A 174,741-nucleotide genomic window follows, 5' to 3' on the forward strand; every position below is an offset into this window, starting at 1 on the left:
GCCTTTGACGCCTATGTCGAGTCGCGCGACTTGCCCCGCGAGTTCCCCGGCGTGCGCGGCTTCGGATTCATCGAGAGGGTGGCGCGCCGCGACCTGGCCGCCTTCGTCGCGGCCCGCCAGCGCGAGGGGGGCACCGAATTCCGCGTGCATGGCTCGGGCCAGGACCCGACGCTCTACGTCGTCACGCAGATTTCGCCGTTCTCGCACAACTTCTCGGCCTGGGGCATCGACTCCGGCGCTAACCCGGTGCGCCGCCAGGCCATCGAACAGGCCATCGACAGCGGCGAGGCGACTCTTTCCGGCCCCGTGCGCCTGGTGCAGGACCCGCTGAAGGGCACCGGTTTCCTGCTGCTCGTGCCGGTCTATCTGCAGGGGCATGACCCCGGCACGCCGGCCGAACGCCGCKCCGCGCTGCTCGGCCTGCTGTATGCGCCGCTGGTGGCGGGCGACCTGCTGCGCGGCGTGGCAGAGCCGGCGTCGTCGCTGCTGGACCTGAAGTTGTCCGTCCGGACGACGGACGCCGAGTTTCAGCCCCTGCTGGCGACACGTGCGGGCCAGGCGCTGACGCCGGCCGAGGCGGCCGACTACGAGCTGAGCGACGCGCCGACGGCCGATTCGTTGCGCTTCACGGTCGCCGGTCGCGAGTTCATGCTCGATACGGCCCTGACCCACGAGGCGTCCATGCGGCTGCTGGGCCTGTCGGGCCTGGGCCTGGAACTGGGCGGGGCGCTGCTGAGCCTGCTGCTGGCCGTGACGGTCTATCTGCTGGCCGCTGGCCGCACCCGCGCCGAAGAGATGGCGCGCGGCATGACCGCCGACCTGGCGCGGCTGGCCATGGTGGCCAGCCACACGACCAACGCCGTCCTGATCACCGACACGGATCGCCGCATCAACTGGGTCAACGATGGTTTCACGCGGCTCAGCGGCTTCACCAGTGCGGAGGCCGTGGGCAAGCGGCCGAGCGACCTGCTGCATTCCGAGCTGACCAACGAAGACACGGTGCACGGCATGCGCGAGGCCATGAGCGTTGGACTGGGCTGCAAGGTCGAGCTGATACGCCGCGCCAAGGACGGCCGCGACTACTGGGTGGACGTCGAGGTCCAGCCCCTGCACGACGCCGAGGGCGCGCTGACGGGCTTCATGGTCATCGAGTCCGACATCACGGCCCGCAAGCAGCTCCAGGCCCAGGCTGACGAGGCGCGCCAGAGCCTGCAGGACCTCTACGACAACGCGCCCTGTGCCTACTACGCGCTGGACGAGAACGGGCGCTTCCTGCAGATCAACGCCCTGGGCCTGAGCTGGCTGGGCTGCACGGCCGAAGAGCTGATCGGCCAGGCCAGCCCGGCGGACTTCTTCGATGCCGAGGGCCGCCTGCTGTTCAGCCAGGCCTTCCCCCGCTTTATGCGCGAAGGGCGCATCTCGGAGCTGGAGTTCAGCGTCAAGGGCCGCCAGGGCGAAGCCCGCCGCGTCAGCCTGTCGGCCACGGCCGTCTACGACGCCAACGGCAACTACCTGCGCAGCCGCTCCGTGATGTTCGACATCAGCGAGACCCACCGCATCCGCCAGCAGTTGCACCAGTTGACGCTGGACCAGGAAGCCATGCTGGAGAGCGATCTGGTCGGCATCGTCAAGCTGCGGGACCGCGTGACCGTCTGGCGCAACCAGGCGCTGGAGCGCATGTTCGGCTACGCCGAGGGCGAACTCCTCGGTGCGCCGGTGCGCCAGCTTTATGTCGACGACACCGCCTACGAGACCCTGGGTGCGCTGGCCTATCCACAGCTCAAGGCCGGCGGTCGCTTTCGCACCCAGCTGCAGATGCGGCGCAAGGACGGCTCGTTGATCTGGGTGGACCTGGCCGGCGTCGAGCTGCCCGCCGTATCCAGCGAACGGGGTGGCGAGTCGCTGTGGATGATGGTCGACATCACGCAGAGCAAGGCCCACGAGGCGCGCATGGAGCGCGCGGCCCTGCACGACGCATTGACCGGCCTGCCCAACCGCCTGCTGCTGGGCGACCGGCTCAAGCAGGCCATTGCCGCCGCCGAGCGCAGCGGCCATGTCTTTGCGCTGGCTTATCTCGACCTGAACGGCTTCAAGCAGATCAATGACAGCCATGGCCACGACGCCGGCGACGAAGTGCTCAAGGCCGTGGCCGCCCGCCTGCACACCGGCCTGCGCGCCAGCGACACGGTGGCCCGCCTGGGTGGCGACGAATTCGTCGTGCTGCTGACGCCGACCCTGGTGCCGGCCGACGCCGAACCGGTGCTGAACCGGCTGCTGGACGCTCTGTCCCAGCCGATCACGCTGGGCTCGGGCGAGCAGGTGGCCGTGGGCAGCAGCCTGGGCCTGGCCCACTTCCCGGTGGATGGCCAGACGGCGGATGCGCTGATGCGCTTCGCCGACGAGGCCATGTTCGCCAACAAGCGCGCCGGCCGCGCTCGCGCACGCACAAGTTAGCAAACGTTTCCGCCGGGGCGTATTCACGCCCGGCGGGCACTGTGCGCCGATCGGTTGTAACAGCTGCCCCCGGCTTGGGGCATGATTCGCGCCCATGCTGACCCGCCGCCAAGCCCATCTCGCCCTGGCCAGCCTTGCGCTGCCGGCCACATCTGCTCGCGCCCAGGAACGCCGCGCCATCGTGCTCGGCCAGTCCGTGCCGCTGACCGGCCCCGCCGCCCAGCTCGGCCTGCAGATGCAACTCGGCGCCAAGGCCTATTTCGATGCCGTCAACACCAGCGGCGGCGTGGGCGGCCTGCCCATCGTGCTGAAGACGCTGGACGACGGCTACGAACCCGCGCGCTGCAAGGCCAACACCGAGAAGTTCATCCAGGAGGATGTCTTCGCCTTGTTCGGCTATGTGGGCACGCCCACGTCGGTGGCGGCGCTGCCGCTGGCGACGGCCGCCAAGATTCCCTTCATCGCCCCCTTCACCGGCGCCGAGGCGCTGCGCGACCCGTTCAACAAGCTGGTTTTCCACATCCGCGCGTCCTACTACGACGAGACCGAGCTGATCGTCAAACAGCTGACCCAGCTCGACCTGAAGAAGATCGCCGTCTTCCACCAGAACGACGCCTATGGCCAGGCCGGTCTGAAGGGCGTGCTTCGCGCGCTGGAAAAACGTGGCCTGCAGCCGGTGGCCGTTGCGACGGTGGAGCGCAACAGTGTCGACGTGGCTGCGGCCATCAAGACCCTCGTGCCGGCACAGGCCGAGGCGATCGTGCAGATCAGCGCGTACAAGAGCTGCGCCGCCTTCATCCGCGAGGCCCGCAAGGCAGGCTATTTCGGCCAGTTCTACAACGTGTCCTTCGTCGGCACGCAGGCCCTGGCCGATGAGCTCGGCAAGGACGCCGCCGGCATCGTCGTCTCGCAGGTCATGCCGTCGCCCTTCGGCACCGCGGTCGGCCTCGTCAACGACTACCAGCAGGCCCTGCGCAAGCTCGACGCCAAGGCCGAGCCCAACTACACGAGCATGGAAGGCTATGTCGCGGCACGCGTCATCGTCGATGCCCTGCGCCGCCTGGGCGGCCGGCCCACCCGCGAAGCGCTGATCGCCGCGCTGGAAACCTTGTCCGGCTACGAGTCACGCGGCTATCACCTGAACTTCTCGCCCACCAAGCACACCGGCTCCAGCTTCGTGGAGCTGTCGATGCTCACGGGCGACGGAAAAGTCAAGCGTTGAAGCCCCTCGTCCAGTCCGGCCTGGCTGAACGCCGGCCAGCCTGACCGGTCCCCCAAGGGGACGGCGATGCTTGCGGCATTGAGCCGCAAGCACATCGCCCTCGGCGGGCCGGCTAGGGGCGGCCCGGCGCTCGGCCCGCAAGAGCCATCACGCGCGCTCGTCTTTGGGCGAGCCCATGACGATGAAGCTCGTGATCATGCTGACCTGGGGCAGGCCGCCCAGCACGTCGGCATGGAAGCGCTTGTAGGCCGGCAGGTCGGCCACCTCCACACGCAGCAGGTATTCGAAGGCACCGGTCACGTTGTGACACTCGCGCACGACCGGGCAGTCCTTCATCGCCTGCTCGAAGCTCAGCTGCTCGTCCAGCGTGTGGCGCGACAGGCCGATGGCGACATAGGCGACGAAGCCCAGTCCCAAAAGCGTCGGGTCCAGCACCGCCCGGTAGCCCTTGATGACGCCCAGCCGCTCCAGCTCTTGCACGCGGCGCAGGCAGGCCGAGGGGCTGAGCGCGATGCGCTGGGCCAGCTCGGCATTGGTCAGGCGCCCGTCCTTGACCAGTTCGCGCAAGATCTTCTCGTCGATGGCATCCATGGCCGCAGATGATTGCACAAGACCGGCCGGCGGCACTGCAAAACGCAAGCCCATTCGACGCCGACCTGCCTAGAGTTGCGCGCCATGGAAACCACCCTCAGCACCCTGGCCGCCCTCACCGGCTTCGCCTTCGTCATGTCCATCACGCCCGGACCCAACAACCTGATGCTGCTGGCCTCGGGCACCAACTTCGGCTGGCGGCGCAGCCTGCCGCATCTGCTGGGCATCAGCTTCGGCTTCGGCGTCATGCTGGTGCTCGTCGGCCTGGGGCTGGGCGAGGTGTTCACGCACTACCCCGGCCTGCATGAGGTGCTGAAGTGGGCAAGCCTGGCCTATCTGCTCTACCTCGCTGTCAAGATTGCCCGCGCCGCGCCACCGACCGCCCAAGGCGGCGGTCAGGGCCGACCCATGGGCTTTGGCGCTGCGGCGCTGTTCCAGGTCGTCAACCCCAAGGCCTGGGCCATGGCGCTGACGGCCGTGACAGCCTATGGCGAACTCGGCATCGCGGCGCTGACAGCCGTCTTCGTGCTCGTCAACCTGCCCTGCTGCGGCTCATGGGCCCTGCTGGGCGAGCAGATGCGCCGCTGGCTGCACCGGCCGCGCGCGCTGCAGGCCTTCAACTGGGGTGCCGCGGCGCTGATGGTGGTGTCGGTGCTGCCGCTGCTGCGGAGCTGACGCCGCTCAGTCGGCCATCGGCTCTACGCTGACGCTCACGCCCAGTGTCGCCACGCCGCCGCCGCGCAGCACGCCGCGCAGCGGCGCCACGTCGGCATAGTCGCGGCCCCAGGCCAGCGTGACGTGGTCCAGGCCCGCAGGCACGGCATTGGTCGGATCCAGGGCCAGCCAGCCCTGCTCGGGGCACCACAGTTCAACCCAGGCATGCGAGGCATCCGCGCCGACAAGTTTGGTCACGCCCTCGGGCGGGCGTGTCAGCAGATAGCCGCTCACATAGCGCGCCGCCAGGCCCAGTGAGCGGCAGGCGGCGATGAAGACGTGGGCGAAGTCCTGGCAGACGCCGCTGCGCAGGGCCAGCGCGTCGGCGGCGCGGGTCGCCACCGTCGTGCTCTGCGGCAGATAGCGCAGGTCGGTGTGGATCTGGTGCATCAGCGACAGGCCGCCGGCGGCCAGCGTGCGGCCGGGCGAAAAGGCGCGGCGCGCATAGGCGCGCAGCGTCTCGTCGGGTGCGGCGTAGTTGGAGGCGAGCGCGAACTCGTCGGCCTCCTGCAGCGCACGGCCAGCGCGGTAGCGCAGGCCGGCCGCAACGGCCTCCCAGGCCTGGCCGCGGCCGGGCTCGGGCACCGGGCGGTCGCTGAGCTCCACCTCGAAGCGGCTGTCGACGACGAGGCGTTCATGCACGCGCGCATGGCCAAAGCTCAGGTGCTGGTTGCCCCAGGGGTCGCGGCGCAGATGCCGGGCCAGCTCGCCCGTGTCCAGCTCCAGCCCCTCGACGCCCCAGCCGTCCGGCAACGGGTCGATGTTGAGCCGCCAGTCACTGACCTTTTGCCAGGGCGTGTGGCGTGGCGCCAGGCAGGCGGCGTGATAGGCCCATTCCACCGAGTCGTCGTAGGTGTACTCGGTGACGTGATGGACGGCGAGCCGGATGCCTGTCATTGCCAGACTCGCTGTTCTGCGCCGAGCACATGCGCGAAATAACGCTGGCTGATCAGGCTGGACAACTCGCCCGCCTGGGCCGCCGCGCGCGTCAGATGCTCGACAAGGGCCGGCCCTGACGCCGCCAGTTCGGCCAGCGGCCAGGCCTCGGGCACGGGCAGCTCGGCAGCGATGTCGGCGGCCCAGCCGGGATCGTGGCGGGCCAGCTTGGCGAAGCGGTCGCGCAGCGTGCGCGCCACCCAGGCCAGCGACCGCGGGTTGTCGGTGTCGTGCACCAGCAGGTGCAGCAGCGGCGGCGCCTCGCGGCGCGCCTGGAACTGGGCACGGTAGGTGATGGTCGAGTCGAACACGCCCAGCAGCAGGCCGAAGCCGTCCTCGGTCAGCGCCAAGCCATGCTCGAAGGTCTCGGCCAGCACCTCGGCATGGAAGGACAGGCGCTCGATCTGGCGGCCGATGGACAGCAGCCGCCAGCCGTCATCGCGCGTCATGCGGTCGGTCTGGGCGCCGGTGATGGCGGCCAGGTGGGTGTCGGCGCGCGCCAGCACATTGAGCACATCGGTCACCGGCGTGCCCGGACCGGGGCGGTCCAGCACAGCGCGCAGATGCTGCTCGAACTGGGCGGCTGTTTCGTGGATGAGGCGCCAGGCCTCGGGCGACAGGCGCTCGCGCAGCGCCTGGGCGCAGGACTGCAGCGCACGCAGGTTCCAGCCGACGCTGGTCTCGCCGGACGCCGGCAGCAGGGCCGTCAGGATCGCACGCTCGAAACCACGCGGGTCGTCCTCGGCCGCGGGCGCCTTGGCGCCGACAAGGCCATGGCGGCGCGCCAGCGCGTCCAGCAGCGGCAGCATGGGCGGCGGCATCGCGCCGCGCTGCACCATGACGCTGGCCTCGATGACATGACGCGCCAGCCGGGCGCTGTTCTCGGCACGCTCGGTGTAGCGGCCCAGCCAGAACAGGTTCTCGGCGGCGCGGCTGGTCACCGTCCAGTGCACGTCGCGCAGGTCGGCGGCCTGCAGCGGCTGGGCCAGCAGCGTCGTCGGGTCGACCTCGCCGTCGGTCATGACCCAGGTGTCGGCGCTCAAGCTGCCGCGCTGGATGGACAGCCAGGCATCGGCCAGCGGGTCGCGCTTGGGCGCCACGCGCGCCAGGCCGCCGGGCAGCACCTTCCAGCCGCCCTGGCCGTCGGTCATGGCGAAGACGCGCAGCACCGCCACGCGCGGCTCCAGCGCGCCGCGCGTCCAGACCGGCTGCTTGGTGGGCTTGACGCGGGCCTGCAAGGTGTAGGCGGTGGGGTCGGCGTCGATACGCTCGGCCAGCTCCCAGAGCTGCTCGTCGGTCAGTTCCGCGGCGACGATGGGCGAGAAGCTGCGCGTCGTGCTGCTGGCCGAGAAGGTCGGCACGACGACAAACTCCGCCAGCCGCGGGCGCAACCTGCGCCAGGCGCTGTCCTCGCCGCACCACCAGCTCTGGATGGCTGGCAGCGTCAGGTCCTCGCCCAGCAGGCTCTCGGCCACGCCGGGCCAGAAGGCGGACAGGCCCGGGCTCTCCAGCCAGCCGGCGCCCGGCGCATTGGCGATGACGACCTCGCCGGCACGCGCTGCCTGCAGCAACCCCGGCACGCCAAGGATGGAGTCGGGGCGCAGCTCCAGCGGGTCCAGCCAGGTGTCATCAACGCGGCGCAGCAGCACATGCACGCGCTCCAGGCCGGCCAGGGTCTTGAGATAGACCTTGTCCGCGCGCACCGTCAGGTCGGCGCCTTCGACGAGGGTGATGCCGAGATAACGCGCCAGGAAGGCCTGCTCGAAATAGGTCTCGTTGCGCGGCCCCGGTGTCAGCAGCGCGACGCGGCTGCGCTCGCCGGCGGGTGACAGCTGGGTCAGGGTCTGGATGAAGTCGCGGTAGCTCGCCGCCAGGCGCTGCACGGCCATCTGCCGGAAGGCTTCGGGGAACTGCTGGGCAATGATGAGGCGGTTCTCGAGCACATAGCCCAGGCCCGACGCCGCCTGCGTGCGCTGGCCGACCACCCACCAATGGCCGTCGGCGCAACGCGTCAGGTCGAAGGCCAGCACATGCAGGTGAACGCCAGCGGCCGGCTTGGCTCCATGCATGCCGCGCAGGTATTGCGGGTGGGCCAGCACCAGTGACGCGGGCAGCAGGCCTTCGCTCAACAGCTTGCGCTCCCCGTAGGTGTCGGCCATGACGGCGTTGAGCAGGCGCGAGCGCTGGGCGATGCCGGCCTCGATATGGCGCCATTCGTCCGGCTCGATGAGCATGGGCAGCAGTTCCAGCGGCCAGTGGCGGGCCAGCGGCGCACCCTCTCTCTCGTCCTGGCCAGGCAGCGGTGGGGCATCGCTGTGCACGTTGTAGCTGGCACCGTCCTCCAGCACGCGGCGCTGCACCCGCAGGGCCTTGGCGCTGAGCTCCTGCCAACCCGCCGCACCGCCGGCCGCGAAGAAACGACGCCAGCGCTCGGTGAGGCCGCCCTGGGGCTCGCCGGGCTGGTTGACCTGGCCGGTCAGCTCATAGAAGTGGCCGTCACGGCTGCGCAACGCGGCCGAAGCGGCAAGCGCCAGCGGGTCGGGCGCCAGCACCTCCTCGGGCTCGTCGGGAAGCAGGCTCCACTGGCTGGGGGTGAGCTCAGACATGGGCGAGGAGGATCGATGCGGTCATGCGGCGCGAAGAAGGCGGAAAAGGCATTGTCGAGCAATGTCCGCGCCGCGCCGGCCCGGGGCTGCGGGGGGTGCGCCGGCTGGCGCCGGTCACTGCTCAGGGCGCCGGTAAGCCCGGCTCGCTGGCGACCTGGCCACGCGGCGACAGAAAGGCGCGCAACACGCGTTCGGCCGAGTCCGGGTCATCGCGCCAGGCGCCATGGCCCACGTTGGCAAAGCGCTCGAACTGCACCCATTGCGCCGGTAGCGCGGCAACGATCTCTTCGGCGTCCTGCGGCGGCGTGACCGGGTCCTGCTCGCCGGCCATGACCAGCACCGGGCACTGCACATTCGCGAGGCCCGGGCGAAGGTCCATGTCGCGCAGCTCGGTGCGGGTGTGGGCGAACAGGATCTCCGGCTTGAACATCATCCAGCCGCCGGCGTTCGGGTTCTTGAGCTGCGTGTTGTAGAGGCGGCGGCAGACCTTTTCATACACGGCCCAGCTGGCCGGGCCGGGGTTCTCCCAGAACTCGCGCGTGGCGGCCGCGGCGTCCGGCCCGCCGAGCGCACCGAAGCGCTCGATCTTGCGCTCCAGCCCGAAGTGATGCGAGGTGCTGGACAGCACGACCTTGCCCGGGTGCTCCGGGTGGCGGGCCAGATAGCGCTGTGCGACAAAGCCGCCGAAGCTCTGGCCCAGCACGATGGGCTTGACGACGCCCAGTGCGTCGCACAGCCGCACGATGTCGTCGGCGAAGACGTCCAGCACCCACTCATCCGCCGGCCGCGGGTCGCTGCGGCCATGGCCGCGCTGGTCGAAGTAGACGACCTGGCAGAGATCGGTGAAGCGGCTGAAGAAGGGCCGGAAGGCGGTATGGTCGAAACCCGGGCCGCCATGGATGAGGATCAGCGTCGGCTTCTCGCGCAGTTCGGGGCCGACGGGCTCATGGCCCAGGCCCTCAATGTCGACGAAGAGGCGGACGCCGGGTTCGATTTCGATGCGCATGTTTCGGGTCTTAGCGCGATTCGCGCTGGTGGCGAATCGAGATTACAACGGCCACATCAGCGCGCGGCACGTATCGGTAGCGGACGACGTAACCTCGTGCAGCGCGGCCGACGACCAGTTCACGCGTGCCGGTGCCGGCACGGCGTCCGATTTCTGGCGCGTAAGTCAACACACGCAGCGCATCGAGCAACTCGTCTTTGCGCTCGACGGCGTTGTCAGCATCGTGCGCCATCAGAAAGTCCGTGATGCGATCCAGATCGTCAATTGCACCGCGCCCAAGCTCGACACTCGTCATTCGAGAATCTTGCGAGGCTTCGGCAGTACCGCCGGCTTACCGGCAACCTTGGCATCGAAGTACGCCTTGGCTTCGTCAAGACTGACGGCTTCGCCAGTCTTCAGGAACTCAGTCCAGCGCTCCTCGCAGATCCTGTCCATCTCCGCATCGAATTCCGCCTGCTCGACCGACTCGGCAATGGCATCGCGGATGAAGGCATGCGCCGTCTTGCCGGCCCGCGCGGCGGCTTCGCTCACGCGTTCCTTCAAGTCGTCTTCCAGGCGAATGGTCGTCGTCGACATGGGGGCTCCAATGTTGTAGCGCAATTGTGCTACATCAACCCACCTTGCGCAGATCCAACGTGAACGGGAACTCCAGGCTGCGCTTCGGCTCACCCACCTCGACCTGGCCCGGCGTGTGGCCCATGGCCACGAAGCGCGACAGGCGGCGGCTCTCGGCCTCGTAGGCGTTGACCGGCAGCGTCTCGTAGCTGCGCCCGCCCGGGTGCGCGACCGAGTAACGGCAGCCGCCCAAGGACCGGTTCTGCCAGGTGTCGACAAGGTCCAGCGTCAGCGGCGCGTGGATGGGGATGGTGGGGTGCAACGCCGACTCCGGCAGCCAGGCGCGGTAGCGCACGCCGCAGACGAACTCGCCGACGCGGCCCGTGGGTTGCAGCGGCACGGGCACGCCGTTGACCGTCACACGGTGGCGCGGGTCGACGAGGCCGGTGACGAGCAGCTCCATCCGTTCCAGCGACGCGTCCACATAGCGCACATTGCCGCCGGCCGAGCCTTCCTCGCCCATCACATGCCAGGGTTCCAGCGCGCCGCGCAGCGTCACATGCACGCCGCGGGCCACGAACTCGCCGTACTTCGGGAAGCGGAACTCCAAGTGCGGCGCGAACCAGTTGGCGTCGAAGGCATAGCCGGCCTCGCGCATGTCCTGCATGACGTCGGCAAAGTCCTCGCGCACGAAATGCGGCAACAGCCAGCGGTCGTGCAGCTCCGTGCCCCAGCGCACCAGCGGTGCGCGGTAGGGTTTGTTCCAGAAGCGGGTGACGAGGGCGCGCAGCAGCAGTTGCTGCACGATGCTCATGCGCGCATGCGGCGGCATCTCGAAAGCGCGCAGCTCCAGCAGGCCCAGGCGGCCGGTGGCGGAGTCAGGCGAGTAGAGCTTGTCGATGCAGAACTCGCTGCGATGCGTGTTGCCAGTCACGTCGACCAGTACATTGCGCAGCGTGCGGTCGATAAGCCAAGGAGCGACGTTGTCCCCGAGCTTGTGGATCTCGCCCAGCGCAATCTCCAGCTCGCGCAACTGGTCGTTGCGCGCCTCGTCCACGCGCGGCGATTGGCTGGTGGGGCCGATGAAAAGGCCGCTGAAGAGATAGCTCAGGCTGGGGTGGTTGTGCCAGTAGGCCAGCAGCGACGCGAGCAGCGCGGGGCGGCGCAGGAAGGGCGAGTCCGCCGGCGTGGCGCCGCCGAGCACGAAGTGGTTGCCGCCGCCGGTGCCGGTGTGGCGGCCGTCGATCATGAACTTCTCGCTCGACAGGCGCGTGAGGCGCGCGGCTTCGTACAGGAACTCGGTGTGGTCGACCAACTCGCGCCAGTTGTGGGCCGGGTGGATGTTGACCTCGATGACGCCGGGGTCTGGCGTGACCTGCAGCAGCTTCAGGCGCGGGTCGCGCGGCGGCGGGTAACCCTCCAGCACGATCTTGTAGCCCGTGTCCTCGCAAGCCGCCTCCACCGCCGTCAACAGCTCCAGGTAATGCTCGAGCTTTTCGAGCGGCGGCATGAAGACGTAGAGCACGCCGCTGGCCTTGCCCTTGCGTTCGGCCGCGGGGCCGTTGGCGCGCCGCGGGTCGCGGGCTTCGACGCACAGCGCCGTGCGCGTGACGTCACGGGCGCTCTCGAAGCGGCCTGGTGCGGCCTGGGTCGAGGCGTCGCCTGCCCCTGCCGCACCAATGCCGGCGCCACCCGCAGCAGCACCGGCCTTGCCCCCCAGCCGCAGGCCCGGCACCGGCCCGGCCGACGTCACGCCCAGCGTCTGCACGCGCAATGCCGCCGCGGCGGGCAGCATGCCGCGCGGTGCGAAAGGATCCTGCTCGATCAGATAGGGGTAGTCGCCCTTGCTGACCCAGGGGAGCGAGTCCAGCGGCAGCCGCCAGCCCATCGGCGAGTCGCCGGGATGCAGGTAGAGGCGATCGTCGCGGAAGAACCAGGGGCCGGTCTGCCAGCGCGTGCCGGCCAGGGCCGGCGAGTCGCCGCTGTGGGCGATCGGCAGCACATAGCCGACGACCTCGGCCAGGCCTTGCTCGAAGATGCGGCGCAGGCGCGCCCGCTCCATCTCGTCGTCCAGCCGCGAGTCGAAGGGGTCGACGTTGACCGGCAGGCGGCGCTCGCGCCACAGGTAGTAGAAGGTGTCCTCGTAAGCGGGCTCGACATGGCTGTCTGGCAGGGCCAGGCGGCGCGTCAGTGCGCTCATGAAGGCCTGGGCATGCGTGCTCGTGTAAGCGTGGCCCTCGCGTTCGTCAGCGAACCACTCCGGGTTGCGCCAGCAGGGTTGGCCGTCGGCACGCCAGTAGATGGACAGCGCCCAGCGCGGCAGCTGTTCGCCGGGATACCACTTGCCCTGGCCGAAATGCAGGAAGCCGCCCTGGCCGTACTCGTCGCGCAGCCTGTGCGTGAGCTGCTGGGCGTAGATGCGCTTGGTGGGGCCCAGCGCCTCGGTGTTCCATTCGGGCGCGTCGCGGTCGTCGATGGACACGAAGGTGGGCTCGCCGCCCATCGTCAGGCGCACGTCGCCGGCGGCCAGTTCGCGATCCACCTGCTCGCCGAGCTTCAGCACCTCGGCCCATTGCTCCTCGGTGTAGGGCTTGGTCACGCGCGGCGACTCGTAGATGCGCGTGACGCTCATCTCGTGCTCGAACTCGACCTCGGCTTTGTCGACGGCGCCGCTGATGGGCGCAGCGCTGCCGGGCGTGGGCGTGGCCGCCAGCGGGATGTGGCCTTCACCGGCSAGCAGGCCGGAGGTCGGGTCCAGGCCGATCCAGCCCGCGCCGGGCAGATAGACCTCGCACCAGGCATGCAGGTCGGTGAAGTCGACCTCGGTGCCGCTGGGGCCGTCCAGCGCCTTCTCGTCGGGCGTCAGCTGGATCAGGTAGCCCGACACGAAGCGCGCCGCCAGGCCGAGATGGCGCATCAACTGCACCAGCAGCCAGCCGGAATCGCGGCAGGAGCCGGAGGCTTTCTCCAATGTCTCCTCGGGCGTCTGCACGCCGGGCTCCATGCGGATCAGGTAGGAGACGCTGCCCTGCACCTTCTGGTTGAGTTCGACGAGGAAGTCATTCGTCGAACGCCGGTCGAGCGGGATCTCCTTCAGGTAGGCGGCCAGCAAGGGCGTCAACGGCTCGACCTGCAGATAGGGCGCGAGCTCGATCTGCTGGACCTCGTCGTACTTGAAGGGGAAGGTCTGGGCGTGCTCTTCGAGGAAGAAGTCGAAGGGGTTGTAGACCGACATCTCGGCCACCAGGTCCACCGTGACGGTGAACTCGGTCGTCTTCTCGGGGAAGACCAACCGCGCCAGGTAGTTGGCGAACGGGTCCTGCTGCCAGTTGATGAAATGGTCGGCAGGTTCGATGCGCAGCGAGTAGCTCAGCACCGGCGTGCGGCAATGCGGCGCCGGCCGCAGCCGCACGACCTGCGGGCCGAGGCTGACGGGGCGGTCGTATTTGTAGCGGGTGACGTGCTTGAGGGCGACGTGGATGCTCATGTCAGTTGTCCGTTCTGCATTCGCGGCTATCGCGACGCATAGAGTTATCGGGCCGAGCGCCGGGCCGCTCCCAAGCCGGCCCGCGATGGCGATGTGCTCGCGGCTCAATGCCGCGAGCATCGCCGTCCCCTAGGGGGACCGACCGGACCCGCCCGCGTTCAGCGCGGCAGGACAGGGCGAGGGGCACTGTCATCCTGTCGAAGGAACGAGGAAGTCGCGGCTGATGCCGGCACCGAGATCGGCCACCTCGGCGAGGAAGTCGTCCAGGAAGGGATGCAAGCCCTTGGCCAGGATCTCGTCGATGCGCCCGAAGGCCAGTTCCGCCTCCAGCCGCCCGACGCGGCGCAGCGTCTCGCCCGACTGTGGATTGGCCACGCGCTTGAGGTTGGCCAGCATGCGCGTCACGCAATGCGACAGCGAGCGCGGCATGTCGGGCCGCAGGATCAGCAGCTCGGCCACCTTGTCGGGCTGGATGACGTTGCTGTAGACCTTGCGATAGATCTCGAAGCCCGACACCGAGCGCAGCACGGCCGACCAGTAGTAGAAATCGCGCGCCGTGTCGCGCTCGGAGACGATCTCCCCGTCGTGGCGATAGAACTTGACGTCCAGCAGCCGCGCCGTGTTGTCGGCCCGCTCCAGGAAGGAGCCGATGCGGATGAAGTGAAAGGCCTCGTCCTGCARCATGGTGCCGACCGTGACGCCACGCGACAGGTGCGAGCGGTACTTGACCCACTCGAACAGCTGCGACGGATCTCGCGTCAGCAGGCCTTCGCGCAGCAGGCGACGGAACTCCAGCCAGGTCTGGTTCATCGTCTCCCAGACCTCGGTCGTCAGCGCACCGCGCACGGCCCGCGCGTTCTCGCGCGCCGCGCGCAGGCAGTTGAAGATGGACGAGAGGTTGTTCTCGTCGGCCACCATGAACTCCATGACGCTGCGGCTGTTGATGCGCGGGTACTTGGTGTTGTAGAGGCTGTTCAGCTCGGAGATCGACACCAGGCTGCTCCACGACTGCTCGGATTCCGTCGCCGATTGCGGCTGGAGGGAGGTCTGGTAGGCGATGTCCAGCATCCGCGCGGTGTTTTCGGCCCGCTCGATGTAGCGGCTCAGCCAAAACAGGTGGTCAGCGGTCCTAGACAGCATGCTTCGACTCCCTTTCGTTGGCCGAAAACACCGCGCGCGCTGATGCGCGCTGCCGTGTTGTGGCTTCGCCCCGAGCGCCGCGCGCTCGACCCGCCCGCTCGATGTAGCGGCTCAGCCAAAACAGGTGGTCAGCAGTCCTAGACAGCATGCTTCGACTCCCTTTCGTTGGCCGAAAACACCGCGCGCGCTGATGCGCGCTGCCGTGTTGTGGCTTCGCCCCGAGCGCTGCGCGCTCGACCCGCCCGTTCGATGTAGCGGCTCAGCCAAAACAGGTGGTCAGCGGTTCTTGAAAGCATCGATCAGTCCTCCCTCAGTCCTCAAGAACCCAGGTGTCCTTGGTTCCACCACCCTGGCTGCTGTTCACCACCAAGGACCCCTCTTTCAACGCCACCCGAGTCAACCCGCCGGGCACCATGCGCACGCTCGACCCCGACAGCACGAAGGGTCGCAGATCAATGTGACGCGGCGCGATGCCCGATTCGACGAAGGTCGGGCAGGTCGACAGCGACAGCGTCGGCTGGGCGATGTAGTTGCCCGGGTTGGCAATGAGCTGCGCCCGGAAGGCCTCCACCTCGGCCTTGGTGGCGGCGGGGCCGACCAGCATGCCGTAGCCGCCCGCGCCGTGCACCTCTTTGACCACCAGCTCGGACAGGTGCGCCAGCGTGTAGGCCAGGTCTTCCTTGTCGCGGCAGACATAGGTCGGCACGTTCTGCAGGATGGGTTTCTCGCCGAGGTAGAACTCGATCATCTTCGGCACGTAGGGGTAGATGGACTTGTCGTCCGCGATGCCGGTGCCGATGGCATTGGACAGCGTCACCTTGCCCGCTTTGTACGCATCCACGAGGCCGGCGCAGCCCAGCTGCGAATCGGCGCGGAACACCTTGGGGTCGAGGAAGTCGTCGTCCAGGCGGCGGTAGATCACGTCGACGCGCTTGGGGCCGCGCGTGGTGCGCATGTACACAAAGCCGCCGTCGACGAACAAGTCCTGACCCTCGACCAGCTCCACGCCCATCTGCTGGGCCAGGAAGGCGTGCTCGAAGTAGGCCGAGTTGTACATGCCCGGCGTCAGCACGACGACGGTCGGGTCCGACACGCCCGAGGGCGCCACGCTGCGCAGCGTGTCCAGCAGCAGGTCGGGGTAATGCGCCACCGGCGCGATGCGATGGTTGACGAACAGCTCGGGGAAGAGCCGCATCATCATCTTGCGGTTCTCGAGCATGTAGCTCACGCCGCTGGGCACGCGCAGGTTGTCTTCCAGCACGTAGTAGTGGCCGCTGCCGTCGGCGTGGCCGGCGCGCACGATGTCGACGCCGGCGATGTGGCTGTAGACGCCGCCGGGCACGTCCACGCCCATCATTTCCTTGCGGAACTGGGCGTTGTTCAAGATCTCGTCGGCGGGCACGATGCCGGCCTTGAGGATTTCCTGGTCGTGATAGACGTCGTGGATGAAGCGGTTCAGCGCCGTCACGCGCTGGGCCAGGCCGGCCTGCATGGAGGTCCACTCGCTGGCCGGGATGACCCGCGGGATCAGGTCGAAGGGGATCAGGCGCTCGGTGCCTTCGCCCGAGTCCTTGTCGCCGTAGACGGCGAAAGTGATACCCACGCGTCGGAAGATCAACTCGGCCTGCTCGCGCCGCTCGCGCATCAGCGACTCGGGCTGCTCGGCCAGCCAGCGGGCGTAGCTCTCGTAATGAGCACGCACGCCACCGGCCTGCTGGGCCTGGCCGGTAGCGCCTTGCCACTGCAGCGCAGCGGCATTCATCTCGTCAAAGGCGGTCTGCATCGTTGCTCCTGTTCCCTGCCTCGCGACGCAAGTTCCGCGCCCGCGCTAGAAAGAAGCTTCTGGTGCGTGCACGCACGACTTGCGTGCATACCGCCCGGTACATGGGCGGCATGCACGGTTGTACACCGGGTCGAGGCCTCAGAAACGCAGTTGCAACCCTGTACTCGCCGACCGGCCCGCCTGGGGCGCCAGGTCGCGGATGGTCGGCACGGCGGTGGCGTTGTAGGCCAGCTTGTTGCCCAGGTTGTCGAGCTTCAGGTACCAGAGGGCGTCGGTCTGCCCCCAGCGCAGCTGGCGGGCGACGGACAGGCGCAGCGTGCCGTAGCCGGGCGTGGGCGTGTCGAACTCGGCGACGCGGGTCTGGCGGGCGGCGCCGCGCCATTCCAGCTTGCCGGACCAGTCGCCCTGCCGGGCCTCCAGGCCCAGCATGGCGCGCAGCGGTGCCAGGCGCGGCAGGGGCTCGCCGGTGGCACGGTTGTCGCCGCGCACGGCGTCCAGTTGGCTCAGCAACGCGATGGTGGGATGCAGCTGCCAGCGGCCTTCCAGCTCGACGCCACGCAGCCGCGCCGGCACGGCCTGGAAGTTGTAGACCGGCACCGCCTCGCCGTCGTTGTCCACCGTCGCACCGGTGGCTTGCAGCGCGATGTAGTTGGTAAAGCGCGTCTCGTAGACATTGACGTGGACATGGCTCTGCGCCGATTCCCACTTCAAGCCGACGTCCAGGCCCTTGGACCGCTCCAGGCCCAGGTTGGCATCGCCCCGCTCATACGCCGCGCTGGCCAGATGCAGGCCGTTGGCAAACAGCTCGTAATAGGCCGGTGCGCGCTCGGTGCGGTTCAGGTTGGCGCTCAGGCTCCAGGCGTCGCTCAAGGGATAGACGCCGCTGAGCGCGACGCTGACGGGTTTGAAGCGCCTGTCCGCCGGGGTGCCGAAGCGCTCGCCACCGTCCGAGTCCACCGTCACGCGCTCGCTGCGCGCGCCCGCCGACCAGTCCACGCCGCCCAGCCTGGCCTGCTCCAGCACGAAGACGCCGGTATTGCGGGTGCGCGTGCTGGGTACGAAGGCTTCCTCGCCCAGGGCCGAGAAGTCCAGCGACTCGGTCTGCAGGCCGACCAAGCCCTTGACCGGGCCCCAGGGGGTCTGGATCGCGGCGTGCTCCACCTCCAGGCGCCCATCGGTGCCCGTGCTCTTGAAGGTCGTGCCGATCTCGCCCGTGCCCTCCACCTCCTGGTGCTCGTAGCGGTTGCGGCTGAGTTGCCAGCTGACGCGGTGGATGGGGCCGTCGGCCGTCGCCCACTCGCCCGCCGTCGCCAGGCGCTGGCGCTGCATGCGGATGGTCACGTCCTCCTCGGCCGTGGTGCCGTAGTTGGTGTGGAAGTCGTCCACGGACACGCCGGCATAGCCGCCCTGGAAGAACACCGAGCCGCCCACCGCACCGCCGTGGCTGCGCGCGGCGGAGTTGCGCACGCTGGTGCGGCTTTCACCCTCGCTGTCAAAGCGCGGGGCGACCTGGTCGTCGGCATCGCGCCCGGCCAGGTCGACATGCCAGCCAAAGCCCGAGTGCGGCTGGCCCACACCGCCGTCCAGCACGACGGCACCGCTCTTGTCGCGGCTGGCACCGCCCAGACGCACCTCAGCCGCGCCGGTCAAGCCGGGCGTGAAGTTGCGCGGGATGCGGTTGTCCAACGTGTTGACGACACCGCCCACCGCGTTGCCGCCGTACAGCAGGGCCGCCGCGCCGCGCAGCACCTCGACCTTGTCGATGACCAGCGGGTCGATGGCCACGCCATGGTCGAAGCTGAGGTTGGACGCGTCCACCGACGCGCCGGAGTTGCTCAGGATGCGCACGCGGTCGCCATCCAGGCCGCGGATGCTGGGTCGGCTGGCGTTGGGACCGAAGTTGGTGGCGGCAACGCCAGGCAGGCCCTGCAGCGTGTCGCCGAGGTTGGCGGCGCGGGTCAGCACGAGCTGGTCACCGCTGAGGGAATCGCTGGGTTGGGCCAGCACCTGGCTCTTCAGCGGGTTGCCGGTGACGACGACCTTGTCGAGGGATTCGGCGGGCTCAGCTTGAGCAGAAAGGGAAACAAGACAGGCGGCCGCAAGGGGCGCCAGGGCAAAGGAACGCATGGAGGTACTTCCGCAAGAAAACGCAAACACCCGCGCCAACTTTGGGCGCGGGAAGGCTTGGACTTCAGGCGGAAGCGGGCGGCGCGCGGGCCGGGGGCAGGCCGAGGCTGACCGCGCGCGGTACACCGCCGCGGGCCACTAGCGGCGCGGCATGCGTGGCCGAGCCGACAGCCAGAACCACCGGTTCGGCCACTGGCGCGCCGGCGCCGAGGTCGGCGGCGGTCAGGCAGAGGTCGCAGTGAACCAGGTGGGCGATGCCGTCGTCCTGGCGGTCGCTGCCGACGTGCGACAGCGCATGCACCCCTGCCATCGCTTGCGCGAGGGGGAGTAGCAGCGCCAGCCACAACAGCCAGTTTCTTGACCAACGACGAAGGTTCACGGAGGGGCCTGTTACCAGGGCAAAGATCGGTGCGAGAGGGTCTGCGCGGGTGCAGGGCTAGACGCGCGGCGCCGCCAGGGCTCATGCCCAGGCCAGGCGCGCAACAACGCCATGCGCCCGCGCAGACCCTCTCCCGAAGGGTTGTCACTCAAAAGCCTGCGCGCGGCGTTGCGAAGCCTCGCTGGGGACGACCCCAGCTTCGTTTCGCGCCTTGCTCGCAGGCTTTTGAGTGGCAACGCACCCGACCTTTGCCCTGGTAACAGGCCCCGATCCTAAACTCAGGCCTCTACAGAGCCTGAAGTCACCCTCTCATGAAGCTCATCGACACCATCCTGGCCGACGCGCCGGCCATCACAGCCATCCGCCGTGACCTGCACAAGCACCCCGAACTCTGCTTCCACGAGCAGCGCACCGCCGACGTCATCGCCCAGGCGCTGACCGACTGGGGCATCCCCGTGCACCGGGGCCTGGGCAAGACCGGCGTGGTCGGCATCGTCAAGAACGGCTCGTCCGACCGCGCCGTCGGCCTGCGCGCTGACATCGACGCGCTGCCGATGACCGAGCGCAACGAGTTCCCGCACGCCAGCTCCTACCTGGGCCGCATGCACGCCTGCGGCCATGACGGCCACACCGCCATGTTGCTGGCCGCCGCCAAGCACCTGGCGACGAACCGCAACTTCGACGGCACCGTCTACCTCGTCTTCCAGCCTGCCGAGGAAGGTGGCGGCGGCGCGCGCGAGATGATCAAGGACGGCCTGTTCGATAAGTTTCCGATGGAGGCCATGTTCGGCGCCCACAACTGGCCCGGCATGCAGGCCGGCCAGTTCGCGCTGAAGAGTGGCCCGGTGTTCGCCAGCAGCAACGAGTTCAAGATCACCTTGCGCGGCAAGGGCTCGCACGCGGCCATGCCCCACCTCGGCCTGGACCCGGTGCCGGCGGCCTGCCAGCTCGTCACGGCCTTCCAGACCATCGTCAGCCGCAACAAGCGCCCCATCGACCCCGGCGTCATCTCCGTGACCATGATCCACGCCGGTGAGGCGACCAACGTGGTGCCCGACTCAGTGGTCATGGAGGGCACGGTGCGCACTTTCACGCTGGAGCTGCTGGACCTGTTCGAGCGCCGCATGAAGGAGATGACCGAGCAGCTCGCCGGCGCCTTCGAGCTGACTGCCGAGTTCGAATTCCGACGCAACTACCCGCCGACGATCAACCACCCCGAAGAAACCGAATTCGCTCGCCGCGTGCTGACCGACATGGTCGGTGCCGACAACGTGCAGGAGTTCGAGCCCACCATGGGCGCCGAGGACTTCAGCTACTACCTGCTCGACAAGCCCGGCTGCTACTTCCTGATCGGCAACGGCGACGGCAGCCACCGCGTCGGTGGCCATGGCATGGGGCCCTGCATGCTGCACAACCCGAGCTATGACTTCAACGATGAGCTGATCCCGCTGGGCGGCTCGATGTGGGTCAGGATGGCTGAAGCCTGGTTGAATACACCGCGATGAATCACGAGCAAATCATCCAGGACACCCGCGACTGGGTCGTCAAGGCCGTCATCGGCCTGAACCTCTGCCCGTTCGCCAAGGCCGTGCACGTCAACGAGCGCATCCGCTATGTCGTCAGCGACGCCACCGAGCCCGAGGCGCTGCTGAAGGACCTGGCCCGCGAACTGCTGGCGCTCAACCGTGCCGATCCGGAAGAGGTCGACACGACGCTGGTCATCCATCCCAATGTGCTGACCGGTTTCCTCGACTTCAACGACTTCCTGGACGCGGCCGACGCGCTGGTGGAAGAACTGAAGCTCGACGGCATCCTGCAGATCGCCGACTTCCACCCCGCATACCAGTTCGAAGGCAACGAGCCCGACGACATCGCCAACTACAGCAACCGCTCGCCCTACCCGACGCTGCACATCCTGCGCGAAGACAGCATCGAGCGCGCCGTCGAGTCCATGCCCGACACGGCGTCCATCTACGAGAACAACCTAGAAACGCTGGACAAGCTGGGCGTGGAGGGCTGGCGCAAGCTCGGCCTCAAGGGCTGAGGCTCATTCCTTCACCCAGGAGAACGCGCCGCCGCCCTTCTTGGGCGAATTGGCGCGTGTGCGCAACACGGCATCGAAGCCGCTCTTGCCGCCATTCCAGATGGCTGTCAGCAAGCTGACAACATCGTCGCGGCTGTAGGCATCCAGGTCGGCACGGAACTGCTTGATCGCCGCCGCCAGCATGTCGCGCGGCAGCTCCTGGTGGGTTGCCAGCACGAGGAACATGGCAGCGAACAGGTCGGGCCGGCTGCCACACAACACCTGGATGCGTCRCAGTGCCTCGGGCGGCGCCGCGCGCTGGCCCGGATGCAGCCAAGTCAACTCGTCTGGGCCTTCGGCTTGCACGTCATCGGCCATCGCGGTCTCCTCGTGCCGCTCGTTGGCGGCTTGATTTATCACAGCGTCCGCCTAGTGTCAGTCATTTATGACCCAAAACGTGCAGCAAACCACGTTCAAGAGGCTTTCCGAGGCATGCTGACGCCCCAGTCATGCGGCAAACTCCGCGGCTGCTCTCGTGTCCCCCGCCACCATGCAACCCAAGACCCTCGCCCTCATCGATGACGACGCTGAGTACTCCGAGTTCCTGACCCAGCATCTGCAGGAGCAGCAGGGCATCGCGGTCAGCCGTTTCGACGACAGCAATGCGCTGCTGGCCTCGCCCGATGCCTTTGGCTTTGATTTCTATCTCGTCGACCTGATGCTGCCCGGCGTCAACGGCGTGGAGCTGATCAAGATCCTGCGCCGCCGCACCGATGCCGGCGTCGTCGTCGTGTCGGGCCGCCTCGGGCCGGAGGTCTTCCGCGAGGTCATCACGGCTGGCGCCGACATGTATCTCGTCAAGCCGGTGCAGTTCGAGCAGGTGTCGCTGGCGATTGCCGCCGTGCAGCGCCGCGTTGCCAAGCCCTCGGCGGCCGACGCGGTCTGGAAGCTGGACCGCGCCAGTGGCGAGCTCGTCGTGCCCGACGGCACGCGCATCCAGTTGAGCGAGGCCGACCGCCAGCTGCTGGAATGCTTTGCCCAGGCCGGCGGCGAACCGGTCACGCGCGAGACCCTGCTGAACAAGCTCGGCCGCGAGGTGCCAGAGGGCGAGACCGACGACGGCCTGTCGGCCACCATCTACCGCCTGCGCCGCCGCATCGAGCGCGCCACGCCCACCCTGGTGCCGCTGCAGAGCAAGTCGCGGGTCGGCTATGTCTTCCGCGCGCCGCTGCAGCTGATCTAGACCTGTTTTCTGAAGACGCCTGGGGCCAGCGCATCCAGGCCCGGCGTCGTGACCAGGCCCTGCTCGGCCGTTCCAACGAAGAACAAGCCCCCGGGATGCAGCCGCGCCAGCACTTGCGCCAAGACGGTCTGGCGCGTCGCCGCATCGAAATAGACCAGCACCTGGCGCAGCCAGATCGCATCAAAGCCCTGAGCGCCGTGCAGCGGTGCGCGCAGGTCGTGGCGCTCGAAGCGCACGCGCTCGCGCAGGCCGGCCTGCATCTGCACCAGGCCGGTACTTGCCGGGTCGCCGCCCAGGCCGTAACGGCGCAGCCGCTCCGGCGTGACCTGGCGCAGTTGCGCCTGCGGGTAGAGGCCCTCGGCGGCGCTGCGCAAACGGCGCTCGTTGGTGTCGGTGCCCAGCACCAGCCAATCAGCGCCGACGCGCCCGGCCTGCTGCAGGTCGGCCAGCAGCATGGCCAGGCTGTAGGCCTCGTCGCCAAAGGAAGTGCTCGCGCTCCACAGCCGCGGGCGCTGCGGACGGACACGGCTCAGTTCGGACTCCAGCAGGTCGAAATGCATCAACTCACGGAAGAAATGGTTTTCGGGGGTGGTCAGCAGGTCGACAGCCATCTGGAATTCGCCGCCATCGTCCGCCGTGGCGATCAGCGTGACATAGGCCTCATAGCTGTCCAGGCCGAGGCGCTGCAGCCGCGGCGCCAGACGGGACGCCACCACGGTCCTCTTGACCGTCGCAAAGCCCAATCCCAGGTTCTCCTGCATCAGCCCACCAAGCCGCACATACGTGTCTTCGCGCAATTCCGGCAAGCCCATCGTTCAGGCGTCCTCTCGGGCCGTCGTGGCGATGAGATCGGCCAGGCCGAGAGCGCGGCAGGCGTCGGCGGGCACGTCGCTGGCCCACGTCAGCTGCAGGCTCTGGGCACCGGCGGCATCGAACTGCTCGACGGCCGTGTAGAGGCCGATCTCCATCGGCAGGCTGCCCCGGCAGCTGACGCGCTGGCCCGCCTGAGGGGTGGAAAGGACGACGGCCAACATGGCTCCAAGCCTAGGAGCTGCCGACAGCCGCCGCTGCGGGGAATTCTTGACCGGGTCTGTCGGGCCGCCTCAAGACCCCGCTGCGGCGTGATCCAGGCCACGGCCTCGGCCGCCTTCAGCGGTCCAGCACGCCGCTCATGCCGACGGCAACCCGTTTTCGGGTCGATGGCGCTGCACATCACGCATCAGGCGCGCGACGACGAGGCGCATGACGTGGAAACCGAGCTTGGGGTTCTGGTAGTAGAGCAAGGCCATCTCCTCGGCTGTGAGGCTGTAGACGACGCAATCGCCCGGAGCCTCCAGCGTCAGCGTGCGGCGGTTGTCGGGCGCGAACAGGCCGATCTCGCCGACCAGGCTGCCCGGCGGCAGCAGTTCGTCGTATTCGGCCAGCCGCAGCGTACCGGTGTCGAGGTAGAGCATCTCGGTGGCGGCATCGCCCTGGCGCCACAAGGTGGTGCCGGCTTTCACGGTCCGGCGGTGCATGTGCGGCAGCAGCCACTCGGACACTGGCGTGCCGTCGCGCGCGTTCTCGATGGCCTTGACGAGCTTCCTGATCTGCAACGTCTTCTTGATGTTGATCGGGATCAGTGCGCCATAAAGCAGCAGCGTTGGGAGCGCCGACTTCAGCGCGCCATAGGCCACGAGGAAGCAGCAGGCCGTCAGCGCCGCGATGCGCAGCGGCAGCATGCTTTTCATCAGATAGCTGGCCAGCATCAGCGTGGCGCCGATGAAGCCGAGGATGGTGGCGAGGGTGTCGGTCATGGTTGGAGCAGCGCCTGAACTTGGGGTTGGGCCAGCACGGTCAGCGCATGCGCGTGGCCCTGCTCGACGATGGCGTCGAAACGCTGCCAGGCCAGCAGGCCGACACGCTCCAGCGGCGGGTTGAAATAGACGTCGCAGGCGGCCTGCGCGGCACGGCGGCGCGAGCTGCTGTAGAGGATGGTCACGTTGAGCAGATAGGCCGACAGCGCGGGCAGCCGGTAGCGTCGCCGCGAGCGCGCGCGCCAGCGGTCGCGCAGCAGCGCCCAGGGGCCGGGCACCTCGTCGAAGTCGAGCTTGCGGGCCTTGTGCAGGCTGAGGTCGGCGCCGATGACCAGGCCCACGCCGCGGCGCGCGCGCATCACGTCGACGGGGAAGTTGTTGAAGCTGCCGCCGTCGCAGAGCAGGTCGCCGTCGACGACGACGGGTGGCAGCGCGCCGGGGATGGCCGTGCTGGCGCGCAGCGCACGCTCCAGCGGGCCGTGGGTCAACAGGGCCTCGCTGGCCTGGGAATAGTTGGTCGCCACGCAGAAGAAGGGCTTCCACAGGTCCTCGATGCCGGCGCCCGGGCCGGCCAGCCGGCCGAGCGCTCGGTCCAGGATGCCGCGCAGGCGCCGGCCGCGGATCAGCGAGATCAGCGGCAGCAGGTTGAAGTCACCGGTCGGGTTGACCTTGAAGGCCTCGCGCGCAACGGCCGTGGTGTGCGCCAGCGGCTGGTCGGTCGCGGCCAGCGCCGCCATGACCGCGCCCATGCTGGTGCCGCCCACGCAGTCCACCACCACGCCCTGCTCCTGCAGCGCGTGCATCAGGCCGAGGTGCGAGAAGCCGCGCGCGCCACCGCCGGCCAGCACCAGGCCGACCGCGCGGCGCGCCTGCAGCCGTGCCAGGCGGGCCAGGTCGCCTGCCAGCGCGGGGCGCACGTGGAAATGATCGGCCACCGGCCGGCGCGCCAGCCAGGCCGCCGTGCCGCGCGGTGCCGGCGTGTCGGCCGCGTGCAGCAGCACGAGGATCTCGTCGGCCTCCGTTCGTGGCGGGCGCTGCACCAGGCATTGCGTCTCGCTGAGGTGCACGGCCGGCGCGGCGCCGGCATTGGCCAGCAGCAGCACCTCGTCGGCATGGCGGCAGCAGCGCTGCGTCCAGGGCGTGGGCGCGTCGTCGGCCAGCAGCAGCACGAAGTCGTGGGCGGCCTCGACCTCGTCCAGCCACAGCGACACCTGGCGATAGCGCTCGCCTTCGTCGGCCGCCGCGCCGACGGCGGCATCCACCGCGGCCGCGTCGACGACGCAGACACGGCCGAAACGGCCAAGCCCCGCCGCCAGGCCGAGTGCCAGCCCGGCCGCGTCCACGCCGGCGGTGATGGGCAGCAGCGCCTGCACGACCGGCGCAGCGAAGGGCGCGGGCGCATGTTCGGTCTGCAGCCGATGCACGATCTGGCGCGTCAGCGCGATGCCGACGCGCGGCTGCTGCTCGATCAGGCGCAGGAAGGGATCCTTGTCCAGCCGCACGAGCACGGAGTCGCGGATGGCGACGACGGTGGCCGAACGCGGTGCCGCCGTGTACAGGCTCATCTCGCCGATGACCTGCCCGCGGCCCAGCTCACGCACGACACGCGGCGCCTCGCCATCACTCGACACATAGGCCCGCAAGCGCCCGCTGACCGACAGATACATCGAGTCGCCCGGCTCGCCCTGCTGCATCAACGTCTGGCCGCCAGCCACCTCGACCCAGGTCAGCTGCTCGCGCAGCAGGGCCAGCGTGGCGGCGTCGAGCTCGCCGAAGGCCTGGGCCAGCAGCTCGCCAAGCAGGCGGTCGTGATAGCCCTCGGTCATGTGAGCCCCCCGTCCAAGGAATACCTTGGCCGGCCCCCCGAGGGAGCGGCGATGCTCGGCGGATTGACCGCCGAGCACATCGCCATGGGCGGGCCGGCTTGGGAACTGGAGTCGGACACAAGCAGTCCCTGCGGACTGCTTGTGCCTACGGAAGGACCTGGGCCTCTGGCCCAGGGCAGGCCCGGCGCTCGGCCCGCAAGTCGAAGGCAATTCACAGAGCCAGTCACGCCAGCACCAGCGCAAAGACGTCGACCGAGCTCGTCTTGCCCTTGAACTGCACCGGCCCGATGGGCTCGCTCGGCAGCGCGCCTGCGAGCTGGGCATAGGTCGCGGCGTCGAACAGCACGGCGTGGCCGGCCACCTTGGTGTGAGCTTCCATGCGCGCCGCGACGTTGACCGCGTCGCCGATGCAGGTGTAGGTGGCGCGCTGGCGCGTACCGGTGTAGCCGGCCACGACATCGCCGCTGGCGATGCCCACGCCGATGCGGATCTCGGGCCGGCCGGCGGCGCGCTGCTCCTCGCTGAACTGGGCCACCATCTCAATCATCTCGGCCGCCGCCAGCACGGCGCATTGGCCGGCCGCGGGCAGCGGCTGCGGCGCGCCGAAGATGGCCATCAGACCGTCGCCGATCATCTGGTTGACGACGCCGCCATGACCGTTGATGGCCGCGAACATCAGCGTGTAGTAGGTGTTCAGCAGCTCGATGATGTCCTCGGGCGGCTGCGATTCGGCAAGCGTCGTGAAGCCGCGGATGTCGCAGAACAGCACCGTCGCCTGCACCCGGCGCCCGCCCAGTGCGAAGCCCTCCGCCTCCAGGTCCTGGGCCACCTCGCGGGTCGCGAAGCGCCGCACCAGCTCGCGCTGCTGGTCACGCAGGCGCTTGCGCTCCAGGCTGGCGTTGATGCGCGCCTTCAGCAGCACGAGGTTGACGGGCTTGTGCAGATAGTCCTCGGCGCCCAGCTCGATACAGCGCACCACGCTGTCCATGGCCTCCACGGCCGACGTCACGATGACTGGCAGCTCGCGCAGCTCGGGGCTGGCGCGCAATCTTTCCATCAGTTCGATGCCACCCATGACCGGCATGTGGATGTCCACCAGCAGCAGGTCGAAGGCGCTGTCCTGCAGCCGCGCCAGGGCCGCGTGGCCGTCTTCGACGCTGACGACCTGGTGGCCCAGCAGCTCCACGTGCCGGGCCAGCAGCAGGCGGTTCACGCGGTTGTCCTCGACGAGAAGGATGCGGGCGGATGGGGCGCGGCGTTCACGCATGGCGGCGCTCCTTCAGGTCGGCCGCGACCGCGGCGAACAGCACGGCCAAGGCATCGACACGGGCCGGAGCGGCGGCGCCCAGTTCGGCCAGTGGCGTGTGTTCGAGCTCGCGCGCCGCGGCGGCCAGCGCCGTGGCGCCGAAGGTCAGGCCGTTGGACTTCAGCGAATGCGCCTGGCGCGTCCAGCTCGTGACGTCGCCCGTCGCGGCGGCCCGGCGCAACGCCGCAAGGCCCTGGGGGCCGTCTTCCAAGAAGGAGTCGATCAGTTCGACGACGAAATCGGCCCCCGCCGTTTCCTGGAGGTCGGCGAAAACCTCCGCGTCAATCACCGGCTGGGACATGCTCAGGCTCCTTTCGTAGCGGTGTGCGCTGCAGCGCCAGCACCAGCTCGTCGACTCGGATCGGCTTGGTCAGGTAGTCATCCATGCCGGCGGCCAGGCAGGTTTCCCGGTCACCCTGCATCGCATTGGCGGTCATGGCGACGATATGCGGCCGCCCGCTTTGGGCGTTCAAGCGCCGCGACGCCTCCAGCCCGTCCATCTCCGGCATCTGCACGTCCATCAGGACAAGGTCATAGGCCTGGCGTGCCACCGCCTCCAGCGCTTCGATGCCGTTGGCGGCCAGATCAGCGCGGTAGCCCATCTGCTGCAACAGGCGCAGCGCCAGCTTCTGGTTCACGACGTTGTCCTCGGCCAGCAGGATGCGCAGCGGATGACGCTCGGCCAGGTCTTGCGTGACAACCGGCTGGGCGCGCTGGCGGCGCGGGCTCGGCACGAGGTCGGCCGCCACCGTGGCGCGCAGCGTGAACCCGAAGCGCGCGCCGCGGCCCGGGCCGTCGCTCTCGGCCCACATGCGTCCGCCCATCAGCTCGGCCATGCGCCGGCTGATGGCCAGGCCCAGGCCCGTGCCGCCGTATTTGCGCGAGGTGCTCGCATCGGCCTGGCTGAAGCTCTGGAACAGGCGGGCCAGGGCTTCAGCGCCCAGGCCGATGCCGGTGTCGCGCACAAGGAAGCGCAGCTCCACGCCGCCTTCGGCCGGAGCGGCCTCCACTTCGACGGTGATGCTGCCTGCCTCGGTGAACTTGACCGCGTTGGACAGCAGGTTCAGCAGGATCTGGCGCAGCTTGGTCACGTCGCCATTGATGCCAGCGGGCACAGTGGGCGCGATGTCGACGGCCAGCGCCAGGCCCTTCTCGCGGGCGCGCGGCGCGATCAGGTCGACGGCCGCGTCCACGCAGTCACGCAGCACGAAGGGCGCACTCTCGATGTCCATGCGGCCCGCCTCGATCTTCGAGAAGTCGAGGATGTCGTTGATGATGGTCAGCAGCGCCTCGCCGGCCTCTCGGATGATGGCTGCGTGGTCGCGCTGCTCGCCGTCGAGCGTGGAGTCCAGCAGCAGGCCGCTCATGCCGATGACGGCATTCATCGGCGTGCGGATCTCGTGGCTCATCGTCGCCAGGAAGGCACTCTTGGCCGCATTGGCCTGCTCGGCCACGGCCTTGGCGGCCTGGGCTTCTCCGAACAGGCGCGAGTTCTCCATCGCCACCGACGCCGCCAGGCTCAGGCCCACCAGAAAGCTCAGCTCGCTGTCGCGGAACGGCTGGCCGCCCTGGCGCCAGACGGTCAGGGCGCCCAGCACGCGCTGGCCGGCGCGCAACGGCGCCACCATCATGCGCTCGTCGGGGTCCTCTTCGGTGCCCTCCATCCGGACGCCGCGCGGGTCGTCGCGCGCGGCGTTGATGACGCCGGGCTCGCCCTTGGCGATCAGCGAGCCGATGATGCCCTCGCCGGCCGTGATGACGGCGTCGCGCACCTCGCTTTCGTATCTGCCGACGGCGACGATGGCGCGGTAGCGCCGCGCCGCGCCCCCGCCCTCTTCTTCCGGCACGAAAACCGCGCTGTTGTCGGCGTCCAGCAGCTCCTTGGCATGCACGGCGATGCGGTTCATGACCGTGGCCAGGTCCAGCGTGGAGGAGATCTCGCGGCCCACCTCGGCCAGGGCCGCGCTCTCGCGCGTGCGGCGCTGGATCTCGTCGAACAGGCGCGCGTTCTCCAGCGCCACGCCGACGCTGGCTCCCACCGTGCTGAGGAAGCGCACGTCGGCCTCGCTGAAGGCGTTCTCGCGTTCATAGCTCTCGACCAGGATGGCGCCCAGCACCTGGTCGTTGCCGATGATGGGCACGTTGGCGAAGGACAGCGCCTGGTCGGTGCCTGGCACCGCCAACAGGCCGGCAGCGGCGATCTCGGCCACGTTGCGGCAGACCAGCGGCTGGCGCGTGCGGCGCATCTGCTCGAAGGGCCCGTCCGGCGCCGGCCGCTCCGGCGGCAGCTGGATGGGCACGCCGTGCTCGAGCTCGTAGAGGTAGTGGTTGAGGCCGCTGGCCGGGTCATACCAGCGGATGCCGATGTCCTGGGTCTCGAGCAGCTCGCACAGGCGGTCGCCGACACGCTGGATGATGGCCTCGAAGCTCAGCTCCGGCGACAGGCTCTGCTGCAGGTTGTTCAGCATCGCCAGCTCGTTGACGCGGCGCTCCACCTGCGCCTTGCTGGCCAGCAGCTCGGCCGTGCGCTCAGCGACGCGCTGCTCCAGGCCCTCGCGCAGCCGCAGGTTGGCCAGCGCGACGGCGGCCTGGGCGGCCAGCATGACGAGCAGATCGCGGTCGCCCTCGCGGAAGCGCCCGAAAGCGCCGTCCAGGTCGGCGTAGAGATAGCCGACCAGCTCGCGCTCGGCGATCAGCGGCGCAACGAGGCAGGAGCGTTGCTGCACGGCCGGCACGCCTTCGGGCCCGATGCGCAGGGCCGCCGCGCGGCTGCCGCGCGCTTCATCCAGCCAGGGTGTGATGGCGGCCAGCAGGGCCTCCTCGCCACCGGCCTCCCCCTGCGGCATCAGATGGCTGGCGATGTGGCGCAGGCTGCCGCCGTACTCCAGCACCAGAAGCACGCGTTCGGCGCCACTGATCTCGGCCGATTCGTCGACCAGGAACTCATGCAGCTCAGTGCCCGTGGCCAGCTCGGCCAGGCGCAGGCCGACGTCGACCTGGCGGGCGAAGCGCTCGTCCAGATGCGCGGCGCCATTGAGATGACGCGGCCTGCCGCCGTCGGCCAGCCAGGCCTGCACGACGGCACGCGCCACCGGCCGCTTGTTCAGCGAGTTGCGCCGCAGGCCCTCGTCGGACAAGCCGGCCAGGCGCAGACAGACGAAGCGATAGGCCCGCGCCAGCGCCACGCCGGCCTCGCGGCGGCGGCCGGCCGCACGCAGCGCCTCGCAGCGCCGCCACCACAGGGCTGGCAGGTCCAGGTTCTCCAGCGGCGCCAGGCCTTGGGCCCAGTGCAGGCGGGCGGCCTCGGCGCTGGCATTCAACGCCGCCTGCAGGTCGCCGGCGCCCAGTTCGGCCCAGGCGATGAGGCCGAGGTCGGCCATGCGCTGGGCGGCCGATGGCGAATGGTCGAGCGCCAGGCGGAACTGCACCGCTGCAGTCGCCGCATCGCCTTCCGCCATCGCCAGCTCACCTTGCAGGCGCGCGATCTCGGAGCGAAAGCCCGGGTTCTGGCGCGCCAGGCTCAGGGACTCGGCTTCGCCGGCATAGGCGCGCGCCTCGGCCAGCGCGCCGCCCTCCAGGTCCAGCCGGGCCAGCGCCGTCAGCGTGTAGGGCAGCAGCGCCGTCGCGCCGCTGCGGCGCCAGATCGCGAGCGCGGCCAGGTAGTGGCGGCGCGCGCGGCGCGTCAGGCCCAGCGTGACGTAGTGGTTGCCGATGTTGTGGATGGCCGTGCCCTGGCGCTCGGCATAGCCGGCCGCGGCATAGGCCGCAAGCGCCAGCTTGCACAGATGCAGGCAGTCGGCCAGGTCGGGGTTGTTGAAGGTCTGGGCGTTGTAGGCATTGCCCTGGCCCAGCAGGTCGCCAGTGGCCAGCGCCAGCGCCAGCGCGGCCTCGGCCGCCGCGCGCGCCTCGGCAACGAAACCCAGCATGCCCAGCAGCAGGGATTCGATATAACCGCAGCGGCCCCGGGGCACAGTTTTGCCGGCGGCGGCAAACAGCTTGGCGGCCTCGTGCACCCGGCCCAGCGCCACTTCGGGCTCCAGCTGGCAACGGCACTGGGCTTCGGCCAGCAGGGCCAGCGCATAGGCACGGTCGAGTGCGTCAGTGCCGGCCTCGGCCAATGCGGCTTCGGCGGTGGCGATGGCCGCCAGCAGTTCACCGCGGCGCATCTGCACCAGCCCGAGCGCGAGGCGGGCGCGGAGCCGCCAGGCGGGACGGCCCTCGGCCAGCTTGGCCAAGGCCGCGGCGGCATCGGCCGCAGCAGCCAGGGCGCCGAGCGCGATGAAGCTCTCGACGCGCAGCTCCAGCACCCGGGCGTCGCCGCGCCAGCCCGCGCTCAGGTCGATCAGACGCTGATGCTGGCCCGACCAGGCCAGGTCGGCCAAATCCTCCAACACGGCGACATCGGGGCGCAAGGGCATCGCGGGACAGGGCCTGTTCACACCACGGGGATCGGATGCGTTGCCACTCAAGGGCTTGCGAGCAAGGCGCGAAGTCGAAGCTGGGGTCATCCCCAGCGAGGCTTCGCAACGCCGCGCGCAGGCTCTTGAGTGGCAACCCTTCGGGAGAGGGGCTGCGCGGGCGCATGGCGTCGTTGCGCGCCTTGCCCGGGCACCCAGCCCGGGCTTCAGCGCACGCCTAGCCCTTCACCCGCGCAGCCCCTCTCGCACCGATTCCCGTGGTGCGAACAGGCCCTTTTGAAGCTGGGGCCGCGCGAGTCTAGTCCGCTCTAGTCGGCCTGGGGCAGCGTCAGCCTCATGACCGTCCCCAATGGGCCGGTGCGCAACAGTTCCGCCGTGCCGCCATGCATGTCCATGACGCGGCGCACGATGTACAGGCCCAGGCCGTGGGCCGACTCAGTGCCGCCGCTGCCGCGCGCGCCGCGGGTGAAGAGGCGGGGCAGCAGCTCGCGCGGAATGCCGGGGCCGGCGTCCGCCACCTCGAACTGCAGCACGGCGGGTTCATCAAAATCGATGACATGCAGGGTCACGGGGCTGACGCCGCGCGCGTACTTCAGCGCGTTGGACAGCAGATTGCGCAAGGCCAGGCGCAGCAGGCTCATGTCCATCAGCGCCGTGCGGGTGGCCGTGTGGCGATGCACGACGATGCGGTCGCGCTGTTCACGTGGCAGGTCGGCAATGGTGACGGCGATCAGCGTGTCGATGTCGGTGTCCTCGCGCGCGATGCGTCCGCCACCCGCCAGCAGGCTGGCCGCAGCCAGCGTGTTGTCGACGCCGGCCAGCACCTGGCCGAGCACGGCCTGGGCGCGGTTCAGCCTCTCCTGGGCCTGGCGCTCACCGCGGCCGGCCAGGCTGGCCGCCGCGCCCTGCAGGGCCGCGCTGGCGTTGTTCAGCGGCTGGCGCACCTCGTGGGCCAGTACGTCCAGCATCTCGGAGCGCTCATGCAGCAGTTGGTCCAGCTCCTGCACGTGGCGCTCGGTCTGGCGGCGCATGCGCTGCTCGTGCGCCAGCTCGGCGCGGCGCTGCAGGTCCTCGGTGATGTCGTCAACAAGGGCGAGGGCACGCAGTGGCCGGCCGTCGGCGGTGTATTCCGCGACCGCCGAGACCAGCACGTCGCGCAGCCGGCCGTCGGCGCAGATCAGCTGCACGGGGCAGTCGCCGACATGGCCGTCGCGCCACATCGCCGGGCGGTAGACCTCGCGCACCTGCTGCGACGACTCCGGTGTCATGAAGTCGTCCATGGCGCGACCGATGACCTGCTGGCGCTTGTAGCCCAGGCGCTCCAGCCAGCGGTCGGACACGCTGAGCACCCGGCCGGCCGCATCCACCGAATGCATCAGCGCCGGCGTCGACTCGTACAGCGCGCGCAGGCGCTGGCGGTTGTGCTCCAGCTCGACAGCCGCGCGGTGGTGCTCGGTGACGTCCTGGAAGGCGCCCACGAGCCGCACCGGAACGCCGTCCTGCCAGTCGACCTGCCCCTGGGACAGCACCCAGATCTCACGCCCCTTGGCCGTCACCAGCGGCAGCTCCAGGCTCCAGGGTTCGCCGTGCTGCATGCCGCGCAGCACGGCCGCCTCGATGGCGGCGCGCGCCTCGGGCTTGTAGTAGCCAATGGCCTCCTGCAGCGTTGGCCGGTGGCCGGCCTCGAGGTCGTGGATGCGGCAGGTCTGGTCGCTCCAGACGAGCTCCTCGGTCTGCAGGTCCAGGCTCCAGCCGCCAATGCCGGCGACGCGGCCGGTGCGGTCCAGCAGGGCCTTGCTGTCGCGCAGCTCGCGTTCGGCGGTGATGCGGTCGGTGACGTCCTCGGTGATGCCGACGTAGCCGCGCAACCCGCCATCGGGCGCCAGCAACGGCCGGGCACGGGTCCAGACCTGGCGCACGCCGTGGCCGTTGCCGCCGCGGCGCAACCGGTAGCGCATCTCGAATGCCTGACGCTGGGCAACGCAGCGCCGCCAGTGGGCCAGCACCGACGTGCTGTCCTCGGTCGTCAGCGTGGCTGCCCAGCCCTCACCCAGGGCAGCACGCGCCGGCAGACCGCAGATGCGCTGCCAGTTTGCGTTCGTGAAGATGAAGTCCCCTGCCGCGTCGGTACGGAAGATGCCCAGCGGTGCCGTCTCGGCCAGCACCTGGAAGGGCTGTTCCGCCGCCTCGAGGTCGGCGCCACGCAAGGCGCGCTCGCGCATCATCAGCGCTTCGGCTGCGGCGTCGGCCAGGCGGGTCAGGGCCTCGCGCTGCGCCTCGGTCAGCTCGCGCGGCTGGAAGTCGACGACACACAGGGTGCCGGGGTGGCTGCCGTCGTCCAGGCGAATGGGCACGCCGGCATAGAAGCGCAGCGCGGGGCGGGCCAGCACATCGGGGTGGTCGACGAAGCGGGCGTCCAGCCGGGCATCGCGCACTTCGAAGAGGCCATCGGCCAGCAGCGTGTGGGCACAGAAGGTCTGGGCCCGCGGCGTCTCGCTGCGGCCAAAACCGACGGCGGCCTTGAACCACTGACGGCGCTCGTCCAACAGGCCGAGCAGGGCGACGGGCGTGCCGCAGATCTGCGCCGCCAGGGCGGTGAGGTGATCGAACAGCGGCTCGGGCTCGGTGTCCATGACGGCCAGCGCCGCCAGGCGGGCAAGGCGGCGGTCTTCGTCGGGCGGCAGGGGCGGGGTCACCATGGCCGACAGCTTAGGGCAGGTCTGGGCGTCGCCCCTCATTGCGCGGGCCGTTCGCGCGGCGTAGCGTCGCCGTCTTTCTGCCAGGGAGACTCTCATGCTCAAGCTCTGCGCCCTGCTGCTGGCGCTGCTGATCGCGCCGGTGCGCGCCGATGTCGTCAGCGACTGGGCCGAAGCCACACCCAAGGTGCTGCAGAAGTCGCCGCGCGGTCAGGTCCTGCCTGCGACGCTGCTGACCGACCTGGCGATGTTCAACGCGCTGAACGCGATCACGCCGCGCTACCAGGCCTATGGCACAGCGCCGGCGGCCGTGCCGGATGCCTCGCCGGAGGCGGCCGTCGCCTCCGCCGCCCGCGTCGTGCTCGGCAGCGTGCCGGGCGCCGACCAGGCCCTGCTCGACAAGACCTACGAGGCCTCGCTGAAAGCCGTGACCGACGCGGCCGCGCGTGCCAAGGGCGTGGCGCTGGGCCGGCGCGTCGCGCTGGCGCTGCTGGCCGCGCGGGCGGATGACAGCTTCGCGCGCGTGGAGCCGCCCAAGGTCGAGCCGGCGCCGGGCATCCATGTGCTGACGCCCGAGTACAAGCAGGAGTCGGGCATCGGCCTGGCGCGCATGAAGCCCTTCGCGATCAAGGACGTGGCGGCCTACGACCCCGGCCCGCCGCCGGCCGTGGGCAGCGCCGTGGCGCTGCGCGACCTGGCCGAGGTCAAGGCCGTCGGCGGGCGTGTCAGCACGCAGCGCACGGGCGAGCAGTCGGTCATCGCGCTGTTCTGGAACTCCGGCGAGGGGGAGGACGCCGTGGCGATGCTCAAGAAGCTGGCCGAGAGCACCAAGGCCACGCCGCTTGAGTTCGCGCGCATGCTGGCCCTGATGGACATGGCCGACCTGGACTCGCGCATCGTCTACACCGGTATCAAGACCAAGTACCGCCACTGGCGGCCCTACAACGCGCTGCGCGGTGCCTTTGCCGATGCCAAGCTGCGCGACGCGAGCTGGGAACCGCTGATCCACACGCCGCCCAACAGTGACTACCCCTCGGGCGGCGCGGTCGGCGGCGGCACGCTGCAGGCTCTGCTGAAGGACTTCCGCGGCGACAGCCAGGCGCCACTGGTCTGGGTCAACTCGGCGCTGTCGATGACGCGCAGCTGGAGCTCGCCCGAGGCCATGGGCCAGGAGCTGGCCAATTCACGCGTCTGGAGCGGCGTGCATTTCCGCAACTCGGTGGACGTGGGCTACCGCCTCGGCCAGAAGGTGGCCGAGGAAGTGCTGGCGACGCAACTGCGGCCCTTGCCCTGATTTTTCTCAGGGAGTCGCGCGGCCCAGGTTGCGCAGCCAGAAGGCCTCGTACTTGCGGTGCCAGCCAGCGGGCTTGACGACGCCACCCATGGCATGCACGCCGTCGGGGTCGAGGAAGAGCTCGACCAGCGACTCCTTGCCCGAATCCAGCAGCTCGCGGTAGACGTTGACGGTGTCCTGGTACAGCACGTTCGGGTCCTGCATGCCGTGCACCAGCATCAGCGGCTTCTTCAGGCCCTTGGCCAGCGGCAGCAGCGAGTATTTGCGCAACACCGGCTTGGTGCGGTCCGTGGCCTTGCCGATGGTGCGGCCGCTGTACCAGCTGTTGTAGTTCTCCCATTCGGTCGGGCCGGCTCCGGCAATGCCGGCGGCGAACAGATCGGGCCGGGTGTACATCGTGTACTGGGTCTGGAAGCCGCCAAAGCTCCAGCCATTCAGGCCGATGCGCCGGGCGTCCACGCCGAACTGCGTGGGCAGCAACTTGACGAGGTCTTCCAGGTCCTCGGCCTGGGGCTCGCCGGGGCGCTCCCAGTTGGCGTCGGAGAACTTGCGGCCATAGTTGCTGTGGCCGCGCGGGTCGACGGCGATGGTCACATAGCCATGCCTGGCGGCCATGTACTGGCCGAACAGATAGGCGGTGTTCTGGAAGCTGTCGACCTCGACGATGTGGCGGTCGTTCAGCGGGCCGCCATAGACGTAGACGATGGCCGGGCGCTTGTCGGCCGCGGTCCAACTGGCAGGCTTGAAGGCATAGGCCTCGATGCGGTCGCCATGGCGGTTGGTGAAGTTGAAGCGTTCGGGCCGCAACAGTTTCAACTCGCCCCAGGCCTTGTCATTGCTGTCGGTCAGCGTGCGCGCCGGCGTCTTGCCGTCCGTGGCCAGCAGCTTGAGCTCCGGGCGCTGGGCCCAGTTGCCGGCCACGGCGCCGACCCATCGGCCGTCCTCCGAGGCCGCCGCAGCACGGTGGTACTCGCCCGCCGCACCCAGGGCCTGCGTGGCGCCGCTGGCCAGGTCGACGCGCAGCACATTCATGGCTGCCATGTCGCCCTGGTTGGCCAGCACGAACATGGCCTTGCTGTCGGCCGTGAAACCGATCACCTGATGGGCCTCGAACTCGCCCTTGACGAGGGGGCGCAGCGCCTTGGTGGCCACGTCGATGGCATAGGGCTGGCGCCAGCCGGCTTCGTCCAGGGCCAGCACCAGCGTCTTGCCGTCGGGTGTGAAGCGGGGCTTGAGCACGTTGACCACCTCGTGGCCGACCTCGCCGCGGCGCTCCAGCACCATCTCGGGCTTGGCGGATTCGTCGCAGGCCGCCGGGCCGCTCCCAAGGCCTGCAGCGCCCCCTTGGGGGGCAGCCGTCGTACCCGACGGCTGGGGGCAAGAAGTCTTACCGATGTAGACGCGCAGCAGCTCCTTGTCGCGCTCCCAGGTCGTGAAGGCATAGCGGCTGCCGTCGCGCGCCCAGGCCACGTCGCTCATCTCGAACCAGACATCGCCGCCGTTCTGCGTGAACACCGGCGCCGGCTGCTTGCGCGGCGGCTCGTTGCCGGTGGGCAACTGGCGGATATAGAGGGCCAGCGGCTGCTGGTTGCGCTTGTCGTCAGACACCTCGCGGTTGACCTTCTTGGCCGTGGCCCAGCGCTCGCTGTAGTTCATGATCTCGACCTGCTTGGGCGGCGGCGCCGGCTTGTCGTCGGCCGTCTTCAGCGGCGCCTTGGCCAGCAGCGACATCCAGCGGCCGTCCTCGCTGATGGCCGTCTGGTCGATCTTGTATTTCTTCTGCTCGTCGTCCGGGTGGATGAGCTCGCGGTTGATGACTTGCACGCCGGCCTGCTTGAAGCCGCTGCGCAGCACGCGGGTCTCGTCGGTGTAGATGACGCCGCTGTCGTCGGCCGTGTAGGCGACGAGCTTCAGGTCGCGCTGCGTGGCCACCAGCGGCTGAACGGCCGGGATCTTGTCGTCCGCCTTCCAGCGGTAGAGGCCGCCGCGGTACTGGAAGACCAGTTCGTCGGCCTTGTGTGCCCAGGCGAACTGGCTCGGTCCGGGATAGAGATCGGCGGGCTTGAGCTTGTCGCGGGCCAGCTTCTTCTTCAGCTCGTCGCGGAGCTCCCACAGCTCTTTTTCCTTGTCCTTGTCGGGCGACGAGGCGGCCGATGCCGGTGCTGCCGCAGACACCGGCTTGCCGGCGCGCTTTGCAGCCAGCGCGGCCATGGCCTGCTTCTCGAGCTCGGCCTCGGCCTTGTCCGCAGCCTTTTGCGCGTCGTCCTTGGCCTTCTTCTCGGCCAGCTCCTTCTTCAGCGTCTCGATGGCAGCGGTTTCCCACTGCGACAGATTGACCTTCTCGCCGCGCAGATAGGCCTGCTGCGCCACCTCACGGGCCTGGCGCTCGGCGTATTCGGTGTTGCGCTGCCGGAGCTTCTTGTCGAAGCGCTCCATGTCCTCCGGCGCCTCGAAGGCCGCCATGACCTGGGGCGACGTGATGCGCTGCGTCTTGCCGGTCTTGGTGTCGTACACCCAGAGATCGGTGCCGGGCTCGCCGAAAGGGCTCCACAGCCAGGCGAGGTAGCGGCCGCTGCGGCTGAAATCGGCGTCCTTGGCGGGCTCGCTGCGATAAGGCTCGGCACGGAAGATCTGCTCGAGACTGGGAACGGGCTTGGGCGGCGCGGTCTGTGCCTGCAGGGGGGCTGCGGCCGACAGGGCCACGGCAAGGGCCAGGCTGCTGATGGCAGCGAAGGTCACGGGCTTCAAGGGATCTCCTGAATCTACCCCCTAGGGTTAGGGGCAACGAATTCTAAGAAGCAGGCGCGGCGACCCCCATTCGTCACGGGATCGTCGTGGCAGGCGGCGACGTGGAAGCCTTGGACTTGCGCCATAGCGCCACGCTGACGTGGATGGCCAGGCCGAAGACGAACAGCATCACGGCGCCCAGCGTCCACACCACCCAGGCCAGCACCGTGACGCCGCCCGTCAGCGACGGCAGCGCGCTGGCCAGGGATTGCAACTGCGGCGACAGCGTCTCGACCGTCGACACCAACCAATCCGCCACTGCCGAGGGCAGCCAGTCTCTCAGCGACTCCGGCAAGCTCCAGCCACCCGAGCCGACGCTGCCGGCGTGGGCCAGCAGGCCGGTGAGAAACGACTGCACCGCCCACACGAGGCTGGACCACAGGGCCAGCAGCAGCAAGACCAGCACCCAGCCCACAACGAACGCCATCGCAAACCTCTCCGGTCAATTGAACGGTGCAGTGTGTCCGGTCCGATGCCTCGGACAAAGCAGGCGGAGCCGCAACCGGACTTCTGGAAAACCGAAGCGCGGCCGAGTCAGCCCAACCGTGCCAGCACCGGCTTCAACGCCACGCCCGTGTGACTGCCGCTCGCCACCACCTGTTCCGGCGTGCCTTCGATGACGACACGCCCGCCCGCATCCCCACCTTCCGGCCCCAGGTCCAGCACCCAGTCGGCTTCCGCAATCACATCCAGGTCATGCTCGATGACGACGACCGAATGCCCGCCTGCCACCAGGCGATGCAGCACGCGGATCAGCTTCTCCACGTCGGCCATGTGCAGGCCCACCGTCGGCTCGTCCAGCACATAGAGGGTGTGCGGCGCCTTCTGGCCGCGGCGCGTGACATCGTCGCGCACCTTGACCAGCTCGGACACCAGCTTGATGCGCTGTGCCTCGCCGCCCGACAACGTCGGGGAAGGCTGGCCCAACGTCAGATAGCCCAGGCCCACGTCCTTCAGCAACTGCAGCGGATGCGCGATGGATGGCATGGAGGCGAAGAACTCGACCGCCTCGTCGACCTCCATCGCCAGCACGTCGCCAATGCTTTTTCCCCGCCAGCTGACACCCAGCGTCTCGGGGTTGAAGCGCTGGCCATGGCATTGGTCGCAGGGCACCTTCACATCGGGCAGGAAGCTCATCTCGATGGTCTTCATGCCCTGCCCTTCGCAGCCCGGGCAGCGGCCCGCGCCGGTGTTGAAGCTGAAGCGCGCCGGTGCATAGCCACGCGCCTTGGATTCCAGCGTCTCGGCGAACAGCTTGCGGATGGCGTCCCAAAAGCCGATGTAGGTGGCCGGGCAGGAGCGCGGCGTCTTGCCGATGGGGGTCTGGTCGACCTCCAGCACGCGGTCCACCTGCGCATGGCCTTCGATGCCGTCACAGCCGGTCCATTTGGCGGGGGCCTTTCTCAACGGCACCGCAACGGCCATGCCTGCCAGCAGCACGTCGCGAGCGAGCGTCGACTTGCCCGAGCCGGACACGCCCGTCACGGCCACCAGGCGGTGCAGCGGCACGTCCACCGTCACGCCCTTGAGGTTGTGCAAAGACGCATTCAGCACGGTCAGCTTGGGCGCGTCTGACAGAACAGGCCGGCGGGCCTGCAGCGGGTGAATCAGCGGGTGGGCCAGCATGCGGCCCGTCGTCGATTCCGGCTCCAGCGCCAGTTGCGCTGCCGTGCCCTGGGCCACGACGCGGCCACCGCGTTTGCCGGCGCCAGGGCCGATGTCGATGATGTGGTCGGCACGGCGAATCGTGTCCTCGTCATGCTCGACGACGACCAGCGTGTTGCCCTTGTCGCCGAGCGTGGCCAGCGCCTTCAACAGGATCTGGTTGTCGCGCGGGTGCAGGCCGATGGTGGGCTCGTCCAGCACATAGCAGACGCCTTGCAGATTGCTGCCGAGCTGCGMGGCCAGSCGGATGCGCTGCGCCTCGCCGCCGGACAGCGTGGGCGCCGCTCGGTCCAACGTCAGATAGCCCAGGCCGACCTCCTGCAGGAACTCCAGGCGACCGAGGATTTCGCTGACCACGTCGCGCGCGATGTCGGCGTCACGGCCGTGCAGTGCCAAGCCTTTCACCCAGCTGTGCGCCTCGCCCACGCTCCAGGCGGCCACGTCGCCGATGCCCTTGTGTTCGAACTCCACCGAACGCGCCGTCGGGTTCAGGCGGGTGCCATGGCAATCGGGGCAGACGGCATCGGTCAGGCCTTCAACCTCGACTTCTTCTGAAGGGAAGCTCTGCTCACGGCCGCGGTTGTCGTCAGGCTGCACACTGTCGTCGAGTTCCTTGCGCTGCTCGCGCGTCAGCGCCAGGCCCGTGCCGACGCAGCCCTTGCACCAGCCGTGCTTGGAGTTGTAGGAGAACAGGCGCGGGTCCAGCTCGGGGTAGCTGGTGCCGCAGACCGGGCAGGCGCGCTTGGTGGAGAACACCTTGACGGTGCCAACCCCGGCGCCGGTCGAGCCGGCTTCGACGCTGAGGCCATCCAGCGGCGCCAGCAGGTGCAGCACGCCTTTGCCGACGTCCAGCGCCTTGGCCAGCAACTCGCGCAGCTCGGCCTCGCGTGCGGGCTCGATGACGAGGTCGCCGACCGGCAGCTCCAGCGTGTGCTCCTTGAAGCGGTCAATGCGCGGCCACGGCGACGTGGGCAGGAACTCGCCGTCGACGCGCAGATGCGTATGGCCGCGGCCCTTGGCCCATTTGGCGAGGTCGGTGTAGACGCCCTTGCGATTCACAACCAGCGGTGCGAGCAAGCCCACATGCTGGCCGCGGTAGTCACGCATCAACTGGGCAGCAATCGACTCGACGCTCTGCGGCCGCACCGGCGCGCCGTCGTTGATGCAATGCTGCACGCCCAGCTTCACATAGAGCAGGCGCAGGAAGTGCCAGACCTCGGTCGTCGTCGCCACCGTGCTCTTGCGGCCGCCGCGGCTCAGGCGCTGCTCGATGGCGACCGTCGGGGGAATGCCCCAGACCGCATCCACCTCGGGCCGGCCGGCCGGCTGCACGATGCTGCGGGCGTAGGCGTTCAGCGATTCGAGGTAACGGCGCTGGCCTTCGTTGAACAGGATGTCGAAGGCCAGCGTGGACTTGCCCGAGCCCGACACGCCGGTGACGACGTTGAACTTGCCGCGCGGGATGTCGACGCTCAGGCCCTTGAGGTTGTGCTCGCGGGCGTTGACGATCTTGATGGCCTCATCGGCCTGGCGGCGGCCGCGGATGATGGACTGCAACGCGCGGCCTTCTTCCACGGCCATGGCGGGGCGGTCCATGTGCAGCGCGTAGTCGCGCAGCGCGGCGGCGGTGTGAGAGGTCGCATGTCGGGTGATCTCTTCGGGCGTGCCGACGCAGACGACTTCGCCACCGGTCTCGCCGCCCTCGGGGCCGAGGTCGATGAGCCAGTCGGCCGCGCGGATGACGTCGAGGTTGTGCTCGATGATGATCAGCGAGTGGCCGGCAGAGAGCAGCTTGCGCAACGCGCGCATGAGCTTGGCGATGTCGTCGAAATGCAGGCCCGTCGTGGGCTCGTCGAACAGGAACAGCGTGCCCTTCTTGGCGACGCCGAAACGCGGCGACGCCGCCGCCTCCGCCAGGAAACCCGCAAGCTTCAGGCGCTGCGCCTCGCCGCCCGACAACGTCGGCACGGGCTGGCCCAGGCGCACATACTCCAGGCCCACGTCGACGATGGGCTGCAGCTTGGCCAGCACGGCGCGGTGCTCGCTGAACAGGTTCACCGCCTCGGCCACCGTCAGCTCCAGCACGTCGGACACGCTCAGGTCGCGATCCTTCAGCGCCAGCTTCACATCCAGCATCTCGGCGCGGAAGCGCTTGCCGTCGCAGTCCGGGCAGCGCAGGTAGACATCGCTGAGGAACTGCATCTCCACGTGCTCGAAGCCCGAGCCGCCGCAGGTCGGGCAGCGGCCGTCGCCGGCGTTGAAGCTGAACATGCCGGCCGTGTAGCTGCGCTCGACGGCCAGCGGCGCGACGGCAAACAGCTTGCGGATCTCGTCGAAGGCGCCGACATAGCTGGCCGGGTTGGAGCGCGCCGTCTTGCCGATGGGCGACTGGTCCACGAACACCGCGTCGGCGAGAAAGTCGCCGCCCAGCAGGCGCTCGTGCGCACCGGGCGTCTCGGTGGCCTTGCCGAACTGGCGGGCCAGCGCGGGATACAGAACGTCCTGCATCAGCGTGCTCTTGCCCGAGCCGCTCACGCCGGTCACGACGACGAGGCGCTGCAGCGGGAACTCGACTGTCACGTCGCGCAGGTTGTGCTCGCGCACGCCTTCGAGGATGAGCTTGGGCGTCGATTCGTCCACCAGCCGCTTGAGCCCCATGCCGACGTGCTTGCGCCCGCCGAGGTAGGCGCCGGTCAGCGTGTCGGCCGAGCGGATGTCGTCGGGCGTGCCGTCGTAGACGATCTGCCCGCCGCGCTCGCCGGGGCCGGGGCCCATGTCGATCAAGCGGTCCGCCGCCAGCATGACCGCCGGATCATGCTCGACGACGACCAGCGTGTTACCCGCATCGCGCAGGCGCTGCATGGCCTGCACGATGCGGCCCATGTCGCGCGGGTGCAGGCCGATGCTGGGCTCGTCCAGCACGAACAGCGTGTTGACCAGCGAGGTGCCCAGCGCCGTCGTCAGGTTGATGCGCTGCACTTCGCCGCCGGAGAGGGTGCGGCTCTGGCGGTCCAGCGTCAGATAGCCCAGGCCCACGTCGCACAGGTAGCGGCTGCGGTGGCGGATCTCGTCGAGCAGCAGCTTCAGCGCTTCGTCCAGCATCGTGCTGGGCAGCTGCAGGCCGTCGACAAAGTTGCGCAGGCGCTGGATGGGCAGCTGCATCAGGTCATGCAGGGACAGGCCCGGCAGCGTCTCCAGTTGCTGACGGCTCCAATCCACGCCGACCGGCAGGAAGCGTTGCTCCGCGGGCAGCGCCGCGTCGGCCAGCTCCTTGGCGCCGACACGCCACAGCAGGGCCTCGGTCTTCAGCCGTGCGCCGCGGCAGGAAGGGCACTCGGTATAGCTGCGGTACTTGGACAAGAGCACGCGGATGTGCATCTTGTAGGCCTTGCTTTCGAGGTATTCGAAGAAGCGCTTGACCCCGTACCACTGCTTGTTCCAGTTGCCGTTCCAGTTCGGCGTGCCGTTGATGACCCATTCGCGGTGAGCGGCGGAAAGATCCTTCCACGGCGTGTCGCGCGGGATGCCGGCTTCGCCGGCGTATTTCAGCAGGTCCTCCTGGCAGTCCTTCCACGCCGGCGTCTGCATGGGCTTGATGGCGCCGTTGCGCAGGGTCTTGCGGTCGTCGGGAATGACGAGGCCAAGATCGACGCCGATGACGCGGCCGAAGCCGCGGCAGCTGTCGCAAGCGCCGAAAGCGGAGTTGAAGGAGAACAGCGCCGGCTGCGGGTCGGCGTAGCGGATGTCGCTTTCGGGACAGTGAAGGCCGGTCGAGAACCGCCAGAGTGTGGCGCCGTCGTCACCGACGTGAACATTCACCCGACCCGCGCCGCGCTTCAAGCACAGCTCGATGGCTTCCATCGCGCGCTGCTTGTCGGCCCCCTGGATGCGGAAGCGATCGGCCACCACATCCAACACCTTCTTGCCCTCAACCTCGCGTTCGCCCTGCACCCGCGTGAACCCGCTGGCGGACAGCCACTGCTGCACCTGCTCCGCGCTCGTGTTGCCGGGCAGTTCCACCGGGAAACTGAGCACCATCCTGGGGTCCCCGGCTGCTTCGCCGCGAGCCAGCAGCTCCACATAAATGCTCTGGGCCGTGTCATGCCTGACCGGCAGCGCCGTCTTGCGGTCAAACAGCTCCGCCGCGCGCGCAAAAAGCAGCTTCAGGTGGTCATTCAGCTCCGTCATGGTGCCCACCGTGGAGCGGCTGGTGCGCACCGGGTTGGTCTGGTCGATGGCGATGGCGGGCGGCACGCCATCCACCTTGTCCACCGCCGGGCGGTCCATGCGGTCCAGGAACTGACGGGCGTAAGCGGAAAAGGTCTCCACGTAGCGACGCTGGCCCTCGGCATAGAGGGTGTCGAACACCAGGCTGGACTTGCCCGAGCCGCTGGGCCCGGTGACGACGGTCAGCTCCGCTGTGCGCAGATCGAGGTCAAGATTCTTGAGGTTGTGCTGCCGAGCGCCTCGGATGCGGATCAGACCGTCAGACATTGATGGGGGCCAAAACGACAAAGGCGAGCAGTGTAGGGAGACGCATGGACGAAAACTGTCAGCACCCGCGACCGACGAGCGGTCGTTTCAGGCGACATGAGCGGCCCAAGTCGCACTGCATTCATGGGGCATCCGGTTGCGCTGCGGCGCCAGCTGAGGCAACAATGGCTCACGGCTCCTCGAGGGCCGCATAAGAAAAGAACAAGCTGACACAAGGACATGGGGATGGACAAGTCGAGGTTGCCCGAGCCGGCGCAGGTGCTGGTTCCCTTCTGGCTCAATGCCGCCACCGACGGTGCGGGTGTTGACGCGCCGGAGCCCGACGAGGGCGGTACCGCCCCGAGCCAACGACAAGCCCAGGTCCTGCTCGTCGAGGACAACCACATCAACCAGGTCGTCGCGCTGGAATTCCTCGCGCTGATGGGCGTTCAGGCCCGCCTGGCCAGGAACGGCCTCGAAGCCCTGTCGGCCTGTGCCGAGTCCGCCCCGGATCTCGTGCTGATGGATATCCAGATGCCCGGCATGGACGGCCTGGAATGCGCCCGCCGCATCCGCACCCAGCAGCGTGAAGGCAAGCTGCCCGCATTCCCCATCCTGGCACTGACGGCCCATGCGCTGGACGCCGACGTGGCCGCCAGCCTCGAGGCCGGCATGGACGAGCACCTGACCAAGCCGCTGGACTTCGTCGCACTGCGCACGCGGCTGCAGCGCTGGCTCCAGTTGCCCGAGCCGAACTGACAGACCCAGCGCCTAGACCCGCGGCCCCGCATACAAATGCCAGCGGGATCGCCCCGCACGCTTGGCGTCGTAGAGCGCCAGGTCGGCCGCCTTGTACAACCCGTCCACATCCTGCGCGTCGCGCGGATAGCAGGCGGCACCGATGCTCGCGCTGGGCAGCGTCAGCGATGACTGCCCCTGAGGCAGCACCTGGGCCAGCGCCTGGGCAATGCGGCGGCATACCGCTTCCGCTGCAGCCGGCTCGATGGTGTCGGGCAGCAGCACGGCGAACTCGTCGCCGCCCAGCCTGGCCGTGCGATCCGCTTCCCGCACGGCGAGCCCCAGGCAGGCGCTGACCGTCCTCAGCACCGCGTCGCCGGCGTCGTGTCCCTGGGTGTCGTTGATCTGCTTGAAATGGTCCAGGTCGATCAGCAGCAGGTACAGCCCCAGCCCGTTGCGCTGCGCCTGGGCCATCAGGTGGCGAAGGTCGTCGTTGAACAGGCGCCGGTTGGCCAGCCCGGTCAGGCCGTCGTAGTAGGCGAGTTGCTCCAGCTGCTGCTGGCTTCTCTGGAGCTCGCTCGTGCGCTGCTCCAGCGCCACCGTGCGCTCGGCCACCAGCAACTCCAGCGTGCGCTGGCGCCGCCGCAGGATCAGCGTGCGCGCCTGCATCATCGCGACGAGCAGCGCGGCCACCGCCACGCCCAGGCCGACGCGAAACCACAGCATCTCGTGCCAGCGCGGCCGCACATGCAGCGGCAGCCGCAGCACCTCGGACCACCCGCCCTGCGCGCCGGCGCCGCGCAGCTCCAGCACATGGTCGCCGGGCGGCAGATTGGTGTAGGTGGCGATGCGCCGGTTCGGCTCGGTGGCGACCCAATCGGCGTYGACACCCGGCAACCGGTATTCGTAGCGGTTGCGTTCAGGCGCGCCGTAGTCGAGCACCGAGAACTCGACCAGCAGGCTGCGTCGCTGTGGTTCGAGAGTCAGGGCTTCGTCGCCGGGCGAGGCCGGTGGCACCACGGCCCGCACACCGCCCAGCCGCACTTCAGTGATCACCAGCGGCGCCGGTTCGGCGCGGGCCACGGGCTGGCGCGGGTCCACGATGGTCAAGCCGCCGATGCCGCCAAACAGCAGCATGCCGTCGGCACTGGACGCGCCCGCGTTGGTCCAGTAGGTGGGGATACCCACCCCCTCGGCCGCGCGCAGGCTGCGCACGCGCAGGCTGTCCTGTGCGATGTGGGCGATGCCGCCGTCGGTGCTGGCCCAGACGTCGCCGTTCGGCGCCAGCACCAGCGCATCGACGCCGTTGTGCGGCAGTCCTTCGGCCAGGGTGATGCGCCTGACCTGCGGTTGGGCTTGCGGCGCCTGCGCGGCCTCCATCACGCGCACGCCGGCGCCGAAGCTGGCCACCCACAGGCGGCCAAGGCGGTCCAGCAGCATGGAGGAGACATAGCCAACGGGAAAGCCCACCCGGCCGGGCGCGTCGGGCGCCAGCCGGCTCAGTGCCATCGTGGCCGTGTCCAGCCGCAACACGCCCGTGCGCGTGCCCACCCACAGCACGCCGTCCCGGCCCGCCAGCAGCGCGGTGACGCGCTGCTCGTCCAGGCGGCTGCCGTCCTCATGCGCCAGCACGCCCAGTTGCAGGCCATCGGCCGGGGCCACCGCCCACAGGCCGTCGAGACCGCCCAGCCAGAGCCGGCCGTCCTGCATCGCCATGGCCCACACCGAGGCAGTGGGTGAGCGGCCGGGGATAGCCAGCCGTTGCACCGCTCGGCCATCGGCCGTGGCGCGATACAGCCCGCGCTGGGTACCGAGATAGACCACGCCGTCGGGCGCGCGCACCATGCTCAGCACGCGGCCTGGCGGCAGCGCGGTGGCCGGTATGGCAGCGTCGGGCCGCAACGCCGCTGTGCGGCCCTGATCGGCCCTGACGATGTCGATGCCACCGTCGCCCGTGCTGAGCCAGACACTKCCATCGGGCATGGGCAGCACGCAAGGCACGTTGAGGTGGCTGATGCCGGCCGTTGCGCCGGGGCCGCCGAACCAGGTGCTGACCGTGACCTGGCGCGCGTCGTGGTGGCTGAGCCCCGTGTCGGTGGCGACCCAGAGCAGCCCGCTGCGATCGCGGTACATCGCAGCAACGTCGTCGTCGGGCAGGCTGGCCGCGCTGTCCGAGCGGTGCCGCACGCGACGCATCTCCCAGCGGCGGGTGTCGATGCGCAGGATGCCGCCCCCATCGGGGGCCAGCCACACGTCACCCGGCGCGGCCTCGGCCATCACGCGGATCGGCGCGTTGCCCAGCCCCGTCGCGTCGGCGCCAGCCGCCTGCAACAAGCGATGCAACGGCACCGCTTCGGCCTCAGGCTCGGGCTCGATCACGAAAACGCCATACGAGCGCGTGCCGACCCAGACCCGCCGCTGGCTGTCCAGCAGCAGCCTGGCGACGAATGGCGCGTGCTCTTCGGCCGGCAGCCCGACCTGCACGAAGCGATCGCTGCCGGCACCGCGACGGAAGAGGCCCTTGTCGGTGCCAACCCACAGGCCGCCCGTCGAGTCGCGCAGCAGCGCCAGCACGGCGCCATCGGGCAGGCCTTTGGTCCCGGCCAGTACCGCGTGGCGCTGGACCGTACCGCGACTGGTATCCAGCAGGTCCAGACCGGCACCGGTGCCGACCCACAGCAGGCCGTTGCCCTCGTCGAGCATGGCGTGCACGCTCTTGCGGCTCAGCGCCGCGCCGGCAGCCAATGGGGCGACGAAACGGTCGGTGCGCGCCTCGTACCGCACCAGGCCACCGGCGCTGGTGCCTACCCAAAGACGCCGTTGGTCGTCGACATGCAGCGCCTGCACGTAGCTGTCCGGCAGGGCGCCGGACGAGGCCATGTCGCTGACGTAGTTGCGAAGCTGATAACCATCCCAGCGCGACAGCCCGGATTGCGTGGCGATCCAGAGGAAGCCTTCGCCGTCCTGGGCCAGCGCGGTGAAGGACATCGGCGCGACCAGCACCTGGTGGAACACCGCATCCGAACGGGCGGCCCAGGGCGTGGGGGCGGGCTCGTTCGCCGCCCATGCGCCGCCGCCCAATGCAAGCCCGAGCAGGGCGACGAAGCGCAGCCCTGTGTTGATCAGCGAGAAAAAGTGACCCATGCCGTCGCAAGGCGCATGCACGGCTGCAGCTTGCGCGCAGCGGCGCATTTCGCGCGTCCTCTGACGGTCAGGATACGGTACAAAACCACTGCGACACCAGCGGCCGCGGACTTGTTGCAACTGCGGCTGGCGCCGGGAAATCGCCCGCTCAGCCCGCCACCGGCACGTAGACGTAGCCGACGTTGCGCACGGTCTTGATGACCTCCGGCTTGTCGGGATTGCGCTCCACCTTGCGGCGCAGGCGCATGACGCGCAGGTCGATGCTGCGGTCGAACACGTCCCAGCCGCGGTTGTGGGCCTGCTCCATGATCTGGTCGCGGTTCAGCGGGCGGTTGGGGTGGCGGGCGAACAGGGCCAGCAGGTCGAACTCGGCGGCCGTGATGTCGATCTCCTCGCCCACCGCGCCAAAGAGCTTGCGCTGGGCCATGTCGAGCTCGCACAGGCCAAAGGCGACGCGCTCCGGATCGCTCGGTGCGAGCACAGGTGCCGGCGCGGCCGTGACCTGCAGGCGGCGCAGCACGGCGCGCACGCGGGCCAGCAGTTCGCGCAGCTCAAAGGGCTTGGCGATGTAGTCGTCCGCCCCTACCTCCAGGCCGACGATGCGGTCGATGGCCTCGCCGGCCGTCGTCAGCATCAGCACAGCCAGGCGCGGGTGAGCTTCGCGCAGCGCGCGGGCCAGCGACAGACCGTTCTCGCCCGGCATGTTGATGTCGAGCACGGCCACGTCGGGCACGCGCTCGGCGACCCTGGCGCGCGCCGCGGCGGCGTCCTGGGCCTGCATGACCTCGAAGCCGTTGCGGCCGAAATACTCGGCCAGCAGGGCACGCAATTCGGGCTCGTCGTCGACGAGCAACACGGTGGGGGTGGTGTCTGGCATGGCGGCGAATGATAGGCAGGCCGGCCTTGCTCGGGGCAAGGCAGCGTGGTGTTGAAACAAACGCAACACAGTCGAGCCGACGTGAAGCGCGCTTGAAACCGGCGCGGCCGACAGTGGCGACACACCAACCGGAAGACCCTCATGCACTACCGCAGCGACAACCCCTCCACCGACTGGCCCGAAACGATGCTCGTCGGCTGCCGCAGCGAAGCCTTCGCCGAGGACCTCGAACATGCCCCTGCGCCCTCGCCCCGCTGGAACCTGCTCGAGCGCCTCATCATGGCCTTGCCACTGCTGTGCGTGTTCGCACCCGTCGCCGACGCCTACCTCATCCATTGACACCGAGGCTGCCATGACCCCGCACCAAATCCACCTGATCCGCAGCAGCTTCGCGCCGCTCATGCCCCTGGCGCCCACCGTCGCCGAGGCCTTCTACGCCCAGCTGTTTGCCCGTGACCCCGCCCTGCGCGCGCTGTTCCGCGGCAGCGCCATGGTCGAGCAGGGGGCGCGGCTGATGCAGATGATCGGCGCCGCCATCGACCTGCTTGACCGCCCCGCCTCGCTGAACCCCGTGCTGCTCAAGCTCGGCCAGCGCCATGCCGGCTATGGTGTCGTCGAGGCCCACTACGCCAGCGTCGGTGCCGCGCTGCTGGACACCCTGGCCGCCGGCCTTGGCGATGGCTTCACGGCCGAGGTGCGCGAAGCCTGGACGGTGATGTACGGCCATGTCGCCCGGACCATGCAAGAGGGTGCCGCTACCGAGGCGCTGGCCGCCTGAGCCTGCTTATCATCGGCGCGCCCAGGGAGAGCGCGCCGCATGACAGAGACCTTGCATTTCCACCCCACGCCCGACGCCGGCGTGGGCGAACTCGGCAGCGTGCTCAAGGCCACGCTGCCGCTGCTGTCGCAGCTGCTGGAAGCCGTGCCGGCGCGCGTCGTCGTCATCGACGTGGCCGAGCGCTTCGTCTGGGCCAACCACGAATTCTTCAAGTTCACCGGCCTGCATCCCAAACAGGTGCTCGGCCAGCCCATCGGCCGCATCATTGGCGACGCCGCCTATGCCGACTACGGCGCCGTGCGCTCGCGCCTGGCCAGCGGCCAGACCGTAGCCTGGGAGGGCTGGACCGAACTGGCCGGTGCCGGCCGGCGCTATATGCGCGAGCACCTTGTTCCCGTCGACGTGCAGGGCGGCGTGCCGCAGGCCACCGTCGTCATGAGCCTGGACCTGACCGAACTGAAGCGGCGCGACGCCGAGCTGTCGGCCAAGGTCAACGAGCTGCAGGCCAGCGAGGCGCTGAAGTCCTCCATCTTCGACCACGCGATGGCGGCCCTGGTCTCCACCGACAGGACCGGCCACATCGTCGAGTTCAACCCCGCCGCGGCGGCCATGTTCGGGCTGGCGCGCGCCGAGGCTATCGGCCGCCCGGTGTCCGACGTGATGATTCCGGCCCGGCTGCGCGCGGCCCACGAGGCTGGCATGGCGCGCGTCTCGGCCGGCGGCGAGCAGCGCATCATCGGCAAGCGCATCGAGATGCAGGCCCAGCGCGCCGACGGCAACGAGTTTCCCGTCGAGATGGTGCTGTGGCGCACCGATGTAGCCGGCCAGGCCTTCTACACGGCGTCGCTGTTCGACCTGTCCGAGCGCCAGACGGCGCTGAGCGAGATCGAACGCCAGCGCGAGGCGCTGCGCCAGAGCGAGAAGCTGACGGCCATGGGCAGCCTGCTGGCCGGCGTGGCCCACGAGCTCAACAACCCGCTGTCCATCGTCATGGGCCGCGCGTCGCTGCTGGCCGAGAAGATGAGCGGCGACCCGCGCGCCGCCGACGCCCAGCGCATCCACGAGGCCGCCGAACGCTGCGGCCGCATCGTGCGCACCTTCCTGAACATGGCGCGCAGCCGGCCCGCCAACCGCAGCGAGGTGGCACTGAACGACCTCGCCACCGCCGCCGTCGACATGCTGGGCTATGTGCTGCGCAGCCACGGCATCGCCGTCACGCTGGACCTGCTACCGGGCCTGCCACCCGTCAAGGCTGATGCCGACCAGATCGGCCAGATCGTGCTCAACCTCATCGTCAACGCCCAGCAGGCCCTGGGCGCTCGAGACAACGGCCGCCGCCTGACCGTATCCACCGGCGTGGCGCCCATGACCGACGGCGACCGCCGCCGCACGCCGCGCGTCTGGATGCGGGTGCGCGACAACGGCCCCGGCATCGACCCCGAGCTGCGCGAGCGCATCTTCGAGCCCTTCTTCACGACCAAGAGCGAGGGCGTCGGCACCGGCCTGGGCCTGGCCGTGTCGCGCTCCATCGCACGCGACCACGGCGGCGAGCTGACGCTGCAGGACGATGGCAGCGGCGCCTGCTTCTGCCTGCAGATGCCCGTCAGCGGCGAGCCCGAGGCCAGCGAGACCGAACCCGTACCGCTGCCGGCGACCGACGAGTGCAGCGCCCGCGTCCTCGTCGTCGATGACGAGACCGAGATTGCCGAGCTGATCGGCGAGATGCTGTCGGGCGCGGGTTATGAGGTCATGACGGCCGAGTCCGGCGCGGTCGCACTGGCCATGCTCGCCGAGGCGCGCTTCGACGCCATCGTCAGCGACCTGCACATGCCCGACATTGACGGCGCCCAGCTCTGGCGCGAGGTCAAGGCCCTGCACCCGTCGCTGGCGCGGCGCATGCTGTTCGTCACCGGCGACACGCTGTCGCCCATCGCCCGCCAGTTCCTGCACGAAGCGCGCTGCGACAGCCTCAACAAGCCCTTCTCCAAGCCGGAGCTGCTCGCCCGTGTGACCGCATTGCTGCAACCATAATTGCCGCACAACACTGACGGAGACAAGCCGATGAAGCGACGCATGCTGCTGCCCGCGCTGTGCAGCCCCTGGCTGGCGCTGGCCCAGGGCAACAAGCCTCAGACCTGGATCGTGCCCTTCCCCGCTGGCGGCGGCACCGACGCCTTCGCGCGGCCGCTGACCGCGCTGCTGACCCGGCAGCTGGGCCGCCAGGTCATCATCGACAACAAGGGCGGCGCGGGCGGCACGGTGGGTGCCACCATCGCCGCCAAGCTGGCGCCGGACGGCAACAACTTCTTCATGGGCGCCGTGCACCACACCATTGCGCCGTCCATGTACCCCAAGCTGGACTACAAGCTGGAAGAGGACTTCATCCCCGTGGCCCTGCTGGCCAGCGTGCCCCAGGTCATCGTCGTTCACCCGGGCCAGGTGCCTGTCAGCGATCTCAAGGGTCTGCTCGCCACGGTGCGCGCCAAGCCCGGCAAGCTGAACTACGGCTCGGCCGGCAACGGCACTTCCCACCACCTGGCCGGCGAGCTGTTCAAGCTGCAGACCAAGACCTTCATCACCCACATCCCCTACCGCGGCGCCGGCCCGGCCCTGCAGGACCTGATCGCCGGCCAGGTGGACCTGATGTTCGACGGCCTGGGCTCGTCGGCCAACCACATCAAGAGCGGCCGCATCAAGGCGCTGGCGGTGGCGGCTCCCAAACGTGCTGTCGGCTTCCCCGATGTGCCGACGGCCGCAGAGGCCGGCGTGCCGGGCTATGAGGTGTCGACCTGGTACGGCCTGTGGGCACCCAAGGGCACGCCCAAGGAAGCGATCACCGCCATGCAGGCCGAACTGCGCAAGGCCTTCGCGACGGACGACATCCGCAACATCTGGCACGGCCTGGGCGCCGAGACGCCCAATCTCTATGGCGACGCCTTCGGGCAATTCGTCAGCTCTGAAGTCAAGCGCTGGGCAGAGGTCGTCAAGCGCTCCGGCGCAAAAATGGACTAACCCCCTACCGGCTTCGCCGGCCCCCTTTGAAAGGGGGCACTGCCAGTGGCCCGGCAAAGCCGGTTCCACGGCAGTCACTTGGTAAGACACCACCCCGTCAACCAGCACCATGAATCTCTACTCGGCCCTGCGCGCCGGCTTCCCGGCGGACCTGGACGCGACCGCCATCGACGCCGACGGCCTGCTCTACAGCTGGCGCGACCTCGACAATGGCAGCGCCATGCTCGCCAACTGGCTGGGCCGGCTGGAGCTGCCCGCTGGCAGCCGCGTCGCCGTCCACACCGACAAGAGCGTCGAGAACCTGATGCTCTACCTGGCGGTGCTGCGTGCCGGCCTGGTCTACCTGCCGCTGAACCCGGCCTATCACGCGGCCGAACTGGAGCACTTCATCAGCGATGCAGCACCGGGCGTCGTGGTCTGTGCGGGCAAGCACTTCGGCTGGGTCAGCAAGCTGGCTTTCCAGCGCGGCGTGCGCTGGGTCTTCACGCTGGACGACGATCGCACGGGCACGCTGCTGGACCGCGCCGCGCAGATGCCGCTCGCACACGAACCCGTCAAACGGGCCGCCACCGACCTCGCTGCCATCCTCTACACCAGCGGCACGACCGGGCGCAGCAAGGGCGCCATGCTCAGCCACGGCAATCTGCTCTCCAACGCGCAGACGCTGAAGAGCTTCTGGGACTGGAAGCCGGATGACGTGCTGCTGCACGCATTGCCCATCTTCCACGTCCACGGCCTGTTCGTCGCTTCGCACGGCGCGCTGCTCAACGGCAGCAAGATGCTGTGGTTCAACAAGTTCGACGCCGGTTCAGTAGCGCGCCGCCTGCCTGAGGCCACCGTCTTCATGGGCGTGCCGACGCTCTATGTGCGGCTGTTGCAGGAGCGCACACTGGATTGCAGCCACATCCGCCTCTTCATCAGCGGCTCCGCGCCATTGCTGATCGAGACGTGGCACGAATGGCAAGCCCGCACCGGCCACGCCATCCTGGAGCGCTACGGCATGAGCGAGACGCTGATGCTGACCTCCAACCCGTGCCGCCCGGAGGACGGCGACCAGGGCCAACGAGTAGGCGGCACCGTCGGCCCGGCGCTGCCGGGCGTGAGCCTGCGCATCGTCGATGACGAGGGCCGCCCCTGCGCGGCGGACGAGATCGGCCACGTGCAGGTGCGCGGGCCGAACGTCTTCAGCGGCTACTGGCAGATGCCCGAGAAGACGGCCGAGGAGTTCACGCCGGACGGCTGGTTCAAGACCGGCGACGTCGGCCGCGTCGGCGCCAATGGCTATCTGACGCTGATCGGCCGCAGCAAGGATCTCATCATCAGCGGCGGCTTCAATGTCTACCCGGCCGAGATCGAGGGCTTCCTGAACGAACTGCCCGGCGTGGGTGAATCGGCCGTCATCGGCGTGCCGCATCCAGACTTCGGCGAGGCCGTCGTCGCCGTCATCACGCCCAACGGTCAGCCTGACCCCGAGGCGCTGATCCAGGCGCTCAAGGCCCGCATTGCCGGCTTCAAGGTACCCAAGCGCATCCTGGTCGTGCCAGAGCTGCCACGCAACGCCATGGGCAAGGTGCAGAAGAAGCTGCTACGGGAGCAGCAGGCGACGCTGTTTGCGCCGAAATAGCGGCGCCGGATGGCGGAGGCCGCGGCGCACAATGGCCCGCAACCCCTGCCCCCGATGAGCGCCTCCACCCCGCCCACCGAGCCGCTGAAGCAGGCCCGCCGCCGCCGCTGGCGCGAGCGTGCCCTGCTGCTGGCGCCCGCCCTGGCCTTCGGTTCCGTCGTGCTGACGATCTGGGCCTTGGTGGGCTGGTATGCCGTCGAGAAGCCCCGTGAACTGCTGGCCCAGCAGCGCCAGGAGCTGGCCACCGGCGTTCGCGCCGTCGCGATGCAGACCGAGCCCGTGCTGCGCCAGGCCGAAAGCGCGCTGCGCGTCGTGGATCTGTGGCTGCTGACGCGTCGCGCTGATGGGCAGGAGGGGCGGCCGCAGGCCGACGCCATGCTGCGCCAGTTCGTCGACAGCGTGCGCAGCGGCTCGCGCCAGATGGTCGACATCGTGCTGGTGGCGCCCACCGGCCAGGTGCGCCGGCTGCAGGCGGGCGCTGAGGGCGACGACGCCAGCATCGCCGGCACCGCGGCCTTCGGCGAGATCGCGGGCCTGGTGCCCGAGGGCATTGCGCTGGGCCTGCCGCTGCGCCTGGGCGGCCGCGCCGACGATGGCCGGCTGCGCCTGCCGCTGCTGATGCGGCTGTCGCGGCCGCTGGACGACTACGAGTTCGTCATGGCCACCATCGACCTGCAGCGCCTGCATGACATTCAGGGCCTGTTCGTGCCCTTGCCGCCATCCTCCCTCGTCATGCTGCGCACCGACGGCCTGGCCCTGTCGCGCCGGCCTGAGGTGCCGGGCTTTGTCGGCCGCAACCTCTTCGAACAATTCCCCGCCGCCCGCCGCAATCTCAGCGGTGAAGAAGGTTTCTACGCCAGCAGCGGCGCGGCCACGGACGGCCGGCCCCGCACCGGCGCCTTCGTCACCCTGTCCGACTACGGCCTGAAGCTGCTGCTGTCGGGCACCGAGGAAGACGTGCTGGTGCCGTTCTGGCGGCAGCGCAGCCTGGTGGTGGCCGCCGCGGTACTGGCCACGCTGGGCCTGGTGCTGCTGGCGCGCTGGCTGGGCCAACTGCAGCGCGCGGCACGGCTGCGCGAGGCGACCCTGCAGGCCACCAGCAATGCCATGCCGCTGGGCCTGTTCCGCACCGACGAAACCGGCCGCATCGTCTACGTCAACGACAGCTATCTGCACGTGCACGGCCTCAGGCGCGAGAACGTCGAGTGGGGCTGGACCACCCTCGTTCAGCCCGAGCAGCGCGACATGTTGATCCAGCGCTGGAAACACCAGATGGCCACCGGCGAGCCCATCGACATGGTGCGCAAGATGAAGCGCGGCGACGACGGCCGCATCCGCTGGATCGCGGTACGCACGGCGCCGCTGTATTTCGACGGCCGGGTGGCCGGCCAGGCCGGCACCGTGGAAGACGTGACCGAGCGCGGCGAGCAGGAGAAGGCCCTGCAGACGCTGACCGCCATCTTCGACATGACGCCCGACTTCGTCTGCCAGGCCCGCGAGCATGGCCAGGTCACCTATCTCAACCCGGCTGCGCGGGCCCGCCTGGGGATGGCCGCCGATGCGCCGCTGGGCGACGCCCACATCGCCGACTACTTCTCGGCCGAGCAGCTCGACCTCTACGAAAAGCTGGTGCTGCCCGCGGCCATGCGTGAGGGCCACTGGCGCGGCCGAATCGGCCTGCAGCTGGGCGACACGAAGCTGCCGATGGACTGCCTCATCATCATGCACCGCGACGTGCGCGGCCGTGTCGAGACCGTGTCGGTCATCCTGCGCGACATGTCCGAGCAGCTGCACGCCCAGCGCGAGAGCGAACGCAACGAGGCCATGCTGCTGGCCGTCGCCCACACGGCGCGGGCACAGTTCCTCGTCGGCGACACCGAGGCACGGGTGATCTTCTTCAACGCCGCCTTCGAGGAGCAGCGCCGCGTCGAGCTCAAGGACTGGGTCGGCCGGCCGCTGGCCGAGCTGTTCGGCGTGCAGGACTACGCAGCCCGTGCGCCACTGATCGAAAGCGCCCTGGCTGGCGAAACGCGCCGGCTGGATCTCGTCGACCCCAGCGAACGCGACGGCCACAGCTTCGATGCGCAGTACACGCCGCTGCGCGTGCAGAGCGGCAAAATCGAAGGCCTGATCGGCATCGAGGTCGATGTGACCGAAGCCCGGCGCGAGGAGGCGCGGCTGCGCCTGGCCTCACAGACCGACGCGCTGACCCAGGCGCTCAACCGCACCGGCTTCGAGGAGGGCGCGCGCCGCTTGCTGACCGCCCCACCGGGCCAGCGCCTGGCCCTGCTCTACCTCGACCTGGACAAGTTCAAGCCCGTCAACGACCTGCACGGCCACCCGACCGGCGACGCGCTGCTGAAGGCCGTGGCGCTGCGCCTGCGCCATGCGTTGCGCCCGGGCGACCTGGTGGCCCGTCTGGGCGGTGACGAATTCGCCGTGCTGCTGCCGCAGGTGCACGAGGCCAGCGACGCCGCCACGGTGGCCGACAAACTGCTGCACGCCCTCTCCACGCCGTATCACATCGGCGAGCTGGAGCTGGAGATCGGCGTCAGCATCGGCTACTGCGTCGCGACGACGGGCGCGGTCAGCCTGGAGCAACTGGTGGCTCAGGCCGATGCCAGCCTCTACGAAGCCAAGCGTGCCGGGCGCGGCTGCCACCGCGGCGGCGAAATCTAGGAGCCTAGACAGCCACGCCGTTCTTGATCTCGTCCAGGGCCAGCTGCAGCACGCGCGCATCGCTGCTGGCCCGGTGGCGGGTCAGGCGCTGTCGCTGACGCACGATTTCGGTGACGCCGCGCCAGCGCTGGGCCTCCTGCTCGTCGAGCAGCCGGCGCAGGTCATCCAGGCGAAAGTTCTGCCGCATGCCGGCCGCGTCGTAGAGACGCGCCAGCCAGGGGTAGTCCTGTCCCCAGCCATCGCAATAGACGGTCTGGCCGGCCAGCCGCTCATTGAGCTGCTCAGCCATCCAGCGAACCGGTCTGCCGTGGCGCTGAAGCAGTTCGCGGCTGATGCCGTGCAGGGCTTCGGCGCTGGGGTCCCAATGCAGCCAATCGGGTTCGGGCGTGACCAGGCCACAGAACAGCCCGCCGTCCACCGCGACGAATCCGACCTCGATCGGATAGCTGCCGCGGCCGAAGCCCGAGGCTTCGATGTCCAGGATGGTGGGAAGCTGCATACGGACGTCAGTTTGTCAGGCCCGACACAGAAGTTACACAGGGTTGTCGCCGAGATGGCTAGCCCGCCTCGTTCTCGATCACCTGTTCGTTCTCGAACAGCTGCAGCGCTGCCCGCCCGACCTGGCGCGTGTCCCAATACGCATAGGCGCCGACCCCCGCCGCGCCGATCAGCGGCACCCAGCGCGACAGCATCCGGCTGGCGGCCTTCTTGCCCAGGTGCACGCCGATGGCCTCGGCCACGCGTTGCAGCAGCACCTGCGCGGCCGGGCGCACGATGACGCGCTCGCCGACGCGCACCGTCAGGTCGCGCAGGGCCTGCGCAGCCGTGTGGCGGAACAGGCACCACAGCATCTGCGCCGGGCCGAGGTCGGCGCTGCGGCCATAGAGAGCGGCAATGTCGGCCACCAGTTGGCGCTGGATCTGCCAGACGGCCAGCATCTCCGGCGCGATGGTGGCCCAGCCCAGCGGCCCCRGCGGCAGGGCCAGCGTGCCGGCGGCCAGGCCGGCCTTGGCTGCGGCGCCCTCGATGGCACGCGCCGCCGCATCCCGGGGCCGCGCGCTGGGCGTACATCCGGTATCAGGCGGCTGCGCTACCAGCGCCAGCACCCTTTCGCCCAGGTTGGCTTGCGTCTCCATGCCTTTGCTCCAGTGCCGCGAACTGCACACCACGTGCACTGTCCCTTGCGCGGCATCAAAGATTCGCATAGTTTCACATCCTCGTGCTAACTTCGATTCAACATGGAGCCTGGCGGCGGATGCACGCGCCGCCACCACACAGGGAGAACAACCATGAATATCTTCAAGGACCTTCGCATCGGCCTGCGCCTGGGTCTCGGCTTCGCGGTCTCCATCTTGTTCAGCGTTGCGCTGGCGCTGTATGCACGTGGCCAGCTGAGGCAGATCAACGACGAGCTGGCGCTGATGGTCAAGGACCGTGTCGTCAAGGTCGAGCAGCTCGAACAGGTCAAGCACAACGTCAATCTGACGGCACGCACGGTGCGCAACATCGTGCTGCTGAGCGATCCAGCCGCCATCCAGAAGGAACTGGACACGATTGCGGGCAACCGCAAGAGCACGGGTGACCTGTTTCAGAAGCTGCAGGCCTCGATCACCTCCAGCCAGGGCACCAAGCTGCTGGCCGCCACCGCCGAAGCACGGGCGCCCTATGTCGCGACGCTGCAGCGCGTGACCGACCTTGGCGTGCAGCAGCAAAAGGACGCCGCACGCGACCTGCTCCTGGGYGACGTGCAGGCCAAGCAGCAGGCCTATTTCGCCGCGCTCGACGCCCTGATCGACTACCAGAAGGAGCTGATGCGCACGTCGGCGCAGCTTGCCGATGGCACCGTGAGCTTTGCCTCGGCAGCCATGCTGATCGCGGCGGCATTGGCAGGCGCCGTGGGTGTGGCGCTGGCGCTGTTGATCACGCGCTCGGTGGTGGGCCCGATCCAGGACGCGGTGCGCGCTGCCGAGACCGTGGCAGCCGGTGATCTGAGGCTGCATCTGACGACCGATCGCCGAGACGAAGCGGGCCAACTGCTGGCCGCGCTGCAACGCATGAACGACGCGCTGGTCGACATCGTCGGCACGGTGCGCGGCAACGCCGACAGCGTCGTCCTGGCCAGCGGCCAGATCGCCCAGGGCAATGCCAACCTGAGCCAGCGCACCGAGCAGCAGGCCAGCAATCTGCAACAGACGGCCGCGTCCATGGAGGAGCTGACCGCGACGGTCAGCCACAACACCGACGTCTCCCGCCAGGCCGCCCAGCTCGCCAGCAGTGCGGCGCGCGTGGCCGAGAGCGGCAGCCAGGTCGTGGGCCAGGTGGTGAACACGATGGAGCAGATCACGGCCAGCTCCAAGAAGATCGCCGACATCACCGGCGTCATCGACGGCATCGCCTTCCAGACCAACATCCTGGCCCTGAACGCAGCCGTGGAAGCTGCGCGCGCCGGCGAACAGGGCCGGGGCTTTGCCGTCGTGGCCGGCGAAGTGCGCAGCCTGGCCCAGCGCAGCGCCGAAGCCGCGCGCGAGATCAAGGTCCTGATCAACGCCAGCGTTGAACGCATCCAGACGGGCAACGGCCTGGTCGGCGACGCCGGTCGCACGATGGGCGAAGTGGTCGGGCAGGTGCAGCGCGTGGCCGACCTGATCAGCGAGATCAGCGCGGCCAGCGTCGAGCAGAGCAAGGGCATCGGCCAGATCGGCGAGGCGGTCAGCCAGCTCGACGAAGTCACCCAGCAGAACGCCGCCCTCGTCGAGGAGAGCGCCGCCGCGGCCGAGAGCCTGCGCATCCAGGCCAGCCAACTCGCCGGCACGGTTGCGGCCTTCAAGCTCGACGCCGTGGCTGGGCCCAAGGCGGCGCCTGCCTCGTTCTAGGCGCTGCGGCCGCGCGCACACCGTCGTTGGCCCGCCGGCTGTGCCCCCCCGGGCGCTGGGCATCCCACAGTACGGGCGGCGGCGGTAGTTGTTGGCTTTTCGCGGCGGTAACGCCGCTAAAAACGCCTTGCGTGGCGCCGGCCTGAAGGAACAGACTCGGGGCACGGAATACGGCTCGACACGAAGCCCAGGCCGATCAGGGAGCGTCACCCACAAGGAGACCCACCATGAACCTCCTCACGCGCCTGCGGATCGGCCAGCGTCTCGGCCTGGCTTTCACCATCTCCATCGCCTTCACCGTGTTGCTGGCCGCCTATGCGCGAACGGCGCTCCTTGGCATCGACCACGAGCTCGAGGTGATGGTCGAAGACCGGATGGTCAAGGTCGAGCAGCTCGAACAGATCAAGGACAACGTCAACATCAACGCACTGGCCGTGCGCAATGTGCTGCTGCTGTCTGATGCCGAGGGCAAACGCAAGCAGCTGAGCGATGTCGACGCCGCTGCCAAGCGCACGGCCGAGCTGTTCGAGAAGCTCGACGCCAGCGTGCCGCCGGGGCGGGGGCGCGAAATATTGGGCGGCGTCGTGCAGGCCAGGCAGCTGTTCGTGGCCTCGGTGCGCAGGGTCATCGATCTGGGCCTGAAGGACGACACGGAGAAGGCCCGCAACCTGCTGCTCAGCGAGACGCATGAGTTGCAGCTCAAGTATTTCCAGCAGCTCGACGCGCTGATCGCCTATCAGAAGGAGTTGATGCACGCCGCGGCCGCCGCGGCGAACGCGACCGTTGACTTTGCCGGCATCGCGGTCATCGTCGCGGCCGCTGCCGCGCTGGCCCTCGGCGTGGCCATGGCCCTGCTGATCACCCGCTCGGTGGTGGGCCCGATCCGCCAGGCCGTGGCCGCCGCCGAGACGGTGGCTGCAGGGGACTTGCGCCTGCATCTGTCCACCGACCGCACGGACGAGGCCGGCCAGTTGCTCAACGCGCTGCAGCGCATGAACGACTCTCTGGTGGGCATCGTCGGCGCGGTGCGCGGCAATGCCGAGAGCGTCGCCACGGCCAGCGGCCAGATTGCCCAGGGCAACGCCGACCTGAGCCAGCGCACCGARCAGCAGGCCAGCAACCTGCAGGAGACCGCCGCCTCCATGGAGGAGCTGAGCGCGACGGTCAAGCACAACACCGACACCGCCCACCAGGCCGCGCAGCTGGCAGGCAGCGCGGCTCGCGTGGCCGAGAGCGGCGGCCAGGTCATGGGCCAGATGGTGTCCACCATGGATGAGATCACGACCAGCTCGAAGAAGATTTCCGACATCATCGGCGTCATCGACGGCATCGCCTTCCAGACCAACATCCTGGCGCTGAACGCGGCCGTCGAGGCGGCACGGGCCGGCGAGCAGGGGCGCGGTTTCGCCGTCGTGGCCGGCGAGGTGCGGGCCCTGGCGCAGCGCAGCGCCCAGGCCGCGCGGGAGATCAAGGCGCTGATCGGTGCCAGCGTCGAACGTGTCGAAGCCGGCAACAAGCTGGTGGGCGAGGCCGGCAGCACCATGGACGAGGTCGTTGGCCAGGTGCGCCGCGTGGCGGACCTGATCAGCGAGATCAGCGCCGCCAGCAGCGAGCAGGGCAAGGGCATCGGCCAGATCGGCGATGCCGTCAACCAGCTCGACCAGGTCACGCAGCAGAACGCCGCCCTGGTGGAAGAGAGCGCGGCGGCCGCCGAGAGCCTGCGCATCCAGGCCGGCCAACTGGCCGAGACGGTGGCGGCCTTCAAGCTGGACGCCGTCAACGCAGCCCGTCCGGCTGCGGCGCCCGTCAGCCGGACGAGGACGGCCAGCGTGGCCAGGCCGGCTCCCGCGCGCCCGGCGAAGGCGCGCGCGGTGGCGCCCAGGGCTGCTCCGGTTCCAGCCGCCGTTGCGGTGGCCGCCGACGGCGACGACTGGACGTCGTTCTAGTTGAGCGAACATGGGGCTCCCCATCCAGGAGCCCCAGAGATGCACAACGTCCCCTGGCGCGGCGTCTTCCCCGCCGTCACCACCAAGTTCCATGCCGACGAACGCCTCGACTTCGCAGGCACGGCGCGCCACATCGATTTCCAGATCCGCAACGGCATCCATGGCGTCGTCTGCTGCGGCTCGCTGGGCGAAGCCAGCACGCTGACGCTGGACGAGAAGCTGGCCGTCGCCCGCTGCGCGCTGGATGCTGCCAACGGCCGCGTGCCGGTGCTGGCCACGGTGTCGGAGGCGAGCACCCGCGAAGCGCTGCGCTTCATCGAAGGCGCCAATGCCCTGGGCGTGGCCGGCTACATGGTCATGCCCTCGGTCATCTACGTGGCCGATGCGCGCGAGGCGATGGCCAATGTGCGCACCTATGCCCATGCCGCCCAGCGGCCGCTGATGATCTACAACAACCCGGTCGCCTACCGCGTCGACCTCAAGCCCGAACACTTCGCCGAACTGGCCGACTGTGAACATGTCGCCGCCATCAAGGAAAGCAGCGGCGACGTGACCCGCATCACCGATCTGCGCAACCTGCTCGGTGACCGCTACCAGCTCTTCATGGGCGTGGACGACCTCGCCTTCGAGGGCCTGGCGCTGGGCTGCGACGGCCTGCTGGCCGGCGTCGGCTGCGCCTTCCCGCGCGAGACGGTGGCCCTGTTCAACCTGATGCAGGAAGGCCGCTGGGACGAGGCCCGCGCCATCTACCGCTGGATGACGCCGCTGCTGCACCTGGACGTGTCGACCAAGCTGGTGCAGAACCTCAAGCTCATCGACCTGCTGGTGGGCGTGGGCAGCGAGCACATGCGCCGGCCACGGCTGCCCGTCATCGGCGCCGAGCGGGAGCGCATCGAGGCCCTCGTCGCGAAGGCACTGGCGACACGGCCGGCTCATTGCCAGTCGCAACCATGAAGCGCATCCAGATCATCGACTCGCACACCGGCGGCGAGCCGACACGTGTCGTCATCGACGGCTTTCCCGATCTCGGCGCTGGCACCATGGCCGAGCGGCGCGAACTTCTGGCCCGCGAGCACGACCGCTACCGCCGCGCAACGTTGCTGGAGCCGCGTGGCAGCGAGGTCCTCGTCGGCGCCCTGCTCTGCCCGCCACAGGACCCGGCCCACACGGCCGGCGTCATCTTCTTCAACAACGCCGGCTACCTTGGCATGTGCGGCCACGGCACCATCGGCCTGATGGCGACGCTGGCCCATCTGGGCCGCATCGAAACCGGCGAGCACATCATCGAGACGCCGGTGGGCCAGGTGCGGGCCACCCTGCACAAGGACGGGAAGGTGAGCGTGCGCAATGTACCGGCCTACCGGCTGGCCACCGGCGTCAGCGTCGACCTGCCGACAGGCCAGACGGTGACGGGCGACATCGCCTGGGGCGGCAACTGGTTCTTCCTGTGCGCCGACCATGGCCAGGCCATCGCGCCCGCGCACGTCGCGGCACTGACCGACTACGCCGCTACGCTGGGCCAGGCCCTGCAGGATCAGGGCCACCGCGGCACTGACCAAGCCGTCATCGACCACATCGAACTCTTCGCCGACGTCGACCCGGCCCTCGCCGACTCGCGCAGCTTCGTGCTCTGCCCCGGCCGCCAGTACGACCGCTCGCCCTGTGGCACCGGCACCAGCGCCAAGCTGGCCTGCCTCGCGGCCGCGGGCAAGCTGAGCGCCGGCGAGGTGTGGCGCCAGGCCAGCGTCATCGGCAGCGTCTTCGACGGCTGGTTCGAGAAGGAAGGAGCAAGCATCATTCCCACCATCCGCGGCCAGGCCTACATCAGCGCTGAGGCCACGCTGCTGATCGCGCCAGATGACCCGTTCGGCTGGGGCCTGCCGTAGCGCCAACAGAGGCCCTGGCGATATCCCCGCGCGCCGTGAGTCATTGAAACTTGGGGCTGCACCGCGGCGCAAGCGACGGCAAACTGAGGGCGTCGTTGAAAGGAGTCGTTGCGCATGCCAGCGGAGCAAGCCACGCTATCCCGCCCCGAGGGCCCCAAGCCGCATTCGGCACCGCAGCCGCCCACCGTGCTGCGCGAGCTGCTGGCACGCGCCGATGTGCAGATCAACGGCGCACGGCCCTGGGACATGCGCGTCAACGATGCCCGCACCTACCGCCGCATCCTGACGCAATGGTCACTGGGCGCAGGCGAGGCCTATGTCGACGGCGACTGGGACTGCGAGCGCCTGGACATGATGTTCGACCGCCTGCTGCGCGCCCAGCTCGACCGCACCGCGCCGGCCTCGGCGCGCTGGAAGCTGCTGCTGGAGAGCCTGCGCCATCGCCTGTTCAATCTGCAGAGCGAGGCACGCGCCCACCAGGTTGGCGAGCACCACTACGACGTCGGCAACGATGTCTTCGAAGCCATGCTGGACTCGCGCATGATCTATTCCTGTGCCTACTGGGAGCATGCCCAGGATCTGGAGCAGGCTCAGGCGCACAAGCTGGAGATGATCTGCCGCAAGCTCGAACTGCAGCCCGGCGAGACGCTGCTGGACATCGGCTGCGGCTGGGGCGGCCTGGCGCGCCATGCGGCCGAGCGCTTCGGCGTGCGCGTCACCGGCATCACCGTCAGCAAGGAACAACTGGCCCTGGCCGAGAAGCGTTGTGAAGGCCTGCCCGTCACGCTGCTGCTGCAGGACTACCGCTCGTTCCAATGCGCCGATGACCGTCGCTTCGACAAGATCGTCTCGGTCGGCATGTTCGAGCACGTGGGGCTGAAGAACTACGGCGTCTACTTCGACACCGCCCGCCGGCTGCTGGCGCCCGAGGGCCTCTTCCTGCTGCACAGCATCGGCGTTGACCAGCGCGCGCCGCATACCGACCCCTGGATCGAGCGCTACATCTTCCCCAACGGCAAGCTGCCCTCGCCCGTCGAGCTGGCCGGCGCGCTGGAGGGCCGCTTCATCATCGAGGACTGGCACAACTTCGGCCCCGACTACGACCGCACGCTGATGAGTTGGGCCGAGCGTTTCGAGGCGGCCTGGCCGCGCCTGGCCGCCCGCTACGACGAAGGCTTCCGGCGCATGTTCCGCTACTACCTGCTGAGCTGCGCCGGCTTCTTCCGCTCCCGCCAGGGCCAGCTGTGGCAGCTGGTGCTGAGYCGGCCGGAGCGGCGCGGCGTGTACCGCTCCGTCAGGCCGCCATCACCGCACACCTGACTGCAGGGCGGCATCAAGACGTTGCCCGCCCTCGGGCTCAGCCACCTTCGCGCTGGTGTTGCAGCGTGGCTGCGACATGGGCAAACGCGGGCAGGAGTTCGTCCCAGGCCTGGCGAGCAAGCGGCCGCGGCTTGCGCATCGCGCCGGCCTGCGCTGGCGCCCGCAGCGCTCGCCGGCCAGCGAAGGCCACGGTGTTGCTGCATTCCTTGTCGCCCACCAGAAGAACCGCGCCGTCGAAGGCGCGATCCAGGCGGGCCACATGGCGCTGGAACTCGGGGTGGGCGGTGTGCAGGTTGACCACCAGCAGGCCGTCTTCGCGCAGCGCCGTGCGGCAGTCGTCGTAGAAGGCCTGCGAGCACAGGGCCGGCGGCTGGCCTTCATGGTCGAAGCCATCCACCAGCAGCACGTCCAGCCGGTCCTGGGTGTGGCGCACGAAGTCGGCCCCGTCGCCGCGCCGCACGCGCAGGCGCGCATCGTCCGGTGGCACCTGGAACTGCTCGCGCAACGCGATGACGTGGGGGTTGATCTCGACGACCTCGATGCGCGTGTCCGGCAGCTCGCGGTGGCAGAACTTGGCCATGGAGCCCCCGCCCAGCCCGATCATGGCCAGCGTCTCGGGCCGCGGCACGAACAGCAGGAAGGCCATCATCGTGCGCGTGTAGGCCAGGTCCAGCGCATGCGGGTGCTGCACCTTCATGCGGCTCTGGATTTCGCAGATCGTGAAATGCATGGCCCGGGTATCCAGCGTCTCGTAGACGAAGGGCTTGACGAACTGGTGTGGGTCGGCGGTGTCGGGCATGGCGTGCGGGAAAGGCGGCGGCGCTCAGGCGCGCTGCAGGTCGTTGATCAGCGGCGGCGAGGCCATCAGCACCAGCAGCAACGCGATGGGCAGGGTGGCCGAGAAACCGAAGTGCTTGAAGGCCAGCGCGCCAACGAGGCCGCCGACGAAGAACAGGCCCAGCACCAGGCTGTGGATGAAGAGCTTGTCGCGATTGGCGCGGACGAAGTGCACCGAGTCGGGCGCCGTGGCGCGGTTCCAGTACAGCAGCCGGCCCAGCTCGATGCCCAGGTCCGTCACCACGCCCGTCATGTGGGTGGTGCGGATCTCGGCCTGGGATATCTTGGTCACGATGGCGTTCTGCAGGCCCATGATGAAGCACAGCAGCAGCACGGCGGTCGGCACCAGCAGGTAGGCCAGCGTGTCGAGGTGGGCCCCCAGCAGGCCGAAAGCCAGCAGCAGCGCAGCCTCCAGCAGCAGGGCGAGCGCGTACCGGCTGTGCATGTGGCGCCGGCGCGCCCAGTTGATCAACAGGGCCGAGCAGGCCGCCCCCGCGATGAAGGCCAGCAGCGAGGCCAGCCCGGTCAACGCCAGCGCGACGCCGCCGGTGGCGAGATCGTCGGCCACGCCGGAGATCACGCCCGTCATGTGCGAGGTGTAGCGCTGCACGGCCAGGAAGCCGCCCGCGTTGACCGCCCCGGCCACGAAGGCCAGCACCGCGCCGAGCTGCCGATTGGCCGACCGCGTGCGGTGCCTGCCGGTGAGGCGGTGCAGGAAGCTGATGGTCACAGCGCTAATTTAGTTTGAATTCAATATGATTGCAATTATCATTTGATGAACATGAGGAGCCGGCATGGAACAAAAGACCGCCCGCCTGACGGTGCTGATTGATCCGGACAAGAAGAAGGCCTTCGAGACCCTGTGCGCGCAGCAGGACCAGACACCCTCGCAGGTGGTGAGGCGCCTGATTCGCGACTACCTGGCCGCCCATGGCGTGGACTACAAGCCGGACGCAGCGGCGTCTCGCTGAGCCGCGCTGGCGCCTCGGGGCCGTGCGTGCGGCTCAGAGGGTGAGAGTTTTTCAGACGCGCCCGAAAGGCGCGTCAAAACGCCCTCGAACTAGGCGCAAAGCACAGCCATAGCGGGCTATGGCGAGCATTTGCAACGACGGGCGAGGGTGTTTTGGCGTGCAAGGCGGGCGTGGATGAAAAGCTCTCGCCCTCTCAGTCGTCGCCGCGGCCGATGTAGGCGCGGATGGCCGCGATGCGGTTCGAGGGCTCGAACTCGAACACGTCGACGACGTGAATCGTGTCGCGGCCATTGACGGTGATCTTCAGCTCGGCCGCGGCACCATCCGGTCGGTCGTAGGCCGCCAGCACATCGATCGACAGGCTCGCGACGGACTCGAAGTTCTTGCGCGTCTCGGCCAGTGCCGCAGCCTTGCCAACGACGCGGATCTTCCAGTCGCGCAGCGTGATGGCGTCGGCGAACATGGGCTCAATCGCAGCGAGGTCGCGCGCTGCATAGGCGGCCAGGTAGGCGCGCACGAGGTCGAGTCGGTCCGTCATCGCCAGCTGTCCATGAAACGGTGGTTGTCCAGGGCTGGATGATCGCCGAGGCACGGGATGACACCCACACGAAACCTCGCTTCGCGCCAGGACAATCCGCGCCCCATGAGCCGACTCCAACAGTTCCAGGCACGCATTCCCGAAGGGTCTGCCGTGCTCTTCCTGATCCAGGTCTTCGCGACGCTGGGCTTCGCAGTCCTGCAGTTCACGCTGACGCTGTACACCACGCGCCACCACGGGTTCACCAGCGAGCAGGCCGCATTGATCACCGGCGTGTTCGGCGCCTTCAACTATGGGTTGCACCTGTTCGGTGGCTATCTCGGCGGCCGTTTCCTGAGCAACCGCAACCTGTTCGTGGGCGGCATGCTGCTGCAGGTGCTGGGCTGCGGCACCGTCGCCGGCGGCAGCCTCGAAGGCCTGTACTGGGGCATGGCCCTGTTCCTGACCGGCAGCGGCCTGAACGTGACCTGCGTGAACATGATGCTGACGCAGCGCTTCACCCCCGAGGACAACCGCCGTGAGGCCGCCTTCCTGTGGAACTACGCCGGCATGAACGTCGGCTTCTTCATCGGCTTCACGGTGTCGGGCGTGTTCCAGCTCAGTGAGGACTACGCCTCGCTGTTCTGGTTCGCGACCCTGGGCAATGCCGCGGCCATCGTGGTGGCGCTGATCTTCTGGCGCACCCTGGCCGACCGCAACACGTCGCTCGCCCAGCGCCGTGGTGTGGCCTTCTGGGGGCGCTTCGCCATTGGCAGCGCCATCCTGGTGGGCCTGGTGCCGCTGCTGGTCTGGCTGCTGAAGCAGCCGGGCGACACCGCCATCGGCATGAAGGCCTTCTGTGCTCTGGTTGCCATCGCCCTTGTCGTCATCACGGTTCGTCATCCGGTGCAGGCTGAGAAGCAGCGCATGAAGGCCTATCTGGTGCTGACCCTGGGCTCGCTGGTGTTCTGGTCGCTCTACCAGATGGCCCCGAACGGCCTGCAGCTCTATGCGGTGGGCAATGTGCTGATGAACGTCTGGGGCGTGGCCGTGGCGCCGCAGTGGGTGCAGAACATCAACACCGTCACCATCGTCATCGGCGGGCCGCTGCTGGCCGCCCTCTTCACCCGCTGGCGCGCCCGCGGCTGGCCGGTGGACATCCCGATGCAGTTCGCGGCCGCCATCGTGCTGATGGGCCTGGGCTTTCTCGTGCTGCCTGTGGGCATCCACTTTGCCGATGCCTCGGGCCGCTCGGATTTCTCCTGGCTCTTCCTCAGCTATGTGCTGCAGTCGGTGGGCGAGCTGCTGATCTCGCCCATCGGCTACGCCATGATCGGCCGACTGGCGCCGCGGCAATACCAGGGCGTCATGATGGGCAGCTGGATGCTGGTAACGGGCCTGGCGTCACTTTTTGCCGGCGACTTCTCGGGCGTGGTGTCCCAGCCGGTGGATGGCTCACCGCTGACGACGAACGCGGCCTACGCGACGCTGTTCACGCAGCTCGCCGTCGGCAGCCTGGTCACGGGCGCCGCGCTGTTCGCGCTGCGGCCGTGGCTGCGGCGCCTGATTGGCGCCTGAGCCGCGGCGGCGCACCAGCTTGCAGCGGCCTGTCCAGGGCCTGGCTGCCGTTGCCAAACAGTTGACGCTGCGCATTGCATCAGCGCGGCAACGGCATGACGTCCCGTCGTCGCGCCGCTAGGCCGCCACTCAAGGGCGAAGGTCGCGTAGACATGAGCGGCCGCCCAGGCCTGCCGGACGCGCTTCGGGTGCGGCAACCTGCCTTGATGGCATGATTTTCCGCCGGGGCCTGACCCGCTGGTTCAGTCGCCCCGACGCTGACAAGATGGGCGCATGAGATTCCTCGTTGCCCTGCTCCTGTCCGCTGCGCTCGCGCTGAGCACCACGGCCCATGCCGGCACCGCCATCGTCATCGGTGGCGCCCTGAAGAACGACAACGAGGCCGTCTGGCAGCGCATCGTCGATGAGTCCGGCGGCGCCGGCGCCCGCATTGCCGTGTTCGCCACGGCGGCCGCCAACCCGGAGCGCAGCGCCGGCCTCATCGTCGCGGCGCTGAACCGCCACGGCGCCAATGCCGAAGCCATCCCCGTTGCGCCGCGCCAGAAGGACATCGATCTGCAGGCCAACCTCAACGACCCGGCACTGATCGCCAAGGTCGCGGCCTCGAAGGCCGTGTTCTTCTCCGGTGGCGCGCAGGAGCACATCGTCGACACACTGCAGCCCGGCGGGGAGCCAACGGCCATGCTGCTGGCCATTCGCCAGGTGTTCGACGGCGGCGGCGTCGTGGCCGGCACGAGCGCCGGCGCGGCCATCATGAGCCGCATGATGTTCCGCGACGCCCCGGACAACATGCAGGTCCTCAAGGGCCAGTGGCGCGACAGGCGGGAGTTCGACCGCGGCCTGGGCTTCATCGGACCGGACCTGTTCGTCGACCAGCACTTCCTCAAGCGCGGCCGCATCGGCCGCATGCTGCCGGCCATGCGGGCACTCGGCTATACGCTGGGCCTGGGTGTGGAGGAAAACACGGCGGCCGTCGTCAAGGGCAGCGAGGTCGAGATCGTCGGCGCGCGCGGTGCACTGCTGGTGGACCTGTCCGAGGCCAGCGCCGACACCAGGTTGCCGGCCTTCAACCTGCGTGGCGCGCTGATCAGCTACCTGGACCGCGGCGACCGCCACGACCTCAAGACCGGCGTCACGACACCCGCCGCGCACAAGCTGCGCGAGCCCAAGATCGACCCGGCCGCGAGCGACTACAAGCCCTATCTGCAGAACGACAACTACTTTCTCGACATCCTGGCCGACAACACCATCGTCACGGCCATGGCCCAGTTGCTGGACGGCCGCGCGCCCGAGGTGCGCGGCCTCGCCTACCGCGCGAAACCCCGCCCCGGCGACCTCTCTCCCGAGCTCGGCTTCGAGTTCCGCCTCTACAAGGGGCCTGGGCTCGTCGGCTGGTTCAGCGGCGCCCTCGGCGGCGAGGACTACACGGTGCTGAAGGCTCGCCTGGACGTCATCCCGGTGCGCATGGCCGTACCGCTGTTCACGCCGCTGGTCGCGAATTGACGGTCGAGCAAGCACTGGCTCGCCGTCGGGCGATGTGATTTACCCGAGGTCCGATGCTCAAGCGCGCATATCGGGCCATGGCAAGTTAGGCTCGCGCCCATGGCTGCCCCTTCTCCCGAACCGCGTTCGGCGCCCCGCCTGCCGCCGCTGTGGCGGCGCCTACCGGTGCTGATCCTGCTCGCTGCCTGCGCGGCCATGGCATCGGCAGCGCAGGCCGAACCGCCGCCATCCGAGGCCCCGAGGCGGGTCGTCTTCCTGGCCCAGGACTTCCGCAACGGCGGCATCACCGCCGTCTACCGTGGCTTCGAGCAGGCCTGCCAGGAACTCGGCTGGACCTTGAGCATCGTCAACGGCAAGGGCGACAAGGCGACGATCAGGCGTCAGTTCGACGAAGCCTTGCGTGCCGGCCCTGACGGCATCGTGCTTGGCGGCTTTGACGAAGCCGATATCGCCGACCGTCTGGCCCCGACTTCGCGGCCTCTTCCCGTGCTGGTGGGCTGGCACGCGGCCCCGCGCCATGGGTCGACGCCTCATCTGTTCGCCAACGTCAGTACCGACCCCGCGGTCGTGGCCGACATGGCCGCGGCCTTGGTCGCCCAGCCCGGCGGTGCCCGGGCGGGCGTCGTCATCTTCAACGACAGCCGCTTCGACATCGCCAACGTCAAGACCCTGCGCATGCGCGAGGCCTTGTCGCGTTGCGCCTCATGCGAACTGCTCGCCGTGGAAGACCTGCCGATTTCGAACGCCTCCAAGGACATGCCGGCCGCGCTGGAACGGCTGCATCGGCAGTTCGGCACGCGCTGGACCCATGTGCTGGCGATCAACGACGTCTACATGGACTCCATGCACTTTCCGCTGCTGGCCCTGGGCCGCCGCGACGTCGTTGGCATCGCGGCCGGCGACGGCTCACGCACGGCACTGAGCCGCATCCGCTCGGGCCGCTCACAGCAGCTCGCGACCATCGCCGAGCCCACTGGCCAGCAGGGCTGGCAACTGGCCGATGAGCTCAAGCGCGCCTTCGCCAGGCAGCCCCCCAGCGGCCGCGTCGCCCGCCCGATCGCCATCACGACGGAGTTGCTGCGGCAACTCGGGCAGTTGGAGGTCGATGACCTGCTGCCTTACCGGGCCGAGTACCGCCAGCAATGGTCGATCAGCCCACCGAGTGCGGCGAAAGCGCCGTAAGCAATGGGATGGACGCCCCCACCCGTAGACGGCATCGAAGTGCCACAGTGGAAGTGTCAGCAACCACTCGATCGGAAGGAGCGTCCACCATGGAGATTACGACGATCGGCCTTGATCTGGCCAAGAACGTGTTCCAGGTTCACGGGGTCAACGAGCGCGGCAAGGCTGTGCTTCGCAAGCAGCTGAAGCGCGACCAGGTCTCGCCCTTCTTCGCGAACCTGCCGCGCTGCCTGATCGGCATCGAGGCCTGCGCCAGCGCTCACCACTGGGCCCGCAAGCTGCAGGCGCTGGGCCACACGGTCCGGCTGATGGCGCCCCAGTTCGTCAAGCCGTACGTGAAGAGCAACAAGAACGATGCCGCAGACGCAGAGGCGATCTGCGAGGCCGTCAGCCGGCCGTCAATGCGCTTCGTGCCGATCAAGAACGTCGAGCAGCAGTCAGTGCTCTCACTGCACCGCGTCCGCCAGGGCTTCGTGAAGGCACGCACCGCACAAGCCAACCAGATTCGGGGCCTCCTCGGGGAGTACGGCCTGGTGGTGCCGCAGGGCATCGCCTACATCGCCCAGCGCGTGCCACCGCTCATCGAAGATGCCGAGAACGAGCTGCCCGGCACCTTCCGTATGCTCATCCAGCGCCTGCTCGACCACCTCAAGGCGCTGCAGGAGCAAGTCGACGAGATCGAAGTGCAGATCAAGGCATGGCACCGTGCCAGCGAGGCCAGCCAGCGTCTTGAGAAGGTGCCCGGCATCGGACCGCTGACTGCCAGCGCCCTGGTCGCCAGCATCGGCGACGCGAAGAACTTCGACAACGGCCGCCAGTTCGCGGCCTGGCTGGGCGTGGTCCCGCGACAGCACTCCAGTGGAGGCAAGCCAACGCTGCTGGGCATGAGCAAGCGCGGTGATGCGTATCTCCGCACGATGCTGATCCACGGCGCTCGCTCCGTCATCTACAGGGCGACCCAGAAGGCCGATCCGGACAGCTGGCTGGTCAAGCTCACGACGCGCCGAAACAAGAACGTTGCAGCGGTCGCGATGGCGAACAAGACCGCGAGAACCGTCTGGGCGCTGCTGGCGCACGGACGAGAGTTCAAGACTGGCTACGCCGCGGCGTAGCCAGTCATCGACAACATCGACGACATCGACAGGAACAGGAGAATCCCACCGCCGATTGCTCAGGCAACCAGCAAGTTGATGGCACGACAGGTCAGACCGTGGTCAGCACAGCCCGCCCCGGACGAGGCACTCCGAGTGCGCGTAAGCGATAGAGGCGCCGACCAGCAGAACCCATCAGGGACAGCGAGCTCGTCTCGCATTGAAAGTCCGAATGTACGGGTGCAATCTTTTCTTCGTGCAGCAGTGAACTGGAAGCTTGGCAAACCGGGGGCGTCCATGTACGCCCTGGGATTCGGCCGCCAGCGGCCCGGCCAGGCGCCGTCTTGTGTGCGCCAGCAGACGGTGCGCCGGCCAGGCCGCGGGCAGACTCGCCGTCACCCCCGCTTCCTCGTCCCCCATGTCGCTCCCGCCAGACGATGCCCACGACGCGCAGGCCACCGCCCTGCTGGGCCGGCCGTTTGCGGAACTCGACGTGCGCGCGCAGCGCGTGGCTCGGCATATCGGCCTGCGCCAACCCATCACGCAGCATCCGGAAGCCGCGGCAACCACGCCGCCGACCCGGGGCCAGCGCGCCGCCGATGCGGTCACCGCGTTTGGCGGCTCCTGGCTGTTCGTCAGCCTGTTCGCGGCCGTGATGCTGGTGTGGGTGGGCATGAACGTCGTGTTGCTGGCCGCACGAGGCCAGACCTTCGATCCCTATCCCTTCATCCTGCTCAACCTTTTCCTGTCCATGCTGGCGGCGGTGCAGGCGCCCATCATCCTGATGTCGCAGAACCGCCAGTCCGAGAAGGACCGCGTCACGGCGGGGCATGACTACGAGGTCAACCTCAAGGCCGAACTCGAAATCATGCTGCTGCACGACAAGCTGGATCAGCTGCGCCAGCAGCAATGGAGCGAACTGCTGGCGCTGCAGGCCGAACAGATGCGCCTGCTGGCCGCGCTGGCGGCCGGCCTGCCGGCCATGTGCGACACCGCACAGACGCCGGCGGCCATGCCCTTGCAGCATGACGGCGCCGTCGGCCCCGCGAACGAGCCTGGGAAGCGTGCCTGGTTTGCCCAGCCGTAGCACGGCGGCCGGCGGCGCCTCTGTGCGATAGCGCACGGTCCTGCCCAACAGGCACCGTCAGGATCGACGTCTTTGCGGGAGTCAGCCCATGTACGTCGTCCAGCCACGCCCGACGGCGTGGAACCTCCGTTGCTTGCCTGCACCCAGGTGAGCACCTTCATCGGCCCTCGGCTACCGCTGGCGCTGCCGCAATAAGGGCGACGCCCCGCATGCCAAAAATGTTTATGTGCGATGCCGTACACACGGCAGGCCAGGCGCTGGATAGAGTTGTTGCTTCTAAGTCGCGCCAGCGCGGGAGGATTGATGTCTGCACCGCTTGACGCCCTGGCCCCTCGCAGCAACCGCCTGCTGGCCGCCCTGCCGGGCGAGGAATGGGACCGCTGGGCCGACCAGCTGGAGTTCGTGCCACTGAAACTGGGCCAGGTCATCTACGAGTCCGGCCGGCCACAGAGCCACGTGTATTTCCCCACCACGGCCATCGTGTCGCTGCTCTATGTGCTGGAGGACGGCGCCTCGGCCGAAATCGCCGTGGTGGGCTACGAAGGCGTGGTCGGCGTATCGCTCTTCATGGGCGGCGAGACCACCCCGAGCCGTGCAGTGGTGCAAAGCGCCGGCGGCGCCTTCCGGCTGCGCGCGGCGGCCATCAAGGTGGAGTTCAACCGCTACGGCGTGGGCATGCACCTGCTGCTGCGCTACACGCAGGCGCTGCTGACGCAGATGGCGCAGACGGCGGTCTGCAACCGCCACCATCTGCTGGAGCAGCAGCTGTGCCGCTGGCTGCTGCTCAGCCTGGACCGCATCGCCGGCGAGCAGCTGGTGATGACGCAGGAGCTGATCGCCAACATGCTGGGCGTGCGCCGTGAAGGCGTCACCGAGGCGGCGCTGAACCTGCAAAAGCTCGGCCTGATCGACTACGCGCGGGGCCACATCACCGTGCTGGACCGCCCGGGGCTGGAACAGCGCAGCTGCGAATGCTATGGCGTCGTCAAGCAGGAGTACGACCGGCTGCTGAACTGGCCGGCAATTCCCTTGCCCTGACCCGCAGCGTGTGCTGGCGCACAGCGGCAATCAACAAGTGATGTGCAGACTGGTGCATGACTGCCAACCAGTTGCTCGATCACCTGCCCGCCGCCGAGTTGCGGCGCCTGCTGGCGCAGAGCATTCAGGTGCCCTTGCGCAGCGGGCAGAAGCTCGGCACCCAGGACCAGCCTGCCCGCGTGCTGCTGTTCCCGCTGCAGGGTTTCCTTTCGCTGGTCACGCTCATGGACGCTCACCCGCCGCTGCAGGTGGGCATGGTGGGCTGCGAGGGCATGGTGGGCGTGCAGTTGCTGCTGGGCGTGGCCACCAGCCCGGTGAGCGTGATGGTGCAGGAGGACGGCCAGGCCTGGAGCCTGACCGCCGCGGCGCTGCGCAGCCAGTTGCCCGACAGCCCGGGGCTGCGCCGGCTGCTGATGCGCTATCTGCTGGTGCAGCTGAGGCTTTCAGCGACGGCCGCGGCCTGCCTGCACTTCCATGCCCTGCAGGCGCGGCTGGCACGCTGGCTGCTGATGGGGCAGGACCGAGCGCAGGGCGACGGCTTCGCGGTCACGCAGGAAGGCATGGCCCACCTGCTGGGCGTGCGGCGCGTCGGCGTCACGGTGGCGGCGGGCGCGCTGCAGGAGGCTGGCCTGATCCGCTACCACCGGGGCTGGGTCACGGTCAGCGACCGCGCCGGCCTGGAGGCGGCGGCCTGCGGCTGCTATGCGCAGGACCGGGCGAGCTACCGCGCCGGCATGAAATTCCCCCCTGGAAACGGCGCTCCGCACGCTGACGAACATGCGCCGGTGGCCGCGTTTTCTGCAAGCCACGTCATCCCATGACGCCGCGGAGTTCCCTCATGAGGCCACGCATCCCGCAACTGCACCGGCGGCACTGCGGCAAAGCCGGGACGGGTCAGCTTGCGGCCGGCATCAGCACGGTGTCGATCACATGGATGACGCCATTGGTGGCTTCGATGTCGCGCTCGACGACACGGGCCTTGTTCACGCGCAGGCCGGCCGGGGTCATGTCGATGGCCAGGTCTTCGCCTTGCAGCGACTTCAGCGTGGCGGGCTGGCCGCCCGCCGCAGCGGCCTTCACATGGCCCGCCACCACGTGCAGCAGCAGGATGGCCGTCAGCCTGGCCTTGCTCTCGGGCTTGAGCAGGTCGACCAGCTCGTTCCTGGCGAGCTTGTCGAAGGCCTTGTCGTTGGGTGCGAAGAAGGTGTAAGGCCCCGAGCCGTCGAGCATGTCGGCCAGACCGGTGGCCTTGACGGCCGCCATCAGGTGCTTGAAGTGGCCGGTCCTGTGGACCGTGGCCAGCAGGTTGTCCTGCAGGGCGGCCTTGCTCGGGTTGTTGGTGACGACGGCGGCAATCATGAGAGCTTTCTGGTGGAGGGATGCATGCAAATGCTGCCCCTCAGGATTGCCGGGGTCTGTGCGCTGGAGCACCCGCCCGTGGTTCAGGCGCGCGGTTCGCCGTTGGCATTGACCGTCACGGTGGCGCCGGGCGGCGTGGCAACCTGCATGTGGTGCTGCTGGCCGCGGAAGTTGTAGGTCACGTCCCAGTAGGCAGGGTTCTGCGCAACCGGCCGGTCATCGCAGCGCTGCACGTCGCGGGTCACCACCGATTCGCCACTGTTGTTGCGGCCGATGTTGTTGCCCACCACGCCACCGGCCACTGCACCGCCGGCCGTGGCCAGCACTCGCCCCGTGCCGCCGCCGACCTGATGGCCGAGGATGCCGCCAATGACCGCGCCGATGACGGTGCCGGGCACGCTGTTGTCGCTGCGGCGGCCGTCGCCGACCTGCTCACGCTCCGTCCAGCAGCGCCGCTGGCCGGACTCGCCGTARATCGCCCGCACATCGCTCACGGTCGCCTGGTACAGGCGCTCGCGGTCGCGGCGGCGGTAGTCGGCCGGCACGCTCGGGTAGGGCGCATAGCTCAACTCGTCATCGCGGGCATTGCGCTGCACGGCGCGCACCGACGAGATCTGCTCGTCCAGCCCCATGGCTTCGAGCGACGGGTACTGGCCGGGTCGCAGCACGCGGCAACGGCCCGAGTAGCGCTGGTCCACGCAGACCTCCCAGCGCTGGCTGCGCACCACCACCGACGAGGCCCTGTCGTTGAAGTTGTTGCTCCTGAAATTGCTGACGCTGCCGTTGCTGGTCATGGAGCGGCCCTGGAAGTTGGCCTGCTCATAAAAGGTGATCTGCGCCAGCGCGGGCGTGCTGGCCGAAAGGGCCAGCAGCAGGCCAAGGGCGTTGCGGCGCAGGGAGTGTGTTTGGGGGGTATGCATGGCGTTCTCCGGTGTCGGGGCGAGGCCCGTGAGGAAAGTCTGTGCCGTGTCGGGCAACCCGTCTGTACGGTGGCGGACCCAGCCGGCGCTGAAGCACTGACGCGCGAGCGCTCCAGTGTTCGGCAGCGCACAGACCGTTGGCCCAGGCTCGGCGAGCCTTGCGGCCCGTCACCCGACAAACCGGCAAACACCGCATGGACTGGCTGCTCGCCGCTTTTGTCCTTCTCGCCGCCCTGGCCCTCGCGATCACGCTGCTTCTGGGAGCGCGTCGCCAGCGCCGCTGGCGCTCACGGTCCAGCGCGCTGATCGCCAAGCTCAATGCCGAGCCGGGCCCGGCGGGCGTCACCCATTTCGACCCCGCGGAACTCATCCATTTGCCGGCACCGGTGCAGCGCTATCTGCGCATCGCGCTGACCGCCGGCCAGCCACTGGTGCGCGGCGTGAGGTTGACGCAGAGCGGCTTCCTCAACCTGTCGGCCGCCGGCGACCGTTGGCAGCCCTTCACGGCCGAGCAGCAGGTCGCCACGCGCGGACCGGGCTTTCTGTGGAATGCCCGTGTCGGGCTGTTCTCCGGCCTGAGCGTGCGCGTGCAGGACAGCTATCTGGCCGGCGCGGGCCTGCTGCATGCGGCCCTGCTTGGCGTGCTCGACATGGCTCGCCAGCAGGGCGGGGGCGAGCTGGCGCGCGGGGAGCTGATGCGTTTCCTGGCCGAGGCGCCCTGGTACCCCACGGCCCTGCTGCCCAGCCAGGGCGTGAGCTGGGCGGCGGTGGACGCGCGCCAAGCCGATGCCACGCTGGCCGACGGCACCGTCTCGGTGACGCTGCGCTTCAAGTTCGGCGATGCCGGCCTGGTGGACACGGTGCGCGCCGAGGCGCGCGGGCGCAAGGTGGGCCGGATGACTGAAATGGCCCCCTGGGAAGGGCGCTGGAAGGAGTGGACGACCCGCGACGGCATGCGCGTGCCTCTGGCCGGCGAGGTGGCCTGGCTGCTGCTCAGCGGGCGCCAGACCTATTGGCGCGGACGCCTGGGCAAGCTGCGCTACCGCTTCAGCGCTTGATGGGGGCGGGTCCTTGTGGCTTCCTTGTCGGAGCCCTAGGCCAAGGCGACGAGTGCCTGCCCGAGCAGGCCACCCATCAGCACTGCGCCCAGGCCGATCAGGAACACCCAGGGCGAACGGCGTCTGGCCATGCTCAGGAAGCTTTCCTCGCGGCAAGCTGGTGGGTCTTCGTTGCGGTAGATGGGGACGGGCGGGCCGTCGGTGCGCATGCGAACGCGAGCCGAAGGATCGGCTTGGAGGGTGGCGTTCATCGCGACCCCTTCTGGCCCTTGCGGCCGGCGTGCTTGTGGCGCTCGGGCATGTGGGCCGACGGCTTGGGCAGCTCGGGCTTGATATCCAGCACGGGCGGGTGGCCGGCGGGTTCCGCGGGCTTGTTCTTGGCCTTCATCGACTGCTTCATGGGGTGCTCCGGCATTGAGGTCCAGGCGACGAAKGATTTCTGGCCAGGACTGCCCAGACCTTAGGGCGGCCGCGCGCGCTTGACTGTGCGGCAGCGCACCCGTGGCATGCCGCGCTGTGTGCGCCGCCGCACAGACCCGTCGTAGCGCACGCGTCCAAGCTCCTCCTGCCCTTGCTGCACAGGCCCCCATGAAAGCAGAGCCACAGCGCCGTTCGCCCGCGATGCCCGCACCCAGCGATGCCGATCTCGCCTACATGGCGCAGGCGGCATTGACGTGGAACCCGTCTCTGCCCCCGGGGACGGTCCGGGCCAGCGTTGAAGCCGGCTGGCTGACCTTGTCGGGTGAAGTGCGCTGGCACTGCCAGCGCCAGGACGCGGTCAATTGCGTGCGCCATCTGCCCGGTCTTGCCGGCGTCAACAACTGCATCACGGTGCAACCGTTAGTGCCGCAAGCGCCCTTCAGGGACACGACCTGAAGCGTGGAAGGCATGAGGCGCGCCTACAACCGGCCCATCAGCCAGAGCACGATGAGGATCAGCAGCAGCAAGCCGATGCCGCCCGAGGGCATATAGCCCCAACTGCGGCTGTGCGGCCAGGTCGGAAAGGCGCCGACCAGCAGCAGGATCAGCACGATCAAAAGAATGGTTGAGATGCTCATGACGTTCTCCTTGAGCGAAGGCGCTCGGCCTGATTCATGCCGACGCCGCCGAAGCGGCGGGTGTCACGACGACAACGGCGGCGGCGCCTGCTTTGCCGGCCTCGCCCGTGGCGCCGGTGGCCCCGGGCGGCCCCGGTTCGCCCGCAGGGCCGGGGGCGACGATGACCGTGGGCGGTGGTTCATTGCGCTGGCAACCGCCCAGCAGCAGCGCCAGCATGGGCAGGCACAGGGCCAGCGCTGTTGAGCGTGAAGACATGAAGATTCCTTTGCGACAGACCACACCGGAAGGTGCTCCAGCGCAAGGTAGCCACGCGATGCGGTCGTGTCGGTGCGGTAGCGCACCAGGGGTGCACCGACAGTTCGCACCCTCCCCATTGCCGGCCCGCCGGTATGTAAGCGGCTCAACGTCCTACAACCACGCGCTGGCGCCGAGGACATTGTTGGGGGGCGCTCAAGGTTGAGCAGTGCAGGTCTCAGGCATGAGAACCCCCTTCCGACTGAACGTGCCGAATTGGTTCGACAACCTCCGCCCCGAGTTGCTCCGGTCGCACGCGGTACCGAGGCCGCTATGGCGTCGCGCCGCTGACCAGCGTCGGGGAACACGCCGACCGATGCCGGCGGCCCCCACTCGCACGCGACCGCCACTGCCAACATGCCCATGAGCGGTTTCTGGATCTCCACGCCCTTCTCCCAGGAGCCGCGCATCGTGCTGGTCCGCTGGCGTGCCTGGGAAGTGCAGGTGCCCAGCTACGACGCGCCCACCTGGCACCTCGTCGGCTATATCGAGGACGAGCATTGCGCCAAGGTCTCGTCGGCCGTGGCCTTTGTGCACATCGACACCGAAGAGGTGACCACCAAGACCGGTCGCACCTATGCGCTCCGCGGGCCACCGAGCATCGACGCCGACGCCACCCATCTCTGGGACAGCTGGCGCAAACAGCATGGCGCCGTGGTGCTGCGGGAGGTCACGACGGATGTGCTGGATGGGCGGCAGCCGGTGGCGGTGAACTTGATCCAGCCGCCGGGATAGTCTCCTTCCGTTTACCGGCGTGCCTTGAGGCCTGCCCAGGCCCCATAAATGGCCGCGGGGATGGTGACGAGGGTCGCCAGCGCCGTGAACCAAGCCGACTGCGCCGCGTCGGAGAGCAGCAAGCCGGTGGCAATGCTCAGTACACCGAACGCAGCTGCGTGCCAGTACGGCACGGTTGGAGCCAGGCGGGCGCAGATTGCGCCACCCATGGCAGTCGTCAACGTCCCGAGCACAAAGACAACTGCCAAGTACTCGGGTTGGGCGGGAAGCGCAGCGACATCAGCCGACGTCGAAACACTGCCTGGCCAAAGAGCAAGGACGGCAAAGCCCGAGACCATGTCCAAGGCGAGCATGCTGATGAGCCCGACTGCAAGGGCTCGTAAATTGAGGCGAGGTAACTCCATTGATTCCCTGTTGGCAAACCGAAGCGCCCGGCGCGGGCGCCTGAAGCCGCTATTCCTTGACGATTCGTCGGGCTGGCCAAGTCGGCGAGACCATCTCCGCGGCCACGCGGCTTTGCGGCCGCCCGGCGCTTCGAGCCAGCGACTGCCTTCGCCGGCAACCTCATGGCCCGCGGGTACTTTCACAAATTGGTGCAGCGCGCACTCTCACCCGCACTGCCCCACATAGCCACACGCCGTACAAAAATCGCAGCCGTCCTTGTGGATCATGGTCGCGTTGCCACACTCCGGGCAGGGCTTCCCGGCCTGGACCTGCAGGGTGCCGGCGGCCGCGGCGAGCTTGGGTGCGGGCGTCTGCAGCAGGCCCATGTCGCTCAGTGGCTGGCCGGCTTCGTCGAGGATGCCGAGCATGGCGTAGCGATGGATGACGAGGCGGGCCACGTAGGCCACCGTCGACGGCCAGACCTGCTGGCGGCGTTCGCCATTGAGTGACGGCACCGGGGCCATGAAGTGGCCGAGCGGCTCGCCGACGTTGAGCAGCTTGCGCAGCTTCATCGCGATCCAGCCGGGGTCCATCACGCGCATGTCCAGCGACAGCAGTCGCGCCAGGCCGTCCAGGGCCTTGGGGTAATTGCCCGAGAAGCCCATCGCGCACGGCCGCATGACGCTGCCGCCTTCGGGCGTGGGCAGCACCACTTCCTTCAGCGTCAGTGTGAACTGCTCGTTGGTGGCTGGGTTGTCCACGTCCACCGCCCAGGCCAGGGTGCCGGACACGCCGGTGCGCGGCTCGTTGCGGCTGAACATGGCGTCGACCACGGGCGTGGCGCCGCCTTCGGCCAACGCGCCGAGCTGCTCGCAGCGCCAGCGGATGACGGCCGCCGTCGCGGCGACGACGCCGGGGAAAAGGCGCTTCTCACCGCTGGGCGGCATGGGCATCTCGAAGGCGCGCTCCTCGGCGACTGTCGCGAGCGCATCGAGCTTGAGGCGCAGCCAGGCGGCGTCGTTGGTGCGCAGATCCATGGACAGCGTCTTGGCCAGAGCCGACAGGCCACGCGGCTGCTCGGCGCCGTTGACCCAGACCTCGAAGGGCAGGTTGCGCCCGAACAGGCCGGCGTCGGGCCCCTCCAGCGGCAGTTCGCCGATGAAGAGGGCGAAGTCGCCGTGCGGGTGCTGGATCAGATAGCTCCAGGCCGGGTTGCCGCCAGGCATGTCGGGGCGACTGGGCCAGCGCAGCGAGGCCACCACCGCATTGGGCAGGCGCTCCACGCGCAGGCGCTGGTTGGCACCGCCCACCTCCGCACGCAGGGGCTCGGGCTGCTTGACCTCCGGCGTGACCGACAGCACCGAACCCAGCACGCTGTTGGGTCGATACGTGGCCAGGCCCTTGAGCTTGGTTTGCCAGGCCTGGATGTAGAGGTTCTGGAAGTCCTCGTACGGATAGTCGGCCGGCACATTGACCGTCTTGCTGATCGACGTGTCGATGTACGGGGCGACGGCCGCGACCATGGAGGCATGGTCGGCCGCGCTCAGTTCGAGTGCGGTGACGAAGGCGTCGCTCAGCGGCGCGTCGGCGCCGAACAGGTGGCGGTACAGCCGCCAGGCATGGTCCTCGACCGCGTATTCCTTGAAGCCACCGCCCTCGGTCTGCGGCAGGCGCTTCTTGCGCGTGTAGGTCCACGAGAAGGCCGGCTCGATGCCATTGCTCGCGTTGTCGGCAAAGGCCAGGCTGATGGTGCCGGTGGGCGCGATGGACAAGAGGTGGGAGTTGCGCAGACCTTGCGAACGGATCTTGTCCTTCAACCCCTGCGGCAGGCGCGACGCAAAGCTGCCGCCGGAGAGATACAAGTCGGCATTGAACAGCGGGAAGCTGCCTCGCTCGGCGGCGATGTCACTCGAAGCCGAATAGGACGCATCGCGCATGAGCTCGCTGATATGGCTGGCCATGTCACGCGCCTCTTGCGTGTCGTAGCGCAGGTTCAGCATGACGAGGGCATCGCCCAGGCCCGTGAAGCCCAGGCCGACACGGCGCTTGTTGGACGCCTCCTGCGCCTGTGCGGGCAGCGGCCACGGCGTCACGTCGAGCACGTTGTCCAACATGCGCGTGGCCACGGCCACGACCTCGGCAAAACCGGCTTCATCAAACGCGGGCTTGGCGCTGAAGGGGTCGCGCACAAAGCGCGTCAGGTCGATGGAGCCGAGGCAGCAGCAGCCGTAGGGCGGAAGTGGCTGTTCGGCGCATTGCCCGGTCACCAGGCCATTGAAGATGACCGTGTTGCCGTCGGCTTGCGTCGTGTCGTAGACGGGCTCGATGCCGRCAGCCTCGATGGATGTGATCTTCGCGGCGAAGCGCTGGGTCTTCAGCAGCGCCTTGCCTTCAACCCAGGCCTCGTACTTCTCTCGCTTGGTTGGTAGCAGGAAGCCGACTTCGCGCATGAAGACTTCGCGCGACTCGCCATCGACGATCAGCTCATGCAGCGTCTGGCAGAGATAGTCGCGTCGGCCACCGTGGCCATCCGGCAGGCTGCGCGCGCCGCCTTGGCGCCGCTCGTGAATGCGCGAGAACACGCCGAAGTTGGCGAGCAGCACCTGCACGTCCTGCAGCAGGCGCCGATGAATGGACGACAGCCGCACCGAGCAGCTCTGGCTGAACGAAGACACATTGACCGTGCCGTCGGTCTGGAACAGCGCGCGCAGATAACCGCGCATGCAGTCCTCGCTGCCCTGCCAGACGACCTCGGGCACGGCCAGCTTGGTCTTCGCGTTGAAGCCATAGCCGTCCAGCACGCGGGCCAGCATGATGGAGCGAATCATCACCAGATTGCGTTCGGCAATGGCGACCGGCTTGACGTGGTACTCACGCGGTGCCTGAGCGATGCCAGCAATCAAGGTGTTGACGAAGCCGGCGATGCCGTCGGCAAGCTGGCGCTCTTCGTTCCACAGGTTGACGACTGCGGCCTGCTCGCCCTTGCCGCGGTTGGTGAAATGGCCGTCGCCGGTGATCAAGCCGAGCAAGGTGCCAAGTGCCTCGCTACCCTGGGCACCGAACTGGCCCTTGCCGGACTGCACCCACAGCTCGTCGCCCGGCTTCAACTCGGACAGCTTGAGCTTGCCGCGTGCTGTGTAGAACTCGTGCCAGGCCGTTGCCTTGATCTCATAGCCTTCGGCCGTCGTGACCTTGAAGACCTCGGCCTGGCCGGCGCTCAGGAAGGCGGGTACGGCGGGGCGAACCACGGTGCCGCGTTCTTCGGCGCCAAGGGCGCGCCGGTCCACCGTGCAATCCAACGCCGCGCCATTGGCTTGCAGCCAGGCGATGGGCACAAGGCCGTGCTGGGTCGCCAGCCGCGTATCGCCCGTCACGCACGGGTTGGTCGCCGCAATCGTCTCGCAGTAATGCAGGTTGTTGTCAGCGTTGATGCGGTCCAGGAAGAGCACGCCCGGCTCGGCGTGGTCGTAGGTGGAGCGCATGACCTGGTCCCACAGCTCGCGGGCGCGCACCTTGCGGTAGACCCATTGCCCGTCGCCGCGCTGGTAGGCGCCGGCCTCGATCTGCTCGGCGCTGGGCTGGGCCTTGTGCGCCAGCTCCACCGTGCCGTCGGCCTGCACGGCCTCCATGAAGGCGTCGGTCACGCCGATGGAGATGTTGAAGTTGCGCAGGTCGCCCTGGTCCTTGGCGTGGATGAAGGCCTCGATGTCGGGGTGGTCGCAGCGCAGCACACCCATCTGCGCGCCGCGGCGGCTGCCGGCGCTCTCCACCGTCTCGCAGGATCGATCAAACACGCGCATGTAGCTGATAGGGCCGGAGGCGTGGCTGCGCGTGGAGCCGACCCAGGCACCCATCGGGCGGATGCGGCTGAAGTCGTAGCCGACGCCGCCACCGCGGCGCATGGTCTCGGCAGCTTCGGTCAACGCGGTATAGATGCCGGGCACGCCGTCCTCGGGCGTGGCGATGGAGTCGCCAACCGGCTGCACGAAGCAGTTGATCAGCGTGGCCGACAGCTCGGTGCCGGCGGCGGACATGATGCGGCCGGCCGGCACGAAGCCACGCTTTTGCGCGTCGAGGAAGGCCGCCGTCCAGTGGGCGCGGTCGGCCGGCTTCTCGGCTTGGGCGAGGGCGCGGGCGACGCGCTCACGCAGTTCGTCGGGCGTCTGCTCGCCGCCCTTGGCGTATTTCTCGATCAGAACTTCGCTGGAAATGTCCTGCACGGACAGGTCGTTGGTGGTGCTCACGTTGGCCCCGGAAAATGCTGTACAAAAATACAGTCTACGCCTGCCGGCGCGGACGCGGAATGGCCGCTCAGAACGGGTTGATGCTCTTCTCGCGGCGGTAGTGGATGTAGCCGACGCTGGCCCCGGCGCGCAGGCCCACGCCCAGGCGGATGGGCGCCAGCGTGATGCCATTCAGGCGCTGGTAATTGATGCCGGCGCCGCCGATGTAGTAAAGGCTGCCGTCCACACCGGGAAAGCGCTGGTAGATCGCGCTGGCCTTGGGCAGCTTGTAGACCAGCGTGAAGACCTTGGACGCATTGGCGCCCAGGTCGAAACCGATGGACGGGCCGGCCCAGTAGACCCTGGACGCGCCGCCGCCCTTCATCAGCAACTCGCCATCGCCATAGCGCAGGCCCACGGTGATGGCGGCGGCGGCTTCCTCGCCCTTGATGTAGGCATTGGGCCGCCCCTGCTCCTTGAAGGCTTTCTCGATGACCTTGGCCAGGCCTTCCGTCGTCTGGCCGAAGAAATCGGTGGCAGCCTTGAGGACGGACTCCTCGTCATAGGTGCCGTCCTTGTCATCCGCGGCAAAAGCAGGCACAGCCGCAGCAGATGCCAGGGCGGCGAGGTGTTGCAGATGCTGGCGACGATCGATCACGGCAGCTCTCCTTGAGGCCCTCATTGGAGGGGCCAGCATAAACAAAACAGCGTGAAGTTTGGCCGCCCGTTGCCCCTTCACACAACCTAGACTCGACGATCATGTCGTCCAACCCCGACCTCCAGCGGCTGTCCGCCGCCCTCGAATACGCCGACCTTGCCGCCGGCCTCTATCTGGCGGGCGGGGCCGACCAGGCCGCCCGGCTGCTGGCCGCCGCGGCCGAGCAGCAGCTCGGTGATCTGGTCAGGCTCATTGATGCCCCCAGCGCAACGGTCGACACCCGCGAGCTGCTGGCCCGCATCGCGCGGGCGCACCGGCCCGCCGTGGTCGCGCCACGCCAGGCCCAGCAGGAGCGCGGCTGGGATGACTCCCCGGTCGAAATCGACGGCACGCGCGACGAAATCGTCGCCCTGCTGCGCGCCGCCTGGTTCATGCTGGAAGCCATGGGCCTGGCCTCGCTGGCCCCGGAGCGGCTGCAGCAGGCGGTGGAGCACAGCACCGTCTTCAGCAGCAGTGCCGCGCTGGAACCTTTCATCTAGGATCGGCCGAACCCATTCGCCCGGGCTCGCCCGATCAGGGAGACCATCATCAGCACCGAACGCCGCCAATTCACCCGCGTCGCCTTCGCCTCGGGCGCCGAGCTGATCACGACCCAGGAACACCTGCGCTGCCAGGTGCTGGATATTTCCCTCAAGGGCGTGCTGCTGCAACTGCCGGCCGGTCACCCGCCGCAGGTCGGCATGCCCTGCCTCGTCAAGCTCCCCCTCGGCGCCGGCGCCCCGGGAGACATCGTCATCTCGATGGCGGGCGAGCTGGCCCATGTCGAGGGCAGCCATGCCGGCGTGCTGTGCCGCAGCATCGACATCGAGTCCATCACCCATCTGCGCCGCCTCATCGAAGTGAACCTCGGCGATCCATCGGCATCGGAGCGGGAACTCAAGGCGCTGATTGCCGCGGCCGGCAGCCCCTGAGGGCAGTTCGTCGCATCCCACACCGGGCGGCGATGGCCCAAGGAGAATCGCCCGAATGGAGGACCTCAGCCCGCTGCAAGCCTTTCGCCGCGTCTGCAATCTGCGCATGCTGGCGGGCGTCTACTACTTCTGCCTGTTCTACGCCATTTCGCGCGCGCTGACCTGGTTCGGCGAAGGAGACGGTGGCCTGGACGACGCCCTCTTCGACCTGATCCGTTTCAGCCGCCAATGCCTGCTGACCGGCATCTCCCTGCTGCTGATGGTGGCCCTGGCCGAAGCGCTGCTGGCCGGCCGGCACTGGAAGCTGCCTGCCGCGCTGACGGTGCAGGCCGGCGCCGTCGGTTTCGGCGCTGCCCTCGGCACCTGGCTGCGCTATGCAGTCTCGTCGATGGGCGACCCCGGCAACAAGGTCAAGCCCGCCTGGGTGATGTCCACCGTCTTGCTGTGGGCCCTGCTCGGCGGTATCGCCTATGCGCTGCTGCTCGTCAGCCGCGCCCAGCGCCAGGGCCGCGACGAGCTGACCCGGCTGTTCCGCGAGCGCGAGGCGCTCAAGACGCAGCAGACCGAGGCCCAGCTGTCGGCGCTGAACGCCCAGATCGAGCCCCACTTCCTGTTCAACACGTTGGCCAACGTCAAGCGCCTGTACGAGACCCAGCCCGAGCGTGGCCGCAACATGCTGGTGGCCCTGATCGCCTACCTGCGCGCTGCCCTGCCCGGCATGCGCCGGCATGAGTCCACGCTGGCCGAAGAGCTGGAGCTCGTGCGCCATTACCTTGCCATCCTGCAGATGCGCATGGGCGAGCGCCTGTCCTTCGACATCAGYGCACCGCCCGAATTGCTGACGGCCCGCCTGCCGACGCTGGTGCTGCCGACGCTGGTGGAGAACGCCATCAAGCACGGCCTGTCGCCGCTGCCCGAGGGTGGGCGCATCGAGATCCGCGCTGCACACGCGGCCGAAGGCGGCCTGACCGTCGAGGTGGCCGACAACGGCCAGGGCTTCGGCACGGCCAGCGGCGGCGCCGGCGTCGGCCTGGCCAACACGCGCGCACGGCTTGCGGCGCGTTTTGGCGACATGGCCACGCTGGCTCTGGAGGCCGTCCAGCCGCGCGGCGTCGTGGCCCGCGTGCATCTGCCGGCAGAAGCTCTGGTATGAATGCATTGCGTCATGTGCTGCAGTCCTGGCGCTCCCTGAGCCTGAACGAGGCCCTGGTCTTCGTCAGCGCGGCCCTGCTGTTCGGCGCCATCGACCTGACCTCGCTGCTGGAACTGCGCGTCGGCGACCAACTGCCCCAGGTGTTGGCCCGCCAGCTCAGCCTGCCCCTGGTCAGCTGCGCCGTGCTGCTGCTGTGCTGGCTGCCGGCCGCGCGCAGCAGCCCCATCCACCCGGCGCGCCGCCAGCGCCTCGTGGCGGCCACCTTGCTGGGCTCCGTGCTGGCCATGGCCGTCATCTACCCGCTGGCCGCCGCCCTGCCCTGGCCGTCGCTGTGCGACATCTATGCCCAGACTCACGGCAAGATGAAGTGCACGATGTTCCGCGTCAACGCCGTCATCGGCGACACGCTGTGGGTCTTCATGCCGGCACTGATGATCGTCGGCGTGCTGGAGTTCCGCACGCTGCGCCGGCGCCAGGACCAGGCCGCGCAGGACCTGCTGCGTGAGCACAGCCAGCTGCGCCGCCACGCGCTGGCCTCGCGCCTGGCCGCCCTGCAGGCCCAGGTCGACCCGGCCCTGCTGTTCGACGCCCTCGTCTCCGTCGAGCAGGCCTATGGCCGCGAGGACCCGACCGCCAGCGCGCGGCTGGAGCGGTTGATCCGCCATCTGCGCGTGGCCCTGCCGCGGCTTCGCGATGCCGGCGCCACGCTGGGCAGCGAGGCCGAGTTGATCGCCAGCTACCTTGACCTTCTGCGCGATCTCAACGGCGACCCGCCCGCCTTCGACTGCGAACTCGGCCCGCGCGGTGCGACCCAGTTGCCACCGATGCTGCTGCTGCCCCTGGTGCAGCGTGCGGTGCGGCTGGGCCACCCAAGCCGCTGCTGGCTCAGCGTCAATGGCAGCATCACGCTGGGCTTCGATCAAGAAGGCCTGTGCAGCGATGACGCCGACCTCGCGTCGCTGCGCGAGCGCCTGGCGGTGCTGGGCGCGAAACTTGTCTGCACGAGTGGCAATGGCCGCACCGAATTCACCTTAGAACTTTCTGCATGAGCCTGTTTGCCCCCACCGCCGTCGTTGCCGAGGACGAAGCCGCGCTGCGTGGCGAACTCGTCGAGCAGCTCGGCAAGCTGTGGCCCGAACTCAGCATCGTCGGCGAAGCGGCCGATGGGCTGGAAGCACTGCGCCTGCTGGACCGTCACCAGCCCGACATCCTCTTCCTCGACATCGAGATGCCCGGCGCCACCGGCATCGACGTGGCCCGCCAGGTCAATGGCCGTGCCCATGTCGTCTTCGTGACGGCCTATGACCAGTACGCCATCGCCGCCTTCGACCAGGGCGCCGTCGACTACCTGCTCAAGCCGCTGGCCGGCGCCCGCCTGTTCACGGCCATCTCGCGGTTGAAGGCGCGGCTGGGCCAGGCACCGGCGCCCCTGGGCAACGTGCTGGACGAGCTGGGCGCGCGGCCTTCATCCACAACTTCGGCGCCTCCCTCCGCCACCCGTGCGCCGCTGCGCTGGATCAACGCCTCGGTGGGCCAGACGCTGCGCCTCATCACGGTCGACGAGGTCATGTTCTTCCAGAGCGACAACAAGTACACGCGGCTGGGGCTGAAGGACGGCGAGGCCTTGATCCGCAAGCCGCTGAAGGAGCTCATCGACGAGCTCGACCCGCAGCAGTTCTGGCAGATCCACCGCTCGACGCTGGTCAATGTGAACTCGATTGCCACGGTCAGCCGGGACTTTCGGGGAAGGATGCAGATCAAGTTGAAGCATGGAGCGGAGATGCTGTTGGTGGCGGAGAGCTGTGCGCATCTGTTTCGGCAGATGTGAGGGTGGGGTGGGTTGCTTTTGCGGAGAGCGCGTCTGCTCGATGCATTGCCGGGGGTCCGTCCCGGCGGCCGGGTAACTTTCTTCTGCGGGGCCAGAAGAAAGTCACCAAAGAAGAGGCCCTGAACCGCACACCATCGCGACGCCGCCATGAGCGGCGCGCGAAAACGTGCGCTGACATTGCGGGAAGAAGCGACCCGCTGCGCTCTCGCTGCTGTCCCTATGACGAGCACCAGAGCTCGCCCCTTCACGCCGCTTAACGCCGGCTGCACGCCGGGCTTATCAATGAATACAGCGTCGCTGGGGCGACGCCTCCGAGGTGCTGGCAGTGATCGCGTCGCCCGAGCGACGCTGCATTGGCTGTTCTGGTGAGCCCGGCGTGCAGCCGCGCGCTAAGCGGGCAGGTGGTGTGATGGATGGTGCTGGTCACAGGGACAGCAGCGAGAGCGCAGCGGGTCGCGTCTTCCCACTCGCCGTCTTTGTGTTGCTTGCGCAGCGATGGCCTGTGGTGCTCGTGTGCGGTTCAGGGCCTCTTCTTTGGTGACTTTCTTCTGGCCCCGCAGAAGAAAGTTACCCCGCTGCCGGGCGGGACTCCCGGCAATGCATCGAGCAGCCACACCCATCGCAAAAGCAACGCATGATTCACCCATGCAATCAGCGCACACTCTCCGCGGCGCCAGCCGCCTCGCCGTCGACGCCACCACCGGCGTCACCAATCTCGTCGAGGCCATGCACGTCGAGATCGCCCGGCTGCCGCTGACAAAAACCCGCGACCGCACCACAGGCATCACCGGCCTGGTCTACCGCAGCGTACGCGGCGTGACCCAATTGGTAGGCGGCGGCCTGGACCTGGCGCTGGGCGCACTGACACCGCTGCTCGGCCAGGCCAAGGCCGACCACGCGAACGCCGCGCAGGCCGCATTGAACGGCGTACTGGGCGACTACCTCGAAGACACCCTCAACCCGCTGGCCACGGCGATGAGCCTGCGCCCGCTGGTGGACGGTGCGACCGGACCGGCCCTCATCATGCTGCACGGCCTGTGCATGAACGAGGCGCAGTGGCGCCGCGACGGAGCCGACTTCCCCGCCGCGCTCGCGGCACTCGGCTACCAGCCGCTGGGCCTGCGCTACAACAGCGGCCGACCCATCTGGCGCAATGGCGCCGAGCTGGCCAAGCTGCTGGACGAAGTGCCCGGCCCGCTGACGCTGCTCGGCCACAGCATGGGCGGCCTGGTGGCACGCAGCGCCATTGCCCAGGCCGGGCGGCGGCGCTGGCCCAAGCGGCTGCAAGCCCTCGTCACGCTCGGCACGCCGCACCGGGGCGCGCCGCTGGAACGCGGCGGCCAGCAGGTGCAGCAACTGCTCAACATCAGCGCCTACTCGCGCCCACTGTCCCTGCTGGCCGCGCGGCGCAGTGCCGGCATCCGTGACCTGCGCCATGCCAGCCTGCTTGAAGCGGATGCCGGCAAGGCCAGTGCCTTGCCGCTGCCCGAGGGCGTGGCCTGCTACGCCGTGGCAGCCACCACGTCCAAGTCCGCCAGCGGCTCACCCGCTCGCTGGCTCGGCGACGGCCTGGTGCCTGTGGCCAGTGCGCTGGGCCAGCACCGCTCACCGGCGCGCCGCCTCGCCTTCACCGACACCGCCCTCTTCACCGGTCTGGGCCATCTGGGCCTGCAGACTGACGCCGCCGTGCTGGATCAACTGCAGCGCTGGTTGAAGCCATGATCGCGACAGCTGCCGCGTACCAGCCGGCCGCCAGAGGTGGTCCCCGTCGTGAAGGCAGGGCGGGCCCCTAACTTCCGCCCGGCAATACCAGTTGCAGCAGGCCCACAATGCCGCTCGCTGGCCCGCTTCCACCCTTGCCGCCATGACGCTTTCTCCGATCAAGCCTCCGCCCCGGCCCCGGCCGGCAGCCCTGCTCGACCTGACGCCCGACTGGCTGCAATGGCTGGCCGACAACCGGCTCTGGGACTGCGCGCCCGCCTCCATGCTGGACACCATGGTCACGGCCGGCCAGGACACCGAGACCGCCGCCGCCGCCATCGGCCAGATCGACCAGGACCCGGTCTTCCAGGCCGCTCGCCGCCACCAGCAGATGCTGCGCAAGCTGGAGTCGGTCTGCGGCAATCTGCAGAAAGTCTGGCAGCAGGACCCCAACTACGCCGTCGTCGAGAAGCGCCGCGGCGTGGGCCGCGAGGAGTTCCTGGCACGCTATGTCTACGGCTGCCGGCCCGTCGTGCTGACGGACATCGCCGAGGACTGGCCGGCCATGCGCCGCTGGTCGCCGGCCGACCTGAGCCAGCGCTTCGGCCATCTGGAGGTCGACGTGCAGGTGGGCCGCAACACCGACACCCTGTTCGAGCAGAACAAGGAGAAGCTGCGCCAGCGCATGAAGGTGTCGCAGTTCGTCGATCTCGTCGTCAGCGGCGGCGCCACCAACGACCATTACCTGACGGCCAACGACGAGATGCTGCGCCGGCCCGAGTTCATGCCGCTGCTGCAGGACATCGGCCGCATGCCGCCCATCTGCGATCCGGCGCTGCTGCACACGGCCGCCTCCTTCTGGTTCGGCCCGGCGGGCACGCGCACGCCACTGCATCACGACACGCTGATGCTCTTCCACACCCAGGTGGTCGGCCGCAAACGCTGGCGCTTCGTGTCGCCGCTGCAGACGCCGGCGCTCTACAACCGCATGGGCGTCTACAGCCCCATCGACCTGGATGCCCCCGACTACGCCCGCTACCCGCGGCTGCGCGAGGCCGTCGTGCTGGAGACGGTGCTGGAGCCCGGCGACACCCTCTTCCTGCCGCTGGGCTGGTGGCACCAGGTGTCATCGCTGGAGATGAGCATGTCCTTCTCGTACACCAACTTCGATACCGGCGTGCCCAACGAGTTCAGCTATGTGAACCCGAGCATCGGCAACTGGTAGCTCAGGAGCACCCCGAGCGAGGAAAGCTGCACGCATCCGTTTTTCCAAAGGCAACGGCAGCGGTGCGCGGCAGCGGAGACCACCATAGACTTGGCCAGCGGAGCTGCCCCGGCATCGAGGGCGCGCATTCGCCGACTATGGCGCAAAGAAATATTCGAACGGACCGGTCTCGCATCGGAAGGACTGCCATGCGACCCGCTGCGCGGCTGGCGGCCGCCCTGTTGGCCGGATGCGCAGCCTTCGGCACGCCGGTCGCCGGCCAGGCTCAGGCGGCTGCGGCGACAAGTGCGGCCTCCGCTCCCGGCGCCCGGGCGCCCGCCCTGGACATCGCCGAGCTGAAGGCCAGGATCGCCTCGGACGACCGCCGGCGGCCTGCCGCTTCGATCGAACTGGCCCAACAGGCGCTCGCAGCAGCCGGGTTGGCGCCCGAGGATCGCCGCTGGCTGCGTACGCGCCTGGTGCGCGACCTGGACCGCCTGGACCGGACGGAGGAGGCCGTCGCCCAGGCCGGCATCGGCCGGCGGGAAGCTCGCGACGAGCAGGAACGGCTGCATTTCGACCGGTTGGAGATGATGGCGCTGGTGGATGCGCACCGCCACGACGACGTGCTCAAGCGCTACCAGAGCATCGCCCCCCAGCTGCCAGCGCTGGCGAGGGACGCAGCGAATGCCGACGCGCGACTGATCGCGGCGGACATCTGGCGGCTTGCCGGCATCGCCACGTTTGGCGTCGGCCGGCTGCCCGAGGCCACGGAGCTGTTGACGCAGGCCTTGCGCATCCTCGATGAGCGCCCCGACGCCGTCTACGAGTTCGCGCAGGCGCTGACTTACATGGCCCTCGTGCATTCGCGTTCCGGTCGCGTCGACGAAGCGTTGCGCACGGTGCAACGGGCCATCGACGTCTCTGAGGCCGCAGGGGATCGCTCCGCCCTGTCCAGCTACTACCTGCGCAAGGGTTATTTTCTCGGCCTGCTCGGGCGCCCCGACGAACAGCACGAAGCGCTGCTCAAGGCCCGGGCCACCGCGCGGGACGAATTGAGGAACTACAACCTCGCCGTCGCAGCGACCAACCTGGCCGACGTCGCCCTGCAGAAGAAGGACTACCGCGCCGCGCTGAGCTATGCCGAGGAGGCCATGCCCCTGGTGGAACGCAGCGGCGACAAGGAGTCACTTTGGATCTGCTGGGTCAACAAGGGCATTGCCCTGAACCGGCTGGGGCGGCCCGGCGGCCTCGATTGGATACGCAAGGCCATCGCCGCCTTCACCGCGACACCCGGCATGGCCGCCAACGCGGCTGACGTCCAGGGCCTGCTGGCCGAGGAGCTGGCCTTCGCCCACGACTACCCGCAGGCCTACGAGGCGGCGATGCAGTTCAAGCGCCTGAGCGACGATGTGCGCAAGGCGGCCGACCACAAGCGCATCGCCCAGGCGCAGGCAGCCTATGAGGCCGACAAGCGTCAGCGTCAGATCCAAGCGCTGGAGCATGAGCAGCAGTATCAGCAACGCTTCCACTGGCTGCTGGCGCTGGCCGCCGTGGCCGGGCTGGTGGCGGCCATCGTCGCGGCCGTCAGCCGCCATCACGTCAAGCGGGCCTACCAGGCGATGCGCGACATGGCGTTCTCGGACCCCCTGACCGGCCTGCGCAACCGCCGCCACCTGGTGAGCAACGTGCAGGAGGACATGGCGCGAGCACGGCGCCTGCGTGCCAACGCTGGCGCTGGCGTCGGGCCGGCCAACACCGACATCGTCTTCATGATGATCGACATCGACCACTTCAAGGCCGTCAACGACGTGCACGGGCACGCGGCCGGCGACGCGGTGCTCAGGCAATGCGCCGCCGTGCTGCAACGACAGCTGCGCGAGTCCGACACCCTCGTGCGCTGGGGTGGCGAGGAGTTCCTCGTCTTCGCCCGCCAGGCCAACGCTGGCGAGATCCACGTGCTGGCCGAGCGGCTGCGCGCCAGCATCGCCGCCCACAACTTCGTGCTGGACGACGGCCAGGTGCTGCGCAAGACCTGTTCCATCGGCTACGCCTGCCACCCCCTGCAACCGGATGCCCAGGGCGCCGCGCCGGCAGACTGGAACGACACTGTGGCATTGGCCGACCAATGCCTCTACGTCGCCAAGGCCAGCGGCCGCGACGTCTGGGTCGGCGTCACCGCCATAGACACCCCGCGATCATGCGGGCACCCGGACATCCGGGAACTGCGGGCCGGGGTCGACGCCGGCGTCTACACGCTGCGGTGCAGTGACGGGCGCAAGATCTTCTGGCCGGCCTCATGAAGCGAGGTCAATGACCTCTCGGGTCATGTCGCCCGGTTGACGCGGGCCTCAAGCTCGGCGTCGCACAATCGTTCGAAAGATCGATCAGGAGACGTGCCATGTCCGAAAGCCATTACCGCATCTGCCCGCTGTGCGAGGCCTGCTGCGGGCTGGAAGTGAAAACCGAAGGTGCCAAGGTCATCAGCATCCGCGGCGCCGACAACGACGTCTTCAGCCACGGCTACCTCTGCCCCAAGGGCGTCAGCCTGAAGGACCTGCACGAAGACCCCGACCGCCTGCGCACGCCGCTGATCAAGCGAGATGGCAAGTTCGTGCCGGCGAGCTGGGACGAGGCCTTTGCCGAGATCGAAAAACGCCTGCTGCCGATCTGGCGTGAGCACGGCCCGGATTCGGTGGCCTTGACCATCGGCAACCCGGCCGCGCACAAGGTCAGCCTGCTGGCCTACACGCCGCGCCTGGTGCGCGCCCTGGGCACGCGCAATGCCTTCAGCGCCTCGACGCTGGACCAGATGCCCAAGCAGCTCAGCGCCGGCCTGATGTTCGGCCACTGGCTGTCCATTCCTCTGCCCGACATCGAGCGCTGCGACTACCTGCTCATCCTCGGCGGCAACCCGATGATCAGCAACGGCAGCCTGTGGACGGTGCCCGACTACCGCGGCAAGGCCAAGGCCATGCGCGCGCGCGGCGGCCGCATCGTCGTCGTCGACCCGCGCCGCAGCGAGACGGCCGCGGCGGCCGACGAGCATCTGGCCATCCGGCCCGGCGGCGATGCGCTGCTGCTGGCCGGCATCGCCCACACGCTGTTCGACGAGGGCCTGTTGAAGCTCGGTCGGCTGGCCGATCACATCAACGGTCTGGACGAAGTACGCGCCGCCGTGCAGCCTTTCGCGCCCGAGGTGACGGCCGCCGGCTGCGGCATCCCGGCCGAGGTCCAGCGCCGCATCGCCCGCGAGATCGCCAGCGCGCCGCGCGCCGCCGTCTATGGCCGCATCGGCACCTGCACGACGCGCTTCGGCACGGTCAACTCCTGGCTGGTCGACCTCATCAACGCGCTGACCGGCAACCTCGACCGCGAGGGCGGTGCGATGTTCGCCAAGGCCGCCGCCTTCGCGTCCAATACCCAAGGCAAGCCGGGCAGTGGCAAAGGCATCACGACGGGCCGGCGCAAGAGCCGCGTATCTGGTGCGCCGGAAGTGTTCGGCGAACTGCCCATCACCGTGATGGCCGAGGAAATGGAGATCGCCGGCGAGGGCCAGATCAAGGCGCTGATCAGCATCGCGAGCAATCCGGTGCTGTCGGCCCCCGGCGGCCCGCGCATCGCCAAAGCGCTGGAGAAGCTGGACTTCATGCTCAGCCTGGACATCTACGTCAACGAGACCAGCCGCCATGCCGACGTCATCCTGCCCGGCCTGTCGCCGCTGGAGGACCTGCACTTCGACGTCGCCTTCCCACAGCTCAGCCATCGCAACCATGCGCGCTTCTCCGGCCCGGTGTTCGACGCGCCGGCCGGCACGCCGCAGGAGTGGCAGACCATCCTGCGCCTGTGTGCCCTGCTCGAAGGCCGCGGCCTGGATGTCGACGTGGCCCAGCTCGACGACGACGCCATCGAGGCCGACGTGAAGCGCTTTGCCGGTGACAACACACCGGCCATCCTCGCCGCGCTGCGACCCTGGCGCGGCCCCGAGCGCTTGATCGACCTGCAGCTGCGCGTCGGCCCCTATGGCGACCAGTTCGGCCGCAAGCCCGACGGCATCAACCTCGCCAAGGTCAAAGCGGCGAGCACCGTCGAAGGCGGTGGCATCGACCTCGGTGCGCTCACCGCCCGCATTCCCGAGGTCCTGCGCACGCCCAGCGGCAGGGTCGAGCTCGCGCCGCCCTCGGTGCTGGCCGACCTGGCAGAAGTGAAGACCGAGGCCGCGCCCGAGTTCAGCCTCATCGGCCGGCGCGACACGCGCTCGGGCAACAGCTGGATGCACAACCTGCCCGTGCTGGCCAAGGGGCCGGACCGCTGCACGCTGCTGGTCAACCCGGGTGACGCGGATCGCCTGGGCCTGGCCGAGTTTGCCCGGATCAAAAGCGCGGTCGGTGAGCTGATCGCGCGCGTCGAGCGCAGCGCCGACATGAGCCCCGGCGTGGTCAGCCTGCCGCATGGCTGGGGGCATGACCTGGACGGCGTGCAGCTCGGCGTGGCGCGCGAGCGGCCGGGCGTCAACATGAACGAGCTGCTGGACGACGCGGCACGGGACCCTTTGAGCGGCAATGCGGTGCTGAGCGGCATCGCCGTGGAGATTGCACCCGCCTGACCTGCCGAGACCGCGACGACCCGCCACATTTTGCGAACAACTTGTCAAGCATCGCCGGGCCGACCTGCCTAAACTCCCAGTAAAGCGGCGGTCGTCCCTGGCGCGCTCGCCACGGACGGCGATGGCGCGACGCATCCGCCAGCGGGAGCGATTTGATGGATGCAAAAGTTGCCGACCCTCCGGTCGTGCTGTTCGTCGATGACGAGGTGTCGATCCTCAGTGCGCTGCGACGGCTGTTCCGGCCCCAGGGTTACCGGGTGTTGCTGGCCGAAAGCGCCAAGGCCGGACTGGCCATGCTCGAGACCGAGCCGGTCGATCTCGTCGTGTCCGACATGCGCATGCCGGAGATGGACGGCGCGGCGCTGCTCGAACAGGTCCACCAGCGCTGGCCGACCGTCGGGCGCATCCTGTTGACGGGTTATGCCGATATCGGCTCGACCGTCGCAGCCATCAACCGCGGGCAGATCCACCGCTATATCGCCAAGCCCTGGGACGACCGCGAGCTGGTGATGTGCGTGCAGGACGGCCTGGAGCGCCGCCGGCTGGAGAAGGAAAACCGCGCGCTGCAGCTGCTGACTCAAAGGCAGAACGACGAACTGCAGGCCTTGAACACCGACCTGGCGGCGCGGGTCAAGGCGCGGACCAGCGAGCTGGAACAGGTCAACGCCATGCTGGAGACCTCGTTCGCGCAGTTGCAGGAGAACTTCCTGCTGTCGATCAACGTGTTCTCAGGTCTGATCGAGCTGCGTGGTGGTGGCATGGCGGGCTATTCACGCGAGGTGGCCGACCTGGCTCGCCGCACGGCGCGGCGGCTCAACCTGGGTGCAGCGGCAGAGGAAGACATCTACATCACCGGCCTGCTGCATGAGGTCGGCAAGATCGGCCTTCCGGACACGATGCTGCGCAAGCCGCTCTCGGCCATGTCCAGCGATGAGCTGGCCTTGTACCGCCGCTACCCGCTCAATGGCGAGGCGGCGCTGCTGCCGCTCGGGCGGCTGCAACGCGTGGCGCGCCTGGTGCGGTCGCACCACGAACGCATCGACGGCAAGGGCTACCCCGATGCGCTGAGCGGCGACGAGGTGCCGCTCGGCGCGCAGGTGGTGAGCGTGGCTTGCGACTACTACGCCGCACAGTCCGGCCGGCTGTCGCTGAAGCGCCATTCGGCGGCCGAGGCGCATTCGCTGATCCTCGGCGGTGCCGGCACGCGTTACGAGAAGGCTGTTGTCGAGGCCTTCGAGCTGGCGCTCAAGGACGAGCCCTCCGAGAAGCCGCGTGACCGGGAGCTGCAGCCTCACGAAGTGATGCCGGGCATGGTGCTGTCCCGCGACCTGCTGTCGCCGCAGGGCACGCTGCTGCTGGCGGCGGGTTTCGTCTTCGACAACCGGGTCGTCAGGCAGCTGCGCGAATTCGCCGGCCGTGAAGGCGCAAAGCTGCATGTCTTCGTGAAGCTGCCTGAAGGAGGTGCGACGTGAGCGAACGCATCCTGCTCGTCGACGACGAGCCTCACATCCTCAGCGCGCTGCAGCGCCTGCTGCGCAACGGGCTGAAGGACACCGGCGGCGCGCGCTATGACGTCGAAAGCTTCACCGACGGCGCCGTGGCTCTGGCACGGGCGCGCGAGTGCGCTTTCGCGCTGGCCATCTCCGATCAGCGCATGCCGGGCATGACCGGCGTGGAATTCCTGCGCGAACTGCGTCAGGTGCAGCCCGACTGCGGGCGCATCATCCTGTCCGGCTATGCCGACCTGAACGCGCTGGTGGCGGCCATCAACGAGGCCGAGATCGCCCGTTTCATCTCCAAGCCCTGGGCCGACTTCGACCTGCTCAGCGCCGTGCGCCAGGTGTTGCGCATCCGCGAGCTGACGATGGAGAACCAGCGCCTGGCTGACCAGGTGCGCCAGCAGATGGGCGTGCTCACCGCCCAAGAGGCGGAGCTGCGCCGCCTGGAGCGGCTCGAACCGGGCATCACCCATGTGAAATGGGGCAGCGACGGCTCGTTCATCCTGGAGGACCCGGATGAAGAGGTGAAGTGGTGACCGCACTGACGGTCGACTTCAGCCTCGCGCTGCAGGCCGTCAGTGCGTCGGTCCTGGTGCATGGATCGGACCGCATCCTGTTCGCCAACGCGGCGATGGAACGCCTGCTGGGCTATGGGCTGGAGGCGCTGCAGCAGATGCCGCCGCACGGCTGGGCAGCGCCCGAGTTCGCCGATGAGTTGCAGCGCTATGGCCAGCGGGCGCTGGCCGAGGAAGGCGAGCTGCCCGCGATCGAGATCGAGGCGCTGACGGGCAGCGGCTCGCTGCGCGTGCTGGAAGTCAAGGCGCATCGCGTGATGCTCGACGGCCAACCCTGTGCGGTGCTGACCGGGCAGGACCTCAGCGACATCCGCCACGTGCAGACCAGCCTGTTGGACATCGGCCGCGTGCTCTACCAGATCCTTGAGAACAACCCGGTGGCCACGCTCGTGATCGACAAGTCTCACCGCGTCACGCACTGGAACGCCTCCTGCGCTCAGCTCACCGGCCGCGACGCCTCCGAGATGCTGGGCCGCGACGACACCTGGCGCGCCTTCTACCCCGAAGCCAGGCCGCTGCTGGTCGACCTGATCCTGGACGGCAATGTCGAGCAGGAGCGCCAGCGCCTGTACGGCCGGCACTGCCAACCGTCGCCGCACATCGCCAACGCCTACGAGGTCGAGGGCTATTTCCCCAATTTCGGCCGGGAGGGGCGCTGGCTCTACTTCACGGCCGCCCCGCTGGTCGATGCCCACGGCGAAGTCGTCGGCGCCATCGAGACACTCCAGGACATCACGCGACGGCGCCAGGCCGAGGACGAACTCCGCCGCCATCGCAACGAACTCGAGAACATGATCGCGGACCGCACGGCCGAGTTGCTGAGCACCCATCATGAACTCGAAGCCTTTCTCGAGAACGCGTCGGTAGGCATCATCGCGACGTCCAACCAGTTGATCCAGCGCGGCAACAAGAAGTTCATCGAGATGTTCGAACTCGGTGACGTCCCGCCCCATGGACTGCCGACGCGCCGCCTGTTCAAGAGCGACGAAGACTTCGAAGCGCTGAGCCAGATCGCCATCCCGGTGCTGTCGCGGGGCGGCTCGCTGCTGCACGAGATGGAGGTCTGCACGCTGGCCGGCAACACGCTGTGGGTGCAGATCATTGCCTACGTGTCCAACCCCGAGGAGCCGACGGCGGGCACCTGGTGGCTGCTGCAGGACCGCACGGAGGTGCGCCGCGTGCAGCGTGAGCTGGAGCTCAACTACGAGCGCATCAAGCAGACCAACAACCGGCTCGAGGAAGCGCAGAACCAGCTGCTGCAGGCCGAGAAGATGGCCTCCATCGGGCAGCTCGCCGCTGGCGTGGCCCACGAGATCAACAACCCGATCGGCTTTGTCAGCTCCAACCTCGGCTCGCTGCGCGGCTATGTCCAACCCGTCTTCGCGTTGCTCGCGCTGCTGAGGAAGACGCCGGCCGACGCGCTGCCGGGCAATGTGCGAGAAGAGCTGGACAGGGTGGATGCCGCCGTCGACCTGAGCTTCGTGCAGGAGGACCTGCCCCAGTTGCTCGACGAGAGCGAGGAGGGGCTGTCGCGGGTCAAGAAGATCGTGCAGGACCTCAAGGACTTCTCGCGCGTCGACCATGCCGATTGGCAGGACGCCGACCTCAACGCCGGGCTGGACTCGACGCTCAACGTCGTCATGAACGAGGTCAAGTACAAGGCCGAGGTTCGCAAGGACTATGCCGTGCTGCCTCCGGTGCACTGCATCGCCGCGCAGCTCAATCAGGTCTTCATGAATCTGATCGTCAATGCGGCCCATGCCATCAAGGAGCGCGGCACGATCACGCTGACCACGCGCGCCGAGGATGGCTGGGTTCGCATCGAGATCGCAGACACGGGCAGCGGCATGAGCGAGGAGGTCAAGCGGCGCATCTTCGAGCCCTTCTTCACGACCAAACCCGTCGGCCAAGGGACGGGCCTGGGCCTGTCCCTGTCTTTTTCCATCGTGCAAAAGCACGGCGGCCGCATCGAAGTGGATTCCCAACCCGGCGTCGGCACGCGCTTCACGGTCTGGATCCCGCTGCACCCGCCGCAGCCCTCCTGAGCTTTTGTGTCCTGCGTGACACAAAGCAACCACAGCGCAGTAACTCACGAAACGCAGACTAGCGGCATCGAAAGCTCGCGCTGCCCGCCGAGTCAGAAGTCACGCAGCGCCTTTGTCGGGCCCCGTATCTCGGCACCCCGGCGCCTAGACTGAACCTGTTTCACAACCCAGAGGGCAAACCCGTCGAAAGGCGGGGACGCAAAGCCACCGGCCTACAGCGCGCAAGCGCCACGGCAGCGGGGCCGCCAAGACCGGCAGGTCTTGATCGGCGTGGCCCTCCTTCGTACGAGAACCCGGCCATGCGCAGTACCCGCCCTGTCTCCTGGACTTCCTGGACCCTCAGCCTGCTGACCGCCGCGGCCCTCACCGCTTGTGGCGGTGGCAGCAGCGACAGCCCGACCGTCCAGGTCAGCGAGGCGGCCTCGGTCATCAACCTGACCGTTGATCTTGCCGATGGCGCCGCCGCCAGTGTCGAGGCTCAGCCCAGCTTCCACACCGCCGCCGTCGATCTCGAAGAACCCGACAACGGTGCCGCACCCCACCGCAGCAACGCCCTGGCCGGTGTCGCCACCCAAGGCCTGACACGCGACCGCCTGGACGACGCCATGCGGCCTCGCGCCTTCGCGGCGGGTGCAGGCGAAGCCGCCCCGATGGCGACGTCCACTGCGGTGACGACCTATACGCCGGCACAGATCCGCGCCGCCTACGCGCAGCCGGCCCTGCCCGCCAGCACCGCCGGCCTGACCGCCGCCCAGGCCGCCCAGCTCGGCGCCGGCCAGACCATCTACATCGTCAACGCCAAGCACGACCCCAACATCGCCGCCGAACTGGCCGCCTTCAACACCAAGTTCGCGCTGCCGACCTGCAGCTCGCGCATCCTGGCTGCCAACGCCAGCCTGCCGCTGGCCAAAGCCTCCGCGTCCAGCTGCGAGCTGGTCATTGCCTACAGCACGACCGCCGGCGCCCTGACCGCCACGGCGCCCGCCTATGACAGCGGCTGGGCCACCGAGATTGCGCTGGACGTGCAATGGGCCCACGCGACGGCACCGCTGGCGCGCCTCGTCCTCATCGAAGCGCCGGATGCCGGCGTCGGCAGCCTGTCCAAGGCCGTGGCCCTGGCCAACAAGATGGGCGCCGGCGTCGTGTCCATGAGCTTCGGCGCCGCCGAGGGCAGCTGGACGTCGAGCTATGACAGCGCCTTCGCCACCGCCGGCATGAGTTACCTGGCCGCCACCGGTGACAACGGCGCGGCCGTGTCCTGGCCTTCGGTGTCGACCCGCGTCGTGGCCGTCGGCGGCACCACGCTGAGCTACAGCAGCGGTGCGCGCAGCGAAACCACCTGGACCGGCACCGGCGGCGGCACCAGCGCCTATGTGGCCCTGCCCAGCTACCAGAGCGGCACCATTGGCGGCTACGCCAAGCGCGCCGTCGCCGACGTCGCCTTCAACGCCGACCCCAACTCCGGCCAGTACGTGGCGCTGATTGCACAGGGCGCGACGACGACGCGCTGGGTCAGCGCCGGCGGCACCAGCCTGGCCACGCCGCAATGGGCCGGCCTGCTGGCCGTGGCCAACGCGATGCGCGCCGCCGCCAGCAAGGCCCTGCTCGGCCAGCCTCATGCCGCCCTCTACCAGCAGATCGGCGCCGTGCCGACGCAGTACGCCGCCGCCTTCAAGGACGTGGCCAGCGGCAGCAACGGCACATGCACGAGCTGCGCCGCCAAGGCCGGCTATGACACGCCCACCGGCTGGGGCACGCCCAACGTCAGCGCGCTGCTGAGCAGCCTCAGCGGCGCCAGCGTCACGACCTCGACGACCACCCCCACGCCGACGACCAGCAGCGGCCCGACGCTGACGACCACCAGCCTGAGCGGCACGGCCGGCAAGGCTCTCGCCGCCACCATCGGCTACTCGGCGCCGGGCGCGAGCTCGCTGAGCATCAGCATCAGCGGCGCCGCCAGCGGCATGAGCTTCTCGGCCACCAGCAGCGGCCTCGCCCTGAACTGGGCCAACCCGGTAGCCGGCCGCACCAACCTCGTCATCACGCTGAAGGACAACCTCGGCCAGACGAGCACGGGCAACGTGACGGTGACGATCAACGCGAGCTGAACTCAGCACTGGCGACTGCTCGAATACTGCTTCGTCACGATCCAGACCAGCTGACACGGGCAATGAGGCCGCCACCATCGCGTGGCATCAACCTGAGCTCGGCGCCCTCGGCCCGCGCGATGCGCTCGACGATGGCCAGGCCCAGGCCCGAGCCGGGCTTGCCGCCGCGCGCCGTGTCGCCGCGCTGAAAGGGGCGCTTGAGATCGTCGACCCGGGCCGGCGCGATGCCCGGGCCGCGGTCGCGCACCTCGATCCAGGCGGCACCGGCGTTTTCACCGCAGGCCAGCTCGATGGGTGGCGCGCCATGGTTCTGCGCATTGGCGATGAGGTTGAGGACGAGGCGGCGCAACGCCTGCGGCCGTGCGCGCCGATGCACTGCCTGCCCATTGGCCAGCACCGGTTGCGGCAGGCCCGGCGCCAGGGCCAGCGTCTCGGCCAGGAATTCGCGCAGCTCGACGTCCACGGCCGGCAGCTCCTGCTCGGCGGGGTGGGCGGCGCGCGCGTAGTCGAGGAACTGGGTCAGCAGCCCGTCCAGGCCGTGGAGGCTCCGGTCCAGCGTGTCGAGCAGTTCCCTGTCCCCTTGGCCCGCTCGATCGAAAGAACCACGCAGCAACTCGCTGGCGAGGCGAATCTTTGCCAGCGGCGTGCGCAGGTCATGCGACAGGCCGGCCAGCATCAGCAATCGCTCCTCCTCGTCGCGCGCCAGGGCCTCGGCCATGTCGTTGAAGCCGCGCGCCAGCGCCGCGGTCTCGGCCGGGCCGTCAGTGGGCAGCAGCAAGCGGCGCTGGCCGGCGCCGACCGCCCKGGCCGCGTCGACGAGGCGGGCCAGCGGGCGGTTGATGCGGCGCTGGATCAACCAGGCGCCGAGCAAGGCCAGCACGGCGCTGACGCCGCTGGCGATCAGCCAGGTGCGCGCGAAATGGTGGGCCGGCTGCACGGCAGGCAGCACCAGCCAGGCCGGCGCGCCAGGCAGTTGCACCGCGATGAGGCCGTTGGCTTCGCGCCGCCACGGCAGCTCGCCGCGCTCCAGGCCCAGTTGCGTCGCCAGTTCGGCCAGGAAGCCGCGCTCCACCCAGGTCGGCCGCTCGAGCAGGCGCTGCTGCTGGCCCGAGCCGGCGCGCGCATTGAAGCGATCCACGAAGCCGGCGCGCTCGGCCTCGGGCAACAGGCGCATGCCTTCGGCGACCGCCTGCAGGCTGCGCGCGGTCGCCTCGGCCGACTGCTGCAGGCGCGGCCGGGCGACGAACTGCGCATAGGCCAGCGCATTGACCAGCTGGCCCAGCACGATCAGGCAGACGATGAGCCACAGGTTGCGGCCGAACAGCGTGGACAGGCCGAACTTCATTGCGCGCCCGGCTCAGGAATAAAGACGTAGCCCAGGCCCCACACCGTCTGGATGTGGCGCGGTGTGCTCGGGTCGGCTTCGACAAGGCGGCGCAGCCGCATGACCTGCACATCCAGGCTGCGGTCGCTGACGCCATGCTCGTCGCCATGCGCCAGGGCCAGCAGCTTCTCGCGGCCCAGCGGCCGGTTGGGCTGGCTGGCCAGCGCGCGCAGCAGCTGGAACTCGACGGTGCTGATCTCCACCGCCGCGCCAGCGCGCTCCAGCCGGCGTTGCGTGGGATAGAGGGTGAAGTCGCCGAAGCGCACCGCTTCCTCGCCCACAGGGCCGAGGTGGGCACCGAGCTGCTGCTGGCGACGCACCATGGCCTGGATGCGCGCCAGCAGCTCACGCGGGGCGAAGGGCTTGGCCAGGTAGTCGTCGGCGCCCATCTCCAGGCCCAGCACACGGTCGACGAGGTCACCGCGCGCCGTCAGCATCAGGATGGGGATGGTCTCGCCCTGGCCGCGCAGGCGCCGGCACAGCGACAGGCCGTCCTCGCCCGGCATCATCAAATCCAGCACCAGCACGTCAAAGCGCTCACGCGCCAGCAGTTGCGCGGCGGCGGCGGCATCGGGCACGGCGCGCACGCTTTGGCCTTGCTCGGTCAGATAGCGCTGCAGCAGGCCGCGCAGCTCGGCCTCGTCGTCGGCGATCAGGATGCGGCTCATGGGGGGATGTTAGGGAGAAGCCCGCCCCCCACCTTGCCGGAAAACAATGACAAACCGTTGCAAGCCGCGCCCGCCGTCAGGCCCTGCAAGCACTGCAACCCGCGCGGCAACCTTTGCGCGGCCACGGCTGGGCAGCATGGCCCCACCTCAAACGGAGATCGCCATGCGCCACGCCGCCTTCACCCTGCTCACCCTGCTGATTGCCGCCCCGCTCATTGCTCAAGCCGAACCAACGCCACTGCAGCGCGCCGGCGCCGCACGGTTGACGGCCGAGAAGTCTGCGGCCTGCGTGGCCGCCCAGCCCTTCTATTGGGAGATCGGCAACGCCACCCAGCCGCTGGCCGGCGGCAAGGCCGGCGAAAACGGCCCCGAGCGCCACACCGAGATGGCCATCGCCTCCGCCTCCAAATGGGTCTACGCCGCCTTCGTGGCCGAGCGCCGCCAGGGCCAGCTCAGTGCCGAGGACGTCAAGTTCCTGCACTTCCAGTCCGGCTACACCTACTACCACGTGTGCCRCCAGAACCAGAGCGTGGCGGCCTGCCAGCAAAGCCTCATCAACGGCCGCGGCCGCCTCAATCCGGCCACCGAAAACCGCTTCGACTACAACGGCGGCCACATGCAGCAGCACGCCATCCTGATGGGCCTGGGCTCGCTGGGTCCGGATGGTCTGGCCCTCGCGGTGCGGCAGTCGCTCGCACCCGCGCTCGGCGCGGACTGGTCCTTCAGCTACAGCCAGGCCATGCCGGCCGGCGGCGGCCAGACCAGCGCGGCAGACTACAGCCGCCTGCTGCGCGCCCTGTTGGGCGGCCAGCTGCAACTCGGCCGCTTGCTGGGCAAGGAGGCCGTCTGCACCAACCCACAGGTCTGCCCGAGCGATGCCGTGAAGACGCCCATCCCTGCGACGGAGAGCTGGCACTACAGCCTCGGCCACTGGGTGGAGGACGACCCGCAGGTCGGTGACGGTGCCTTCAGCAGCCCGGGCGCCTTCGGCTTCTATCCGTGGATCAGCGCCGACCAGCGCTTCTACGGCATCGTCGCTCGCGAGCAGCGCCGTGGCGCCCTGGGCGACGACCCCAGCGACAAGCCGGCGGTGGCTTCGGTGAACTGCGGGCGCGAGATCCGCGCTGCGTGGATGGACGGCCAGCCTCGCCGCTGAATGGAGGAGAGATGCCGCCGAAGCCGGCGCACTCCGCGAGCGCGCGCCGGCTTGGGATAACTTGCCGTCTCAGCGCATCCGGTCGGTCTCGAATGCGATGCGATCGACGCTGCCGTCGACGTTGCGGAACAGGCGCACGCGACGCAAGCCGTCGGGGCTGACGAGCAGCTCGGTGTTCTCGGCGCGCCAGGTCTCCAGCGGGCTCTCGTCGAGGCTGACGCCCAGGCTGCGCACGCCGACATGGACCTTCAGCGTGCGGCCATCGTCCAGCAGAAATTCGCCTCGTGCGTCGCGCAGCATGGCGCGGCCGGTCATGGCGGGCACGGTGGGTTCCTGGGCACTCGCGGGCGCGGTCAGCGTCATGGTTGCGAGCAGAGCGGCCGACAGGGTGAGGGGTCGCAGATTCCAGGTCTTCATGGTGAGGTACTCCTTAGGTTCCCCGAGGCCAGTCGCCTCGGCACAAGCCATAGTGCAAACCCCATGCCAGCTCGAAATGCCAAGAACTTCACGGTCAAACGGCGTCTTCAATCAGTATTCGCCCCAGGTCTGGGCCTGAGCGCCCCGCATCGCGACACCACGCCTCGCGATGGCGCGGCGCTTGACCCTCACGTCACGTGAGGCTTCATCATCCGGCCCGTTTCATGCACGAGCCTGGATATGGACTACACGGTGGGAGAGCTGGCCAAACGGGCCGGCTTGACGGTGCGCACCCTGCACCACTACGAAGAACTCGGCCTGCTGCGCCCCTCGGGCCGCAGTGAAGCTGGCTACCGCCGCTACGGCGAAGCCGACGTGCTGCGCCTGCACCGAGTGCTGGCGCTACGCGACGCCGGCCTGTCACTGAAGGCCATCGCGCCGCTGCTGGACGGCGAGGCGCCGCAACCGCTGGCTGACGTGCTGCAGGCCCAGATCGAACAGGTCGAGGCTCAGTTGCAGGCGCAGGAGAGCCTGCTGCTGACGCTGCGCAATGCTGCCAAGCGGCTGGAACTGCAGGGCGATGGCGGCGATGCGGTGCAGGTGCTGCTGGACGCCATGGCCATCCGGCGCGTGCACGAGCGCTGGTTCAGCCCGGAGCAGCTGCGCGCCATGCGCCGGCAATGGGAAGCCATCCCCGAGCCGGAGCGCGACGCCGTCGAGCTGGAATGGCCGCAGCTGATCAAGGAAGCTCGCGCGGCGATGGACGCCGGCCTCGACCCGGCAGCGCCCGAGGTCCAGGCCCTGGTGCGGCGCTGGCTGGCGCTGCAGAAGCAGTTCCTGGAAGTGGCGCCCGGCATGAAGGACACCATGCAGCGCATGTATGCCGCCGAGCCCGAACTGGCGCGCCAGTCCGGTGTGACGCCTGAACTGATCGCCTACCTGCGCCGCTCCAAAGAAACATTGCCCCTCGGGGAACAGTCATGAGCGATCCGCGCCGCGAACTCTTTCGCAACGCCAATTTCCGCTGGATCATCGGCGGCGGCCTGCTGTCCATGCTGGGCGACCAGTTCACGCTGCTGGCCCTGCCCTGGCTCGTCATGGGCCTGAGCCGCGACCCGCTGGTGCTGGGCACCGTGCTGGCCCTGGGCAGCCTGCCGCGCGCCATCTTCATCCTGGTTGGCGGCGCGCTGGTGGACCGCCACTCGCCCAAGGCCGTGCTGCTGCTGACCAAGTGGATCAACTTCGCGCTGCTCGGCCTGCTGGCCGCGCTGACCGCCACGGGCGCGGTCACGCTGCCCTGGGTCTATGGCCTGACGCTGGCCATCGGCCTGGCGACTGCCTTCAGCTATCCGGCCGGCAGCGCCATCCTGCCGCAGACCGTGCCGGCCACGCTGATCCAGCCGGCCAACGGCGTGCTGATGGGCGCGCGCCAGCTGGTGCTGCTGCTCGGGCCGGTGCTGGCCRGCCTGCTGGTGACGGCGGGCAGCGAACCGGCGTTGAGCGGCCACGGCCTGGCGCTGGCCTTTGGCTTCGATGCGCTGAGCTTTGCCATCTCGGCCTGGACGCTGTCGCGCGTGCGGGTGGCGCCGGCCGAGTCCAGGCCGCCTCAACCCGTCTTCGCGGCCATTGCCGAGTCGCTGAAGAGCTGCTGGCAGGACCGCGAGCTGCGCGCCCTCTTCACGTATTTCTCGGCAATAGCCTTCTTCGTCGGCGGCCCCATCCAGGTGGCGCTGCCGATGCTGGCCGCCGAGCGTCTGCCCGGTGGCGCCGCGGCCTTGGGCGCAATGCTGGCCGTGCACGGCCTGGGCGCGCTGGCGGGCATGGCGGTCTCGGGGTTGAAGCCGCATTGGCGCCTGTCCACGCTGGGCGGCACGGTGCTGCTGATCGACACCGTCGCCGGCTGCGTCTTCCTCGCCTTCGGCCATGTGCATGCGGCCTGGCAGGGTGCGCTGCTGCTGTTGCCACTGGGCGCCCTGGGTGGCTTCGTGCAGGTGGCCGTCTACAGCTGGCTGCAAAAGCGCATCCCGCCCGAGATGCTGGGCCGCTCGATGGCGCTGTTCATGTTCATCGTCATGGGGCTGGCACCGCTGGCTGCGGCGGCAGCCGGGGCGGCGCTGCGGGTGCTGGACGTGACGCAGCTGTTCACAGCGGCGGCGTTGTGCCTGCTGGGGGTGGTTGCGTTAGGGGCGTTGTTCACGCCGATGCGGCGGATTGCGTATTTGGAGGCGGTGGGTTGAGCGGGATTCGGCTCGCAATGGGCCGCCGCATTGCAGCGGTTGCCGTCATCGGCGATCAGCCGCCGAGTTCACGCTGCCTGGCAGGAAGCAGTCGCCGGCGCACCTGGCCGGCTGACGGCTTCAACGACCGGTGTCGAGGGCGCTACGGTCATCCAGCCTGGCCGCCCGCGGCTGTCGCCGTCAACTCGCGCCGGAATGTCTGCTGCTCGAAGCGTTGGAATGGCGCTGTCGACCCGTTGCAGCCATCCACTGGCGCGAACCGACCGACGGCATTCGCGTGCACAGCGGCCGCTGAATCGGTCCGGACCCATGGCAGTTTTCACCGAATTCAAGCGAACCATGGCTGGCATCATCCGGGCTTCGTGGAAGCCGGCTGTCTCCCGAGAACACGTTAAGCGTCCCTATGGCTCACCTGATTACCTTCGCAACAGGCAAATTCGACATCTCGAAGGAGACGCCGAACGACATCAATCCCGTCGCGGGCCAGAGCGTCTTGAATTGGATACGTCAGCATCTCGCGGGCACGGGTTTCACCGCCACTGAGCCTGGCACTGAAGACTGGGGCTGGTACATGGATGTCGAGGGAAATGGCACGTCCTACTTGGTGGGCGCTAGCGGCGAGCCGGACCGACCGCCGCCCGACGTGGACTGGACTATTCAGCTCACAAGAAGCGCAGCACGATGGACAAGCTCACCGGCAAAAACAAGCTGTCCGGTGACGATCCATTGTTCGCGCTTCTCGAGCGGCTGGCACGCGCCGAACCTGAGTTCCAAGGAGTCGACGTTGCGAAGGACGCATAACCCTTCACTGCAGCGGACGGCTTTGCCGCCCGCTGAGCTTTCACGTTAAACCCTCATGAGCAAGCGCCAAGAGCGACAACGCGATCGCATGCCACTCGATGTCCGTCTGATCTCTGAGATCAGGGCCATCGCGGATCGGCCGTTCGTTCTGGGGATGGAAGATCATTTGAAGATCATTTCGCCGGCTATTTCAACGAGCTTGGCCTGACGGTGATGCTTGATCCTGCGGCGCAAGATCAGGATCTGCTCGTCCTTGAGAACGACCTTCTCATGCATCTGGACAACTTCTGGGCGGCGCACTGTCCTGACTTCATCTGGATGGTGATGTTCTCGCGAGGGCAGGATAAGAACCTGCGCACCATGTTCCCGGGCGAGACAGCTAGGCATACGGTAGCGGATCTGTATTGGGACGTATGAGATTTACCTGGTTGCTCGAGACGGACGCACACGTGCTTCGGTGCGCTCCGCGCACTCACCTCGGGCGCGCCGGTCAATTTCGGCGTTAGGTGGCATGGAAGCCAAGTTCATCGAACCGACCATCGCGAGTCGCGTCAAGCTGGCGCTGTGCGTGGTCTTCGGAATCGCCCTGTCTGCCGCCATGGATCGCTGGTGGGATCCCTTCATGGAATTCGTCAAAGGTCTTCCAACATGCGAGTCACTGCCTTGGCTTCGCGGCATCATCATTGCCTTCGTGCTCTTGTTCCTATCGGCGGGCTTCTCAGTCTCACGCGCCGCAATCCTGACGCTTCGTTCCGGGCAGTCCCCTTTCCCTGGCGCCTGGGTGTGGTCCCGAACCAAGGTCCGAACGGGTTGGAAGGCGAGACTCGATGGGTGGGGTTTCGCCCTTCTGGCGCTCGGTTGCTTCTTTGGGCCCGTCGCTGCAGGGTATCTTCTCCGCGTCAATGTCATCTTCTGYTGGCGAGTCTCATGCGGCTGCTAAGTCCTCGTTCACGCTTGCCACCCCACCTTTCTTTGCAGCGGACCCGCGCCAGCTGCGCTGGCTGGCCTGCTGAATTTGAACGCTGGGCGACAGCTTTGTGAGTTGACCGGACGCCGATCGAGCCACGGTTAACTTCCGCTCCTGGCCGCAACCTCCAGTTCGCGGCCTGCGCCAAAAGCTGCCGTTCGGTCTGGCCGGGCTCGAGCTACCGGTTCTTAAGGCCGCGAGCTCACCTTGCCCACCCGGAGCGGAAATCGGCGGCGCCCGAGCAGACCGCCAGCCAGAAAGCAGACGCTCAAGCTTTGACCTGAGAGGCGACGCCCGGCTTGCCGGGTGCATGCCACAGGGGCTGGGCCACATGCAACCGTACCCACAGCCGCTCCTCAGTCCGGCAGCAAGTTGCAGCTCGCCGCCGCGGTGTCCGCAGTGACCTCGGCAGGCTGGCCCTGCTCGTAGCCAGCTAGGCGTTTCTTGAAGTCGACAAAGGCAGCTGCGGGGATCGGCTCGGCCTTGGCCATGACGTCCAGCTTCGAGATGGCCATGCGCTGGAAGCTCATTGCCGCCTTGAACTCGCCGGCGCGAGCTGCCACAGCCGCGAGCGTGTCCAGGGCGAACGCGTTGTTGTCGCGTTGCATGGCCTCCATCGCATAGGTCTTGGCCGTCTCCAGATCGCGCTCAAAGCCGTCCTGGGTGCACGTGGCGTGGAGCCAGGCCACCTCGTTGGGCGCAGCCTGCGAGATCGCGCCGTTCTCCGGTGCGCCGTTGCTCGGATTCATGGAGGCCTTGAAGAGCTCGTCTGCCTTGCTGCAGCTGAACGGCACGATCTTGCCGCAGGAGTAGTAGCTGGCCAGCACGAACTGGGCGTGCTGGTTCTTCTGGGCAGCAAGGCTGGTGACTCGCGGCAGCGCAGCGGCGTACTTCTTCTCCTCGATCAGCTTGAACAAGGACATCGGGATTACGTTGCTCGCGCCCGTGGCCTTCTTGCTGGCGTCGGCAGCCAGGGCCGCCGGGCTGTGCGCGAAGGCTGCGGCCAGGGTCAGGAGGCCAAGCGCTCGTTGGCGAGTCGGCGCGCTGCGTGTACGGGGGCAGCGCAGCGACGCACGGCTGTTACAAGGGTTCGCGACCATCAGAAGGAGTCGAGCAGTTGCTGGGCAGCGGGATCGAGCATCATCCGCTGAGTGAAACAGTCCGCGAAGTCGATGCACAAGGTGTCATGTGGGGTGATGCTGGAACGTTGTACTCCTGGGTGCGAGAGGCGCCTGCCCGCGAAGGGAAGTTCCAGGACGCTTGGCTTGTGCTGCAGTGCTACTAGCTACGGCCAGCAATTGTTTCGAACGTGAGTATCCGGTCAAGGTCAATGTCTGCTGGTGGCGCCCCAAAGGGAAACCGGGTCCCGGCCAGGAGCGGTCTGTGGTCAATGTCGGCTTGCTGTCGCGTCGACAGTCCAGCGGACACCTTGATCGCATGCTCGAATGTTGGGCAGAAATCGTTAACGATCCACCTACAACAAGTTAGACCCGAATGAACCTCCTTCGCCTTTCGGATCTCAGCGGCGCCGACCTTCTCAAGGTCTGGGATCTTGTGGCCAGTCCGCCAACGCAGTTGTCTGGCACGGTCGCTTGGTCCTTCGAGGGTAACGGCATCCGGACTCGAACGACTTTCATCCAGGCGTTCCGGGAACTTGGGTTGGCCTTTACTGAGCTGCCAAACTTCCTCAAGACCGGCGAGCGAGCTTGCGACCTAGCCGGTTACCTCGATCCGTTCTATGACATTTACGTGATCCGCGAGTCCAATCACGCGCGCCTGGCTGAATTCGCAGAGGCCACTCGCAGGCCCGTGATCAACGCAATGTCCAATGTCGGCCACCCGTGCGAAGTACTCACGGATGCCTACTACGTCCACTCAAGACTGCTTCCGCTGGAGCGAGCTCGAATCTGCCTCTGGGGGCCGCCAACGAACGTGTTCCGTTCTTGGCATGAATTGGCCGGCGTACTCGGATTCACTGTCACGCACGTTTGCGACGCTCAGTTCCATGAACCAACGAGAAGCGTGACATTCACGGAGGAGTTGCCACCATTTGCCGACATCGTGATCACCGACGGGTGGCCCGCCGGGGCGGAAGGCTCTCGTAGGTCACTGACAGAAGCGCTCCTTGCCGAGATGGGTTCGCCCAAGCTGCTACCCACCCCGCCGTTCGCGATTGGGCGTGAACTTTCATTCGATCCGCTGGCGTACTCGGGCTTTGTTGGCTATCAGCAAAAGGAGCTCCTCTTGCCTGTACAAAGAGCCGTAATGCGGTATGCACTAAATGGCTAACCCTTCCACCGAGCGGACGCCTTCCAACGCGCTTCGCACGCTTCCAGCCGCCACTCATGTTCAACGTTGAACGGCAGCTTTCTGGCTGTTCACTTCACCAAGGCCAACTTCCGCTCTGGGTCGCTTTGAGCCGGACACGGTCTGCGGGAGCGGTCGTTTGGGGCACCCTGCTCGGCCGGCCGTGGTCGGGCGACAGGAATCGGCGATGAAGCTGTCGGTCGAGGCTACCGGCGCTGGATGACCGGTGTTCGTTATCGCCGCCGTTCAGGCCTCCGGCGGCGAACGTCTCAGACCAGCCTGGAGCCGCCTTTGCTCAACGGGAACCCTAAGCTTCAACAGCCAGCTTCGCATTCAACCTCGCCGCCAGATTGACCGCCCGCAGGAAGACCCGGAACTGTTCTACCGCGTCGGATGCTTCCCCCGGCTCCGAGCCCAGCTTGCCCAGGCCGAGCAGCCGGCTGTAGAGCTGGGCCTGCTCGGGACCGATGGATTCACTGAAGGCCAGCATATGCAGCAGTTGGCTGGACGTGATCTGCATCTTGGGGCCCAGCCAGCCGCCCCATTTCCTGACGGCGGCCTCCTTGCGTTCGAACACGCGCGGCTTGGCTCGCTGAGCCTCGACCGGGGCGCCGTCGATGCCGAGGTCGGCGAGGTATTTGAGAAGCAGGACCAGGTTGGCGTCCTTGGCGTCCTTGGCATCGGCGGGCAGGCGCGCGAGCAGCCAGTCCTCGGCCTCCTTGCGGATGGGGTAGTCCACCTTGCCGATGCAGCCGAAGGCCCGGCCCGACAGGTTGGCCGGGCAGCCCTTGCATTCACCATCCAGCTCGCTGAGCGGCGCAATCATGTCCAGCAGTTGCCCGACCGTCACCTGTGTCTGCTTGGCCGTCCCGTCCGGGCTCTTGACGGTGATCTCGACCGTGCATTTGCTGGTCAGCGTCTCGCTGTCGGCGTGGGGAAACTTCTCGCGGAACTGGGCGATCGCGAATTCCGCAATGCCGCGGTGCCTGACCATGGACCGCAGCCTGACCTCCGGCGTGTACCGGCGGGCCGTACAGGGCCGCTGCAGTGCGAAATCGATAGCCATCTGATCCCTCCCTGGCGTGGCTCTTTCGCGCAGGAGTTTCGATGAAGCCTGCAGCTGCGCCAGCCCCCCGGATCCAGGGTGCAGTTGCTATTTACAACGGCAAGCCGGCCCGGATGCTCGTTGATCCGCCTAAGCGGCAGGCGCGGCCTGCCCCCTGAGCTGGGATAGGCGCTTGGGCCGGTCCGTCGACGCTGAGAGGGCTCGCAGCTCGACGTCAAGCTGGTTCAGCCCCTCCACAAGAGCGGATGCAGTCTCGAAATCCATCGGCTCCTTCTCCAGCAGGTCTTCGCCCTGCGCTTCGCGCAGCACGGAGCCGGGCACTGTCGGTTCCTGGGCACTCTCGGGCGCGATGAGCGCCCCACATCGCGACGCCGTGCCTCGCGGTAGTACGGCGCTACCTGTCCTTCGGCTGTCCGGCGGGTGGCCGGCCGGCTTCATCGGCCCGTCACCGTTAAATAGTTCTCTGGTCAGGCCACTCTCCGCATGATCGAATTCGGCCTGACCAATTTGTCGTGCGTCCCATGAAGTAAAGGGAACCATGTCCAAACCTTCCTCCTCCCGCCGGCCGGATCGGCGTCGCAGCCCGCTGAGCCGGAATTTCACTGCCGCGCTGTGGGCCGCGCTGCGCCGGATCGCGCGCCGGAGTCCCCGCCAGCCGGCCTCGCCGGTCCAGCTGCCATTGTCGGAACCGGCAGCCGCAGAAGCGAAGGCGCTGGCACGGGCCCTCACCGAATTGCTGGGCCAGCATCCGTCGACGCGGCGGGTGATGCGGCATCTGGGCTATGTGGAACACCAATTGGCCCGGCAAGGTGCAGCGGCCCTCTCGGAGATGCCCGTGCACATCGTGGCGACCGCGCTGTCGCAACTGGAGGCGATCGTCAGCAACTGGTCCAACCGCGACCTGGCGGAGCTGCGTTCGCGAATGGCCGTGGCCGTCAAGAAGGGCTCCGAGGATGAGTTCTTCGGCCCCGATGGCGAAAGGCGCTCGGTGTTCGCGACGGCGTCACGCCTCCTCGTCGGGGACGTGAATCACTCGGTGTTTGAGGAATTGCAGCGGCAATACCATGGCTTGGTCTCCCCGGAAGGCATCGAGGCGGCCCTGGGTGTCGCGGCCTCACGCGCAACTCCGGCTACGGCCTGACTTCAGCTGCGAATCTCCGCGCTGACCTCCTGAGGTCGCGGCGCTGAACCCCGCACCGCCTATCGCCCGGCCAGCAAGGTCGCCACCTCCGCCGCCGACCGCACGCCCAGCTTCGCAAACACCCGGGCCCGGTGCACTTCCACGGTCCGCACCGACACGTTCAGCTCGTCGGCAATGACCTTGTTGAGCTTGCCTGCCGCCACGCGCGTCATGACCTCGCGCTCGCGCTCGGTCAGGCTGGCCAGCCGCGCGCTGCGCTCGGCCACGTGCGCGCCCTCGGCCTGCATGGCCGCGTCCACGGCCAGGGCCTGCTCGATACGGTCGGCCAAGGCGTTGTCGCTGTAGGGCTTCTCCAGGAAGTCGAAGGCGCCCTTCTTTAGCGCCTCGACGACCATGGGGATGTCGCCATGGCCTGTCAGGAAGAGCACCGGGTTCCTCAGCCGGCGCGCCAGCAGTTCGTCGTGCAGGCGCGTGCCGCTCATGGGCTCCATGCGCACGTCGAGCAGGAACACGCCTTTGGGATTCCCTTCGCGGTCCAGCATCTCCAGCAGCGCCGGGCCGCCGTCGAAGGCGCGCACATGGAGGCCGCGTGAGCGCAGCAGGAAGGCGAGCGCATCACGCACGCCAGGGTCGTCATCGACGAGATGGATCGTGCCTTCAGCCATGGATCGTTTCCGTCTGGGTTTGCGGGCTCAGCGGCAGGCTGAACGAGAACAGCGCGCCGCCATTGGCGGCCTCGCTGGCGTCGAGCACGCCCTGATGGGCCTCGATGATGGAGCGGCAGATAGCCAGGCCCATGCCCATGCCGTCGGCCTTGGTGGAATAGAAGGCCGCGCACAGCTGTTCGACACGCCGGCCCTGCAGGCCAGGGCCGTTGTCCTGCACATCGACGCGCACGAAGTCGCCCACGACGCGGCTGCTGACTGCGATGCGCCGGCCGCCGTTCCCGGCCGGGCGCGCCTGCAGCGCATCCGCGGCGTTGCGCACCAGGTTGATGACCACCTGCTCAATCAGGACGGCGTCGGCCAGCATCGCCGGCACGCCCGGCGCGAGGCTCACGTCCAGCGTGACGCCGCGGCGCTGGCAGTCGCGCTTGAGCAGCTCGATGGCGGCGGTGACGACCTCATGCAGATCGCAGGGCTCGTGGCGAGGTTCGCGCCGCGTCAGAAACTCGCGGATGCGCGCGACGATGCGGCCGGCGTGCGCGGCCTGCTGGCCCAGGCGCTGCAGCGCGCCGAGCACGAGCTCGTCCTGCACGCCGAGCTTGGCCAGCGAGTTGGTGATGCCGGCGCCATAGCTGGCTATTGCCGTGAGCGGCTGGTTCAGCTCATGGGCCAGCGTGGAGGCCACTTCGCCGAGCATGGTCAGCCGCGCGTTGTGGGCCAGGGTCTCGACCTGGCGGCGCTCACGGTCTTCGAGGCGCTTGCGCTCGGTGATGTCGATGATGCTGCCCATCCAGCCGATCTGGCGGCCACCGGCGTCGACCAGCGGCGACTCGAACACCATCACGTCGACCATGCGGCCTGAAGCGTGCCGCCAATGCGCTTCGTAGCCCTCGCGCGGCGCATGGCCGGCCAGGTTGCGGCGGTTGCGCTCCGCCACCTCGGCCAGTGCGTCGGGCGGCCAATAAGGCATCGGCGGCAGCATGCCGACCAGCTGTTCGGCGGGCAGGCCGACCATGTCGCAGAAGGTGCGGTTGACGTACAGCAAGCGGCCGTCGAAGTCGCGGGCGCGCAGCGCAACAAGCGCCGAGTCTTCCATCGCCCGGCGCCAGGCGGCCTCCGTGCGGCCGGCCACCTCGGCCCGCTGCACCTGGCGCATCTGGCGGCGCAGCAACCAGCTGGCGACGGCGATCAGCGGCAGGAAGCCCGCCACCAGCACCCAGGCCAGCGGCCGCACGCCGTTGACGGCGGGGTCGCGCACCGTCAGCTCCAGCGCGGCGTCGGTCAGCGTCGCCTGCGTGAGCGGGCTGGCGCGCAGCGGGCCGGTCAGGGCGACGCGGTAGCTCGGCTTCTCGCCCAGGGCAGCGCGCAGGGGCGACTCGGTCGTGGAGGCGATGACCTGATCGGCGCTGTCGATGAGCTGCACGTCGTATTTGCGCGCCAGCCACCAGGGCACGCCACGCTTGAGCAGCAGGGCTGGCGCATAACGCACCACCAGCACGCCGTCGGGCGCGACGCGGGCGGTCAGGTGCAGGGACAGGCCGTCCTCATAGCGGTTGGCCTCGGACTCGGCCGGCACCTCGGCCAGCACGCGGTTGCTGCGCGAGTCCAGCCAGGTCACAGCCAACCAAAGGCGGCGCAGGCCGGCGTTGACCTCGGGGTGGGCCGCCAGCGCCGCGGTGCTGGGCACCTGGCCGGCCAGGCCCGCGGCGAGCTGGCGCAGATGGGCCTGCTCCTCGTCGATGCGGTCGCGCAGCTGGGCCTCAGTGCTGAGGGCGTCGGAAATCAGCGTCTGGCGCTGCAGCTCCTGCTCCTCGGCCTCGTTGGCGCGCACCCAGGTCAGCACGCCCCCCACGAACACCAGGGACAAACCCAGGGGTGCCAGCCACAGGCTTCGGGTCAAGAGCTCGCGCAGCGTCATGGAGTGCAGTCTAAGAAGAGAGTAGGCCGCGCGAAATGTGGAACTCCACAACTATCTGCAGGGTCCCGGGCTCGGAAGAATGCCGTCCAGACCCCTCATTCCAATATCGGAGACAAACCATGATCCTGCGCCGTCTCGCACTCGCCGTCGCCCTGGCCCTGCCTTTCAGCCTGCCCACGGCGGCCTTCGCCCAGGCCCCCATCGTCATCAAGTTCAGCCACGTCGTCGCGCCCGACACGCCCAAGGGCAAGGGCGCCCAGCGCTTCAAGGAGCTGGCCGAGCAGAAGACCGGCGGCAAGGTCAAGATCGAGCTCTACCCCAACAGCCAGCTCTACAAGGACAAGGAAGAGATGGAGGCCCTGCAGCTGGGCTCGGTGCAGATGCTGGCGCCGTCCCTGGCCAAGTTCGGGCCGCTGGGTGTCAAGGAGTTCGAGGTCTTCGACCTGCCCTACCTGTTCAAGGACACCGATTCCTTCCGCGCCGTGACCGACGGTCAGCTCGGTGCCGATCTCTTCAAGAAGCTGGAACCCAAGGGCATCAAGGGCCTGGCCTACTGGGACAACGGCTTCCACATCATGAGCGCCAACAAGCCGCTGCACAACGTGGCGGACTTCAAGGGCATGAAGATGCGCATCCAGTCCAGCAAGGTGCTGGACGCGCAGATGCGCGCCCTGGGCGCCATCCCGCAGGTGATGGCCTTCTCCGAGCTCTACCAGGCACTGCAGACCGGTGTGGTGGACGGCACCGAAGGCGTGCCGAGCAACTTCTACACGCAGAAGATCTTCGAAGTGCAAAAGCACATGACGATGTCCAATCACGGCCACCTGGCCTATGCGGTCATCGTCAACAAGAAGTTCTGGGACGGCCTGCCGGCGGACATCCGCACCCAGCTGGAAGCGGCCATCAAGGAAGCCACGACCTACGCCAACGCCATCGCCAGCACCGAGAACGGCCGCGCGCTGGAAGGCATCAAAGCCAGCGGCAAGGTGACCATCTACACGCCGACGCCCGCCGAGACCAACGAGTGGAAGAAGGCGCTGATGCCCGTCCACAAGGAGATGGAATCGCGCGTCGGCAAGGCCACCATCGAGGCCGCCTACAAGACGGCTGGCTTCGTCGCGCCGAAATAAGCCCCCCCCCCCCCGTACCGGCTGACGCCGGCCCCCCAGGGGGCAAGCCAGCGGCCTGGCAAAGCCAGTTCCGCGGCTTCGCTCGGTCAATACACCGCCTGGCGTCCGCCGGAAGCGGTTGGAGAAACTCATGTTGAACAAAGCGCTCAATCATCTGGAGGAGTGGATGATCTCCTTCCTGATGGCCGCGGCGACGCTGGTGATCTTTTTCGCCGTCGTGCACCGCTACCTGGCCGGGCTGCCCTATATCCAGGACATCGCCCTCAAGATCCACGTGAGCTGGGCCCAGGAGCTCTGCATCATCCTGTTCGTGTGGATGTGCAAGTTCGGCGCGGCCTATGGCGTGCGCACCGGCATCCACGTCGGCGTGGACGTCATCATCAACCGCATGTCGCCCGCCAACCGCGGCCGCTTCGTCATCTTCGGCCTGCTGGCCGGCGCGCTGTTCACCGGCGCCATCGCCGTGCTGGGCGGCACCTTCGTCTGGGACAACGGCGCCCACCACGCCTTCCTGGACCTCATCGGCCAGCCGCGCGAGGACGTGTACGAAGGCCCGACGACGCCTGACCTGGAATGGCCGACCTGGATGGTCTATTCGGCCATCCCGCTCGGTTCGGCGCTGATGTGCTATCGCTTCCTGCAGGTCTGCTGGACCTTCCACAAGACCGGCGAACTGCCCAAGCATGACGAGTCCCACGTCGAGGGCGTGGATGAACAGACCCCGCTGGAAGTGGAGGCCCGCAAATGAATGCACTCATCATCTTCAGCCTGCTGCTGGCGCTGATGCTGACCGGCATGCCGATCAGCATCTCGCTCGGCCTCACCGTGATGACCTTCATCGTCACGATGACCCAGGTCCCCATCGAATCGGTCGCCCTGAAGCTGTTCACGGGCATCGAGAAGTGGGAAATCATGGCCGTGCCCTTCTTCATCCTGGCCGGCAACTTCCTGACCCACGGCGGTGTCGCGCGGCGGATGATCAACTTCGCCACGTCGATGGTGGGGCATTTCCACGGCGGCCTGGCGCTGGCGTCCATCCTGGCCTGCTCGATGTTCGCGCTGGTCTGCGGCTCGTYGGTCGCGACGGTCGTGGCCATCGGCTCCATCGTGTTGCCCGCCATGGTGGCTCACGGCTACCCGATGCGCTTCGGCGCCGGCGTCATCATCACGGCCGGGTCGCTCGGCATCCTGATGCTGCCGTCGATTCCGAAGGTCATCTACGCGATCTCGACCAACACCTCCATCGGCGCTCTGTTCGTCGCCGGCCTGCTGCCCGGCATCACGCTGGCCCTGATGCTGGCCGCGGTGACCTGGTACATCGCCCGCAAGAACAACTACCCGCGCCTGGCCCGCATGGGCTGGATGGCCCGCTTCCAGGCCTTCCGCAAGAGCTTCTGGGGCCTGCTGCTCGTCGTCATCATCGTCGGCGGCATCTGGTCGGGCGCCTTCACGGCGACCGAGGCGGCGGCGATGGCGGCGGTGTACTCCTTCTTCGTGGCCATCTTTGTCTACAAGGACCTGAAGCTCAAGGACGTGCCCAAGGTGCTGAAGGACTCGGCCAACATGTCCGCGATGCTGCTCTACATCATCACGAACGCGGTGCTGTTCTCCTTCGTGCTGACCAACGAGAACCTGCCCCACCAGCTGGCCGACTGGCTGCTGGGCATGAACCTGGGGCAGAGCGGTTTCCTGTTCGTCGTCAACCTGGTGCTGCTGGGTGCGGGCAACTTCATGGACCCGTCGTCCATCATCCTGATCATGGCGCCGATCTTCTTCCCGGCCGCCATGCAGCTGGGCGTAAACCCGGTGCACTTCGGCATCCTGATCGACGTCAACATGGAAGTGGGCCTGTGCCACCCGCCGGTGGGCCTGAACCTGTACGTCGCTTCTGGCATCTCGAAGTTGGGCATCACCGAGCTGACCAAGGCCGTCATGCCCTGGCTGCTGACGATGATCGTCTTCCTCGTCATCGTCACCTACTGGCCTTGGCTGACGCTCGTCGTTCCACAGATGATGGGCATGTTGTGAGTTGGGGCCCCTCGTCCAACCGCGCCTCGCTGAACGCAGCCGCGTCTGGTCGGTCCCCCGAGGGGACGGCGATGCATGCGGCATCGAGCCGCACGCACATCGCCAGCGCGGGCCGGCTCGGGAGCGGCCCAGCGCTCGGCCCAAATACCGGTTCCGCTCATTCACGCATGGAGATCTGACAAGTCATGAGTGCGCTCCTCTTCGCGCTGGCCCTGCTGACAGTGCTGCTGCTCGTCTACATGGGCCGCTACAGCGGCCGGGTGCGGGCCGAGGAGAGCCGGCTCATCGCCGCGCCGCCTGAGGCCATCTACCAGCGCGTCAGCGACCTGGCGCAGTGGCAGGCCTGGAACCCCTGGCTGGAGCATGCGCGCGGTGCTCGCGCCGAGGCCGATGGCATCGCCCTGGCCTGGGATGTGCCCCACGTCGGCCGCGGCAGCGTGCGCCAGACGGGGCAGACGCCGTCGCGCGCGCTGCGCCAGCGCCTGCAGTTCGCCCTGCCCTTTGCCTATCGCGGCCGCTCGGACTGGCGCTTCGACCCCGCGCCGGGCGGCACCCGGGTCACCTGGCGCTTCAAGGGCCGCGTCGCCTTCACGCTGCGCGCCTTTGCCGCCACCGTACAAGGTGCCACGGCCCTGGACCTGCGCTTCGGCCTGGACCGCCTCGCCGCGACGCTGGAGTCAACGCCCCCGGCCTACACGCTGGATTACCTCGGCGTGCAGGAGCAGCGCGCCCACGCCTACGCCCAGGCGCACCACCGCAGCCCGCTGGACAAGCTGGCCGCGGAGTTGCCGCCACGGATCAAGGAGGTGCGTGAGCAACTCGCCACGGCGGGGCTGGCGGCAACCGGCACCGCCACCATCCACTATCTGAAGACCCAGCTCAAGCTGCGCATCGTCGACTGCCGGGTCGGCGTCGAACTTCCCGCCGATGCCGCATTGCCCAACGGCCTCAAGCTGCAGCAGCAAGCGGCCCACGCCGCCTATGTACTGCGCTACGACGGCCCGCCCGAGGCGCTGGAGCTGGCCTGGTACCAGGCCATGCAGCGCCTGCGCATCGAGCAGCACCAGCCGCATCCGCAGCTGCCGCCCTATGCCTGCTACCTGGGCGAGTCGGCACCCGGCCGGCGCGGTGTCGTGCACCTGTATTTGCCGCTGAAGACCTAGGAAACGCCCCACGGCACGCTATTTGCACTGCCCTGGGGCATGAACACGCCCCCGTTTGCCCTCCCCGGGCTGCGCGTGCTGCTGGCGGATGCCGGCCAGCGCCGCAGCCCCGTCATCCGCCTGGAGCTGATCCGGCTGCGCTGCCAGCTCGTCGACGTCATCGACCTCGTCGCCCAGCCCGACGCCCTGCCCATGGCCCTGCAGCGCCTGGCACCCGAGCTGCTGCTGGTCGACTGCGAGCAGCCCACACCCGAGCTGCTGGCCCAGTTGGGCGAATCCCTGCAGCAACAGCCCCGCCCGGTGCTGCTCTTTGCCGAGCAGATGGGCCCGGAGCAGATGCGCGCCGCCCTGCAGGCCGGCATCAGCACCCTGCAGCTCGCCGGCCTGCCGCCGCAGCGCCTGGGTGCCCTCTTGCAACTGGCCCTGGCCCGCTTCGAGCACGACCAGACCCTGCAGCGCGACCTGCGCCAGACCCAGACCCAGCTGGCCGAGCGCAAGCTCGTCGAGAAGGCGCGCGGCATCCTGATGCGCGAGCAAGGGCTGGACGAGGAGGCGGCCTTCCAGCGCCTGCGCCAGCTGGCCATGGACGGTGGGCAGACGCTGGCCTCGGTCGCCATGCGCCTGATTGATGCGGATCAGCTGCTGCGCGCCCGCTGAGCCTCGGCCTGGGGCGCGCGCGCACCAATCAGGGCTGATGCGGCGGCTGCTGCGTGTGCGTCATTTACCGCGCCGGGGCACCGGCCTGCCAAGAAGGATCGGGATGTCGAGCTTGCACGTGCAGCCTTGTCAATCCAGCTCTTTCATGATGTCGCCTTCCTTGTAGTCGTCGCGGTACTCGAAGTCCACCGAGTACTTGCCACTGCGCTTGAGCTGGACAGTCATCATGTACCAGCGGGGCTGGCCGAGATCCTGGGCAAGGCGCCAGTGACGCAGCGCTGCATCTTCAACCAGGCTTTCAAGTTCCCGCTTCGGAAAGTCCTTCCTGACAGCGCCATCCGGCGACGTGAACCAGTAGTCAGGCGCCAACACGCTTGCATCGGGCGTGACCCGGAAACTGAAGCGCACTTTCGCCGCACCAGAGCTTTCGCAAACCGCAAACAACGCCCCGGCGATGGCCTGCACAGATTCATCAAGTTTGTTCAGCATCAAATTCATCCCCCGGGGGTATTGGGAAACACTCGTTTGGTCGCCGCGCCGTCGATCCAATACCTCACGTCGATCCTCGTGGGCACCTCGCCAACAGCGGCATAGACAGGACTGACCTCCACCCTCACCTCCTTGCCCGCCTGCATCGCCTCGGCCCAGCGCGGTAAGTTGGGTCGCAACCCCAACGTCGACTGACCGCTACTTCTTGGGGTTCGCCAGTTCACCTCAAGCTATCGCGCTAAAACGCACGCCTGAGCTTTTGCAACCAACCCGGCTTGGTTGGGGCCGGCGCCGGGGCGGGCGCGAGGCCGTTGCCGGCGTGCGTTGTCGGTCCTTGCGGCCTCAGCAGGTCACCGGGGTAGTTGGGGAGCGAAAGGCAGAGCGAGTCGTCGACGCCGAAAGCTTTCACGACGGCGACGGCTTCCACGCACCAATTGCTGAAATAGCTGCTGACGCCCTCGTGGTTGTCATACCAGTAGGGCCATTCGTCCAGGTTGATCAGGCGTGACATGCCCTTCCTGGGCGGGTGGTGGAGTTCGGCGTACCAATGCTTGACGAAGTCCTGGAGCAACTTCGGTTGCCGGCCGGGCGGCGCATCCATCACCGCCAGCAGTCGTGCATGGGGCTTGAAGTGGCAAAGCTGAGTGCCGATCCGTCGCCCCGGCTGCCATGTGAAGCACAGCGGCAGTCGCGGCGATCAGCGCAGCCGGGTCGGCTCCATGTTGTAGATGAACAGCGCTGCCTTGCGGCCCCGTTCCTTCTCACCGGCGTCAAAGGCGCTGAACATCTCGGCGAGTTTGGCGTCGATCTGCTGGGCTTCGGCCAGGTCGCGCTTCAGCGCAGGGCGAATCGATGCCCACAGTTCCTTGATGTCGGCCATGTGGCTTTCATAGGTCACATAGCTCCAATCGGGGTAATCATCGGGTGGGTTGCCGATCGCCAGATTGATCGAACCGTTGAAGTTTTCCAGGTCTTCTCGAAGCGACATGATGCGTGTCATTCAGTGTTTCGGCGGCAGCGTCTTCGGATCCGGAATCAGCACCTTGGGAATGGCATAGGAGCCGCCCAGCTCTGTCGGTCTGACGATCAGGAAGCTTCCCGATCGTATGTTGTTCCATCGTTGCAATTGCTCGCTGCTTGGCTGCTTTCTCGAGAGCGAGATGCGCCATGCCGGGGCGCATCGGCGTCACGCTGCACCGGATCGAAGGCATCAAGGCTTTCAAAAGGGGCAACGCTGTAGTTGTCCAGCCGCATGGGGCGCTCCCTGTCTTGGTATGGCCGCATTGAAGCGGCTGACCCTGTCGGCGGGCAATTGCGGGCGCTCCTAAAAATGCATGCCCGCACCCGGGGCGCCGCGCACCCGGACGCACCAACACGCGTCGCGACTGCACGCACCGACCCGGCGCAAACCGCCCGCCACAGCGCCTGCCATGCGCCAAGCGCGTGCAAATCGGGCCTGGCGCCACGGTGCGGGGGCTGGCACGCAACCTGCGTTAACCAATGCGAGGCCTGCAATGGCGCAGGCCTCTCGGGCCGGCCGGCTGATGAATCGGCCGGCACTTCGGGACAACGGCGTCCGACCTCTCCTTTGTCGCTCGCACTGCTCGTCGCGGTGCGGGCGATGCGTGGTCGCACGGCGTTGCGCCTTGCATGAACAGGAGCCCGTGATGACCGCCAGCGACAACTCGAACGCCACGCCCCACCTTCAGCGCCGCAGCCTGCTGGCCGCGGCTGCAGCCCTCCCCACCCTCGGCTTGGCCGGCGGTGCCTGGGCCCAGGGATCGGACAAGCCCGAGAAGGAGGAAGTGCGCATCGGCTTCATCCCGCTGACGGATTGCGCATCGGTCGTGATGGCCGCCGAGCTGGGCTTCGACAAGAAGTACGGCGTCAAGATCATCCCGACCAAGGAGGCTTCCTGGGCCGGCGTGCGCGACAAGCTCGTCAACGGCGAGCTGGACATGGCGCATGTGCTCTACGGCCTCGTCTACGGCGTCCATCTGGGCACCAGCGGCCCCAAGAAGGACATGGCCGTGCTGATGAACCTGAACCACAACGGCCAGGCCTTCACGCTGTCCAAGGCGCTGGCCGACAAGGGCGCCGTCGACGGCCCGTCGCTGGCCAAGGTGATGGCGGCCAACCCGCGCGAATACACCTTCGCTGGCACCTTCCCGACCGGCACCCACGCGATGTGGATGCATTACTGGCTGGCCGCCGCGGGCATCAACCCGATGTCGGGCGCCAAGCTCATCACCGTGCCGCCGCCGCAGATGGTGGCCAATATGCGCGTGGGCAACATGGACGGCTTCTGCGTCGGCGAGCCCTGGAACCACCGCGCCATCATGGACGGCATCGGCATCACGGCCAACACGACGCAGGACCTCTGGAAGGACCATCCGGAGAAGGTGCTGGGCACCAGCGCCGACTTCGTCAAGAAGTACCCCAACACCACCCGCGCCGTCATGATGGCCKTGCTGGAGGCCAGCCGCTGGATCGACGCCAGCCTGTCCAACAAGCTGAAGATGGCGGAGACGGTCGCGCAGAAGGCCTACATCAACACCGGTGTCGACGCGATCAACCAGCGCATCCTGGGCCGCTACCAGAATGGCCTGGGCAAGACCTGGGACGACCCCAACCACATGAAGTTCTTCAACGACGGGACGGTGAACTACCCCTACCTGTCCGACGGCATGTGGTTCCTGACTCAGCACAAGCGCTGGGGCCTGCTCAAGTCCCACCCTGACTACCTGGCGGTGGCCAAGCAGGTCAACCAGACGGCGCTCTACAAGCAAGTGGCCAGCGCCATGGGCATCAACGTGCCCAAGAGTGACTTCCGCACCAGCAAGCTGATCGACGGCGTTGTCTGGGATGGCAAGGACCCGGCGAAGTACGCCGACGGCTTCAAGATCAAGGCTTAATCATGGTCTCCGCAGTCTTCCACTCCCCGGGCGAAGCCGTTGCGGCTTCTGCATCCACCACCACCGCCAGCGCCAGCCGCCCCGCGGTTGCCGCACCCGCCGAGATGCCCAAGCCTGCACCGAAACGCACGCCCTACGACTGGCGTGCGCTGGCGATGCGCGTGCTGCCCCCCGTCCTCGGCATGGCCCTGCTCATTGGCCTTTGGGGCCTGGCCACCATGAAGGGCGGCAGCTTCCCCACCCCGGCAGCAACCTTCGATGCCGCCGTGCAGCTCTTCTCCGACCCGTTCTATCGCAAGGGCCCGAACGACCAGGGCATCGGCTGGAACATCCTGAACTCGCTGTCGCGCGTCGGCATGGGCTTCGGCCTGGCGGCCCTCGTCGGCATCCCGCTGGGTTTCATCATCGGCCGCTTCGAGTTCGCCAACCGCATGGTGTCGCCGCTGATCGCGCTACTCAAGCCGGTGTCTCCGCTGGCTTGGCTGCCCATCGGCCTGCTGGTGTTCAAGAGCGCCAACCCGGCCGCGATCTGGACCATCTTCATCTGCTCGATCTGGCCCATGGTGGTGAACACAGCCGTCGGCGTGCAGCGCGTGCCGGTCGACTACCTCAACGTCGCCCGCGTGCTGCGCCTGTCCGAGTGGAAGGTCATCACGCGCATCCTGCTGCCCGCGGTGCTGCCCTATGTGCTGACCGGCGTGCGCCTGTCGGTCGGTACGGCCTGGCTGGTCATCGTCGCGGCCGAGATGCTGACCGGCGGCGTCGGCATCGGCTTCTGGGTCTGGGACGAGTGGAACAACCTCAACGTCGCCCACATCATCATCGCCATCTTCGTCATCGGTACCGTCGGGCTGCTGCTTGAATGGTTCCTGATGTCTCTTGCCAAGCACTTCACCTTCGAGGACTGATGCCATGAAGCCCTTCATCCAAGTGCAAGCCGCCGAGATGGTCTTCACCACCCGCAAGGGGCGCTTCCATGCGCTGCAGGACGTCAATCTCGACGTGCAGCGCGGCGAGTTCATCACGTTGATCGGCCACTCGGGCTGCGGCAAGTCGACGCTGCTGAACCTGATCGCCGGCCTGCTGGCGCCAACCTCGGGCGCGCTGATCTGCGACGGCCGCGAGATCGCCGCACCGGGGCCCGAGCGTGCCGTCGTCTTCCAGAACCACTCGCTGCTGCCCTGGCTCTCCTGCCTGGACAACGTGCTGCTGGCGGTCGAGTCCGTCTTCAGCGGCAAGGAGAGCCCCGCCCAGCTCAAGGTGCGCGCCCGCGCCGCGCTGGAGCTGGTGGGCATGAGCCATGCGCTGCACAAGCGCCCGCATGAAATCTCGGGCGGCATGAAGCAGCGCGTCGGCATCGCCCGGGCCCTGGCCATGGAGCCCAAGGTGCTGCTGATGGACGAGCCCTTCGGTGCGCTGGACGCGCTGACCCGCGCCAAGCTGCAGGACGAACTGCTGAAGATCGTCGCGCGCACGCAGAGCACGGTGGTCATGGTGACCCACGACGTGGACGAAGCCGTGCTGCTGTCGGATCGCATCGTCATGATGACCAACGGGCCGGCGGCGACGATTGGCGAGATCCTGTCGGTGGGCATCCCGCGGCCGCGGGTGCGTGTGGAGCTGGCGGAAGACGCTCGCTATGTGGCGGCACGCAAGGAGGTCATCGACTTCCTGTACACAAGGCATGCGCATGTGGAGCAGGCGGCTTGAGGGTTTGAGGGTTTGAGGGTTTGAGGTTGCTTTTGCGGGGAGCGCTGCTGATCGATGCATTGCCGGGAGTCCGTCCCGGCGGCCGGGTAACTTTCTTCTGCGGGGCTGTATAGACCGGAGACATGGGTAACACCCGTGCCAGGACATGGGTACCAACGTCGGCTCGCGCAGGTCGAACTGCGTGAACCGCTGATGGCAGAAGTACACGTCATGCAGGCCATCGCACTCCAGGCTCGGGCGGATGCCGATGGGCAGTCCCTGCAGTGCGCTGGACACGTGCAGTTTGCGCCGCTGGAAGTGGAAGAAGCCGTTCCAGCCGACGGTGACCACGCAATCCGTGTCGGGGTACTCGATGGGGCGCAGCACCTCGTTGTAGCCGACGGCGCTGGGCCGGTAGCGCTGCATGGGCGCTTGCAAGCCCAGTGCCTCGTGCGGACGCTGGCAGTTGTAGCTCGGGCGCCAGGCATCGAACGCGCACTGCACAGCAGCGATGTCTGTGAAGTGCCGCCCGGCCAGCACCTCCACGTCCAGCGTGCGGTGGAACCGCTCCAGTTTGCCGTTGGTCTGCGGATGGTGAGGAGCGCTGAAGCTCACTCGCACGCCCTGGCGGATCAGCCAGACCGCCAACTCGCTGAGGCTGTGCCCGCTGGCCTTAGGCGTGCCCCAGGGCGAGCCGTTGTCGGCGTTGATGCGCAGCGGCAGCCCGTAGCGCTGGAACGCCTGGATGAGTTGATCGCGCACAGCGGGCGTGTCGGTGCGCGTCAGCGCGTGCAGGCAAAGGTTGAAGCGCGAGTGGTCGTCCAGCAGCGTGAGCGCATGGCAACGCCCGGCCAGCGTGGGGAAGTGGCCCTTGAAGTCGATCTGCCACAGACAGTTCGGAGCTTCGTGCTCGAAGCGCTGCCAGGGCCGGGCGGTGTCGCTGGCCGCGGGACTGATCAGGTCGTGCCGATGCAGGATGCGCGTGACGGTGCTGGGCGCCACGCAAGCCTGGCCAAGGTCCGCCAGGCGCCGGGCGATCTTGCGGCCGCCCCAGGCGGGGTGCTCGCGACGAACGGCCAGCACGGCCTGCTCGATGGCATCGCAACTGCGAGCGGGGCTGCTCAGCGGGCGGCGACTGCGGTCATGCAGCACCTGGACATCGCCCTGAGCGAGTTCAAAGCGGCCGAGCCACTTGTAGCCGGTCTTGGGGCTGATGCCGAACCGGCGACACAGCGCACGCACGTTGGCGCCGTCCTGGCGGGCCAGGTGCACGAATTCTTCACGCAGGGACACGGTGCTCTTCTCCGTCCAGACCATGGGCTTCTTCCGGGGCTTCTAAACCCCGAAAGCGTTACCCATGTCCTGGCACACCCGTTACCTATGTCCCCGGTCTATACAGCGCCGCAGAAGAAAGTTACCCGGCCGCCGGGACGGACTCCCGGCAATGCAGCAAGCAAACGCACGCCGGGCAAAAGCATCCAACCCAAAACCCCACCTCACCCCAAGATCAACTGCAACGACCCCTGCAACGCCTGAATCAACGCCTCCAGCGCCTGCAGCAGCCTCTCGCTGCCTTGGTGCATGCGCTGCACCGCGTCGCCCTGCTCGACGCGCAGGCCACGCAGCAGCAGCAGCCAGGCCTCGTCCACGTCCTTGAAGGCCGGCTGCAGGGTCGGGCCTGCGAGTGGCGCGGCGCGCACGCTGTCATAGGCCTTGATGAATTCATCAAGCCCCGCGGCGAGGCCGCTGGCGTCGTGGCCCGGCATGACCTGGGCGAGCAGGCCTTCCTTGGCCAGGCGCTGGCTCAACAAGCGCAGCCGCGTGACCTGAGCCAACAGCCCGACCGGGCGCTGGCCGGCGCGTTCGGACAGGCGGGCGACCAGCGTCTCGCTGCTTTCCAGCAGACGCTGGGCGGCGCGGTCGCTGCGGCCGAGGTCGGGCTGGCGGTTGGCCAGCGCGGCGTCCAGCTGAGCCCAGGCGGCCGATACGGCAGACAACTCCTCGGCCAGATCGTGGCGCAGCAGCTCGGCCAGCCGGGCGAGATTGGCCGCCACGCGTTCGGCCGACGCGTCCAGCAGGGCCTGGGCCTCGCGGCGCTCGGGCGGCGTGAGGCGCGGCCACTGGCGCAGGGCCTGCAGCTTGACCAGGCGCTGGCTCAGCATGCGCTGGGCGCCGGCGCGCTCCAGCGCTTCGGCCAGCTCGCTCGTGTGCACGACGCCACGCGCCACCTCGGGCAACTTGGACTGGGTCTGCATCGCCGTGTTGCGCAACAGCGCGAAGGCGGCCGCCTCGTCGATGCCGCGAGCCTGCATCAACAGGCCCTTGGCACGTTCTGTCCACTTGCGCTCGTCCAGCTTGGCCTGGGCGGCGAGCTCGCGGGCATGCTGCTGGGCAGTCAGATCACGCGCCCACAGCAAGGCCTCGCCCAGCACGCTGGCATCCACGTCGGCCGGCAGCCATTGCACGGCACCGCGGGCCAGCGCAGCCTGCCGCTCGGGCCCCTGAGGCGGCGGCGACAGCAGCACCACGGGCAAGCCGAAAGCCCGCTCCGAGTGCAGAAGTTGCGCCAAGGCGGTGCGGTCCGGGCACCAGAGCAGCCCGACGGCCGGACCGTCGGCGGGCGGCGCAAGCTCCGAAACGGTGCACACAGACCAGCCCAGGGCCTGCAAAGCGGCCACCTGGGGCGGCGGTTCAGGGCCGCAGATCAGCGAGGGCAGCAGGGGCAGCGAGGTAGGAGCGGCGGTATCAGGCATGGCTTCAGGCTTCACGCCCCAAAACGGCGCAAGAAACAGGCCAGCGACGTTGCCGGCGGGTGGGCATGAGGCTTGCAAGTATCGGCCGTGGTTCCCGCAATGGTGCGGAAACCCTCCCGCTGCACGTCCTTGCCGCCCTGGCACGCGACCGGTGGGTTGGCGTGGGCGCGTGCAGCCAGCACGATAGAGCCCAAGATGTCCGCATTCCAGAACTTCAAACGCGCCGGCCACAGCCCCACGCTGTTCGCCGCCTTCCTGTACTTCGCGTTCTCCTGCTGCATCTGGGTGCTCAATGGCGCGCTGGCGCCCTTCATCAGCGAGACCTATCACCTGACACCGGCCCAGAAGGGGCTGATGCTGTCGATCCCGATCATGGCCGGCGCGCTGATGCGCTTCCCGCTCGGTCTGCTGTCGCAATACATCGGCCGCAAGAACGCGACGCTGGTCGAGATGGGCATGATCGCCGTGGCCATGCTGTATGGCTTCTTCATGGTGAAGAGCTATGACGACCTGCTGGCCATGGGCGTGCTGCTGGGCATTGCCGGCGCCAGCTTCGGCGTGGCGCTGAGCCTGGGCTCGGGCTGGTTCCCGCCGCAGTACAAGGGCCTGGCCATGGGCCTGGTGGGCGCGGGCAATGTCGGCACGGCGGTGTCGGTGCTCGTCGCGCCGCCGCTGGCCCAGGCCTATGGCTGGCAGACGGTCTATGCCTTCGCGGCGGCCGCCATCCTGGTGCCGATGCTGGTCATGATCATCTTCGCCAAGGAGCCGCCCGATGTCGACGCGCATGCCTCGCTGCGCGAGCACGTCGCCTGCCTGTTCGAGAAGGATGGCTGGGCCTTCAGCCTGATCTACGGCGTGACCTTCGGCGGCTTCATCGGCCTCACCACCTTCCTGCCCACCTACTACTACGACCAGTTCGGCGTCTCCAAGGTGCAGGCCGGCCAGCTGACCATGCTGGCGGCCTTCATGGGCGCGGCGGTGCGCGTGGTGGGCGGCTGGCTGTCGGACCGCTGGGGCGGCGTCAACATGCTGACCTTTGTGCTGGTCGTCGTCGCGATCACGCTGGCCCTGATCGGCATGAGCAGCGGGTCCCTCGTGCTGACGACGCTGCTGCTCATCGTCTGCTTCGCGGCCCTGGGCGCGGGCAATGGCGCCCTCTTCCAGTTGGTGCCGCTGCGCTGGCCCGCGGCCACGGCCGTGGCCGGCTCGATGATCGGCGAGATCGGCGCCCTGGGCGGCGGCCTGGTGCCCAATCTGATGGGCATGTCCAAGCAGCATGCGGGCACTTATATGTGGGGTTTTGTCGTCTTCGCGGTGTTGGCTGTTTTGATGCTGGGGGTCATGCGCGTCATGCAGATCCGCTGGACGCGCACCTGGGCCGAGAAGGGTGGCCGCGCACGCCAAGCCGCCACGGCCGGCCAGGACGCCGATCCGGTGCATTACCAACGCATCTGAGTCGCGGCTGCCCCTCGCGCGAGGGACAGCCCGACGCGCAACTCTCGGCACACTGGGCGCATGAAGACCCTCATCGCCCTCACCCTCGTCGGTCTGGCCGCCGGCGCCCAGGCCTCCACCAGCTGCAAGATTGCTGGCGCCGACATCCGCGTCTCCGACAGCTACGCCGACTTCAACTACTCGCCCAGCGGCAAGGCGGGCGCGACGGGCAAGCTGTCGCGCTTTCGGCTGATGACGCTGGACGGCGGCGAAGCCCCGACCAGCAACGTCGAGCTGAAGACCGTCGACATCACGGGCCCAGGCGACTACACGCTGTCCATGGAGTCGCTGTGGCGCTCGGTCATCCGCGTACAAGGCCAGAGCCAGCGCGTGACGGCTGGCAAATTCCACTTCACGCGCTTCGAGATGAAAGACACGGTCGGCCATGCGGCAGGCACTGTCGAGTTCACGACCGGCCAAGCCAGCGGCTCCTGCACGTTTGATGTCGAGGTCAAGGGCATCAACCGCGACCGCCTTGGGCTCTGAATAGGGCCTGTTAACGCTACGGCAAGGGGTCGCGTTGCCGTAGCGTTAACAGGCCCTAGCGCGGCAGGAAGGCCAGCCAGGCAATCAGCAGCAGGTTGAGCAGCACGGACAGGCCCAGGCCGACCTGCCAGACGCTCACCGCCTCGCGCGCGGCCTTGGGCGGGCGCGCGGAGGCGGGCTGGTCGCGGGCGGCCAGCCGTTCGAGCGCCAGCAGCAACTCGTCGGCCGTCTCGAAACGCGCCTTGGCCTCGCGAGCGACGGCGCGCATGACGAGACGGTCCAGCGGCATGGGCACGCTGGGCTGCAGCCGGCTGACGCTGGCCGGCTCGCGACGATAGCGGGCCAGTTGATAGGGCTCGATCTCGCCATAGGGCAGGCGGCCCGTCAGCGCCTGGTAGAGGGTCACRCCCAGCGCAAACAAGTCAGAACCCGCGTCGGCCGGCGTCGGCGGATCCTGCCATTGCTCGGGGTTGATATAGCTGGGCGTGCCGGCATGCAGCTCGTGCGAGGCCGCGGGCGCGCGTGGGCTCAGGGCGACGCCCAGGTCCAGCACGCGCCACTGGCCATCTTCACCCAGATGCAGATTGGCCGGCTTGATGTCGCGGTGCACGACGCCGGCGGCATGCAGCAGGCTCAATGAGCGCGCGACGGCGCTGGCCAGGCCCAGAGCCTGGACCGTATCCAGCGGGCCTTTGGCGAGCAGTTGCTCCAGCGTGTGGCCGCCATGCCAGTCGAACACGGCGTAGAAGTGGGTGGCGCCATCGGCCGGCGCATGAACGCGCACAAAACCGCTCTCACCCCCACGCCGACGGTGCCGGGGCGCCTCGGCCAGGCGCAGGCCCAGCCAGATCTCGTGGGCCAGCATGGCGCGCTCTTCGGGATCGTCGGCGCGGCCGGGGCGCAGCATCTTCAGGGCCACGAGGCGCCCGGTGGCGAGCTCGCGCGCCTGCAAAAGGCGGTGCACGCCGTTGTCGGCGACGACGGCGGTGACCTGGTAGCCGTCCAGCGTCGCGCCGACACCGAGCGGCCCGGGGCTGGGCAAGGTTCGGCCCAATGCCGCGAGGTCGTTCAGGCCCGGGTCGGCCAGGTCCTTGACGTCGAGGACGAGGGCGGTCGCGTTGTCGTGGCTGCCAGCCGCCAGTGCCGCAGCGGTCAGCGCATCGGCCGCCGCCTGTGCGCCGGGCGTGGTGCGCAACAGGTCGGCGATCTGGCGGCTGCGCAGGGAGCCGTGCACGCCATCGCTGGTCAGCAGCAGGCGGTCCCCCACCTTGAGCTCGCCGGCGCTGTGGTCCAGGCGCAGCGCATCGTCCAGGCCCAGGGCGCGCGTGAGGCCGGCGAAGTCGCGGCGCTCCATGCGATGGTCCTGGGTCAGCAGCAGGCATTGGCCGTCGCGCAGCAGCCAGGCGCGGCTGTCACCCACATGGGCCAACGCGTAGCGGCGGCCGCGCAGTGCGATGGCCGTCAGCGTCGTCAGCGCCTCGCGCGGCTGACCGTCCGGCCCGGGGCGGCGGTTGTGCGAGGCGAGCCATGCGTTCTGGTGCCCGAGCAGGCGGTCCAGCGCCACGCTGGTGTCCCAGTCGGCGGGCACGCCGTGGAAGTCACGCAGTAGGCTCATAACCGAGGTCTGGGCGGCCATCAGGCCATCGCCATTCGAGTGCTCGCCACCGCTGACGCCATCAGCCAAGGCCGCGACCCAGCCGCGCTCGGCCTCGTGCGCAGCCGGCGCCTGCATGCCGGCGAAGTCCTCGTTGCGAGGACGCTTGCCCTGCAGGCTGGACAGGCCGGTATCGAGTTCGAAGCGCATGCGCGTGAGTCGTTGTCAGTGAGCGGTTGGTATTGCGGGCCGAGCGCCGGGCCGCTCCCAAGCCGGCCCGTCTGGCGATGTGCTTGCCGGTCGAGCCGGCAAGCATCGCCGTTCCCTCGGGGGACCGGCCAAGGCAAGGCCTTGGACGAGGGGCTTCATCTTGGTGCAGTTTCAGGGATGAGTGCACCCGCACCGGGCTAGCAAACGCTTCGGCGTGGGGCGTCGCTGGGCGTTTGAGGTTGATTTCTCACGCTGCGGCAGGTCTGAAGGCCAGCTTCATCGCTGGCACATGCCTTGCAAAGCAAAGGGCAGACCAGCTTTGTTGTATGGAGTCCGGCATGAAGAAGATGAAGCTCGTGATGGTGGGCAACGGCATGGCCGGCGTGCGCACGCTGGAGGAGCTGCTGAAGATCACGCCGGATCTCTACGACATCACCGTATTCGGTGCCGAGCCGCACCCCAACTACAACCGCATCCTGCTCAGCCCTGTGCTGGCCGGCGAGCAGACGATCGAAGAGATCATCCTGAACCCGCTCTCCTGGTATGAGGAGAACGGCATCACGCTGCACCTGGGCAAGACGGTCACCGAGATCGATCGCGTGCGCCGCCGCGTCATCGCGGCCGACGGCACGACGGCGGAATACGACCGCCTGCTGATCGCCACCGGCTCGAATCCCTTCGTGCTGCCGGTGCCTGGCAAGGATCTGGATGGCGTCATCGCCTACCGCGACATTGCCGACACCAACGCCATGATCGACGCGGCGACGAAATACAAGCACGCCGTCGTCATCGGCGGTGGCCTGCTCGGCCTGGAAGCCGCCAACGGGCTGATGCTGCGCGGCATGCAGGTCACGGTCGTGCACCTGGTCGACACGCTGATGGAGCGCCAGCTCGACGGCGTCGCCGGCGACCTGCTGCGCAAGTCCCTGGTCGACCGCGGCCTGAACTTCATGCTCGGCGCGCAGACGCAGGAACTGGTGGCCGGCCCCTCGGGCCGGGTCCAGGCCATCAAGCTCAAGGACAAGGACGGTCAGGTCATCGACGTACCGGCCGACCTCGTCGTCATGGCCGCCGGCATTCGCCCCAACACCGCGTTGGCCGAGAAAGCAGGCTTGCATTGCAGCCGCGGCATCGTCGTCACCGACACGATGCAGACCGTGACCGACCCGCGCGTCTACTCGGTCGGCGAATGCGCGGCCCACCGCGGCATCGCCTACGGTCTGGTGGCGCCACTGTTCGAGCAGGGCAAGGTCTGCGCCACCCACCTGGCCCAGTTCGGCATCGGCCGCTACCTGGGCTCCTCGGTCAGCACCAAGCTCAAGGTCACCGGCATCGACCTCTTCAGTGCCGGCAACTTCACCGGCGGCGCGGGCACGGAGGAGATCGTCATGAGCGACCCCTTCGCCGGCGTCTACAAGAAGCTCGTCATCCAGAACGACCAGCTCGTCGGCGCCTGCCTGTATGGCGACACGGTGGACGGCGGCTGGTACTTCAAGCTGCTGCGCGAGGGCCGCAAGATCGGCGATATCCGCGACAAGCTGATGTTCGGCGAGGCGGGGGCCAACATCGGCGACGTCGGCCATCAGGGCGTCAGCCGCGCGGCCGCGATGGCTGACACGGACGAGGTCTGTGGCTGCAACGGCGTCGCCAAGGGCACCATCTGCAAGGCCATCCGCGACAAGGGCCTGTTCACACTGGACGAGGTGCGCAAGCACACCAAGGCGAGCGCGAGCTGCGGCAGCTGCACCGGGCTGGTCGAACAGCTCATCATGTTCACCGCCGGCGGCGACTACTCGGCCACGCCGAAGAAAAAGGCAATCTGCGCCTGCACTGACGCCAGCCACCAGGACGCCCGCGACACGATTCGCCTGGCCCATCTGCTGACCTCGGCCGAGGTGTTCCGCGCGCTGGACTGGAAGACGCCCAATGGCTGCGCCACCTGCCGCCCGGCCATCAACTACTACCTGATCTCGACCTGGCCCAAGGAGGCCATCGACGATCCGCAGAGCCGCTACATCAACGAGCGTTCGCACGCCAACATCCAGAAGGACGGCCGCTACTCGGTCATCCCGCGCATGTGGGGCGGCGAGACGACGAGCTCGGAGCTGCGCCGCATTGCCGACGCGGTGGACAAGTACCAGATCCCGACCGTCAAGGTCACCGGCGGCCAGCGCATCGACCTGCTGGGCGTGAAGAAGGAAGACCTCGTCAACGTCTGGAAGGACATCGGCATGCCCTCAGGCCATGCCTATGCCAAGGCGCTGCGCACGGTGAAGACCTGCGTGGGCAGCGAATGGTGCCGCTTCGGCACGCAGGACTCGACGCAGATGGGCAAAGACCTGGAGCGGGCGCTCTGGCGCATGTACGCGCCGCACAAGGTCAAGATCGCCGTGTCGGGCTGCCCGCGCAACTGCGCGGAGGCCGGCATCAAGGACGTCGGCGTSATCGGCGTCGACTCGGGTTGGGAGATCTACGTKGSCGGCAACGGCGGCATCAAGACCGAGGTGGCSSAGTTCTTCKKSAAGCTGAAGACGSCSGAGGAGGTGCTGGAGTACAGCGGCGCYTTCCTGCAGCTSTACCGGCTGGAGGGCTGGTACCTCGAGCGCACGGTGCATTACGTCGCCCGCGTCGGCCTGGATCATGTGAAGAAGAAGATCCTCGAGGACGCCGACAACCGCAAGGCGCTGTGGGCGCAGTTGCAGTTCAGCCTGGATGGCGAGCCAGACCCGTGGTTCGACTTCGACAAGGCCCACGTGGACCTGCGCCAGTTCGACAAGGTGGCCGTCTGATGCTGAACCGCCGCGTCATTCTTCTCGCGAGCCTGGCCTCCGGGCCTGCCCTGGCTCAGAGCCGCATCAGCCAGCTCGGCGAAGCCATCGACAAGGCTGGCGCCCAGCGCATGCTCAGCCAGCGCATGGGCAAGGCCTGGCTTGGCCAGCTGCGTCCCGAGCTGGCGCCGCGTGCGCGCCAGGTGCTGGAGGCCAGCGAGGCCCGCTTCGAGCGCCAGTTGAGCGAACTGCTCGCCTTTGCGCCCACGCCCGAGATCGCCGGCAGCTACAAGGCCATGCAGCACCGCTTTGGCGACTACCGCGCCTTGCTGCAGAGCAAGCCCAGCCGCGAGCGCGTCGACGAACTGCTGCAAACATCCGGCGAAATGCTCAGCCTGGCCCACGTCGCCACCGGCCAACTGCAGCAGCGCTCCACCACGGCGACCGCGATGCTGGTCAACATGTCGGGCCGGCAGCGCATGCTGTCGCAGCGACTGGCCCTGTTCTTCATGGCCGGCCAGCAGGGCGCTCGATCCGACGTCGTGAGCAAGGAAACAATCAAGGCCCGCGCCGAGTTCGAGACCGCCATGCGCGTGCTGGCATCGGCCCCTGAAGGAACGCCCGCCATCCGCGACAACCTGGACCTTGCACGCAACCAATGGGTCTTCCTGCAGTCGGCACTGGCCGGCGAAAGCCAGGGGCCGGAAACGGCCAGCAACGTCTTCGTGGCGAGCGAGAACCTGCTCGCCGTGATGGAAACCGTGACGGGGCAGTTTGCCCGCCAACTGGCATGAATCTGCCCCTCGCCCAGCCTCGCGTCGCTGAACGCGCGCGAGTCCAGTCGGTCTTGCAGACCGCGCTGCGGCTCGCGCCGCAGCCCTTCGGCAGGCACAAGCCGCCCACTGGGCGCCTTATGTCCGGCCTCAGCCCCCGCGGGGACGGCGATGCTTGCCGGATCGACCGGCAAGCACATCGCCAGCGCGGGCCGGCTAGGGAGCGGCCCGTCGCTCGGCCCGTCAGGTTCGGATTGGACAACTGAGGTAGACGCTATGGACGACTGGACCCGCATCTGCGCCCTGCAGGACATCCCCGTGCTGGGCTCGCGCCGTGTGCAGCGCACCGCCGGCATCGACGTGGCGCTGTTCCGCAACGCCGACGACGAGGTCTTCGCGCTGCTGGACCGCTGCCCCCACAAGGGCGGCCCCTTGAGCCAGGGCATCGTCTTCGGCAAGAGCGTGGCCTGCCCGTTGCACAACTGGACGATCGGCCTGAATGACGGCACGGCCCGCGAACCCGATGAGGGCTGCACGCCGAGCTTCCGCGTGAAGCTGGAGGGCGGTGAAGTCTTCCTGCTGCAGACGGAACTGGCCACGCTGGCCTTGGACCTTCCTGCCCCTGTCGCAGGCCCGAAGATTTCGATTGCGGTGGCTTGAGCGGCGAAGACCTGCCTGGCTAGAAGAACATGAGCGAGACAAAGTCCACCTGCCCCTACTGTGGCGTCGGCTGCGGATACGCGCGGATGCGCGATCCGCATTGCGGTGACATGGCGCACTCCCCTCTCATCCCCTCGCCAAGCGAGGGGCTCCACAGCCGAGGGCGGGTATGACCATGCGCGAAACCAAATCCACGTGCCCTTACTGCGGCGTCGGCTGTGGTGTTGTGATCGAGCATGACGACACCCAAATCACCGGCGTGCGCGGTGACCCCGACCACCCGGCCAACTTCGGCCGGCTGTGCACCAAGGGCACCAACCTGCACCTGACGGCCACGCCGGTCGTCATCCAGCACCAGCGCTTGCGCGAGCCCGCCCGTCGCGCCGAGCGTGGCGCTCAGCCCGCGGTCATCAGCTGGGATCAGGCCAACCGCGAGATTGCCGACAAGCTGCTGGCCATCCGCGCCGAGCATGGTCCCGAGTCCATCGGCGTCTACATCTCCGGCCAGTTGCTGACCGAGGACTATCACGCCTTCAACAAGCTGGCCCGCGCCGTCATTGGCACGCCGCACATCGACTCCAACTCGCGGCTGTGCATGAGTTCGGCCGTGGTCGGCTACAAGCAGGCCCTGGGCGCCGATGCGCCGCCCTGCAGCTACGAGGACATCGAGCTGGCCGACTGCGTGCTGATCAGCGGCGCCAACCCGGCCTGGGCCCACCCCATCCTGTTCCGCCGCCTCGAAGCAGCGCGCGCCAACAAGCCCGCACACAAGCTGATCGTCATCGACCCGCGCCGCACCGAGACGGCCGAGCTCGCCGACCTGCACCTGCAGATCCGCCCCGGCACCGACGTGGCGCTGTGCCACGGCCTGCTGCATGCCGTCATCTGGCAGGGCTGGACGGCGGGTGACTTCATCGCCCAATCCACCGAAGGCTTCGACGCGCTGAAGGAACTGGTGCGCGACTGGGCGCCTTCCCGCGCGGCCCAGGTCTGCGGCGTCAAGGAGGCCGACATCTGGCAGGCCGCTGAATGGTTCGCCACCTCACCGAGTTCGCTCAGCCTCTACTGCCAGGGCCTCAATCAGAGCAGCAGCGGCACCGCCAAGAACACGGCCCTGATCAACCTGCACCTGGCCACCGGCCAGATCGGCAAGCCCGGCGCCGGCCCTTTCTCGCTGACCGGCCAACCCAACGCCATGGGCGGCCGCGAGAGCGGTGGCATGGCCACGCTGCTGCCGGGCCACCGCGACCCGGGCAAGGCCGAGGACTGGGCCGAGATCGCCTCGCTGTGGGGTGTGCCTGACCTGCCCGGCAAGCGCGGCCACACGGCCGTGGAAATGTTCGAGGCCGCAGCCCGCGGCGAGATCAAGGCGCTGTGGATTGCCTGCACCAACCCCGCCCAGTCCATGCCCGACCAGGCCACCGTGCGCCAGGCACTGGAGCGCTGCGAGCTGGTCATCCTGCAGGAAGCCTTCGCCCACACGGCCACGGCGCGCTACGCCGACTATCTGTTGCCGGCCTCCACCTGGGGAGAGAAGGAAGGCACGGTCACCAACAGCGAGCGCCGCATCAGCCGCGTGCGCCCGGCCGTGCCGGCGGCCGGCGAGTCCCGTGCCGACTGGCGCATCGTGAGCGACATCGCCGCGCTGATCGACGCCGGCCTGGGCCGACAGCCTCGCCTGACGGCCACGACGCCGGAAGACCTCTGGCTGGAACACCGCGAAGCCACGCGCGGCCGCGACCTCGATATCACCGGCCTGTCCTGGGTCACGCTGGACACCGAAGGCCCGCAGCAGTGGCCCTTCGTCACCGGCCCGACGGCACGGCTCTACACCGATGGCCGCTTCGCCACCGCCGACGGCCGCGCCCGCTTCATCACCAAGCCGTATCAAGCCACTGCCGAAACCGCCAGCCCCAAGCACCCCTTCGCGCTGACGACCGGCCGCATGCGCGACCAGTGGCACGGCATGAGCCGCAGCGGCAGCGTGCCGCGCCTGTTTGCCCACGAAGGCAAACCGCTGGTGCGCATCCACCCCAGCGACGCCGCGCGCCGCAAGCTGGCCGACGGCGAACTCGTGCACGTGCGCTCGCGCCGCGGCGAAGTCGTGCTGCAACTCAAGCTCGATGAGAACGTGCCCCTGGCCGGCGCCGACGTCGCCATGCACTGGGGCGACGAGTTCATCGGCGCCCAGCTCGGCGTCAACGCCGTGACGCAGGGCGCCTTCTGCCCCGACTCCAAGCAGCCCGAGCTGAAGTTCAGTGCCGTCGCCATCGAGCCGGCCGACCTGCCCTGGCGCCTCAGCGCCTGCGCCTGGGTCGCACCCGCAGACGGCCCTCGCCTGCGCGAGCAGCTGCGCGCGCTGATGCCCCGCTTCGGCTACGCGCACTGCCTGCCCGAACCGGCGAAGGGTGAACAAGTGGGCTGGGCCTTCGAAGCCGCCTGCGCCGAAGCGCCCGCGCCCGAGCTGGTCGATGAACTCGCCGCCGTGCTGGGCCTGAACAGCCCCGCCGTGCTGCGCTATGCCGATGCCCAGCGCGGCCGCCTGCGCCTGCTGAACCTGGACGGCGACGATCTGCAGGCCGCGCCGTTGCAGGCCCTGCTGCGTGTTGGCCAGCACGACGAAGGCGCCTGGCTGGTCGACCTCTGGCGCGAGCGCACTGCGGCATCGACGGTTGGCCGCTGGCTGCTGTCGCCCGGCACGCCGCCCACCAACACCGTGGCCGCCAGCCCGCAGGTCTGCAACTGCTTTGACGTGCGCGAGGACGTCATCCGCCTGACCCTGACCCGCTGCAGCGGCAGCCCGGCCGAGCGCCTGTCGCAGCTGCAGGGCGAAAAGCGCTGCGGCACCCAGTGCGGCTCCTGCCTGCCGGCGCTGCGCCGCCTCGTCAACACAACGCCTGAGGAAGTTCCGGCATGAACCACACCGTCTCCCTTGTCGGCGCCGGCCCTGGCGACCCGGAACTGCTGACCGTCCGCGCCTTGAAACGTATCGAGGCGGCCGATGTCGTCCTCGCCGACGACCTCATCGACCCACGCGTGCTGGCCCTTGTGAAGGGCCGACTGCTGCGCGTCGGCAAGCGCGGCGGCTGCATCAGTACCGACCAGCATTTCATCCACGCGCTGATGATTCGCGAGGCCCGCGCCGGCCACCGCGTCGTGCGCCTCAAGGGCGGTGACCCCTTCGTCTTCGGTCGTGGCGGCGAGGAGGTCGACGCGCTGCGCGAGGCCGGCCTCGACGTCGAAGTGGTCAGCGGCCTGACCAGCGGTATCGCCGGCCCCGCCGCCGTCGGCATCCCGGTGACGGACCGTCGCGCCTCGCCCGGCGTCGTCCTCGTCACCGGCCACCCTGGCGAAGGACGTGCCGAGCCCGACTGGGCAGCCCTGGCCCGCACGGGCCTGACCCTGGTCATCTATATGGGTGTGGCCCGCGCGGCCGACATCACGGCCAAGTTGCTGGGTGCCGGTCTGCGCCCGGATCTGCCGGCCGCCATCGTCAGCGCGGCGCACACGGCACAGCAGCGCCACGCGGTGACGACGCTGGCCGAGCTGCCCGACTGCATCGAGCGCGAGGGGTTGAAGAGCCCGGCTTTGCTGGTGATCGGCGAGGTGGCTGCGCATGCGGCGCTCGATGCGGTGCAGCATGGCCAACGCAAGGTCGGCTGAGGAGCCCGCTCGGCACTGATCCCGACCGCGGCGAGAGCAGCTCCAGGCTGAACGCTGCCACCCAGATTTCGCGACCTGATGGCCGCTGTCGGCGGCAACTGTCATTGAACGGGGTGCCGACTGAGCGACTGCTGGACCACCGGGACCGGCCATTCACCGACGCTCGCGCTTGAGACGACCGTGACCCGGGGCGCCGGGCGGGTCAACGACAGCTATCGTGGCCAACGAGCTGGCGGAACCGACCCGAATCGGAGTCCGCACCAGGCCTGTTGAGCGGCCGCAAAGCTGACATTCAACGTTCGCGGTTAGCGGGCGGCGCAGCCGTCCAAGACGTGGATGTGACACTGCGGCCGCAAGCGTGCTTAGGCATCGCGCGCCGACTGGCGGGTTGCAATACTCTGCCCCGCGCGGGTGAGCCCCCTTTCCCGCCAGTGCCTGCCGCCATGCGCCGCCATGCGTTAGGGTGCGCGCCCAGACTGAACCGCCTACGAAGGAGACCCATGAGTACTGCCGGTGTGACGCGTCGCAATTTTGTCCAAGGTGTCGGTGCCGTCGGGCTTGCCACGGCAGGCCATGCGGTGGCGGCTCAGTCCGATCAGCCGCTCTACAAGCAGGCGTCCGCAGGCGTGGCGGTGCGCGTCAAGGACCTGCTTTCCCGCATGACGCTGGAGGAGAAGGTGGCCCAGACCATGTGCATCTGGATCGGCAAGAACCGCGTGCAGAACGAACGCGGCGACTTCGACGCGGCGCAGGCCGCGCAGGCGCTGCCGCACGGCTTGGGCATGCTTGCCCGGCCGAGTGACCGCAAGGGCGTGGACAACACCAACGCCGGCGCAGATGCCAATATGGCCAACCGCACGGCGGCCGAGACGGCAGCCTATGTCAATGCCGCCCAGGCCTGGGCGGTGCAGCGCACGCGGCTGGGCATTCCGCTGTTCATGCACGAGGAAAGTCTGCATGGCTACGCGGCGCGCGACGCGACCTGCTTCCCGCAGGCGATCGGCCTGGCGTCCTCCTTCGACCCAGCGCTGATCGAGCGGATCTATTCGGTCTGCGCGCGGGAGATGCGGGCGCGGGGTGCCAACCTCGCCTTGGCGCCGGTCGTCGATGTCTGCCGCGATCCGCGTTGGGGCCGCGTGGAGGAGACCCTCGGCGAAGACCCCTACCTGACGAGCGTGCTGGGCAAGGCGGCGGTCATTGGCTTCTCCGGCACCGAGCGCAAGCTGGCGCCGGCCAAGGTGCTGGCGACGCTCAAGCACATGACCGGCCATGGTCAGCCCGAGCGCGGCATCAACACCGCGCCGGCGCAGATCTCCGAGCGGGTGCTGCGCGAAGTCTTCTTCCCGCCGTTCGAGAAGATCATCCGCGAGACGCCGATTGCGGCCGTCATGCCGTCGTACAACGAGATCGACGGCATCCCTTCACATGCCAACCCGTGGCTGCTGAAAACCATCCTGCGCGGCGAATGGGGCTTCAAGGGCCTGACGGTCTCGGACTACTTCGCGATCGGGGATCTGGTGTCGCGCCACCGGCTGGTGCCTGACATGAAGGAGGCGGCTTATCGCGCCTTCACCGCCGGGGTCGACATCGAAACGCCTGACACCGGCGGCTTCCCCGAGCTCGTCAACCTGGTGAAGGCCGGCCGCATCAAGGAGGCCGAGCTCGACGTGGTCGTGCGCCGCATCCTGGAGCTGAAGTTCCTCGCCGGATTGTTTGAAGACCCGTATGTCGACGCCAGCAAGGCGGACGGCCTGACCGCCACACCGGACGCGGTGGCCCTGGCGCGTGAAGCGGCGGTGCGATCCGTCGTGCTGTTGAAGAACGACGGGGTACTGCCACTCGACGGCAAAAAGGTCGGCAAGCTGCTGCTGCTCGGCACGCATGCCAAGGACACGCCCATCGGCGGCTACTCCGACATTCCCCGCCATGTGGTGTCCATCCACGACGCACTGGCCAGCGAAGCGAAGTCGCAGGGCTTCGCCTTCGAGTACCGGGAAGCCGTGCGCTTGACCGAGAAGCGCGAGTGGACGGAAGACGAAGTGCGTTTCATCGCCCCGGCGGTCAATGCCCGCCTCATCGCGGAGGCCGTCGAGGCGGCCAAGGCGGCAGACACGATCGTGATGGTGCTGGGCGACAACGAACAGACCACCCGCGAGGCCTGGTCGGACACCCATCTGGGCGACCGGGATTCGCTGGAACTGATCGGCCAGCAGAACGACCTGGCCGCCGCCATCTTCGCGTTGAACAAGCCGACAGTCGTCTTCCTCCTCAACGGCAAACCGCTGGCGATCAACCTGCTGCAGGCCAAGGCCAGCGCCATCATCGAAGGCTGGTACCTCGGCCAGGAAACCGGCCACGCGGTGGCCGACATCCTGTTCGGCCGCGCCAACCCGGGCGGCAAGCTGCCGATCAGCTTCCCCCGCAACGTGGGGCAACTGCCCGTGTACTACAACGCCAAGCCGACGGCCGGCCGCGGCTACCTGGGCAGCGACAACACACCGCTCTATCCCTTCGGTTTCGGCCTGAGCTACACGACGTTCGCGCTGTCGGAGCCGCGCCTGTCCAAGGCAACCATCGGGTCGGCGGACAGCGTGACGGTCTCGGTGGACGTCACCAATACCGGCAAGCGCGCGGGCGACGAGGTGGTGCAGCTGTACATCCGCGACGACATTTCTTCGGTGACCCGGCCCGTCAAGGAACTCAAGGGCTTCGCGCGGGTCACGCTAGCTCCGGGCGAGAAGCGGACCGTCACCCTCACGATCACGCCAGCAGAACTCCAGTTCCACGGCATGGACATGAAGCGCGTCGTCGAGCCCGGCAGCTTCACCATCATGGCCGGCCCCAACAGCGTCGATCTGAAGACCACCACCTTGACGGTCGCCGCAGCCTGAACGACATGACCCCTTCCCTCTCGCTTTCCATGCTTGCCGCCACGTTGCTGGCGACGACGACTTCCTTCGCCGGCACCTACCAGCAAACGCCCACGGGCGTGTTGGTGAGGCCCGATACGGGCAGCGTGAAGGAGCTGCGCTTGAATGCCATCACGGAGTCGATCATCCAGGTCACCGGGGTCGACGATCCGGCGCGTGCGCAGATCGAGTCGCTGATGGCCGTCGCCAAGCCAAGCGGACGCTTCACCGTGAAGGCCGGCCCCGACGCCGTGACGCTCGATGCAGGCAAGGCGTCGGCCCAGGTGTCGCTGAAGGATGGCCGGGTCACCTTCCTTGACGCCAAGGGTGTCGCCGTGCTGACGACTGAGCGGGCCGACCTCCAGCCGGTCATGGTCGAGGGCCGGCCCTACGTCGCTCCCTCCGCCCAGTTCAACCGGGGCACGACCGAGGCGTTCTACGGCCTGGGGCAGCACCAGAACGCCCAGATGGACTTGAACGGCGAGGATGTCGAGCTGCGCCAGCACAACATGGACATCGCCATCCCGTTCGTCGTATCCGACAGGAACTACGGCGTGCTCTGGGACAACAGCGCCGTCACGCGATTCGGCAATCCGCAGCGCTTCGGGCTGGCCAGCCGTGACCTGAAGCTCACCGCGCTGGACGGCACCAGCGGCCTGACCGCGAAGTACTACGTCGACGATCAACTCGTCCTGACCCGCGTGGAGCCCGACATCCGCTATCAGTTCCTCAGCGATGTCCGCAACTACTGGCCCACCGACGCCGCGCTGAGCAAGGCCGCCACTCGGGGCAAGAAGGTCCGGGTCGTCTGGGAGGGCACGGCCACTTCCGACAAGCCGGGGCCGCACAAGATGCGCCTGTTCGCTTCGGACTACGTGACGCTGAAGGTCGACGGCCAGACCCTCTTCGACCATGGCATCTGGCGCGCGAATTGGAACGGCTGGTACAACAATTTCGAGCAGCCGTTCAGCCAAGGCAAGCCGGTCAACCTGCATGTCGAATGGCGGCCGACGAGTGGCCTCATCTCGCTGCACCACTCCGACCCCGAGCCGGCCGCCGACAAGCACTCCTTGCGCTTCACGTCCGAAGCCGGCACCGGCCTGAACTACTACTTCATCGGCGCCGATTCGCTGCAAGGCGTCATTCGCGGCTATCACCACGTCACCGGCATCCCGCCGCTGATGCCGAAATGGGCCTACGGCTTCTGGCAGTCCCGGCAGCGCTACCGCACGCAGGCCGAGTTGCTCGGCGTGCTCAAGACCTACCGCGCCAATCGCTGGCCCATCGACAACATCGTGCAGGACTGGTTCTACTGGCCGGAAGACCAGTGGGGCAGCCATGCCTTCGATGCGACGCGCTTCCCCGATCCCAAGGGCATGGTCGATGAAGTTCATCGCCAGCATGCCCGGATCATGATTTCGATCTGGGGCAAGTTCTATCCCAACACCGCCAACTACAAGGAGCTGGACGCCAAGGGCTATATGTGGCGCCGCAATGTCGAACTCGGCATGAAGGATTGGGTCGGCGCGGGCCATCTCAACAGCCACTTTTCGCCCTACAACCAGGAAGCGCGGGACATCTTCTACCGCCAGATGAAGAAGCCCCTGGTCGACCTCGGCTTCGATGCCTGGTGGATGGACAACACCGAACCCGACGTGCGCTCCAACGCCAGCCCGGAAGAACTCGCCGAACTGATCACGCCGACGCAGATGGGGCCGGGTGCGCTGGTGACCAACGCCTACGCCACTATGAGCACCCAGGCCGTTCACGACGGCCTGCAGCGGGACCGCCCGGACGCGCGCCATTTCATCCTGACCCGCTCCGGCTTCGCGGGCGTGCAGCGAAACGCGGCGGCCGTGTGGTCGGGGGATGTCGTCGGCACCTGGGACAACCTGTACAAGCAGATCTCGGCAGGAGTGCAGACCGGGTTTTCAGGCGTGCCCAACTGGACGCACGACATCGGCGGCTATTCCCAGGAAGCCCGGTTTCAGGACAAGTCGGTCGCGGGGCTTCAGGAGAACCGCGTGGCAGGCGGCGTGCGTACCGCCGAAGACCTGAAGGAGTGGCAGGAGCTGAATCAGCGCTGGTGGCAGTTCGGCACCTTGTCACCCTTGATGCGCAGCCACGGCGAAGGCGTGAAGCGCGAGATCCACGAGATCTCGCCCGAGGGGTCCGCCATGCGGGCCAACTTGGTGTGGTTCCTGGAGCTGCGCTACCGATTGATGCCCTATATCTACACGGCCGCCGCTGACAGCCACTACGAGGGCGCACCCATCATGCGCGGCCTGGCACTCGACTTCCCGGCAGACGCCACGGCCAAGAAGATCGCCGACCAGTACCTGTTCGGCAAATCGATGCTGGTGGCGCCGGTGACGCGGTATGGCGCGACGTCCCGCACGGTCTACTTCCCTGGCACGTCGACCTGGTACAGCGTCTGGACGGGTGAGGCGGTCAAGGGCGGCGAGGCGCGAACCGTGGCCGCACCGCTGGACCAGATACCCATTTACGTCAAAGCAGGCGCCATCGTGCCCATGGGGCCTGTCACGCAATATGTGGACGAGAAGCCCGACGCGCCACTCACCATCTATGTCTACACCGGCGCCGATGGAAGCTACAGCCTCTACGAGGACGACGGCATTTCAAACTCGTACAAGGCTGGCCAGTACACGCGCATCCCTTTTGCCTATGACGACAAGCGCGCCGAAGTCACCATCGGGCCGCGCTCCGGGGGCTATGCGGGCATGGTGACGAAGAGAACCTTCAACATCCGCTTCCTCAAACCCGGCGACCGCACCGTCGACTTCGATGCGCCTGCTATTCCCGTGACCTATTCAGGAGACCGTATCGTCATCAAGGCGCTGTAAGGGCACCGTCGGCGAATGGGACCACGGCAGAAGGCGCCGCGTCACGGCTTGAACAGATCGACGCGATTTGTGATGAGGCCAACGATGCCGAGCGGCGACCGATCGCTTGATCGACGGCCAAGCAAGCGTTAGAGCGACGGAAAGCGAATCGCACCTTCCGCGGGTAACTTGTACATGCAAGCAACGAATAGCGGGCTGACGAGCCAGCCGTTCAGCCAGGAACATACCGATGGCAGGTTCAGCGTTGCAAACCATCCCGGCTCCACCGAGGCGAACTGGCGGACGAAGGGCAACACTGCCAAGTCGGTGGCGCAGGGCGTGGCGCCGCCCAGGCAGGGCGCGCTTTGCAGCCGTGCCTCTAGCGGTCGCAGAAGCACATCCAGCGCCCTGTCGCGGTGTGCGTCTGGCGTGAGGGTCTCACTCGCGTAGCGCTGGGGGTACTTCCAGCGGTCCAGGTGATGCTTGAAGTCGCCGTCGTTTCGCTGTACCAGGTCAAGGTTCGCAGGCGACTGCGCCCGCGCCCACCAGCCCTGCGCATCGGGCGCGGCCAGTGCCCAGCGCATGATGTCCCAACTCTCCTCGATCACGCTGCCATCGGGCAACTGCAGCACTGGTACCGTAGCCTTGGGCGATAGGGCCARCAAGCTTGCTGGCTTGTCGCGCAAGCTGACCTCCACCGCCTCGAAGGCCCGCCCGGCCTGCAGCAGTGCCATCCGTGCTCGCATGGCGTAGGGGCAGCGGCGAAAGGTGTAGAGCCGCGGCAACTGTGGACCTGGGGTGGTGAGTGGTGCGTGCGGTGTCAGGGTCGATGCGTGCATGGGTGAGGTCTGTGCAGCTACGCACGTCGATCTGGATCGCAGCCCCAGGTCACTGGAGGCAGGGTGGCCAATGGTCGCACCGCGGGGCCTCGCCAGCGGCCCGTGACCAGCATCATTCGACCAAGGCCGAAGTGTGGCTGCAGTCAACAGAAGCCTCGAAAGCTGGTGGAGCCCTTCACAATCACGATCCGCGCCCGCTTGTTCGAGATGTCTACCTTTCATCATGGATAAATTCTTGCTGCAGCAGCAGGTGTTGGAACGGCTCGCCGAAGACCTGCTGCAAGCCGAACAGGCAGCGCGGGCGGCCCATGAAACGGCAACTCACGAAGAAAATATCGCCGAGAACAAATACGACACGTTGGGTCTGGAAGCGGCCTACCTGGCCACCGGCCAAGCTCGTCGCGCCGAAGCCATCCGCCAGGCGATGGCCAATTGGCGCCAATTCCGCCCGCGCCCCTACGACGCCAGCAAAGGCATACAGCTCGGCGCGCTGGTTTGCCTGGTCGATGCCGACGACAAGCAGCAACAGCTCTTTCTCGGCCCGGCTGGGGGCAGCATGAAGTTGGTCAGCGGCGCTCAGACCATTCAGGTCATCAGCAGCGAATCCCCGTTGGGCAAGGCCATGCTGGGCAAATGTGAGGGTGACGAGGTGTCGATACAGGCGGCTCTGATCCGACAGCGGTTTGAGGTGCTGCGGGTTCATTGAGCCGCAAGCAAGTTCACGGCGGCTTGATCAGAAATCAATCGCCCCAACCCCTTCAGGAAGCTCCGCACAACTCCTGGCGAGCTATGCGGAGTTCGTTCGGGCTCTCGGCCTCGCGCACATCAATTCACTTCGGTGGCACTGACTGCAAGGCTTGTCAGAGGTTGCCGTCATCGGCTCACCCGTCGACGCGGCAGCAGCGACGCCCGCTTGCCGGCAGTCCCGGTCAGCTCAGCTTGAAGCTGCTCACCAGCCCCGCCAGCCGCACGGCCTGTTCCTTCAGCGACTGAGCCGCCGCGGCGGACTCCTCCACCAGCGCAGCGTTCTGCTGCGTCATCTGGTCCAGCTCCGTCACGGTGCCGTTGACCTGGCGCAAGCCCTGGCTCTGCTCGACGGCGGCAGCGCTGATCTCGCCAATGATGTCGGTCACACGCTGCACGGAGCCGACGATGTCGGTCATGGTCGTGCCGGCGTCGTTGACGAGATGCGTGCCGGCCTCGACGCGCTCGACGCTGGCGCCGATCAGCGCCTTGATCTCGCGCGCCGCTTCCGCCGAGCGCTGGGCCAGCGAGCGCACTTCGCCGGCGACGACCGCGAAGCCGCGGCCCTGCTCGCCGGCGCGGGCCGCTTCCACTGCGGCATTCAGCGCCAGGATGTTGGTCTGGAAGGCGATGCCGTCGATGGTGCCGATGATGTCGGCGATCTTGCGGCTGGCATTGTTGATCTCGCCCATGGTGCTGACGACGCGCGACACGACCTCGCCACCACGTCCGGCCGTCTCGGCGGCGGCGCCGGCCAGCTGCTTGGCCGTCATGGCCGAGTCAGCGCTCTGGCTGACGGTACCGGTCAGCTGCGTCATCGAGCTGGAAGCCTGCTGCAGGTTGGACGCCGTCTGCTCGGTGCGCTGCGACAGGTCCATGTTGCCGCTGGCCACCTCGCTGGAGGCGACCTGGATGCTCTCGGCCGACTCGCGCACCTGGCCCACGATCTCGGACAGCGACTTCTGCATGGCGGCCAGGGCCTGCATCATCTCGGCGGACTCGTCCGTGCCGCTGGCCTCGGGAGCACGCGACAGGTCACCGCCGGCCATGCGTTCGGCAAAGCGCTTGGCTGCCACCAGCGGGCCGATGATGGAGCGCGAGATCAGCACGGCCAGCGCGCCGCCCGCGATGACGCAGACGACGAAGGCGACGATGAAGCCGACGAAGACGTTGCCCACCAGCTTGTCCACCGTCGCAAAGATGTCATCGCCCCGCTTCTTCAGGTCGGCCTCGATGTTGTTGAGCATGGACAGCGCCGGCTCATAGGCGACGTCCGCAGCCTTCATCTCCTCGAAGGCCGATTGGGCGTCGGCGAAACCATCTGCGCTGATCTTGTCGGCCACCGGCTTGACGGCCTTGCGGTAGTCGGCCATCAGCACACGGAACTTCGCCAGCGCCTCGCGACCCTTGTCTTCGGTCGTCATCTTGCCGAAGTCGTCCATCGCCTTGTCCAGGCCCGCCTGGGCGCCGTCCCACTCCTTGCGGGCCCGTGCCATGCCTTCCTTGTTGAAGATGGAGGCCACCAGCGTCGATGTGGCCGTCTTGCTCTGCAGCAGGTGGCTGCGGGCCGCAACGGTGATGTTGGACGTCGGGATGAGCTTCTGCGTGATGCCCTGGATGGCCTTCTGCGACACGTTCAGGCCAAAGCCACCGACGGCAACCAGCAGCGCCGTCATCGCCAGGATGATGCCGAAGGCCAGCCAGAGGCGGGCTTGGATACGCAGGCGTCGCAGCATGGCGGTTCTCCTCGTGGGAAAGGGCAATCAGAAATAGCCGCTGATTGAAGCAGAAACCCGCACGGGCAGATACAAATGCGCTGGTAGGCTCGCGGCATCGTTCACGGCACAGCCCACCATGAGCTTTTTGGCCATCGACATCGGCAACACCCGGCTCAAGTGGGCCGTCTATGAAGACGGCGCCGAACCTGGCAGCCCGCCGACGCAGCACGGTGCCGTTTTCCTGGAGAACATCGACCGCCTCGCCGACGAGGCTTGGCAAGCCCTGGCCCCGCCCGCACGCATCCTGGGCAGCAATGTGGCCGGCGACGCGGTGCGCCGCCGTGTCGAGGAGCAGATGGAGCACTGGGACCTGGTGCCCCGCTGGGTCGTGCCCGCCGCCGAGGCGGCCGGCGTGAGAAACGGCTACGACCACCCGACGCGCCTGGGCGCCGACCGCTGGGTGGCCGTCATCGGCGCCCATGCACACGCCAAGAAGCGCGGCTTCGAAGGCCCGGTGCTGGTGGTCATGGTGGGCACGGCGGTGACGGTGGACGCGCTGTCCACCGACGGCGAGTTCCTGGGCGGCCTCATCCTGCCCGGCCACGGCATCATGCTGCGCGCGCTGGAAGGCGGCACCGCCGGCCTGCGTGTGCCGACGGGCGAGGTGCGCGACTTCCCGACCAACACCAGCGACGCGTTGACGACGGGCGGCACCTTCGCCATCACCGGCGCCATCGAACGCATGTTCCGCCTGCTGGCCAAGCGCGAGGGCCGCGAGCCGCTGTTGCTGATGACCGGCGGTGCGGGCTGGAAGGTCGCGCCGGCGCTGGATGCGCCCCATGAGCTCATCGAAGGGTTGATCTTCGATGGGCTGCTGGCGATCAATTCGGCGCGGGGCTGAGTCAAAGGCGACCGTGCCGGTCAAGGCCACTCACGCCTGACGCGAGCGATCAAATCCGTCATCCGCTGATCAGTGAGCAGAAGAGCGACGATGGCAGCCGCGAGCGTTTGGCCCGCCTCCAGATCGCTCGGCCAGTGAAAGCCGCCCTTGACGCGATTGGCACTCACCTGCTTGGCGCGGCGCAAGTATTCCGCCACATCCGTCGGCCGAGCAACGGTCATCAAGGCTGCGGCTGAATAGGCCAGCACCGCATGACCCGCCGGATAGGCGGCATGCGCCGGGAACAAGGGCTCGCCGGACTGGATGGCCAGCCCGGGAGCAGTCGGAAGGTCCCATGGGCGTCCCCGGTTGAAGATCAGCTTCAGAGCGAAGGTCGTGTCGCGCGTTTCACGACGAATGCGCTCAAGCAACTCCATGGTTGCGGGCTTGTCCAGCAACACCGCCGCCGCCGCCCCCGCCGCCACTGTCGTCAACGCCGCCATGTCGCTCGACTGGCTGCGTATCTCCTCAATCTCCAGTTGCGTCAACGCGGCGCTCGGGAAGGACCCGAGTTCGTTGCCCACGCTGAGCAGGTGGAGAACGCCGGGCTCCACAAAGTCGTCCCTCAACGTGTTGAGCTGATCGTTGCTCAACCAGCGCCCGGCATCCGGGCTGCCCTTTCTTGCCAGCTTGAGGTAGTCCGACCGCCAAGACGGCATCGGGAATGCAGCCATGCCTGCAGGCAGAACACCTGTGCGCGGCTCGTTCACCGACGCTTTGGCTGCAGGTGCCGCTTCCTCTTCGGGAAGCTCATACTTCAGCAACGCCAGGTGCAGGGCATTGCTGCGCCAGGTGATCCCTTCGGCCGTTTGCAGCCAGCGAATTGCCGTCTCCCGCTTGCCGATGAACTGGATCACCTCGAACGAGATGCCGCCTTGCCCGCCGTATATCGGGTCGACGCGCCACTCGCCATAGACGCTGCTCATTGCGATGAGCCGCAGATGGTGCGCATCACAGCACTGGCTAACCGTCTTCAGTTCCTCGGCAGAAAGCTCTTGCTGGACGGCCGCGGCCACAAAAGGCGGCCTGTCTCCAGACGTGAACTTGGCCTCTTCTTCCTGACACGACGGCTCATCGGTACAAGGGGGCAAAGCAGGTGCCGCCGCCTTGTCGCAGACCGTTTTCACCCATGCATACGACTCCCTGGGACTATCCATGACTTGCACTCCTGTCTGATGAGATTTGGCATCATTGCCGCCGGTAGGCTAACAACTTGCAACATTTCCCACCATGAGCATTTCGGCTGAGTCTTTGGTGCTGCACCGTCGCCATTGGCTCGTATGGCCCGCAGCCTTGTGCCTCACGGCCTCTTCAGCTCGTTTGCCGAAACCATCGGTGGTATTCATTGGTGATGGCCCCCCGGAACGCTTTTTGCCGTGGCAGAAATTCCAGGCAGCCGTCCAACGGCATCAACCCGGACTTTTGCTGTTCGCCAACCTCACCTATCTGGCCTGCCCGAAAGGCGATCACACCGCGAAGCGAGCCCTCATCGCCGCAGCGGCACGCAATAGGCCGCCCGTCATGGTGGCCCCGACGGGCAACTCCGCCGTATTGGCGACTTCGGTTTCAGAAGGTACTCCGGTGGTGTTTGCCAGCTATCTTGACCCGATCCGCGCCGGCTTCGCCACTTCAGACCGCCTGCCTGGCGGCCGTGCGACCGGCATTTCGCTGGCGGATTGGCTGGACGCCAAGCGGATGCAGACGCTGCACGAGGGCTTTCCGGGCATTCGACGCGTCGGGCTGCTGACCGACCGCTCATGGGCTGAGCACTACCAGGGCGTGGGGCGCGTGTTGGCCGATGCGCAGCACATGGGCCTGCAGGCGACGCTGTATTGCGGTGACACGGCGGACGACATCGATCGGCTGATGCAGCAACCCTCGGCAGCGCAGGAAGACGCCTGGTACGTGCTGCCGACCGATCTCGCCTATGTCGGCGAGGCGCGCGTCCTGGCGCATCTACGCCGGCTGAAGGCTCCCGGCATGTTCTGCACGCCGGGCGAGGTGGAGCACGGCGGCGAGATCGCCTACGTGGCAGACAACAGCTTCGTCTTTCCCAAGCTCGCAGAGCTGGTCGCACGCGTGGCCGGCGGTGAAGATCCGAGCCGCATTCCCATCGAGCGGCCCCGCCGCTTTCTGCTGCTAGCCAGGGCGGATGCCCGCTGGCGCGGCGAGCCCATCAGTGCACGCCTGCTCCGCCGTGCGGACCGCATCGTCTGAGGGGCCGAGACCGATGCCGCTGCAAGCGCTGGCGCGCACGTTCGGACCGGGCTCGCTGGCACGGCGCTATCTGGTACTGCTGGGGCTGATGACGCTGGCGCTGCTGTCAGCTGCCTCGACGCTGGAAATGTTGTTCGGCTACCGCGAGGCCCGCCAGCACATCGAGCAGTTGCAGCAGTTGCAGGCCCGCGCTGCGGCACGCGAGATCGAGCAGTATCTGCAGGTGCTGGAGGAGGGGCTGAAGGACGCGGCCAAGTTTCCCTGGGGCGAGCCGGGCTGGGGCGCCGACGAGCGTCTGCAGGAATGGCACCGGGCCATGGTGTTGATGCCTGCGGTGACGGAGTTTCAACTCGTGGACAGAGACGGCCGTGAGCGTCTGAGCGTGTCACGCACAGGTGTTGACCGGATGAGCAGCGGCCAGCTCTTGCTTGAACCGGCGACGGTGCAGGGCGTGTTGCCTGGCGCGCTGCGCTACGGCCGCACCTTCTATGCCGACAGCGGCGACCCGCAGGTCCAACTCGTCGTTGCCGACCCGCGACCGGGTGGCGCCGTCACCGTGGCGACGATCAATCTGAGGTTTCTGGCCGACGTGGTGTCGGGCCTGCGCGTCGGACAAGCCGGCAATGTCTATCTGGTGGACGGCGAGAACCGGCTGATCGCCCATCCTCGCCCGAGCGAGGTGCTGCGCCGGCGCGACCTGAGCGACGCACCTCCCTTGCGGCTGGCGCGTGCCGCCGCCTCCGCCCCCTTGCTGCTGAACGCCGTGGATTCGACGGACCTGACGGGCGAGACAGTCATCACGACCAGCCTGCCGCTGACCCGGGCAGACTGGCTGTTGTTCGTCGAGCAGCCGCGGCGCGAAGCCTTGCTGCCCGCGCTGGCCACGTTGCAGCGCTCGCTGCTATTGCTAGGCTTAGGCGCCCTGCTGGCCGTCGCGGCCAGCATGGTGTTCGCACGCCGCATGGCCGCGCCCATCGTCGCGCTGCGCCGGGCAACTGCGCGCATTGCCGCCGGCAACCTGGATGCGCCGCTGGAACTGAACCGCCACGACGAGATCGAAGACCTCGCTCAGGACTTCAACCAAATGGCCTCCCGCCTGCGCGATCTCTATGCCAGCCTCGAAGCCAAAGTCGCCGAGCGCACCGCCCAGCTCTCCGAGGCCCGCGACGTCCTCTCCGCGCGCGCCGAGCAACTCACCCAGCTCAAGGACGAAGCCGAGCGCGCCAACGCCGCCAAGACGCGCTTCCTCGCCGCCGCCAGCCACGATTTGCGCCAACCCATGCACTCGATCAGCCTGCTGCTGGGCGTGCTGCAGGGGCGGCTGACCAGTCCCGAGCACCTGGCCCTGGCCGACAAGATCCAGTCTTCTGTCGCAACGATGGAGAACCTGTTCGGCAATCTGCTGGACATCTCCAAACTCGATGCCGGCACGGTGCAGGCCCACATCGAGGACGTGAACCTGGCCTGGCTGTTGCATGGGCTGGAACAGATCTGGGCCCCGCAGGCGGCTGAGAAGGGCCTGAAGCTGCGCGTGCGACCCTGTGACGTCGTCGTGAAGGGCGACGCCGCGCTGCTGGCGCGCATCGCCGGCAATCTGGCGGCCAACGCCATCCGCTATACGCGAGAAGGCGGCGTGCTGGTCGCCTGTCGGCGCCGCGGTGCGATGGTCGAGCTGGAGGTCTGGGACAGCGGGCCCGGTATCGAGCCCCGCTACCAGGAAGCCATCTTCGAGGAGTTCTTCCGCATCGAGGCGCCCGGCACGGGTCAGGAGAAGGGCCTGGGGCTGGGCCTGTCCATCGTGCAGCGCAGCGCCCACATCCTGGGCTACCGGCTCAGCGTGCACAGCCGTGTCGGCAAAGGCTCGGTGTTCCGCGTCGAAATGCCGCTGGCCGGACCCGCCACGCGGTCCGCGAAGGTCTCGCCAAGGCTTGCGGCCAGCCAACAAGCGCTCGAGGGTCGTTTCATCGTCGTCGTCGATGACGAAGAGACGAATGCTCAGGCCCTGGTCGACGCACTGCTCGCGCTGCGCTGCCACGTCGTTGCAGCGGCCTCCTGCGAGGACATGCTGGCCCAGCTGCAGCAGCACCTGCGTGTGCCGGACCTCATCGTCACCGACTACCAGCTCGGCGCCGGGCGCGATGGTTTCGAGGTCATCGCGCGGCTGCGCCAACACTATGACGAAGACATTGGCGCCGTCATCGTGACGGCCAACACGGAAGCCGCCCTGCAGCCGCAAGCTCAAGCCTGCGGCGCCCGGCTGCTGCACAAACCGATCGGGCTTCAGCGGTTGCTGGAAGCCATGAGGGAATCATTGGCATCAATGGCAGAGCCTTGAGCCGGCACCGGCTCTTCGAAGCACAGCCCCATGCGACTCGCCGCCAGTACGGCCTGGGTGCGCGTCGTCACGTTCAATGCCCGCAGCACGCACGAGGTGTGCGCCTTGACGGTACTGAGCGACAGGTTCAGCTGCCGACCGATCAGTTTGGCCGGTTTGCCCTGCAGCAGCAGATGCAGCACGTCGGCCTGGCGCGGTGTCAGGCCCAGTTCGGTCGGGCGCCGCCCCTGCGCAGGCGAAGCCAGCGGTGCAGGCATGGCGGGAGTCAGCGCACGGCCGCCGAGGAACACCGATGACGGCAGGTAGATGCCCTTGGCAAGGATGAGGCGCAGCGCACCCAGCATGACCTGCGACGTCGAGCTCTTGGGAATGAAGCCCATCGCACCCGCATCGAGCACGGCAAGCACCGTGTCCTTGTCATCGGCCGAGGACATCACGACGACCGGCACCTCAGGATGATCACGCCGCAGCCGGCCCAGGCCCTCGAGGCCAGACAGCCCTGGCAGGCCGAGGTCGATCATGACCAGATCGGCGTCGCCGCGCTCGGCAAGCACCGCAAAGGCCTCCTCGCAACTGCCCGCCTCCCAGGTTTCAAGTGCTTCCACCAGTGGTTTCAGCAGCAGCGCCACGCCCTCGCGGAACAAGGGGTGGTCATCGATCAACAGAATCTTCATGGGCAGTCTCCCTGCTGGGCCGGATGGTATCGACGCGCATCACTCCCCGCACAGGGCAGGGGGCAGCCTTTTGGCTTAGTCCAATGGCCTATGCGCAAGACCGGCCGGCCCATGTACTTCTCGGCAATGGTGCAGATGCATGGCACTCACCAAACTTGATGACATCAGACGGCGTCGTCGCGCCGCAGAGGCTCAGGGAGATCATCATGCTGCCAACCGCTTCCATCTCATCGCAGGAACGCCCGGTTCTTGACGCCAACCCGCGACAGGTGCTCGGCGCCCTTCCCCAGCCACTGCTGGTGGTGCTGCCAGACCGGCGCGTGCTGTTTGCCAACACGAGCGCCGAACACCTGGTGGCCGAAGGCTTGTGGCAGTCCCGCTGCGATCACCTGATGAGCCTGGGGCAACTCGACGCCTCGCACCTGGAGGATCTGCTGGCCCTGGCCGCCGCAGGGTCGTCGTCGCGCAAGGGACTGTGGTTCGCTCCCGGACTGACGACGGGTTGGCTGCATGCCGCGCCGCTGGCGCCGCCCATTGCGGGGGCTTCCGGTTGGCCGGAGCGCAGCATCCTGCTCGCCATCCATCTGGACCAGCCGGCGCTGACCCAGGCTGCGCGCATCGACGCGTTGACACGCCAATTCCGCCTCAGCCAGGCCGAGCGTCATGTGCTGCTGCTGCTGGCCGACGGCGAACCGGTGGATGCCACTTCGCGTCATCTCGGCCTGTGCGTGAGCACCGTACGCAGCCATGTGCGCAACCTGCTTGGCAAGACGCAGGCGCCTACCCTGATGCAACTGCTGCGCTGGACGGGCAGCGCGCAGGCGCTGCCGCACTGACGCCGCTACAGGATGAAGCGGCTCAAGTCCTCGTTCGCTGCCAGCGCCGCCAGCTTGGCGTCGACCGCCGCCGCATCGAGCGTCACCGTCTGACCCGCATTGCGCGGCGCATCGAAGCTGATCTCGTCGAGCAGCCTTTCCATCACCGTCGCCAGCCGCCGCGCGCCGATGTTCTCGGTGCGCTCGTTCACCTCGAAGGCGATCTCGGCCAGGCGGCGAATGGCCGCGGGCTGCAGGTCCAGCGTGACGCCTTCGGTGGCCAGCAGGGCCTGGTACTGCTTGACGAGGCTGGCGTGGGTGCTGGTCAGGATGGCTTCGAAATCAGCGACCGACAACGAATCCAGCTCGACGCGAATGGGCAGGCGGCCCTGCAGCTCGGGGATGAGGTCGCTGGGCTTGGCCAGGTGGAAGGCGCCACTGGCGATGAAGAGGATGTGGTCGGTCCTGACGAGGCCGTATTTGGTCGACACCGTCGTGCCTTCAACCAGCGGCAGCAGGTCGCGCTGCACGCCCTGGCGCGAGACCTCGGCGCCACCGTGTTCGTTGCGCGATGCCACCTTGTCGATCTCGTCGATGAAGACGATGCCCATCTCCTGGGCATTGGCCAGCGCCGCGGCGCGGATCTCCTCCTCGTTGACGAGCTTGGCCGCTTCCTCTTCGATGAGCAGCCTCATCGCTTCGGCGACCTTGAGCTTGCGCGTCTTCTTCTGAGTGCCGCCGAACTGGCTGAACATGCCCTTCAGTTGTTCGGCCATGTCCTCCATGCCTGGCTGGTTGCCGAAGGGGCCGAGCACTTCCATCGTGGGCCTGGGGGCGAGCAGGTCGAGCTCGATGTCCTTGTCGTCGAGCTGGCCCTCGCGCAGGCGCTTGCGCAGGGTCTGGCGCGTCGCGTTGTCTCCGTCCTGCGAGCTCGGGCTGCCCGGCAACAGTATCTGCAGGATGCGCTCCTCGGCGGCGTCCTCGGCGCGCGTCTGGCAGCGGCGCATGGCCCCCTCGCGCTCCTGCTTTACGGCGACCTCGATGAGGTCACGAATGATGGAGTCCACGTCCTTGCCGACRTAGCCGACCTCGGTGAACTTGGTCGCCTCGACCTTGATGAAGGGCGCGYCGGCCAGYTTSGCSAGGCGGCGGGCGATCTCGGTCTTGCCGACGCCGGTCGGSCCGATCATCAGGATGTTCTTSGGCGTGATCTCGCCGCGCAGCTTCTCGTCGACCTGCTGGCGSCGCCAGCGGTTGCGCATCGCGATCGCGACGGCGCGCTTGGCGGCCTGCTGGCCGACGATGTGGCGGTCCAGCTCGGAGACGATTTCCTGAGGGGTCATCGAACTCATTCAAGCACCTCGAGGGTGTGATTCTGGTTGGTGTAGATGCAGATCTCGCCGGCAATCTCGAGCGAGCGCTTGACGATGTCTGACGCGCTCAAATCGGTGTGCGCCAGCAAGGCCTTGGCGGCGGCCTGGGCGTAGGCGCCGCCAGAGCCGATGGCGACGATGCCCTGCTCGGGCTCCAGCACATCGCCGTTGCCGGTGATGATCAGCGACGCGGTCTTGTCAGCCACGGCCAGCATGGCTTCCAGCCGGCGCAGCACGCGGTCGGTGCGCCAGTCACGCGTCAGCTCGACCGCCGCGCGCACCAGGTGGCCCTGGTGCTTTTCCAGCTTGGCCTCGAAACGTTCGAACAGCGTGAAGGCATCCGCCGTGGCACCCGCGAAGCCCGCCAGGACCTGGTCACGGTAGAGCTTGCGCACTTTGCGCGCGCTGGCCTTGACGACGATGTTGCCCAGGGTCACCTGGCCATCGCCGCCGATGGCGACCTGCCAACCGGTGGGCGTCTGGCGGCGCACTGAAACAATGGTTGTGCCGTGATAGACGGCAGAAGATTCTGAAGACATAGGCCGTCCCAGTTGAGGTTCAGCCGCGGTTTCGCAAGGTCGGCCGCGGCCGCGGGATCAGTTGATCCGCACCTTGACCTTGGCATGCTCGTTGATGCCCATCGCGCCGAAAAACAGCGCGACCAGCCGGTGGGCGTCGGTGAAGACGACCATGCGGTTCTCGGTCCGGCGCTGCAGCACCCAGTTCAACAGGTCGCCGGCGGCCATGAAGTCCAGCCGGATCAGCTTGGTGCAGGAGATGTTGATGATGCTGGCGTCGCCGACCTCGGTGGACAGCGTGCGCAGGCTGTCGGAGATATCGCCGCTCATCTGGCCCATCAATTCGAGCTGGGCCAGGCTGGCCTCGGCAACGCTCGTGTCGAGGAAAGTCGACTGCGCCTCGCTCTGCATCGAGCTCGTGGCCGGGCTGTTGGTCGACGAGCCTTCGCCGCCGATGCGCACGCGGCACTTGGCGCGCTCCCAGGACGGCGGCGAGACCTCGTAGGTCACGCAGTAGTCGATGGCGGCCTCGTCGAACTGATCGGGTCGGTTGGCCAGGCGCAACGCTTCCAGCCGCAGCATCCAGAGCACCGGGTCGGTGTCGCGTTCGCCCACTGGCGCCAGCTCCTTGAGCTGGTTCAGGAAGCGGTCGCCGCCCACCCATCGCTGGTCGACCTGCTGCTGGGCCCAGACCCGAAACAGCTGGCGCATCTGGATGGCGGCCTCGATCTCGATCTCTTCCAGCGGGCCCCAGTCGAAGACCCAAGGCATGGGCAGGGTCTCGCTGCGCTTTTGCAGCAGCGTCACATCCTCGGCTCTCACGGTGGAGGGCGCCGTCCAGCTGACCTGGCTGGCCTTGGCCATGGGCGAGCGGTTGGACTGGCGTGTCGATTCGGCCACCAGCTTGGGCATGGAGAACCACTGCGGTGCCGACAGGCCGAACTGCTGGGCGTACTCGACGGCCAGCGCCTCGAACTTGCCCTGAGCGCCGGTGGCGCGGTAGTGGTCGAACAGCACCAGCCAGGTCTCGCCGTGCAGATTGCGGCTGCCGCCCGGGCGCACGAGCTCGGTCAGGGCACGCTCGCTGTTCTCGTAATCGGCGTTCGCAAACGCGATGACGGCCTCGTCGAGCTCGGGGTCGTGCACGACCTCCTGCACCTCGACATCGGGCGTGGACTCGGCCAGCGTGAAGGACAGCGGCATGTCCAGCGGCGGCAGGTCGGGCAGGCGGCTGGGCGGCGAGTCGGACAGCGGCGGGATGGCCGCGCCCATGGTCACGGCAGCCGGCGGCGTCGGCGCCTGCAGGCGCTGCACCTCACGCGGCGTCGAGAACTCGCTGACCCGGCCGCCGTTGGCCTCGGCAGGCGACGGCGTCGCGACGGAGGACGAGAAGGCCACCGGCCGCGTGCTGGTGTCGAAGAACCCGGGCTGCTGCTTGGGCACAGCCTGCGTCGTCGCAAAGCTCTCGCCCACCATCTGCTGCTCGATCTCGTCGATCTTGGCCTTCACGCCCAGATCGATCTTGGAATTGGGCTCGCTGATGCGCTCGTCGTCGCCCATCCGGGACGGCGACGAGGCCAGGGCCGCGAGCTGCTCAGGTGTCAGGCCCTCGCGGCGGATGCGGCGCAGCATGTCGAGCTCGCGCTTGCGCACGAAATCGTTGCGGCGCTTGCGCTCCACCATCGCACGCAGTTCGGCCTTGGCAAGGTCGCCCTCGGGGTCGTCCTGGCGCGAATTGATCTCGGCCCAGTCCGTCGTGGGGTTGGCCACGAAGCGCGCCACCTTGCGGAAGAAGCTGTCGCCTTCCTTCGGGTCTGCGGGCTTGGATTCGGACATGTCTGGACTATGCCTCGTGGAAACGAACGGTGTCAGCGACCCACGGGCCGAGCGCCGGGCCGCTCCCAAGCCGGCCCGCCCAGGTGATGTGCTTGCGGCTCAACGCCGCAAGCATCGCCGTCCCCTCGGGGGACCGGCCAAGGTTCACCTTGGACGAGGGGCTCCATTCAGTCCCCGAACATTTTTTGCTTGAGCTCGCGGCGCTGCTGCGCTTCGAGCGACAGCGTGGCCGTCGGGCGGGCGATGAGGCGGCCCAGGCCAATGGGCTCGCCGGTCTCGTCGCAGTAGCCGTACTCGCCGGTGTCCAGGCGCGCGATGGATTGCACGATCTTCTTCAGCAGCTTGCGCTCGCGGTCACGGGTGCGCAGCTCCAGGGCGTGTTCTTCCTCGATCGTGGCGCGGTCGGCCGGATCGGGGACGATGGTCGTGTCCTCGCGCAGATGCTCGGTCGTCTCGCCCGCGTTGGACAGCACGCCGTCCTTCAGCTCGGTCAGCTTGGCGCGGAAGAACTCGATCTGCTTCGCGTTCATGTACTCCGAGTCCGGCATGGCCAGCACCTCGGCGTCCGTCAGCTCGGCGCCCGATTTGGTCTTCCAGGCGTTGACCAGCTTGGGGTCGCCTTTGGCGGCCACGCGAGGCGTCTCGTCGACATGGCCAGCGCCACGCACGGGGGGCTTGGGCGGAGCGAACCGGTCGGCGAACCGGTTGGCTGGCGCGGGCGCCTCGAGCATCGCGACGTCGGCGCCGGGGTCAGTCTTCTTGGCGCCCTTGGGGGCGGTTTTGGGGGCCGGGGTCTTGCTCACTGTCTTCTCCTCGCTCAGGGCTTGCATCGGCGCGGTGTCAGACCTTGATCCCACTGCTTTTCAGCCGGCTGCCCAATTTTGAGCGCGGCGGATTGTAGCCACAGGGAATCTTCAGCCTTCACCCCCCGGGAAACGGTGCTCCCGGGGCAAAAAAACATCACGCCAAGCAGCCTTCCAAGCCTTGCATCAGTACCTCTTTTGGCAGGTCGATACCAATGAACACCATCTTGCTCTGCTTTTTCTCTCCCGGCATCCACTTCGGGCCGAGATCGGAGCCCATCATCTGATGCACGCCCTGGAAGATGACCTTCTTGTCCGTGCCTTTCATGTGTAGGACACCCTTGTATCTGAGCATCTTGGGACCGTAGACCTGCACGATGGCGCCCAGGAAGTCCTCCAGCTTGGCCGGGTTGAAAGGCTTGTCGGCACGAAAGACGAAGCTTTTCACGTCGTCATCATGGGCATGGTGGTGGGGATGGTCGCAATGCTCGCCATGTTCATGATCGTGATCATGGTGATGATGGCCGTGGTCGTGAGCGTCCGCTTTGAGGAAATCCGGGTCGATCTCCAGCTTGGCGTTCAGATTGAAACCGCGCAGGTCAAACACCTTGGCCAGGGCCACCTCGCCGAAATGGGCGGTCTGGATGGGTGCCCGCGGGTTCATGTGCTTGATGCGGTGCACCAAGGCCTCGACGGCCGCCGGCTCGACCAGATCGGCCTTGCTGATGAAGATCTGGTCGGCAAAACCCACCTGCATGCGCGCTTCCTGGCGACTGTTGAGCTGCTCCTCGGCGTGCTTGGCGTCCACCAGCGTCAGCACCGAGTCCAGCAGATAGCTCTCGGCGATCTCGTCGTCCATGAAAAAGGTCTGGGCGACGGGGCCGGGGTCGGCCAGGCCGGTGGTCTCGATGACGACGCGCTCGAAGTCCAGTTCGCCCTTGCGGCGCTTGGCGGCCAGGTCGGACAGGGTCGTGCGCAGATCCTCGCGGATGGTGCAGCAGACGCAGCCGTTGTTCATCTGGATGATCTGCTCGTTGGTGTCGGACACCAGGATGTCGTTGTCGATGTTCTCTTCGCCGAACTCGTTCTCGATGACGGCGATCTTCTGGCCATGGGCCTCGGTCAGCACCCGCTTGAGCAGCGTGGTTTTGCCGGCACCGAGGAAGCCGGTCAGGATGGTGGCGGGAATGAGGCCTTGGGGCTTGGACATGATGGGAACCGTTTTCGTCGAAGGCGGCAGATATGGGGGCTGGGAGGCCCAGCACAAGGTTTTGTCAAATCAATCGGCTATTCTGTCCCTTCCGCAATACCTTGACAGCTCCCCTTGAGCGAACCGCATTCAGGCAGGCCCCCAGTTCGCGGGGCCGCCAAACACCCGCCCGAGGCCCGTGGCCTGCTGGAGCGCATGCTGGAGTTCCTGCACCCMGGCCCCGACTCCAAGAGCGAACTGATCGATACCCTGGCCGACGCCGAGCAGCGCGAGCTGATCGAGCCCGAGTCGCGCCAGATGCTGGAAGGCGTGCTGCGCATGGCCGAGCTGTCGGCCGGCGACGCCATGGTGGCCGCACCGCGCATGGACCTGCTGGACATCGACGCGCCCTATGACGAGCTGCTTGGTCTCGTCATCGACACCGGCCATTCGCGCTTCCCCGTCTTCGAGGGCAGCCGCGACAACATCATGGGCATCCTGCTTGCCAAGGACCTGCTCAAGATGCAGCGCGCGCCTGAGCTGAACCTGCGCGCCCTGCTGCGCCCGACGGTCTTCGTGCCCGAGAGCAAGGGCCTGAACGAGCTGCTGCGCGACTTCCGCTCCAACCGCAACCACCTGGCCATCGTCATCGACGAGTTCGGCAACACCGCCGGCCTCATCACCATCGAAGACGTGCTCGAAGAAATCGTCGGCGAGATCGAGGACGAGTTCGACGACAAGGATGGCGAGTCCGGCATCTACACCCTGGCCGACGGCAGCCAGCGCATCGCCGGCGACGCGACCATCGCGGCCGTCAACGGCAGCTTCAACCTGGCCTTGCCGGACAACGACTTCGACACCATCGGCGGCCTCATCGCCCATGAGCACGGCCGCGTGCCGCGCCGCGGCGAGACCGTGCAGGTGGGCGGCCTGAACTTCGCCGTCATGCTGACCCGCGGCGGCGCGGTGCGCTGGTTCAAGGTCACGCGCGCCCCCGAAGACGAGACCGAGGCGTGAAGGGCGCGAGGGCTGCGGCTGTCGCACTGGCCGCAGGCCTGCTGCACACGGCCTCATTCGCGCCCACCGGCGCCTGGTATCTGCAGCCCATCGCGCTGGCGCTGCTGTTCGCCACCGTCGAGCAGGCCACGCCCCGGTTTGCGTCCCTGGTCGGCGCGCTGTTCGGCTTTGGCTGGCTGGCCTCGGGCCTGTGGTGGCTGCATATCAGCATGCACCAGTTCGGCGGCATCCCCTGGCTGCTGGCCGCGCTGGCGGTGGCATTGCTGGCAGCCTTCCTCAGCGGCTTCTACGCGCTGGCCCTGGGCCTGACCGCGCGCTGGATCGCGCCGGGCCGCTGGCGGCTGCTGGCGCTGGTGCCGGCCTGGCTGCTGGCCGAGCTGGCACGGGCGACCTGGCTCAGCGGCTTCCCGTGGATCGCTGCGGGCTACGCCCACACCGTCGGCCCGCTGGCGGGCTGGGCGCCCTGGGTGGGGGTCTACGGCATCTCCGCGCTGGCAGCGCTGGCGGCCGCCGGCCTGGTATGGCTAAAGCGCGGTGCCGTTGCCTGGGCCGCGCCTGCGCTGCTGATCCCGCTGGCCGGCCTGCTGCTGCCGCAGGACTTCACGACCTCCAGCGGCCGCCTGGCCCTCTCCCTGGTCCAGCCCAGCATCCCGCAGGATCAGAAGTTCGACCCGGCCCGCTTCGCCGCCAATCTGGAGTTGCTGGCCCGGCTCATCGAGTCGGCGCGCGGCCAGGTCGTCATCACGCCCGAATCGGTCGTGCCGCTGCCGCTGGCTGAGCTGGACCGCGCCACCCTCGTGCGCCTGGCCCGCCCCGAACGCCCCGCACTGCTCGGCGCCTTCCTCGGCAATGCCGACGAGGGCTTCGTCAATTCCGTCGTCGCCCTGGGCAGCGACTACCACTACGGCAAGCGCCACCTGCTGCCTTTCGGCGAGTTCATCCCGCCGGGCTTTGGCTGGTTCGTGCATGCCATGAACATCCCGCTGGACGACCAGGCCCGCGGCGACCACCAGCGCCCCTGGGCCGTCGCCGGCCAGAGGCTGCGGCCGCTGATCTGCTACGAGGATCTGTTCGGCGAGGACTTCGTGCAGAGCGCCGTCGGGCCCGACGCGGCGACCGCCTTCGTCAACGTCAGCAACCTGGCCTGGTTCGGCACCGTCATGATCCAGGACCAGCATCTGCAGTTCTCGCAGATGCGCGCTCTCGAGTTCCAGCGCCCCGTCGCGCGCTCGACCAACACTGGCGCCACTGCCCTTGTTGACCATCACGGCCACATCACCGCCCGGCTGCCCGCCCTGCAGCGCGGCGTGCTGGAGGTCGAAGTCGACGGCCGCAGCGGCTCCACGCCCTATGCCCGCTGGCTGGCCGCGCTGGGGCTTTGGCCGCTCTGGCTTTTGTCCCTGTTGGCCCTGGCGGGCGTGCGCAGGGCGGCCTCATAGAATCGGCCACCCCCTCTCCCCCTCGCCTCATGCTGACCTTCCAGCAAATCATCCTGACCTTGCAGGACTATTGGTCCAAGCAAGGCTGCGCCCTGCTCCAGCCCTACGACATGGAAGTTGGCGCCGGCACCAGCCACACCGCCACCTTCCTGCGCGCCCTCGGCCCCGAGCCCTGGAAGGCCGGGTATGTGCAGCCCAGCCGCCGCCCCAAGGACGGCCGCTACGGCGACAACCCGAATCGGCTGCAGCATTACTACCAGTACCAGGTCGTCCTGAAGCCCGCGCCGGCCAACATCCTGGAGCTCTATCTCGGCTCGCTGGAGGCGCTGGGCTTCGACCTGAAGAAGAACGACGTGCGCTTCGTCGAGGACGACTGGGAGAACCCGACGCTCGGCTGCTGGGGCCTGGGTTGGGAGGTGTGGCTGAACGGCATGGAGGTCACGCAGTTCACCTATTTCCAGCAGGTCGGCGGCATCGACTGCAAGCCCATCACCGGCGAGATCACCTACGGCCTGGAGCGCCTGGCGATGTACTTGCAGGGCAAGGAATCGGTCTATGACCTGGTCTACACCGACGGCCTGACTTATGGCGACGTGTTCCACCAGAACGAGGTCGAGCAGTCGACCTACAACTTCGAGCACAGCGATGTGGACTTCCTGCTGTCGGCCTTTGCCGCGCATGAAAGGAAGAGCCAGGAGCTGATGGTCGAGAAGCTCGCCCTGCCCGCCTACGAGCAGCTGCTGAAGGCCGCCCACAGCTTCAATCTGCTGGATGCCCGCGGCGCCATCAGCGTGACCGAGCGCGCGGCCTACATCGGCCGCATCCGCAACCTGGCCCGCGCCGTTGCGCAGAGCTATCTGGACAGCCGCGCGCGCCTCGGCTTCCCGATGGCCCCCAAGGCCTGGGCGGATGAGGTCGTTGCGCAGATCGAACTGAAGAACAGCAAGAAGGCGGCCGCTTGATGAATCTGCTCGTTGAACTGTTTGTCGAAGAGCTGCCGCCCAAGGCGCTGAAGAAGCTCGGCGAGTCCTTCGCCAGCGTGTTGGCCGACAGCCTCAAGGCCCAGGGCCTCGCCGCTGCGGACGCCGCCGTCACGTCGTTCGCGTCGCCGCGCCGCCTCGGCGTGCATGTGGCCAACGTCGCCGCCAAGGCCGCCGACAAGGCCGTGCAGCAGAAGCTGATGCCGGTCGCCGTAGCCCTCACCGCTGATGGCCAGGCCACGCCCGCGCTGCTGAAGAAGCTGGCCTCCATCGGCGCCGGCCCCGAAGTCATGCCGCAACTCAAGCGCTTGCCCGACGGCAAGGCCGAGGCGCTGTTCTGGGACAGCATGCAAGCCGGCGCCACGCTCGCGCAGGGCCTGCAGAAGGCGCTGGATGAAACCCTCGCCAAGCTGCCCATCCCCAAGGTCATGAGCTATCAGCTCGAAGACGGCTGGACCGACGTGAAGTTCGTGCGCCCGGCCCATGGCCTCGTCGCGCTGCACGGCAGCGAGATCGTGCCCGTGCAGGCCCTGGGCCTGACTGCCGGCCGCACGACCTGCGGCCATCGCTTTGAAGCCGCCCAGCCCACGGTCAGCATTGAATCGGCCGACAGCTATGCCACTCAACTGCGTGACCAGGGCGCCGTCATCGCCGGTTTTGCCGAGCGCCGCGCCGAGATCGCGCGCCAACTCAAAGGTGCGGCCGATGCGCTGAGCCTCACGCCCATCGATGACGCGGCCCTGCTCGACGAAGTCACCGCCCTCGTCGAGCGCCCCAATGTGCTGACCTGTGCGTTCGAGGCCGAGTTCCTGGCCGTGCCGCAGGAGTGCCTCATCCTGACGATGAAGGCCAACCAGAAGTACTTCCCGCTGCTGGACTCTCACGGCAAGTTGACCCGCCACTTCCTGGTCGTCAGCAACATCGCGCCCGCCGACGCCGGCGCCGTCGTGCAGGGCAACGAGCGCGTCGTGCGCCCGCGGCTGGCCGATGCCAAGTTCTTCTTCGACCAGGACCGCAAGAAGAAGCTCGAAGACCGCCTGCCAGGCTTGGCCAAGGTCGTGTACCACGGCAAGCTGGGCAGTCAGGGTGAGCGCGCCGAGCGCGTCAGGTCGATCGCGCATGCCATCGTCAACCAGCTGAGCATGGCGACCCTGCCCTACACGGTCGACGCCGACGACGAGTTCAAGGTGCTGGACAGCAAGGTCCAGCAGGCCAGCCAGCTGGCCAAGTGCGACCTGCTGACCGACATGGTCGGCGAATTCCCCGAGTTGCAGGGCATCATGGGCGGCTACTACGCCCGCCACGAAGGCCTGCGCGACGGCGTCGCCATCGCCATCGAGGACCACTACAAACCGCGCTTCGCCGGCGACGCGCTGCCGCGCAACCACACCGGCACCGTCGTGGCGCTGGCAGACAAGCTGGAGACGCTGGTGGGCCTGTTCGGCATCGGCCAGCTGCCCACCGGCGACAAGGACCCGTTCGCACTGCGCCGCCATGCGCTGGGCGTCATCCGCATCCTCGTCGAGAAGAACCTGCCGCTGGACCTGCCCGCGCTGATCGACGCGGCCGTGCCGGCCTTCGGCGAGCTCATCGAGAACCCACGTGAACCGCTGCTGAGCTTCTTCGCTGATCGCCTGTCTGTGTCGCTGCGTGACCAGGGTTACAGCGCCCAGGAAGTCGACGCCGTGCTGGCGCTGAACCCCGCTCGCCTGGGCGACGTGCCGCGCCGCCTTGAAGCCGTGCGTGCCTTTGCCGCCCTGGCCGAAGCGGCGTCGCTCGCGGCTGCCAACAAGCGCGTCGGCAACATCCTGAAGAAGGTCGAGGGCGAACTGCCCCACGCCATCAACGATGCGCTGCTGAAGGAAGCCGCCGAGCAGGCCCTGGCCGCCGCGATTGCCGAAGTCCAACCCACTGCCGACCTGCTGTTCGAGCAGCATGACTACACCGGCTCGTTGAAGGCCCTGGCCGCGCTCAAGGGCCCGGTCGACGCCTTCTTCGACGACGTGATGGTCAACGCCGAGGACCCGCTGCTCCGCGCCAACCGGCTGGCCCTGCTGGGCCGCCTGCACGCCGCCATGAACCGGGTCGCCGACCTGTCGCGCCTTGCCTAAAGCCTCCATGCGCGCCGACCACGCCCACGGCATGAAGCTCGTCATCCTCGGGCGGGACGGCACGATCAACCGCTACCGCGACGACCACGTCAAGGCGCCGGAGGAACTCGACCCGCTGCCGGGGGCGCTGGAGGCCGTCGCGCGCCTCAATCACGCCGGCTGGCACACGGTGCTGGCGACCAACCAGGCCGGCATTGGCCGCGGCCTGCTGGACATGGCTTCGCTGAATGCCGTGCACATCCGCCTGAACCAGTTGCTGGCCGAAAAGGGCGGGCGCCTGGACGCGGCGTTCTTCTGCCCGCACACGCCCGAAGAAGGCTGCGACTGCCGCAAGCCCCTGCCCGGCCTCATCCAGCAGATCGGCGAGCGCTTCGACGTCGCGCTCGCCACCATCCACATGGTCGGCGCGTCGCTGACCGACCTGCTGACGGCGCAGAACGCCGGCTGCATGCCCCACCTCGTGCTGACCGGCCCCTTCGGCAGCCTCGGCACCAACGAGCTCGCCAACCTGCTCGTGCAGGTGCCCACGGCCCGCGTGCACGACGACCTGATGAGCTTTGCCGAAGCCATCATCCAGGAGGAGCGCCGCCGCGTTGCCGTGCAGCGCGGCCAGGTTCTGACCCCCGACACCCAGGCCGGAGACCTGAACTGAAGTGATGAGCCCACCCCCTACCGGCTTCGCCGGCCCCCTCAAGGGGGCGATGCCAGCAGCCCGGCAAAGCCGGTTCTGCGGCATCCGCTTGGCCATGCACTCTGGCGCCACCGTTGCGCACCTATTGATTCGGAAGTCCTGATGGCAACGCTATTGAGCGCTATCCGCTCGCTGATCTTTGTCCTGGTTCTCGTCGTCACCGTCATCCCCTGGGCGACCGGTGTCGTCATCCTGTCCATCTTCCGCCGCGGCGACCCGGTCTACTGGGCTTGTGCCGGCTGGCTCAAGGTCGCCATCTGGAGCGCGCGCCTCATCTGCGGCATCCGCTGGCGCATCCAGGGCATGGAGAACCTGCCGTCGGCTTCGGACCGCCGCGCCGGCGTCGTGCTGCTGTCCAAGCACCAGAGCACGTGGGAGACCTTTGCCTACCCGGCCCTGCTCAGCCATCCGCTGGCCTATGTCTTCAAGCGCGAACTGCTCTACGTGCCCTTCTTCGGCTGGGCGATGGCGCGCATGGACATGATCCACATCGACCGTGGCCGCCGCACGGAGGCCTGGAACAAGGTGCTCAGCCAGGGCAAACGCCTCGGTGGCCAGGGCAACTGGGTCATCATGTTCCCCGAAGGCACGCGCATCCCGCGCGGCCAGGTCGGCGACTACAAGACCGGCGGCACCCGCCTGGCCATCGAGGCCGGCCTGCCCGTCGTGCCCATCGCCGCGACGGCGGCGCGCTGCTGGCCACGCAAGAGCTTCCTGCTGCGTCCGGGCGTGGTGGACATCTCCATCGGCCGGCAGATCCGCCCCGAAGGCCGCTCGCCAGCCGAGTTGATGAACGAGGTCAAGGACTGGATCGAATCCGAGATGCGCCGCCTCGACCCCGAGGCCTATGCCAACCCTCCGTCCGCCGGCGTCGCCGGCGACGCGGCGGCGAACCAACACWGATCGCCATGCCCGCCAAGCGCCCGGCCCCACTCCTGCAGGACAGCCAGCTGTCACTGTTTGACGTGGAGCCGGAGATCACGCCAGCCGAGCCCGGTGCGCCGCGCGCGCGGCGTGAGCTCCTGCTGGGCCAGCATCGCATCGGCTATGAGCTCAAGCGCGCGCGCCGGCGCTCGATCGGCTTCGTCGTCGGGCCGCAGGGCCTGCGCGTCAGCGCACCGCGCTGGGTGCCCATCAACGAGATCGAACGCGCCCTGCATCACAAGGGCGATTGGATCCTGCGCAAGCTCGTCGAGCAGCGCGAACGCCAGCAGCGCATCCAGGCGTCGCGCATCGAGTGGCTGGACGGTGGCCGCCTGCCCTATCTCGGCGAAGCCTTGACGCTGGTGCTGGCACCTGCCGAACGCGAGGTGGTGTGGGATGCCGCCACGCACCAGTTGCGCCTGCCACTGCCCCAGGGCGCCTCGGCCGAGCAGATCCGCGACCTGGCCCAGTCCTGGCTGCAGGCCCGCGCGCGCGAGGACTTCCTGCCGCGCTGCCGCCAGTTCGCCGACCAGCTCGGCGTGGCCATGAAGTCGCTGCGCCTGTCCTCGGCGCAGACCCGCTGGGGCAGCGCCAGCGCCGACGGCTCCATCCGCCTGAACTGGCGCCTCATCCATTTCGCGCCGGCCATCATCGACTACGTCGTTGCTCACGAACTGGCCCATCTGCGCGAGATGAACCACAGCCCGGCGTTCTGGGACACGGTGCGCTCCGTGCTGCCCGATTTCGAGCGCTCGCGCGATGCGCTGCGCGAGGAATCCATCGTGGTTCAGTAGGCCCCTCGTCCAGTCTGGCCCGGCTGAACGCCGGCCAACCTGGCCGGTCCCCCTGGGGGACGGCGATGCTTGCAGCATTGAGCTGCAAGCACATCGCCAAGGCGGGCCGGCTTGGGGCGGCCCGGCACTCGGCCCGAAAGACGCCGCAATGGCTTGCATGTGAATACTACCGAGCCACGGTCACCCTGCCGCCTTCACAAAGCGCAACACTTCGTCTGACGCTGTCACACAGGTACCCGCAGCCGGCCCAGCCGGAGGGAGTGAAGGTACCGCGCTAAGCCGGACCGCCGCCGCACGATCTTGATCGTCGGCGGCGTTTCTCTTTGGCGCCGGCGTCAGCCGGGCAGGAAGCGGTAGACGCCGTCGGCGCCCAGTTCGCGCTTCAGCTCGCCCTTGAGCCACAACGCGTGCAGGTGAGCGATCGCCTCGCCCATCGCGAACGTCGTCTGGTGCAGGTCGAGCTTGCGTTTGAACAGCACGGGCAGCAGGCCGGCCGCATGCGTCGGTTCGGCGCGGCAGGCGGCGATGACCTCGGCGAGGCGCTCGACATGGTGCTCCTGCAACTGGTCGATGCGCGCATGCAGGCCGGTGAAAGGCTTGCCGTGCGAGGGCAGCACCAGCGTGTCGGCCGGCAGTTCCAGGTAGCGCTTGAGTGAGTCCAGATAGAGCGTCAGCGGGTCGGCCTCGGGCTCGACGTCGACGACGGAAACATTCGTCGAAATGCGCGGCAGCACCATGTCGCCGCTGATCAGCAGCTTGGCTTCTTCGCAGAACAGGCTGATGTGCTCGGGCGCGTGGCCGTAGCCGGCGATGCAGCGCCAGGTGCGCCCGCCGATGTCGATCTCGCTGCCATCCATCAGCCGCCGGTAGCTGGCCGGCACGACCGGCACCATCTTGGGGTAGTAGTCGGCACGGGCGCGGATCTTCTCCAGCGACTCCGGGTCGGTCAGGCCATGGCTGCCAAAGAAGGCCGCTGCCGAAGCGCCGCCCATGCCCACCGTCGAGCCGCTGGCCAGGCGGGCGAGGTTGTAGTCGGTCGCGCTCATCCACAACCGGCAATTCCATTTCTCGGTCAGCCAGTGCCCGAGCCCGAGGTGGTCAGGGTGGAAGTGCGTCGCAATGACACGCAGCACGGGCAAACCGTCCAGGTGCGCGGCAAACACCTGCTCCCAGTTGGCGCGTGTGTCGTCGCTGGCGATGCCGCAGTCGACGATGGTCCAGCCCTCGCGACCATCGAGACGGTCACGCAGCAGCCACAGGTTGATGTGGTCCAGCGCAAAGGGCAGGCCCATGCGCACCCAGCGCACGCCGGGTGCCAGGTCCAGCGCCTCGCCGGGTTGGGGCAGGGTATCGCCCAGGGGGTAATGCAGTTCGGATTCGCGTGGATTGGCCATGACCGCTCTAGACTGACGTTTACGTCAATTGAGTGTAGCCATGCCCTCCCGCCGACCTGTCCCCGCCGCGACCGAAACGACCTACACGATCACTGAACTCGCCGCCGAGTTCGACATCACGCCGCGTGCGATCCGCTTTTACGAGGACATGGGCCTGCTGGAGCCTGGCCGCAAGGGCCGCAACCGCGTCTACACGCCGCGCGACCGCACTCGGCTGAAGCTGACGCTGCGCGGCAAACGCCTGGGCCTGGCCCTGCAGGAGATCAAGCAGCTCGTCGACATGTATGACAGCCAGGCCAGCGCTGCGCCCCAGTTGCGGGCCTTCCTCACCATCCTGGCGCAGCACCGCCAGCAGCTCGAACAGCAGCGCCACGACATCGAAGTCACGCTGGCCGAGATCCAGCAGCACGAGAAGCGTTGCCGCGCCTTGCTGGGGTCTTGAACCATCGGCCAAGCGTGACGCTTTGCCGGGAGCGGCTTCAAATTGCGTCGCATGCGGGACAAACCCCGCTGACGCCATCCCACAGTCTGACTAGAGTCCGCCCCTCGACCGAGGTGGCATTTGCCACCGGCCGAAATGTCTTTGTGGAGCTGTCATGACACTCGGACCGCGCCGTACCCTGGCGCTTGCCCTGCCCGCCATCGCGGGCGCCCTGCTGATGCTGGCCCAAGCGGCCAGCGCCCAACAAGAAGCACCCAAGGCCGAGAGCCTCGAGCGTGCGCAGAAGGCCGCCGACGCCGTCTTCCACTGGATCAAGCTCAACGCCGACAAGGGCGCCAACCGTCAGGCGCCCGCACCAGCGCCGGCGCCAGCCGCCGCGCCGCGCAAGCCGGCTCCGGCTCCCGTGGCG

General features: G+C 68.1%; 145 protein-coding genes, 4 pseudogenes and 1 riboswitch. Of the genes and pseudogenes, 83 read left to right on the forward strand and 66 right to left on the reverse strand.

Going from position 1 to position 174,741, the window contains the following annotated elements:
- Together ACXJKJ_RS09275 and ACXJKJ_RS09280 are read left to right on the forward strand one after the other, a co-directional pair.
- On the forward strand, nucleotides 1-2,454 hold a 2,454-nt coding region (locus ACXJKJ_RS09275), incomplete at its 5' end, for a CHASE domain-containing protein (RefSeq protein ID WP_457389912.1).
- Between the two features lie 94 nt (nucleotides 2,455-2,548).
- Nucleotides 2,549-3,676: an ABC transporter substrate-binding protein gene (locus ACXJKJ_RS09280; protein WP_056202770.1), complete on the forward strand. Its 1,128-nt coding sequence runs from the start codon at nucleotides 2,549-2,551 to the stop codon at nucleotides 3,674-3,676.
- A 147-nt stretch (nucleotides 3,677-3,823) separates the two neighbouring features.
- On the opposite strand, the gene ACXJKJ_RS09285 is transcribed toward ACXJKJ_RS09280, so the two are convergent.
- Nucleotides 3,824-4,267, reverse strand: a complete 444-nt coding sequence (locus ACXJKJ_RS09285) for an Lrp/AsnC family transcriptional regulator (protein ID WP_457389913.1) — start codon at nucleotides 4,265-4,267, stop codon at nucleotides 3,824-3,826.
- Nucleotides 4,268-4,351: 84 nt separating this feature from the next.
- Here ACXJKJ_RS09285 and ACXJKJ_RS09290 point away from each other — a divergent pair, with 84 nt between their 5' ends.
- The gene (locus tag ACXJKJ_RS09290) at nucleotides 4,352-4,942 is read left to right on the forward strand and encodes a LysE family translocator (RefSeq protein WP_457389914.1); all 591 of its coding nucleotides are present in this window, start codon (nucleotides 4,352-4,354) and stop codon (nucleotides 4,940-4,942) included.
- Between the two features lie 6 nt (nucleotides 4,943-4,948).
- On the opposite strand, the gene ACXJKJ_RS09295 is transcribed toward ACXJKJ_RS09290, so the two are convergent.
- The 12 genes from ACXJKJ_RS09295 to ACXJKJ_RS09350 form a co-directional block, all read right to left on the reverse strand.
- Nucleotides 4,949-5,878 (reverse strand): transglutaminase family protein, encoded by a 930-nt coding sequence (locus tag ACXJKJ_RS09295; RefSeq protein WP_056202763.1) that lies wholly within the window; start codon nucleotides 5,876-5,878, stop codon nucleotides 4,949-4,951.
- The gene (locus ACXJKJ_RS09300) at nucleotides 5,875-8,523 is read right to left on the reverse strand and encodes a circularly permuted type 2 ATP-grasp protein (RefSeq protein WP_457389915.1); all 2,649 of its coding nucleotides are present in this window, start codon (nucleotides 8,521-8,523) and stop codon (nucleotides 5,875-5,877) included. The genes ACXJKJ_RS09295 and ACXJKJ_RS09300 overlap by 4 nt, the downstream gene beginning before the upstream one ends.
- 121 nt (nucleotides 8,524-8,644) lie before the next feature.
- Complete coding sequence (locus ACXJKJ_RS09305) at nucleotides 8,645-9,529, reverse strand: alpha/beta fold hydrolase (protein WP_457389916.1); 885 nt, start codon at nucleotides 9,527-9,529, stop codon at nucleotides 8,645-8,647.
- Nucleotides 9,530-9,539: 10 nt separating this feature from the next.
- Entirely contained in the window at nucleotides 9,540-9,824 is a 285-nt protein-coding gene (locus tag ACXJKJ_RS09310; RefSeq protein ID WP_056202747.1) for a type II toxin-antitoxin system RelE/ParE family toxin, read from the reverse strand.
- Complete coding sequence (locus ACXJKJ_RS09315) at nucleotides 9,821-10,105, reverse strand: DUF6290 family protein (protein WP_056202746.1); 285 nt, start codon at nucleotides 10,103-10,105, stop codon at nucleotides 9,821-9,823. The genes ACXJKJ_RS09310 and ACXJKJ_RS09315 overlap by 4 nt, the downstream gene beginning before the upstream one ends.
- 34 nt (nucleotides 10,106-10,139) lie before the next feature.
- The gene (locus ACXJKJ_RS09320; RefSeq protein WP_457389917.1) at nucleotides 10,140-13,571 is read right to left on the reverse strand and encodes a transglutaminase family protein; all 3,432 of its coding nucleotides are present in this window, start codon (nucleotides 13,569-13,571) and stop codon (nucleotides 10,140-10,142) included.
- 189 nt (nucleotides 13,572-13,760) lie between these two features.
- Entirely contained in the window at nucleotides 13,761-14,711 is a 951-nt protein-coding gene (locus ACXJKJ_RS09325) for an alpha-E domain-containing protein (protein WP_056202742.1), read from the reverse strand.
- Complete coding sequence (locus ACXJKJ_RS09330) at nucleotides 14,701-14,859, reverse strand: alpha-E domain-containing protein (RefSeq protein ID WP_457389918.1); 159 nt, start codon at nucleotides 14,857-14,859, stop codon at nucleotides 14,701-14,703. Before ACXJKJ_RS09330 ends, ACXJKJ_RS09325 begins: the two co-directional genes overlap by 11 nt.
- The gene (locus ACXJKJ_RS09335; protein ID WP_457350308.1) at nucleotides 14,849-15,007 is read right to left on the reverse strand and encodes an alpha-E domain-containing protein; all 159 of its coding nucleotides are present in this window, start codon (nucleotides 15,005-15,007) and stop codon (nucleotides 14,849-14,851) included. Before ACXJKJ_RS09335 ends, ACXJKJ_RS09330 begins: the two co-directional genes overlap by 11 nt.
- 14 nt (nucleotides 15,008-15,021) lie before the next feature.
- Nucleotides 15,022-16,494, reverse strand: a complete 1,473-nt coding sequence (locus ACXJKJ_RS09340) for a circularly permuted type 2 ATP-grasp protein (RefSeq protein ID WP_056202739.1) — start codon at nucleotides 16,492-16,494, stop codon at nucleotides 15,022-15,024.
- Between the two features lie 138 nt (nucleotides 16,495-16,632).
- The gene (locus ACXJKJ_RS09345) at nucleotides 16,633-18,621 is read right to left on the reverse strand and encodes a TonB-dependent receptor (protein ID WP_457389919.1); all 1,989 of its coding nucleotides are present in this window, start codon (nucleotides 18,619-18,621) and stop codon (nucleotides 16,633-16,635) included.
- 64 nt (nucleotides 18,622-18,685) lie between these two features.
- Nucleotides 18,686-19,000, reverse strand: a complete 315-nt coding sequence (locus ACXJKJ_RS09350; protein ID WP_457320102.1) for a hypothetical protein — start codon at nucleotides 18,998-19,000, stop codon at nucleotides 18,686-18,688.
- A gap of 311 nt (nucleotides 19,001-19,311) precedes the next feature.
- Here ACXJKJ_RS09350 and ACXJKJ_RS09355 point away from each other — a divergent pair, with 311 nt between their 5' ends.
- Together ACXJKJ_RS09355 and ACXJKJ_RS09360 are read left to right on the forward strand one after the other, a co-directional pair.
- Nucleotides 19,312-20,505, forward strand: a complete 1,194-nt coding sequence (locus ACXJKJ_RS09355) for a M20 aminoacylase family protein (RefSeq protein ID WP_056202732.1) — start codon at nucleotides 19,312-19,314, stop codon at nucleotides 20,503-20,505.
- Nucleotides 20,502-21,044: a DUF1415 domain-containing protein gene (locus ACXJKJ_RS09360; RefSeq protein ID WP_457389920.1), complete on the forward strand. Its 543-nt coding sequence runs from the start codon at nucleotides 20,502-20,504 to the stop codon at nucleotides 21,042-21,044. The genes ACXJKJ_RS09355 and ACXJKJ_RS09360 overlap by 4 nt, the downstream gene beginning before the upstream one ends.
- 3 nt (nucleotides 21,045-21,047) lie before the next feature.
- Here the strand turns inward: ACXJKJ_RS09360 and ACXJKJ_RS09365 are convergent, their stop codons facing one another.
- Entirely contained in the window at nucleotides 21,048-21,401 is a 354-nt protein-coding gene (locus ACXJKJ_RS09365; protein ID WP_457389921.1) for a hypothetical protein, read from the reverse strand.
- A gap of 172 nt (nucleotides 21,402-21,573) precedes the next feature.
- Here ACXJKJ_RS09365 and ACXJKJ_RS09370 point away from each other — a divergent pair, with 172 nt between their 5' ends.
- Complete coding sequence (locus tag ACXJKJ_RS09370; protein ID WP_056202722.1) at nucleotides 21,574-22,266, forward strand: response regulator transcription factor; 693 nt, start codon at nucleotides 21,574-21,576, stop codon at nucleotides 22,264-22,266.
- Here ACXJKJ_RS09370 and ACXJKJ_RS09375 read toward each other — a convergent pair.
- The 8 genes from ACXJKJ_RS09375 to ACXJKJ_RS09410 all read right to left on the reverse strand — a co-directional run bounded on the left by ACXJKJ_RS09375 (nucleotide 22,263) and on the right by ACXJKJ_RS09410 (nucleotide 34,311).
- Nucleotides 22,263-23,078: a CheR family methyltransferase gene (locus ACXJKJ_RS09375; RefSeq protein ID WP_457389922.1), complete on the reverse strand. Its 816-nt coding sequence runs from the start codon at nucleotides 23,076-23,078 to the stop codon at nucleotides 22,263-22,265. The genes ACXJKJ_RS09370 and ACXJKJ_RS09375 overlap by 4 nt on opposite strands.
- 3 nt (nucleotides 23,079-23,081) lie before the next feature.
- A complete protein-coding gene (locus tag ACXJKJ_RS09380) occupies nucleotides 23,082-23,300 on the reverse strand; it encodes a hypothetical protein (protein ID WP_457350320.1) in 219 nt (72 codons plus the stop codon).
- A 135-nt stretch (nucleotides 23,301-23,435) separates the two neighbouring features.
- A complete protein-coding gene (locus ACXJKJ_RS09385; RefSeq protein WP_056202713.1) occupies nucleotides 23,436-24,062 on the reverse strand; it encodes a Crp/Fnr family transcriptional regulator in 627 nt (208 codons plus the stop codon).
- Nucleotides 24,059-25,888, reverse strand: a complete 1,830-nt coding sequence (locus tag ACXJKJ_RS09390) for a patatin-like phospholipase family protein (protein ID WP_457389923.1) — start codon at nucleotides 25,886-25,888, stop codon at nucleotides 24,059-24,061. The genes ACXJKJ_RS09385 and ACXJKJ_RS09390 overlap by 4 nt, the downstream gene beginning before the upstream one ends.
- A gap of 223 nt (nucleotides 25,889-26,111) precedes the next feature.
- Complete coding sequence (locus ACXJKJ_RS09395; RefSeq protein ID WP_457389924.1) at nucleotides 26,112-27,155, reverse strand: adenylate/guanylate cyclase domain-containing protein; 1,044 nt, start codon at nucleotides 27,153-27,155, stop codon at nucleotides 26,112-26,114.
- Nucleotides 27,148-27,495, reverse strand: a complete 348-nt coding sequence (locus ACXJKJ_RS09400) for an Hpt domain-containing protein (RefSeq protein ID WP_457389925.1) — start codon at nucleotides 27,493-27,495, stop codon at nucleotides 27,148-27,150. Before ACXJKJ_RS09400 ends, ACXJKJ_RS09395 begins: the two co-directional genes overlap by 8 nt.
- On the reverse strand, nucleotides 27,476-31,612 hold the full coding sequence (locus tag ACXJKJ_RS09405; RefSeq protein ID WP_457389926.1) for a GAF domain-containing protein: 4,137 nt from the start codon (nucleotides 31,610-31,612) through the stop codon (nucleotides 27,476-27,478). Before ACXJKJ_RS09405 ends, ACXJKJ_RS09400 begins: the two co-directional genes overlap by 20 nt.
- A 308-nt stretch (nucleotides 31,613-31,920) precedes the next feature.
- Nucleotides 31,921-34,311, reverse strand: a complete 2,391-nt coding sequence (locus tag ACXJKJ_RS09410; protein ID WP_457350330.1) for a PAS domain S-box protein — start codon at nucleotides 34,309-34,311, stop codon at nucleotides 31,921-31,923.
- A 94-nt stretch (nucleotides 34,312-34,405) separates the two neighbouring features.
- Here ACXJKJ_RS09410 and ACXJKJ_RS09415 point away from each other — a divergent pair, with 94 nt between their 5' ends.
- Complete coding sequence (locus tag ACXJKJ_RS09415; protein ID WP_457389927.1) at nucleotides 34,406-35,602, forward strand: vanadium-dependent haloperoxidase; 1,197 nt, start codon at nucleotides 34,406-34,408, stop codon at nucleotides 35,600-35,602.
- Nucleotides 35,603-35,608: 6 nt separating this feature from the next.
- Here the strand turns inward: ACXJKJ_RS09415 and ACXJKJ_RS09420 are convergent, their stop codons facing one another.
- From ACXJKJ_RS09420 to uvrA, 3 genes are all read right to left on the reverse strand, one after another.
- Nucleotides 35,609-38,341, reverse strand: coding sequence for a S9 family peptidase (locus tag ACXJKJ_RS09420; RefSeq protein ID WP_457390002.1), 2,733 nt, complete (start codon nucleotides 38,339-38,341; stop codon nucleotides 35,609-35,611).
- A gap of 82 nt (nucleotides 38,342-38,423) precedes the next feature.
- On the reverse strand, nucleotides 38,424-38,816 hold the full coding sequence (locus tag ACXJKJ_RS09425) for a hypothetical protein (protein ID WP_457389928.1): 393 nt from the start codon (nucleotides 38,814-38,816) through the stop codon (nucleotides 38,424-38,426).
- Nucleotides 38,817-38,923: 107 nt separating this feature from the next.
- Complete coding sequence (gene uvrA / locus ACXJKJ_RS09430) at nucleotides 38,924-44,548, reverse strand: excinuclease ABC subunit UvrA (protein WP_457389929.1); 5,625 nt, start codon at nucleotides 44,546-44,548, stop codon at nucleotides 38,924-38,926.
- 225 nt (nucleotides 44,549-44,773) lie between these two features.
- On the opposite strand from uvrA, the gene ACXJKJ_RS09435 reads away from it, so the two are divergent.
- A complete protein-coding gene (locus tag ACXJKJ_RS09435) occupies nucleotides 44,774-45,286 on the forward strand; it encodes a response regulator (protein WP_056202681.1) in 513 nt (170 codons plus the stop codon).
- A gap of 12 nt (nucleotides 45,287-45,298) precedes the next feature.
- Here the strand turns inward: ACXJKJ_RS09435 and ACXJKJ_RS09440 are convergent, their stop codons facing one another.
- Complete coding sequence (locus tag ACXJKJ_RS09440) at nucleotides 45,299-48,457, reverse strand: two-component regulator propeller domain-containing protein (protein ID WP_457389930.1); 3,159 nt, start codon at nucleotides 48,455-48,457, stop codon at nucleotides 45,299-45,301.
- Nucleotides 48,458-48,557: 100 nt separating this feature from the next.
- Nucleotides 48,558-49,286 (reverse strand): response regulator, encoded by a 729-nt coding sequence (locus ACXJKJ_RS09445; protein WP_056202670.1) that lies wholly within the window; start codon nucleotides 49,284-49,286, stop codon nucleotides 48,558-48,560.
- A 141-nt stretch (nucleotides 49,287-49,427) separates the two neighbouring features.
- Between ACXJKJ_RS09445 and ACXJKJ_RS09450 the strand changes: the two genes are divergently transcribed.
- From ACXJKJ_RS09450 to ACXJKJ_RS09475, 6 genes are all read left to right on the forward strand, one after another.
- A complete protein-coding gene (locus tag ACXJKJ_RS09450) occupies nucleotides 49,428-49,625 on the forward strand; it encodes a hypothetical protein (protein WP_056202667.1) in 198 nt (65 codons plus the stop codon).
- 13 nt (nucleotides 49,626-49,638) lie between these two features.
- Nucleotides 49,639-50,064, forward strand: a complete 426-nt coding sequence (locus ACXJKJ_RS09455) for a globin family protein (RefSeq protein WP_056202664.1) — start codon at nucleotides 49,639-49,641, stop codon at nucleotides 50,062-50,064.
- A 39-nt stretch (nucleotides 50,065-50,103) separates the two neighbouring features.
- The gene (locus tag ACXJKJ_RS09460) at nucleotides 50,104-52,095 is read left to right on the forward strand and encodes a PAS domain S-box protein (protein WP_457389931.1); all 1,992 of its coding nucleotides are present in this window, start codon (nucleotides 50,104-50,106) and stop codon (nucleotides 52,093-52,095) included.
- Between the two features lie 30 nt (nucleotides 52,096-52,125).
- Nucleotides 52,126-53,076 carry a Bug family tripartite tricarboxylate transporter substrate binding protein gene (locus tag ACXJKJ_RS09465; RefSeq protein ID WP_457389932.1) on the forward strand — a complete coding sequence of 317 codons (951 nt, stop codon included), beginning with the start codon at nucleotides 52,126-52,128 and terminating at the stop codon, nucleotides 53,074-53,076.
- A 109-nt stretch (nucleotides 53,077-53,185) separates the two neighbouring features.
- On the forward strand, nucleotides 53,186-54,700 hold the full coding sequence (locus ACXJKJ_RS09470; RefSeq protein WP_457389933.1) for a malonate--CoA ligase: 1,515 nt from the start codon (nucleotides 53,186-53,188) through the stop codon (nucleotides 54,698-54,700).
- A gap of 54 nt (nucleotides 54,701-54,754) precedes the next feature.
- On the forward strand, nucleotides 54,755-57,379 hold the full coding sequence (locus ACXJKJ_RS09475) for a diguanylate cyclase domain-containing protein (RefSeq protein ID WP_457389935.1): 2,625 nt from the start codon (nucleotides 54,755-54,757) through the stop codon (nucleotides 57,377-57,379).
- Nucleotides 57,380-57,383: 4 nt separating this feature from the next.
- Here ACXJKJ_RS09475 and ACXJKJ_RS09480 read toward each other — a convergent pair whose 3' ends face one another.
- A complete protein-coding gene (locus tag ACXJKJ_RS09480; protein ID WP_056202650.1) occupies nucleotides 57,384-57,878 on the reverse strand; it encodes a 3'-5' exonuclease in 495 nt (164 codons plus the stop codon).
- A 58-nt stretch (nucleotides 57,879-57,936) separates the two neighbouring features.
- Complete coding sequence (locus tag ACXJKJ_RS09485; RefSeq protein WP_457389936.1) at nucleotides 57,937-58,515, reverse strand: hypothetical protein; 579 nt, start codon at nucleotides 58,513-58,515, stop codon at nucleotides 57,937-57,939.
- 153 nt (nucleotides 58,516-58,668) lie between these two features.
- On the opposite strand from ACXJKJ_RS09485, the gene ACXJKJ_RS09490 reads away from it, so the two are divergent.
- From ACXJKJ_RS09490 to cfa, 5 genes are all read left to right on the forward strand, one after another.
- Entirely contained in the window at nucleotides 58,669-60,252 is a 1,584-nt protein-coding gene (locus ACXJKJ_RS09490) for a methyl-accepting chemotaxis protein (protein WP_457389937.1), read from the forward strand.
- Nucleotides 60,253-60,479: 227 nt separating this feature from the next.
- Entirely contained in the window at nucleotides 60,480-62,198 is a 1,719-nt protein-coding gene (locus ACXJKJ_RS09495) for a methyl-accepting chemotaxis protein (RefSeq protein WP_457389938.1), read from the forward strand.
- A gap of 39 nt (nucleotides 62,199-62,237) precedes the next feature.
- Complete coding sequence (locus tag ACXJKJ_RS09500) at nucleotides 62,238-63,152, forward strand: dihydrodipicolinate synthase family protein (RefSeq protein WP_457389939.1); 915 nt, start codon at nucleotides 62,238-62,240, stop codon at nucleotides 63,150-63,152.
- Complete coding sequence (locus tag ACXJKJ_RS09505) at nucleotides 63,149-64,084, forward strand: 4-hydroxyproline epimerase (protein WP_457389940.1); 936 nt, start codon at nucleotides 63,149-63,151, stop codon at nucleotides 64,082-64,084. The genes ACXJKJ_RS09500 and ACXJKJ_RS09505 overlap by 4 nt, the downstream gene beginning before the upstream one ends.
- Before the next feature lie 114 nt (nucleotides 64,085-64,198).
- Complete coding sequence (cfa, locus tag ACXJKJ_RS09510) at nucleotides 64,199-65,404, forward strand: cyclopropane fatty acyl phospholipid synthase (protein ID WP_457389941.1); 1,206 nt, start codon at nucleotides 64,199-64,201, stop codon at nucleotides 65,402-65,404.
- 37 nt (nucleotides 65,405-65,441) lie between these two features.
- Here cfa and ACXJKJ_RS09515 read toward each other — a convergent pair whose 3' ends face one another.
- Nucleotides 65,442-66,203: a spermine/spermidine synthase domain-containing protein gene (locus tag ACXJKJ_RS09515; RefSeq protein WP_457389942.1), complete on the reverse strand. Its 762-nt coding sequence runs from the start codon at nucleotides 66,201-66,203 to the stop codon at nucleotides 65,442-65,444.
- A gap of 24 nt (nucleotides 66,204-66,227) precedes the next feature.
- A complete protein-coding gene (locus ACXJKJ_RS09520) occupies nucleotides 66,228-66,971 on the reverse strand; it encodes a YoaK family protein (RefSeq protein ID WP_457389943.1) in 744 nt (247 codons plus the stop codon).
- A gap of 64 nt (nucleotides 66,972-67,035) precedes the next feature.
- Here ACXJKJ_RS09520 and ACXJKJ_RS09525 point away from each other — a divergent pair, with 64 nt between their 5' ends.
- Entirely contained in the window at nucleotides 67,036-67,212 is a 177-nt protein-coding gene (locus ACXJKJ_RS09525; RefSeq protein WP_057296700.1) for a ribbon-helix-helix protein, CopG family, read from the forward strand.
- Nucleotides 67,213-67,405: 193 nt separating this feature from the next.
- Here ACXJKJ_RS09525 and ACXJKJ_RS09530 read toward each other — a convergent pair whose 3' ends face one another.
- On the reverse strand, nucleotides 67,406-67,750 hold the full coding sequence (locus ACXJKJ_RS09530) for a nuclear transport factor 2 family protein (protein WP_457389944.1): 345 nt from the start codon (nucleotides 67,748-67,750) through the stop codon (nucleotides 67,406-67,408).
- Between the two features lie 105 nt (nucleotides 67,751-67,855).
- On the opposite strand from ACXJKJ_RS09530, the gene ACXJKJ_RS09535 reads away from it, so the two are divergent.
- The 7 genes and pseudogenes from ACXJKJ_RS09535 (at nucleotide 67,856) to ACXJKJ_RS09565 (ending at nucleotide 76,029) form a co-directional block, all read left to right on the forward strand.
- A complete protein-coding gene (locus ACXJKJ_RS09535) occupies nucleotides 67,856-69,307 on the forward strand; it encodes a peptide MFS transporter (protein WP_457350359.1) in 1,452 nt (483 codons plus the stop codon).
- 273 nt (nucleotides 69,308-69,580) lie between these two features.
- Nucleotides 69,581-70,810 carry a cyanophycinase gene (locus tag ACXJKJ_RS09540; protein ID WP_457389945.1) on the forward strand — a complete coding sequence of 410 codons (1,230 nt, stop codon included), beginning with the start codon at nucleotides 69,581-69,583 and terminating at the stop codon, nucleotides 70,808-70,810.
- A gap of 99 nt (nucleotides 70,811-70,909) precedes the next feature.
- Nucleotides 70,910-71,992: a substrate-binding domain-containing protein gene (locus ACXJKJ_RS09545; RefSeq protein ID WP_457389946.1), complete on the forward strand. Its 1,083-nt coding sequence runs from the start codon at nucleotides 70,910-70,912 to the stop codon at nucleotides 71,990-71,992.
- Nucleotides 71,993-72,081: 89 nt separating this feature from the next.
- Complete coding sequence (locus tag ACXJKJ_RS09550) at nucleotides 72,082-73,104, forward strand: IS110 family RNA-guided transposase (RefSeq protein WP_457390003.1); 1,023 nt, start codon at nucleotides 72,082-72,084, stop codon at nucleotides 73,102-73,104.
- A 397-nt stretch (nucleotides 73,105-73,501) separates the two neighbouring features.
- Nucleotides 73,502-74,047: pseudogene (locus tag ACXJKJ_RS09555) on the forward strand (DUF1003 domain-containing protein); the annotation flags it as partial.
- A gap of 426 nt (nucleotides 74,048-74,473) precedes the next feature.
- Nucleotides 74,474-75,208, forward strand: a complete 735-nt coding sequence (locus ACXJKJ_RS09560) for a Crp/Fnr family transcriptional regulator (protein WP_457389947.1) — start codon at nucleotides 74,474-74,476, stop codon at nucleotides 75,206-75,208.
- A gap of 56 nt (nucleotides 75,209-75,264) precedes the next feature.
- Nucleotides 75,265-76,029, forward strand: a complete 765-nt coding sequence (locus ACXJKJ_RS09565; RefSeq protein ID WP_457389948.1) for a Crp/Fnr family transcriptional regulator — start codon at nucleotides 75,265-75,267, stop codon at nucleotides 76,027-76,029.
- Nucleotides 76,030-76,102: 73 nt separating this feature from the next.
- Here ACXJKJ_RS09565 and ACXJKJ_RS09570 read toward each other — a convergent pair whose 3' ends face one another.
- Entirely contained in the window at nucleotides 76,103-76,567 is a 465-nt protein-coding gene (locus tag ACXJKJ_RS09570) for a fasciclin domain-containing protein (protein WP_457389949.1), read from the reverse strand.
- An 83-nt stretch (nucleotides 76,568-76,650) separates the two neighbouring features.
- Nucleotides 76,651-77,487, reverse strand: coding sequence for a beta/gamma crystallin-related protein (locus tag ACXJKJ_RS09575; RefSeq protein ID WP_056202593.1), 837 nt, complete (start codon nucleotides 77,485-77,487; stop codon nucleotides 76,651-76,653).
- 194 nt (nucleotides 77,488-77,681) lie between these two features.
- Here ACXJKJ_RS09575 and ACXJKJ_RS09580 point away from each other — a divergent pair, with 194 nt between their 5' ends.
- Nucleotides 77,682-78,545 (forward strand): DUF6920 family protein, encoded by an 864-nt coding sequence (locus ACXJKJ_RS09580; RefSeq protein ID WP_457389950.1) that lies wholly within the window; start codon nucleotides 77,682-77,684, stop codon nucleotides 78,543-78,545.
- Between the two features lie 35 nt (nucleotides 78,546-78,580).
- On the opposite strand, the gene ACXJKJ_RS09585 is transcribed toward ACXJKJ_RS09580, so the two are convergent.
- Together ACXJKJ_RS09585 and ACXJKJ_RS09590 are read right to left on the reverse strand one after the other, a co-directional pair.
- A complete protein-coding gene (locus ACXJKJ_RS09585; protein WP_457389951.1) occupies nucleotides 78,581-78,796 on the reverse strand; it encodes a hypothetical protein in 216 nt (71 codons plus the stop codon).
- A complete protein-coding gene (locus tag ACXJKJ_RS09590; RefSeq protein WP_157281998.1) occupies nucleotides 78,793-78,945 on the reverse strand; it encodes a hypothetical protein in 153 nt (50 codons plus the stop codon). Before ACXJKJ_RS09590 ends, ACXJKJ_RS09585 begins: the two co-directional genes overlap by 4 nt.
- Nucleotides 78,946-79,133: 188 nt before the next feature.
- Between ACXJKJ_RS09590 and ACXJKJ_RS09595 the strand changes: the two genes are divergently transcribed.
- The gene (locus ACXJKJ_RS09595) at nucleotides 79,134-79,421 is read left to right on the forward strand and encodes a BON domain-containing protein (RefSeq protein WP_082532943.1); all 288 of its coding nucleotides are present in this window, start codon (nucleotides 79,134-79,136) and stop codon (nucleotides 79,419-79,421) included.
- A gap of 23 nt (nucleotides 79,422-79,444) precedes the next feature.
- Here ACXJKJ_RS09595 and ACXJKJ_RS09600 read toward each other — a convergent pair whose 3' ends face one another.
- Nucleotides 79,445-79,603: a DUF3309 family protein gene (locus ACXJKJ_RS09600; protein WP_082532942.1), complete on the reverse strand. Its 159-nt coding sequence runs from the start codon at nucleotides 79,601-79,603 to the stop codon at nucleotides 79,445-79,447.
- A 34-nt stretch (nucleotides 79,604-79,637) separates the two neighbouring features.
- Entirely contained in the window at nucleotides 79,638-79,859 is a 222-nt protein-coding gene (locus tag ACXJKJ_RS09605; protein ID WP_457350376.1) for a hypothetical protein, read from the reverse strand.
- Between the two features lie 402 nt (nucleotides 79,860-80,261).
- Between ACXJKJ_RS09605 and ACXJKJ_RS09610 the strand changes: the two genes are divergently transcribed.
- On the forward strand, nucleotides 80,262-80,633 hold the full coding sequence (locus ACXJKJ_RS09610; RefSeq protein WP_457389952.1) for a hypothetical protein: 372 nt from the start codon (nucleotides 80,262-80,264) through the stop codon (nucleotides 80,631-80,633).
- A gap of 11 nt (nucleotides 80,634-80,644) precedes the next feature.
- On the opposite strand, the gene ACXJKJ_RS09615 is transcribed toward ACXJKJ_RS09610, so the two are convergent.
- From ACXJKJ_RS09615 to ACXJKJ_RS09625, 3 genes are all read right to left on the reverse strand, one after another.
- The gene (locus ACXJKJ_RS09615) at nucleotides 80,645-80,986 is read right to left on the reverse strand and encodes a hypothetical protein (RefSeq protein WP_056202584.1); all 342 of its coding nucleotides are present in this window, start codon (nucleotides 80,984-80,986) and stop codon (nucleotides 80,645-80,647) included.
- Nucleotides 80,987-81,241: 255 nt separating this feature from the next.
- Nucleotides 81,242-85,261, reverse strand: coding sequence for an LAGLIDADG family homing endonuclease (locus tag ACXJKJ_RS09620; RefSeq protein WP_457389954.1), 4,020 nt, complete (start codon nucleotides 85,259-85,261; stop codon nucleotides 81,242-81,244).
- Between the two features lie 67 nt (nucleotides 85,262-85,328).
- The gene (locus ACXJKJ_RS09625) at nucleotides 85,329-85,898 is read right to left on the reverse strand and encodes a DUF1134 domain-containing protein (protein WP_235532072.1); all 570 of its coding nucleotides are present in this window, start codon (nucleotides 85,896-85,898) and stop codon (nucleotides 85,329-85,331) included.
- 101 nt (nucleotides 85,899-85,999) lie between these two features.
- On the opposite strand from ACXJKJ_RS09625, the gene ACXJKJ_RS09630 reads away from it, so the two are divergent.
- The 13 genes from ACXJKJ_RS09630 (at nucleotide 86,000) to ACXJKJ_RS09690 (ending at nucleotide 103,588) form a co-directional block, all read left to right on the forward strand.
- Nucleotides 86,000-86,437 carry a hypothetical protein gene (locus ACXJKJ_RS09630; protein ID WP_056202576.1) on the forward strand — a complete coding sequence of 146 codons (438 nt, stop codon included), beginning with the start codon at nucleotides 86,000-86,002 and terminating at the stop codon, nucleotides 86,435-86,437.
- 48 nt (nucleotides 86,438-86,485) lie between these two features.
- Nucleotides 86,486-86,869 carry a PilZ domain-containing protein gene (locus ACXJKJ_RS09635; RefSeq protein ID WP_056202573.1) on the forward strand — a complete coding sequence of 128 codons (384 nt, stop codon included), beginning with the start codon at nucleotides 86,486-86,488 and terminating at the stop codon, nucleotides 86,867-86,869.
- A 55-nt stretch (nucleotides 86,870-86,924) separates the two neighbouring features.
- On the forward strand, nucleotides 86,925-88,022 hold the full coding sequence (locus tag ACXJKJ_RS09640; protein WP_056202570.1) for a sensor histidine kinase: 1,098 nt from the start codon (nucleotides 86,925-86,927) through the stop codon (nucleotides 88,020-88,022).
- Nucleotides 88,019-89,071: a sensor histidine kinase gene (locus ACXJKJ_RS09645; protein WP_457325244.1), complete on the forward strand. Its 1,053-nt coding sequence runs from the start codon at nucleotides 88,019-88,021 to the stop codon at nucleotides 89,069-89,071. Before ACXJKJ_RS09640 ends, ACXJKJ_RS09645 begins: the two co-directional genes overlap by 4 nt.
- Nucleotides 89,068-89,850 carry a LytR/AlgR family response regulator transcription factor gene (locus tag ACXJKJ_RS09650; protein WP_457389955.1) on the forward strand — a complete coding sequence of 261 codons (783 nt, stop codon included), beginning with the start codon at nucleotides 89,068-89,070 and terminating at the stop codon, nucleotides 89,848-89,850. The genes ACXJKJ_RS09645 and ACXJKJ_RS09650 overlap by 4 nt, the downstream gene beginning before the upstream one ends.
- 645 nt (nucleotides 89,851-90,495) lie before the next feature.
- The gene (locus ACXJKJ_RS09655) at nucleotides 90,496-91,572 is read left to right on the forward strand and encodes a lipase family alpha/beta hydrolase (protein WP_457389956.1); all 1,077 of its coding nucleotides are present in this window, start codon (nucleotides 90,496-90,498) and stop codon (nucleotides 91,570-91,572) included.
- A gap of 142 nt (nucleotides 91,573-91,714) precedes the next feature.
- Complete coding sequence (locus ACXJKJ_RS09660) at nucleotides 91,715-92,776, forward strand: cupin-like domain-containing protein (RefSeq protein ID WP_056194500.1); 1,062 nt, start codon at nucleotides 91,715-91,717, stop codon at nucleotides 92,774-92,776.
- A 188-nt stretch (nucleotides 92,777-92,964) separates the two neighbouring features.
- On the forward strand, nucleotides 92,965-95,058 hold the full coding sequence (locus ACXJKJ_RS09665) for a diguanylate cyclase (RefSeq protein WP_457389957.1): 2,094 nt from the start codon (nucleotides 92,965-92,967) through the stop codon (nucleotides 95,056-95,058).
- Between the two features lie 98 nt (nucleotides 95,059-95,156).
- Nucleotides 95,157-97,361, forward strand: a complete 2,205-nt coding sequence (locus tag ACXJKJ_RS09670; RefSeq protein ID WP_457389958.1) for a molybdopterin-dependent oxidoreductase — start codon at nucleotides 95,157-95,159, stop codon at nucleotides 97,359-97,361.
- A gap of 155 nt (nucleotides 97,362-97,516) precedes the next feature.
- Entirely contained in the window at nucleotides 97,517-98,833 is a 1,317-nt protein-coding gene (locus ACXJKJ_RS09675) for an HD domain-containing phosphohydrolase (protein WP_056194507.1), read from the forward strand.
- On the forward strand, nucleotides 98,830-99,396 hold the full coding sequence (locus ACXJKJ_RS09680) for a response regulator (protein ID WP_056194510.1): 567 nt from the start codon (nucleotides 98,830-98,832) through the stop codon (nucleotides 99,394-99,396). The genes ACXJKJ_RS09675 and ACXJKJ_RS09680 overlap by 4 nt, the downstream gene beginning before the upstream one ends.
- Nucleotides 99,393-101,480 (forward strand): ATP-binding protein, encoded by a 2,088-nt coding sequence (locus tag ACXJKJ_RS09685; protein ID WP_457389959.1) that lies wholly within the window; start codon nucleotides 99,393-99,395, stop codon nucleotides 101,478-101,480. The genes ACXJKJ_RS09680 and ACXJKJ_RS09685 overlap by 4 nt, the downstream gene beginning before the upstream one ends.
- Nucleotides 101,481-101,643: 163 nt before the next feature.
- Nucleotides 101,644-101,730: riboswitch (cyclic di-GMP riboswitch) on the forward strand.
- A 49-nt stretch (nucleotides 101,731-101,779) separates the two neighbouring features.
- Nucleotides 101,780-103,588, forward strand: a complete 1,809-nt coding sequence (locus ACXJKJ_RS09690; protein WP_457389960.1) for a S53 family peptidase — start codon at nucleotides 101,780-101,782, stop codon at nucleotides 103,586-103,588.
- Between the two features lie 34 nt (nucleotides 103,589-103,622).
- Here ACXJKJ_RS09690 and ACXJKJ_RS09695 read toward each other — a convergent pair whose 3' ends face one another.
- On the reverse strand, nucleotides 103,623-104,933 hold the full coding sequence (locus ACXJKJ_RS09695) for an ATP-binding protein (RefSeq protein ID WP_457389961.1): 1,311 nt from the start codon (nucleotides 104,931-104,933) through the stop codon (nucleotides 103,623-103,625).
- Entirely contained in the window at nucleotides 104,930-105,640 is a 711-nt protein-coding gene (locus ACXJKJ_RS09700) for a response regulator (protein WP_457389962.1), read from the reverse strand. The genes ACXJKJ_RS09695 and ACXJKJ_RS09700 overlap by 4 nt, the downstream gene beginning before the upstream one ends.
- Nucleotides 105,641-105,803: 163 nt before the next feature.
- On the opposite strand from ACXJKJ_RS09700, the gene ACXJKJ_RS09705 reads away from it, so the two are divergent.
- Entirely contained in the window at nucleotides 105,804-106,796 is a 993-nt protein-coding gene (locus ACXJKJ_RS09705; protein ID WP_457389963.1) for a hypothetical protein, read from the forward strand.
- 69 nt (nucleotides 106,797-106,865) lie between these two features.
- Here ACXJKJ_RS09705 and ACXJKJ_RS09710 read toward each other — a convergent pair whose 3' ends face one another.
- Nucleotides 106,866-107,213, reverse strand: a complete 348-nt coding sequence (locus ACXJKJ_RS09710; protein WP_457389964.1) for a hypothetical protein — start codon at nucleotides 107,211-107,213, stop codon at nucleotides 106,866-106,868.
- A gap of 240 nt (nucleotides 107,214-107,453) precedes the next feature.
- On the opposite strand from ACXJKJ_RS09710, the gene ACXJKJ_RS09715 reads away from it, so the two are divergent.
- The 5 genes from ACXJKJ_RS09715 to ACXJKJ_RS09735 all read left to right on the forward strand — a co-directional run bounded on the left by ACXJKJ_RS09715 (nucleotide 107,454) and on the right by ACXJKJ_RS09735 (nucleotide 111,191).
- A complete protein-coding gene (locus tag ACXJKJ_RS09715; RefSeq protein WP_457321141.1) occupies nucleotides 107,454-108,197 on the forward strand; it encodes a MerR family transcriptional regulator in 744 nt (247 codons plus the stop codon).
- Entirely contained in the window at nucleotides 108,194-109,450 is a 1,257-nt protein-coding gene (locus tag ACXJKJ_RS09720) for an MFS transporter (protein WP_457389965.1), read from the forward strand. Before ACXJKJ_RS09715 ends, ACXJKJ_RS09720 begins: the two co-directional genes overlap by 4 nt.
- 856 nt (nucleotides 109,451-110,306) lie before the next feature.
- The gene (locus ACXJKJ_RS09725; RefSeq protein ID WP_457389966.1) at nucleotides 110,307-110,459 is read left to right on the forward strand and encodes a hypothetical protein; all 153 of its coding nucleotides are present in this window, start codon (nucleotides 110,307-110,309) and stop codon (nucleotides 110,457-110,459) included.
- 5 nt (nucleotides 110,460-110,464) lie between these two features.
- Nucleotides 110,465-110,668 (forward strand): hypothetical protein, encoded by a 204-nt coding sequence (locus ACXJKJ_RS09730; RefSeq protein ID WP_457389967.1) that lies wholly within the window; start codon nucleotides 110,465-110,467, stop codon nucleotides 110,666-110,668.
- Nucleotides 110,669-110,762: 94 nt separating this feature from the next.
- A complete protein-coding gene (locus ACXJKJ_RS09735; protein ID WP_457389968.1) occupies nucleotides 110,763-111,191 on the forward strand; it encodes a hypothetical protein in 429 nt (142 codons plus the stop codon).
- 383 nt (nucleotides 111,192-111,574) lie between these two features.
- Here the strand turns inward: ACXJKJ_RS09735 and ACXJKJ_RS09740 are convergent, their stop codons facing one another.
- Nucleotides 111,575-112,141, reverse strand: a complete 567-nt coding sequence (locus ACXJKJ_RS09740) for a hypothetical protein (RefSeq protein ID WP_457356552.1) — start codon at nucleotides 112,139-112,141, stop codon at nucleotides 111,575-111,577.
- A gap of 125 nt (nucleotides 112,142-112,266) precedes the next feature.
- Between ACXJKJ_RS09740 and ACXJKJ_RS09745 the strand changes: the two genes are divergently transcribed.
- Nucleotides 112,267-112,503: a DUF1963 domain-containing protein gene (locus ACXJKJ_RS09745; RefSeq protein WP_457356551.1), complete on the forward strand. Its 237-nt coding sequence runs from the start codon at nucleotides 112,267-112,269 to the stop codon at nucleotides 112,501-112,503.
- A gap of 209 nt (nucleotides 112,504-112,712) precedes the next feature.
- Nucleotides 112,713-113,507 (forward strand): ornithine carbamoyltransferase, encoded by a 795-nt coding sequence (locus tag ACXJKJ_RS09750; protein WP_457389969.1) that lies wholly within the window; start codon nucleotides 112,713-112,715, stop codon nucleotides 113,505-113,507.
- A 325-nt stretch (nucleotides 113,508-113,832) separates the two neighbouring features.
- Here ACXJKJ_RS09750 and ACXJKJ_RS09755 read toward each other — a convergent pair whose 3' ends face one another.
- Nucleotides 113,833-114,591, reverse strand: coding sequence for a hypothetical protein (locus ACXJKJ_RS09755; RefSeq protein WP_457389970.1), 759 nt, complete (start codon nucleotides 114,589-114,591; stop codon nucleotides 113,833-113,835).
- A 129-nt stretch (nucleotides 114,592-114,720) separates the two neighbouring features.
- A complete protein-coding gene (locus ACXJKJ_RS09760; RefSeq protein WP_457389971.1) occupies nucleotides 114,721-114,912 on the reverse strand; it encodes a hypothetical protein in 192 nt (63 codons plus the stop codon).
- 217 nt (nucleotides 114,913-115,129) lie between these two features.
- Between ACXJKJ_RS09760 and ACXJKJ_RS09765 the strand changes: the two genes are divergently transcribed.
- Nucleotides 115,130-115,732 carry a hypothetical protein gene (locus tag ACXJKJ_RS09765; protein WP_457389972.1) on the forward strand — a complete coding sequence of 201 codons (603 nt, stop codon included), beginning with the start codon at nucleotides 115,130-115,132 and terminating at the stop codon, nucleotides 115,730-115,732.
- Between the two features lie 59 nt (nucleotides 115,733-115,791).
- On the opposite strand, the gene ACXJKJ_RS09770 is transcribed toward ACXJKJ_RS09765, so the two are convergent.
- Together ACXJKJ_RS09770 and ACXJKJ_RS09775 are read right to left on the reverse strand one after the other, a co-directional pair.
- The gene (locus ACXJKJ_RS09770; protein WP_457389973.1) at nucleotides 115,792-116,397 is read right to left on the reverse strand and encodes a response regulator transcription factor; all 606 of its coding nucleotides are present in this window, start codon (nucleotides 116,395-116,397) and stop codon (nucleotides 115,792-115,794) included.
- A complete protein-coding gene (locus ACXJKJ_RS09775; RefSeq protein ID WP_457321152.1) occupies nucleotides 116,390-118,315 on the reverse strand; it encodes a sensor histidine kinase in 1,926 nt (641 codons plus the stop codon). The genes ACXJKJ_RS09770 and ACXJKJ_RS09775 overlap by 8 nt, the downstream gene beginning before the upstream one ends.
- Before the next feature lie 119 nt (nucleotides 118,316-118,434).
- Here ACXJKJ_RS09775 and ACXJKJ_RS09780 point away from each other — a divergent pair, with 119 nt between their 5' ends.
- The 5 genes from ACXJKJ_RS09780 to ACXJKJ_RS09800 all read left to right on the forward strand — a co-directional run bounded on the left by ACXJKJ_RS09780 (nucleotide 118,435) and on the right by ACXJKJ_RS09800 (nucleotide 123,293).
- Nucleotides 118,435-119,445 (forward strand): TRAP transporter substrate-binding protein, encoded by a 1,011-nt coding sequence (locus tag ACXJKJ_RS09780; protein WP_457389974.1) that lies wholly within the window; start codon nucleotides 118,435-118,437, stop codon nucleotides 119,443-119,445.
- A gap of 130 nt (nucleotides 119,446-119,575) precedes the next feature.
- Entirely contained in the window at nucleotides 119,576-120,193 is a 618-nt protein-coding gene (locus ACXJKJ_RS09785; RefSeq protein ID WP_056194556.1) for a TRAP transporter small permease, read from the forward strand.
- Nucleotides 120,190-121,473, forward strand: coding sequence for a TRAP transporter large permease (locus tag ACXJKJ_RS09790; protein WP_457389975.1), 1,284 nt, complete (start codon nucleotides 120,190-120,192; stop codon nucleotides 121,471-121,473). Before ACXJKJ_RS09785 ends, ACXJKJ_RS09790 begins: the two co-directional genes overlap by 4 nt.
- 185 nt (nucleotides 121,474-121,658) lie before the next feature.
- The gene (locus ACXJKJ_RS09795; RefSeq protein ID WP_457389976.1) at nucleotides 121,659-122,636 is read left to right on the forward strand and encodes an SRPBCC family protein; all 978 of its coding nucleotides are present in this window, start codon (nucleotides 121,659-121,661) and stop codon (nucleotides 122,634-122,636) included.
- A 39-nt stretch (nucleotides 122,637-122,675) separates the two neighbouring features.
- Complete coding sequence (locus ACXJKJ_RS09800) at nucleotides 122,676-123,293, forward strand: ANTAR domain-containing response regulator (protein WP_056194563.1); 618 nt, start codon at nucleotides 122,676-122,678, stop codon at nucleotides 123,291-123,293.
- 129 nt (nucleotides 123,294-123,422) lie between these two features.
- On the opposite strand, the gene ACXJKJ_RS09805 is transcribed toward ACXJKJ_RS09800, so the two are convergent.
- The 4 genes from ACXJKJ_RS09805 to ACXJKJ_RS09820 all read right to left on the reverse strand — a co-directional run bounded on the left by ACXJKJ_RS09805 (nucleotide 123,423) and on the right by ACXJKJ_RS09820 (nucleotide 125,036).
- Entirely contained in the window at nucleotides 123,423-123,782 is a 360-nt protein-coding gene (locus ACXJKJ_RS09805; protein WP_457389977.1) for a hypothetical protein, read from the reverse strand.
- Nucleotides 123,783-124,020: 238 nt separating this feature from the next.
- Nucleotides 124,021-124,470, reverse strand: a complete 450-nt coding sequence (locus tag ACXJKJ_RS09810; protein ID WP_457390004.1) for a PoNe immunity protein domain-containing protein — start codon at nucleotides 124,468-124,470, stop codon at nucleotides 124,021-124,023.
- A 9-nt stretch (nucleotides 124,471-124,479) separates the two neighbouring features.
- The gene (locus tag ACXJKJ_RS09815; protein WP_457324219.1) at nucleotides 124,480-124,782 is read right to left on the reverse strand and encodes a hypothetical protein; all 303 of its coding nucleotides are present in this window, start codon (nucleotides 124,780-124,782) and stop codon (nucleotides 124,480-124,482) included.
- Between the two features lie 86 nt (nucleotides 124,783-124,868).
- Nucleotides 124,869-125,036 (reverse strand): hypothetical protein, encoded by a 168-nt coding sequence (locus ACXJKJ_RS09820; protein ID WP_457324220.1) that lies wholly within the window; start codon nucleotides 125,034-125,036, stop codon nucleotides 124,869-124,871.
- A gap of 413 nt (nucleotides 125,037-125,449) precedes the next feature.
- Here ACXJKJ_RS09820 and ACXJKJ_RS09825 point away from each other — a divergent pair, with 413 nt between their 5' ends.
- Genes ACXJKJ_RS09825 through ACXJKJ_RS09835 form a run of 3 tightly spaced genes read left to right on the forward strand, consistent with a single transcriptional unit; the run spans nucleotide 125,450 to nucleotide 128,407 of the window.
- The gene (locus ACXJKJ_RS09825; protein ID WP_457389978.1) at nucleotides 125,450-126,697 is read left to right on the forward strand and encodes a CmpA/NrtA family ABC transporter substrate-binding protein; all 1,248 of its coding nucleotides are present in this window, start codon (nucleotides 125,450-125,452) and stop codon (nucleotides 126,695-126,697) included.
- A 2-nt stretch (nucleotides 126,698-126,699) separates the two neighbouring features.
- A complete protein-coding gene (gene ntrB / locus ACXJKJ_RS09830) occupies nucleotides 126,700-127,605 on the forward strand; it encodes a nitrate ABC transporter permease (protein ID WP_457389979.1) in 906 nt (301 codons plus the stop codon).
- A gap of 4 nt (nucleotides 127,606-127,609) precedes the next feature.
- Entirely contained in the window at nucleotides 127,610-128,407 is a 798-nt protein-coding gene (locus ACXJKJ_RS09835; RefSeq protein WP_457356539.1) for an ABC transporter ATP-binding protein, read from the forward strand.
- A gap of 162 nt (nucleotides 128,408-128,569) precedes the next feature.
- On the opposite strand, the pseudogene ACXJKJ_RS09840 reads toward ACXJKJ_RS09835, so the two are convergent.
- Nucleotides 128,570-129,703 (reverse strand): annotated as a pseudogene (locus ACXJKJ_RS09840) (IS481 family transposase); the annotation flags it as partial.
- Nucleotides 129,704-129,882: 179 nt separating this feature from the next.
- Complete coding sequence (locus ACXJKJ_RS09845; protein ID WP_457389980.1) at nucleotides 129,883-131,139, reverse strand: ANTAR domain-containing protein; 1,257 nt, start codon at nucleotides 131,137-131,139, stop codon at nucleotides 129,883-129,885.
- 195 nt (nucleotides 131,140-131,334) lie between these two features.
- On the opposite strand from ACXJKJ_RS09845, the gene ACXJKJ_RS09850 reads away from it, so the two are divergent.
- Together ACXJKJ_RS09850 and ACXJKJ_RS09855 are read left to right on the forward strand one after the other, a co-directional pair.
- On the forward strand, nucleotides 131,335-132,594 hold the full coding sequence (locus ACXJKJ_RS09850) for an MFS transporter (RefSeq protein ID WP_457389981.1): 1,260 nt from the start codon (nucleotides 131,335-131,337) through the stop codon (nucleotides 132,592-132,594).
- Between the two features lie 60 nt (nucleotides 132,595-132,654).
- Nucleotides 132,655-133,119 carry a hypothetical protein gene (locus ACXJKJ_RS09855; protein ID WP_457389982.1) on the forward strand — a complete coding sequence of 155 codons (465 nt, stop codon included), beginning with the start codon at nucleotides 132,655-132,657 and terminating at the stop codon, nucleotides 133,117-133,119.
- Nucleotides 133,120-133,174: 55 nt separating this feature from the next.
- Here the strand turns inward: ACXJKJ_RS09855 and ACXJKJ_RS09860 are convergent, their stop codons facing one another.
- Nucleotides 133,175-134,923: a bifunctional protein-serine/threonine kinase/phosphatase gene (locus ACXJKJ_RS09860; RefSeq protein ID WP_457389983.1), complete on the reverse strand. Its 1,749-nt coding sequence runs from the start codon at nucleotides 134,921-134,923 to the stop codon at nucleotides 133,175-133,177.
- A 338-nt stretch (nucleotides 134,924-135,261) separates the two neighbouring features.
- Here ACXJKJ_RS09860 and nirB point away from each other — a divergent pair, with 338 nt between their 5' ends.
- The 7 genes from nirB (at nucleotide 135,262) to ACXJKJ_RS09895 (ending at nucleotide 148,560) form a co-directional block, all read left to right on the forward strand.
- On the forward strand, nucleotides 135,262-137,712 hold the full coding sequence (gene nirB / locus ACXJKJ_RS09865) for a nitrite reductase large subunit NirB (protein WP_457389984.1): 2,451 nt from the start codon (nucleotides 135,262-135,264) through the stop codon (nucleotides 137,710-137,712).
- The gene (locus tag ACXJKJ_RS09870) at nucleotides 137,712-138,485 is read left to right on the forward strand and encodes a type IV pili methyl-accepting chemotaxis transducer N-terminal domain-containing protein (RefSeq protein WP_457389985.1); all 774 of its coding nucleotides are present in this window, start codon (nucleotides 137,712-137,714) and stop codon (nucleotides 138,483-138,485) included. Before nirB ends, ACXJKJ_RS09870 begins: the two co-directional genes overlap by 1 nt.
- A 255-nt stretch (nucleotides 138,486-138,740) precedes the next feature.
- Nucleotides 138,741-139,124, forward strand: a complete 384-nt coding sequence (nirD, locus tag ACXJKJ_RS09875) for a nitrite reductase small subunit NirD (RefSeq protein ID WP_056204572.1) — start codon at nucleotides 138,741-138,743, stop codon at nucleotides 139,122-139,124.
- Nucleotides 139,125-139,299: 175 nt separating this feature from the next.
- Nucleotides 139,300-142,041, forward strand: a complete 2,742-nt coding sequence (locus ACXJKJ_RS09880; RefSeq protein ID WP_457356324.1) for a nitrate reductase — start codon at nucleotides 139,300-139,302, stop codon at nucleotides 142,039-142,041.
- Complete coding sequence (cobA, locus tag ACXJKJ_RS09885; protein WP_056204574.1) at nucleotides 142,038-142,787, forward strand: uroporphyrinogen-III C-methyltransferase; 750 nt, start codon at nucleotides 142,038-142,040, stop codon at nucleotides 142,785-142,787. The genes ACXJKJ_RS09880 and cobA overlap by 4 nt, the downstream gene beginning before the upstream one ends.
- A gap of 500 nt (nucleotides 142,788-143,287) precedes the next feature.
- On the forward strand, nucleotides 143,288-145,678 hold the full coding sequence (locus ACXJKJ_RS09890) for a glycoside hydrolase family 3 N-terminal domain-containing protein (RefSeq protein WP_457389986.1): 2,391 nt from the start codon (nucleotides 143,288-143,290) through the stop codon (nucleotides 145,676-145,678).
- 5 nt (nucleotides 145,679-145,683) lie between these two features.
- Nucleotides 145,684-148,560, forward strand: coding sequence for a TIM-barrel domain-containing protein (locus tag ACXJKJ_RS09895; protein WP_457389987.1), 2,877 nt, complete (start codon nucleotides 145,684-145,686; stop codon nucleotides 148,558-148,560).
- 128 nt (nucleotides 148,561-148,688) lie between these two features.
- Here ACXJKJ_RS09895 and ACXJKJ_RS09900 read toward each other — a convergent pair whose 3' ends face one another.
- The gene (locus tag ACXJKJ_RS09900; RefSeq protein WP_457389988.1) at nucleotides 148,689-149,378 is read right to left on the reverse strand and encodes a glutathione S-transferase; all 690 of its coding nucleotides are present in this window, start codon (nucleotides 149,376-149,378) and stop codon (nucleotides 148,689-148,691) included.
- Nucleotides 149,379-149,601: 223 nt separating this feature from the next.
- Here ACXJKJ_RS09900 and ACXJKJ_RS09905 point away from each other — a divergent pair, with 223 nt between their 5' ends.
- Nucleotides 149,602-150,084 (forward strand): GreA/GreB family elongation factor, encoded by a 483-nt coding sequence (locus tag ACXJKJ_RS09905; RefSeq protein WP_457389989.1) that lies wholly within the window; start codon nucleotides 149,602-149,604, stop codon nucleotides 150,082-150,084.
- Between the two features lie 223 nt (nucleotides 150,085-150,307).
- Here the strand turns inward: ACXJKJ_RS09905 and ACXJKJ_RS09910 are convergent, their stop codons facing one another.
- The gene (locus tag ACXJKJ_RS09910) at nucleotides 150,308-151,858 is read right to left on the reverse strand and encodes a methyl-accepting chemotaxis protein (protein WP_457389990.1); all 1,551 of its coding nucleotides are present in this window, start codon (nucleotides 151,856-151,858) and stop codon (nucleotides 150,308-150,310) included.
- A 118-nt stretch (nucleotides 151,859-151,976) separates the two neighbouring features.
- On the opposite strand from ACXJKJ_RS09910, the gene ACXJKJ_RS09915 reads away from it, so the two are divergent.
- Entirely contained in the window at nucleotides 151,977-152,741 is a 765-nt protein-coding gene (locus ACXJKJ_RS09915; protein WP_457389991.1) for a type III pantothenate kinase, read from the forward strand.
- Between the two features lie 20 nt (nucleotides 152,742-152,761).
- Here the strand turns inward: ACXJKJ_RS09915 and ACXJKJ_RS09920 are convergent, their stop codons facing one another.
- Complete coding sequence (locus ACXJKJ_RS09920; RefSeq protein WP_457389992.1) at nucleotides 152,762-153,937, reverse strand: phosphatase PAP2 family protein; 1,176 nt, start codon at nucleotides 153,935-153,937, stop codon at nucleotides 152,762-152,764.
- Nucleotides 153,938-154,010: 73 nt separating this feature from the next.
- Between ACXJKJ_RS09920 and ACXJKJ_RS09925 the strand changes: the two genes are divergently transcribed.
- Entirely contained in the window at nucleotides 154,011-154,997 is a 987-nt protein-coding gene (locus ACXJKJ_RS09925) for an ABC transporter substrate binding protein (RefSeq protein ID WP_457389993.1), read from the forward strand.
- Between the two features lie 13 nt (nucleotides 154,998-155,010).
- On the forward strand, nucleotides 155,011-157,332 hold the full coding sequence (locus tag ACXJKJ_RS09930; protein ID WP_457389994.1) for a hybrid sensor histidine kinase/response regulator: 2,322 nt from the start codon (nucleotides 155,011-155,013) through the stop codon (nucleotides 157,330-157,332).
- Here the strand turns inward: ACXJKJ_RS09930 and ACXJKJ_RS09935 are convergent.
- A complete protein-coding gene (locus ACXJKJ_RS09935; RefSeq protein ID WP_457389995.1) occupies nucleotides 157,278-158,006 on the reverse strand; it encodes a response regulator in 729 nt (242 codons plus the stop codon). The two genes, ACXJKJ_RS09930 and ACXJKJ_RS09935, sit on opposite strands and share 55 nt — an antisense overlap.
- A gap of 206 nt (nucleotides 158,007-158,212) precedes the next feature.
- Here ACXJKJ_RS09935 and ACXJKJ_RS09940 point away from each other — a divergent pair, with 206 nt between their 5' ends.
- Nucleotides 158,213-158,842, forward strand: a complete 630-nt coding sequence (locus ACXJKJ_RS09940; RefSeq protein WP_457389996.1) for a helix-turn-helix transcriptional regulator — start codon at nucleotides 158,213-158,215, stop codon at nucleotides 158,840-158,842.
- A 5-nt stretch (nucleotides 158,843-158,847) separates the two neighbouring features.
- Here ACXJKJ_RS09940 and hslU read toward each other — a convergent pair whose 3' ends face one another.
- From hslU to ACXJKJ_RS09965, 5 genes are all read right to left on the reverse strand, one after another.
- Nucleotides 158,848-160,173, reverse strand: a complete 1,326-nt coding sequence (gene hslU, locus ACXJKJ_RS09945) for an ATP-dependent protease ATPase subunit HslU (RefSeq protein WP_457389997.1) — start codon at nucleotides 160,171-160,173, stop codon at nucleotides 158,848-158,850.
- On the reverse strand, nucleotides 160,170-160,733 hold the full coding sequence (gene hslV, locus ACXJKJ_RS09950) for an ATP-dependent protease subunit HslV (protein ID WP_057296634.1): 564 nt from the start codon (nucleotides 160,731-160,733) through the stop codon (nucleotides 160,170-160,172). The genes hslU and hslV overlap by 4 nt, the downstream gene beginning before the upstream one ends.
- Before the next feature lie 57 nt (nucleotides 160,734-160,790).
- Nucleotides 160,791-162,548, reverse strand: coding sequence for a hypothetical protein (locus ACXJKJ_RS09955; protein ID WP_457319696.1), 1,758 nt, complete (start codon nucleotides 162,546-162,548; stop codon nucleotides 160,791-160,793).
- A gap of 167 nt (nucleotides 162,549-162,715) precedes the next feature.
- On the reverse strand, nucleotides 162,716-163,351 hold the full coding sequence (gene dksA / locus ACXJKJ_RS09960; RefSeq protein ID WP_235532114.1) for an RNA polymerase-binding protein DksA: 636 nt from the start codon (nucleotides 163,349-163,351) through the stop codon (nucleotides 162,716-162,718).
- Between the two features lie 157 nt (nucleotides 163,352-163,508).
- Nucleotides 163,509-164,561 (reverse strand): CobW family GTP-binding protein, encoded by a 1,053-nt coding sequence (locus tag ACXJKJ_RS09965; RefSeq protein WP_056204635.1) that lies wholly within the window; start codon nucleotides 164,559-164,561, stop codon nucleotides 163,509-163,511.
- A 114-nt stretch (nucleotides 164,562-164,675) separates the two neighbouring features.
- On the opposite strand from ACXJKJ_RS09965, the gene ACXJKJ_RS09970 reads away from it, so the two are divergent.
- The 7 genes and pseudogenes from ACXJKJ_RS09970 (at nucleotide 164,676) to ACXJKJ_RS10000 (ending at nucleotide 172,496) form a co-directional block, all read left to right on the forward strand.
- Complete coding sequence (locus ACXJKJ_RS09970; RefSeq protein WP_056204638.1) at nucleotides 164,676-165,557, forward strand: HlyC/CorC family transporter; 882 nt, start codon at nucleotides 164,676-164,678, stop codon at nucleotides 165,555-165,557.
- Nucleotides 165,554-166,996, forward strand: coding sequence for an apolipoprotein N-acyltransferase (gene lnt, locus ACXJKJ_RS09975; protein WP_457389998.1), 1,443 nt, complete (start codon nucleotides 165,554-165,556; stop codon nucleotides 166,994-166,996). The genes ACXJKJ_RS09970 and lnt overlap by 4 nt, the downstream gene beginning before the upstream one ends.
- A gap of 29 nt (nucleotides 166,997-167,025) precedes the next feature.
- Nucleotides 167,026-167,958 (forward strand): glycine--tRNA ligase subunit alpha, encoded by a 933-nt coding sequence (gene glyQ, locus ACXJKJ_RS09980; protein WP_056204643.1) that lies wholly within the window; start codon nucleotides 167,026-167,028, stop codon nucleotides 167,956-167,958.
- Complete coding sequence (gene glyS, locus ACXJKJ_RS09985) at nucleotides 167,958-170,087, forward strand: glycine--tRNA ligase subunit beta (protein WP_457389999.1); 2,130 nt, start codon at nucleotides 167,958-167,960, stop codon at nucleotides 170,085-170,087. Before glyQ ends, glyS begins: the two co-directional genes overlap by 1 nt.
- 7 nt (nucleotides 170,088-170,094) lie before the next feature.
- Nucleotides 170,095-170,739 carry a D-glycero-beta-D-manno-heptose 1,7-bisphosphate 7-phosphatase gene (gmhB, locus tag ACXJKJ_RS09990; RefSeq protein ID WP_235532115.1) on the forward strand — a complete coding sequence of 215 codons (645 nt, stop codon included), beginning with the start codon at nucleotides 170,095-170,097 and terminating at the stop codon, nucleotides 170,737-170,739.
- A gap of 342 nt (nucleotides 170,740-171,081) precedes the next feature.
- Nucleotides 171,082-171,396 (forward strand): annotated as a pseudogene (locus ACXJKJ_RS09995) (lysophospholipid acyltransferase family protein); the annotation flags it as partial.
- A 509-nt stretch (nucleotides 171,397-171,905) separates the two neighbouring features.
- Nucleotides 171,906-172,496, forward strand: coding sequence for a M48 family metallopeptidase (locus tag ACXJKJ_RS10000; protein WP_457390000.1), 591 nt, complete (start codon nucleotides 171,906-171,908; stop codon nucleotides 172,494-172,496).
- Between the two features lie 335 nt (nucleotides 172,497-172,831).
- Here ACXJKJ_RS10000 and ACXJKJ_RS10005 read toward each other — a convergent pair whose 3' ends face one another.
- A complete protein-coding gene (locus ACXJKJ_RS10005; RefSeq protein WP_457390001.1) occupies nucleotides 172,832-173,890 on the reverse strand; it encodes an MBL fold metallo-hydrolase in 1,059 nt (352 codons plus the stop codon).
- 40 nt (nucleotides 173,891-173,930) lie between these two features.
- On the opposite strand from ACXJKJ_RS10005, the gene ACXJKJ_RS10010 reads away from it, so the two are divergent.
- A complete protein-coding gene (locus ACXJKJ_RS10010) occupies nucleotides 173,931-174,332 on the forward strand; it encodes a MerR family transcriptional regulator (protein WP_056204659.1) in 402 nt (133 codons plus the stop codon).
- A 154-nt stretch (nucleotides 174,333-174,486) separates the two neighbouring features.
- Nucleotides 174,487-174,741, forward strand: a pseudogene (locus ACXJKJ_RS10015) (hypothetical protein); the annotation flags it as partial.

The sequence above is a fragment of the Roseateles sp. P5_E1 genome (genome assembly GCF_054049335.1).

Bases quoted from the DNA above. Each gene is read 5' to 3' on its own strand.
- ACXJKJ_RS09280 (WP_056202770.1), top strand. From the start codon at position 2,549: ATGCTGACCCGCCGCCAAGCCCATCTCGCCCTGGCCAGCCTTGCGCTG.
- ACXJKJ_RS09285 (WP_457389913.1), bottom strand. From the start codon at position 4,267: ATGGATGCCATCGACGAGAAGATCTTGCGCGAACTGGTCAAGGACGGG.
- ACXJKJ_RS09290 (WP_457389914.1), top strand. From the start codon at position 4,352: ATGGAAACCACCCTCAGCACCCTGGCCGCCCTCACCGGCTTCGCCTTC.
- ACXJKJ_RS09295 (WP_056202763.1), bottom strand. From the start codon at position 5,878: ATGACAGGCATCCGGCTCGCCGTCCATCACGTCACCGAGTACACCTAC.
- ACXJKJ_RS09300 (WP_457389915.1), bottom strand. From the start codon at position 8,523: ATGTCTGAGCTCACCCCCAGCCAGTGGAGCCTGCTTCCCGACGAGCCC.
- ACXJKJ_RS09305 (WP_457389916.1), bottom strand. From the start codon at position 9,529: ATGCGCATCGAAATCGAACCCGGCGTCCGCCTCTTCGTCGACATTGAG.
- ACXJKJ_RS09310 (WP_056202747.1), bottom strand. From the start codon at position 9,824: ATGACGAGTGTCGAGCTTGGGCGCGGTGCAATTGACGATCTGGATCGC.
- ACXJKJ_RS09315 (WP_056202746.1), bottom strand. From the start codon at position 10,105: ATGTCGACGACGACCATTCGCCTGGAAGACGACTTGAAGGAACGCGTG.
- ACXJKJ_RS09330 (WP_457389918.1), bottom strand. From the start codon at position 14,859: ATGCTGTCTAGGACTGCTGACCACCTGTTTTGGCTGAGCCGCTACATC.
- ACXJKJ_RS09335 (WP_457350308.1), bottom strand. From the start codon at position 15,007: ATGCTTTCAAGAACCGCTGACCACCTGTTTTGGCTGAGCCGCTACATC.
- ACXJKJ_RS09340 (WP_056202739.1), bottom strand. From the start codon at position 16,494: ATGCAGACCGCCTTTGACGAGATGAATGCCGCTGCGCTGCAGTGGCAA.
- ACXJKJ_RS09345 (WP_457389919.1), bottom strand. From the start codon at position 18,621: ATGCGTTCCTTTGCCCTGGCGCCCCTTGCGGCCGCCTGTCTTGTTTCC.
- ACXJKJ_RS09355 (WP_056202732.1), top strand. From the start codon at position 19,312: ATGAAGCTCATCGACACCATCCTGGCCGACGCGCCGGCCATCACAGCC.
- ACXJKJ_RS09360 (WP_457389920.1), top strand. From the start codon at position 20,502: ATGAATCACGAGCAAATCATCCAGGACACCCGCGACTGGGTCGTCAAG.
- ACXJKJ_RS09370 (WP_056202722.1), top strand. From the start codon at position 21,574: ATGCAACCCAAGACCCTCGCCCTCATCGATGACGACGCTGAGTACTCC.
- ACXJKJ_RS09375 (WP_457389922.1), bottom strand. From the start codon at position 23,078: ATGGGCTTGCCGGAATTGCGCGAAGACACGTATGTGCGGCTTGGTGGG.
- ACXJKJ_RS09380 (WP_457350320.1), bottom strand. From the start codon at position 23,300: ATGTTGGCCGTCGTCCTTTCCACCCCTCAGGCGGGCCAGCGCGTCAGC.
- ACXJKJ_RS09385 (WP_056202713.1), bottom strand. From the start codon at position 24,062: ATGACCGACACCCTCGCCACCATCCTCGGCTTCATCGGCGCCACGCTG.
- ACXJKJ_RS09390 (WP_457389923.1), bottom strand. From the start codon at position 25,888: ATGACCGAGGGCTATCACGACCGCCTGCTTGGCGAGCTGCTGGCCCAG.
- ACXJKJ_RS09395 (WP_457389924.1), bottom strand. From the start codon at position 27,155: ATGCGTGAACGCCGCGCCCCATCCGCCCGCATCCTTCTCGTCGAGGAC.
- ACXJKJ_RS09400 (WP_457389925.1), bottom strand. From the start codon at position 27,495: ATGTCCCAGCCGGTGATTGACGCGGAGGTTTTCGCCGACCTCCAGGAA.
- ACXJKJ_RS09405 (WP_457389926.1), bottom strand. From the start codon at position 31,612: ATGCCCTTGCGCCCCGATGTCGCCGTGTTGGAGGATTTGGCCGACCTG.
- ACXJKJ_RS09410 (WP_457350330.1), bottom strand. From the start codon at position 34,311: ATGGTGACCCCGCCCCTGCCGCCCGACGAAGACCGCCGCCTTGCCCGC.
- ACXJKJ_RS09415 (WP_457389927.1), top strand. From the start codon at position 34,406: ATGCTCAAGCTCTGCGCCCTGCTGCTGGCGCTGCTGATCGCGCCGGTG.
- ACXJKJ_RS09425 (WP_457389928.1), bottom strand. From the start codon at position 38,816: ATGGCGTTCGTTGTGGGCTGGGTGCTGGTCTTGCTGCTGCTGGCCCTG.
- ACXJKJ_RS09435 (WP_056202681.1), top strand. From the start codon at position 44,774: ATGGACAAGTCGAGGTTGCCCGAGCCGGCGCAGGTGCTGGTTCCCTTC.
- ACXJKJ_RS09445 (WP_056202670.1), bottom strand. From the start codon at position 49,286: ATGCCAGACACCACCCCCACCGTGTTGCTCGTCGACGACGAGCCCGAA.
- ACXJKJ_RS09450 (WP_056202667.1), top strand. From the start codon at position 49,428: ATGCACTACCGCAGCGACAACCCCTCCACCGACTGGCCCGAAACGATG.
- ACXJKJ_RS09455 (WP_056202664.1), top strand. From the start codon at position 49,639: ATGACCCCGCACCAAATCCACCTGATCCGCAGCAGCTTCGCGCCGCTC.
- ACXJKJ_RS09460 (WP_457389931.1), top strand. From the start codon at position 50,104: ATGACAGAGACCTTGCATTTCCACCCCACGCCCGACGCCGGCGTGGGC.
- ACXJKJ_RS09465 (WP_457389932.1), top strand. From the start codon at position 52,126: ATGAAGCGACGCATGCTGCTGCCCGCGCTGTGCAGCCCCTGGCTGGCG.
- ACXJKJ_RS09470 (WP_457389933.1), top strand. From the start codon at position 53,186: ATGAATCTCTACTCGGCCCTGCGCGCCGGCTTCCCGGCGGACCTGGAC.
- ACXJKJ_RS09475 (WP_457389935.1), top strand. From the start codon at position 54,755: ATGAGCGCCTCCACCCCGCCCACCGAGCCGCTGAAGCAGGCCCGCCGC.
- ACXJKJ_RS09480 (WP_056202650.1), bottom strand. From the start codon at position 57,878: ATGCAGCTTCCCACCATCCTGGACATCGAAGCCTCGGGCTTCGGCCGC.
- ACXJKJ_RS09500 (WP_457389939.1), top strand. From the start codon at position 62,238: ATGCACAACGTCCCCTGGCGCGGCGTCTTCCCCGCCGTCACCACCAAG.
- ACXJKJ_RS09505 (WP_457389940.1), top strand. From the start codon at position 63,149: ATGAAGCGCATCCAGATCATCGACTCGCACACCGGCGGCGAGCCGACA.
- ACXJKJ_RS09515 (WP_457389942.1), bottom strand. From the start codon at position 66,203: ATGCCCGACACCGCCGACCCACACCAGTTCGTCAAGCCCTTCGTCTAC.
- ACXJKJ_RS09525 (WP_057296700.1), top strand. From the start codon at position 67,036: ATGGAACAAAAGACCGCCCGCCTGACGGTGCTGATTGATCCGGACAAG.
- ACXJKJ_RS09530 (WP_457389944.1), bottom strand. From the start codon at position 67,750: ATGACGGACCGACTCGACCTCGTGCGCGCCTACCTGGCCGCCTATGCA.
- ACXJKJ_RS09535 (WP_457350359.1), top strand. From the start codon at position 67,856: ATGAGCCGACTCCAACAGTTCCAGGCACGCATTCCCGAAGGGTCTGCC.
- ACXJKJ_RS09540 (WP_457389945.1), top strand. From the start codon at position 69,581: ATGAGATTCCTCGTTGCCCTGCTCCTGTCCGCTGCGCTCGCGCTGAGC.
- ACXJKJ_RS09545 (WP_457389946.1), top strand. From the start codon at position 70,910: ATGGCTGCCCCTTCTCCCGAACCGCGTTCGGCGCCCCGCCTGCCGCCG.
- ACXJKJ_RS09550 (WP_457390003.1), top strand. From the start codon at position 72,082: ATGGAGATTACGACGATCGGCCTTGATCTGGCCAAGAACGTGTTCCAG.
- ACXJKJ_RS09560 (WP_457389947.1), top strand. From the start codon at position 74,474: ATGTCTGCACCGCTTGACGCCCTGGCCCCTCGCAGCAACCGCCTGCTG.
- ACXJKJ_RS09565 (WP_457389948.1), top strand. From the start codon at position 75,265: ATGACTGCCAACCAGTTGCTCGATCACCTGCCCGCCGCCGAGTTGCGG.
- ACXJKJ_RS09570 (WP_457389949.1), bottom strand. From the start codon at position 76,567: ATGATTGCCGCCGTCGTCACCAACAACCCGAGCAAGGCCGCCCTGCAG.
- ACXJKJ_RS09580 (WP_457389950.1), top strand. From the start codon at position 77,682: ATGGACTGGCTGCTCGCCGCTTTTGTCCTTCTCGCCGCCCTGGCCCTC.
- ACXJKJ_RS09585 (WP_457389951.1), bottom strand. From the start codon at position 78,796: ATGAACGCCACCCTCCAAGCCGATCCTTCGGCTCGCGTTCGCATGCGC.
- ACXJKJ_RS09590 (WP_157281998.1), bottom strand. From the start codon at position 78,945: ATGAAGCAGTCGATGAAGGCCAAGAACAAGCCCGCGGAACCCGCCGGC.
- ACXJKJ_RS09595 (WP_082532943.1), top strand. From the start codon at position 79,134: ATGAAAGCAGAGCCACAGCGCCGTTCGCCCGCGATGCCCGCACCCAGC.
- ACXJKJ_RS09600 (WP_082532942.1), bottom strand. From the start codon at position 79,603: ATGAGCATCTCAACCATTCTTTTGATCGTGCTGATCCTGCTGCTGGTC.
- ACXJKJ_RS09605 (WP_457350376.1), bottom strand. From the start codon at position 79,859: ATGTCTTCACGCTCAACAGCGCTGGCCCTGTGCCTGCCCATGCTGGCG.
- ACXJKJ_RS09610 (WP_457389952.1), top strand. From the start codon at position 80,262: ATGAGCGGTTTCTGGATCTCCACGCCCTTCTCCCAGGAGCCGCGCATC.
- ACXJKJ_RS09615 (WP_056202584.1), bottom strand. From the start codon at position 80,986: ATGCTCGCCTTGGACATGGTCTCGGGCTTTGCCGTCCTTGCTCTTTGG.
- ACXJKJ_RS09630 (WP_056202576.1), top strand. From the start codon at position 86,000: ATGTCGTCCAACCCCGACCTCCAGCGGCTGTCCGCCGCCCTCGAATAC.
- ACXJKJ_RS09645 (WP_457325244.1), top strand. From the start codon at position 88,019: ATGAATGCATTGCGTCATGTGCTGCAGTCCTGGCGCTCCCTGAGCCTG.
- ACXJKJ_RS09650 (WP_457389955.1), top strand. From the start codon at position 89,068: ATGAGCCTGTTTGCCCCCACCGCCGTCGTTGCCGAGGACGAAGCCGCG.
- ACXJKJ_RS09655 (WP_457389956.1), top strand. From the start codon at position 90,496: ATGCAATCAGCGCACACTCTCCGCGGCGCCAGCCGCCTCGCCGTCGAC.
- ACXJKJ_RS09660 (WP_056194500.1), top strand. From the start codon at position 91,715: ATGACGCTTTCTCCGATCAAGCCTCCGCCCCGGCCCCGGCCGGCAGCC.
- ACXJKJ_RS09665 (WP_457389957.1), top strand. From the start codon at position 92,965: ATGCGACCCGCTGCGCGGCTGGCGGCCGCCCTGTTGGCCGGATGCGCA.
- ACXJKJ_RS09670 (WP_457389958.1), top strand. From the start codon at position 95,157: ATGTCCGAAAGCCATTACCGCATCTGCCCGCTGTGCGAGGCCTGCTGC.
- ACXJKJ_RS09675 (WP_056194507.1), top strand. From the start codon at position 97,517: ATGGATGCAAAAGTTGCCGACCCTCCGGTCGTGCTGTTCGTCGATGAC.
- ACXJKJ_RS09690 (WP_457389960.1), top strand. From the start codon at position 101,780: ATGCGCAGTACCCGCCCTGTCTCCTGGACTTCCTGGACCCTCAGCCTG.
- ACXJKJ_RS09700 (WP_457389962.1), bottom strand. From the start codon at position 105,640: ATGAGCCGCATCCTGATCGCCGACGACGAGGCCGAGCTGCGCGGCCTG.
- ACXJKJ_RS09710 (WP_457389964.1), bottom strand. From the start codon at position 107,213: ATGAAGACCTGGAATCTGCGACCCCTCACCCTGTCGGCCGCTCTGCTC.
- ACXJKJ_RS09715 (WP_457321141.1), top strand. From the start codon at position 107,454: ATGGACTACACGGTGGGAGAGCTGGCCAAACGGGCCGGCTTGACGGTG.
- ACXJKJ_RS09725 (WP_457389966.1), top strand. From the start codon at position 110,307: ATGAGCAAGCGCCAAGAGCGACAACGCGATCGCATGCCACTCGATGTC.
- ACXJKJ_RS09730 (WP_457389967.1), top strand. From the start codon at position 110,465: ATGCTTGATCCTGCGGCGCAAGATCAGGATCTGCTCGTCCTTGAGAAC.
- ACXJKJ_RS09740 (WP_457356552.1), bottom strand. From the start codon at position 112,141: ATGTCCTTGTTCAAGCTGATCGAGGAGAAGAAGTACGCCGCTGCGCTG.
- ACXJKJ_RS09750 (WP_457389969.1), top strand. From the start codon at position 112,713: ATGAACCTCCTTCGCCTTTCGGATCTCAGCGGCGCCGACCTTCTCAAG.
- ACXJKJ_RS09755 (WP_457389970.1), bottom strand. From the start codon at position 114,591: ATGGCTATCGATTTCGCACTGCAGCGGCCCTGTACGGCCCGCCGGTAC.
- ACXJKJ_RS09765 (WP_457389972.1), top strand. From the start codon at position 115,130: ATGTCCAAACCTTCCTCCTCCCGCCGGCCGGATCGGCGTCGCAGCCCG.
- ACXJKJ_RS09770 (WP_457389973.1), bottom strand. From the start codon at position 116,397: ATGGCTGAAGGCACGATCCATCTCGTCGATGACGACCCTGGCGTGCGT.
- ACXJKJ_RS09775 (WP_457321152.1), bottom strand. From the start codon at position 118,315: ATGACGCTGCGCGAGCTCTTGACCCGAAGCCTGTGGCTGGCACCCCTG.
- ACXJKJ_RS09780 (WP_457389974.1), top strand. From the start codon at position 118,435: ATGATCCTGCGCCGTCTCGCACTCGCCGTCGCCCTGGCCCTGCCTTTC.
- ACXJKJ_RS09785 (WP_056194556.1), top strand. From the start codon at position 119,576: ATGTTGAACAAAGCGCTCAATCATCTGGAGGAGTGGATGATCTCCTTC.
- ACXJKJ_RS09795 (WP_457389976.1), top strand. From the start codon at position 121,659: ATGAGTGCGCTCCTCTTCGCGCTGGCCCTGCTGACAGTGCTGCTGCTC.
- ACXJKJ_RS09800 (WP_056194563.1), top strand. From the start codon at position 122,676: ATGAACACGCCCCCGTTTGCCCTCCCCGGGCTGCGCGTGCTGCTGGCG.
- ACXJKJ_RS09805 (WP_457389977.1), bottom strand. From the start codon at position 123,782: ATGCTGAACAAACTTGATGAATCTGTGCAGGCCATCGCCGGGGCGTTG.
- ACXJKJ_RS09815 (WP_457324219.1), bottom strand. From the start codon at position 124,782: ATGACACGCATCATGTCGCTTCGAGAAGACCTGGAAAACTTCAACGGT.
- ACXJKJ_RS09820 (WP_457324220.1), bottom strand. From the start codon at position 125,036: ATGCGGCTGGACAACTACAGCGTTGCCCCTTTTGAAAGCCTTGATGCC.
- ntrB (WP_457389979.1), top strand. From the start codon at position 126,700: ATGGTCTCCGCAGTCTTCCACTCCCCGGGCGAAGCCGTTGCGGCTTCT.
- ACXJKJ_RS09835 (WP_457356539.1), top strand. From the start codon at position 127,610: ATGAAGCCCTTCATCCAAGTGCAAGCCGCCGAGATGGTCTTCACCACC.
- ACXJKJ_RS09845 (WP_457389980.1), bottom strand. From the start codon at position 131,139: ATGCCTGATACCGCCGCTCCTACCTCGCTGCCCCTGCTGCCCTCGCTG.
- ACXJKJ_RS09850 (WP_457389981.1), top strand. From the start codon at position 131,335: ATGTCCGCATTCCAGAACTTCAAACGCGCCGGCCACAGCCCCACGCTG.
- ACXJKJ_RS09855 (WP_457389982.1), top strand. From the start codon at position 132,655: ATGAAGACCCTCATCGCCCTCACCCTCGTCGGTCTGGCCGCCGGCGCC.
- ACXJKJ_RS09870 (WP_457389985.1), top strand. From the start codon at position 137,712: ATGCTGAACCGCCGCGTCATTCTTCTCGCGAGCCTGGCCTCCGGGCCT.
- nirD (WP_056204572.1), top strand. From the start codon at position 138,741: ATGGACGACTGGACCCGCATCTGCGCCCTGCAGGACATCCCCGTGCTG.
- ACXJKJ_RS09880 (WP_457356324.1), top strand. From the start codon at position 139,300: ATGCGCGAAACCAAATCCACGTGCCCTTACTGCGGCGTCGGCTGTGGT.
- cobA (WP_056204574.1), top strand. From the start codon at position 142,038: ATGAACCACACCGTCTCCCTTGTCGGCGCCGGCCCTGGCGACCCGGAA.
- ACXJKJ_RS09890 (WP_457389986.1), top strand. From the start codon at position 143,288: ATGAGTACTGCCGGTGTGACGCGTCGCAATTTTGTCCAAGGTGTCGGT.
- ACXJKJ_RS09895 (WP_457389987.1), top strand. From the start codon at position 145,684: ATGACCCCTTCCCTCTCGCTTTCCATGCTTGCCGCCACGTTGCTGGCG.
- ACXJKJ_RS09905 (WP_457389989.1), top strand. From the start codon at position 149,602: ATGGATAAATTCTTGCTGCAGCAGCAGGTGTTGGAACGGCTCGCCGAA.
- ACXJKJ_RS09910 (WP_457389990.1), bottom strand. From the start codon at position 151,858: ATGCTGCGACGCCTGCGTATCCAAGCCCGCCTCTGGCTGGCCTTCGGC.
- ACXJKJ_RS09915 (WP_457389991.1), top strand. From the start codon at position 151,977: ATGAGCTTTTTGGCCATCGACATCGGCAACACCCGGCTCAAGTGGGCC.
- ACXJKJ_RS09920 (WP_457389992.1), bottom strand. From the start codon at position 153,937: ATGGATAGTCCCAGGGAGTCGTATGCATGGGTGAAAACGGTCTGCGAC.
- ACXJKJ_RS09925 (WP_457389993.1), top strand. From the start codon at position 154,011: ATGAGCATTTCGGCTGAGTCTTTGGTGCTGCACCGTCGCCATTGGCTC.
- ACXJKJ_RS09930 (WP_457389994.1), top strand. From the start codon at position 155,011: ATGCCGCTGCAAGCGCTGGCGCGCACGTTCGGACCGGGCTCGCTGGCA.
- ACXJKJ_RS09935 (WP_457389995.1), bottom strand. From the start codon at position 158,006: ATGAAGATTCTGTTGATCGATGACCACCCCTTGTTCCGCGAGGGCGTG.
- ACXJKJ_RS09940 (WP_457389996.1), top strand. From the start codon at position 158,213: ATGCTGCCAACCGCTTCCATCTCATCGCAGGAACGCCCGGTTCTTGAC.
- hslV (WP_057296634.1), bottom strand. From the start codon at position 160,733: ATGTCTTCAGAATCTTCTGCCGTCTATCACGGCACAACCATTGTTTCA.
- ACXJKJ_RS09955 (WP_457319696.1), bottom strand. From the start codon at position 162,548: ATGTCCGAATCCAAGCCCGCAGACCCGAAGGAAGGCGACAGCTTCTTC.
- ACXJKJ_RS09965 (WP_056204635.1), bottom strand. From the start codon at position 164,561: ATGTCCAAGCCCCAAGGCCTCATTCCCGCCACCATCCTGACCGGCTTC.
- glyQ (WP_056204643.1), top strand. From the start codon at position 167,026: ATGCTGACCTTCCAGCAAATCATCCTGACCTTGCAGGACTATTGGTCC.
- glyS (WP_457389999.1), top strand. From the start codon at position 167,958: ATGAATCTGCTCGTTGAACTGTTTGTCGAAGAGCTGCCGCCCAAGGCG.
- gmhB (WP_235532115.1), top strand. From the start codon at position 170,095: ATGCGCGCCGACCACGCCCACGGCATGAAGCTCGTCATCCTCGGGCGG.
- ACXJKJ_RS10005 (WP_457390001.1), bottom strand. From the start codon at position 173,890: ATGGCCAATCCACGCGAATCCGAACTGCATTACCCCCTGGGCGATACC.
- ACXJKJ_RS10010 (WP_056204659.1), top strand. From the start codon at position 173,931: ATGCCCTCCCGCCGACCTGTCCCCGCCGCGACCGAAACGACCTACACG.